The following is a 224909-nucleotide window of genomic DNA, read 5'->3' as shown; positions in this document are numbered from 1 at the left end:
GGCGGCTCCGCGGACGACCTCGTGGTCAATGTCCTGACCTGCGGTGACGCGGTCGGGGTCGGGTCGTACGTGTACCACCGCGTGGACGGGCGGTACGAGAATGTCTTCGGGGCCGAGGAGTCCCCGGTGTACGCGGAGATCGACCGCGGCGATCTGGTGGTGACCAAGCAGGTCTACGACGAGGGCGACCCCGTCTCGAACCCCTCCGGCGAAGTGGTGATCACCTACCGCTGGGCGGGGAGCCGCTTCGCCGAGGAGTACCGCGCGCACAACGAGTACGGCGGCGCCGTCGGGGAGGGAGAGCCCGCCCCGGCGCCCGAGAGCAACTGACCCCAGCAGCCACTGATCAGCATCGACGGAGCATCCGGATGGCAGACCAGACCCACGTCCTGTTCGTCGAGGACGACGACGTCATCCGCGAGGCCACCCAGCTCGCCCTGGAGCGGGACGGCTTCGCGGTCACAGCCATGCCCGACGGGTTGTCCGGTCTGGAGGCGTTCCGCGCGAACCGCCCCGACATCGCCCTGCTCGACGTGATGGTGCCGGGCCTCGACGGGGTCAGCCTGTGCCGCCGGATCCGCGACGAGTCGACCGTGCCGGTGATCATGCTGTCCGCGCGGGCCGACGCCATCGACGTCGTCCTCGGACTGGAGGCGGGCGCCGACGACTACGTGACCAAGCCGTTCGACGGGGCCGTGCTGGTCGCCCGGATCCGCGCGGTGCTGCGCCGCTTCGGCCACGCGAGCGGCGGCGACCGGGGCGAGGAGCCGGGTGCCGCGGCGTCCGGCGGGGTGCTGACCTTCGGCGAGCTGGAGGTCGACACCGAGGGCATGGAGGTGCGCCGGGCCGGGCAGCCGGTGGGGCTGACCCCGACCGAGATGCGGCTGCTGCTGGAGTTCTCCGCCGCGCCGGGCACCGTGCTGTCGCGGGACAAGCTGCTGGAGCGGGTCTGGGACTACGGCTGGGGCGGGGACACCCGGGTCGTCGACGTCCATGTGCAGCGGCTGCGACACAAGATCGGCCAGGACCGGATCGAGACGGTCCGCGGCTTCGGTTACAAGCTGAAGGCCTGAGCGGGGGCGGTCGACGTCATGCGGGGGATCACACGCCTCGCCGCGGGGCGCGGCGGCGTCCGCGCGCGCCTCGGCGGGAGGCTGGACGCAGGTGTCGCGCGGCTCGGCGACTCGGGGCTGCGCACCGGTCTGCGCTGGAAGCTGAGCGCGGCGATCGCGCTGGTCGGCGCGCTGGTCGCGGTGGCGCTGAGCCTGGTGGTGCACAACGCCGCCCGGGTCTCGATGCTCGACAACGCGCGCAACCTCGCGGACGAGCGCATCCAGATCGCCCAGCGCGACCTCGCGGACGTGCAGATCGCCCAGCACACCTTCGACCTGTCCAACCGGGCCAACTTCGCCAACGTCAAGATCGACGACCCGAACCTGCCGGCCGAGCTGCGGGCGAAGGTGGACGCGGGGCGCCGGGCGACGTACGTGGCCGACAGCCCCGGCGGCACGCCGGACATATGGGCCGCCGTACCGCTGGCCGACGGGCATGTGCTGTCCCTGCACACCGGACTGACCGAGCGCAGCACCGACATCCTCAACGACCTCGACCAGGCGCTCGTCATCGGCTCCATCGCGGTCGTCCTCGGCGGCAGCGCGCTCGGTGTGCTGATCGGCGGGCAGCTGTCGGGCCGGCTGCGCAAGGCGGCGGCCGCCGCGAACCGGGTCGCCAAGGGCGAGACGGACGTACGGGTGCGGGAGGCGATCGGCGGGGTCGTCCGGGACGAGACGGACGATCTCGCGCGGGCCGTGGACGCGATGGCGGACGCGCTCCGGCAGCGGCTGGAGGCCGAGCGGCGGGTCACCGCCGACATCGCGCACGAGCTGCGCACCCCGGTGACCGGGCTGCTCACCGCCGCCGAACTGCTGCCGCCGGGCCGCCCGACCGAGCTGGTGCTGGACCGGGCGAAGGCCATGCGCACGCTGGTCGAGGACGTCCTGGAGGTGGCCCGGCTGGACGGCGCGTCCGAGCGGGCCGAGCTGCAGGACATCATGCTGGGCGAGTTCGTCGCCCGGCGGGTGGCGGCGAAGGACCCGGACATCCTGATGCGGGTGGTGCACGAGTCGGAGGTCACCACCGACCCGCGGCGCCTGGAGCGGGTGCTGTTCAACCTGCTCGCCAACGCGGCCCGGCACGGCCGGCCGCCGGTCGAGGTGACCGTCGAGGGCCGGGTCATCCGGGTCCGCGACCACGGGCCGGGTTTCCCCGAGGACCTGCTCGCCGAGGGGCCGAGCCGGTTCCGCACCGGCAGCAAGGACCGCGCCGGGCGCGGCCACGGTCTGGGGCTGACCATCGCCGCGGGTCAGGCGCGGGTGCTGGGCGCCCGGCTGACCTTCCGCAACGTCCGGCCGCCGGGTGCGCCCGAGCACGTGCCCGCCGAGGGCGCGGTCGCGGTGCTGTGGCTGCCGGAGCACGCGCCGACGAACACGGGCAGCTATCCGATGCTGCCGCTGCCGTCGGAGGGGTGACGCCCCGGGGCGCCGAGCGGGTGAGGCCGGTGCGGGCCTTGCAGCGGGGGTGACCAACGACCCCGGGCGCTGGGGTGCGCCCGGGGTCGTGGAGGTCAGCCGGTGTGGCGTCAGAGGGAGAGGCCCTGACCGCGGAGGAAGGCGATCGGGTCGACGGCCGTGCCGTAGTTCGGGGTGGTGCGGATCTCGAAGTGCAGGTGCGGACCGCTGGAGTTGCCGGTGTTGCCGGACAGGGCGATCTGCTGGCCGGCCGCGACGACCTGGCCGATGCGCACGTTCACCTTGGACAGGTGGGCGTACTGGGAGTACGAGCCGTTGCCGTGCTTGATGACGATGGCGTTGCCGTACGCGGGACCGTCACCGGCGCCGTTGCCGCCGGCCTTGACGACGGTGCCACCGTGGGCGGCGACGACCTTGGTGCCGACCGGCACGGCGAAGTCCTGGCCGCTGTGGGTGGACTGCCAGCGGGCGCCGTTCTGGGCGAAGCTGGCGGTCTTGGTGTAGCCCTTCACCGGGGCGACCCAGGAAGCGGCCTTCTTCTTGGCGGCGGCCGGCTTGGCCTGCTTGGCCTGCGCCGCCTTCGCGGTCGCCGCCTTCTTGGCCAGCTCGGCGGCCTTCGCCTGGGCGGCGGCCTGCGCCTGGACGGCGTGGGCGGAGCCGGAGACGGCGGTGGTGGCGGCGGTCGTGGCGGTGGGGGTGGCGGCGGCCGCGACCCCGGCCCCCAGCACAGCCGAGGCACCCAGGCCGGCGGCCAGGACGGCCGCGCGGGTGCGGAGCAGGGCCGTACGGGAAGAACGGGACGTGACACGCGGGGACATTCGCTACCTCGGAAGGTCGGGGACAGAGAGAACCACCCGGCGCACTGGGCATCGGCTCCGGATGGCCAGTCCTTGGTAACCCGCGGCTCCGCAAAGCCTCAAACCCCCCTTCTACGACCCAAGCTAGTAATTGACCCTGAAACCTCATGACTCTTGACAGAGCCCTCATTCGGGACGAAACACCGCATAAGGTCGATTGCCGCCAAAGGGTTCAGGGGCGTAAGTCCCTTTTTGTCCGGATCGGCGTATCCACTATTCCGGCTAGTACCGGACAAATCGCCTGTGCGGCATGTCACCGGAGGACGAGATCCACGGACCCTGGAATGTGACGGGCGCTACGCTGCTGGTCAGACGGGGTGTCGACGGTTTTCGGGGGAGGCCGGGGTGGAACCGACCGCCATCGGGGTCAGGCTGGCGACCGGCGTTGTGACGCCGCTCATACGAAAGCTCTTCGTTACGGAGGGGCCGGGCGCCGGGCTCGTCGACCGGCCGGTGCGGATCTCCGGCCGCGTCTCGTTCCGGGGCGAGAAGCGGCGGCTCGGCCGGACGGACGTCGCACGGCTCGCCGCCGAGCTGGTCCGGCAGGCCCTCGGGAGCGGCGAGCGGCCCCTGCCCGCCGACGAGGAGCAGGCCGTCGTACACGCCCTCGCCGACACCCTGTACGCCCTCGGCGACCTCACCATGACCGACGTCCAGGCCGTCGAACTGGGCCCCGAGGCCCTGGCCGCCCGGCTGCGCGCCGCCGCCGGCGACCCGGCCCGCCACCTCTCCCGCGACGCGAGCCTCTTCCTCGACCGGCTGCTCACCACCGCCTGCCTGCACATCCTGCACTTCTTCACCCAGCGCTCGGCCTTCGTACCGCGCACCCTGGTCGAGCAGACCCGCCGCCAGCGCGAGCTGCTGACCAAGGTCGACACGCTGATCGCCCGCACCCCGCCGCCCGACGGCCCCGACTCGGCCTTCGAACAGCGCTACCTCGCCTACGTCGCCACCCACCACGCCCACCTCACGATCTACGGCATCGACCTGGTCGACTCCCCCGACCGCTGGCCCCTGGACGCGGCCTATCTGAGCCTGACGGCCCTGCACCCCGACGCCGCGGACGAGCCCGTGGGCGACCCGGACGAGCAGCCCGTCGCCGCCGCCACCGCCCTGCCCGCCGACCGGGCGCTCGCCGAGCACGACCGGGTGCTGCTGCGCGGAGTGGCCGGCTCCGGAAAGACCACGCTGGTGCAGTGGCTCGCGGTCAGCACGGCCCGCGGCGAACGCGACGACCCGGACCCGGACGTCCCCGGCGGCCGGATCCCGTTCGTGCTCCCGCTGCGCACCCTGGTCCGCCGTCCCGACGGTCTGCCCGCGCCCGGCGCCTTCCTGGCCGCCGTACGCGTCCCCTTCCACGACACCCAGCCGGACGGCTGGGCCGACCGGGTCCTGCGCGACGGCCGCGGGCTGCTGCTCGTCGACGGCATCGACGAGATCCCCGAGCGCGAACGCGAACGCACCCGGCGCTGGCTGCGCGACCTGCTGGACGTCTATCCCGGCAACTGGTGGCTGGTCACCTCCCGGCCCTCCGCCGTCCGCACGGACTGGCTCGCCGCCGACGGCTTCACGGAACTCGCCCTCAGCCCCATGAGCGACGACGACGTGGCCGCCTTCGTCACCCGCTGGCACACCGCCGCGCGGGCCGGCGCCCGCGACCCGGAGGTCCTCGACGGCTACGAGCGCTCCCTCCTCGACGCCGTCCGCACCAAGCCCGACCTCGGCCGCCTCGCCACCAACCCGCTGATGTGCGGTCTGATCTGCGCCCTCCACCGCGACCGGCGCGGCTACCTCCCGCACGGCCGCCAGGAGCTGTACGACGCCGCGCTGTCGATGCTGCTCGCCCGCCGGGACGAGGAACGCGACATGATCACCCCCGGTGAGGGCGTCCACCTCACCGAGCTGCCGCAGATCCAGCTCCTCCAGCGCCTCGCCTACTGGCTGATCCGCAACAACCAGTCCGAGATGGACCGCGCACGCGCCGTCCGTATCGTCGCCGACGTCCTCCCCGCCCTCCCGGCCGCCGCCGCGCAGGGCGACGCCGAGCGGATCCTCGGCCATCTGCTGCTGCGCAGCGGCCTGCTGCGCGAACCGTCCGCCGGGACCGTGGAGTTCGTGCACCGCACCTTCCAGGACTACCTCGGCGCGCGGGCCGCCGTGGAGGACGGCGATTTCGGGCTGCTCGTGCGGGGCGCGGCGGACGAGCAGTGGGCGGACGTGATCCGTATGGCCGTCGCCCACGCCCGGCCCCGGGAACGCGCCGAGCTGCTGCGCGGCCTGACCGAGACGGCGGACCGGCTGGAGGGGGCCGCGAGCACCCGGGTACGCCTGCTGGCGCTGGCCTCGCTGGAGCACGCCACGGAACTCGACCCCCGGGTCCGCGCCGAGGTCGAGCGGCGGGCCGCCGTACTGATCCCGCCCCGCACCACCCAGGAGGCGCGGGCCCTGGCCGAGGCCGGGCCGCTCGCCCTGGAGCTGCTGCCCGGGCCGGACGGACTGAGCGCGGAGGAGGCGCGGGCGGTCGTCGTCACGGCGTCGCTGATCGGTACGGACGCGGCGCTTCCGGTGCTGGCCAGGTTCCGCGACCACCCCCGCCTGGACGTACGGGCCCAGCTCACCTGGACCTGGCACCGCTTCCCGGTGCGGCGGTACGGGGAGGAGGTCATCGTGCACCTGAACGAGTACGGGCTGTTCTTCGCCGCTCACTCCGCCGACCAGCTGCGCTTCCTGCGCGAGCTGGGCGGGCGCCGGGCACTCCAGCTGGCCGGGGACATCCCGGCGGACGCGATCGCGGAGGGGCTTGTTCCGGAGCGCACGAAGGAGCTGGTCATCCGGGGCAACGACGAGCTGCGGGACCTGAACTGCCTCGCCGGCCTGCACCGGCTGAGCTACCTCGACCTGAGCAGATGCCCGTACGTGGACGACCTCGCGCCGCTCGCCGGGCTGCCGCTGTCCTGGCTGTCGCTGGACCTGCTGCCGGGCCTGGAACGGCCGGGCGCGCTGGCCGTCCTCGCCGGATCACGGACGCTCGACCAGCTCGACCTGGGGGTGCCGCTGGAGGCCGACAGCCTCGACGAGGCGATCCCGCCCGGCCTTCCGCTGCGCTATCTGCGGTTCACCAAGAAGGCGCTGTGGCACACCGGGCTGCGCGGCCTGCACCGGTTCCGCTCGCTGCGGCAGCTGAGCCTCGCCTCGCTGTACGGCGAGCTCGCCCCGCGGGACTACGAGGAGATCGCCCGGCTGCCCGAGCTGACGGACCTGCGGATCAACTGGCGGGTCGTCGGCTGGCAGGGCCCGCCGCTGCCCGGTGTGACGAGCCTGCGGCTGAACGACTTCCACGGCAGCGAGGACCTGTCCCGCGTCCCGGAGCTGTTCCCCGGCCTGCGCACGGTTGTGATCGTCCCGGCGCCGGACGTCTCCGAGATCCCGGACGACGTCCTCGCCCAGCTGCCCGGCACGCCCAGCGTGCTGAGGGTCCGCGCGGTGGTGTGAGGCACGTGCTCCCATGTTCGTCCGCGCACACCTCTAGCCACCTACCGTCCGGTAACCCTACGGTTCTCCTCGCGTCACCCTCACCTACGAACATGCACACGACACGTGGCAGCACCGATGTGAGAGGACCCCCACACCCATGACGAGCAGAGCCGGGATCCGCCGTACGGCCACCCTTGCCGTCGCCGCGGCCGCCCTCGTGACCGTCGCCGCCCCCGCCGAGGCCGCGACCGGTACCACGACCACCACGGTCGCCACCGCGACCGCCACCGCCGCGGCGGACGTCGACTACGCCACCTGGCAGAAGGACTGCCAGGCCGTGATGGACCAGGCACTGCCGTACCTCAAGCAGCGGATCGCCCAGCAGAAGCCGGGCGAGAAGCAGGCGATCGTCTTCGACATCGACAACACCACCCTGGAGACCGACTTCGGCTTCAGCTACCCGCAGCCGGCCAACCAGCCGGTCCTCGACGTCGCCGAGTACGCCCAGCAGCACGGCGTCGCGCTCTTCTTCGTGACGGCCCGGCCGGGCGTCATCTACGCGCCCACCGAGTACAACCTGGAGAAGGTCGGCTACGAGGTCGCCGGGCTGCACGTCCGCGGCTTCCTCGACCTCTTCAAGAACGTCGCCGACTACAAGACGGCCCAGCGGGCCGCCATCGAGTCGAAGGGCTACACGATCATCGCCAACATCGGCAACAACACCACCGACCTGTCGGGCGGCCACGCCGAGAAGGCGTACAAGCTGCCGGACTACGACGGACAGCTGTCGTAACACCGCGGGCATGTGAAAGGGCCGGTGCCCCGGGAGGCACCGGCCCTTTCACATGCCGTGGCGCTTACGCGTCCTTGCTCAGGTTCGGCCCGGCACCGCCGGCCGCCTGCTCGATCGGCGGGACGTCCGGCAGCGCGGACTTCTCCTCACCGCGGAAGGTGAAGGTCTGGGACTCACCCTCGCCCTCGGTGTCCACGACCACGATGTGACCGGGGCGCAGCTCGCCGAAGAGGATCTTCTCCGACAGCGTGTCCTCGATCTCGCGCTGGATGGTCCGGCGCAGCGGCCGGGCGCCCAGCACGGGGTCGTAGCCCTTCTTGGACAGCAGCTCCTTGGCGGACTGGGAGAGCTCGATGCCCATGTCCCGGTCCTTCAGACGCTCGTCCACCTTGCCGATCATCAGGTCGACGATCCGCAGGATGTCGTTCTGCGTCAGCTGCGGGAAGACCACCACGTCGTCGACGCGGTTGAGGAACTCGGGGCGGAAGTGCTGCTTCAGCTCGTCCGACACCTTGTTCTTCATGCGCTCGTAGTTGGTCTTCGTGTCGCCCGCGGCGGCGAAGCCCAGGTTGAAGCCCTTGGAGATGTCCCGGGTGCCGAGGTTGGTCGTCATGATGATGACCGTGTTCTTGAAGTCCACGACCCGGCCCTGGGAGTCGGTCAGGCGACCGTCCTCCAGGATCTGCAGCAGCGAGTTGAAGATGTCCGGGTGGGCCTTCTCGACCTCGTCGAAGAGGACGACGGAGAACGGCTTGCGGCGGACCTTCTCGGTCAGCTGGCCGCCCTCTTCGTAACCCACGTAGCCGGGGGGCGAACCGAAGAGCCGCGACACCGTGTGCTTCTCGCTGAACTCCGACATGTCGAGGGAGATCAGCGCGTCCTCGTCACCGAACAGGAACTCGGCGAGCGCCTTGGACAGCTCGGTCTTACCGACACCGGACGGACCGGCGAAGATGAACGAGCCACCCGGACGCTTCGGGTCCTTCAGACCGGCGCGCGTACGGCGGATCGCCTTGGACAGCGCCTTGACGGCGTCGTCCTGGCCGATGACCCGCTTGTGCAGCTCCTCCTCCATGCGGAGCAGGCGGCTGGACTCCTCCTCGGTGAGCTTGAAGACCGGGATGCCCGTGGCCGTGGCCAGCACCTCGGCGATCAGCTCGCCGTCGACCTCGGCGACGACGTCCATGTCGCCGGCCTTCCACTCCTTCTCCCGCTTGGCCTTGGCGGCCAGGAGCTGCTTCTCCTTGTCGCGGAGGGAGGCGGCCTTCTCGAAGTCCTGCGAGTCGATCGCGGACTCCTTGTCCCGGCGCACGGCGGCGATCTTCTCGTCGAACTCGCGCAGGTCCGGCGGCGCGGTCATCCGGCGGATGCGCATCCGGGAACCGGCCTCGTCGATCAGGTCGATCGCCTTGTCCGGCAGGAAGCGGTCCGAGATGTACCGGTCGGCCAGGGTGGCGGCCTGGACCAGCGCCTCGTCGGTGATGGAGACGCGGTGGTGGGCCTCGTACCGGTCGCGCAGACCCTTGAGGATCTCGATCGTGTGCGGCAGCGACGGCTCCGCGACCTGGATGGGCTGGAAGCGGCGCTCGAGGGCCGCGTCCTTCTCCAGGTGCTTGCGGTACTCGTCCAGCGTGGTCGCACCGATGGTCTGCAGCTCACCGCGGGCCAGCATCGGCTTCAGGATGGAAGCGGCGTCGATGGCGCCCTCGGCGGCACCCGCACCGACCAGCGTGTGCAGCTCGTCGATGAACAGGATGATGTCGCCGCGGGTGCGGATCTCCTTGAGCACCTTCTTCAGGCGCTCCTCGAAGTCACCGCGGTAGCGGGAGCCGGCGACCAGCGCGCCGAGGTCCAGGGTGTAGAGGTGCTTGTCCTTGAGGGTCTCGGGCACCTCGCCCTTGACGATGGCCTGGGCGAGGCCCTCGACGACGGCGGTCTTGCCGACGCCGGGCTCACCGATCAGGACCGGGTTGTTCTTGGTACGGCGGGACAGCACCTGCATGACCCGCTCGATCTCCTTCTCGCGCCCGATGACCGGGTCGAGCTTGGACTCACGAGCGGCCTGGGTGAGGTTCCGGCCGAACTGGTCGAGGACCAGGGACGTGGAGGGAGTGCCCTCGGCGGGACCGCCGGCGGTGGCGGCCTCCTTGCCCCCGGAGTAACCGGAGAGCAGCTGGATGACCTGCTGCCGCACCCGGTTGAGATCTGCGCCCAGCTTGACGAGGACCTGGGCGGCGACGCCCTCTCCCTCGCGGATCAGGCCGAGCAGGATGTGCTCCGTGCCGATGTAGTTGTGGCCCAGCTGAAGGGCCTCGCGGAGCGACAGCTCCAGGACCTTCTTGGCACGGGGGGTGAAGGGGATGTGGCCCGAGGGCGCCTGCTGGCCCTGGCCGATGATCTCCTCCACCTGCTGGCGGACCGCCTCGAGCGAAATCCCGAGGCTCTCAAGGGCCTTGGCGGCGACACCCTCACCCTCGTGGATCAGGCCCAGGAGGATGTGCTCGGTGCCGATGTAGTTGTGGTTGAGCATCCGGGCTTCTTCCTGAGCCAGGACGACAACCCGCCGCGCGCGGTCGGTGAACCTCTCGAACATCGTTAATCGCTCCTCAGAGCGGTCAGGCAGTAAGGGGAACTTCCCCTCCCTGTCCTTCCGCAGCTTAGTCCCGCAAGCGGGGACCGCTCATTCCAACTGCCGACACCGTCCTTGGCCTCCTGACCCCGAACGCCGACATCTGCTCCAACCCGATGGTGCGAGACGATGTTCCCGCAGGCCAGGCAGTTACCCTCACCATCAGTACGCCGATGGCGAACGCGAGACGGCCTTGCCTGCGTGTCGCCCCCTCCCACTAGGGATGTCTTACCCGCCCGCACTGACAGTCCATGCCGCGCGCACCCTTTCCCTCCGCTACGGGCGAACAACCTTGCGCCTCCCCGTGCCCCCGCACGCCCCCCGATCCGACACTCTTCGGGATTGTTTGAGCACGCACCGTAACCTCGGAGGCGTTTCGGCGGTTGCGCTGGGCATGGTCGGCGCACCCCCACAGCTCCCTCCCCCCGTCGCCCTGCCGGTCCCCCGTCGGCCGCCCGTCCCGAGCGATCGGCTCCGGGCCTGGTACGAGAACGATCTGGGGTGGCCCACAGTGCCCGGCAGGCCGCTTCGGCTGGTCGTGGGCCCGCGCTTCGACGTCCTGGACGTCCCCGCCCCCGCGGGGCGCGCCGCGCTGCGGCATCTCGCCCCCGCCTCTCCGGTGGCCGCCCAGGGGGACCGGATGCGGATCCTGATGGCCCCGGGCAGTGCGCAGGAGCTGCCGGGGCTGCTCGACTGGCTGGAGTGGGGCTCGCTGGAGCTGGACCTCACGGTCCTCCGCGAGGGGGCGCTGACGGATGCGCCGGACATGGGCGCGGAGTGGTCACCCGGTGGTCCGCCGGTGACCGCGCGGTGGGGGGAGGGTGGGCCGCCGGTCACCGTCGGCGGCGTCGGCTCTGTGCAGGGGGCCGCCGTGTGGGTGCGGCCCCCCGGGCCGGTGCGCGAGGTCGAGGCCTCGCTGCCGACGCTGTCGGCGCTGGGGGGCGGTGGGGGCGCCCCCGATCTCGTACGGGTCGTGGACACGGTGGCGACCCAGTGCCACCGGATCCGGCTGCACGCGTGCGCTCAGCCGTTGACCTTCTCGTAGGCCTCGCGAATGGTCGCCGGAACACGGCCGCGGTCGTTGACCTCGTAACCGTTCTCCTTCGCCCAGGCACGGATCGCGGCGGTGTCCTGGCTGCCGCCGGAAGCGGCCCGCGCCTTTCCACGCCCGCCCGAAGCGCGGCCCCCGGTACGACGACCACCCTTCACATAGGGCTCGAGAAGGCCGCGAAGCTTGTCCGCATTGGCAGTCGTCAGATCGATCTCGTACGTCTTACCGTCCAGTGCGAACGTCACCGTCTCGTCCGCCTCGCCGCCGTCGAGGTCGTCGACAAGAAGGACCTGAACCTTCTGTGCCACCGGATTTCCTTTCATCGATAACGTGAGGACCTGGGGTCCGCGGCGTCCCGCCGTTTCGCCGCCCCCTGTTATATGCAGTACTGCAGTACGTCGGAAAGCAAACCGCTTTTGCTGGAAAAACACAAACCCCTGGGAGAGACCTACAGCCCGCCTCCGGCCCGGAAACGTACGCGTTTCGGACATAGGGCACCCGGGCAGGGTCACCGCGGCGGAATAACGTCGATCACAGATGCAGAAGCATCCGGCTGTTGCCCAAGGTGTTCGGTTTCACTCGTTCGAGACCCAGGAACTCCGCGACGCCCTCGTCATAGGAACGCATCAGCTCCGCGTAGACATCGGTGTCGACCGGTGTCTCGCCGATCTCCACGAAGCCGTGCCTGCCGAAGAAGTCCACTTCGAAGGTGAGGCAGAAAACCCGGCGAACGCCGAGCCAGCGCGCGGTCTGCAGCAACTTCTCCAGCAACTGGTGGCCGACGCCGGCGCCCTTCAGGCCGGGCTTCACCGCGAGAGTGCGGACTTCCGCGAGGTCTTCCCACATCACGTGCAGTGCGCCACAGCCGACCACCTCGGCGTTGTCGTCACGTTCCGCGACCCAGAACTCCTGGATGTCCTCGTAAAGGGTCACCATCGCTTTGTCGAGCAGGATGCCGTGCCGGACGTACGCGTCAAGGAGTCGGCGGACGGCCGGGACATCGCTGGTCCGGGCCCGGCGGACGGTGAGGGCTTTAGCGCTGACTTCGGGGTTCTCGGCGGATGGGCTCTCTGCTGACATGTGCGGACGCTATCGCCCGCCGCGCTCCGGCGCCGAGCCGGGGTTGTCGGGTGCGGCGTCCGGTTCTTCTCGCCGCCGCTCCGGTTCCGGTTCGGGTGTTTCCGGGCCCTGGACGATCCGTACGGCGTCCCGGAGGGCATGTCGCTGTTCCTCGCTCATCATGCCGAAGAAGGCGACGAGTGCGGCGGCGGGGTTGTCGCTCTGCGACCAGGCGTCGTTCATCAGGGCGGCGGCGTAGGCGGCGCGGGTGGAGACCGCCTCATATCGATAGGCGCGGCCTTCCGCCTCACGGCGGACCCAGCCCTTCTGATGGAGATTGTCCAAAACGGTCATCACCGTGGTGTAGGCGATGGACCGTTCCCGCTGAAGGTCTTCCAGGACTTCTCGAACGGTCACCGGGCGGTTCCACTTCCACACCCGCGTCATGACCGCGTCTTCGAGTTCTCCCAATGGGCGAGGCACAGTTTGAACAATAGTGGGAGATCCCGGCATTGGCGTGCCGGACTGGCCCTTCCCCTGCAAACAGGAGCAAAAAGGACGCCCGCGCGTGTGCGCGGGCGAATGGTGGAGCAGTGGGGTGAGCGGGCGGCTCAGGCCTCCGTGGAGGGCGACGCGGAGGGCTGGCGGGCAGCCTCCGCGCGGGCGAGCGCCGCGTCGACGGCCGCGTCCTCCTTGGCCTTGTTGGCCCCGCCCTGGGTCTTCACGATCACCCTGATCACGCTGATGAAGAACACGGCCATGACCACCGGGGGCAGAAGCGCGGAGACGTAGTCCATGGCTCCAGGGTAATCGTGGGGGAACGCGGACCCGGGGCGGGGGGCCTCAGCCGACGGCCAGCTGCCGCGGGGGGTTCGCGGGGTCCTGGGGCGGCTTGCGGCGGGGGAAGACCTCGCCCGGGGTCGGGATCGGGCGGCGGGACGGGGACTGCGGGGCGGACGGCGAGGGCGCCGGCCCGGCGGGCTTCTCCGCGGGCTTCCGCTCCGGCTGCCCCGCGGGCCGCTCGTCGGCGCCGCGGCCGCCGGGAATGGCGAGGAGGCGGGTGCGGGACACCGGGACGAGGGGGTTGGCCCGCGCGGCCTCCGGCGCACGGCCGGCGAGGCGGGCACGGACGTCCTGCTCGGCGAGGGCCTGGCAGTGGTCGAGGAGGGCCGCCGCCGCCGGGTTGCCGCGCAGGGCGCGCAGCGCCGCGAGGTCGTCGGGGGTGGGTCGGTGGCCGGCACTCAGGGCCTCCTCCAGCAGCGGGAGGTAGCCGGCCGCGGCGCCGGGGAGGGCGGCGCGGTAGCGGGCGAGGTCGGCCACGAGGAAGGCCCGCAGGCGGGCACCCTCGCGCATCGCCTCGTCGAGCGAGTCGGCCAGGCGAAGACAGTCCTGGACGTCCTCGGCGCGGGCCTGGCCGGGGTGAAGGGCGAGGGCGAGGGCGCGGCGGAGCACACGCAGCTCCTCCACGCCGAACGCCATGCCGCCGCGGGATCCGTATGGCGTGGGCATGCGGCGACGATACGCGCTAATCGGACAAACTTCGCATAGCGAATGGGTGTGGCGTGGGGGAGCCACCCGTATGCGCGTGTCGGGGTGCGGGGGCGCGGCCTGGGCTGGGCTGGGCTGGGCCGGCCAGCGTCACCGGGCCGGCCCTCGGGGGTCCGTTGCGGTGACGATCGCGCCGGTGGCGGGCGGGACGTCCGGGGTGCACGGCGGCGGACGCAGGCACCTGGGGCGGGGTGGCTACGGGCGGGCGTGGCTGCGCCGACTTGCTGCCGGCCGGGCGTGCCGGGTGCACTGCGCGGGCGTGGGCGGCTGCGGCGGTGCGGCTGCGGGTCGTCGCGCCCCGCCGCACCGCGGCCGACGCACACGCCTGTGGCGGGGGCGGTCAGGCCTTCCCGGCGCCCCGGAGCCGACGCGGCTGCGGGCTGGTGCCGTCGCCGCGCGCCGGCGCTGTCCGTCAGCCCCGCTCCGGGCAACCGCGCCCAGCCCGAGCCGGGTCGTGCTACATGCGCGCCACGTTCCGCTCGTAGACCAGGCGGAGGCCGATCAGTGTCAGCCACGGTTCGTGCTCGTCGATCACCGATGACTCGCCCAGGACCATGGGTGCCAGGCCGCCCGTCGCGATGACCGTGACGTCGTCGGGGTCGTCGGCGAGTTCGCGGGCCATGCGGTTGACGACGCCGTCGACCTGGCCGGCGAAGCCGTAGACGATGCCCGCCTGCATCGCCTCGACCGTGTTCTTGCCGATGACGCTGCGCGGCCGGGCCACCTCGATCTTGCGGAGCTGGGCGCCCTTGACGCCGAGCGCCTCGACGGAGATCTCGATGCCGGGGGCGATGACGCCGCCGACGTACTCGCCCCGCGCGGACACCGCGTCGAACGTCGTCGCCGTACCGAAGTCCACGACGATCGCGGGGCCGCCGTAGAGCTCGACCGCGGCGACCGCGTTGATGATGCGGTCCGCGCCGACCTCCTTGGGGTTGTCGGTGAGGATCGGCACGCCCGTCTTGACACCGGGTTCGACGAGGACGGCGGGGACGTCGCCGTAGTAGCGGCGGGTCACCTCGCGCAGCTCGTGCAGGACGGACGGCACGGTCGCGCAGATCGCGATGCCGTCGATGCCGTCGCCCAGTTCCTCCCCGAGGAGCGGGTGCATGCCCATCAGGCCCTGGAGCAGCACCGCCATCTCGTCGGCGGTGCGGCGGGCGTCGGTGGAGATGCGCCAGTGTTCGACGATGTCCTCACCGTCGAACAGTCCGAGCACGGTGTGCGTGTTGCCTACGTCGATCGTCAGCAGCATGGCCGGTCCCCGTCCCCCTACTCCGCCGCTCGCAGGTCCAGGCCGATGTCCAGGATCCGCGAGGAGTGGGTCAGGGCCCCCACGGCGAGGTAGTCGACGCCCGTGTCCGCGTACGCCTTGGCGTTCTCGAGGGTGAGCCGGCCGGAGGCCTCCAGCGCCGCGCGGCCGTGCACGAGGGCCACCGCCTCCGCGCACTCGCCCGGCGTGAAGTTGTCCAGCAGGATCAGGTCGGCGCCCGCGTCGACGACCTCGCGCAGCTGGTGCAGCGTGTCGACCTCGACCTCGATGGGCACGTCGGGGAAGCGTTCGCGGACCGCCTGGAAGGCCGGGGCGACGCCGCCCGCGGCGACCACGTGGTTGTCCTTGACGAGGGCCGCGTCGGAGAGCGACATGCGGTGGTTCACGCCACCGCCGCAGCGGACCGCGAACTTCTCCAGCGAGCGCAGACCGGGGGTCGTCTTACGGGTGTCACGCACGCGTGCCTTCGTACCCTCCAGAACGTCCGCCCACGCGCGCGTGGCCGTGGCGATGCCGGAGAGGCGGCACAGCAGGTTCAGGGCGCTGCGCTCGGCGGTGAGGAGGTCGCGGGTGCGGGTGGTGACGGAGAGGAGCTTCTGGCCCGCCTCCACGCGGTCGCCGTCCTCGACGTGGCGGTCCACCTCGAACTCGTCCTCGCAGACGATCGACACGACCGCCTCGGCGATCCGCAGGCCGGCCACGACGCCCGCCTCGCGGGCGACGAAGTCGGCGGTGGCCACGGCGTCCTCGGGGATGGTCGCGACCGTCGTCACGTCCACGCCGCCCGCCAGGTCCTCCTGGATGGCGACGTTGGCGATGTCCTCGACCTCCACGGGGTCGAGGCCTGCGTCGGCCAGCAGCTGGGCGAGCGCGGGGTCGAGGCCGCACTCCAGGTAGGCGTCGCCGTCGGTGTCCGCGCCGCAGGCGCAGCCGTCGCCGCAGCCGCCGTTGCCGTTGCCGGCAAGGGGAAGGTCGGGGGTGCTCACTGCTCTCACTGCTCCTGGGGACGGTGCGCCGGAGGGTTCGGCCGGGTCGGGGGAAAGTCTGGGGTGTCCGTGGTGCGCACGGCGAGCGTGCGGTCCGGATTCAGCCGTACGACGATGTGGCGGCGCCACGCGGTGTCGTCGCGGTCGGCGTGGTCCTCGCGCCAGTGGCAGCCGCGGGTCTCGTCGCGCAGCCGGGCGGCGGCGACCAGGACGCGGGCCACGCACAGCAGGTTGGTGGCCTCCCAGGTGTCGACGCCGGGCTCGGCGGTCTTGCCGTTCTCGGTGAGCGCGTCCCGGGCCTCGGCGTGCAGCTGCTGGAGCCGGTCGGCGGCCTGGGTGAGGGAGTCGGCGGAGCGCAGCACGCCCGCGCCCTCGGTCATGATCCGCTGGATGGTGAAGCGGGCCTCGGGGGCGAGCAGCGGGTGGGCGGGCACCTCCGGGTAGGGCACCGGCTCGGGCACGCGCGCGTGGAGGCCGCTCTCGGCGTGGGCCGCCGCGATGTCGGCGGCGATGCGCTCGGCGTAGACCAGGCCTTCGAGGAGGCTGTTCGAGGCGAGCCGGTTGGCGCCGTGCACGCCCGTGCAGGCGACCTCGCCGCACGCGTACAGGCCGGGGACGGTGGTCCGGCCGTGGGAGTCGGTGCGGATGCCGCCGGAGGCGTAGTGGGCGGCCGGGGCGACCGGGATGGGCTCCCGGACGGGGTCGATGCCGTTGGCGCGGCAGGCGGCGAGGATCGTCGGGAAGCGCTGCTCCCACATCTCGGCGCCGAAGTGCCGGGCGTCGAGGAACATGTGCTCGGCGTCCTGCTCCTGCATCCGCCGCGTGATGCCCTTGGCGACGATGTCGCGGGGCGCGAGCTCGCCCAGCTCGTGCTGGCCGGCCATGAAGCGCACGCCGTCGGCGTCGACCAGGTGGGCGCCCTCGCCGCGGACCGCCTCGGAGACCAGGGGCTGCTGGCCCTCCGCGTCGGGGCCGAGGAACAGCACGGTCGGGTGGAACTGGACGAACTCCAGGTCGCTCACCTCGGCGCCCGCGCGGAGCGCGAGGGCCACGCCGTCGCCGGTGGAGACCGAGGGGTTGGTGGTGGCGGAGAAGACCTGGCCCATGCCGCCGGTGGCGAGCACCACCGCGGGGGCGTGCACGGCGCCCACACCGTCGTGCTGGCCCTCCCCCATCACGTGCAGGGTCACGCCCGCGGTACGGCCGTCGGCGTCCGCCAGCAGGTCCAGCACGAGGGCGTTCTCGATGGTGCGCACGCCCCGCGCGCGGACCGCCTCCACCAGCGCGCGGGAGATCTCCGCGCCGGTCGCGTCACCGCCCGCGTGGGCGATGCGGCGGCGGTGGTGGCCGCCCTCACGGGTGAGCGCGAGGCCGCCTTCGGAGGACTCGTCGAACTGGGCGCCGGTCTCGATGAGCCGGCGTACGGCGTCGGGGCCCTCGGTGACGAGGATCCGTACCGCCTCCTCGTCGCACAGGCCCGCGCCCGCCACCAGGGTGTCGTCGAGGTGCTGCTCCGGGGTGTCGCCCTCGCCGAGGGCCGCGGCGATGCCGCCCTGCGCCCAGCGGGTGGAGCCGTCGTCGAGGCGGGCCTTGGTGACGACGACCGTGTTCAGGCCGGCGGCCTCGCAGCGCAGGGCCGCGGTCAGGCCGGCGACGCCGGAGCCGACGACCACCACGTCCGCGTCGATGGACCAGCCCGGAGCGGGCGCGTGCAGTCGTATGCCTGTGCTGGTCACGAGGCGGCTCCGAAGGTGAGGGTGACGTTGTCGATCAGCCGGGTCGCGCCGACCCGGGCCGCGACGGCGAGGACGGCCTCGCCGGTGTAGTCGTCCGGGACCTCCGTGAAGTCGGAGGGGTCGACCAGGGCGAGGTAGTCCAGGGCGAGCGGCGGGTCGAGGCGGGCGGCCTCGTCGAGGACGAGCCGGGCCGCCGCGCGGACCTCCGCCGGGCCGCCGGGGGCGGCCTTGGCGACGGCGTGCGCGTCGGCGGCCGCGCGGGACTCCCCTATGGCGCTCAGCGCCTCGGCGCGCGCCCGCGTGGAGGGCACTTCCCGGGCACGCGCGCGCAGTGCCTCCAGTGCCACGTGCCGGTCCTGTGCCGCGAACAGGGCGCGGGACAGCGCGAGGGCGGTGCGCCGCTCCTGGGGGGCGAGGTAGCGGTTGCGGCTGGACAGGGCCAGGCCGTCCTCCTCGCGGACGGTCGGCACGCCGACGATCTCCACGCCGAAGTTCAGGTCCCGCACCATGCGCCGGATCAGGGCGAGCTGCTGGGCGTCCTTCTGCCCGAAGAACGCGACATCGGGGCGGGTGAGGTGGAGCAGCTTGGCGACGACGGTGAGCATGCCGTCGAAGTGGCCGGGGCGGGAGGCGCCCTCCAGGCGCTCTCCCATGGCTCCCGCGCGGAGGGTGATCTCGGGCTTGCCCGCCGGATAGACCTCGTCGACGGACGGGGCGAACACGATGTCCGCGCCGGCCTGCTCGGCGGTCTTCAGGTCGGCTTCCAGGGTGCGCGGATAGCGGTCCAGGTCCTCGCCTGCGCCGAACTGGAGGGGGTTCACGAAGACGGTGACGACGACGTAGCCGTCGCGTCCCACGCGCTCCCGCGCGGCCCGGATCAGCGTGGCGTGCCCCTCGTGCAGCGCGCCCATGGTCATCACGACGGCGGTGCGGCCGGGCACCGAGAAGTGGTCCAGGGCGTAGCGGAGGTCGTCCAGGGTGGGGACGAGTTCGAAGTCGCGGCTCATTGGTCTTCCCCGTTCTCGGGCAGGGCCGCGCCGTCGGCGAGCACACCCAGCAGGTCTTCGGCGAGTTCCGGCTTCAGCAGGCCGTGGGCGAGGGCCCGGTCGGCGGTGGCGCGGGCCATCGCCAGGTAGCCGGCGACGGTCTGCGGGGCGTGCGCGCGCAGCTCGGCGACGTGCGCGGCGACGGTGCCCGCGTCCCCGCGCGCGACGGGGCCGGTCAGGGCGGCGTCGCCGGAGCGCAGGGCGTTGTCGAGGGCGGCGCCGAGCAGCGGGCCGAGCATCCGGTCGGGGGCCTCCACGCCGGCCGTGCGCAGCAGTTCCATGGACTGGGCGACGAGGGTGACCAGGTGGTTGGCGCCGAGGGCGAGGGCCGCGTGGTAGAGCGGCCGGTTCCGCTCGGCGATCCACTCGGGTTCGCCGCCCATCTCGATGACGAGGGCCTCCGCCGCGAGGCGCAGTTCGTCGGGGGCGGTGACGCCGAAGGAGCAGCCGGCGAGCCGCTGGACGTCCACGGGGGTGCCGGTGAAGGTCATCGCCGGGTGCAGGGCCAGCGGGAGGGCGCCCGCGCGGAGGGCGGGGTCCAGGACCTTCGCGCCGTAGCGTCCGGAGGTGTGGACGAGGAGCTGGCCCGGCCGGACGGCGCCGGTCTCGGCGAGGCCGGTCACCAGGCCGGGCAGGGTGTCGTCGGGGACGGTCAGCAGCACCAGGTCGGAGCGCTCCAGCACCTCGGCGGGCGGCACCACCGGTACGTCGGGCAGCAGCGTCGCGGCCCGGCGCCGGGAGGCGTCGGAGACCGCGGAGACGGCCACCGGGCGGTGCCCGGCGAGCTGGAGGGACGCGGCGAGCGCGGGGCCCACGCGGCCGGCGCCGACGACGCCGACGGTGAGCCGCGCGGGGCGGTCCCTGGGATCTGGCTGTTGGCTTGTACTCACGCGACGGCGGCCTTCCCGTTCCAGTCCGCTCTGGGTACCGGACGATTTCTCGTCATGTTAACGCGATCGGTTCGAGGGGCGTTCGGTTGTCCACAGGCTGTGGGTTTCCGTCCGCCGTTCGGACGGGCGCCGAGGGTCCCCGCGGACTCGGGGTTCCCGGACGGCGCGTGAGGGAAAAGCGCGTGCCCGCGCGGGGCGCCGCGCGCGATCATCGCGTCCATGAGCGACACGGCCGGCCGAGGCACACCGGACATCCTGACGGACGAGGACACCCTGACGGACGAACAGGACGAAGAGCGGCGCAAGCGGCGCCGGGAGCGGCGCCTCGGCGCGAGCCGGAGCGCGCGGCGCATTCTCGCGCGCCCGAGTTATCTGCTCACCCTCCGCGAGCGCCTGGCGCTGCTGGACACCGGGACCGAGGTGTACGACCTGGACGAGCCGGTCGACCTCTACGGCAACGGCGTGGTCGAGGCCTTGGAGGAGAAGGTCGCCGGGCTGCTCGGCACCGAGGCCGCCGCGTTCTTCCCGACCGGCACGATGGCGCAGCAGGTGGCGCTGCGCTGCTGGGCGGGCCGCACCGGGAACACGGCCGTCGCCCTGCATCCGCTCGCCCACCCCGAAGTGCATGAACGCCATGCGTTCAGCCAGGTCGCCGGGTTGCGTCCGGTCCATGTGACCGGCGAGCCGCGGCTGCCGACCGCCGACGAGGTACGCGGTCTCGCGGAACCGTTCGGCGCGCTGATGGTGGAACTGCCCCTCAGGGACGCCGGTTTCGTGCTGCCCTCCTGGGAGGAGCTGACCGAGACCGTGGCGGCGGCGCGCGAGCGCGAGGCGGTGGTGCACTTCGACGGCGCGCGCCTGTGGGAGTCCACCGTCCACTTCGGCCGCCCCCTGGAGGAGATCGCGGGCCTCGCGGACAGCGTGTACGTCTCGTTCTACAAGTCCCTCGACGGCTTCGGCGGTGCCGCGCTGGCCGGCCCGGCGACGCTGGTGGAGGAGGCGAAGACCTGGCGGCACCGCTACGGCGGCACGGTCTTCCAGCAGTTCCCCACCGTGCTGTCGGCACTCGTGGGCCTGGAGCGGGAACTGCCCCGGCTGCCCGCGTACGTGACCCACGCGCGCGTGGTGGCCGCCGCGCTGCGGGAGGGCTTCGCGGCCGCCGGGCTGCCGTGGTCGCGCGTCCACCCCGAGGTGCCGCACACCAACGAGTTCCAGGTCTGGCTGCCGTACGACGCCGACGTGGTCGCCGAGGCGGCGGTGCGCGCGGCGGAGGAGACCGGCACGGTCCTCTTCGCCAACGCCTGGGACGCGAAGGGCCCCGGCCTGGCCATGACGGAGGTCTACGTCCGCGCCACCGGCCTGGAGTGGACGGCGGCCGACGTGCGGTCCGCGGTCGCGGACTTCGCGGCACGGCTGGCCGAGGAGGCCGCCGGCGGGGCGGGCGCCCAGGCCCTGACCTGAACGGCGGGGTGGGCGCCCAGGCCCTCACCTGAACGCCAGGGCGAGCCTAGAAGCGCGGCCGCAGCCGCAGCCACCTGCCTAGGGCCTGCCGCGTCCGCCCGTGGACGGGACGGCCCGTGAGGACGGCCCGGAACTCGCGGCGGTCGCGCCACTCGCGGACGACCTGCCAGTCGTGGGCGCCGGGCTGCGGCGGGACGGTGTCGCCGAGGCGCTGGGCTCGGTAGGTGTCGAGGAGGTACTGCTGGGTGACGCTCATGACGGTTCGCCTCTTCGGGACGTCGGGACACAGGGGATTCCGGAAGGCTCCGCGGCTGCCCCGGTGTCCTCAGCCTGCGCCCGGCGGGGCGGCGTGTCCCGCCGATTGGCAGCTCCCGTCAATCGACGGGGCGTTGTCGGTGGCCGGGTGCACCATGGGGTCATGAGCGTGAGCATCGACATCACCGGGCTGCCCCAGGAGCGGATCTCCTTCATGCCGTCGCCGCTGGCCGAGCTCGGCATGGCCCTGCACGCGCTCGCCGAGCCCGGACACCACCCGGGGCTCCAGGGCTGGGCGACGGCGGTCTCCTCGCAGCTCGATCCGGGCCTCGCGGACCGGCTGTGCGAGGCGGACTTCCTGTGGCGCACGACGTTCTCCGACGTCTTCGCGCCCTTCGCCGGCCTCCCCGGCACGCACACCCTTCCGGGCGGCACGCTCGCCGAGGAGCTGGACCTGCTGGACAAGCTGACCGACCAGCAGTTCGTGCACGCGGCCCTGGAGTTCACCTGCCAGATCAGCTACGACACCGAGAGCGCCGGCCCGCTGGAGGACGAGACCGTGCGCCGGCGCGCACTGGACATGGCCGCCGCGCGGGGCTGTGTGCAGGAGCGGTTCACCCGGCGGCTGCTCGATGACCCGCCGGCCGTGCGCGCCTGGTTCCGTCAGCTGATGCTGGACTGCGACGAGGCGTTCTTCGCGGACGTCTGGGCCCGGGTCCAGCCGCAGCTGGCCGCCGACGCCCGGCACAAGACGGAGCTGCTGCGCCACAAGGGCCTCGGGGACGCCCTGGCCGCGGTGTCGTCGGCGGTGTCGCTGGACGAGGAGGCCGGGCTCGTCACGGTCGACAAGCTGATCGTGGGCCGCACCGCCACGGGGGACGGCGGCCTGGTCCTGGTCCCGACGAGCCTGGGCTGGCCGCATGTGATGGTGCTGCACCGGTACGGCTGGCAGCCCGCGATCACCTACCCGGTCAGCGGTTCCGCGCCGCAGGCCCCGTCCGTCGAACAGCTCACCCGCCGGCTGGACGCGCTGGCGCACCCGGTGCGGATGCGGCTGTGCCGTCATCTGGCCCGCGCCCCGCACACCACCAGCGAGCTGGCCGACGCGCACGGCATGTCGGCGCCCGAGATATCCCGGCACCTGAGCGTGCTGAAGAAGGCCGGTCTGATCACCACGCGCCGCCGCGGCCGTTACGCGCAGCACCAGCTGGACCTGTCGGCGGTGGCCCGCCTGGGCAGCGACTTCATCGAGGGCGTCCTGCGCTGACCGCGTGGGGAGCCCGTGCCGGGACCGGCCCGGGCGAGCGCGTCCCGGGCTCCGTCAGCCTTGTCCGCCGGCCCGTACCAGTCCCGTCTCGTACGCGAGGACGACGACCTGCACCCGGTCCCGCAGCCCGAGCTTGGTCAGGATGCGTCCGACGTGCGTCTTCACGGTCGCCTCGGACAGCACCAGCCGGGCGGCGATCTCGCCGTTGGACAGGCCCTGCGCCACCAGCATCATGACCTCGCGCTCCCGGTCGGTCAGCCGTTCCAGCTCCTTGTGCTGGGGCTCCTTGCCGGCGCTGGGCAGCATCGGCGCGAACCGGTCCAGCAGCCGCCGGGTGGTCGAGGGCGCGACCACGGCGTCGCCGCTGTGCACCGAGCGGATCGCGGCGAGCAGTTCGCCGGGCGGCACGTCCTTGAGCATGAACCCGGAGGCGCCCGCCTTCAGCCCGGAGAAGGCGTACTCGTCGAGGTCGAAGGTGGTCAGGATCAGCACCTTCGGCGGGTTCGGCTCCGAGCAGATGCGCCGGGTGGCCTCCACGCCGTCGAGCTTGGGCATGCGGACGTCCATCAGCACGACGTCGACGGCGGTCGAGCGCACCACCTGAAGGGCCTCGACGCCGTCCCCGGCCTCCGCGACGACCTCCATGTCCGGCTGGGCGGCGAGCACCATCCGGAACCCGGTGCGCAGCAGCACCTGGTCGTCGACGAGCATCACGCGGATCGTCATCGGGGCCTCTTCCGTGTCCATGGTCGTTGCGGGGGGTGTGACAGGTGTCAACAGGGGGCGTGCGCGGGCGTCAGTGCGCTGGTTTGAGCGGCAGCAGGGCGCTGATGCGGAATCCTCCGCCGGGGCGGGGACCGGCGTCCAGGGTGCCGCCGACCATGCCGACCCGCTCGCGCATGCCGATCAGGCCGTGGCCCTGTCCGTCGGCGCCGCCCTCCTCGTACAGCTCGTGCGGGGCGCCCTTGCCGTCGTCCTCCACCAGCAGGCCGAGGCCGTCGTCGAAGTAGACCAGACGCACGCTGGCGCCCGCGTTCGGGCCGCCGTGCTTGCGGGTGTTGGTCAGCGCCTCCTGCACGATGCGGTAGGCGGTCAGCTCGACGCCGCTGGGCAGCGGGCGCGGGGTGCCCTCGACCTTGAAGTCGACCGGCAGCCCGGACACCCGGCACTGCTCGACCAGGTCCTCGATCTGCTCGACGTCGGGCTGCGGGACGTACTCCCCGCCCTCCTGGTGCTCGCCGGTGCGCAGCACGCCGAGCAGCCGGCGCATCTCGGCGAGCGCCTGCCGGCCGGTGGAGGAGATGGTCTCCAGGGCCTTCTTCGCCTGGTCGGGCGCGGCGTCGAGGACGTAGGCGGCGCCGTCGGCCTGCACCACCATCACCGACACGTTGTGCGCGACGACGTCGTGCAGCTCGCGGGCGATCCGGGCGCGCTCGGCGGCGACGGCGACCTTGGCCTGTGCCTCGCGCTCCTTCTCCAGGCGGGCGGCGCGCTCCTCGAGCTGCGCGAAGTAGGCGCGGCGGGTGCGGATCGAGTCGCCGAGCACCCAGGCCAGCGCGAACGGCACGGTCGTGAAGACCGTGCCCACGATGTGTCCCGCCGTGCCGCCGTCGGGGGACGGCCAGCGCAGCTGCGCGAGCGGTGCCGCGACCAGCGCGGCGATCAGCGCGAACCGGGAGGCCCAGCGCGCCCCCGTCGCAGCCACCGTGAAGACGATCACCAGCATGGCGAAGTTCGCGGGCGTCGTGGCGACGTCCAGCACCAGCTGCGCCACGCCCACCGCGGCCGCCAGCAGCAGCATCTTCTCCGGCATCCGGCGACGCAGCGCGACCACCAGGCTGAGCAGCACCACGACGGGCACCCACAGGACCGGCAGATCCGTGCCCCGGTTCTCCTGCTCGACCTGTCCGCCCACAAGGGAGATCCCGAGGAGGATCACGGCCCAGAAGCCGTCGACCCATGTCGGGTGCCTGCGGAGGAAGTCATAGAGGCGTTGCACGTAACCCAGCGTAGGGAAGCGTGATGCGTGCGGGGGTCAACCGGAGGATCGATACGGAGCGGGCCCGCGTACTCCCCAAGGTGGAGGAGCCGTTCTCCTGTGCGCCTAGCCTGGCGATGTGACGCACGATGTGACCGGTGACGAGCCCCGCGATACGACCGGCGACGAACCCGGCGATGTGACCGGCGTTACGGCTGCCGGGGCGCCGGGTGACGGTCGGCAGGGGTGGCGGGCGGCGGCCGAGGCGGCGCTGTACGGGCCGGGCGGCTTCTATCGCAGGCCCGAGGGCCCTGCCGGGCACTTCCGTACGTCCGTGCACGCGTCGCCGCTGTTCGCGCGGGCGGTGGCCGCGCTGCTGTGCCGGGTCGACGAGGCGCTGGGCCGCCCGGCGGCGCTCGGTTTCGTGGACATGGCGGCGGGGCGCGGCGAACTCGTCACCGGTGTGCTGGCCGCGCTGCCCGCCGAGGTGGCCGCCCGCACGCGCGCGTACGCCGTCGAGATCGCCGACCGTCCGGACGGGCTCGATCACCGCATCGAGTGGCGGTCCGAGCCGCCCGCGGGGCTCACCGGGCTGCTGTTCGCCAACGAGTGGCTGGACAACGTGCCCGTGGAGGTCGTCGAGACGGACCGCGCGGGGGTCCCACGGCGGGTGCTGGTGCGGGCGGACGGGACGGAACGGCTCGGGGAGCCGGTCGCGGGCGCGGAGGCGGCGTGGCTGGAGCGGTGGTGGCCGCTGCCCGGCGAGGAGGGACTGCGGGCGGAGATCGGGCTCCCCAGGGACACCGCGTGGGCGTCGGCCGTCTCCTGTGTGGAGCGGGGGCTCGCGGTGGCCGTGGACTACGCGCACACGGCGGACACGCGCCCCCCGTTCGGGACGCTCACCGGCTTCCGGGAGGGACGGGAGACGGCGCCGGTGCCGGACGGGTCCTGCGACATCACGGCGCATGTGGCGCTGGACGCGTGCACGCTCCCCGGGGGGCGCGTACTGCGGCAACGCGACGCCTTGCACGCCCTGGGGGTCGCAGGCGCACGCCCCCCGCTCACGCTCGCCTCCACGGACCCCGCGGCCTACGTGCGCGCCCTCGCGAGCGCCGGCGAGGCGGCGGAGCTCACCGCGCCGGGCGGCCTCGGCGACTTCGGCTGGCTGGTGCAGCCGGTCGGCATCCCGGACCCACTGGCCGGGACGGCGGCGGGCGAGCGCTGACCGTCCGCCCGTCCCGCCCGTCCTGTCTGCCTACTTGTCGATGTCCCCGACCACGAAGAACATCGACCCCAGGATCGCCACCATGTCGGCCACCAGCGTGCCCGGCAGCAGCTCGGTGAGCGCCTGGATGTTGTTGTACGAAGCCGAGCGCAGCTTCAGCCGGTACGGCGTCTTCTCGCCCTTGCTGACGAGGTAGTAGCCGTTGATGCCGAGCGGGTTCTCGGTCCACGCGTAGGTGTGCCCCTCGGGCGCCTTCAGCACCTTGGGCAGGCGCTGGTTGATCGGCCCGGGCGGCAGCTCGGTGAGCCGGTCGAGACAGGCGTCGGCGAGGTCGAGCGCGTTGTGGGTCTGCTCCAGCAGGCACTCGAAGCGGGCGAGGCAGTCGCCCTCCCGGCGGGTGACGACCTTGAGGGTGTCCTGGAGCTCGCCGTAGGCCAGGTACGGCTCGTCGCGGCGCAGGTCGAAGTCGACGCCCGAGGCGCGCGCGATGGGGCCGCTCACGCCGTAGGAGTGCACCGCCTCGGGGGTGAGCGCGCCCACGCCCCGCGTGCGCCCCCGGAAGATCTCGTTGCCGAGCACCAGGTCGTCGTAGACGTCCATGCGTGAGCGCACCGCGGCGACGGCGGCACGCGCGCGTGCGGTCCAGCCGGCCGGCAGGTCCTCCTTGAGGCCGCCGACGCGGTTGAACATGTAGTGCATACGCCCGCCGGACACCTCCTCCATGACGTTCTGGAGGACCTCGCGCTCCCGGAACGCGTAGAAGACCGGCGTGATGCCGCCCAGCTCCAGGGGGTAGGAGCCGAGGAACATCAGGTGGTTGAGCACCCGGTTCAGCTCGGCGAGCAGCGTGCGCGTCCACACCGCGCGTGCGGGCACCTCCATGCCGAGCATCCGCTCGACGGCCAGGACCACCCCCAGCTCGTTGGAGAACGCCGACAGCCAGTCGTGGCGGTTGGCGAGCATGATGATCTGGCGGTAGTCGCGCGCCTCGAACAGCTTCTCCGCGCCCCGGTGCATGTAGCCGATCACCGGCTCCGCGCTCGTGATGCGCTCGCCGTCCAGGAGCAGCCGCAGTCGCAGCACACCGTGCGTGGACGGGTGCTGAGGCCCGATGTTGAGCACCATGTCGGTGCTCTCCGCGGCGCCGCCGATCCCGACCGTGGTCTCCGTCGTAGGAGTCATGGCCCCAGTCTCCCCTACGTACGCTGGCCTCATGGAAACGGGGAGCCCACGGGGCACGGAGGTGACGGGGGCCGAGCCGGTGTGGACCGGACTGCCTCCGGGGCTGCTGCGGATGCGGCGGCTGTTGCTGGTGGTCTGGCTGGGAGTGCTGGCACTGGGCGGCGGACTGACGCTCTGGCTGCTGGTGGGGCCCGCGTGGGCGGCGTTCGCGCTGCTGCCGCTGGCCCTGATGGCGTGGGGCTGGGTCCTGGCCGACCGCAACTGGCGCTCCTGGCGGTACGCCGAGCGCGCCGACGACCTGCTGATCAGCCGGGGCGTGCTGTGGCGTGAGGAGACGGTCGTGCCGTACGGGCGCATGCAGCTCGTGGAGGTCACCTCCGGCCCGCTGGAGCGGCACTTCGGGCTGGCCAGCGTGCAGCTGCACACCGCGGCCGCCGCCACCGACGCGACCATCCCCGGCCTCGACCCGGCCGAGGCGGAACGGCTGCGCGACCGGCTCACCGAGCTGGGCGAGGCCCGATCGGCGGGGCTGTGAGCACGCCGGACACCGACGACGCCGTACGCCGCGACCAGACCGTGAGCGAGCGGCGGCTGCATCCCGTGACGCCGTTGCGGCGGGCGTGGGCGCCGGTCGCCGTGCTGCTCGGCTGGGCGGCGCACGACCCGGACCAGGCGCAGCGCCAGCTGGCCCGGCTGACCACGACCACCCTGCTGATCGCGCTCGCCGTGCTCATCCCGGCCGCCGCCCTGTACGGCTTCCTCACCTGGTGGTTCACGCACTTCGCGGTCACCGAGACGGAACTGCGCATACGCACCGGCCTGATATTCCGGCGCACCGCGCACATCCGGCTGGAACGCATCCAGGCCGTCGACGTCACCCAGCCGCTCCTCGCGCGCGTGGCGGGCGTCGCGAAGCTCAGACTCGACGTCGTCGGGACCGGCAAGAAGGACGAACTCGCCTTCCTGGGCCAGAGCGAGGCGCGTGCCCTGCGCGCCGAGCTGCTCGCGCGGGCGGCCGGTTTCGCGCCCGAGACGGCGCACGAGGTCGGCGAGGCGCCGGCGCGTCAGCTGCTGCGCGTGCCGCCCGGCGTCCTCGCGCTCTCCCTGTTGCTGACGGGCGCCGCCTGGGGCTCGCTGGCCGCCGCGCTCGTCGTACCGCCGGTCCTGTGGTTCACCACCCACAACCTGTGGACGGTCCTCGCGACCGCGCTGCCGCTGCTCGGCGCGGCGGGCGCGACCAGCGTGGGGCGGTTCGTCGCCGACTACGACTGGACGGTCGCCGAGTCCCCGGACGGACTGCGGGTCGACCGCGGACTGCTCGACCGCGTCCACGAGACGGTGCCGCCGGGGCGCGTGCAGAGCGTGCGGATCGTGGAACCGCTGCTGTGGCGGCGGCGCGGCTGGGTCCGGGTGGAGCTGGACGTGGCCGGGTCGTCGAACTCCGCGCTGCTGCCGGTGGCCCCGCGCGAGGTCGCCGAGTCCCTGGTCGAACGCGTGCTCCCCGGGGTGACCGTCCCGCGCGGGCCGGAGCTGTCGGGCTCCCCGCGCCGCGCGGGCCGCTGCCTGCCGCTGTGGTGGCGGGGCTACGGCTTCACGGTCACCGACGCCGTCTTCGCCGCCCGGCGCGGACTGCTGGGCCGCAGCCTCGCGCTCGTCCCGCACGCGAAGGTGCAGAGCGTACGGCTCACCCAAGGGCCCTGGGAGCGCGTGTGGGGCCTCGCGGACGTGCGGGTGGACACCGGCGCCGGGCACACCGTCACAGCGCGCCTGAGGGACGCGGAGGAGGCCGCTCGGCTCCTGCGGGAGCAGGCGGAGCGGTCACGGACGGGCCGGAGGGACGCGCGGCCGGACCGGTGGATGGCGTAGCGCCCTCGGGCGCTACGCCATCCACCGGCGGTGACCTCAGGAGGCCGCGCTGCGCAGTCCCTGCAGGTCGATCTGCTCCGTCTCGTCGTGCGCCGTGAGGTCGATGACGTGACCGACGGCGGGCTCGGCGGCAGCGGCCTGCCCGGGACCGTCCTCGGACGCGTCCCCGGCCTCGGCCTGGTGCTCGTCCAGCGCCTCCTGGCCGACGACGTCGGCCAGGTCCTCGTTCTGCACGGCCTCCAGAGCGGCGGAGTCGGCGGCCTTGTCCTTGGTGCCGAAGAAGTCGAATCCGCCCTCGATCGCGGGACGCCGCGCGGGAGCGGCCGGTACGACGGCGACCGCGGTCGGCACGGTGAAGTGCCCCGCGGGCTGCTGCCCGGCGGGCGGCTCGGCGGCCGGGTCCGTGGAGGCGGCGGCCGCGTGCTCCTGCCCGGCGGCCGCCTCGGGCTTCCCCTGTGCCTCGTCCTCCGGCGCGGCCTCCGTCTCGGTGGGGCGCGCGGCGTCCGGCGCGGCGGCCTGCCGCGGCACGGAGGCACCGGACCGGTCGGAAGCCGTCGCCGGGTCGGTCTTGATACCGGAATCAGAGGCCGCGTCAGCCTTGCCCGCGTCCTTGGTCACGTCATTGGCGGCACCCTTGGGCGCGTCCTTGGGCGCGTCCTTGGCCTTGCCCTCGGCCGCCACGTCGGCATCGGTGTCGAGCCGGGCCAGTGCCGCGCCGGCCCGCAGGAACAGCCGGGAGCCCTCCGGGGAGAAGAGCGCGGGCACGCCCGGCTTCTCCTCGGCGGCCTCCGCCGCCTGCTCCGACATCCCCGCCGTCTCCGCCTGCTCCGGCTCCGACTCGCGCACCGGCACCGGCGGCAGCGCCCGCGCGGGCACCGCGGCCTCCAGTTCCAGCAGCCGCCGGCCTTCGAGGGCGCTCGCCCGCTCGGTCTCGGCCGTGGCGTACCGGCGCAGCAGGGCGGCGTGCTCGTTGCGCAGACCGGCCAGTTCGGTGCGCTTGGCGCGCAGCCGCTGCTCCAGCTTGCGGCGCAGCTCGCGCGACTCGTCGAGGTCGGCCTCCAGTTCGGCGACCCGCTCCTCGAAGCGCCACTCGTCGCTCGCCCGCGCGCGCGTGAGGTCGGCGACGCGTTTGCCCGCCTGGGTGTCCCAGCGCCGCATGACGACCGCGCCGACCGCCGCCGTCACCGCGGCGGCCGCGGCCAGCCCTCGCAGCACCATCGGTTCCGTGAACACCCAGGGGCCGAGGGCGCAGACGAAGGAGACGCCTGCGATCGCCGAGGGGGGAAGCATCCTGTGCAAAGGAGGGGAATGGCGGTGACGTCCACGTGGCATGGCCAGAAACTTACCGCGCGTAGGCGAATCGTGGTGCCCTGGGCCGCAAAAAGAAAGCGAAGCGGAAGGGTTCACAGCGCATCAGGAAACCCGGCGGGGAGTGAATGCCCCCGTCTCCGAATTCCACAAGATCATTTCCGACCCGGAGTCCTTTGAACGCGCTTGCCGTAAGGAGTGAACCTCCCTTCCCAAGACACCGTCCTAGAGGGCGCAATGTCGCCGGATGCCCGAATCGGCACCGGAGTCGAGGTCTCGCGCGGAACTACGGGATGCGATGTCTGTCAGGGAAGATGGGGAAGTGCCGGGCCGGGTTCCGGGCCGGCCGAAGCGCACGCGGCGACTCCCGCGCGGGCCGCGGCCGGAGTCCGTACCGGCCCTCGTCGCCAGGGCCTGCGCCCTCGTGGGGCTCCTGGACATCGCCGCGGGCGTCTTCCCGCGCTTCAGGCACAGCCGTATGCACGCCCTCGCCGAAGTGCTGCCCGGCGCGCTCGGGCCGTTCGCGGCCGCGCTCTCGCTCAGCGCGGGCGTGCTGTTGCTGCTGCTCGCCCACGGCCTCAGGCGGCACAAGCGGCGCGCCTGGCGGGCCGCCGTCGGTCTGCTGCCGGTCGGCGCGGTCGCCCAGTTCACCTACCGGCACTCCCTGCTGGGCGTGGTCATCTCGCTCGCCCTGCTGACGTTCCTGCTGCGGCACCGCGACCAGTTCGCGGCCCTGCCCGACCCGCGCAGCCGGTGGCGCGCCCTCGCCAACTTCGTTCTCATGGGCGCCGGTTCGCTCGCCCTCGGACTGGTCATCGTCAGCGCCCACCCCGGCCGTATCGTCGGCGACCCGAGCCTCGCCGACCGCATCGCCCATGTCCTGTACGGCCTGTTCGGCCTGGAGGGGCCCGTCGGCTACCGCGGCAGCACCTCCTGGACGGTCGCCTTCTCCCTGGGCGCCCTGGGCCTGCTCACCGCCGTCACCACCGTCTATCTCGCCCTGCGGCCCGAACACCCCGCCGCGCGGCTGACCGAGGAGGACGAGACCCGGCTGCGGGCCCTGCTGGAGAAGCACGGCGGCCGCGACTCGCTCGGCCACTTCGCGCTGCGCCGCGACAAGGCCGTCGTCTTCTCGCCCAGCGGGAAGGCCGCGGTCACCTACCGCGTGGTGTCGGGCGTGATGCTCGCCAGCGGTGACCCGATCGGCGACGTCGAGGCCTGGCCCGGCGCCATCGAACGCTTCATGGACGAGGCCCGCGCCCACTCCTGGACCCCCGCCGTCATGGGCTGCTCCGAGACGGGCGGTGAGGTGTGGACCCGCGAGACCGGCCTCGACGCCCTCGAACTGGGTGACGAGGCGGTGGTGGACGTCGCGGATTTCTCCCTCGCCGGCCGCGCGATGCGCAACGTGCGCCAGATGGTCAAGCGCATCGAGCGCGCCGGTTACCAGACCCGGGTACGACATGTCCGTGACCTCGGCGAGGCCGAGCTGGAGCGGATCCGCCGCGCCGCCGACGACTGGCGCGGCACCGACAGCGAACGCGGCTTCTCCATGGCGCTGGGCCGCATCGGCGACAGCGCCGACGGCGACTGCCTGATCGCCACCGCGCACAAGGCCGACGCCGAGCCGGGCCCGTACGGCGACCTGATGGCCGTCCTGCACTTCGTGCCCTGGGGCCCCGACGGGGTCTCCCTGGACCTGATGCGCCGCGACCGCTCGGCGGACCCCGGCATGAACGAACTGCTGATCGTCGCCGCCCTCCAGGCCGCGCCGAAATTCGGCATCACGCGCGTGTCCCTCAACTTCGCCATGTTCCGCGCCGCGTTGGCGCGCGGCGAGAAGATCGGCGCGGGGCCGGTGCTGCGCGCCTGGCGCGGGCTGCTGGTGTTTCTGTCCCGCTGGTTCCAGATCGAGTCGCTGTACAAGTTCAACGCGAAGTTCCGGCCGCGCTGGGAGCCGCGTTTCGTCGTCTACCGCGCGTCCGCCGACCTGCCGCGGATCGGCTTCGCGGCCATGCAGGCAGAGGGCTTCCTGGACCCGGCCCGGCTGCTGCCGCGCCGGCTGCGCCGCCGCCGGCCCGCGCCGCGCCCGTGCGCCCACGCCCTGCCGGAAAGGAACGTCCGCGCGGCGTGACGCCCCGGCCGGGCCCGGCCGTACGCCGCGTGGAGAGGCGCAAGCCATCGGGGCCTACGCTGAACGTATGAGCAACCAGAGCGGACGCGGACACATCGCGGGCCTTCCGGAATGGGACCGCTGCGCGGTCATGGGCGTCGTCAACGTGACGCCCGACTCCTTCTCCGACGGCGGCCGCTGGTTCGACACGACCGCCGCGGTCAAGCACGGCCTGGAGATGGTCGCCCAGGGCGCCGACCTGGTCGACGTCGGCGGCGAGTCCACCCGCCCCGGTGCCACGCGGGTGGACGAGGAGGAGGAGCTGCGCCGCGTCATCCCCGTCGTCCGCGGCCTGGCCTCCGAGGGCGTCGTCATCTCCGTCGACACCATGCGCGCCTCGGTCGCCGAGCGGTCCCTCGCGGCCGGCGCCGCGCTCGTCAACGACGTCAGCGGCGGCCTCGCCGACCCGGCGATGATCCCGGTCGTCGCGGACGCCGGAGCGCCCTTCGTCGTCATGCACTGGCGCGGCTTCCTGGAGGGCGGCAACGTCCGGGGCGTCTACGACGACGTCGTCACCGAGGTCGTGGACGAGCTCCACGCGCGCGTGGAGGCCGTCATGGAGGGCGGGATCCCCGCCGACCGGATCGTCGTCGACCCGGGCCTCGGGTTCTCCAAGGACGCGGATCACGACCTGGCCCTGCTCGCCCACCTGCACCGGCTGCGCGACCTCGGCCACCCGCTGCTCGTCGCCGCCTCCCGCAAGCGGTTCCTCGGGCGGGTGCTCGCCGGCCCGGAGGCCGCCCCACCGCCCGCGCGGGAGCGCGACGCCGCGACGGCCGCCGTCTCCGCGCTCGCGGCGCACGCCGGCGCGTGGGCGGTGCGCGTGCACGAGGTGCGCGCGACGGCGGACGCGGTACGGGTCGCGCGCGCCGTGGAAGGAGCGCGGTGAGCGCCCCGCACACCGACGTCGAGCAGGTCGAGCTCGCCAACACCGCCTTCTACGAAGCACTGGAACGCGGCGACTTCGAAGCCGTCTCCGGGCTCTGGCTCACGCCGTCCGACCTGGGCGTCGACGAGACCTACCACGACCCGGCGGACACCGGCGTGGTCTCCTGCGTGCACCCCGGCTGGCCGGTCCTCACCGGCCGCGGCGAGGTCCTGCGCTCGTACGCGCTGATCATGGCGAACACCGACTACATCCAGTTCTTCCTCACCGACGTGCACGTCTCCGTCACCGGCGACACCGCCCTGGTCACCTGCACCGAGAACATCCTCAGCGGCGGCCCCGCCCCGGCGGAGGGCGACGAGCTGGGCCCGCTCGTGGGGCAGCTCGTGGTCGCCACCAACGTGTACCGGCGCACGCCCGAGGGGTGGAAGCTCTGGTCGCACCACGCTTCCCCCGTCCTGACCGAAAGCGACGACGAAGAAGGCGACGACACCCCCGCCTGAGTGGGTAGGCGGTCCTGCGGAAGCCGGTGCCCACACCGGTTCGCGCACCGGAAGGGGCCCGAAGGAACCAAGGAGTGGCTGGAATCACGGACGCCCGGGCGGAGGCGGCCACCGGCCCGTGAGCCACCGGGCTCTCCAGGGGAAACGCCCGATGAAGACCTCCCGGCTCCTGCCCGGACCCACGCCCCGTGGCCCGGTCCTGTCAGTGTCCGCAGGTAGATTCGTCCGAGGCCGGTGCGCCGTCCGCACACGGCACGAACCGGCCACAACCGACGATTGCAGGAGTGATTCGCGTGGATCGTGTCGCGCTGCGCGGCCTGAAGGCCCGTGGACACCACGGTGTGTTCCCCAAGGAGCGCGAGGAGGGCCAGACCTTCATCGTGGACCTCGTCCTGGGGCTGGACACCCGACCGGCCGCGGCCGACGACGACCTGGCGAAGACCGTGCACTACGGCATCGTGGCGGAAGAGGTCGTGGCGGTCGTCGAGGGCGAGCCGGTCGACCTCATCGAGACGCTCGCCGAGCGCATCGCCCAGACCTGTCTGAAGCACGAAGGGGTCCAGGAGGTGGAGGTCTGCGTCCACAAGCCGGACGCGCCGATCACGGTGCCCTTCGACGACGTGACCGTCACCATCACCCGGAGCCGAGCATGACCGCGTCCTTCACGCAGGGTCCCACCGACCCGACCGTACAGCCGGTGCCCGCCTCCGTCGTCGAGAAGGTCGACGCCGCCGACACCACCCTGCACAATCCCAAACTCGCCGTGCTCTCCCTCGGCTCCAACCTCGGCAACCGCCTGGAGACCCTCCAGGGGGCCGTCGACGCCCTGGAGGACACCCCGGGCGTGCGGATCAAGGCGGTGTCGCCGGTGTACGAGACGGAGCCGTGGGGCGTCGAGCCCGGCAGCCAGCCGTCGTACTTCAACGCCGTCGTGGTGCTCAAGACGACCCTGCCGGCGTCCTCGCTGCTGGAGCGGGCGCACGCGGTCGAGGAGGCGTTCCACCGGGTGCGGGACGAGCGCTGGGGCGCGCGCACCCTCGACGTCGACATCGTCTCGTACGCCGACGTCGTCTCCGACGACCCGCGGCTCACCCTCCCCCACCCGCGCGCCCACGAGCGTGCCTTCGTCCTCGCCCCGTGGCACGACGTGGACCCCGACGCCCAACTGCCCGGCCGTGGCGCCGTCGCGGACCTGCTCGACGCGCTCACCCGCGAGGGCGTGACGGCCCGCGCGGACCTGGAACTCCGGCTGCCCGAGTAGTCGTTAAGGTCGAGACGACCGTCATCGGGAAGATCCGCCAGCCGGAGACCCGGGAAGCCGAAGGGACACCGTGAGAGAGCTGCGCATCAGGGTGCTGGCCGGCGTGTTCGCCGTCGCCGGGGTGCTGTCCTGGGCGGGCGCCCGCCTGTGGAGCTCGCTGGGCACCCTGCCGAGCGTCCCGCTGGCCGCCCCCATCGTGCTGGCGCTGATCGCCGCGGTCCTGCTGGCCACGGCGCTCTCGCTGCGCTCCCGGCTCAGGGCCCAGCGCGAGCGCCGCCCCGGCGCCAAGGGCGTCGACCCGCTGATGGCGGCCCGCGCGGTGGTCTTCGGCCAGGCCAGCGCCCTGGTGGCCGCCCTCGTCGCCGGGATGTACGGCGGCGCGGGCGTCTTCCTCCTGGAGTCCCTGGACATCCCGGCCCGCCGCGACCAGGCGATCTACGCCGGTTTCTCGGTCGTGGCCGGCATCGCCGTGATAGCGGCGGCGATCTTCCTGGAGCGGGTCTGCAAGCTTCCGGAGGACGACGAGAACGGCGGCCCAGGCGCGGCGTCCACGGCCTGAGCCGGGGCCGCCGCCCGTCAGTGGGCCATGATCAGGCTCATCGCCTCGTTGCGGGTGGCCGCGTCCCGCAGCTGACCGCGCACCGCCGAGGTGATGGTCTTGGCGCCGGGCTTGCGGATGCCGCGCATCGACATGCACATGTGCTCGCACTCGATGACCACGATCACACCGCGCGGCTCGAGGATCTCCATCAGGGCGTCCGCGACCTGCGTGGTGAGTCGTTCCTGCACCTGCGGACGACGGGCGTAGACGTCCACCAGCCGGGCCAGCTTCGACAGACCGGTGATCTTGCCGCTGGTGGACGGGATGTAGCCGACGTGCGCCACGCCCCGGAACGGCACCAGGTGGTGCTCGCAGGTCGAGTACACCTCGATGTCCTTCACGAGCACCATCTCGTCGTGCCCGAGGTCGAACGTGGTCGTCAGCACGTCCTCGGGCTGCTGCCACAGGCCGGCGAATATCTCCTTGTAGGCCCGCGCCACCCGCGCCGGCGTCTCCCTCAGCCCCTCGCGGTCCGGGTCCTCGCCGACCGCGATCAGGAGTTCGCGTACGGCGTTCTCGGCGCGCTTCTCGTCGAACTCGCCGATGGTGCCCTCGCCGTCCAGCGTCACGGGGTCGGTCATGTGTGGTGCCTCGTTCCTGTGTGTCGTGCGTGCCTGGCAGCCCGAGAATGGCGGAAAGCCGCGCCCCCCAGGTTAGAACCAGGGGGGCGCGGCATCCATTCCGGGCCTGGTGGGGCCGCCAGGGGCGGACACCGGTGTCCGGGTCAGCTGTCGGAGCGGTCCTCCTGGACCGGGTCCGGGACGGACTCCGTGGCCGTGGACTTGGCCGTGAGCGCCGCCGTCGCGCCGTTCGCGCCGTTCGTCAGTGCCAGCTCCTTGGGGGAGAGCACCGGCGGGCGGGTCGACGGGGTGCGCCGCGAGGAGCCGGTCCACGCGGGCCGCGGCGGGCGCTTGACGATCGGGGCGAAGATCTCGGCGATCTCCTCCTTGCCCAGGGTCTCCTTCTCCAGGAGGGCCAGGACCAGGTTGTCGAGCACGTCGCGGTTCTCGACCAGGATCTCCCACGCCTCGTTGTGCGCGGTCTCGATGAGCTTCTTGACCTCTTCGTCGACCAGCGCCGCGACCTCCTCGGAGTAGTCGCGCTGGTGCGCCATCTCGCGTCCGAGGAACGGCTCGGTGTTGTCACCGCCGAACTTGATCGCGCCCAGGCGCTCCGTCATGCCGTACTGCGTGACCATCGCGCGGGCCAGGTTGGTGGCCTTCTCGATGTCGTTGGCGGCACCGGTGGTCGGGTCGTGGAAGACCAGTTCCTCGGCCGCGCGGCCGCCCAGCATGTAGGCCAGCTGGTCGAGCATCTCGTTGCGCGTGGTCGAGTACTTGTCCTCGTCCGGGAGCACCATCGTGTAGCCGAGGGCGCGGCCGCGGGACAGGATCGTGATCTTGTGGACCGGGTCGGAGTTCGGGGAGGCCGCCGCGACCAGGGCGTGTCCGCCCTCGTGGTACGCGGTGATCTTCTTCTCCTTGTCCGACATGATCCGGGTCCGCTTCTGCGGGCCCGCCACGACGCGGTCGATGGCCTCGTCGAGCATCTTGTTGTCGATGAGCTTCTGGTCGCTGCGGGCCGTCAGCAGGGCGGCCTCGTTGAGCACGTTCGCCAGGTCGGCACCGGTCATGCCGGGCGTACGGCGGGCGACGGCCGACAGGTCGACGTCCGGGGCGACCGGCTTGCCCTTCTGGTGGACCTTGAGGATCTCCAGACGGCCCTGCATGTCGGGGCGGTCGACGGCGATCTGGCGGTCGAAACGGCCGGGACGCAGCAGCGCCGGGTCGAGGATGTCCGGGCGGTTCGTGGCGGCGATCAGGATGACGCCGCCCTTGACGTCGAAGCCGTCCATCTCGACGAGCAGCTGGTTCAGGGTCTGCTCGCGCTCGTCGTGACCGCCGCCGAGGCCGGCGCCGCGGTGGCGGCCGACCGCGTCGATCTCGTCGACGAAGACGATCGCCGGGGCGTTCGCCTTGGCCTGCTCGAACAGGTCACGGACCCGGGAGGCACCGACACCGACGAACATCTCGACGAAGTCGGAACCGGAGATCGAGTAGAACGGCACGCCGGCCTCGCCCGCGACGGCACGCGCGAGCAGGGTCTTGCCGGTACCGGGAGGGCCGTAGAGCAGGACGCCCTTGGGGATCTTCGCCCCGACGGCCTGGAACTTCGCCGGCTCCTGCAGGAACTCCTTGATCTCGTGCAGTTCCTCGACGGCCTCGTCGGAGCCCGCGACGTCCGCGAAGGTCGTCTTGGGGGTGTCCTTGGTGATGAGCTTGGCCTTCGACTTGCCGAAGTTCATCACTCGGGAGCCGCCGCCCTGCATCTGGTTCATCAGGAACAGGAAGACGACGACGATGAGGACGAAGGGGAGCAGGGAGAGCAGGATGCCGACGAACGGGTTCTGCTTCGACGGCGAGACGGTGTAACCGTCCGGGATCTGCTTCTCCTGGTACTTGTTCTGCAGCGTGTTGGCGATGTCCACGCCCTGGTCGCCGATGTAGCTCGCCTGGATCTTCGAGCTGTCCTCGACCTTCACGCCGTCCTTGAGCTGGACCTTGATGATCTGCTCGTCGCCGGTGGTGAGCTTGGCCGACTCGACCTTGTTCTCATTGATCGCCTGGACGACCTGGCCGGTGTCCACCGTCTTGTAGCCGCCGGACGAGCCGACGACCTGCATCAACACGACCACGGCAAGGACGGCCAGCACGATCCACATGACCGGCCCACGGAAGTATCGCTTCACGTCCATCCATACGGAGCGGTGCCGCCCCGTCCCTCCTGCCATAGTGAGTTTGATAAGACAGTTCTTCTGACGGTACCCCAGCATTGTCGCCCGAAGCCGCGCAGTAGGGCTGGCAATCCCGTCTGCATGCTTCAACGGCGCGAGTCCCGCCGGGGTTCCCGCTCCCCCTACGAGGGCCGCTCCACTGGCTCAGCCGCCGTAGACGTGGGGCGCGAGCGTACCGACGAACGGCAGGTTGCGGTACTTCTCGGCGTAGTCCAGGCCGTAGCCGACGACGAACTCGTTGGGAATGTCGAAGCCGACCCACTCGACGTCGATGGCGACCTTGGCGGCCTCGGGCTTGCGCAGCAGCGTGCACACCTTGAGCGAGGCGGGCTCGCGGGAGCCGAGGTTGGAGATCAGCCAGGACAGGGTCAGGCCGGAGTCGATGATGTCCTCGACGATGAGGACGTGCTTGCCCTTGATGTCGGTGTCGAGGTCCTTGAGGATCCGCACGACGCCGGAGGACTGGGTGCCCGCGCCGTAGGAGGACACGGCCATCCAGTCCATGGTGACGGGGGTGGACAGCGCCCGCGCGAGGTCGGCCATGACCATCACCGCGCCCTTGAGGACGCCGACGATCAGCAGGTCCTTGCCCGCGTACTCCGCGTCGATCTTCGCGGCCAGCTCTGCCAGCTTGGCGTCGATCTCTTCCTTGGTGATGAGTACCTGCTGGAGGTCGGCACCCATGTCTTTCGCGTCCACCCGCATCACTTTCGGTCGTCCCACCGGCTGCCCGCCCCCGGAAGGGGGCCGGGATTCAGCCTTGCCGAATCACCAGTCTGCCACCCTGCCGCTGGGCGACGACTTTGCCGGGGAGGTTGATGGCCCCCTGACCACGCCAGCCGGTGATCAGCCGGTCGACTTCCTCGATGTGGCGGGCGAAGAGGGAGCCGGCCGGGGCACCGGCCTCGATGGCGGCGCGGCGCAGGATCCTGCGGCGTACGGCGGGCGGCAGGGCGTAGAGCTTGGCGCACTCCAGCAGGCCCGCGGCGTCGCGGACGGTGGCCTCGGCCTGGCTGGCCCAGGCGTCGAGGGCGTCGGCGTCGTCGCGGGAGAGCTGGGCCGTCCGGGCGAGGGCTTCGACGACGCCCTTGCCGAGGGCCTTCTCCAGGGCGGGCAGGCCCTCGTGGCGCAGCCGGGAGCGGGTGTAGGCCGGGTCGGCGTTGTGCGGGTCGTCCCAGACGGGCAGCGACTGGACCATGCAGGCCTTGCGGGCGGTCTGCCGGTCGAGCTCCAGGAAGGGGCGCCGGTAACGGCCGCCGGCCCCCGAGACCGCGGCCATTCCGGACAGGGAGCGGATGCCGGAGCCGCGGGCGAGTCCGAGCAGAACGGTCTCGGCCTGGTCGTCGCGGGTGTGGCCGAGCAGGATCGCGGCGGCGCCGTGGCGTTCGGCGGCGGCGTCCAGGGCGGCGTACCGGGCGTCGCGGGCGGCGGCCTCCGGTCCGCCGTCACGGCCGACGGTCACGGCGGTGGACTCGACCGGGTCGAGGCCGAGGCCGCGCAGGCGCAGGACGACTTCCTCGGCGCGCAGGTCGGAGCCGGGCTGCAGCCCGTGGTCGACGGTGACGCCGCCCGCGCGGATGCCGAGCTTGGGGGCCTCGAAGGCGAGGGCGGAGGCGAGCGCCATGGAGTCGGCGCCGCCGGAGCACGCCACGAGGACGAGCAGCGGGGGCGTCGGCTCGTCGGTGCCGGCATCGGGGGAGGCGTCGGGGGTGTGGTCGTTGAGGAGGTCGTGGAGGACGCGGCGCACCGCCAGGCGTATCGCCGCGACCGCAGGATGGGGACCCATGTCCGGTTCCCTTCATGAAGTTTTTCGGGGGGTGAGCCCGAGACGGTCACTCAGAGTGTGTAGATGGTGACAGAACCGGGCCGTTCCCCGAGCATTGCACGCCTGTGCACGGCTCACGCTCCCTCGGACGGGTGATTGGAGGGGCGTTCGCCTGCCGTCGGCCGGATTCGGTTCACGACGTCTCACCCCGATGTCATGTTTCGCTTCGGCGGTGCACCCTCGCGATCCAGTCCGCCGGTTTGGCGATCTCCGACTTGGTGGGGAGGGTGTTCGGCGAGGTCCACACGCGGTTGAAACCGTCGACGCCGACCTCGTCGACGACGGCCCGGACGAAGCGCTCGCCGTCCCGGTACTGCCGCAGCTTGGCGTCCAGCCCGAGGAGCTTGCGCAGGGCGAGATCCAGACGGGAGGCGCCCTTCGCGCGGCGCTGCTGGAACTTCTCGCGGATCTCCGCGACGGACGGGACGACGTCGGGTCCCACGCCGTCCATGACGAAGTCGGCGTGGCCCTCCAGCAGGGACATCACGGCGGTGAGGCGGCCCAGGACCTCCCGCTGGGCGGGCGTCTGCACCAGTTCGACGAGGGACCTGCCGCCGTCGTCCTCCTCGCCCTCGGGCCGGCCTCCGGCCAGCGTCTGGGCGGCCTCCCGGACGCGTTCCAGGACGGTCATAGGGTCGACGTCGGTCTCCGCCAAGAACGACTGGATTTCGCCCTCGAGGTGGTCGCGGAGCCAGGGCACCGCGGTGAACTGCGTGCGGTGGGTCTCCTCGTGCAGGCACACCCACAGCCGGAAGTCGTGGGGCTCCACGTCGAGTTCGCGCTCCACGTGGACGATGTTCGGGGCGACGAGCAGCAGCCGGCCGCCGCCGTTCGCGCCGGCCGGGAGGTCGCGGGTGGCGGGGGCGAAGGTCTCGTACTGGCCGAGGACGCGGGAGGCCAGGAAGGACAGCAGCATGCCCAGCTCCACGCCGGTGACCTTGCCGCCGACGGCGCCGAGGACCGCGTTGCCGGCGCCGGTGCCGCGGCGCTCCTGCATCTTCTCCAGCAGCGGTTTGAGGATCTCCCGGAAGCCGGCGACGTTCGCGCGGATCCAGCCCGGGCGGTCGACGACGAGGACGGGCGTGTCGTGGGTCTCCTCGGTGCCCAGACGAGTGAAGCCCCGGACGTGTTCCTCCGAGGCTTTGGCGTGCCGGCGCAGCTCCGCGACGACGGCGCGGGCCTCGTCGCGGCTCACCTCGGGGCCCGGCCGCACGAGCCGGGTCGCGGTCGCCACCGCGAGATTCCAGTCGACCATGCCGGATGCCGTGCCACCGATGCTCGTCATGTGTCAACCGTACGTGAGGGGTCCCCGCGGGGGCAGGGCGTGCGAGGGGCCGACGGGTCCCGCGGGCGGCCGCGCGGGGCGGTGGTGCGGGTGGCCGGATCTCAGCCGCAGCCGCATGCCGCCAGTGCCGTGGCCGTGCGGTCCAGGGCCGTCTGGGCGGCGGCCGGGTTCGTCGTGTCCGAGGCGAGGAGCGCGAAGGCGAGGACTCGGCCGTCGGCGTTCACGACGGTGCCGGCGAGGGTGTTGACGCCGGTGAGTGTGCCGGTCTTGGCGCGTACGACGCCGGCCGCGCCGTCGCCGTAGCGGCTGGTCAGGGTGCCGGTGAAGCCGGCGACGGGGAGGCCGGTGAGGGTGGGGCGCAGGTCGGGGCGGTCGGGGTCGGCGGCCTTGGCGAGGAGGGCGGTGAGGAGGCCGGCGGTGAGCTTGTCCGCGCGGTCGAGGCCGCTGCCGTCCTTGATGACGACGCCCTTCGTCGGCAGTCCCAGCTTCTTCAGCTGCGCCTCGATCGCGCGGCCCGCCCCGTCGAAGTCGGCGCTCTCGCCCGTCGCGATCGCGGTGTGCCGGGCCAGGGCCTCGGCGATGTCGTTGTCGCTGTTGGTGAGCATCCGCTCGACGAGGGCGGACAGCGGAGGCGAGGAGACGGCGGCGAGGGTGTCCGCGCGGCCGGTGGCCTTGGACGGCCCGGGGGGCGTGGTCTTGATGCCCTCGGCCTGGAGGAAGTCCGCGAAGGCGCGGGTGGCCTCCGCCGCGGGGTCGGCGAAGCGCGGCGCCGGGCCGCTGGTGGAGTCGTCGGTGCGGGCCTCGTCGGCCATCAGGGCGGTGACACGGGCGAGGTTGTCGTTGACCCCGATGGGGTGAAGATCGGAGCCCGCGTACAGGGTGGTGTCGTACGACAGGGTCACCGCGCGGACGTCGCGCTTCTCCAGTGCGGCGGCGGTCTCGGCGGCGAGGGCGCGCAGACCGGCCCGGCCTTCGGCGTCGCGGTCGGCGGTGAGGGTGGGGTCGCCGCCGCCGACCAGGATCAGCTCCTTGGTGTCGGGTTCGAAGACGGCGCGGGTGGTGAGGCGGTGGTCGGCGCCGAGGGCGGACAGCGCGGCGGCGGCGGTGGCGATCTTGGTGGTGGAGGCCGGGGTCAGCGCCTCCTCGGCGGCGCTGCCGTACAGCCGCTCGCCCGTGGCGATGTCGACGACGGCGGCCGCGCGGCGCCCGCCGAGCGCGGCGTCCTTCAGGAGCGGGTCGAGGGCGGCGGCGAGGGCCTTGGCGTCCGGCGCCGGCCGTCCGCCGCCCGTCGCGCCGCCCAGGCCGGTGAGCACGGACGCCGCGCTGGGGGCGGGCCTGGGGCCGCCGGGCGCCGTTCCGTTCGCCCCGGCCCTGCCGGACGTGCCGTCGTGAGATGCGCCACCCCGCTGTCCGGCGGCAGCGGCGCGATCCCGCTCGGCCGTACGCTGACCCGTGGAGTCCCAGGGGCCCGCGGCGGTCACCACGCAGGCGGCCAGCGCCAGACCGGCGGTGGCGGCACCCGCGGTGTACTGCCAGGTCTTGGCTCGCGTGATCCGTGCGACCTGCGGTGACGCGGCCCGCGCCAGCCGCGCGACCCGCGGCCTCGCGGCCGTGGCGGCACGGGCGAGACGGGGACGTACGGCGTTCGCGACCCGCGTCAGACGCGGCCTCGCGGCCCGCCAGGGCCTCAGCTCGGGCACGACGACCAGCCCCTTTCGCGATCACACACCTGCGTGAGGGACACTTAATCACCAGAACTGTGTGTTGATCATGGAGGAGCCACCGGTGGAGTTCGACGTCACGATCGAGATCCCGAAGGGTTCGCGCAACAAGTACGAGGTGGACCACGAGACCGGTCGGATCCGCCTGGACCGCCGCCTGTTCACGTCGACCGCGTACCCGACGGACTACGGCTTCGTCGAGAACACCCTCGGCGAGGACGGCGACCCGCTGGACGCGCTGGTCATCCTGGACGAGCCGACCTTCCCGGGCTGCCTCATCCGCTGCCGCGCGATCGGCATGTTCCGTATGACCGACGAGGCCGGCGGCGACGACAAGCTGCTGTGCGTCCCGGCGACGGACCCGCGCGTGGAGCACCTGCGCGACATTCACCACGTGTCCGAGTTCGACCGCCTGGAGATCCAGCACTTCTTCGAGGTGTACAAGGACCTGGAGCCCGGCAAGTCCGTCGAGGGCGCCAACTGGGTGGGCCGCACCGACGCCGAGGCCGAGATCGAGCGGTCGTACAAGCGCTTCAAGGAGCAGGGCGGTCACTGACCTCCCGTGCCTGCCGGAACGGGCCGTACGCGCTTGCGTGCGGCCCGTTCGGCATGTGTGCGCGGATACTGCGCATACTGAGGGCACCGGAGGTGTCGTACAGGGAGCGCTACGCAGGTGACGGACGCGGAGGACCGCAAGCCGCAGTCGGACGAGGCGAGGATGGCCTTCACGCCGCCCGCCGGTGTCGAGGTCGGGGAGAGCGAGTCGGAGACCACCTCCGAGTTCGCCCTGCCCGTCGGGCTGGACGTCCCGCAGCCGCCGGGCGCGGAGCCCGAGGGGTCGGCGTTCAGCACGCCGAGCGCCTACAGCGCGCGGGAGGCGCCGCCCGCGTTCACGCCGCCGAACGGGATACCGGCGGTCAGTCTCACCAAGGACGCGCCGTGGCAGGACCGGATGCGCACCATGCTGCGCATGCCGGTGACCGAGCGGCCCGCGCCGGAGCCGGTGCACAAGACGGAGGAGGGCGGCCCGGCCGTCCCCCGCGTGCTCGACCTGACGCTGCGTATCGGCGAGCTGCTGCTGGCGGGCGGTGAGGGCGCGGAGGACGTCGAGGCGGCGATGTTCGCGGTGTGCCGCTCGTACGGGCTGGACCGGTGCGAACCGAACGTCACCTTCACCCTGCTGTCGATCTCGTACCAGCCGTCGCTGGTGGACGATCCGGTGTCGGCGGCGCGGACCGTACGGCGGCGCGGTACGGACTACACGCGGCTCGCGGCCGTCTTCCAGCTGGTGGACGACCTCAGCGACCCGGAGACGCAGATCTCGCTGGAGGAGGCCTACCGGCGGCTCGCGGAGATCCGCCGCAACCGGCACCCGTATCCGACCTGGGTGCTGACCTCGGCGAGCGGGCTGCTCGCGGGCGCGGCCTCGGTGCTGGTCGGCGGCGATCTGATCGTGTTCGTCGCGGCCGCGCTGGGCGCCATGCTCGGGGACCGGCTGGCGTGGCTGTGCGCGGGGCGCGGGCTGCCGGAGTTCTACCAGTTCACGGCCGCCGCGATGCCGCCGGGCGCGATCGGGGTGGCGCTGACCGTCGCCCACGTGGACGTGAAGGCGTCCGCCGTGATCACCGGTGGGCTGTTCGCGCTGCTGCCCGGGCGGGCGCTGGTGGCGGGCGTGCAGGACGGGCTGACCGGGTTCTACATCACCGCGGCGGCGCGCCTGCTGGAGGTCATGTACTTCTTCGTCGGCATCGTCGTCGGCGTGCTGGTGGTGCTGTACTTCGGCGTCCAGCTGGGGGCGCAGCTGAACCCCGAGGCGGCGCTGGGCAGCAACGAGCAGCCGGTGGTGCAGATCATCGCGTCGATGCTGCTGTCACTGACGTTCGCCGTGCTCCTGCAGCAGGAACGATCCACCGTGCTCGCCGTGACGCTCAACGGAGGTGTGGCGTGGGTGGTGTACGGCGCCATGCACTACGCCGGTGACCTGTCGCCGGTCGCCTCGACGGCGGTGGCGGCGGGCCTTGTCGGGCTGTTCGGGCAGCTGATGGCGCGCTACCGGTACGCGTCGGCGCTGCCCTACACCACCGCGGCGATCGGCCCGCTGCTGCCGGGTTCCGCGACGTACTTCGGGCTGCTGGCGTTCGCGCAGAACGACGTCGACGGCGGGCTGACGTCGCTGAGCAAGGCGGCGGCGCTGGCCATGGCGATCGCCATCGGGGTGAATCTCGGTTCGGAGATGTCGCGGCTGTTCCTGCGGGGCGCGGGGCGCGGGCGGAAGGCCGCCAAGCGGACGCGCGGGTTCTGAGCACCCGCGCGGCCCGCGCCGCCCACGTCCCCGGCCGGGGTCCGGCTCAGTAGCCCTGGTTCTGGTTGTCGTACGGGTACTGCTGCCGCGGGTGCTGCTGGTTTCCGTACGGCTGCTGGTTGTCGTAGCCGCCCTGGCCATAACCCTGGTCGTAACCGTTCTGGTCGTAACCGTTCTGGTCGTAGCCGTACTGCTGCTGGTCATGGCCGTACTGCTGCTGGTCATGGCCGTACTGCTGCTGGTCGTAGCCGTACTGCTGCTGGTTCTGCGGGGGGTAGGGCTGCTGCTGCTCGGCCGGCGGGATGCGGCGGAGCTGGGTGGTGGCGTCGTCCATCACCGGATACGAGGGCTGCTGGGCCTGCGGCCGGGCCTGCTGCGGCTCCGGCTGCTGCTGCGGGGCGTTCTTGCCCTTCGAGCGGGCGCGCCAGAACTCGATGATGATCGGCACGACGGAGATCAGGACGATCAGGATCAGGATCGCTTCGATGTTCTGCTTGACGAAGTCGATGCCGCCCAGCCAGGAGCCGAGCAGGGTGACGCCCGCGCCCCAGAGGATGCCGCCGAGGATGTTCCAGATGAGGAAGGAGCGGTACCGCATGCCGCTGACGCCGGCGATGATCGGCGTGAAGGTGCGGACGATGGGCACGAAGCGGGCCAGGACCAGGGACTTCGGGCCGTACTTCTCGAAGAACTCGTGGGCCTTGGTGACGTTCTCCTGCTTGAAGAGGCGGGAGTCGGGGCGGGTGAAGAGCGAGGGTCCGACCTTCTTGCCGAACATGTAGCCCGCCTGGTCGCCGAGGATCGCGGCGAGGCAGATCAGGACGATGGCCGCCCACAGGGGGAAGTCCAGCTCCCCCGAGGTGATCAGCAGGCCCGCGGTGAACAGCAGCGAGTCACCGGGCAGGAAGAAGCCGATGAGCAGGCCGGACTCGGCGAAGACGATGAGGAGGAGACCCCAGATCCCGAAGGTGTCGAGCAGGTAGTTCGGATCCAGCCAGCTGGGTCCGAGAGCAAGCGTCGTCACGGTTCCGGGCTCCTGAGGGGTGAGGGAAGTACGGCGTCCGGTTCGGCCGGACAAAGCTATCAACGCAGTGTGCCTGGCCCAGGTTCCACCGGAGTCCTCAGGATGCCCTGTGTGCCCGCTGGGACAAAGCCGTGGGCCCGGGGTACGGTCCCCGGGCCCACGGATCAGGAGGAGTGCCGGGCCGCGTTCGCGACGATCGCGTCCCTCAGATGCTCGGCGAGGCCGGGGCGCATCGCGTCGTAGAACGCCTTGAAGCGCTCGTCGGAGACGTACATCTCACCCAGGCCCTGGTGCATCTCGTAGCCGCACTCGTAGAACCAGCCGCAGATGTGCCGGCGGTGCTCCTCGGCCATCTCCATGGCGCGCTCGCCGGCCGGCGGCTCGCCGTCGGCCATCAGGGCGGCGTAGCGCTCGCTCCAGTCGGCCACCTCGGCCTGCATCCGCTGCCAGTCCTGCTTGGTGTAGCCCGCGGCGCGGCGCTGCGACTCGGCGTAGGCCTCCGTGCCGCCCCAGCGGGCCTCCGCCTCCTCCGCGTACTGCTCCGGGTCCTTGTCCCCGAAGACCTCGAACCGCTCCTCGGGCGTGAGGTCGATCCCCATCTCGCGTGCCTCCATGGCGTGCTCCACGGCCGCCGCCATCTTCCGCAGCTTCTCGATCCGGGCGGTCAGCAGCTCGTGCTGCCGGCGCAGGTGGGCCCGCGGGTCCGCGTCCGGGTCGTCGAGCAGGACGGCGACCTCGTCGAGCGGGAAGCCGAGCTCGCGGTAGAACAGGATCTGCTGCAGCCGGTCGAGGTCGGCGTCGCTGTAGCGCCGGTGTCCCGCGTGGCTGCGCTCGCCGGGTGCGAGCAGGCCGATGTCGTCGTAGTGGTGCAGTGTGCGCACCGTGACTCCGGCGAAACCGGCGACCTGTCCCACGGAGTAGCTCACTTCTTCCGCTCCCTTCTGTGACGCCCTCCACGGTGCGCCCTCACGTCACGTGAGGTGCAAGCCGCCTTCCTAGGGCCCGCCGCTACTTGCTCAGCCGCCCGAACCTGCGTACCGCCAGTGGGAAGAACACCGCGAGCAGACCCACCGGCCAGGCCACCGCCGCCCAGAGGTGGCCCGAGTCGGCCGTTCCGCCCGCGCACAGCTCGCGTACCGCGGTCGCCGTGTGGGACAGGGGGTTCCACTCCACGATCGTGCCCAGCCAGCCGGGCATGGAGTCCGGGGTGGCGAGCACGTTGGAGAGGAAGCCGATCGGCCAGACGAGGATCTGGACGGCCTGGACCATCTCCGGCCGGCCGGCGAGCAGGCCGAGGTGGATGCCGATCCACAGCATGGCGAACCGGAACAGCAGAAGCAGTCCGACCGCCGCGCCGAAGTTCGCGAGGCCGCCGTGCACCCGCCATCCGACGGCGTGGCCCACGCCCGTCAGCGCGGCCAGCACCAGGGCCGACTGGAGCATGTCGGCGGCGGACCGGCCCACCAGTACGGCTGCGTCGGTCATCGGCATGGACCGGAACCGGTCGATCACCCCCTTGTTCATGTCCTGTGTGACGGCGATCATCGTGCCCTCCAGGCCGAAGGCCATGGTGAGGGCGAGCATGCCGGGGACCAGGTAGTCCACGTAGGGGCCGCTGACGCCCCGGCCGCCGCCGATGAGGTAGCCGAACATCAGCATCAGCATCACGGGGAACACCAGGTTCACCACGACCTGCACCGGTTGCCGCGCCCAGTGGGCGAGTTCGCGGCGGGTCATCGTCCAGGAGTCGGTCAGGACGTAGGTGTTCACACGGCCTCCTTCTCGCGGCGCTCGCCGCCGGTGAGGTGCAGGAAGACCTCGTCGAGCGTGGGGCGCCGAAGCGCGATGTCCTCGGCTTCGATGCCGGCCTCCTCCAGCGCGCGTACGACGCCGGTGAGGGCCGTCATGCGGTCGGTGACCGGGGCGCTGAGCAGCCGCCGGTCGGCGTCGACGCGGACGGTGTCCTCCGGCACCGGCAGCAGGGCGGCGGCCGCACCGAGCCGGTCCGCGTCGCGCAGGACGACGTCGATGCGGTCGCCGCCGAGGGCGGACTTCAGGTCGTCGGGGGTGCCGTCGGCGACGACCCGGCCGGAGTCGACCACCGAGACGCGGTCGGCGAGCTGGTCGGCCTCCTCCAGGTACTGGGTGGTGAGCAGGACCGTCGTGCCGCCGCCGACCAGGGAGCGGACCGCGGCCCAGACCTCCGCGCGGCCGCGCGGGTCGAGGCCGGTGGTGGGCTCGTCCAGGAAGAGCACGTCGGGGTCGGTGACGAGCGACGCGGCGAGGTCGAGGCGGCGGCGCATGCCGCCGCTGTACCGCTTGACGGGCTTGCGCCCGGTGCCGGTGAGGTCGAAGCGCGCCAGCAGTTCGTCGGCGCGTGCCCGCGCGCGGCGGGCGCCCAGGTGGTGGAGGCGGCCGAACATCTCCAGGTTCTGGCGGCCGTCCAGTTCCTCGTCGACGGCCGCGTGCTGGCCGAGCAGGCCGATGCGGAGGCGGACCTCGCGCGCCTGGGTCACCACGTCGTGTCCGGCGACCTCGATCCGGCCCGCGTCCGGCCGCAGCAGCGTCGACAGGACGCGTACCAGGGTCGTCTTCCCGGCGCCGTTGGGGCCCAGTACGCCCTGGACCGTGCCTCGCGGGACGACGAGGTCGAGTCCGTCCAGCGCCTTCTTGTCCCCGTATGCCTTGCGTGCGCCGTCCACGGCGATCGCCGTATGGGTCACAGGCCACCCACTTCCTAGCTAGTCAAACTTGACTAAGACCGGAAACGTAATGCCCGTCCACTCATTCGTCAAACTTGATTAGCCGATCTTTTCCGGCCGTCAGCCGGCGTCCTCCGGGTGCCGCTCCCCCGTCGCGTACGGGTTGTCCTGCCCCTCGGCGAGGACGCCGACGAAGGGATCGCCCTCTCCCTCGAAGGTGTAGGCCCCGCCCTCGATCCGCTCGATCAGCCCACGCGTCCAGTCGGCCTCCGCGTCGGCCGTGTGGAGCCACAGGTTCATGATCTCGCCGATGTGGCCCAGCTGGCCGGGGCCGTTCTCGGGCACGTAGTGCTCGGTGACGGCGCCACGCCATTCCTCGATGCGGCGGATGCGCTCCTTCAGCAGGGCCACCGCCTCGGCGCGCGGCAGGTCGACCATGAAGCCGATGGCCGCGGACTTGATGTCCATCTTCTGGTCGTAGCTGGTGAGCGCCTCGCGGACCATGCCGAGGTACTCCTCCACACCGAGGTCGGTGATCTCGTACTCGGTGCGCGGCGGGCCGCCCGCCGTGGAGGGGGCGATCTCGTGCGCGTGCAGCAGCCCTTGCTTCGCCATCTGCTTCAGCGCGTGGTAGATCGAGCCGGGCTTGGCGTTGGACCACTCGTGCGCACCCCAGTACTCCAGGTCGTTGCGCACCTGGTAGCCGTGGGCCCGTCCGTGCTGGCGGACGGCGCCCAGCACCAGGAGTCGGATCGCTGACATGCGGTCCACATTAGGGCGTGTCGCCGCTCCCGTTCCCGGCGAGGGCGACCAGCTCGAAGGCCGTCCTGCCGTCCAGCGACTCGCGGATGATGTCCGCGTGGCCCGCGTGGCGGGCGGTCTCCCGGATGAGGTGGAGGCACAGCCAGCGCATCGAGACGGTCCGCTCCGGGAACCACGGCTCGTCCGGGAGCTCGAAGGTGTCGTCCAGGCTGGGCACCGCGCGGACGAACACCTCCGTCTCGGCGGCGACCTGCTCCCAGTACGCCAGCTGCGAGGCGACGCTCTCGTCGCCGACGAGGCGGAAGGTCTCCTGCCAGTTGGTCGCGTCCCGCTTGACCGCCGGGGGCTCGCCCTTGGCCCGCGCGACCCAGCTCTGCTCCACCTCGGCGACGTGCTTGACCAGCCCGGCGAGGCTCAGCTCGCTGGCGCTGGGCGTGCTCGACGCCTGCTCGTCCGTGAGTCCCAGCACCGCCCGCCGGATGCCGCCGCGCTGCTCCGCCAGGAAGGAGAGCAGCGCGCCGCGCTCGTCGCCGGGGGTCTCCGCGCGCACGTGGGTGACCATGTCGACCGCCTTTCATCGGGGGGCTTTCGCCTGACACCGATGAAGGTAGGAGGCATCGCGGTCAGCTGCTGTCCTAAAGGCGGGGGCGGCCCGGAAATCCCTCAGAAGGGGAACCCGCTCCTGCCGTGCTGCACCGAGATCCACTTCAGGGTCGTGAACGCGTCCAGCGTCGACTCCCCGTTCAGACGGCCGACGCCCGAGTGCTTCTCGCCGCCGAAGGGGACGAGGGGTTCGTCGTGGACGGTGCCGTCGTTGACGTGAAACATGCCGGTGTCGACGCGCCGGGCGAAGCGGACGCCGCGTTCGACGTCGCCGGTGTGGACCGCCCCGCTGAGGCCGTACGGGGTGTCGTTGACCAGGCGTACGGCCTCCTCCTCGCCGTCGAAGGGGATGAGGAAGGCGACCGGGCCGAAGATCTCCTGGTGCAGCAGCGGGGAGCCGGCGGGTACGTCGGTGAGGACGGACGGCTCGACGAGGTTGTCCCGGACGGCGCCGCGCAGCAGCGCCGTGGCGCCCTCCGCGACCGCCTGCTCGACGGCGCCGGAGACGGACTCGGCCTGGGAGGCGTTGATGACCGGGCCGATGACGGTCTCCGGGTCGCGCGGGTCGCCCGCCTTCAGGGACTTCACCTTGGCGACGAACTTCTCGGTGAACTCGCCGGCGATCGAGCGGTCCACGAGGACGCGGTTGGCGGCCATGCAGACCTGGCCCTGGTGGACGTAGCGGGAGAAGACGGCCGCGTCGACGGCGTAGTCGACGTCGGCGTCGTCGAGGACCACCAGCGCGCTGTTGCCGCCGAGTTCGAGGATCGCCTGCTTGAACTGCCCGGCGCAGACCGTGGCGACATGGCGGCCCACCGTGTCGGAGCCGGTGAAGGAGATGACCTTCGGCACCGGGTGCTCGATGAAGGCGTCGCCTATCTCGGCGATGTCGGTGACGACCACGTTCAGCACACCGGCCGGCAGGCCCGCGTCCTCGAAGAGCTTCGCGACGAGGGTGCCGCCGAGGACCGGGGTGTCCTGGTGCGGCTTGAGGACGACGGCGTTGCCGAGGGCCAGCGCGGGCGCGACGGACTTCAGGGACAGCAGGAAGGGGAAGTTGAAGGGGCTGATGACGCCGACGACGCCGACCGGGACCCGGTAGAGGCGGTTCTCCTTGCCGGGGTCGGGCGAGGGGATCAGCCGGTCCTCACGGCGCGTCGCCAGGGCGGCCGCCTCGCGCAGGAACTCCTTGGCCAGGTGGAGTTCGAAGGCGGCCTTCACGCGGGTGCCGCCCAGTTCGGCGACGATCGCCTCGGCGATCTCCGCCTCGCGCTCCTCGACCAGGCGCAGCGTCTTCTCCAGCACCGCGCGGCGGGCGAAGGTGCCCGCGCGGTCCCACTCCGGCTGGACGCGGGCGGCGGCGCGGTAGGCCTGATCTATCTCGCCGGCCGTGGCTATGGTGATCGAGGCCAGCTTCTCGCCGTCGTACGGATTGAAGTCGATGATGTCCCAGGAGCCGGTGCCCGGACGCCACTCGCCGTCGATGTACTGCTGAGCCAGGTCGGTGAAGTAGGACGACATGTGATCCCTCAATCCCTGCCGCAGAAGCAGACGGACAGATGTGCCTGATCGCCCGTCATCCTACTGGCCGGTTCTCCAACTTGGCCTTGGAGTCAGGAGAGTTGGAGGAGACCCCTGAGGAGATCGCGGCTCTCCGCCGGTCCCGGGCTGTCGCGCTGCAGCTCCTTGAGGGCGCTCTCGTACTGGGCGACGTCCTCGTGCTTGTCCAGGTACAGGGCGCTGGTCAGCTGCTCGAGGTAGACCACGTCCGAGAGGTCGGACTCGGGGAAGCTGAGGATGGTGAAGGCGCCGCTCTCGCCGGAGTGCCCGCCGAAGCCGAACGGCATGATCTGCAGCCGGACGTTGGGCCGCTCGGAGATCTCGATGAGGTGCTGGAGCTGGCCGCGCATCACCTCGCGGTCGCCGTAGGGGCGGCGCAGGGCGGCCTCGTCCAGGACGATGTGGAAGTCGGGGGCGTTCTCCGCGACGAGGTGCTTCTGCCGCTCCAGGCGCAGCGCCACGCGGCGTTCGACGTCGGCCTCGCTCGCGCCCTTCATGCCGCGCCGCACCACCGCGCGGGCGTACTCCTCGGTCTGCAGCAGGCCGTGCACGAACTGCACCTCGTAGACGCGGATCAGGGACGCGGCGCCCTCCAGGCCGACGTAGGTCGGGAACCAGCTGGGCAGCACGTCGGAGTAACTGTGCCACCAGCCGGCGACATTGGCCTCGCGGGCGAGCGAGACGAGCGAGTTGCGCTCGGTCTCGTCCGTGATGCCGTACAGCGTCAGCAGGTCCTCGACGTCCCTCGTCTTGAAGCTCACCCGGCCCAGCTCCATCCGGCTGATCTTCGACTCGGACGCGCGGATGTGGTAGCCCGCCGCCTCGCGGGTGATGCCACGCGCCTCGCGCAGCCGCCTGAGTTGCGAGCCGAGCAGCATGCGCCGCACCACCGATCCGGGCTCTCCCGCGCTCACGTTCGCCAGCCTCCCCAACCGTCTTAGGGCCCGCAGTCTGCCACTAAATCACTCCGAGCTGTACTCGTCCGATTACACAGACGGAAAGAAGCCAAAGATTCCGGGCAGGGGCGCGCAGCCGGACGACCGGAAGGCGACCGGCGGACGACGAGAAGATGGCGGAAAAAATGGCCAAGAAGCGGTACGGGAGGGTCGATTTCGGTCGCGTGCACGTGCATCTGCCCTTGCATCTGCCCTGCGCATCCGAAACCATGGTCCCGCGCCACCGCTGCATCGCAACGACCGCGAATTCCGGGAGTGCCCCGCATGGCAACGAATGGATCGACCATGCTCGAGCCGTTACGGCAGGGCCTTCCCCCACTCGATCCCGCGGCCGTCTCCAGCGCCGCCTCCTGCGCCCTCCCCGCCCGCTACGAAGCGGTGGGTGACGCACGCCGGTTCACCCGCGGCACCCTCGACCAGTGGGGTCTCGGCGAACGGTTCGACGACGTCTGTCTGGTCGTCTCGGAACTCGTCACCAACGCCCTGCGGCACGCCCTGCCGGACACCGCGCGGGCGTCGGACCAGGACCCGCAGGTACGGCTGCACCTGATGCGCTGGACCGAGCGGCTGGTGTGCGCGGTGCGCGACCCGAGCAACGACAGCCCGGTCGCCCGTGAGGCGGACGACTTCTCGGCGGAGTCCGGCCGCGGGCTGTTCCTCGTGGACTCCTTCTGCGACAGCTGGGGCTGGCACCCGCTGGCCGGCACGCTCAGCGGCAAGGTGGTCTGGGCGCTGTTCCGGCTACAGCCCGCCGAGTGACGAACCGCGGCACGCGCGCGTGCCGCGGTTCTACGCGCGTCGCGGCGAAAAGCGGGGCCCGCTTCCGGAAATTCCGGCGGACCCGGTCCTCAGCCCGCCACCAGGTGGTCGAACTCGCCGTCCTTCACCCCGAGCAGCATGGCCTCGATCTCCGCCCGGGTGTACACGAGCGCGGGCCCGTCGGGGAAGTTGGAATTCCGTACGGCCACCCGCCCGCCCGGCAACCGGGCGAACTCCACACACGAACCCTGCGAGTTGCTGTGCCGACTCTTCTGCCAGGCCACACCGCGCAGCTCGGTGGCGGCCATGCCGTTGTACACGTCGTGGTCCACAGGTCGCTCCCCGGTGGTGCACTGGCTGTCTGGCCATAGGTGCAGTGGTCAACTGTGCCGGATCATAACCCTCTTCATCTGCAGTTGCATGAGCAGATGCACGTGCACGCGGGGTGTTCCCGTGACTACAACTTTGCCCCCGCTTTACCGGAGTGGTTCCGGTACTAGGAACAGACGCTCGCCAACAGCTTTGTGTTCCATTGAACTTCCGTGAACTTCCTTATTTCCCAGGAGATTTGACACGAACGCCGACGAGCCCCGCCTCCGGTGAGGCGGGGCTCGTCGCGCGGGGAGCGCGGGGAGCGCGGGGCAGGCGGGGCGTCAGCGACCGGCGTACGGCAGCAGGGCCATCTCGCGGGCGTTCTTGATCGCGCGGGCCAGCTGCCGCTGCTGCTGCGAACCGACCCGGGTGACACGGCGGCTGCGGATCTTGCCGCGGTCGGAGACGAACTTCCGCAGCAGATCGGTGTCCTTGTAGTCGACGTACGTCACCCCCGCCTCGTCCAGGGGGTTCGGCCGGTTCTTGGCGGGCTTGCGGTCGGGCTTGCGGGGCATGCGGGTTCAGACCTCCAGAAGGGTGTCGAAGGCGGGCGGCAGCCGCTTCCAGGCGTCCCGCCCGGCGGCGTACTCGGCGTCGGTCAGCAGACAGGACTCCAGCAGCCGCCGCAGGTTGTCGCGGTCGAGGCCGGGCGAGATGAAGACCAGGTGCTGGCAGCAGTCGCCGTGCTCGGGGTGCCAGTCGAGCGCGGCGGCGGCGCGGCGTATCGGCGGCAGCATCTCCCAGGCCGCGTCGGGCAGCGAGGCGAGCCACGGGCCGGCGCTCTCCACGCACAGCGCGCCGCCCGCCGCGTCCCAGTGCAGCAGGGTGTCCGGCCTGTCGGCGAGCCAGAACCGGCCCCGGCTGCGCGCGGCGGCGCAGGTCAGGTCCTCCAGCGCCTGGTAGAGCCGCTCCGGGTGGAAGGGGCGGCGCCGGTGCCAGACGAAGGTGGTCACGCCGTGCGCGTCGGCCTCGGCGGGCAGCAGCGCGCACGCCGGGTGCTGGGCGGCGGCGGCCGCCTCGACGTCGAAACCGGCGAGTGCGGCGCCCGCCAGGTCACCGTGGCCGATCGGGACCCGGCGGGCGGTCGGGTGCAGCTGGGCCAGCAGCTCGCGGTCCTCGTCGTCGGCCTCCTCGGAGTCGGCGACGGCGAGGACGGGGGCGTACTCCAGCTGGCGGGCGAAGGTGTCGGCGACGGTCCGCTGGTCGGTGGCGGCCGCGGCGAGCCCGGCCTCGGCGAGGTCGTCGCCGTTGCCGAGGTACGGCAGCAGCAGCGCCGGGTCGACGGCGGTGAGCACACCGGTGACGGTGAGGCCGCCGGCGGTGACGACCTCGGCCATCGCCTTCGGCTCCACGGAGTCCCACAGCTCGACGACCGCGAGCCGGGTGTCCCCGGCGTCGGCGAGGCTCCGCAGCTCGGGCACCAGGTCCTCGCGCAGGGCGCAGCACGCGCAGTCGTTGACCAGCGGCGCCTCACCGGCGTACCGGACGCCGTCGGCGTCCCGGACGGTGCGGACGACGGTGCCGGCCGCGGCCGTCGTCAGGTCGTGGTGGAGGGCGACGCTGCCGGGGACGTCGGCGAGCAGCCGCGCGACGGCCGCCTTGCGGGCGTCGGAGTGCAGCCCGCCGACGATCACGACGGAGAGGTCGGACACGGTGTCAGCTCCGCTTCCCGTACCGGCGCTCGAAGCGCTCGACGCGGCCGGCGGTGTCCAGGACGCGGGCCGTGCCCGTGTAGAAGGGGTGGCTGACGTGGGAGATCTCGACGTCGACGACCGGGTAGGTGTTGCCGTCCTCCCACTCGATGGTCTTGTCGCTCGTCATCGTCGAGCGGGTCAGGAAGGCGTAGTCGGCGGCGCGGTCGCGGAAGACGACGGGGCCGTAGTCGGGGTGGATTCCCTGGCGCACGGCTGCTCAGCGCTCCTCTCGGAAGTCGACGTGCCGGCCGGCGACCGGGTCGTACTTGCGCAGGGTCATACGGTCCGGGTCGTTACGGCGGTTCTTGCGGGTGACGTAGGTGTAGCCGGTGCCGGCGGTGGACCGGAGCTTGATGACCGGGCGGAGTTCGTTGCGTGCCATGCTGCTATGTTACTGAAAATGAATTCCATTACGAACTCGATCGAGGAGAGGTGCGTCACCCCGTGTCCGCCCACTGCATGCTGACCGGCACCCGGCCCGGCTTCGGCAACCGCGTCTCGCACTCACACCGGCGCACCCCGCGCCGCTTCGACCCCAACGTCCAGTCCAAGCGGTACTGGCTGCCGAGCGAGAACCGGTACGTCCGGCTGCGGCTGAGCACCAAGGGGATCAAGACCGTCGACACGATCGGGATCGAGGCCGCCGTGGCCCGGATCCGCGCGCGGGGGGTGCGGGTCTGATGGCGAAGAAGAGCAAGATCGCGAAGAACGCGAAACGGCAGGAGACCGTCGCGCGGTACGCCGCGCGGCGCGCCGAACTGAAGGAGATCATCCGCCGGCCGTCCACCAGCGACGCGGAACGGCGGGCCGCGCAGGCCGAGTTGCGCGCGCAGCCACGGGACGCGAGCGCCACCCGCGTGCGCAACCGGGACCAGGTGGACGGGCGCCCGCGCGGCTACCTCCGGGCGTTCGGGCTGTCGCGGGTGTCGCTGCGGGAGCAGGCGCACGCGGGGTATCTGCCGGGGGTCCGGAAGTCCTCCTGGTAGTTCCTACTTCCTGGTAGCTTGCTGGGGCGTACCGTCCGGTCTGATCCCTGGGGGGCTCGCAGTGACTTCGGCGACGTACGCGCGCGGGGCGCGCGGGCGGACACGGATCTCGGCCATGGCCGCGGCCGCGGGGCTGGGCGGCGTGCTGCTGCTGAGCGCGTGCAGTGACGACGGCGGCTCCGAGGACGCGGTCACGCCCACCTCCTCGGCGTCCGCCCCCGCCTCGCCATCCGCCTCCGCCCCCGAGAGCGCGGGGCCGTCCGGCGCCGGACGCGCGGAGCTGCAGGGCAGCTGGCTCGCCACCACCGGCGGGCAGGCCGTGGCCCTGGTGATCACCGGCGACGACGCCGGGCTGTTCGCCAGCAGGGGCGCGGTGTGCAGCGGGCAGGTCGGCGAGGCGGCCGGAAAGCCGACGATCCGGCTGCGCTGCGGCGGCGGGGACGAGGAGCGGGGCACCGGGACGGTCGACTCCGCCACGGCGACCGCGCTGGAGGTGACCTGGGAGGGCACGGTGGGCACCGAGACGTACACCAAGGCGGAGGGCGGCAAACTGCCGTCGGGGTTGCCCACGGCGCCGTAGCGCCCGCCGGCGGTTGGGGCGGGGCCGGTCAGCCGACTGCTTCCCGGTCGCCGTCCAGGGCGTCGGACAGCTCGGTCAGACAGGCCAGCATCAGGTGGGCCGCCTGACGGACGTAGAGGGCTTCGCCCGCGGGGTCCGTCGGGGACGGGTCCGGGACAGCGGGCTGCTCCGGTTTGGGCGGCGAGTCCGTCCAGGACGGGTCTTCGAGGGTCGCCCGTACGGTGTCCCAGTCGGGGACGCGGCGGTCGCGTACCGCCTTCGCGCCGTGGGCCGTGGCCTTGCGCAGGGCGTCGGCGAGACGGGCGGCGGGTGGGAGCGGCGGGGCCGCGTGGTCCGGAAGGTGGGCCTCCAGGAGCATCGCCACGCGGCCCATCTGGGTCAGCGCCTCCTCGGCGTCGTCCGCCGTGACCCGGGACAGACCGCGATGGCGTACGGGTTCGCTCTCCGCGCGGGCGACCGCCGTGTGCCAGGCGGCACGGGCCGCGCGGGCGGTGAGCAGGGCCGCACGGATGTCGTCGGCGGAGGTGTTCGCGGGGTCCGCGTGGTGGCGCAGGACCGCGGCGGCGTACCCGCCCTGGGCGGCCAGCCAGTCGGCGAGACGGGTGCGCAGGCGCGGTGTCTCCCACGCCGGGTAGACGGCGTACGAGAGCATCGCCAGCAGCCCGCCCAGCAGGGTGAGCAGCACGCGTTCGGGCCCGGTCCGGGTCCACTGCTCGCCCGCCATGCCGAGCAGGAAGACGACGTACGCCCCGATGCAGGCCTGCGCGGCGAACTGGCCCATGCGCATCACGAGGTACAGCAGGGCGGCGCTGACCACGGCGAGCGCGGCGGACAGCCAGACGCCGGGGTGGGTGAGCTGCACGATGGCGGTGGCGACGGCGACGCCGAGGACCGTGCCGGCCAGGCGGGCCACCGCGCGGCTGTACGTCTGGGAGAAGTCCGGGCGCATGACCATGACCGCGGTGAGGGGCGCCCAGTAGCCGTGGCCCAGGGGGAGGGCGGTGCCGAGGAGGTAGCCGGTGGTGGCGACCGCGGTGACCCGGACGGCGTGCCGGGTGATCGGCGAGTCGTGGCGCAGCCGCAGTTCGTCGCGCATCGCCCGCAGTACGACGGGGACGAGGCGCGGCAGGGTGGGGCGCGGCAGATGGGGGGCCGGTTCGGCTGCGGGGTTCGCGCGTCCGCCCCGTCGGGGCTCCGCTTCCGCGGTCTCCACCACGTCCGCCAGCAGGCGGGCCAGCCGGGTGGCCGCGCGCTGCGGCGGGCCGGTGAGGACCGCGCCGGTGTCGGGGGTGCGCAGGGCGGCGGTGGCGGGGGCGGGGAGGGTGACGGGCGTGCCGTGGCGGACGGCGTGGGCGGCGGCGTCGAGGACGGTGGCCGCGGCGGCGAGGAGTTCGCGGACCCGGTCGCGGGCGCGGCCCTCCGGCGGGACGCCGAGCGCCGGGTCGGCCAGGGAGGCGAGGACCGGGCGGATCCGTTCGGCGAGGCCGCGGGTGCCGTGCAGTTCGGCGGGGCGTCGGCGGGCCTGGCGCGGGGTGACGGCGGCGGCGTTCCGGGCCTCCATCAGCGGGAGCGGGTCGAAGGGGGCGACCGGGTCGTGGCGCAGGCGGCGGGCGTAGTCGGCCTCGGCGGCCAGGGCGTCGGCGAGCGCGTCGCGGTGCGGGCCCCAGCGGCGGACCGGGAACAGGACGATGAGCGCCGCCTGCACGGCTCCGCCGGCGATCATCATCACGGCGTGCGCGGCCGCCTGGGCGACGGAGGCCGGCAGGGTGACCGTCACCAGCATCATCGCCACGTTGGAGGAGGCGATCAGGCCGGTCGTGGGGCCCGCGGCCCAGCTCAGGCCGGCGGCGAAGGTCCATACGGCGAGCAGGGCGAGGAACAGGGCCAGGTGCGGGATGGTGAGGTAGCCGAGGAAGGTCGAGACGGCGAGACTGGTGCCGGAGGCCAGCGCCAGCTCCGGGCGTGGCCGCCAGCTGCGCTGGAAGGTGGCGATCGCCGCCTGCAGCGCCCCGAACGCCGAGCTGGCCGCCGCCTCCGGGCCGAGCGCCCACAGACTCACCCCGATGGTGATCGCCAGCCCGACCGCGCCGCGCAGCGCGATCAGCGGTTCCAGGGGCTTGCGTTGCACGACGAGCCCCGAGCGCGCGGTCTGCCTCAGCGCCCGGAACCAGCTCATTCCGTCAGCGTACGGGACATAAAGGGCGGGCTGTGGGTGGGGTGGCCGCACGGCGAGCGCACCGCCGTGGGTGATGATCTCTCCGGCACCGTCACCGTCCCAGGGAGTCCGCTCATGCGCGCCAAGTCGTTCACCGCCACCACCGGCACCGTCGTCGGCGCGCTCGCCGCCGCGCTCGTGCTGTCCGGGTGCGGCGGGGAAGCGGAGGAGAGCCGCGAACAGGAGACGGGCGGCGGCGGTGTCTGCGCCGGTGCGGACATCGGGGTCGAGTACGGACCGGTGGACGCCGCGCCGGCCGCCGGGGACACCGGCAACGTGACCGTGACGCTCACCAACCGGGCGGGCGCCCCGTGCACGCTGGACGGTTTCCCGGCGGTCGAGTTGGCGGCCGGGGACACCTCCGTCGCCGTGCGGCCGGACGACGCCGCGTCGGCGCGGAAGCTGACCCTCGCGGAGGGCGGCACCGCGCTGTTCACGCTCACCTACACGCGCGGAGAGGCCGGCGGGGAGCGGTCCCTGGCGGTGCGGACGCTGAAGGTCGGCCTGCCGGACGACACGGTGACGCACGATCTCCCGTGGTCGTACGGCGAGGTCGCGCTGAAGGGCGAGGCGGAGGCGGAGGCCTCGGTCGGCCCCTTCCAGCAGCCCGTCGGGGACTGACGCCGGGGGCGTCAGCCGAGGCGGCGGCGGTGCTTCATCTGCGCCCGGTCCGCCGCGCGGGCGCCCTCGCTCCAGCCCGCCGCGTCGCTGACGCCGCGCAGCCGGGTCGTGGTGGTCTCCGGGAACATGCGCTCCGCGCGGTCGGTGACCGCGACGTCGCGGGAGGCGAGGACGGGGAGCAGATCGTCGGTCACCTGCGTCTCGGCGGCGGCCGCGAGGCGGGTGCCGATGCGGTGGGCGTAGGCGGCGAGGAAGGACTGCCGGAACGTTTTCGTGCGCTTGCGGCCGCCCTTGCGCTGCGCCGCCTCCGCCTTCGTCATCGCCGTCGTGGCCTGCACGAGCAGTGAGGTGTAGAGCAGTTCGACGACCTCCAGGTCCGCGTCGAAGCCGACGACCGTGGAGAAGCCGAGGGGTTCGTTCCACACCGCCCGGCAGTGGTTCGCGGTGGCCACCGCGTCCAGCAGGACCGCCTTGGCCTGCTCGTACGGCGCCTCCACACCGATCCGGCAGGCGCCGGGCGCGTCGGCGGCGGCAGCCGGGGAGCGGGCGGCGAGCAGCGCCTCGTCGATGCTGTGCCGGGCCATCAGCTCCTGCGCCTTGGCGCTCAGCGCCTCCGCCTCCTCCGGGTAGCCGGTCGCCTCCGCCTTGGCGAGCAGCGCGCGGATCCGGGCGAGCATGCGGGACTCGGCGGGCGCGTCCCGGCGTACCGGCTCGTGCTCGTCGAGGGGTTCGAGGGCCGGCAGCCGCAGCAGGAGCCGGTACAGCTCCAGGAGGGCGGTCGCGCGCGAGAAGCGGTCCGCGCGGGGCGGCTCTCCGGCGGGCAGGCCGTCGAGCTGGGCGGCCCAGCGGCGGCCGCGCGGGCGGTCGTCGGGGGCCTGCGCGCGGATCAGCTCCGCCACGAGGTGCACATGGACGTCGTCCAGTTCCCGGCGCACGATCCGTACGACGTCGGCGGGCTGCCAGCCGCGCCGCCAGGCCGCGGCGACGAACTCCCGGCCGCGCCGCCCGAGTTCCGCGTCGGCGTCCGGGTCGGCGGCGAGCAGGGACGCGCCGGTGTCGAGGCCGGTGTCGTCGGCGGCGTAGAGGGCGGCTTCGAAGGCGCGGTCGACGGTGCTGGGCGTACTCACCCGCCGATGGTGTCACGCGCGGGTCGGGACCCTCACGCGCGCGTGGGGACCTCGTTCCGTCTCACTCCCCGGAATTCGGTCGCCCGCGCGGGAGGGCTGTTTCGAGCATGGACCCATGGTGGACATGCATCTGTACGCGGCGTTCCTGATCGCCGCCTTCGCGCTCTGTGTCACTCCGGGACCCGACATGATGTTCATCGTCGCCGTGGGCGGGAGAGGCGGGCCAGCGGCGGGGGTGATGGCCGCGTTCGGGGTGGCCTGCGCGATGCTCGTGCACGCGGTGGCCGCGGCACTGGGCCTGTCGGCGCTGTTCACGACGCTGCCGACGCTGTATCACGTGCTGCGCTGGGCGGGGGCGGCGTATCTGCTGTATCTCGCGGTGAAGGCGTTCCGGGACCGTTCGGTGCCCGGTGAGGAGGGCTCGCCGGGGGCCGGGGCGGGGCTGCGGCGGGCGTTCTGGCAGGGCGCGATCACCAATCTGCTCAATCCGAAGGTGATCCTGTTCAACGTGGCGTTCCTGCCGCAGTTCGTGGACCCGGACCTGGGCCATGTGCCGGGGCAGTTCATGGTGCTCGGGGTGACGATCGTGGTCATGGGCTTCGCGGTGGACGGCACGATCGGGCTGCTGTCCGGGAAGCTCTCGGCGCTGCTGCGGCGCAGCCGGCGGGTGGCGCGCGGGCTGAACGTCTTCAGCGGGACGGTGTTCACGGCACTCGCCGTCAGGCTGTCAACCGAAGGTTGACAGTCCCAGGAGCGCAACCTACGGTTGACACATGACGACGAACTCCAAGATCACGTCATCCGTACGCCTCGACGACCTCATCGAGGCCATCAAGACGGTCCACGACCAGCCCCTGGACCAGCTCCAGGACGCGGTCATCGCCGCGGAACACCTCGGCGACATCGCGGACCACCTGATCGGCCACTTCGTGGACCAGGCCCGGCGTTCCGGCGCGTCCTGGACGGACATCGGCAAGAGCATGGGTGTCACCCGGCAGGCGGCACAGAAGCGGTTCGTGCCGAAGGAGTCGGCGGACCTGGACCCCAGCCAGGGCTTCAGCCGCTACACCCCGCGCGCGCGGAACGTCGTCGTGGCCGCCCACAACGAGGCCATCGCCGCCCGCAACGCCGAGGGCCGGCCGGAGCACCTGATCCTCGGGCTGCTCGCCGAGCCGGAGGGCCTGGCCGCCCACGCGATCACCGCGCAGGGCGTCACCCTGGACGAGGTGCGCCAGGCCGCGACGGCGGCGCTGCCGCCCGCCGCGGACGAGGTCCCCGACCTCGTGCCCTACGGCCCCGACGCCAAGAAGGCGCTGGAGCTGACCTTCCGCGAGGCGCTGCGCCTCGGCCACAACTACATCGGCACCGAGCACCTGCTGCTCGCCCTGCTCGAGTTCGAGAACGGCGAGGGCCCGCTCTCCGGCCTCGGCATCACCAAGGAGAAGGCCGAGCAGTACGTCACCGAGCTGCTCGCCCGGTTCCTGAAGACGAACAAGGGCGCCGGCGCGGAAGACGGCGAGGGCGGCGCGGAGGCCTGACACCGGGCCGTTGTCAGACCCGGGTGCCACACTCGCTTGCATGACCGACCGGTGGGCGCTCGCAGCGGCCGAGGGCGGCGGCGTGGAGCTCGCCCCCCTCGGCCCGGACGGGCTGCCCTCCGGGCCGGTGCTGCGGGAGGCGGACCTGGCGCGGGCCGTGCGGGAGCGGCCCGAGGTGACGCGCTGGGTGTGGCGGTCCACCCACGAGGTCTATCCGCGTCTGCTCGCCACGGGGGTGCGAGTGGAGCGGTGCTACGACATCGAGGACGCCGAAACCCTCCTCCTGGGCCACGAGGGGCGGTACGGCGAGCCGCGTTCGGCCGCCGCCGCCCTGGCCCGGCTGCGCGGCGGGCCCGTCCCGCCGGATCCGCCGCAACGCGCGGCGGAACCCGGCGCGCAGTCCCCGCTCTTCGAACCGCAGGACCGCCCGCTGCCCCTGGCCGACCTGCTCGCCGTCTACGCCGAGCAGCAGCGGCGGCACGACCGTACGGCCCACCCGGACCGGATGCGGCTGCTGACGGCCGCCGAGTCGGCGGGCATGCTGGTGGCCGCCGAGATGAACCGCGCGGGACTGCCGTGGAGTACGGACGTCCACCGCGCGGTGCTGCACGACCTGCTCGGCGAGCGGTACGCGGGCGGCGGCGAGCCCCGGCGCCTCGCCGAGCTGGCCGACGAGGTGTCCGCCGCGTTCGGGCGGCGGGTGCGGCCCGACCTGCCCGCCGACGTCGTCAAGGCGTTCGCGCAGGCCGGGATCAAGATCAGGTCCACCCGCCGGTGGGAGCTCGAGTCCGTCGACCACCCGGCCGTGAAACCGCTGCTGGAGTACAAGAAGCTGTACCGGATCTGGGTCGCCCACGGCTGGTCCTGGCTCCAGGACTGGGTGCGCGACGGGCGGTTCCGGCCCGAGTTCCTCGCGGGCGGCACCGTCACCGGGCGCTGGGTCACCAACGGCGGGGGCGGCCTGCAGATCCCCAAGGTGATCCGCCGGGCCGTCGTCGCCGACCCCGGCTGGCGGCTGGTCGTCGCCGACGCCGACCAGATGGAACCGCGCGTGCTCGCCGCGATCTCCCGCGACCCCGGTCTGATGGAGGTCGCGGGCCGCGAGAGCGACCTCTACCAGTCGGTCTCCGACCGCGCCTTCTCCGGCGACCGCGCCCAGGCCAAGCTCGCGGTGCTCGGCGCGGTCTACGGACAGACCTCCGGGGACGGCCTGAAGAACCTCGCCGCGCTCCGCCGCCGCTTCCCCAGGGCCGTGGCGTACGTCGACGACGCCGCCCGCGCCGGTGAGGAGGGGCGGCTGGTGCGCACCTGGCTCGGCCGGACCTGCCCGCCGGCGGCCCGCACGGGCGACGACGCGGCGGAGGAGGCCGGCATCCCGGCGCCGGACGAGGACGGTGACGACCGGCAGTGGGTGCCGGGCTACGCCTCGACCGACGCCCGCGCCCGCGGCCGGTTCGCCCGCAACTTCGTGGTCCAGGGCAGCGCCGCCGACTGGGCGCTGCTGCTGCTCGCCGCGCTGCGCAGGGCCTGCGCCGGCCTGGCGGCCGAGCTGGTCTTCTTCCAGCACGACGAGGTGATCGTGCACTGCCCCGAGGAGGAGGCGGAGACGGTCGTCGCGGCGATCCGGGAGGCGTCGGAGCTGGCGGGGCGGCTGACGTTCGGGGAGACGCCGGTGCGGTTCCCGTTCACCACGGCGGTGGTGGAGTGCTATGCCGACGCCAAGTGACCGGCCGGGCCGTCAGCGGCGGGCGTCGGCGCCGGCCAGCAGCGCCCGCAGCTCCGCCGTCACCGCGCTGTCGTCCGTGCCGTCCAGCGCGGCGAGAGCGGTGCGCCACTCGTCGTACGCCCGCTCGTGCAGACCCCGGGCGTGCAGCAGCAGACCGTTCTGGTGGCGGGCGAGACCGCCGGTGTAGTGGTCGGCGCGGGCGTCCGCGCGGCGCATCAGTTCCGCGCACTCGCTCGCGGCGCGGTCCGTGAGACCGAGCTGACGCAGGGCGCGCACCAGGCCGAGCCGGGTCTGGGACTCGCCGTGCCAGTCGCCGCGGCAGCCGAGGATGCGCAGGCTCTCCTCGAAGTGCCGGGCGGCGGCGGCCGGTTCGCCGAGGCTGAGGTGGGCGTAGCCGATGTTGCAGTGCGCGGAGTGCTGCACGATGACCGCGCCGATCGAGACGCCGATCGACAGTGAGCGCCGGTGCTGTTCGATGGCGGCGCGCGGGTCGGTGTGCTCGTAGAGATTGCCGAGGTGGCTGTAGGTGACGGCCTCGCCGTGCGGGTCCCGCAGCTGCCGGGAGTAGGTGAGGCTCTGGCGCAGGGCGGCCTCGGACTCGGCGTACCGGCCGAGGCCTTCGAGGAGCAGGCCGCGGTTGTTCAGGCAGCGGCGGATCCAGGAGACGACGCCGAGGCGCCGCCAGATCTCCAGGGCGCGGTCGTTGAGGGCGAGGGCGTCGCCCTGGCGGCCGGTGAGGAAGTGCAGTCCGGCGAGGTCGCCGAGGGCGTACGCCTCCGCGGCGGGGTCGCCGAGGCGGCGGGCGGCGTCGAGCGCGGCGCCGCCCAGCACCTCCATCTCGGCGACGCGGCCGCTGCGCTGGACGTACGGGAAGAGGAGGCGGATGAGGGTGGAGACGTAGGCGGCGGTGCGGTGGTCGTGGGCGGGGTCGCCCGCGTGCCGCTCGACGAGGGTGACGATGTTCGGCAGTTCCAGGTCGCCCCAGGCGAAGGCCGCCTTCGCGGAGCGGAAGGGGGTGGTGGCGGCGACGTGGGCGGCGTGCTCGGGGGGCTGGGCGGCGGTCGGGCGGCGGCGGTCGTCCTGGTCCAGGCCGGGTTCGACGATGGCGGTGAGGGCGCGTTCGGCCACCGCCGCGTACCAGTGCAGGGCGGTCTCCACGGCACCGCTCGCCTCGGTGCTGGGGTCGTCGGCGCGGCCCGGCGCCGACGGGGTGCCGCCCGTGCCCGCACCCGTCCGAGGGAGTGCCCGCGCCTCGGCGTCGGCCTCCCCTTCGCTCACCGGTGCCGCCTCGCCCGGCTCTGCGCCGGTCTCCCCGCTGTCCGCCCCTTCGTGCTCCCCTCCCACGTCCGTTCCCGACGCGCCCGTGCCCGTCTGCTTCTCCGCCAGTTCCCTCGCGAAATCCCGTACCAGGTCGTGCGGCTCGTACCTGCCGTACGCCGTCTCCTCCAGCAGTGCCACGTCGACCAGGCGGTCCAGCGCGGCTTCCGCGCGGCGTTCGTCGGTGCCGGTGAGGCGGGCGAGGAGGGGGGCGCCGTAGGCGGGGAGGTCGAGGGCGCCGATGCGGCGCAGGGCGTGGGCGGCGTCGCGGTCGGCCTCGCGGGAGGACGCGGCGAGCGCGTCGTGGGCGACGGCGAGGGAGCTGCGCACGCTGAGGTCGTCGTACTCCAGGTGGTGCAGTCGGCTCCCGGTGGCGGCCAGCTGGTCGGCGAGGACGTCCGGGGTGAGGGCGGTGCGGGCGGCGAGCCGGGCGGCGACGACGCGCAGGGCGAGCGGGAGGCGGCCGGTGAGGTCGACGAGCGGGTGGGCGGCGTCGAGGCCGTCCCGGCCGGAGACCGCGCGCAGCAGTGCCGCGCTGTCCTCGCCGGTGAGCGGGGCGAGCGGGAAGCGGCGGGCGCCGTCGAGGGCGGTGAGCGGGGAGCGGCTGGTGACGATGACCGCGCAGCCGGGGCCGCCCGGCAGCAGGGGCCGGATCTGGGCGGCGTGGGCAGCGTCGTCGAGGACCAGGAGGGTGCGGGTGGGGGCGAGCAGGGAGCGCAGCAACGCGGCGGCGGCGTCGGGGTGCTCGGGGATGCGGCGGGGCTCGGCGCCGAGGTCCCGCAGCAGGGCGGCGAGGGCCTGGGGGGCGGTGAGGGGGGTCATGCCGGGGGTGGCGCCGTGCAGGTTGATGTAGAGCTGGCCGTCGGGGAAACGTTCCGCCAGAGTGTGGGCCGCGTGCAGGGCGAGGGCGCTCTTGCCCACCCCCGCCATCCCGCTGACCACGGCCACGGCACCGGGTTCCAGCAGCGCCCGGCACAGCTCGTCGCGGGCGGCGGTACGGCCGGTGAAGTGGGGCGGTGGCGGCGGGAGCTGCGCGGGGCGGGGGGCGGACAGAGCCGCCTCCGCGTCGGTCTCCGCCGCGGTGTCCGAGGGGGCCGGCTCGGCCGCGGGCTCGGTGCGCGGCAGCGCGCGCAGCACCTCCAGGTGCGCCTCCCGCACCGCCGGGCCGGGCTCCACGCCCAGCTCCTCCAGCAGCCGGGCGCGCAGGTCGCGGTGGACGGCCAGGGCTTCGGCACGGCGGTCGGTGCGGTGCAGGGCGAGCATCAGCTGGCGCTGGTAGGCCTCGCGCAGCGGGTGCTCGGCGGCCAGTTCCGCGAGCTCCGGCACCAGTTCGCCGAGCCGGTCCCCGCCGACGGCCAGCTCGGCGTCGTAGCGCCACTCCAGCAGGAGCAGCCGGGCCTCCTCGAGACGCTGGACGAAGGCGTAGCCGCCGAGCTCGGGCGGGAGGCCGCACAGCGGCGTGCCCCGCCACAGCGCGAGCGCGGCCCCGGCCTCGCGCACGACCCGCTCCCAGTCGTGGGCGGCGTGCGCGGTGCGCGCGGCGGTGGCATGGTGCTCGAAGACATGGACGTCCAGTTCGAACGGCTCGACCCGCAGCACATAGCCGGGCGGCACGGCGCGCAGCCGGTCGGGGTCGTCGAGCAGGCGGCGCAGCCGGGTGACGTGGTTGTGCAGGGAGGCGTGCGCGGAGGCGGGCGGCGCGCCGCCCCACAGGGCGTCCTTGAGGGAGCCGACCGGCACGACCCGGCCGGCCTCCAGCAGCAGCACGGCGAGCAGGGCGCGCGCTTTGGGACTGCGAATGGTGCGTACGAAGGTGCCCTGGGGGCCCTGGGCCGCACACGGCTGGTAGAGAACGGGCGGCCCCAGCAGTCCGAACCGCATCACACTCTGGCGCATTTCCGCCCTCATCACGACGGTTTCCCGCCACCCGCTCACTGCCGGTTCCCGGCGGGATCCGCTACCGTTCCGGCCGTCTCCCGGTGTCGGCCCGGTGGCCGGAGGGCGACTTCGCGCCAACCGCCGGGCAGGTCCCCGGAGAACCGTTGGCCACATGTTAGCGATCCGTTGGCGCGGTCTGATGTGATCACTTCATCGGAACCGGCCCGTCGGTGCGCGCGCGTGAACGCGTTGCTCGGGGGAGTGTCGCCGCCGCGGCCGGATCCGGGACGCCAGTGGGCCCCGGCCGTCAGAGGTGAACGACCGGGGCCCGCGTCGCGTCCCCCGCCGGGGCGAGGACACTACTGCCATGCGACTGCGCTGCGCCCTCCTCGACGACTTCCAGAACGCCGGCACCTCCGCCGCCGACTGGTCCCCCGTGGCCGACCGGGTCGACGTCGTCCCCTTCACCGAGCACTTCGACGGCGAGGACGAACTCGCCGCCGCTCTCGCCGGCTTCGACATCGTCGTGACCCTGCGCGAACGGGTCCCCTTCCCCGCGTCGCTGCTGGCGCGGCTGCCCCGGCTGAGGCTGATCGTCGCCACCGGCATGCGCAACACGGTGATCGACCACGCCGCCGCCCGGGCCCACGGCGTCACCGTCTGCGGCACCGAGAGCTCCTCGACCCCGCCGGTGGAACTGACCTGGGCGCTGATCCTCGGCCTGGCCCGCGGCCTGGTCCAGGAGAACACCGGCCTGCGCGAGGGCGGCCCCTGGCAGTCCACGGTCGGCGCCGACCTGCACGGACGCGTCCTCGGTCTGCTCGGCCTCGGCAAGATCGGCAGCCGGGTGGCGGCGATCGGGCAGGCCTTCGGCATGGACGTCGTCGCCTGGAGCCGCAACCTCACCGACGAACGCGCCGGCGAGGCCGGCGTGCGCCGGGCCGCGAGCAAGGAGGAGCTGCTGGCGCGGAGCGACGTCGTCTCCGTGCACCTGGTCCTCTCCGACCGCACCCGCGGCCTGCTCGGCGCCCCCGAACTCGCCCTGATGAAACCGGACGCCTTCCTGGTCAACACCTCCCGCGCGGCCATCGTCGACCAGGACGCCCTGCTCGCCGCGCTGCACGAGGGCCGGATCGCCGGGGCGGGCGTCGACGTGTTCGACGTCGAACCGCTGCCCGCCGGCCACCCGATGCGCACCGCCCCCCGCCTGCTGGCCACCCCGCACCTCGGCTACGTCACCCGCGCCAACTACGCCCGCTACTACGGGCAGGCGGTCGAGGACATCCGCGCCTACCTGGACGGCGAGCCGGTCCGGCTGCTCGGCTGAGGGGCCGCGGCCGGGTCGCGCTCGGCCAGGTGCCGCTCCCACCAGGCGCGGTTGTCCCGGTACCAGTCCACGGTCGCGGCCAGGCCCTCGGCGAAGGAGTGCCGGGGGCGCCAGCCCAGCTCGCGGCGGATCCGGCCGGAGTCGACCGAGTAGCGCAGGTCGTGGCCCTTGCGGTCGGGCACCCGCTCGATCCGCTCCGGGCCCGCGCCGAACGCGTCCAGCAGCAGCCGGGTCAGCCGCAGGTTGGTCAGCTCGGTACCCCCGCCGATGTTGTAGACCCGCCCGGCGCGGCCCGCCAGCAGCACCCGCAGCAGGGCCCGGCAGTGGTCCTCGACGTGCAGCCAGTCCCGCACGTTGCGGCCGTCGCCGTACAGCGGCACCCGGCCGCCGTCTAGGAGCAGGGTGGAGAAGCGCGGGATGAGCTTCTCCGGGTGCTGGTAGGGGCCGTAGTTGTTGGAGCAGCGGGTGACGCGGACGTCCAGGCCGTGGGTGTGGTGGTACGCCAGCGCCAGCAGGTCGGAGGAGGCCTTGGCGGCCGCGTACGGGGAGCGCGGCGCGGGCGGGCAGTCCTCCGTCCAGGAGCCCTCCGCGATCGAGCCGTAGACCTCGTCGGTGGAGACGTGCACCAGGGTGCGCCCGTGCCGCAGCACCGCGTCCAGCAGCACCTGGGTGCCCAGGACGTTGCTGGAGACGAACTCGCCCGCCCCGCCGATCGAGCGGTCGACGTGTGTCTCGGCGGCGAGGTGCACCACCGCGTCGTGCCCGCCCACCAGTTCCTCCACCAGCGGGCGGTCGCGGACGTCGCCGTACACGAAGTCGTACCGGGGGTCGCCGGCCACCGCGTCCAGCCGGGTGAGGTCCCCGGCGTAGGTGAGGGCGTCGAGCACGGTCACGGCGGTGGGGCGGGACCCGGGGTCCGGGCCCAGCAGGAGACGGACGAAGTGGGAGCCGATGAAGCCGGCTCCGCCGGTGACGAGGATGCGCACGGGTTTCCTGAGGGTCGGGGATCGGTGCGGTCGCGGGTCGGTGGGGGCAGGGGCAGGGCGTCGGGGGGAGGGCGTCGGAAGGGGCGTCGGGGGCGCGGGTCGGTGGCCCGGGGTCAGTGTCCGATGTGAACGCTGCTGTGGTCGCCGAGGACAAGCCGGTGGGCGGTGGACACATGATCGGTGCTGTGCACGCTCGCGTGCCGCCCGACGAGCGAGGCCTCGACCCGCCCGACCCCCGCTATCTCCGCGCGGCTCAGCACGATCGAGTCGGCCACCCCGCTCCGCACGACGCGGCAGCCCTCCGCCAGCGCGGTGTACGGCCCCACGCACGAGTCGACGACCTCCGCCCCCGCGCCGATCACCGCGGGCCCGACCACCCGGGACCGCACCACGCGGGCACCGGGCTCGACCCGCACCCGCCCGCTGATCACGCTGCCTGCGTCGACCGAGCCGCGCACCTCGGGGGTGAGGCCGTCGAGCACGGTGCGGTTGACGGCCAGCAGGTCGGCGGCGGTGCCGGTGTCCTTCCAGTACCCCTTCACCAGCGTCGGCCGGACCACGTGCCCCTGGTCGATCAGCCACTGCAGGGCGTCGGTGATCTCCAGCTCGCCCCGCGGGGACGGCTCGACGGCGCGTACGGCCTCGTGGATCGCCGGCGTGAACAGGTAGACGCCGACCACCGCGAGGTCGCTGCGCGGCTCGGCCGGCTTCTCCTCCAGCCGGGCCAGCCGCCCGTCGGGGCCCAGCTCGGCGACCCCGAACGCGGACGGGTCGGGCACCCGGGTCAGCAGCACACCGGCGTCGGGCCGGGCGGCGCGGAAGTCCGCCACGACCTCGTCGATGCCGCCGACCAGGAAGTTGTCGCCGAGGTAGAGCACGAAGTCGTCGTCGGCGAGGAAGTCGCGGGCGATCAGCACGGCGTGGGCGAGGCCGAGGGGACGCTCCTGCCGCAGGTAGGTGACCCGCGCGCCGAACCGGCCGCTGTCGCCGACCGCCTCCCGGATCTCGCGGTGGGTGTCCCCCACCACGATCCCGATCTCGGTCACCCCGGCCGCGACCAGCGCCTCCAGGCCGTAGAAGAGGATCGGCTTGTTGCCGACGGGGATCAGCTGCTTGGCCGCCGTGTGGGTGAGCGGACGCATCCGGCTGCCGGTGCCGCCGGCGAGGACGAGGGCTTTCATACGGTCCTTCAGGGAAGCGGGTGCGGGCGTACGCCGGTCGGGGCGGGCCCCGCGGTCAGTCCGGTACGGGCCTCGGCGGACGCGAGCCGCGCCCTGTTCCAGGTGTCCGTGCGGGTGTCGTCGATGCGCAGCTGCTGGTAGCCGACCGGTACGGCCTTGACGGCGGCCCAGCCCGACTCCCGCACGCCGAGGGGGAGCCGGTGCGTGAGGTCGACGATCAGCGGGTCGGCGCCGTCGGTGACCATGGCGCGGACGAGTTCGTCGGTGGAGACCCGCCGGGCGGCGGGGTCGCCGGGACCACCGGGACCGTCTTGGGCGAACGCGTCGGTCCAGGCGCGGACCCGCGCGTACCCCTCGGGGGAGGCCAGGAACCGCAGCCGGTCGTCGTCGTCCCGCACGGCACCGCCCGGCCACCGGTCGGCCCGCTCACGGGCGACCAGCGCGGCCGACCGGATCTGCAGCGCCTCCTGGAGCGCGCCGAGCAGGCGGCGGGCGGGGTCGTCGGAGGCCTTGCAGCCGAGGGTGGCGAGCGGGTGGGGCCCGGCCTCGTCGACGACGACGCCGATCGCGCAGGCCACGCCCGGTACGCCGGTGGGCACTTCCGCGAGGACGGCTTCCAGACCGGCCTGGGCGGCGCGGCGCAGGAGCCGGGTCAGCGTGCGGTCGGTGCCCGGGTCGGCCACCCGGACCGGGCGCAGGTCGCGCTCCCACGCCACCTGGAAGGCGTCCCGCTCCACCGTCTCCAGCAGGGCCGAACGCACGGCCGCCGTCCAGCCCTCGCCCGCCGCCGCGCCGGACGGCGACGGGTCGAAGCCGTCCGCGTCGGGGCCGGTCAGCGGGTAGTCGACCAGGGCGCTCGGCACCAGCACGGTGGCCCCGTCGCGCAGCCGCGTCGCCGGGTACCAGGTCAGTTCGCGGTCCGTCGCGGCGCCCAGGGCCACGTCCGGGCCGTGGAAGCGCTGTGCGCGCGAGCCCAGCCCGGCCGCCGTCGCCCGGACCGCCCCGGCGGGCGCCGGGCCGTCGGGGTGCAGCGCGTACCGTTCGACCGCCTCACCCACGCCGCGCAGCATCGCGTCCGTACTGGAGTGCCCGTGCGCCCCGGCCAGCCGTGCGCTCAGCACGCCGCCCGCCCGGTCCGGTTCGGCCCGCGCCAGCTCGACCGTGCACCGCCACAGCAGGTCGGCCGGGGGTGCGGGCGGACTGATCCGCGACAGCGTGACCAGCCCGGCGCTCGGCTCCAGGGCGGGGAGGACATCGATCATGGGTGGGCTCCCGGGGGCGGTCGGGTGAAGGGGCCGGGTCAGGAAGGCGGGGGGACGGCGGTCGGCGGTCGGCGGACGATCGCGGGGCCGACGGCGGTCGGCAGTCGGCAGTCGGTCGCGGCGACGGTCGGCGGTCGACAGACGGCGGTCGGCGGTCGGCGGTCGGCGGTCGGCGGTCGGCAGACGGTCGCGGCGACGGTCGGCGGTCGGCGGTCGGCGGTCGGCGCACCGCACACGGCTGACGGTCGCAGCGGCGGCGGACGCCGGCCACCCGAAGCAACCACGGCGGACGCCGAACCCTCCAAGCAACCGCAGCCGACGCCGGCCGCTCACAGGAACGGCAGCCGCGGCACCCGCCCACCGACCGCCGCGTCCAGTACGGCGAGCACGCCCGCCCCGCCGGTCGCGAAGTCCGTCGAGACGCGCAGGTTCTCCCGGCCGAGGAAGGCGGGCCGGCCGTCGTGCGGGACGACGTGCAGGCCGAAGGGGTCGAGGAGGCCCTGGGGGTCGCCCGCGGCGCCCAGCCCCAGCCGTACCGCGAGCACTCCGGCACGCCCGTGGAACACCCCGGCCTGCGGGGCGAAGTGGCCCTCCGTCAAGGCCATTACGGCGTCCCGCGCGGCGGTGAAGTCCGGGTCCTCGCGGTGCCGCAGCCAGGCCTGGAGGACCAGTGCCGTGCCGCCGCTGCCCGTGGAGATCAGCGGCAGCCGTCCCACCGACTCCGCGCCGAAGCGGCCCTCCTCCGAGGACCAGCCGAGCGCCGCGAGGTCGGCGCGCAGGGCGGTCCCGGCGCGGTCGAGGAGCGCCGGGTCCCCGGTCCGCTCGTACAGCCGTATGAGGAACAGGGCGGTGCCGGAGGCTCCGTGCAGGAGGCCGGGAGGCCGGCCGGTGTCGGGCGTTGGCGTGATCGTCTCGGCGAGGCGGACGGCCGCCTCCAGGTGGGTGTCGCCGAAGTGCAGGGCGGTGAGGCCGAGGCCGGACACGCCGTCGAGCAGGCCGCCGCGGCGGGGCCGTACCGTCTCGTCGAGGGCGCGGTCCACGAGCCGCCGGGCGGTGTCGGCGCGGCCGAGGCGGTCGAGGGCGTACGCGATGCCGGCGAGCCCGGTCCAGAAGCCGGGCTGCGGCTCGTTCAGCTCCAGCGCGGCCTTGGTCAGCCAGTCGGTGTGGTCCTCCGGGACCGGCACCCCGGCCTCCGCGAGCGCCCAGAGCACACCCGCCGCGCCGTACGCGAAGCCCACCCCGCCCTCGGGGGCGAAGAACTGCTCGGCGTCGCCGGGGAAGAGCCGGTCAGTACGGTCGGGGGTGGCCGTACCGGCGATGCCCTCGGCGAGCGCGTCCCGCAGCCGCGGCCATTCCGCCGGGTCGCCGTGCCAGACGCCCGGGGACGGCTCCCCCGGCGTCTCCGGCAGCCCCAGGTCCCGCCGTACCGCCTCCGCGAAGTCCGCCGGCACCGGGAACCGCCCCCGGATCAGTTCCAGCGCCTCCGTCACCTTCTCCGGTCCCCACGGCAGCACCGCCGCGACCGGCGCGAACAGCGCGAGCCGCAGGCAGCCGAGCGCGTACCGGTCGACGGCGGCCCCGCGTACGCCCTCCGGCGCGGCGAAGCCGACCGCCGCCATGGTCTGCGCGGCGTCCGCGTCGACCGCGCTGGCGGTCTCGAAGTCGATGAACCGGACCGTGCCGTCGTCAAGGACGAGGACGTTGCCGGGGTGGAGGTCGCCGAAGACGACGCCGCGGCCGTGCATCGCTGTGACGCCCCGGTCGATCTGCTCCAGCACGTCCAGCGCCCACGCCGCGTACTCCGCGCGGGCCTGCGCGGAGGTCTCGCCGAGCAGCAGCGGGTTGCGCCGGAGCGTCTCCTTGGACAGCGAGCGGCCCTCGACGTACTCCCGCACCAGGAAGTAGTGCTCGTGCCCGATGCGGTAGTCGACCAGCCGGGGGATGCAGTCCAGCCCGTCCAGCCGCCGCAGCGCCCAGTGCTCGCGTTCGTGCCGGGCGACGGCGTCGCGGCCGTCGCCGTCCAGTCCGGCCAGCGGCCGTGCCTCGCGCAGCAGGACGTCGGCGCCGGTGCGGGTGTCGACGCCCCGGTAGACGCCGCCGCCGTTGGAGAAGTGCAGGGCCTGGGTGACCCGGTACGGGAAGTCCTTGAGGGTGCCCGCGTTGCGGGCGGCCAGCGACTCGGCGAGGCAGTCGGGCAGCGTCACCCACTCCGGCGGGCGGAAGCCGGGGCCGCGCCGGTCGGGGACGAGGCGGCCGTCGGGGTCCTCGACGCAGTACACCTGCTCGCCGGTGTCGGTGCGGGCGGTGCGCAGGGCGAAGCCGCCGTAGCGGACGTACAGCGGGCCGGGGCCCCAGCGCAGGTCGCTGAGGATGTACGGGCCGGGCTGTCCTTCGAGCAGGCCGCCGAGTTCGCGCAGGATCTTCTCGAACCGCGCCTCGTCGGCGGGGTAGAGGGTGACGAACTTGCCGCTCGCGCTGCGGTCGCCGTACTTGCCGTTGCGCCGCCGCAGCACCGGCAGGCTCCGGATGAACTTGAACATCACGCGCTCGGCGACGCAGTACTTCACGACCGTGTCGAGGATCGCGGGCGCGCTGTCCGGGGTGGCCGAGGCGTGGATCTTCCAGCCCTGGAGGGGGATCTCGACGCCGTCCGGCGCCCACTGCACCCACTCGCCGCCGACCTTGCGGCTCCAGCCGGCCGGCAGGGCGTCACGCACCGGCCCGAAGTCGTCCGCCGGGTCGGGGGCGGAGGCCGGTGCGTCGAAGAAGGGCGTGCCCGGTGGGCAGAAGTGCAGATGCCGAACGATGTCCATTGCTCATCCCCGTCGGTGTTCCATCAGGTGTCAGCGCCAGACCGGCGCGACGTAGGAGAGGTACAGCCACTCCCCCAGCGGCCGTTCCCCCGCGTCCACCCGGGCCAGGCCCGCGTGGTCGTCCGTGCCGCCGTCGAACGCCAGCGGCACCTCGTACGCCGGTACCGGCAGCTCGTCGCCCTCGCGCACCGGCACGAACGCCGACAGCGGCGCGGTGCCGGGCTTCGCCCCGCCGGTCACGGTGGCCGTGCCGAGGTCCGTGCGCAGCACCAGCCCGCGGCGCTGCAGGGTGACGGCGGCGCCCTCGCGGACGGCGGCCCGGTCGGCGGCGTCCGACAGCACCAGCCGGGTGCGGCCGTCCTCGGAGACGAACCCGCCGGTGATCGTGTACGGCACGGTGACGAAGGCCAGCGCGGCGCCGAGCCCCGCCGCCGCGACGGCGCCCGCGAGCAGCAGCCGCCAGATCCGGGCGCCCCCCTTGCGGGCCTCGCGGACCAGCAGGGAGGCGCCCTTGCCGGCCCGGTAGCCGAGGTAGGCCAGCGCGGCGAGGACCACGGAGGCACCGATCACGCCGAGCCCGGTGAGGATGTCCAGCCACAGGGTGAGGGCCAGCCCGATCAGGTAGAGCGGGAAGACCATGCAGGCCAGGCCGAACGCCGGGGCCCAGCGCAGCGCGGGCAGCTCCCGTTCGTAGCGCCGGCCGCCGAACAGCACCCGCGCCACCAGGCGGCGCGCGTCGGTCATCGCGCGGTCCCGCAGGTGCGAGGTGTCGAGGTGGCTCATCAGCGCCAGGTAGCCGTCGAGCTTCACGAACGGCAGCAGGTTGAGGACGCCGGTGACGTACGTGGAGACCGCGAAGACGGTCAGTCCGGCGCGCAGCGTGGGCGCGCCGCCCGCGAGGCCGGTGGCGAGCGCCGCGAAGGCGGCCGTGCCGGCGACCACCGCCTGGGTGACGATCCCGGCGAGCGCCACCCGCACCCGCTGCTCGCGGTGCGGCAGCCGCCAGCCGTCGGAGACGTCGCAGAAGAAGGCGGGGGTCAGGTAGAAGAGCATCACGCCCATGCGGCTGGGGCGTCCGCCGTAGTACGTGAGGACCGCGCCGTGGCCGATCTCGTGCAGGGCGGTCGTCACGGTGGAGCCGAGCGAGACGCCGAGCAGCACGGCCAGCGGCAGCGGCTCGCCCAGCGCGCCGGCGAGGGCGGGGCCCTGCGCGACGAGCGCGAGCAGGCCGCCGAGGGCGAGGACGGCGGCGACGACCGCGCCGGCCCGGTTCGCGAGCCGGTCGACCAGCGGGGCGAGGGCGTTCAGCAGCCGCTCCGGCTTCAGCAGGGTCAGCTGGAAGGTGAGCGGCGGCACGAACTTGAACCAGGTGCCGCTGTGCCGTTTGCGGCTGCCGTCGTCCAGCAGGCCCTTCTCGCCGAGGCTCGCCACCGCCCGGCCGACGGCCTGCTCGGTCCACGGCGGGCCGAGCTCCGCCACCAGACCGGCGTGGCCGCGCTCGCCGTCGAGCACCTGCAGCAGCCGGGCCAGGTCGGCGCCGACCCGCAGGTACTGCTGGCTGCCGCGCTGCACCACCCAGGGCGCGCCGGTGGCCAGCGGGGCGTGGACGCGGACGTCGGGGGCGAGGCGGGGGCGGGTGAGGTGGTCGGCCGGGGCGGGGGCGGGGCTCCGCCGCCTCTCCAACAGCTGGAGCGCGCGCATCAGTTCAGGTCCCGCCGGGTGAACAGCCGCCGCCCCACGAACCCGGCGAGCGCCAGCCACACTCCGATGACCAGCAAGGCGACCGGGACGGAGAGCAGTTCGGGCTTGCCGTCGCGGTAGACGGAGCTCATGGCGATGGTCATGGTGAACCGGCCGGCGTCCGGCACGAGCCGCAGCAGCGACTCGTCGACGAGCAGCGTCAGCACCAGCAGGGTGCCGACGGCGGCGACCTGGTTGCGCAGCACCCAGCCGAGCAGCACGCCCCAGGGGGCGCCGAGCACGGTCACGGTGAACACGCCGAGGAGGGTGAGGGTGGTGTCCCCCGACCATTCGGGGGACTCGCCGATGCCGGGCAGGAAGACGTACGGGCTGGCGGCGGCGAGGCCGGCGGCCAGGGCGGCGTACAGCACGCCCATCGCGGTGCCGACGATCAGCTTGGCCGCGAACAGCCGGTCGCGGGTGCCGCCGAGCAGCACCGAGCGGTGGATGGCGCCGGAGCCGAACTCGCGGGTGACGAGGACGGCGCCGAACAGGGCGGAGAAGAGCAGCAGCATGAACCAGGAGCGGACCATCTCGTCGGTGACGGCGACGAGGTCGGTCTGCCGGTCGGCGAGCTGCTCCTCCGCCTGGGCCGCGTAGCCGCTGCTCGCGAGGACGGACAGGAAGACGCCGCACAGCGGCAGCAGCCACCAGGCGGAGCCGGTCCAGGCCTTGCGCCACTCGGCGGCGATGACGTTACGCATGGACGACTGCTCCGTTCCCGCCGCCGGCTCCGGTGCCCACGAGCTCGAAGAAACGATCCTCCAGGGCGTGCTTCCCGTCCTCGGTCAGCTCGGCCAGCGTCCCGCTGTAGCGCAGGGTGCGCTGGAGGACGACCACGTCGTCGACCGTCTGCTCGACCTCGGCCAGCAGATGGCTGGACAGCAGGATCGTGCGGCCCTGGTCGGCGAGCGACCGCAGGAAGGTCCGCAGCCAGCGGATGCCGTCCGGGTCCAGGCCGTTCGCCGGCTCGTCGAGGACCAGCAGCTCGGGGTCGGCGAGCAGCGCGGCGGCCATCGCGTGCCGCTGCCGCATACCGGTCGAGTAGCCCTTGATCTTCTTGTCGGCGGCCCCGGTCAGGCCGGTCTGCTCCAGCACCTCGTCCACGCGCGAGGCGGGAAGCTCCAGCATCCGCGCCCAGATGGACAGCTCCCGCCGCCCGGTGACGCCGGGCAGCGTTCCGATGCCGTCCATGCTGACGCCCACCCGGCGCTCGGCGCCGGGGAGTTCGGCGTACGGCCGCCCGAACACGGTGGCCCGGCCCGAGGTCGGCCGGGTCAGTCCGAGCAGCATGCGCAGCGAGGTGGTCTTGCCCGCGCCGTTGCGGCCGAGGAGACCGACGATCCGGCCGGGACGGACCTCGAAGGACACGTCCTCGACGGCCGCCGTGTCACCGAACCGCTTCGTCACGCCGTCGAAGCGGGCAACGGCCGTGTCGGTCACCGTCCGCCTCCCGAACGGGCGTTGAGCCCGATGCGCAGCAGCACGGCGATCAGGGCGGCGGCACAGAAGACGGTCAGCCCGTCGGCGGCCCAGCCGTCGAGCGACACCTGACTGACGGCGATGCCCGCCACGAGGACCGGGATGACCAGCGCGAGCTTCGCGTTGGCCGCGCGCCAGGACTCGTTTTCCGACATGTGATTCCTTTCATCGTGGCGGACACATGGGCACCGGCCCCGGAAGGTCATGAGTCGACCGGGGCCGGCACTCCGCAAGCGGAACAAATTTCAACTACGTACGCTCATCGGAAAGTTGTCCGGGAAATTCGCTCGCGGGATCCTACAGTGCGCCGGAGCGCACCCCTCCGGTCGACGGATCAGGTCGCGGAGATCGCGGAGGCCACGCCGCCGTAGACCGCGCTGACGGCCACGGAGACGGAGACGCCCTCCTTGAAGTTGCTCCAGAAACCGGGGGCCTCCATGGCCTCCAGCTCCTGCATGCCCAGCTCCAGGGCCGGCATGTCGTCGAGCGAGAACGGAGCCTTGGTGTCCTGCATGGAACACCTCCTTCTCATGTCGTTCGGTGAAATGTGATCGATTCCGGATCAGGTCGCGCTGATCGCGGTGGCGACGACGGAGTACGTCACCGCGCCACCGACACCGGCGCCGCTGATGTAGCCGGTCACCGACCACCAGCCCGGGGCCTCCAGGGCCTCCAGCTCCTGCATTCCGAGTTCGAGCGCGAATTCGTCCTGCTCACGAACCTCGACAGAGTGCAGCATTTCTTCTCCCCCTTTCATGGTCATTTTTCTTTTGTGCATCCGTGTTTCCGTGGGCCGACCGGTCAGGCCGTGACCGGAAACCCGGAAGTCTGTGTGCGCTCGACGAGCCGCGCGATGTCCGCGCCGCGGAACGCGCCGAGCATCGGCAGCCCCGAACCCCAGGCCCGGACGCTGCGCCGCGCGACCTCCTCGGCCACGCCGGGCGCCACGATCCGCCGCCCGACGCCCCAGCCGTCGATCAGCGCCGCGATCCCGTCCGCCGGATCCCCCGGCAGCCGCGGATCGGTCGCCCGCAGCCGTTCCCACAGCGCGTGCAGGCGGCGCGCGGAGCCCCAGCGGGCGTCCCCGTCGGCGACCGCCCGCCACAGCGGCGGCAGCAGCGCGGCGACGGCGGTCATCTTCCGCACCCCGCACACCGAGGCGAGCTCGTTGGCCACGTACCAGCCGCGGCAGCAGTACGGCTCCCGCCCCAGCACGCTCCAGCCCTGGTGGCTGAGCCCGCTCAGCTTGGCGATCTCGGTGCGCAGCGCGGCGTCCGGCGCCCGGCCCGCCGCGTACGCGTCGCGCGCCGCGTTGCCGTACCGCACCGCCGCCTCCGCCATGGCCACCGCCAGCGCGTCCTCCGTCGGCAGGTCCCGGTGGTCGCCGACATACAGCCCGGCGACCCGGAACAGCACCTCCAGCACGCCCTCGGCGACGAGTTCGCGCGGCAGCGTCGCGGTCGCCGCCGGGTCCAGCAGGGCCACGTCCGGCTGGAGGGCGTTGCCCAGCACCAGCCGCTTGCCGCCGTCCCGCGCCAGGCAGGCGACCGGGCTCAGCTCGGTGCCGGTGCCCAGGGTCGTGGGCACCGCCACCAGCCGTGCCGTGCGCCGCAGATCGTGCGGCAGCGCGGTCAGCCCGCCGCGCTGGGCCACCGCCAGGCGGGCGCGGGCCGCCGGGTCGCCCAGCAGCGCGGCCAGCTTGGCCCGGTCGAGCAGCGAGCCCCCGCCCACGCCGACCACCAGGTCGGTGCCGGCCAGCCGGTCGGCGAGCGCGACGGCGGACGCCAGGTCGCCGGTGCCGGCGACCGTCAGCACCCGGTCGGTGCGGCCGGCCTTGGCGATCTGGGCGCGGACCAGCGCGGTGATCTCGCCGTGCGCGACCGCCGGGTCCGCGAGGACGGTCACCGTGCGGACGTCCGGCTGCTCGGCCAGCCACACGGACAGTCCCTCGTGGCCGGCGATCAGCATGGTCGGGCAGTGCCAGCCGAGGCTCATACGGCGGCCCCCGCGGTCGCCACGTACGCGGCGATGCCGTCGGCGACCCGGCACATCAGCTCGTCCAGCTCCGCGTCCGAGTAGGTCAGGGCGGGGATGAGCTGGATGCCGGACGGGCCCGGGTGGACGACCGCGCCGGCCTCCCGGATCGCCGCGACCAGCTCCGGCACCCGCGGCGCGGGCAGCGGCGTGCCGTCCGGCCCGGACAGCCGGACCGACCGGAACAGGCCGGTGCCGGTGGTGCCGGTGACCGCGGGCTCCTCGGCGACCAGCCGGTCCAGCGCGGTGTCGAGCCGGGCGGCGAGCCGGCGGCCCGCCGCGATCGCGTCCAGCCTGCGTGTCTCCTCGACGGTGGCGAGGATCGCCGCGCACGTGGCGGGCGTGCCGGCCTGGGTCTCGGCGTGGGTGAGCACGGCCCCGGCGGTGTCGAAGGCGTCCGCCACCGGCCGCGCGGCCACCACGGCGGCCGCCGCGCAGGTGCCGTTGGTGAGCCCCTTGGAGACGATCACCAGGTCGGGCGGCGCGGGCCAGCCCTGCGAGGCGAGGAACGTGCCGGTCCGCCCGAACCCGGTCGCGACCTCGTCGGCGACCAGCAGGAATCCGTGCTCGTCCCGCAGCCGCAGCAGCTCGGCCACGTACTCGGCGGTGAGCGGTACGGCGCCGGAGCCCAGCACCGGCTCCACCACCACGGCCGCGATCCGCGCGCCCTGGCGGTCCATCAGGGTGGCCAGTTCGCCGAGGTCGTTCGGTGTGACGTGACGGATCTGCCGCTGGTCCACGCCGTACAGCTGCTGGCCCAGGTCCTCGCCGGTCAGGGCGAGAGAGCCGTAGGTCAGACCGTGGTAGCCGCCGCGCAGGCCCACCACCAGGGTGCGGCGGGTCTCGCCGCGCAGCGCCTGGTAGTGCCGGGCCAGCTTCATGACGAGGTCGTTCGCCGCGCCGCCCGAGGTGGAGAACAGGACCCTGCCGTACGTCTCGGCGCCGCACAGCTCCACCAGTGCCTCGGCGGCCCGGCGCGCGTAGTCGTTCTCGTACCGGAACACGCTCAGGTACGAGGCCTTCAGCAGCGCCTCGTGGACGGCGGCGGCGACGGCCTCGTTGCCGTAGCCGAGGTTGGTGTTCCACAGTCCGCTGGTGCCGCACAGCCGGGTGCGGCCGTCGGCGAAGGTCAGCCGGACGCCGGAGGCGGCGACCGCGCACAGGTCGGGACGGCCGTGGTCGGCGGGGGCGAGCAGCGACGGCCACAGGGCGTTGCTCATGCGGTGCCCACCTCCAGCAGCACCTCGCGGTGCCGGGGTCCCCCGCCCGGCAGGGCGTGCCGGGCGCGGACGACGAGTCCGGCGCCGGTCAGCTCGGCCGCCAGCAGGTCGGCGGAGACGACCCGGACCGTGGAGACGCAGACGTCGACGGGGCCCTCGGCGGGCGGGTCGGCGGGCAGGACGGTGACCGTGCGGGTGGCCGCGGCGGGCGGCCAGTGCTCGACCATGCGGTAGCGGCGGCCGGTGGCGCCGGTGACGGCGAACTCGGTCTCGGGGTCGGCGACCTCCCCGGGAGCCGGGTCGATCACCGACACCAGGAAGGAACCGCCGGGCAGCAGATGCTCCCCGACCGCCCGGTACAGGCCCGCCCGCCCGTGCTCGTCCAGCAGCGACACCGACGTCGTGCCCAGCACGATCGCGCCGAACCGCCGCCCGAGCGCGAAGCGGCTCATGTCGGCCCGCACCGGCAGGCACCGCTCGCGCAGTCGCGCGGGCGCCTCGGCGAGGCGGTCGGTGAGCAGGCGCAGCATGCCCGGGGACAGTTCCAGGGCGGTGACCTCGCGGCCGGTGGCGAGCAGCGGGAACGTCAGCCGGCCTGATCCCGCGGCCAGTTCCAGCACCGGGCCCTTGGTACGGCGGACCAGGTGCAGGATCTCCCGCAGTTCGGAGGTGTCGGCGGCGCACAGGTCGTCGTAGACGCCGGAGCCGGTGTCGTCGTACAGGTCGTGGAGGCGGGCGCGGCCGCCGAGTTCCCTGACGAACTCGCCCGCCCGGCCCGGCACCTCCAGGGTGGTCGTCACGCCGGGGTCACCGCCCGGAGCCGTACACCGGCGGCGGTCAGCAGCCGCTCGGCGCGCAGCAGCCCGTCCCGGTCGGCGTACCCGGCGGCCGCGTCGACGGAGCCGCACACCAGCAGCGCCTCGAGCAGCGCGCCGGCCGCGTGGTCGACGCGGAAGGTGCGACGGTCCCCGGCGAGGTGCACGTACGCGGCGTCGTCGGTCCACAGCAGCAGCGGTACGCCGGTGTCGTCGCCGTCCGGCAGCCCGGCCAGGGCGGGCGACAGCCGGCCGCCGAAGCCGGAGACGCGGATGTCGGCGATGCCCCTCGCGTGCAGTTCGCGCAGCGCGTCGACGGCCGCGAGGTAGCGGCCCAGCCAGGGCCGGCCGGCGGCCGCGGCCTGGCCCGCCGCCGCGGGCACGGCCCGGCCGAGGGCGACCGCGCAGGGGTGGACGGCGTCCTCGCTGAGCCGCCGCCACCGGGCGTCCAGCGCGTCGAGGCCGTCGGCGATCGTGCCGAGCGGGGCGCCCCACGGGGAGACGGCGGCCGTGCCGTCCGCGTCCACGTAGAGCCGGGTGCGCGGGCCGTCCTCCGCCGGGCCGGCGCCGAGCGCGGCGAGGTCGGCGAGCTGGACGGCGGGGCTGGTGACGTGGGTCGGGAAGGTGCCGTCGGCGCGGGCGCGGTCCGCGTCGTCGAGGAAGGCGTCGAGGTCGGCCTGCTCCACGACCCGGACGAGGGTGGCGCCGATCACCGACATGTAGCCGGCGCTGGCGTAGTCCTGGGTCTGGAGGAAGAACTCGTCGTCGACGGAGAGGTCGCCGCCGGGCTCGGCCAGGGAGCCCTCGTAGCCGACGACACCGGCGACGCCGGCGACGTCCTCGCGGGACTCACCGGGGCTCAGCACCAGGGTGGAGCCGCCGACGAGATCGGAGGCGAGAAGCGCGTCGAGATGCTCCGCGTCCTCCAGGACGACGGTGAGCGAGCCCTTCCCGGCGGGTGTTTCCAGCGGCTGGACCCGACCGGTTCCCCAGGAACTGAGGTGCTTCTTCACACTCGATATCCGAGTGGCAGCCATATGCGTTCTCCCCCTTGTCACGCGGCCGCGGCCAGCAGTTTCCTGAGATCGGCCATGGCCGCCTGCGGGCCGTACAGGTTGTACACGCCGGTCAGATTGAGGATCACCTCGTCGACGCCGATCTCCCGATAGGCGTCGAGTTCCGCCCGGATCTCCTCCAGGCCGCCGTAGAGAAATGCCTTTCCATGCAGCATGGTTTTCGCGTCGGCGACCGAGGCGTCTCCGGCGAGTTCGATTCCCGCCTTTTTCAGCATGTCGATGTAGTGCGGCGCCTGCATATGTGCCGCATTGCTCGCCAGCACCAGTTTCTCCGGGTCCCGGTCGGGTCCGGCGAGCGCCAGCGGCACCATCGCGGTCAGCCGCGGCGTCGGTCGCCCGGCCCGCGAGGCGCCCTCGCGCAGCGCCGGGAAGATCACGTCCCGCAGATAGCCGGCCGGGGTCAGCCAGGTGATGCCGACGTCGGCGACCTCGCCCGCGAGCCGGGCCATGCCCGCCCGCAGCACCCCCAGACCGAGGTCGACGCGGGGGTGGATCGCGGGCGGCATCGCCCCGTGGCAGGAGAAGTACTCGCCGTCGAAGTCGACCGCGCCCTGCTCCAGCAGGCCCCGCACGATGGTCAGATACTCCCGCGAAGCGGTCAGCGGACTGGCGTACGGCCTGCTCAGGACGCTCTCCTGGAACTGCCGGCCGCCCGGTCCGAACCCCGCGACCACCGGCTCCCCGGTGGCCAGGGCCAGCGAGCGCACCTGGTGCGCGGCCTCGTAGGGGTGGCGCAGCGCCATCAGGGTGACGCCCACGCCGGTCGGCACCCGGAAGCCCGCGCCGGCCGCCGAGGCGAAGCCCTGGAACGGCTCGATCAGCATGGCCTGGCCCTGCCAGAGCCGCCGCGCGGCCGTCCACTCGACCAGCGCCGCGTACGGCAGCAGCTGTTCCGGCCTGCGCGGCAGAAACGGCACGAGCACCGAATACGCGGTCATCAAATCCCCCGTGAAGCCATTCCGTTGTCTTTACCCGGAGGCTACCCATCCATTACCGATGGTCAGTCAGAATGGATTTCGCTCGGCGGCCTCCCGGCAGGGAAGACGGTAACCCGGCCCTCCAGGTTCCAACCCCCGCCCTGAGGAGAGTCTTCTCCCCCGTCGCAGGACGGGGATTCCCCGCACCACAAAGGGATTCCTGGACAGACTTCCGGCCCCGCACCTTTTATGTACGGGTGATTTCCTTCCCAGGCCCGCCTTCGGCTTCGGCTTCGACTTCGGCGAATCTAGGCGCGCCCCGCCATGTGCCGGCCCGCGTGAATGACCGCGACCAGTTGCGACCGGTCCCGGCAGCCCAGCTTGCGCAGCACGTTCGACACATGGAACTTCACGGTGCTGAGTTCGACGGTCAGTTCCTCGGCTATCTCGAGATTCGACAGACCCTCCGCGACCAGCAGGGCGACATCCCGCTCCCGGCCGGTGAGCCCGCCCTCGCCCAGCACCTGGGCCGACCGCTGCCGCGGAGCGCGCGGCGCGCCGCCGCCCAGGACGTACGGCACCAGCTCCGGCGACAGCCAGCCGCGCCCGTGCAGCACCTCCCGCACGGCGGAGACGAAGCCGTGATCGGGGTCGTCCCGGTCGACGACGCCCACCACCCGGGCCGGTCGGCGGGCCTGCCAGAACGGATCGTCCAAGCCGCTGACCAGCGCGATCAGCGGAACACCGGCCTTCGTGTCAGGCGCCGCGGCGGTCGGCAGGACGGCGGAGTCCACCACGGCGGCGTCCACGCGGGCGCTCTCGCCGAGCGGGGACGTCCCGTCCCAGAGGAACACTTCCCAGCCGGAGGCGGCGAGCGCCTGGCTCACCCGTCTCCGCAGCGAAGGAGAACTGATGGCGACGACGACTCGACGCATGACATGACTCCCCGTTAAGTCAACTCGCGGGGAGGCTCGGGCTTGTGGCCCCGTCCGGGGCGATGGTCGGTCGCCCGGCATTTCCCCGCAATGTCCGTGCAGTTGGAGGGGAACGTAACACACGCCTCCGTTTGCGTTCGCCGACCGGCCACCCGCGCCCAACCCCCCGGTCACCCCATCCGGACACGGCCCTCGCGGGCCGGTTCACCGCCGCTCGCCCGGCGCTCACAGATGTTCCCAGACGCAAAGAGGAGCCGCGTTGCCGCACACGACGGTGATCTGCCCCGCCTACAACCGGGGCCGGGCCATCGTGCCCACCCTCGAATCGGTGTGCCGCCAGACCATGACGGACTGGGAGCTGATCGTGGTGTCCGACGCGAGCAGCGACGACACCGACGACCGGGTGCGCGAGGTGGCCGCACGCGACCGCCGGGTCCGGCTGCTGCGCACCCCCCGCTTCGGCTCCCAGTCCGGCCCGACCAACCTCGCGCTGGCCGAGGCGTCCGGCGCGTACATCGCCTACCTCGACCACGACGACCTGTGGGAGCCCGGCCATCTGCGGCTGCTCGCCGAGGCGTTCGACGCGGGCGCCGAGTTCGTGGCGACCCGCACGGTCGACGTCGACGCGACCGGCGCCGTGCACGCCGTCACCCCGGCTCTCGCCATGGTCTGGCATCCCGAACTCCAGCTGATGAGTCCCCTGTTCGAGAACTCCTGCGCCGGACACGTCGCCGGGCTCGCGCAACGCGTCGGCGGCTGGCGGGAGTCGGCGGTCGGCCTGGAGGACTGGGACCTGTGGCTGCGGTTCGCCGACGCGGGCGTCCGCTGCACCACCCACCTCGACAAGACCGTCCGTGTGCTGCAGGACCCCGGCACCCGCCAGCACAGCATGCCCTGCGACCACCGGCACGAGATCGCCCGCTTCGACAGCGTGCTCGCGGCCCGCGCGGCCCTGCGCACCCTGTGCGACCCCGCCCTCGCCGCCGCCGAGCGGGAGGCGACCAGGAAGGACGTCGTGCACTGGTACACCGCGCTCGCCGAACGCGGCGAACTCGTCTTCCCGCACGGCTGGCAGGGCGGCGCGGACGCCCTGCCGGCCGCCGTCGACGCGCAGCTGCGCGGCTCCGCCGACAAGTGGCGCGGCCTGGTCGTCGAACGGCACGCGGACCACGTCTCGCTCAGCCAGCTGCTGCCCACCATGACCGCCGAACACGCCGCCCGCTACTCGGCGTTCTTCCGCCGGACCATGCGGCACCAGCAGGACTTCCTGTGCGAGGTGCTGCCCGAGGGGAGCGTGGTCCGGTGAGTCTCGACGCGTTCCACGCCACCCTGGCGGCCACTCGGGAGCGTGTGCACACGCACACACGGCCGATTCCCCTGGATGCCCTGGACGACTGGCGCACCGACCCGGACACCGGCGCGCTACGGCACCGCAGCGGACGCTTCTTCAGCATCGAGGGCGTGCGCGTCCGGCTCGGCGACCGCGACTGGCAGCAGCCGATCATCGTGCAGCCCGAGGTCGGCATCCTGGGCCTGCTCGCCCAGCGGACCGGCGGGGTGCGCCGCTTCCTCGTCCAGCTCAAGCCGGAACCCGGCAACCGCAACGGCGTCCAGATCTCCCCCACCGTCCAGGCCACCCGCAGCAACTACACCGGCGTCCACCTCGGCTCGGCCGTGCCCTACCTGTCGTACTTCCGCGACGCCGCCCGGCACCGGGTGCTGCTCGACGTCCGGCAGTCCGAGCACGCCTCCTGCTTCCTCGGCAAACGCAACCGCAACATGGTCGTGGAGACCACCGACGACATCGCCGTGCGCCCCGGCTTCTGCTGGCTGACCCGCGCCGAACTGGACGCGCTGCTCGGCGAGGACGACCTGGTCAACATGGACACGCGGTCGGTGCTGGCGTGCCTGCCGGACGAGAACCCCGTCACGGACCGGCCCGCGCACCCGCTGCCCGAGCTGCTCCGCTGGATCACCGACGTCCGCAGCCTCACCGAGGTCACCGTCGAACGCCGTCCGCTGCACGGCCTGGCCGGCTGGCGGCGCGACCGCGACCGGATCTCCCACGACGAGGGGCGCCTCTTCGACGTCATAGGCGTCCAGGTCGAGGCGGCCGGCCGCGAGGTCGCGCGCTGGAGCCAGCCGATGCTCGCCCCGCGCGGCCCCGGTCTGGTCGGCCTCCTCGTCACCCGTGTCGAGGGCACCCCGCACGCCCTGGTCCGGCTGCGCGCCGAACCCGGCTGCGCGGACGTCGCCGAACTCGCGCCGACCGTGCAGCACGCGATCGGCGACCCGGTCGAGCCGTCACCGCTCCTGGACGAGGTGCTGGGCGCCGCCCCGGACACCGTGCTGTTCGACGCGATGCTCTCCGACGAGGGCGGCCGCTTCCATCACTCCAGCAACCGCCACCTGATCGTCGAGACGCCGGACGCGCGCCCCGAACCCCCCGGTTTCCGCTGGCTGAGCCTCGGCCAGCTCACCGAACTGCTCCGCCACAGCTTCTACGTGAACATGCACACCCGTAGCCTGCTGGCGTGCCTGCGCGCGGTGGAGGCGGGGCGCGGGGGGCTCGCCGGGGTCGGGGCCGCGACCGGGGTGGGGGCCGCGACCGCAACCGGGGCCGGGGCCGGGGCCGTGTCCGGGGGAGCCGCCGTATGAGACCGCTGATCACCGTGCTCGGCGCGTCCGGCTTCATCGGCTCCTCCGTGGTCGCCGCCCTCGCCGGGCGCGGGGCGCGGGTGCGGCCGGTGGGACGCCGGCAGGCGGACCTGAGCGTCCCCGGCGCCCTCGCGGCCGCCGTCACCGGCTCGGACGTGATCGTCCACCTGGTCGCCCACACCGCGGGCACCGGCAACTGGCGGAACCCGGAGGCGGACCCGCGCGCCCGGCACCTCAACGAGGGCCTGGCCCGGGAACTCGTCGACGTCGTACGGGCGCAGCGGCGCGACCGGCCGCCCGTGGTCCTGTTCGCCGGTACGGCCCACTCCGCCGACAGCGCCTACGCCCGCCAGAAGCTGGCCGCCGAGCAGACCCTGTGCGCGGCCACCGAGGACGGCGTGCTCATAGCCGTACCCCTCCGCCTCACCACCGTCTTCGGCGTGGGCCGCGACCGGGGCGTCGTGTCGACGATGATCCGCCGGGCGCTCGCCGGCGAGCCCCTGACCATGTGGCACGACGGCAGCGTCGAACGCGACCTGCTGTACGTCACGGACGCGGCCGCCGCCTTCACCGCCGCGCTCGACCACGCCGACGCCCTCGCCGGCCGCCCCTGGACGGTGGGCGGCGGCACCGGCGTCCCCCTCGGGGACGTGCTGCACGCGATCGCCGAACGGGTCTCCCACCACACCGGCCGCCCCCCGGTCCCGGTCGTCCGGGTCGACCCGCCCGCCTACGCGACGGCCGCCGACTTCCGCCACGTCCGCGCGGACGTCGCCCCGTTCTCCGCGCGCACCGGCTGGCACCCGGCGACGGACCTGCGCACCGCCCTGGACCACACCATCGCGCAGCTGAAGAACGAGCAGCTGAAGAACGAGCGGCTTGAGAACGAGCAGCCGAAGAAGACCGAGAAGGAACCGTCATGACGATGTACGTCTGGGACTACCTCCGCGAGTACGAGGCCGAACGCACGGACCTGCTGGACGCCGTGGACACGGTGTTCCGCTCCCGGCGCCTGGTGCTCGGCCCGAGTGTGCGCGGCTTCGAGGAGGAGTTCGCGGCGTACCACGGCACCGCGCACTGCGTCGGCGTCGACAACGGCACCAACGCGGTGAAGCTCGCCCTCCAGGCCCTCGGCGTGGGCCCCGGCGACGAGGTGATCACGGTGTCCAACACCGCCGCGCCGACCGTGGTGGCCATCGACGCGGTGGGCGCGACCCCCGTCTTCGTCGACGTCCGCGTGGACGACCACCTCATGGACACCACCCTGGTCGCCGACGCGATCACCGACCGCACCCGCTGCCTGCTCCCCGTCCACCTCTACGGCCAGTGCGTGGACATGGACCCCCTGACGGCGGTGGCCGAGGCGCACGGGCTGCCCGTCCTCGAGGACTGCGCGCAGGCCCACGGGGCCCGCCGGCACGGCCGCCTCGCGGGCACGTTCGGACGGGCGGCGGCCTTCTCCTTCTACCCGACGAAGGTGCTGGGCGCGTACGGCGACGCCGGCGCGGTCCTGACGTCCGACCCCGGCGTCGACGGGGCCCTGCGCCGGTCGCGCTACTACGGCATGGCTGAGCAGTACCACGTCGTCGAGACCCCCGGCCACAACAGCCGCCTCGACGAGGTGCAGGCGGAGATCCTGCGCCGCAAGCTGACCCGCCTGGACGGGTACGTCGAGGCCCGCCGCCGCGTGGCCCGCCGCTACGAGAAGGCGCTGGCCGACGCCCCCGGCCTGACCCTGCCCCGCACCACCCCCGGCAACGAGCACGTCTACTACGTCTACGTCGTACGCCACCCCCACCGCGACGACGTCCTGCGGCTCATGGCGGAACGCGGCATCTCCCTGAACATCAGCTACCGCTGGCCGGTGCACACCATGACCGGCTTCGCCCACCTCGGCGTCCCGCGCGGCTCCCTGCCGGTCACGGAGCGGCTGGCCGACGAGATCTTCTCGCTGCCCATGTACCCGTCCCTCACGGGCGCGGACCAGGACCGGGTGATCGGCGAACTCCTCGACGTCCTGGGGAAGCTGTGAGGACACGCGAGCTGGCGGTGCGCGGGGTACTGGAGTTCACCCCGCAGGTGTTCCCGGACGAGCGGGGCACGTTCACCTCGCAGTTCCAGCTGCCGCACTTCGAGTCGGCGGTGGGAACCGGCTTGTTCCCGGTGGCCCAGGCCAGCCACAGCGTCTCCCGCCGCGACGTCGTCCGCGGCGTCCACTTCACGACCGGCACGCCGGGCACCGCCAAGTACGTCTGCTGCCCGCACGGCGAGGTGCTGGACATCGTCGTCGACCTGCGCGTCGGCTCGCCGACCTTCGGCGCCCGGGACTCCGTCCGGCTCGACCAGCGGACCTCCCGCGCGCTGTACATCCCCGAGGGCGTCGGCCACGCCTTCGTCTCGCTGCGCGACGGCAGCGTGATGTCGTACCTGCTCTCCCAGGGCTACGACGCGGAACGCGAACTGGCCGTCTCGGTCCACGACCCGGCGCTGGCACTCCCCCTCCCCCCGAACCCGATCCTCTCGGACCGCGACCGCCGGGCGATGACGCTGGCGGAGGCGGAGGAGGCGGGCGTACTGCCCCGCTTCCAGGAATCCCTCGATCACTCAGGACGCTGAACTGCGATGACCACCACCACGACGACCGTGCCCCACGTCTGCCGCGTCTGCTCGGGCCCGCTGACCCCGTTCCTCGACCTGGGCCGGCAGCCGCTCTCCGACGCCTTCCGCCTCCCCGACGACCCGGCGGAGGAGTTCTTCTTCCACCTCCGTGTCGGCGTGTGCGGCGACTGCGCCATGGTGCAGCTGCTGGAGGAGGTCCCGCGCGACCGCATGTTCCGCGAGGACTACCCGTACCGCTCGTCCGGCTCCTCGGTCATGCGCGCCCACTTCACGGAAACGGCCCGCCGGCTCCTCGCGACGGAACTGCGCGGCGACGACGCCTTCGCCGTCGAACTGGGCTGCAACGACGGCGTGATGCTGCGCACCGTCAGCGAGGCGGGCGTACGGCACCTGGGCGTGGAGCCGTCCGGCGGGGTGGCGGAACTGGCGCGCGGCAAGGGCGTACGCGTCCGCACGGCGTTCTTCGAGGAGGACACGGCGAGGGACATCGCGGCGACGGAAGGCCGCGCGGACGTCGTCTACGCCGCGAACACCCTCTGCCACATCCCCTACCTGGACTCGGTGTTCCGCGGCCTGGACGCGATCCTGAAGCCGACGGGCGTGTTCGTCTTCGAGGACCCGTACCTGGGCGACATCGTCGACCGCACCTCCTTCGACCAGATCTACGACGAGCACTTCTACTTCTTCACCGCCCGCTCGGTCCGCGCCCTGGCCCGCCGCCACGGCTTCGACCTGGTCGACGTCGAACGCCTTCCCGTGCACGGCGGCGAGGTCCGCTACACCCTGTCCCGCACGGGCACCCGCACCCCGTCCCCGGCAGTGGCGGCCCTGCTGGCGGAGGAAGAAGGAACCGCCCTCCACGACCTGAAGACCCTCGAATCCTTCGCGACCCGCGTCGACGGCGTCCGCGCCGACCTCCACGCCCTCCTGACCCGCCTCCGCGCGGAGGGCGCGTCGGTCGTGGCGTACGGCGCCACCGCGAAGAGCGCGACGGTCACCAACTACTGCGACCTGACCCCGGCCCTGATCTCCCGGGTCCACGACACCACCCCCGCCAAACAGGGCCGCCTCACCCCGGGCGCCCGCCTCCCCGTCCACCCGGCCTCCGACTTCACCGCCCCGTACCCCGACTACGCGCTCCTCTTCGCCTGGAACCACGCGGAGGAGATCATGGCGAAGGAGACCGCGTTCCGCGCGGCGGGCGGCAAGTGGATCACGTATGTGCCGGAGGTTCGCGTCCTCTGAACGAGAAAACCCCAGGCCAATGGACACGTGGCCTGGGGTTTTTCAGAGCCGCTTTCGGGATTCGAACCCGAGACCTACGCATTACGAGTGCGTTGCTCTGGCCATCTGAGCTAAAGCGGCGCGTCGCCCGCACTATGGTGCGATCGGCGACGTCGGTAAGTCTACACAGTTTCCGGGGGTGCTTCGCACCAGCCCCGGGGCGGGGGCGCCGGGGCCGGTGGGGAGGGCCGTGCGGTGTTATGAGCAGCGCTTCCCGTCGGCGGGCGGGGTGCCGCGCAGGAGGTAGGCGTTGATCGTGCTGTCGATGCAGTCGCTGCCGCGGCCGTAGGCGGTGTGGCCGTCGCCGTCGTAGGTGAGGAGGCGGCCGGAGGAGAGCTGGCCGGCGAGGGCCTGGGCCCAGGGGTAGGGGGTCGCCGGGTCGCGGGTGGTGCCGACGACGACGATCGGCTTGGCGCCCGGCGCCTCGATGCGGTGGGCCTCACCGGCGGGGGCCACCGGCCAGTACGTGCAGTTCAGCGCGGCCCACGCCAGGCCCTCGCCGAAGACCGGGGACGCCTTCTCGAACTCGGGCAGCGAGTTGCGGACGTCGTCGGGGCCGGTGAAGGCGGGCGGCAGGTCGAGGCAGTTCACGGCGGCGTTGGCGGACATCAGGTTCGAGTAGGCGCCGTCCGCGTCGCGCTCGTAGTAGCTGTCGGACAGGGCCAGCAGGCCTGTGCCGTCGTTCTCGTTCATCGCCGAGGTCAGCGCCTCGCGCAGCTGCGGCCAGGCCGTCTCGTCGTACATCGCCGCGATCACACCGGTGGTGGCCAGCGACTCGCCGAGTTCACGCCCGTCCGGGTCACTGGTGGGGACCGGCTTCGCGTCCAGCCGGCCGAAGAACGCCTTCAGGTTCTTGCCGACCTGCTCGGGCGGGGTGCCGGGCTCGCCGAGGGGGCAGTCGGGCTGCCGTACGCAGTCCTTCGCGAACGCCTGGAACGCGGTCTCGAAGCCCGCCGTCTGGTCGACGTTCAGCCGGCGCGCGGACAGCGACGGATCCATCGCGCCGTCCAGCACCAGCCGGCCCGCCCGGTCGGGGAAGAGCCCGGCGTACGTCGCGCCGATGAGAGTGCCGTACGACGCCCCCACGTACGTCAGCTGCTCGTCGCCCAGCACCTCCCGCAGGATGTCCATGTCCCGCGCCGCCTCGACGGTGGAGACGTGCCGCAGCAGCTCCGGCGCGTCCGCGCCGCATCCCTCGGCGAACTTCTTGTACGCGTCGACCAGTCCGGCGCGCTCCCGCTCGTCGTCGGGCGTGGTGTCCGTCTGCGTGTACGTGTCCATGGCCGGCCCGTCCAGGCATTCGACGGGCTCGCTGCGGGCGACCCCGCGGGGGTCGACGGCCACCATGTCGTAGCGGGCGCGGACCTCCTCCGGGTAGCCGAGCGCCGCGTAGTTCTGGAGGTAGCCGATCGCCGAGCCGCCCGGCCCGCCCGGGTTCACCAGCAGCGAGCCCAGCCGCTCACCCGGCCCGGTGGCCTTCTTGCGGGCCACCGCGAGCCGGACGTCACCCTCGCCGGGGGCGGCGTAGTCGAGTGGGGCGCGCAGGGTGGCGCATTCGAAGCCGGGGGCACCGCAGGCGCGCCAGCTGAGCTTCTGCGCGTAGTACGGCGCGAGCGCGGCCGGGGTGGCGCGCGGCAGGGCGGTCAGCGTGGCCTGGCCCGCCTGTGCCGCCCGCGCCGCCGAGGTGGCGGAGCTCGTGGAACTTCCGGTGCTGCAGGCGGAGACGACCAGCGCGGCGGCGGCGAGGAGGACGGCTCCGGTTCGGGACCTGGACCTGGACCTGCGGTGGGGGCGCCTTGAGTACATTCAGCGAGCGTAACCCTGCGCGACCGTTCGTACGCTCTGTGTGGCGGGCGTGCCACGGATGGGTGGTGGTTGTCCGACGGAAGGGGGACGCCGTCGAACGACGAACCTCGACGGACGACGTACGTACCTCGACGGACGACGGACCCCGTCGATACGGTCCGTCAGCCCGCTCTCAGTGCCATCGTCATCGCCTCCACCGCCAGCAGCGGCGCCACGTTGCGGTCCAGGGCGTCCCGGCAGGCGGCGATCGCCTCGATCCGGCGCAGGGTGGTCTCCGGGGAGCTGCCGCGGGCGATCCGCTCCAGGGCGTCCTCGGCGTCGGTGTTGGCGAGGGCGACGCGGGAGCCGAGCTGGAGGGCGAGGACGTCGCGGTAGAAGGCGGTGAGGTCGGTCAGGGCGAGGTCGAGGCTGTCGCGCTGGGTGCGGGTGCGGCGGCGCTTCTGCTTGTCCTCCAGGTCCTTCATCACGCCTGCCGTGCCGCGCGGCATCCGGCCGCCCTGGGCCGCTCCGAGGGCCGCCTTCAGCTCCTCGGTCTCCTTGGCGTCGACCTCCTCGGCGAGCTGCTTGGCGTCCTCCGCGGCCGCGTCCACCAGCTCCTGTGCGGCCTTGAGCGCGCCTCCGACGTCGTCGATGCGCAGCGGCAGCTTCAGCACGGAGGCGCGGCGCTCCCGCGCGGCCGGGTCGGTGGCCAGGCGCCGGGCGCGGTCGACATGGCCCTGGGTGGCCCGCGCGGCCGCGGCGGCGACCTCCGGCTCGACGCCTTCCCGGCGGATCAGCATGTCGGCGACGGCGTCCACGGACGGCGTGCTCAGGTTCAGGTGCCGGCAGCGGGAGCGGATCGTCGGCAGCACGTCCTCGATGGAGGGCGCGCACAGCAGCCAGACCGTGCGGGGGGCGGGCTCCTCGACGGCCTTGAGGACGGCGTTCGCCGACTTCTCGTTCAGGCGCTCGGCGTCCTCGACGAGGATGATCTGCCAGCGGCCGTTCGCCGGCGAGGTGAACGACTTGCGGACGGTGTCCCGCATGTCCTCGGCGAGGATCTGCGTGCCGACGGCGGCCACCGTGGTGACGTCGGCGTGCGTGCCGACCAGGGCCGTGTGGCAGCCGTCGCAGAAGCCGCAGCCGGGGGCTCCGCCCAGCGCGCGGTCGGGGCTCACGCACTGCAGGGCCGCCGCGAACGCCCGCGCCGCCTGGGCCCGGCCGGCGCCCGGCGGGCCGGTGAACAGCCACGCGTGCGTCATCTTCGACGCCTCCGGCAGCGGCTCGTCGGCCGCGACCGCGGTGACCAGGGCGTCGGCGTCCCGAGCCGCGGCCTCCAGCTGCGCGCTCACCCGCTCCTGCCCGACCAGGTCGTCCCAGACCGCCATGGGCCACCGTGCCCTTCCGTCACATTCCGCGTTACGCCCTCCATTGTGGGGGCGCCCACTGACAGCGAGCGGCGCCCGCCGGCTCCGCCCGCCGCCCGTGGGCCGGGCCGGGGCTCAGCGGCCCCGGTTCCGCCCGCGGCGTCCCTCGTCGCCGTACTCGTCCTCCCGCGGGCCCAGCAGTTCGTCCGCCAGCGTCGGCAGGTCGTCCAGCGGGGTCTCCTCGGCCCAGTCGGACCGCGGCCGGCGCGGGGCGTCACCCTCGGCGGTCTCGGCGTCGACCTGGGGCAGCTCGCGGGTACGGGTACGGTCGTCGGTCCCGTCCGGCTCCTTGCGGAAGAAGCCCTGCGGCACCCGGTCCGCGGGGGCCTCGCCCCGCACCGGGGGCAGCACCGCGGTCTCGTCCGCCGCGTCGGTGACGGGCGGCAGCACCGCCGTCTCGTCGGCCGCCCCGGGCACCGCCGGCAGCACCGCCGTCTCGTCCACGGCACCCGGCGCGTTCGGCGCGGTCGGCGGCTGCGGCAGCTCGGCCGTCACCTCGGAGTCGGGGTCGGGGCCCTTGGCGCGGTCCTCGCGCACCGGGCGCAGTACCGTCGTGGCGTCGTCCGCGGCTCCCGCCCGGCCGGCCGGCTCGCCGTCGGACTTCGCGCCCGGCGTCCCGTCCGGCCGCACGACCGGCGTCGGCACGGTCAGCGCCTCCGAAGGAGCCACGGTCCCGGCGGCGCCGGGCGCGGCAGCCCCGGGCGCGGCCGGCTTCGGCCCGGCCTGGGCCACGGCCGCCGCCTGCTCGGCCGCCCGGCGGGCCTCCTCGGCCCGCAGCAGGGCCTCCTCCGCCTTGCGCTGCTTCTCCACCCGGCGCGCCTCGGCCTCGGCCCGCAGCCGGGCCTCCTCCTCTTCCTGGCGGCGGCGCCGCTCCTCCTCGGCCTTGCGCCGGGCCTCCTCCTCGGCGCGGGCCTTCTCCTCGGCGAGCAGCCGCTGCCGCTCCTCCTCGGCCCGGCGACGGGCTTCCTCGGCCCGCTGCCGGGCCTCCTCCGCCTGCCGTTCGGCCTCGCGCCGCTGGGCCTCCTCCAGCTCGCGCCGCTTGCGCTCCTCCTCCTCGGCGCGCAGCCGGGCCAGCTGCTCCTGGCGCTCGCGCTCCAGGCGCTCCTCCTCGGCCTTGCGGGCGGCCTCCTCCTCGGCCTTGCGCCGGGCTTCCTCCTCGGCCTTGCGCCGGGCCTCCTCGCGGGCCTCGATCTCGGCCTGGGACAGCGGCAGCACCTGGTCGAGCCGGGCCCGGATGACGGTGGTGACGGCCTCGGGCTCCTGCCCGGCGTCCACGACGAGGTACCGGCCGGGGTCGGACGCGGCCAGCGTCAGGAACCCGGACCGCACGCGCGCGTGGAACTCGGCGGGCTCGGACTCCAGCCGGTCCGGCGCCTCGGTGAACCGCTCGCGCGCGGTCTCCGGGGCGACGTCCAGCAGCACGGTCAGGTGCGGGACGAGACCGTCGGTGGCCCAGCGGTTGATCCGGGCGACCTCCGTCGGGGACAGGTCGCGGCCGGCGCCCTGGTAGGCGACGGACGAGTCGATGTACCGGTCGGAGATGACGACCGCGCCCCGCTCCAGCGCGGGCCGCACCACGGTGTCGACGTGCTCCGCGCGGTCGGCGGCGTACAGCAGCGCCTCCGCGCGGTGCGACAGTCCGGCGCTGGACACGTCGAGCAGGATGGACCGCAGCCGCTTGCCGACCGGCGTCGCGCCGGGCTCGCGGGTCACCACGACCTCGTGCCCCTTGGCCCGGATCCACTCGGCGAGCGCCTCGGCCTGGGTGGACTTCCCGGCGCCGTCGCCGCCCTCCAGGGCGATGAAGAAGCCGGTCGCGGCGGGCGCCTGCACCGGGTCGTCGCCGCCGAGCACCGCGTCGCGCAGGTCGTGCCGCAGCGGCACGCCGGAGCGGTCGTCGAGCTTGGCGAGGACCAGCGCGGCCACCGGCAGCAGCAGCGCGCCGACCAGCATCAGCGTGAAAGCCGCCCCGCCGTGCGCGAAGACGAACTTGCCGCTCTCCAGCCGGTGCGGCCCGATCAGCGCCGCCACCAGGGGCGCGATCAGCGCGCCGAGCGCGACGAAGACCCGGACGACGGCGTGCAGGTGCTCGGTGGTGCGGGGGCGGCGGAAGTCCTCGGTCTCCTGGTCGAGCAGCGCGTGCCCGGTGTTGGCGGCCATGCCCGCGGCGACGCCGGCCAGCGCGGTGATCAGCAGCACGGTGGTGACGTCCGGGACGAGCCCGGCGGCCAGCAGCGCCACGCCGGTGACGGCGACCGACAGCGCCAGCATCCGGCGCCGCGACAGCGACACCAGCACCTTCGGCGCCGTACGGATGCCGATGCCGACCCCGCCGGTCAGCGCGAGCACCAGCAGGCCGAAGGTGACCGGGCCGCCGCCCAGGTCCTTGGCGTGCAGCACGGACACGGCGACGGCGGCGGCGACCGCGCCGGCGACGGCGGCGCAGGCGAGCACGAGCAGCGGGATCGCGCCGGTACGGCCCTTGTCGGCGCCGGTGCCGGTCTTCGGGCGGCGCAGGCCCTCGAGCGGCGACCGCGCGCGGGGGGTGCGGGTGCCGGGCAGCTCCAGGAAGGTCAGCACGGACAGCGAGGCGGCGAACAGCCCGGCCGCGACGTACGAGCCGAGGGCCGCCTGGTGCTCGGCGAACCAGGCGATGCCGGCGCCGAGGAGGTTGTTCAGCAGGGAAGCGGCGACGAGTACGGCGGCCGCGACAGGTACCGCCAGGAAGGCGGTGCGCAGCGCCAGGCGGCGCAGGGCGTCCATGTGGTCCGGCAGCGGCCGTACCGTCGCGCCCTCCAGGGGCGGGGCCGGCAGCAGCGCGGGCGCGGCGCTCTCCCGGCACACCGTCCAGAAGCGCTCGGCGACGCCGGTGACGAAGACGGTGACCAGGAGGACGGCGAGCGCGTCGTCCGGCGTCCAGTCGATCCACAGCGGGGCCACGATCAGCAGCGCGGCCCGCAGGCCGTCCGCGCCGACCATGGTCCAGCGGCGGTCGAGCGGGCCGTCCTGGGAGGTCAGTGAGGTGAGCGGGCCGAGGAGCACCGCGCCGAAGAGCAGGGTGGCGAGGATCCGCACCCCGAAAACGGTCGCCACTGCGAACGCCACGCCCCGGTAGCCGCCGCCGAAGGAGGCCTCGGCGATGGCGGTCTGGAGGACGAGGAGGACCAGCACGAGAAGAGCGAGGACGTCACCGACCCCGCTCACCAGGTGCGCACTCCACAGGCGCCGCAACTGCGGCTGTCGCAACAGGGAACGGACAGCGCGCTCGCGGGAGTCCGCGACCAGCGCGTCGTCGGGGTCCGGGTGAGGGGCCGTTGGCTGCTCGGCTCGCGTCATGCTTTCAGCCTATCGGGCCCCGCCGACACTCCGGAGCAGTGCCCGAACGCCCGCACGCCCCGGCACCCGAACGGTGGCGAGGCGTTGGTTTCGCGAACGCCGGACGGGGGCACCCGCCCGGCGTTCGTCTTGGGGCTCAGTCCTCGGACGCCGTCCTGGACGCCGTGGTCTTCTTCGCGGCCGTCTTCTTCGTGGCGGTCGCCTTCGCGGCGGTCGCCTTCGTGGCGGTCGCCTTCGCGGCGGTCGCCTTCGTGGCGGTCGTCTTCTTGGCCGCGGTCTTCTTCGCGGCCGTCGTCTTCTTCGCCGCCGTGGTCTTCTTGGCGGCGGTCTTCTTCGCGGTCGTGGTCTTGGCGGCCGTGGTCTTCTTCGTGGCCGCCTTCTTCGCCGTCTTCTTGGCGGGGCCCTTCGCCCGCTTCTCGGCGAGCAGCTCGAAGCCACGCTCGGGCGTGATCGTCTCGACGCTGTCGCCGGAGCGCAGGGTCGCGTTGGTCTCGCCGTCGGTGACGTACGGGCCGAAGCGGCCGTCCTTCACCACGACCGGCTTCTCGCTGACCGGGTCGGTGCCCAGCTCCTTCAGCGGCGGCTTGGCGGCCGCGCGGCCACGCTGCTTGGGCTGGGCGTAGATCGCCTGCGCCTCCTCCAGCGTGATCGTGAAGAGCTGCTCCTCGGACGTGAGCGACCGAGAGTCCGTGCCCTTCTTCAGGTACGGGCCGTAGCGGCCGTTCTGCGCGGTGATCTCCTGGCCGTCGGCGTCGGTGCCGACCGTCCGCGGCAGCGACATCAGCTTCAGCGCGTCGTCGAGGGTCACCGTGTCCAGCGACATCGACTTGAACAGGGAGGCCGTGCGCGGCTTGACCGCGTTCTTGCCGGTCTTCGGGGTGCCCTCGGGGAGGATCTCCGTGACGTACGGGCCGTAGCGGCCGTCCTTGGCGACGATCTGGTGGCCGGTGGCCGGGTCGGTGCCCAGCTCGAAGTCGCCGCTCGGCTTGGCGAGCAGTTCCTCGGCCAGCTCGACGGACAGCTCGTCGGGCGCCAGGTCTGCGGGGATGTCGGCCCGCTGGTGGCCCTCGGCGTCCTTCTCACCGCGCTCGATGTACGGCCCGTAGCGGCCGACGCGCAGCACGATGTCGTTGCCCACCGGGAACGACGACACCTCGCGCGCGTCGATCGCGCCCAGGTCGGTCACCAGTTCCTTGAGGCCGCCGAGGTGGTCCCCGTCGCCGTTGCCGGCGTCGGCGGCCACGCCCTCGACGGTGCCCTCGCCGAAGTAGAACCGCTTCAGCCACGGCACGGCCCGCGCCTCACCGCGCGCGATGCGGTCGAGGTCGTCCTCCATCTTGGCGGTGAAGTCGTAGTCGACGAGCCGCCCGAAGTGCTTCTCCAGCAGGTTGACCACGGCGAAGGACAGGAAGGACGGCACGAGCGCCGTGCCCTTCTTGAACACATAGCCGCGGTCGAGGATCGTGCCGATGATCGACGCGTACGTCGACGGGCGGCCGATCTCGCGCTCTTCCAGCTCCTTGACCAGCGAGGCCTCGGTGTAGCGGGCCGGGGGCTTGGTCGCGTGGCCGTCGGCGGTGATCTCCTCGGCGCTCAGCGGGTCGCCCTCGGCGACCTGCGGCAGCCGGCGCTCGCGGTCGTCGAGCTCGGCGTTCGGGTCGTCCGCGCCCTCGACGTAGGCCTTGAGGAAGCCGTGGAAGGTGATGGTCTTGCCGGACGCGCTGAACTCGACGTCCCGCCCGTCGGCGGCGGTGCCGCCGATCTTGACGGTGACGGAGTTGCCCGTGGCGTCCTTCATCTGGGAGGCGACGGTCCGCTTCCAGATCAGCTCGTACAGCTTGAACTGGTCGCCGGTCAGACCGGTCTCCGCGGGCGTGCGGAAACGATCACCCGAGGGGCGGATCGCCTCGTGCGCCTCCTGCGCGTTCTTGACCTTCGCGGCATACGTCCGCGGCTGCGGCGGCAGGTAGTCGGCGCCGTACAGCTGCGTGACCTGGGCGCGGGCGGCGGCGATCGCCGTGTCGCTCAGCGTCGTGGAGTCCGTACGCATGTACGTGATGTAGCCGTTCTCGTACAGCTTCTGCGCGATCTGCATCGTGGCCTTCGCGCCGAAGCCGAGCTTGCGGCTGGCCTCCTGCTGGAGGGTCGTCGTACGGAACGGGGCGTACGGCGAGCGGCGGTACGGCTTGGACTCGACGGAGCGGACGGCGAACCGGGTGTTCTCCAGCGCGGCGGCGAGCGCGCGGGCGTTCGCCTCGTCGAGGTGGAGGATGTTCGCGCTCTTCAGCTGCCCCAGGGAGTCGAAGTCGCGGCCCTGCGCGATACGCCGGCCGTCGACCGTCTGCAGCCGGGCGACCAGCGACGACGGGTCGGACGGGTCGCCCGCGCGGCCGGTGGCGAAGGTGCCGGTCAGGTCCCAGTACTCGGCGGAGCGGAACGCCATGCGCTCGCGCTCCCGCTCGACGACGAGCCGGGTGGCGACGGACTGCACACGGCCCGCCGACAAGCGCGGCATGACCTTCTTCCACAGCACCGGCGAGACCTCGTAGCCGTAGAGGCGGTCGAGGATGCGGCGGGTCTCCTGGGCGTCGACCAGCTTCTGGTTGAGCTGGCGCGGGTTGGCCACGGCGGCCTGGATCGCGGCCTTGGTGATCTCGTGGAAGACCATCCGCTTGACCGGGACCTTGGGCTTGAGCACCTCCTGGAGGTGCCAGGCGATGGCCTCGCCCTCGCGGTCCTCATCGGTGGCGAGGTAGAGCTCGTCGGACTCCTTCAGCAGGTCCTTGAGCTTCTTGACCTGGGCCTTCTTGTCGGCGTTGACCACATAGATCGGCTGGAAGTCATGGTCGACGTCCACACCGAGGCGGCGGACTTCGCCGGTGTACTTCTCCGGCACCTCCGCGGCGCCGTTGGGAAGGTCGCGGATGTGCCCGACGCTCGCTTCGACTACGTAGCCGGGGCCCAGGTAGCCCTTGATCGTCTTCGCCTTGGCAGGCGACTCGACGATGACGAGTCGGCGGCCGCCCTGTGCGGTCTCGCTGGTCGGGGACAACTTCGCTCTTCTCTCCGGTCGACGCTGGGGCCTCCCCAGGCCTTCGTTCCCGGGGTCGGGTCATGGTGACGCTGCGGAGTGTGACGGTACATCCCGCCCCCGTGTCAAACGGGAAAAGCCCGCAACGGCCACTCGAACGGTAACCCGACTTCCGCCATTCCTGCCGCACGGAGTGCCCAGAGCCGTTTTCCGGCCGATCCGGAGCGTGATCTCCCGATTACTGCGGAGGGAACCCTTCCGGAGTGCTCAGACCCGTGTGAAGCACCATGCCCCGACCACCAGCGCGAGCACCGCGGCGACGCTCGCGAGAGCCGCCGATGCGACCGGACTCACACCGTGGGCGACGGGCTGCCGCTGCCGCGTCCGCACTCCGATCCACACCAGCAGTCCGCCCCCGAACAGGGCGAACACCAATCCCGCGAAGATCGCCGGCCCGCTCTCCATGGCTCCCCGTGCCCCTTTTCTACGTCCACGCGTGCCCCGCCCTCGGGAGGTTGACACGCGCGGGCTGCGGCCAGGCGAACCCCGGGTGAACGCGAGACCGCCGATCGGTCCGGGCGGGGCGGGCAGGGGGTCAGACGGCGCCGGGCGCCGATATCTTTCCGGTCGTCTTTTCGTTGTCGGCGCGGCTCACCGTGCAGACCACCTTGGTGAAGCCCTGCTCCCAGTCCTCCTCGTCGGCGATCCAGCCGTACACGGTCCGCTCGGAGCCGGGCGCCCAACTCGACTCGAACTTGTTGCCGCACAGCTTGGTCGCGTTGTCGCCGCCCTTGTCGTAGCTCATCCCGTCGGGGGCCTGCGCGGTGCCGACGACCTGGTCGGTGTGCGGTTCCGCGCAGTCGACGAGCGAGGCCCGGTAGCCGTCGTCCAGTTCCTCGTAGTCCCAGCAGTCGCCGACGCTCATCTGCCCGACCCACAGGTCGGTGCCGGTGTCGCGGAAGCGGCCCACCTCGCCGCCGATCGCGGCGTGCCGGCCGAGGACCAGACAGGCCGTGCCACCGTCGGCCTCGGCGAAGCCCTCCCTGGTCGGCAGGACGGCGTAGCCGCCCGCGTCGGGCAGCGCGTCGACGACCGAGCGGGTCTGGTCCGCGCACCGCCGCGCCCCGTTGGCGCGGGCGTCGGCGTGGTCGGCCGCCGTGTCGACGGCCACGACCTGACCGTCCGGCCAGTCGTCGGCGCAGTCCACGACGCCGAGGTTCGGCGCCGACTCGAACGGCGTCCCGGACCACACCGCCTTCACGCAGTCCCCGGCCGCCAGCGGCTCGCTCAGCCCGACCGCCTCCCCGTACGGCAGCACGGGCCCGGCCGGCGAGGCGGAGTCGTCGACGGGGCTCGCCGACGGCGACGTCCCTAAGGCCGTGTCCTTCTTTCCGGGTCCGTCGTCATCGGTCAGCGACACGGCCGCCCAGCCGCCGAGCCCGACCACGAGGACGACGGCCAGGGCGAGGGCGACGAGGAGGGCGGGCTTGCGGCGGCCGGGGCCGGACGGGGGTGGGAGGTTCGTGCCGGATCCGTACGGCGGCCGGCCCGCACCGCCGCTCGCGTAGGCCGCCGCGTACGGCGCGGCCTGCGTCTGCGCGTACGGGTTGCCCGGTAGCGCGGGGCCGCCCGTGCCGAAGCCGGCGGGCGCGCCCGCCGGGGTGTGCGGGGTCTGCGGGGTGTGCGGGGGCTCCGGGGGGCCGGGTGGGACTGCGGCGCCGTAGGTGCCTGGAGTCGCTGGTGCTCCCGGAGTTCCCGGAGTTCCCGGAGTTCCCGGAGTTCCTGAAGTTCCTGGAGTTCCTGAAGTTCCTGCCGGTGCTGGAGTCCCCGGTGTCACAGCGGCCAACCCTGGCGTTCGCGGAGTTCCAGGAGTTCCCGGAGTTCCTGGAGTTCCAGGAGCCCCCGGCGTCACAGCCGCACCCGGCGTCTCCGGCGTACCCGGTGTTCGCGCCGCCGCCCCGAACCCCGCGGGCGGCGGCCCGAATCCCTGCGGCGCGGCGCCGAACCCACCGGCGTCCCCGGCCCCGGTGCCCCGCCCCGCCACCCACTCCAGCCCACGCGCCACCGTCTCCGGTGCCGACCTGCGTACCGGGTCCTTGACCAGCAGTCCCTGAAGTACCGGTGCCAGTTCCCCGGCCCGTGCCGGCGGTGTCGGCTCCTCGCCCAGCAGGGCGGTCAGCGTGGCGTACTCGCCGTTGCGGTCGAAGGGGCCGCGGCCCTCGACCGCCCAGTACAGCGTGGCGCCGAGGGAGAAGAGGTCGGCGGCCGGGGTGGGCGGCTCGCCGCGGGCCCGCTCCGGGGCGAGGTAGCCGGGCGTGCCGAGGATGCCGGCGGTGGCGGTGAGCCGGGGTTCTCGGGACTCGGGCCGGAGGGCGATGCCGTAGTCGGTGAGCAGCACGCGCGCGTAGGGGTCGCCCGAAGCGTCCGGGGCGAGCAGGATGTTGGCCGGCTTCACGTCCCGGTGCAGGATGCCGATGCGATGGCCGGCGGCGAGCGCGTCCAGCACGGCCAGCCCGATGCGGGCCACGTGCGCGGGCGGCAGCGGCCCGGACCGCCGTACGACCGCCTGGAGGTCGACCGCGTCCGGCACGTACTCCATGACGATCCACGGCAGCCCTTCGTGCACCACCACGTCGTGCACCGTCGCCACATGCGCGTGCCCGCGCAGCCGGGCCGCGTGCCGGGCCTCGCTGCGCGCCCGCGCGATGCGCTGGGCGATCTCGCCCTCGTCCGCCGGCGCGTCCGAGAGCGCGATCTCCTTCATCGCGACATCGCAGGCCAGTTCGTCGTCGTGGGCGAGCCATACCCGACCCATGCCGCCCGCGCCGAGCGCGCGCAGCAGCCGGTAGCGCCCGTTGATGATCCTGCCGTCGCCCTGATCCGGCGTCTCCCCCGCCATCCCGCCTCCCCCGAGGACAGCGCGCCTCCCCCGAGGACGCGTTGAATCTGTTCCCTTGAAGGTAGCTTCGCACCCACCACTGACAGGAGCCCTTTTCCGGATCAATCCAGTCAGATGGGACGCTTGCGCCCCACGGGCCCCACAGGCCTCAGGGGTGACGGCGGGATCACGCCGGTTCGAGGAAGCCCTGCTCCACGAGGAGCCGGATCTGCGCGGGCGTGCGGTCACGCAGCAGGACCGGGTCCTCGCCCACGAGTTGGGCGATCGCGTCGAGGATCCGCCCGGCGCTCAGCGACCCGTCGCAGACCCCGGCGAAGCCGGCGCCCACCGTGTCGACCTTCGTGGCGCGCCGCATGCCGCGGTTCTGGCGCAGCACGACGTGCTCGGGGTCCTCGGCGCCGGGCAGCCCGACCTGTTCCTGGACGACTTCGTCGGCGAGCCGGAAGCGCTCCGCGAGCAGGGCGGCGTCGTCCCGCGCGCGGAGGTAGTCGAGGCGGGCGAAGTGTGCCCGTACCGTTTCGCCGAGCGGCTGTTCGACCGGGTGCGGCCATTCCTCGACGGTGACGGAGGGCTCGGCGGAGGCCGTCCTGCGCAGGGTGATCCAGCCGAAGCCCACGCCCTTCACCTTGCGGGCCTCGAACTCGTCCAGCCAGGCGTCGTACCTCGTCTGGTACTCGGCGGTGTCGCCGCGGTGGTCGCCGGCGTCCCGCAGCCACAGCTCGGCGTACTGCGTCACGTCCTGCACCTCGCGCTGCACGATCCACGCGTCGCACCCGCGCGGCACCCACGACCGCAGCCGGTCCTGCCAGTCCTCCCCCTCCACGTGCTGCCAGTTGGCGAGGAACTGCGCGAACCCGCCCTCGTTCAGCCGCTCCCCCGCCTGCCGAACGAGCGTGCGGCACAGATCGTCGCCGCCCATGCCGCCGTCGCGGTAGGTCAGCCGGGCGCCCGGCGAGATCACGAAGGGCGGGTTCGAGACGATCAGGTCGTACGTCTCACCCTCCTCGACCGGCTCGAACAGCGAGCCCTCCCGCAGTTCGGCGGCCGGGGCGCCGGACAGCGCGAGGGTGAGCGCGGTGATGTGCAGGGCGCGCGGGTTGACGTCCGTCGCGGTCACGCGCGTGGCGTGCTGGGCGGCGTGCAGCGCCTGGATGCCGGAGCCGGTGCCGAGGTCGAGGGCCGAGGTGACGGGCGTCCGTACGGTGATCCCGGCCAGCGTCGTCGAGGCGCCGCCGACCCCGAGCACCACGCTCTCGTCCCGGCGCCCGATGCCTCCGGCGCCGCCGACCGCGCAGCCCAGGTCGGACACGATGAACCAGTCCTCGCCGCCGGGTCCGCCGTACGGCCGCACGTCCACGGTGGCCGCCAGTTCGTCCTGGCCGGCCGGGACCAGCCAGCCGCTCTCCAGGCACGCCTCGACCGGCAGCACGTCCGTCACGCGCGCGTGCGGCACGGGCTGCTGCAACAGGAACAGGCGTACGAGCATCTCCAGCGGCGTGTCCCCGCGGGTGGCCCGGAGCGCGGGCACGGTCTCGCTGCGGGCCAGCGCCGCGTACGCGGGGGCACCGAGCAGTTCGAGCAGTCCGTCGGCGGTGAAGGAGGCCCCGAGCAGGGCCTCCCGCAGCCGGGCGGCGACCTCGGGGCGGTCGGTGGCGGGCAGGGGGGACGGCGAGGAGAGGCTGGCGTTGCTCACCACCCCATTGTGTCGGCTCCCACCGACACCGCACGCGCGCGTGCGTTCCGGCCGCGTCCCGGCCGCATCCTGAGCCCCGCGCGGGCACCGCTTTCAGCCCCGCGCGGACCTCCCTTTCGGCCCGGTGCCCTACGCGGCCGCCGGCGACCCCGTCGCGGACGCCGACTTGCAGCTCTCCTGCTTGCCCATCGCCTGGCCGACCTCGCCCTCCTCCAGCGTCTTGAGCGCGTCGTTGCCGCTCTTGCTGAGCTTGTCCAGCTCGGTGGCGACGTCCTTGAGGCCGTCGGCGAACTCGGCCTGGTCCTTGGTGTCGAGCCCGTCGACCTGCTTCTTCAGGGAGGCGTAGGAGGCGGAGATGGCGTTGAGCTCCTTGACCGCGTCCTGCTGCTTCTTCTCGCCGTTCTCCACGTTCGGCGCACCGGCCTTGGTGATGGCCGTACCGATCGCCTTGTAGGCGTCGGACATGTCCTGGAAGGCCTTGGAGTCCGCCTTCTGGACCTCTTCCGGCGTGCTGTTGTCCGAGGTCTCCTTCTGGATCGAGGCGTTGGCGGCCTTGATCTTCTGCGCCTGAACCTGCACCGAGTCGCACACCTGCTTGGCCCAGGCGTCCAGCTTCTCGTTGCCTTCGTCGTCGCTGCTGCATCCGGACAGCGCCAGTACCAGTACCGCACCGCCGGACAGTGCGGCCGCGAGCTTCTTGTTCACCGGATTGGTCCCTTCCATGGCTCTCGGCCCCGGAACATACACGCCAAGCGCACGACAATCGCACGATGAGCATCCCATATGAACCGTTTATAACCATTTGCATCAAGCGAGAGAAGGCTCACGGCGAAAGCGGGCACACAAGCGGGGCGGGCGGGTAGCGCGCCAACGCGCGCCGCCCGCCCGCCCCTTGGGACGAACCGCTGCCGACCGCCTACGAAACCGCCGCCGCATCGGGCGACTTGGAGCCCGACCCGGCATCGTCCTCGTCGCCCATGGCGATCCCGCGCCGCTTGGACACGTACACCGCGCCCAGGATCACCAGGAAGGCGATCACGGCCACCAGCACCCGCACTGCGACGTTCGCGTCGTCGCCGTAGGAGAACTTGATGACCGCCGGCGCGATCAGCAGCGACACCAGGTTCATCACCTTCAGCAGCGGGTTGATCGCCGGGCCCGCGGTGTCCTTGAACGGGTCGCCGACCGTGTCGCCGATCACCGTCGCGGCATGGGCTTCACTGCCCTTGCCGCCGTGGTGACCGTCCTCGACCAGCTTCTTGGCGTTGTCCCAGGCGCCACCGGAGTTGGCGAGGAACACGGCCATCAGCGTGCCCGCGCCGATCGCGCCCGCGAGATAGGCGCCGAGCGCGCCGACGCCCAGCGTGAACCCGATGAAGATCGGCGCCATCACGGCGAGCAGACCGGGCGTGGCCAGCTCCCGCAGCGCGTCCTTCGTACAGATGTCGACGACCTTCCCGTACTCCGGGGTCTCGCTGTAGTCCATGATTCCCGGCTTCTCACGGAACTGCCGCCGCACCTCGAACACCACCGAACCCGCCGACCGCGACACGGCGTTGATGGCCAGTCCGGAGAAGAGGAAGACGACCGCCGCGCCCGCGATGAGACCGACGAGGTTGTTGGGCTGCGAGATGTCCATGGCCAGCGTGAGCGGCGCGCCCTCGCCGCTGAGCTTCTCGCCGACGTCGCGTGCGCCGGTGGTGATGGCGTCACGGTACGACCCGAAGAGCGCCGCCGCCGCGAGCACGGCCGTGGCGATGGCGATGCCCTTGGTGATGGCCTTGGTCGTGTTGCCGACGGCGTCCAGGTTGGTGAGCACCTGCGCGCCCGCCCCCTCGACGTCGCCGGACATCTCGGCGATGCCCTGGGCGTTGTCGGAGACCGGCCCGAAGGTGTCCATCGCGACGATCACTCCGACCGTGGTGAGCAGGCCGGTGCCGGCCAGCGCCACCGCAAACAGCGCGAGCATGATCGACGTACCGCCGAGCAGGAAGGCCCCGTAGACGCCGAGGCCGATCAACAGGGCGGTGTAGACAGCCGATTCGAGGCCCACCGAGATACCGGCGAGTACGACGGTGGCGGGACCCGTGAGCGAGGTCTTGCCGATGTCCCGCACCGGGCGGCGGGTGGTCTCGGTGAAGTAGCCGGTGAGCTGCTGGATGACGGCGGCGAGCAGGATACCGATCGCCACCGCGACCAGCGCGAGGATCCGCGGGTCGCCGTCCTTCGCCAGGATCGCCTCGTCGGTGACCCCGTCCAGCTCCGAGTACTTCCCCGGCAGATAGACGAACACCGCGACCGCCACCAGCACCAGCGAGATCACCGCGGAGATGAAGAAACCGCGGTTGATCGCGCTCATCCCGCTGCGGTCGGCGCGCCGCGGGGCGACCGCGAAGATGCCGATCATCGCGGTGAGCACGCCGATCGCCGGGACGAGCAGCGGGAATCCCAGACCGGCGTCGCCGAACGCCGCGGTGCCCAGGATCAGCGCGGCCACCAGGGTCACGGCGTACGACTCGAAGAGGTCGGCCGCCATGCCCGCGCAGTCGCCGACGTTGTCGCCCACGTTGTCGGCGATGGTCGCGGCATTGCGCGGATCGTCCTCCGGAATGCCCTGCTCCACCTTGCCGACCAGGTCGGCGCCGACGTCGGCGGCCTTGGTGAAGATGCCGCCGCCGACTCGCATGAACATCGCGATGAGCGCCGCGCCGAGACCGAAGCCCTCCAGCACCTTCGGCGCGTCGGCCGCGTACACCAGCACCACGCAGGAGGCGCCCAGCAGACCGAGCCCCACCGTGAACATGCCGACGACGCCGCCGGTACGGAAAGCGATCTTCATCGCTTTGTGCGCGACGGCGGTGAGATCCTTTTCCGGCTCACCCGGCGCGGGCGTCGCTTCCCGGGCCGCCGCGGCGACCCGCACATTGCTGCGCACGGCGAGCCACATGCCGATATAACCGGTGGCCGCCGAGAACGCGGCACCGATCAAGAAGAACACCGATCGTCCGGCACGCTGATTCCAGTCGTCCGCGGGCAGCAGCATGAGCAGGAAGAACACCACGACCGCGAATACGCCGAGGGTGCGCAACTGCCGTGCCAGATAGGCGTTCGCGCCCTCCTGCACCGCTGCCGCGATCTTCTTCATGCTGTCGGTGCCCTCGCCGGCCGCGAGCACCTGCCGCAGCAGGACTCCGGCGACCAGGAGCGCGGCCAGTGCCACGACCGCGATGACGACCACCATGGCCCGGTTGCCGTCGGTGAGAACCGCGGCCGCGAGGGCGGTGGAGTGATCCAGCTGATCGAGCTGATCTGGAGAAGAAAGCCCCGCCATTCGTCCTCCTTGACGCTTGGGCTGAGCTCAAGATGTGGACGGATTCTAGAGATCTGTTCCGGATCAAAACAGTACGCGGGAAACGGAATCAGTACACCCCGGTGGGCCGCCGGTAATGCCTCGAAAGCATTCTGGGGACGCTGGTCCATTCGGGTGATTGGGTGATCGGAAATTGATCGTGAAATGCTTCACGAATTCCCGGGACGCGTCGCCGCTCCCGTGCCCCCGTGCCCCCGTGGGCAAAAACAGCGAGGGCCCTGCTGAGCAGGGCCCTCGGAGTTCGTGCGAGCGGGTGCGCGCGTCAGGGAAGTACCACGGTCGGCGGGGGCGTGGTCGGCCAGGTCATCCGGATCTGCCCGCCGTCGGCGCCGGTGTTGACCTCCACGTCGTCGACGAGGCCGCTGATGACCGCGAGGCCCATCTCGTCCTCCTCGGCCTCCGCGTCGGCGTCGTCGGACGCGCCGGGGGCACCGCCGGACACCGGGTGCGGTGCCTCGTCGCCGACCTCGATGGAGAACTGCTTCTCGTCCTCGATCAGCAGCACCCGCACCGGCGCGGTGATCCCGCTGTTCTGATGCAGTCCGACCGCGCGGGAGCAGGCCTCACCGACGGCGAGCCGGACCTCGTCGAGGACGGCCTCGTCCACTCCGGCCTTGCGGGCGACGGAAGCGGCCACCAGTCGGGCGGTCCTGACATGTCCGGGGACCGCACTGAAGCGGAGCTCAACGGTGGCCATGCACATCCCCCTCGGAGCTACGGGCGTACTGTCGGAGGGCCGGGCCGCCGAAGCCCAGCCCCCCTCGGTTCACTCTGTGCCGTCCGGGCACACGCCCGGACCGACGGGTCAGTCGGTGGCCGCCACCGCTTCCTCGACCGAGGTGTGAATCGGGAACACCTTGGTGAGGCCGGTGATGCGGAAGATCTTCAAAATGCGCTCCTGGTTGCAGACCAGGCGCAGGGAGCCCTCATGGGCACGCACGCGCTTCAGGCCGCCGACCAGCACGCCGAGCCCGGTGGAGTCGAGGAAGTCCACGCCCTCCATGTCGACGACGAGGTGGAAACTGCCGTCGTTCACCAGCTCGACCAGCTGCTCGCGCAGCTTGGGCGCGGTATATACGTCGATTTCGCCACCGACCCTGACGATCGTGCGATCGCCCATGGTCTCGGTCGACAGGGACAGGTCCACGGATCCTCCAGCACCTTGCTATCGAGCGGTCGCCCTCGGGACATCTCGGCTTTCAGCCCCCAGGACGGTTCGCCAGCCGCGATGGCATTCAATCACTTACCGGCAGGCGTGCACGACGCCTTGGTCCCATTGTCCGTCACGCCAGTGACACACTCGGTGCCGATGGCCAAGAATCACCGATCCGATCGACACTCGTCGGAAGCCGTGTCCCGCCTCGCGCCGGGCACGCTCCTGGACCGGCTCGCCTCGGGACCGAGCCGGGCTTCGCGCATCACTCATACGGAGCACTTGCCCCCGCGCGCGGGTCGCCATGCCGTCTGGCCGGACCGGATCCGTCCGGAGGTGATCGCCGCCGTTCAGGCCGCCGGTATCGAGCACCCGTGGGCCCATCAGGCCCGCGCGGCGGAGCACGCCCTGGACGGCGACTCGGTGGTGGTCGCCACCGGCACCGCCTCCGGCAAGTCGCTGGCCTATCTGGTCCCGGTGTTTTCCACTCTTCTGGACGGCTCCGAGGCTCCGAACGGCCGAGGCGCCACCGCCCTCTACCTCGCGCCCACCAAGGCGCTCGCGGCGGATCAGTGCCGATCGGTGAAGGAACTTTCACAACCTTTGGGACAGGCCGTTCGGCCGGCCGTGTACGACGGTGACACTCCGTACGAGGAACGCGAGTGGATCCGGCAGTACGCCACCTACGTCCTCACCAACCCCGACATGCTGCACCGCGGCATATTGCCGTCCCACCCGCGCTGGTCCTCCTTCCTCAAGGCGCTCAAGTACGTCGTGATCGACGAGTGCCACACCTACCGCGGCGTGTTCGGCTCCCACGTCGCCCAGGTGCTGCGCCGGCTGCGCCGGCTGTGCGCCCGCTACGGCGCCGACCCGGTCTTCCTGCTGGCCTCCGCGACCGCCGCCGAGCCCGCGGTCGCCGCCGGCCGCCTGACCGGCCTGCCGGTGGTGGAGGTCGCCGACGACGCCTCCCCGCGCGGGGAGGTGGTGTTCGCCCTCTGGGAGCCCCCGCTCACCGAGATGCAGGGCGAGAAGGGCGCCCCGGTCCGCCGTACGGCCACCGCCGAGACCGCCGACCTGCTCACCGACCTCACCCTCCAGGGCGTGCGCTCCGTCGCCTTCGTCCGCTCCCGGCGCGGCGCCGAGCTGATCTCCGTCATCGCCCAGGAACGGCTCTCCGAGATCGACCGCTCGCTCGCCCGACGGGTCGCGGCGTACCGGGGCGGCTATCTCCCCGAGGAGCGCCGCGCCCTGGAGCGCGCCCTGCACTCCGGCGAACTCCTCGGCCTGGCCGCCACGACCGCCCTGGAGCTCGGCGTCGACGTCTCCGGGCTGGACGCGGTCGTGATCGCCGGCTACCCGGGCACCCGCGCGTCCCTGTGGCAGCAGGCCGGCCGCGCGGGCCGCTCCGGGCAGGGCGCCCTGGCCGTCCTGGTGGCCCGCGACGACCCGCTGGACACCTTCCTCGTCCACCACCCGGAGGCCCTGTTCGACCGTCCGGTGGAATCCACGGTCCTCGACCCCGACAACCCCTACGTCCTAGCCCCGCACCTGTGCGCGGCCGCCGCGGAGCTGCCGCTGACCGAGGACGACCTGGAGCTGTTCGGACCGGAGACGGCAGGGCTGCTGCCGCAGCTGGAGGCCGCGAAGCTGCTGCGCCGCCGCACCCGGGCCTGGCACTGGACCCGCCGCGAGCGGGCCGCCGACCTCACCGACATCCGCGGCGAGGGCGGGCGCCCGGTCCAGATCGTCGAGTCCGGCACCGGCCGGCTGCTCGGCACGGTCGACGAGAGCGCCGCGCACGCGTCCGTCCACGAGGGCGCCGTCCACCTCCACCAGGGCCGCACCTACCTCGTCCGCTCCCTCGACCTGGACGACTCGGTCGCACTGGTCGAGGAGGCGAACCCGCCGTACTCCACGGTCGCCCGCGACACCACGTCGATCTCCGTCCTGGAGACGGACGTCGAGATCCCATGGGGCGACGGCCGCCTCTGCTACGGCTCCGTCGAGGTCACCAACCAGGTCGTCTCCTTCCTCCGCCGACGCCTGATCACCGGTGAGGTGCTGGGCGAGACGAAGCTCGACCTCCCTCCTCGCACACTGCGCACCCGCGCGGTGTGGTGGACCGTCACCGAGGACCAGCTCGACGAGGCGCGCATCAACCCCGAGATCCTCGGCGGCGCCCTGCACGCCGCCGAGCACGCGTCGATCGGCATGCTCCCGCTGTTCGCGACCTGCGACCGCTGGGACATCGGCGGCGTGTCGGTCCCGCTGCACCCCGACACCCTCCTGCCGACGGTCTTCGTCTACGACGGCCACCCCGGCGGCGCGGGCTTCGCCGAGCGCGCCTTCCACACCGCCCGCGCCTGGCTCACCGCGACCCGCCAGGCCATCGCGTCCTGCGAGTGCGACGCCGGCTGCCCGTCCTGCATCCAGTCCCCCAAGTGCGGCAACGGCAACGACCCGCTGCACAAGAGGGGCGCGGTCCGGCTCCTCACGGTGCTGCTTCGGGGGGCGCCGGAGGAGAAAGAGGCTGTGGAGGAGGGGGCGGCGGAGGCTGCGGATGCGGCGCAGGGCCCGCCCTCGGGAGCGCAGGCGACGTAGCGCCGGGAGGTTCCACGGAGCCGGGAGGCCCCGCGGAACCGGGAGGCCCCGTGGAGTCAGGACGAGTCGCGGAACCGGGACGCGCCCGAGCGGGTGACGGAGCCGGCGGACCGGGTGCCGTGCCCGCCGGGCCCGCCCGTGCCCTGACCTCCGCCGCGAACGGCTCCTTCCCCGCCGCCACCGACACGTCGGAGATCTCGCCCACGAGCACGCACCGCACCAGCCGTGTGCCCTGCGCCCGCGCCACCTCCTCCGCCCGGGCACAGGCCTCGGTACCGCCGCGCGCCCAGTGGTCCGCCGAGGCGAGCGCCGCGAGGTCCGCGCCGCCGGCCGCGCGGTGCCGAGCCACCACCGCCTGCCCCAGGGCGAGCCCGACCCCGAACACCACGCACAGCACGGCGATCACCCCGACACTCCACACGGTGGCGGAGCCCTGATCGGCGCCCCGCGACCGGCGCCGCCCGCGCGTCACGGGCACCGGCCCTCTCATCGCGCACCCTCCACCGACGCCACGGCCTCCTCGCGCACCTCGAACGGCAGGCCGTTCAGGACCGGCGGCCGGGCGGTCACCACCACCCGCACCCGGTCCCCCTCCCGGGCGACCGCGACCTTCGCGCCGCGCGGTGCCGCCTCGCGGGCCGCCGCGACGACCGCGTCGGCCGGGTCCTGGCGGGCGGCCGCGCGGGCGCCGGTGCGGGCCGCGTCCACGCACTGGATCTGGGCGGCCACCACCAGCAGCCCCCACACCAGCGCCATCGCGACCGTCACCAGCACCGGCAGCACCACGGCCGACTCCGCCGTCACGAACCCCTGGTCCCGGCGTGCCCACCGCCGCTCACATCCCCGCATCGAGGGCCTGCTTCACGATGCTGTGCAGCTCCGCACTGACCTGTCCGCTGGTCACCACCTTGTAGAGCACGACCGCGAACGCCGCCGCGGCGATGATCCCCACCGAGTACTCGGAGGTGACCATCCCGGCGTCCTCCCGCCCGCCACGCATCCGGCCGACCAGCACTCGTACCACCCTGTTCATCCCAACTCCTTCGATCGCATTGCCTTGATTTGTCCACGTGTCGTCTCGGTCCGGTCCCGCCTCATCCAGCCCTGCCTCATCCACCACCCCGTCCCATCACCTCGCCCGCCATCCCGATCACCACGGGCAGGACGCCGACCGCGATGAACGCGGGCAGGAAGCACAGCCCCACCGGCCCGGTGACCAGGACCGCCGCCCGCCGCGCCCGCACCGTCGCCGCGCGCGCCCACTCGGCGCGGGCGTCGGCCGCGAGCCGGGCGGCCGGTCCGGCGGCCGGCAGGCCCGAGACGTCGGCCCGTTCCAGCAGCCGCGCCAGCCCTCCCGCTCCCGGCACCGCCGCCAACGCCCGCCAGGCCTCACCCGGTTCGCCGCCCAGCCGCACCTCTGCCGCGCCCCGGGCCAGCGCCTCCCCGACGGGTCCGCCCAGCGCCTCGCCGACGGCCTGCGCGGCCACGACGGGCCCGGCGCCGGCCGCCACGCAGGCGGCCACCAGGTCGGCGGCGAGCGGCAGTTGCCCGGCGGCCACGCGGGCGTCGACCACCTCACCGGCGGCCGTCCGCCGCAGCCGCTGCCACTGCCGCCACCGCCGGAACGCCACGGCGCCCAGCAGCCCCACGACGAGCCCCGCGAGCCCGCCGACCAGCACCCACCCGGCGCTCGCCACGGCCAGCTCGGGCACCAGCCGTCGCACGGCGTCCGGTACACCGACGTGCCGCTTCGCGTCCCGGACCTCCCGGGCCGACAGTGCGGCCAACCGCCGTCGCAGCCGGCGTTCGCGCCGCACCGCCGCCGCCCGCAGCAGCAGCCACCCGAGGAGCAGCGCCGTCCCCAGCGAAACCCCCAGCCTGTGGACAACTTCGGCGCTCATGCGGCCCCCTCCGCCCCGCGCACGATCCGCAGCACCCACCACAGCCCCACGGCCTCCAGCACCGCGCCGACCAGCAGACAGCCCAGCCCCGCTCCGGTGTGCAGCAGGACGTGCAGCGGGTCGGCGCCGAGGGCGGCGCCCAGGAGGATGCCCAGGGCCGGGAGGGCGGCGAGCATGGCGGCGGTGGCACGGGCGCCCGCCAACTGTGCGCGCACCTCGGCCCGTTGATCACGTTCCGCGCGCAGGGCCGCTTCGAGCCGGTCGAGCCCGGCCGCGAGGCCCGCGCCGTGGTCGACGGCGACCCGCCAGCAGGCGGCGAGCCCCAGCAGCCCGCCGGCCCCCGGTTGCCGGGCCGCGGCCGAGAGCGCGCCCGGCACCTCCCCGCCGAACCGGGCGGCCGCCAGCACCGCCGCTTGCGCGTCGGCGAGCCCTCCGGTGTCCCGCGCGGCCCGCAGCAGCGCCTCGCCCGGTTGCCGTCCGGCCCGTACCTCTCCGGCGAGCGCCCCGCACAGCGCGATCACCGCGTCGCCCCGGCGCTCCCGAGCGCGCCGCGCCTCCCGGGCCAGCCGCGCCCGCCGCAGCAGCGGCACCCCGGCCGCTCCCGCGAGGACCGGCAGCACGGACGAGCCCAGCACTGCCAGCACCAGCCCGGCGACCGGCGCCCACCACTCGGCCCGCGTCCGCCCGCGCAGCCGCCGCAGGGCCTCGGCGCACCGCCACGGCACCGGCGGCCCGGTGCCCACCCCTTCGCCACCCGCGAACAGCAGCCGCGCCCGGCGTGCCCCGGAGTGCGGGCCGCCGATCACCCAGGCCGCCGCCCCGGCGCACAGCACCGCCGCGCTCGTCGCCGTATCCACCACCGCCGTCTCACCCATGTCCGGCTCCCCCGGTCCGCTCGTCGCTCGCCTCGTCGCCCCACTCGTCGCGCAGCAGCTCGCGCAGCCGCTCCCAGCCCCGCTCACGGGCGAACGCCCGCGCGTCCCAGCGCAGTGCGGGCACCGTCCGCACCAGCCCGCCGGAGTCCCGCTCCAGCACATGCACCTCGGCGATCCGGCGCCGCCCCGTCCGGTCGCGCACCAGGTGCAGCACGACCGACAGGGCGGCCGCCAGCTGGCTGTGCAGTGCGGCCCGGTCGAGTCCGGCGGCGGTGCCCAGCGCCTCCAGCCGGGCCGGCACGTCGGCGGCCGCGTTGGCGTGCACGGTGCCGCAGCCGCCCTCATGGCCGGTGTTCAGCGCGGCGAGCAGATGGACCACTTCGGGCCCGCGCACCTCGCCGACGACCAGCCGGTCCGGCCGCATCCGCAGCGCCTGGCGGACCAGGTCCTCCAGGGTCACCAGGCCCGCGCCCTCCTGGTTGGCGGGCCGGGTCTCCAGCCGGACGACGTGCGGATGGTCCGGCCGCAGCTCGGCGGAGTCCTCGGCGAGCACGATCCGCTCCCCCGGCCCGACCAGTCCCAGCAACGCGCTCAGCAGGGTCGTCTTGCCGCTGCCGGTGCCCCCGCTGATCAGGAACGACAGCCGGGCCCGCAGCAGCGCGCGCAGCACCCGGTCCCCGCCGGGCGGCACGGTGCCCGCCGCTACCAGCTCGTCCAGCGTGAAGGCGCGCGGCCGGACCACCCGCAGCGCCAGGCAGGCGCAGCCGACCGCCACCGGCGGCAGCACCGCGTGCAGCCTGGTCCCGTCGGGCAGCCGGGCATCGACCCAGGGGCGGGCGTCGTCGAGGCGCCGGCCGGCCACCGCGGCCAGCCGCTGCGCGAGCCGTCGTACGGCGCCCGCGTCGGCGAAGGTGACGTGTGTCAGCTCCAGTCCGCCGCCGCGGTCCACCCACACCCGGTCAGGGGCCGAGACCAGCACGTCGGTCACCGACGGATCGGCGAGCAGCGGCTCCAGCGGTCCGCTGCCGACCAGCTCGGAACGCAACCGCTCCGCCGCGCCGAGGACTTCGGCGTCGCCGAGCACCCGCCCCTGCTCCCGCAGCGCCTGTGCCACCCGGGCGGGAGTGGGCTCGGCCCCGCTCTCGGCCAGCCACTGCCGTACGCCGTCCAGCAGCGGCACGGGCAGGCTCGGCGCGGCTCCGGGATTCCGGCCGTTCATGCCGCGCCCGCCTCGACCAGTGCCCGCTCCCAGAACTCCTTGCAGAACCGCGCCAGCGGCCCGCGCCCGCCCGCGCCGGGTGGTGCCTTGCCCTCGCCGGGGCGCGACAGCGCTGCCTCCACGGGCAGTTCTCCGGCCAGGGGCAGGCCGAGCAGCCGGGACACCTCGCGGTCGTCGAGGCCGGGGGCGTACGGCCCGCGGACGGCGATCCGCAGATCGCTCAGGACCATGCCGACGGCGGAGGCGATCCGGCCCGCCGCGGCGACGGCGCGCAGTTCGGCGGGGACCACGAGGAGTCCGATGTCCAGCTGGGCGAGCGCTTCGGCGACCCCGTCGTCGAGCCGGCGCGGCAGGTCGACGACGACCGTGCCACCGCGGCGCCGTGCGGCGGCGAGCACCGCCCGTACGGCCTGCGGGGCGATGGCGAGGCAGTCGCCGCGGTCCCAGCTGAGCACCCGCAGCGCGTGCAGTTCGGGCAGCGACTCCTCCAGGGCGCCGCTGCCGACCCGGCCGCGCGAGGCGGCGAATGCGGGCCAGCGCAGGCCCTCCGCGGTCTCGCCGCCGAGGAGGACGTCGAGGCCTCCGCCGAGCGGATCGGCGTCGACGAGCAGGGTGCGCAGGCCCTCCCGCGCGGAGGTGACGGCGAGGGCGCAGGCGAGCGTGGAGGCTCCGGCGCCGCCCCGGCCGCCGACGACGCCGACGGTGAGCGCGGGCCGCCCGACGCCTTCGGCGACGTCGGCGATGCGGTCGACCAGCCACTGCTCGCCGTCGGGCAGCATCAGCACATGGTCGGCGCCGATCTCCACGGCGCGCCGCCACACTCCTGAGTCGTCCTGGTCGCGCCCGACCAGGACCAGCCCGCCTCTGCGCGGGGCGCCGCGCAGCCGCCGCGCCGCGTCGTCGCCGACCAGGACGAGCGGGGCGGACTCCCAGCCGCCGCGCTCGGGCGGGCCGTGGTGGACCTCGGGTGTCGCTCCGGCCGCCGCGCACAGGCGCAGCAGGTCGTCGAGGAGATCGGCGTCCTCCGTGACGATCAGCGGCCTGCCCTGGCGTCCTCCGGCGGCGGACGACTGGTCCTGTGTGATGGTTCCGGCCATGGCGGATGTCCCCCTTCGCTGCTGACTTCTTCGCTCGCGGGCCTCGGACGGCGCGCGTTCCGCGACGGATGAAGAACCGGTGACGGGGCCGCCCATATGAGCGGCCGCCGAAAACCGGCCATACGCGCCCGGCAAACGGAACCGGTCATGAACTCGTCGGAGCGAGGCGCGTGGGAATCACAGTGCAGCGAACGCGGAAATGATGTGGATCTTGGTGGATAACTGTGGACAACCGGGCACCTGTGAATATCGCCGTCACCCATACCGGTGAGCGCGGGACGGCTCCACGCCATCTCCTGTGCGACTTCCGCAGAGCAGTCCGACAGCTACCCAGAGTGACGGATCATGAGTAAGCGAAAGGGGCGGCCGCGGCCGCCTCGAAACGGCTCCGACGCCGCGCCGTGAAGGGGAAAACGCACCCGGACATGCGACGACCCCCGCCGGGGGGGAGAGCGGGGGTCGTCCCCACGGCCGACTCGGGGGGGGAGGAGTCGGACCGGGTTAGCACGGTCGCGAACGATCCGTGACTTCCATGGTGTACCCGAGAGCCCTCTCAGGCAAACCCACGCGCCCCACCTTACGCCGAATGGGCTGCGCCTATGCTCTGCCTCGTGGAAAACCACTCCTTGCCCCGCACAGCGGCCTTCTTTGACCTGGACAAGACGGTCATTGCGAAGTCGAGCACGCTCACCTTCAGCAAGTCCTTCTACCAAGGCGGCCTGATCAACCGCCGGGCCGCCTTGCGTACGGCGTATGCCCAGTTCGTCTTCCTCGTGGGCGGTATGGACCACGACCAGATGGAGCGGACCCGCGAGTATCTGTCCCGGCTCGTCCGCGGATGGAATGTCCAACAGGTCAAGGACATCGTCGCCGAGACCCTGCACGACATCATCGACCCGCTCATCTACGACGAGGCCGCCTCGCTCATCGAGGAGCACCACACCGCCGGCCGTGACGTGGTGATCGTGTCCACCTCGGGAGCGGAGGTGGTCGAGCCGATCGGCGAGCTGCTGGGCGCGGACCGGGTGGTCGCCACCCGGATGGTCGTAGGCGAGGACGGCTGTTTCACGGGCGAGGTCGAGTACTACGCCTATGGCCCCACCAAGGCCGAGGCGATCAAGGAACTGGCCGAGTCCGAAGGCTATGACCTGGCGCGTTGCTACGCGTACAGCGACTCGGCAACCGATCTGCCGATGCTGGAGTCCGTGGGCCGGCCGCACGCCGTGAACCCGGACCGCGCGCTGCGCCGGGAGGCCGTCGCGCGTGGCTGGCCGATTCTCGACTTCCACCGCCCGGTCCGGCTCAAGCAGCGCATCCCCTCCTTCTCCGTACCGCCGCGGCCCGCACTGGTCGCGGCGGCGGCGATAGGGGCGGCGGCGGCCACCGCGGGCCTCGTCTGGTACGCCAGCCGGCGCCGCGCGGAGACCGCCTGAGCGCGCTTTTCCGGCCTGTTTGAACTTAAAAGTAAAAACTAGAGCCAGCACTTCCGCTTACCTTTGCGCAGGAGTACAAAGGACTCAGCGGCCCGCGAGACCAAGGACATCCGAAAGGATCACCTTAAATACGCACATTGGCCCCACGGACCGATGCATGAGCACCTGGCACCCACGCGACGTCGACCCGTCGATTACGGGCCAGCCGCACCAGGTGACGGGCAAAGACCCCGACCTGATGGGCGACATATCGAGGACGCTTGGTAACTGGGCGCGCATGCCAGCGGCGGTACGAATCCTCGTACCGCCGCAACCCTTTCAGGGCCCCCCGGGGGCCCTTTTTCACGCGGCTCCGCGCTGGAGCGCCTCACACACCGCCGTCGACTCGCGCACACCCAGTTCGATCGCCTTGCCGCAGTGCGCGATCCAGGCCGCCATGCCCTCCGCGGTGCCGGACAGATAGCCGTCGAACGCCGCCAGGTAGGCGGACCGCCCCAGCTCGGCGTGGCCGACCTCGGCCGGGCAGATCGACTTCGGGTCCAGGCCGCTGCCGACCAGGACGATCCGCTCCGCCGTACGCGCGATCAGACCGTTGTGGGAGACGAAGGGACGCAGCGCGAGCAGTTCACCGTGCACGACGGCGGCCGTGACCAGGGCGGGCGCCGAACCCCCCGCGATGATCAGCTCGGACAGTCCGTCCAGACGCCCCGCCACCTCGGCGGCGCTCGGCAGCGGCTGCTCGACCAGCGGTTCGTCGACCGGCTCGCCCTGCTGCCGCGGCCGCCCCACCTCATCGGCGTTGGTGGCCGCCGCCACCAGGTGCAGCCGGGCCAGCACCCGCAGCGGCGACTGCCGCCAGATGGACAGCAGCTGCCCCGCCTCGGCGGTCAGCCGCAGCGCCGCGCCCACGGTGCGGGCCTCGTCGTCACCGCTGAAGTCGGTGCGCCGGCGCACCTCCTCCAGGGCCCAGTCCGCACCGGACAGCGCCGCCGAGCCGCGGGCGCCGCGCAGCGCCGCCTCGGAGGTGATCGCGTTGCTGCGGCGCCGCATGATCCGGTGCCCGTACACGCGGTCCACTGCCTTGCGCACGGACTCCACGGACTCGGCCACGCCGGGCAGTGCGCCCAAGGCCGCGAGGGGGTCGGCGGTCGCGCCTGTCGTACTCATGGGTACGACATTACGCACCCCGGGCCCGGACCCCACGAAGGAGTGGTCTTCTTCACGTCGGGCCCGCCCGCGCCATGCTCGCGCCACTACGCTTACTGAACATGAAAATTGCTTTCGTCGGGAAGGGCGGGAGCGGCAAGACCACCCTGTCCTCCCTGTTCATCCGTCATCTGGCAGCCACCGGCGCACCGGTCATCGCGGTCGACGCCGACATCAACCAGCACCTGGGCGCCGCGCTCGGTCTCGACGAGACGGAATCCGCCGCGCTGCCCGCGATGGGCGACCACCTTCCGCTGATCAAGGACTATCTGCGCGGCACCAACCCGCGCATCCCCTCCGCCGCGACGATGATCAAGACCACGCCGCCCGGCGAGGGCTCCCGGCTGCTGCGGGTACACGAGGACAACCCGGTCTACGACACCTGCGCCCGGCCGGTGGAACTCGACGGCGGCGCCGTCCGTTTGATGGTCACCGGCCCCTTCACCGAGGCCGATCTGGGGGTCGCCTGCTACCACTCCAAGACCGGAGCGGTGGAGCTGTGCCTGAACCACCTGGTCGACGGCCGCGACGAGTACGTCGTGGTCGACATGACCGCCGGCTCCGACTCCTTCGCCTCCGGCATGTTCACCCGCTTCGACATCACGTTCCTCGTCGCCGAGCCGACCCGGAAGGGGGTCTCCGTCTATCGCCAGTACAAGGAGTACGCCCGTGACTTCGGCGTCCGTCTGAAAGTCGTCGGCAACAAGGTGCAGGGCCAGGACGACCTCGATTACCTGCGCGAGGAGGTCGGGGACGACCTGCTCGTCACGGTCGGGCACTCGGACTGGGTGCGCGCCATGGAGAAGGGCCGCCCGCCCCGGTTCGAGCTCCTGGAGGACGCCAACCGCCGCGCCCTGCTCACCCTGCAGTCGGCCGCCGACGCGACGTACGACGGACGCGACTGGGAGCGCTACACCCGCCAGATGGTGCACTTCCACCTCAAGAACGCCCGGTCCTGGGGCAACGAGCGCACCGGGGCCGACCTCGCGGCGCAGGTCGACCCCGCCTTCGTGCTCGGTGAGAGCGTCGTGGCGAACGCCTGACGCAGCCGTCCGCCACACGGGCCGCAGGGCCGGTCCGCCCTATCCCTTGTTCGCCGGCGCCCCGGGCACGCCCTTCGGGGCGGGGGCCGGGCGTCCCGACAGGAAGGACGCCCAGCCCTGCTTCGGGGCCTCGCCGACCTTCAGCGTGCGCAGCTTCGCGAGCGTCTGCGGGTCCTGGGCGTCCAGCCAGTCGGCCAGCTGGCGGAACGACACACAGCGCACCTCGGGCTTGGTGCACACCTGCTCGATGACCTCCTCGACGGCACGCATGTAGGTGCCGCCGTTCCAGGACTCGAAGTGGTTGCCGATGATCAGCGGCGCGCGGTTGCCGTCGTAGGCCCGCCGGAAGCCCGCGAGCAGACCGTCGCGCATCTGGTCACCCCAGCGCTGGTACTTGTCCGGGTCGCCCTGGGTGGTGGTGCCGGACTGGTTGACCATGAAGTTGTAGTCCATGGTCAGCTGCTCATAGGTGTGTCCGGGGAACGGCACCAGCTGCATCGACAGATCCCACAGACCGTCCTTCTGCTCCGGCCAGACCTGGTTGTTCACGCCGCTGGTGTCGTAGCGGAAGCCCAGGTCCCGAGCCGCCTCCATGAAGTTCTCCTGCCCCTCCAGGCAGGGTGTGCGGGCGCCGATCAGCTCCTTGTCGTAGTCGAAGGGCAGCGGCTCGGCACCGGTCATCCCGGCATTGGTCTTCCAGGACCTGACGAATCGTTTCGCCTGGGCGATCTCGTCCTTCCACTCCTGTACCGACCACTCGCCGACACCGCCGCCCTCGCCGCAGAAGTGGCCGTTGAAGTGGGTGCCGATCTCGTTGCCCTCCAGCCAGGCCAGCCGCAGTTGCTCGACGGTGTCGGCGATGCCCTGCCGGTCGTTGAAGCCGATGTCGGAGCGGCCCGGTGAGTGCTGCGGCGGCCTGTAGAGCTCGGCCTTCTCCTCCGGCAGCAGGTACACCCCGCTGAGGAAGTACGTCATGGTGGCGTTGTTGGCCCTGGCGACCTCGCGGAAGTGGGAGAACAGCTTCTGGCTGTCCTCGCCGGCCCCGTCCCAGGAGAACACCACGAACTGCGGCGGCTTCTCCCCCGGCTTCAGCCGCTCGGGCTCGGGCAGACGCGGCTGTGCTCCGGTGAACGCCGTGGAACCGTCGCCGATCAGCCGATAAGGGCCGTTGGGGGCCAGGGCCGCCTCCGCCTTCTGCGGTCCGGGCGCGCCCTCCGTGCCGGTGTCGGAGCCGAACGAGCAACCGGCGAGCGACGCGGCACAGGCCGCGGCGGCCACGGCGCCCGCGGCGATTCTCTGGGTGGCGGCCATCTTCCGCCCACCTTCTTCCTTCTCTCGGGCCAACGCCGTTGGGGCGTTTCGGGCGATGCACAGCGATATGCGGCGGTGTGCAGGCAGGTGCCTGATGCGCCGGAAAAGCCGACAGCGCCGCCAAGGTCGCATGGGGCCGAGAAGGAATTAGTACGACAAGCCGATCAACTGCTCACTTCACTCTTCGGAGTGATTCTTTGACCCATTTGCCGGGAAAATACATGCTTGACCTTTACTCTTGATTACGATCCGTTTACTGAGAGTTGATGCATCCCGCCACTGCATGCCGTGACCCACGGCCGCGACCGACCCGCTGCCCGGCGGGACCGTCCTGTTCCGCGACCGCGCTGCCCCGGAGGAGACGGGAAACATGTCAGCCTGCGTCCCCACTCGCCCCACCGACCCCCACCAGTCCAACCGCAGTCACCAGCCGCACAGCCCGCCATCGCGCGGGCCCCTCCGCTCCCGGATCGCCGGGGCGGATGTGTCGGCTTCCATCGCGGTCTTCCTGATCGCGCTGCCGCTGTCCCTCGGAATCGCCCTCGCCACCGGCGCCCCGCTCCAGGCCGGCCTCGTCGCCGCCGCCGTGGGCGGCATCGTCGTCGGGCGGCTCGGCGGCTCCCCGCTCCAGGTGAGCGGCCCCGCCGCCGGACTCACGGTCGTCACCGCCGACCTCATCCACCTCTACGGATGGCGGACGACCTGCGCCATCACCGTCCTCGCCGGCCTGTCCCAACTGGGCCTGGGCTGCCTGCGCGTGGCCCGCACCGCCCTCGCGGTCAGCCCCGCGATCGTGCACGGCATGCTGGCCGGCATCGGTGTCACCATCGCCGTCGCCCAACTGCACATCGTGCTCGGCGGCACCCCGCAGAGCGCCGTGCTGGACAATCTGCGGGCGCTGCCCGCCCAGCTCGCGCAACTGCACCCCGCCGCGCTGTCCATGAGCGCGCTCACCCTGACCCTGCTGTTCGTCTGGCCCCGGCTGCCCGGCCGGGCCGGACGTCTGCTGCGCAAGGCGCCGGCGCCGCTCATCGCCGTCGCCGGGGCCACCTCGACCGCCTCGCTCGCCGGGCTCACCCTGCCCAAGGTGGATCTGCCCTCCTGGAGCAACCACGCGCTGGCCGGGCGTCCGGAGGGGCCGGTGCTCGGCCTGATCGCCGCGGTGCTCACCATCACGCTGGTGTGCAGTGTGCAGTCACTGCTCGGCGCGGTCGCGGTGGACAAACTGGCCGCCGCACGGCCTGGGCTCACCGGGCGGGTGCCGCGCTCCGACCTGGACCGAGAACTGCTCGGCCAGGGCGCGGCGAACATGGTCTCCGGCGCCCTCGGCGGACTGCCGGTGGCGGGCGTGGCGGTGCGCAGCACGGCGAATGTGAACTCGGGTGCGGTGAGCCGGAACTCCACGATGCTGCACGGCGTTCTGGTAGTAGTCGCCGCGCTGCTGATGGTTCCGCTCCTGGAGCTCATCCCGCTCGCCTCGCTCGCCGCCCTGGTGATGGCCGTCGGCATCCAGATGGTGTCCCTGCACCACATCCGCACGGTGACCCGCCACCGAGAAGTGCTGGTGTACGCCGTCACCACCCTCGGCGTGGTGCTCTTCGGCGTCCTGGAGGGCGTGGCCCTGGGGATCGCCGTGGCCGTCGCCGTCGCCCTGCACCGCCTGACCCGCACCCGTATCACGCACACGGAGGAGAAGGGAGTCCATCACGTCCATGTACGCGGCCAGTTGACGTTCCTCGCCGTGCCCCGCCTGAGCCGGATGCTTCACCACGTGCCTCAAGGCACCGACGTGGTTGTGGAGTTGGACGGCTCGTTCATGGATCACGCGGCGTACGAGACCCTTCAGGACTGGCAGAACACACACACCGCGCAGGGCGGCACCGTCGAGCTGACCGGCCGCCGCGCCGGAATCCGCATCGCCGAACCGGGCGCCCCGTCCGAACCCCACACCGGTACCGACGCCGACGACCCGGAAGGCGCCGGCGACTGCCGATGCCGCCCGTGGACGGCCTGGCGCAACCACCAGTGCGAGTGGGAGCGGCCGGTGCCGGAGCCGGCGGCGGATGCCGGAACGGGCAGGGTCCGGGGCGACGGTCCGGACGGATCCGAGGACGCCGACATCACCGGCGGCACCGAGGACTCCGGTGGCACCGGTGACCCGCGTGGCCCCGGCAGCTCCGGCCAGTCGGCCGCCGGCGTGACGGGCCCGGCGGACCCGGAGGACCCGGGCAGCCCCGACGGCTCAGGACGCCCCGGAGGCACGGGACGACCCGGAAGCTCAGGACGCGCCGAAGACTCGGACAGCCCGAGAGCCCGGCAAAACCCCACCGGCTCCGCCCCGTCCGCCCCGTCCGCCCCGTCCACCGGCTCCGCGTCCGCCGACAGCCCAGGCGGTCACCACCTCGCCCGCGGCATCAGCGCGTTCCAGCGCAAGACCGCCCCGCTGGTGCGAGGTGAGCTGGCGCGGCTGGCCAGGGAGGGGCAGCGGCCGGTGCAGCTGTTCCTGACCTGCGCCGACTCACGGCTCGTCACCTCGATGATCACCTCCAGTGGTCCGGGTGACCTGTTCGTGGTCCGCAACGTGGGCAACCTGGTGCCGCTGCCGGGCGAGGAGAGCGGTGACGACTCCGTCGCCGCGGCGATCGAGTACGCGGTGGACGTGCTGGAGGTGCGGTCCATCACGGTGTGCGGGCACTCCGGGTGCGGAGCGATGCAGGCACTGATCAACTCCGAACCCGGCGGCGCGCAGACCCCGCTCAAGCGATGGCTGCGGCACGGGATGCCCAGCCTGGAGCGGATGGCCGACACCGAACGACCCTGGGCGCGGCTCGCCGGACGGCGGCCGGCCGACGCGGTCGAGCAGTTGTGCCTGACCAACGTCGTCCAGCAGCTGGAGCACCTGCGCGCCCACGAGTCGGTGGCCCGGGCCCTGCGCGAGGGAGCGCTGGAGCTGCACGGGATGTACTTCCACGTGGGTGAGGCACAGGCCTACCTGCTCACCGAGGCGGCCGGGGCGGAGGTCTTCGACCACGTGCCCGACGCCGAGGATCTGCGCAGCCCGGCGTAGCGGGATCCCCGCTCAGCGGAGGCCGGACGTCTCCGCCGGGCGGGGTTCCGGGGCGCGGACGGGATCGCACGGGGCGATCTCGCCGCGGACCCCGTAGAAGCTGACGACCCGCTGTCGGCTGCCGTCCGGCTGCGGCTGAGCGGTGCTCTCGAAAGCCAGGGAGTCCCCGCGGCGCAGGGTGATCTCCCAGCCGACCGCGCCGTCCTCCCCCCGGGCGAACGGGCCTGGAAGGGCCTCGCCGCGCGGGTGGGTGCACTCGTATCCGACGGGCAGGTCGTCCACGGACACATGGATGCCCTGCCGCTTCAGCCGCTCGGCGAGCCCGTCCTGCAAGCGGCCACCGAGCGCGATGTCGTTCAGGGTGAGGGTCACGCTCCCGTCGGGGTGCGATTCCAGTGCGTAGGCCGGGGTGTCGGCCGGGGAGCCCGGTGCCAGCACCCACGCGGCCCCGGCGGCGACGCAGGCCAGAGCGACGAGGCCGAGCCTCGGCGCCGTGACGGCCCTGCGACGGCGTCCCGGAGCAGGCATCGGAACCGCTGCAGGCGTCGGGCCTGCAGGCGTCGCCACCGCTGCGGACGTCGGAACGGCCGCGGATGTCGGAACGGCCGCGGACGTCGGAACAGCCGCGGACTCACTCGCGCGCGCTTCGATCTCGCGGCGCAGTTCCGCGAGCAGCCGGTCCTCGAAGGTCGTCCTGGTGGTGCCGCTGGTCATGCCTCTCCCCCGTTTCCTCCGGTGACGTATGACAGAGATGTGCCGTGCGCTCCACCCCCCGGCGGGACGGGCTCCGCGCGCCCCGCCTCCTCGTGCCCCGCCTCCGCCCGCAGCGCCTCCGCCCGCAGCGCCTTCCGCGCCCGGTGCAGCCGGACCCGTGCCGTGACCTGGCGGATGCCGAGCGCGGTCGCCGCCTCGGTGACCGTGAGCTGGTCGACCACGATCAGTTCCAGGACCGCGCGCTCGCCCTCCGGCAGCCGTTCCAGCGCGGCGAGGGCGCGGCGTCCGGGGGACTCGGCGTCGAGCTTGTCCTCCAGGCGGGCGATGTCGTCGGCGTCCAGCAGCCGCCGCCCGGAGATCAGCCGGTCGCGCCGTCTCTCGCGGTCCAGGCGCCGGTACTCCGAGGAGACGACGTTGCGCGCGATGCCGTAGAGCCAGGCGCGTTCGCCACCGCGCCCGGCGCGGTAGGTGTGGGCGGAGTCGAGGACCGCGAGGAAGACCTCGGCCGTGAGGTCGGCGACGGTGTGGGCGTCGGCGACACGCCGGGCCACGAAAGAGGTCACGGCGTCGACATGGCGGCGGTAGAACTCCTCGAAGAGCCGAGGGTCCCGTACCGCCGCCGCGGGCCCGCCCCGTATGCCGTCCACTGGCTGTCCCCTCTCACCGGATCTCGTCTGTCTTCACCTGTACTTGGGCGGAAGTGTGAGAGGCGTTACAACAGCTGAACTCCGCTGGCCCCGCGTCCGTGGGTACGGATGACCCCGACCCGCAGTCGATCACCGAATAGGTCTAAACCAATTTCCCAACGACCCTTGTCATCGGCCCCCCGGGTCTGATGAGCTGTGGCCTGGGACACAACGGACACCCTGGGAAAGGGAGATGTCGTGAGCAACGAAAGCCTGGCCAACCTGCTGAAGGAAGAGCGCAGGTTCGCGCCCCCCGCCGACCTGGCCGCGAACGCCAACGTCACCGCGGAGGCGTATGAGCAGGCCAAGGCTGACAGGCTCGGCTTCTGGGCCGAGCAGGCCCGACGGCTGACCTGGGCCAAGGCACCGACCGAGACGCTGGACTGGTCGAACCCGCCGTTCGCCAAGTGGTTCAAGGACGGCGAGCTGAACGTCGCGTACAACTGCGTCGACCGCCATGTCGAGGCCGGGCACGGCGACCGGGTGGCCATCCACTTCGAGGGCGAGCCGGGCGACAGCCGCGCCATCACCTACGCCGAGCTGAAGGACGAGGTGTCCCGGGCCGCGAACGCCCTGCTTGAGTTGGGGGTCCGCAAGGGCGACCGGGTCGCCGTCTACATGCCGATGATCCCGGAGACGGCGATCGCCATGCTGGCCTGCGCCCGGATCGGCGCCGCGCACTCGGTGGTCTTCGGCGGCTTCTCGGCGGACGCGCTCGCGACCCGCATCCAGGACGCGGACGCCAAGGTGGTCATCACCTCCGACGGCGGCTACCGGCGCGGCAAGCCGTCCGCGCTGAAGCCGGCCGTCGACGACGCGATCACCCGCGTCGACAACGTGGAGCACGTGCTCGTGGTCCGCCGTACCGGCCAGGACATCGCCTGGAACGACGAGCGCGACGTGTGGTGGCACGACCTCGTCGGCCGCCAGAGCGCGGAGCACACGCCGGAGGCGTTCGACGCCGAGCACCCGCTCTTCATCCTCTACACGTCCGGTACGACGGGTAAGCCGAAGGGCATCCTGCACACCTCCGGCGGCTACCTCACGCAGACGGCGTACACCCACCACGCGGTCTTCGACCTCAAGCCGGAGACGGACGTCTACTGGTGCACCGCCGACGTCGGCTGGGTCACCGGGCACTCCTACATCGTCTACGGGCCGCTGGCGAACGGCGCGACCCAGGTGATGTACGAGGGCACGCCGGACACCCCGCACCAGGGCCGGTTCTGGGAGATCGTGCAGAAGTACGGGGTCACGATCCTCTACACGGCGCCGACGGCCATTCGCACGTTCATGAAGTGGGGCGACGACATCCCCGCGAAGTTCGACCTCGGCAGCCTGCGCGTGCTGGGCTCCGTGGGCGAGCCGATCAACCCCGAGGCGTGGGTCTGGTACCGCAAGCACATCGGCGCGGACCGGACGCCCGTCGTGGACACCTGGTGGCAGACCGAGACCGGCGCGATGATGATCTCGCCGCTGCCGGGCGTCACGGAGACCAAGCCGGGCTCCGCGCAGCGCCCGCTGCCCGGCATCTCCGCGACGGTCGTCGACGACGAGGCGAACGAGGTGCCGAACGGCGGAGGCGGCTACCTGGTCCTCACCGAGCCGTGGCCGTCGATGCTGCGCACCATCTGGGGCGACGACCAGCGCTTCATCGACACCTACTGGTCGCGCTTCGAGGGCAAGTACTTCGCGGGTGACGGCGCGAAGAAGGACGACGACGGCGACATCTGGCTGCTGGGACGCGTCGACGACGTCATGCTCGTCTCCGGCCACAACATCTCCACCACCGAGGTCGAGTCCGCGCTCGTCTCGCACCCCGCCGTCGCCGAGGCGGCCGTGGTCGGCGCGGCGGACGAGACCACCGGCCAGGCGATCGTCGCCTTCGTGATCCTGCGCGGTACGGCGGCGCAGACCGAGGAGCTGGTCGCCGAGCTGCGCAACCACGTCGGCGCCACGCTCGGCCCGATCGCCAAGCCCAAGCGGATCCTGCCGGTGGCCGAGCTGCCGAAGACCCGCTCCGGCAAGATCATGCGCCGGCTGCTGCGCGACGTCGCCGAGAACCGTGAGCTCGGGGACGTCACGACACTGACCGACAGCACGGTCATGCAGCTCATCCAGTCGCAGCTCCCGGCGGCGCCGAGCGAGGACTGAGCTCACCGTGTCGAGGGGTGCCCGGCGCCGGACGTGCCGGGCACCCTTCGCGCGCCTAGGGTGGACGGTGGTGGACCCGCCCACCGTTCCCCAGGCGAAGCCCCTTAGGTAAAGTAAATAAAAAGGTGCGCCGGGAAGTCTGGTCGGCAAGCGATTCGCGCTGCCCACCCACCGGAGGTCCCCGTGTCCGCCCCCCGCACCCCCCGCAAGGTCTTCGGCCGGCTCTCCCTGCCCGAGCGGACCTACGTCGCGGACGCGCTGCGCACCGAGACGGTCGGCGGCGTCCTGCTGCTCGTCGCCGCGATCACCGCCCTGATCTGGGCGAACGTTCCCGCGCTGCACGGCAGCTACGCATCGGTCAGCCACTTCCACTTCGGTCCCGAGGCGCTCGGCCTGAACCTCTCCGTCGCGCACTGGGCCGCCGACGGACTGCTCGCGATCTTCTTCTTCGTCGCCGGCATCGAACTCAAACGCGAACTCGTCGCCGGTGACCTGCGTGACCCCAGGGCCGCCGCCCTGCCGGTCGTCGCCGCGCTGTCCGGCATGGCCGCACCCGCGCTGGTCTACACCCTCACCAACGTCGCCGGCGGCGGCTCCCTGGCCGGCTGGGCGGTGCCCACGGCCACCGACATCGCCTTCGCGCTGGCCGTGCTCGCGGTGATCGGCACGTCCCTGCCGAGCGCCCTGCGCGCCTTCCTGCTGACCCTCGCCGTCGTCGACGACCTGTTCGCCATCCTGATCATCGCGGTGTTCTTCACCGACACCCTGAACTTCGCCGCCCTCGGCGGCGCGGTGGCCGGCCTCGCCGTCTTCTGGCTGCTGCTGCGGAAGGGCGTACGCGGGTGGTACGTGTACGTCCCGCTGGCGCTGGTGATCTGGGCGCTGATGTACAACAGCGGCGTCCACGCCACCATCGCCGGTGTCGCGATGGGTCTGATGCTGCGCTGCACCACCCGCGAGGGCGAGGAGCACTCCCCCGGCGAGCACATCGAGCACCTCGTACGGCCGCTCTCGGCGGGCCTCGCCGTGCCGCTCTTCGCCCTGTTCAGCGCGGGCGTGTCGGTGTCCGGCGGGGCGCTCGGCGAGGTGTTCACCCGGCCGGAGACCCTGGGGGTGGTGCTGGGTCTGGTGGTCGGCAAGACCCTCGGCATCTTCGGCGGCACCTGGCTGACGGCACGTTTCACCCGGGCCTCGCTCAGCGACGACCTCGCCTGGCCGGACGTGTTCGCGGTGGCGACCCTGGCCGGCATCGGGTTCACCGTCTCGCTGCTCATCGGCGAACTGGCCTTCGAGGGCGACGCGACGCTCACCGGCGAGATCAAGGCCGCCGTGCTGACCGGCTCCCTGCTCGCGGCGGCCGCGGCGACCGTGCTGCTGAAGATCCGGAACGCCAAGTACCGGCGGATATGGGAGGCCGAGGAGCGCGACGACGACCTCGACGGCATCCCGGACGTCTACGAGGAGGACCGGCCCGAGTACCACCTGCGGATGGCGGCCATCCACGAGCGCAAGGCCGCGGAACACCGCCGGATGGCCGAGGAGAAGGCCGCCGGGCGCGATACGACTGCCGAAGTGGCGGGCGGGGCAGGCGCGGAGAACGACGGTCCGGCATGATCTGACGAGACGGTACAAATGACGGGACCGTCACCAGTCAGGCAGAAGAGGGAGACCGCGATGAGCGCACCCGACGGCAGCCCGGTCGGCGCCGAACGCAGCATCGGCCAGCTGTTCGCCACGGCGACGACCGAAATGTCCGCGCTGGTGCACGACGAGATCGCACTGGCCAAGGCCCAGCTCCGACAGGACGTCAAGCGGGGCGCGACCAGTGGCGGCGCCTTCATGGCGGCCGGCGTGCTCCTGCTGTTCTCGCTTCCGATGCTCAACTTCGCGCTGGCGTACGGCATTCGGACCTGGACCCACTGGAACCTCGCGATCTGCTTCCTGCTGTCCTTCGCGGCCAACGTGCTCGTCGCGGGCGTCCTCGCGCTGATCGGCGTGGTCTTCGCGAAGAAGGCGAAGAAGGGCCGCGGCCCGCAGAAGGTCGCCGCGTCGATGAAGGAGACGGCGGGCGTCCTGCAGAACGCCAAGCCGCACCCGCGTCCGGAGCTGCCCGCCGACCGCGTGCCCGCGGCCATCGAACCTGTGGCACGCTCGTCGTCATGACGGAACCCGACACTCCACCGGCCCAGCCGGCCTCGGTCGTACGCCTCGGCCTGCCCGGCGGGCACGAGGTGATCCACCGGGACGTGGCCGCCAACGGCGCCCGCTTCCACATCGCGGAGCTGGGCGACGGGCCGCTGGTGATGCTGCTGCACGGCTTCCCGCAGTTCTGGTGGGCCTGGCGGCACCAGCTGGTGGCGCTCGCCGACGCCGGGTTCCGGGCCGTCGCCATGGACCTCAGGGGTGTCGGCGGCAGCGACCGCACGCCGCGCGGGTACGACCCGGCCAACCTGGCCCTCGACATCACCGGCGTCGTCCGCTCGCTCGGCGAGCCGGACGCCGCGCTCGTCGGGCACGACCTGGGCGGCTACCTGGCGTGGACGGCGGCCGTGATGCGCCCCAAGCTGGTACGGCGGCTGGCGGTCGCCTCGATGCCGCATCCGCGGCGCTGGCGCTCGGCGATGCTCTCCGACCCCAGACAGACGTCCGCCGGCTCCTACATCTGGGGCTTCCAGCGGCCCTGGATCCCGGAGCGGCAGCTCGTCGCGGACGACGGGGCGCTCGTCGGGCGGCTGATCCGGGACTGGTCCGGGCCGCGCACCCCGGACGACGAGGCGGTGGAGACGTACCGGCGCGCGATGTGCATCCCGTCGACCGCGCACTGCTCCATCGAGCCGTACCGCTGGATGGTCCGCTCCCTGGCCCGTCCCGACGGCTTCCAGTTCAACCGGCGGATGAAACGGCCCGTTCGGGTGCCGACGCTCCATCTGCACGGTTCCCTGGACCCGGTGATGCGCACCCGCAGCGCGGCCGGTTCCGGCGAGTACGTCGAAGCCCCGTACCGCTGGCGGCTCTTCGACGGGCTGGGCCACTTCCCGCACGAGGAGGACCCGGTGGCGTTCTCCAACGAGCTGATCGGCTGGCTGAAGGACCCCGAACCCGACCGGTGAGCCCGGCGGACGACCCCGAAGACTCCGGCGGATGACCCCAACGAGTGACCGCACAGATGCGCCCGGTATCCGGACGTGAACATCTGTCCTACGAACGGCCACATGCCCGGCGCATAGGCCAATTGAGGGCCCGCGAGGCGGTTATCGACCATGGGGTGGGGGCACACGTCGGGGTATGGGCTGGACGCACGACTACAGTGACGCAGCACGCGACCGCCGCTCGGGCGACACCCTGAGCTCTCACCAGCGGGGTACGCCGCAACTGGCGGCCGGCGACCCGAGGGTGGGCATTCCGCGCATCCTGCGCCGCCGGGCCCGCTGGGTCTCGGTACGCCTGCGTCACCCGCGAGGCTGACGCCGCGCGCGTCACAGCGCGCAGCTGTCGGTGCCCACCTGCTGGTTGGCCGTACGTCCCGCGGTGATGTCCTCCCGGATCTCGTCCACGGTCAGCGCGTACCCGGTCTCGGCGTCGTCCAGTGACTTGGCGAACACCACGCCGTAGACCTCGCCTTCCGGGGTGAGCAGCGGGCCGCCGGAGTTGCCCTGACGGACGGTCGCGTACAGCGAGTACACGTCGCGCCGGACGGTGCCGCGGTGGTAGATGTCCGGCCCGTTGGCGGTGATGCGCCCGCGCACCCGCGCCGAGCGCACGTCGTACGCGCCGTTCTCCGGGAAGCCGGCGACGATCGCGCCGTCGCCGCTCGCGGCGTCGTCCTCGGTGAACTTCAGTACGGGCGCCCGCAGATCGGGCACGTCCAGTACGGCGATGTCGCGCTCCCAGTCGTAGAGCACGACCGTGGCGTCGTACTTCTTGCCCTCCCCGCCTATCTGCACGGTGGGTTCGTCGACGCCGCCCACCACGTGGGCGTTGGTCATGACGCGACGGTCGCCGAAGACGAAGCCGGTGCCCTCCAGGACCTTGCCGCAGCTCTGCGCGGTGCCCACCACCTTGACGATGGAACGCTGGGCGCGGGCGGCGACCGGGCTGCCCGCGAGCGCCGGGTCGGGCGGCTGGACGTCGGTGATCGGCTCGTTCGCGAACGGGCTGAAGACCTGCGGGAAGCCGTTCTGCGCGAGCACCGAGGAGAAGTCCGCGAACCAGATGTCGGCCTGCGCGGGCAGCGCCCGCGACACCCCGAGCAGCACCTTGGAGTTACGGACCTCCTTGCCGAGCGTCGGCAGCGTGGTGCCCGCGAGGGCGGAACCGATCAGCCAGGCGACCAGCAGCATCGCGACCACGTTGACGAGGGCGCCGCCGGTGGCGTCCAGGGCACGGGCCGGGGTCCAGGTGATGTACCGGCGCAGCTTGTTGCCGAGATGGGTGGTCAGCGCCTGGCCGACGGAGGCGCAGACGATCACGACGACGACCGCGACGACGGCGGCGGTCGTGCTGACCTCCGCGTTGTCGGTGAGCAGATCCCAGATGAAGGGCAGCGCGTAGACGGCGACGAGGCCGCCGCCCAGGAAGCCGATCACCGACAGGATGCCGACGACGAAGCCCTGGCGATAGCCGACGATCGCGAACCACACGGCCGCGACCAGCAACAGGATGTCCAGCACGTTCACCGATTCAGGCCTCGCCTCGTCATTCTCCGGTCCCGCCGACTCGGCCGGGGGTCCCGGGGTCGTCCCCCGGGGAAACACAGCACGGGGGCCACCCTGTCATGCACGCCAGTCGAGCGGGACCAGCTTCTCGCGGTCCCAGGGGCGCTCCCAGCCGGCGTAGTGCAGCAGCCGGTCGATGATCCCGGCGGTGAAACCCCAGACCAGAGCCGATTCGACCAGAAATGCCGGACCTCGGTGGCCGCTGGGGTGGACGGTCGTCGCGCGGTGGGCGGGGTCCGTGAGATCCGCCACGGGCACGGTGAACACGCGGGCGGTCTCGTTGGGGTCGACGACACCGACCGGGCTCGGCTCGCGCCACCAGCCCAGCACCGGGGTCACCACGAAGCCGCTGACCGGGATGTACAGCTTGGGCAGCACGCCGAAGACCTGGACGCCGGAGGGGTCGAGCCCGGTCTCCTCCTCGGCCTCACGCAGCGCGGCCCGCAGCGGGCCGTCGCCGTGCGCGTCGCCGTCCTCGGGGTCCAGGGCGCCGCCCGGGAAGGACGGCTGCCCCGCGTGCGAGCGCAGGGTGCCGGCGCGCTCCATCAGCAGCAGCTCCGGTCCGCGCTCGCCCTCGCCGAACAGCACCAGGACGGCGGACTGGCGGCCCGCCCCGTCCTCCGGCGGCAGGAAGCGGCTCAGCTGGAGCGGCTTGACGGTCTCCACGGCCCGCACCACCGGATCCAGCCAGCCGGGCAGCCCTTCCCTGCTGACCACGACCGGCCCGCCCTGCGTCTCGCTCGCCCGCCTCATCGCCACCCCCGTCGCCTTGCCGTTTCCAACGCCCGAGACACCTGAGATCGTTCCGCGCGCACGGGTGGGCCCGGTGGTGTCGGCGCGGACGTGTGGGGGCCGCGCGCCCCGGCGCGGGGCTCGTGCACCGCCGCGCCCCTCATCCGGCCCCCAGCGGCGGGGCCGGCTTGCCGCCCGCGTCCAGGTAGGCCTGCGGCGGGTTCAGGCGCTGGCCGGGCAGGCCGCCCTTCTCGTACTTCAGCAGCTTCCTCGCCTTCTCGGGGTCCGTCTCGCCCTCGCCGTACGCCGGGCAGAGCGGGGCGATGGGGCAGGCGCCGCAGGCGGGCTTGCGGGCGTGGCAGATGCGGCGGCCGTGCCAGATGACGTGGTGCGAGAGGTCCGTCCAGTCGCTCTTCGGGAACAGCGCGCCGACGGCGGCCTCGATCTTGTCCGGTTCGGTCTCCTCGGTCCACTGCCAGCGCCGTACGAGCCGCTGGAAGTGCGTGTCCACGGTGATGCCGGGACGGCCGAAGGCGTTGCCGAGGACCACGAAGGCCGTCTTGCGGCCGACGCCGGGCAGCTTGACGAGGTCTTCGAGACGGCCGGGGACCTCGCCGCCGAACTCCTCCGTCAGTGCCTTGGACAGCCCCATCACCGACCGGGTCTTGGCCCGGAAGAACCCGCAGGGGCGCAGGATCTCCTCGACCTCCTCCGGGTTGGCGGCGGCCAGTTCCTCGGGGGTCGGGTACCGGGCGAACAGCGCGGGGGTTGTCTGGTTGACGCGCAGGTCGGTGGTCTGGGCGGAGAGCACCGTGGCGACCAGGAGCTGGAAGGGGTTCTCGAAGTCCAGCTCGGGGTGGGCGTATGGGAAGACCTCGGCGAGTTCGCGGTTGATCCGGCGGGCCCGGCGGACCAGGGCGACACGGGACTCCGCGCGGGGCGGCTTCGGCGTGATCGTCTTCGCGGGCGCGGCCTTCTCGACGGCGGCGGTGGCCTTCTTGGGGGCGATCTCGGCCTTCTTGACAGTGGCTTTGCGGACGACGGTGGCGGCGGTCTTCTTGGCGGGCGCCTTCTTGGCGGCTGTCTTCTTGGCCGTGCTCTTCTTCGCGGGCGCGGACTTCCTGGCCGTGGCTGCGGTGGCCTTCTTCGCCGGGGCCGACTTCTTCACAGCCGCCTTCTTCGCCGTTTTTGCCGTCTTTGTCGCCTTTGCTGTTTTTCCCTCACCACCGGGACTCTGTTCGCCCACAGCGGAATCGCAACGTACAACCACCCGTGCAGCCCCCTAGGCCTGTGCTCTCACCGGCGTTTTGGACACTCGGCCAGCCTACGGCCCCGCACTGACATCCGCCCCGGACCTCGAAGATCGGCGCCCAATTGGACCCCTGCCGCTTACCACGGGACACCAGTGCGGCATCCTTGTGACAGATCACACTGTTTGGACCGTCCGGCAAAATGGGCACCACGGTCCCCTGGTACAAGGGGGAGCAAGATCCCCTGAGCAGGTCGACAAGGAGAGAACTCGTGGACGACGTTCTGCGGCGGAATCCGCTCTTCGCGGCGCTCGACGACGAGCAGGCCGCGGAGCTGCGTGCCTCCATGAGTGAGGTGACCCTCGCGCGTGGTGACTCCCTGTTCCACGAGGGCGACCCGGGCGACCGGCTCTACGTGGTCACCGAAGGCAAGGTCAAGCTCCACCGCACGTCGCCGGACGGCCGCGAGAACATGCTCGCCGTGGTCGGCCCCGGCGAGCTGATCGGCGAGCTGTCGCTCTTCGACCCGGGCCCGCGCACGGCGACCGCCACCGCGCTCACCGAGGTCAAGCTGCTCGGCCTCGGCCACGGCGACCTCCAGCCCTGGCTGAACGCCCGCCCCGAGGTGGCCGCCGCGCTGCTGCGCGCCGTCGCCCGCCGGCTGCGCAAGACCAACGACGCCATGTCGGACCTGGTCTTCTCGGACGTTCCGGGCCGTGTCGCGCGTGCCCTGCTGGACCTCTCGCGCCGCTTCGGCGTGCAGTCCGAGGAAGGCATCCACGTCGTCCACGACCTCACCCAGGAGGAGCTGGCCCAGCTCGTCGGCGCCTCCCGCGAGACGGTCAACAAGGCGCTCGCCGACTTCGCCCAGCGCGGCTGGCTCCGCCTGGAGGCCCGCGCGGTGATCCTCCTGGACGTCGAACGCCTGGCGAAGCGCTCGCGCTGACGCCGGTCACCGGACCACCGCCGACGGGGTCCCGCCTCTTGGGGGGCGGGGCCCCGTCGGCGCATGGTGGGCGGGTGTCCGAAGCCGTTCCGCCGAAGGGCGTCGGCTCCCAGGGCCGGCTGACGCGTGACGGCTCGCTGGAGCGCGTCCAGCCCGCCCTGCTGGTCGCCCTCCGCGCGGAGGGCTGGGAGGCCGGGGAGGCCGACCGCGCCGCCGCCGACCGGCTCGGCGCGGAGCTCGACGCCGAGTTCGCCGAGATCGACGGCGTCGGCATCCTGCTCCACAGCCGGGCAGGCTGGAGATGGCGGAGGTGTTCGCCGCTCGCCGGGGAGTACGCGTGCGTGCACGGCGTCGAAGCGCCGAGGCCCTAGAAGCCCGCCCTCGACGACTTGTGCGCGCCCGGGCCCTAGATGAGCCCGTGTTCCTCCAGGTACTCCAGCTGCGCCCGGACCGACAGTTCCGCCGCCGGCCACAGGGAGCGGTCCACGTCGGCGTAGACGTGGCCGACGACCTGGGCGGCCGTACGGTAGCCGTCCTCGACGGCCGTCTCGACCTGGGCGAGGCGGTGGGCGCGGTGGGCGAGGTAGAACTCCACGGCGCCCTGGGCGTCGTCCAGGACCGGCCCGTGGCCCGGCAGGACGGTGTGGACGCCGTCGTCGACCGTGAGGGACCTCAGGCGGCGCAGGGAGTCCAGATAGTCGCCGAGGCGGCCGTCGGGGTGCGCCACGACCGTCGTACCGCGGCCGAGGATCGTGTCGCCCGTCAGGACCGCCTGGTCGGCCGGGATGTGGAAGCAGAGGGAGTCCGCGGTGTGGCCGGGGGTCGGGACGACGCGCAGCTCCAGGCCGCCCACGCGGATCACGTCGCCGGCGGCCAGGCCCTCGTCGCCGAGGCGCAGCGCCGGGTCGAGGGCCCGTACGCGCGTGCCGGTGAGTTCGGCGAAGCGGGCAGCGCCCTCCGCGTGGTCGGGGTGGCCGTGTGTCAGCAGGGTCAGGGCGACGCGCTTGCCGTCCTGCTCGGCGGTTTCCACGACGTGCTTCAGGTGGCCCTCGTCCAGCGGTCCGGGGTCGACCACGACGGCCAGGTCGGAGCCGGGTTCCGACAGGATCCAGGTATTGGTGCCGTCCAGGGTCATCGCGGACGGGTTGGGGGCGAGGACGTTGACGGCCCGCGCGGTGGCGGGTCCGGAGAGGACCCCGCCGCGCGGCTGGCCGGGAAGGGCGCTTGCGTCGGTCATGCGGGGGCTCCCCCGGTCGGGATGTGCTTGGTGAACTCGTCGTGGCCCGGCCAGGAGAGCACGATCTCCCCGCCCTCCAGACGGGCCTGTGCGAGGACGGGAGCGAGGTCCCGGTCCGGTGCGGCGGCCAGCGTCTCGGCGGCCGTGCCGTAGGGCGTCAGCTGCCGCAGGGTGGCGATGGTGGGCGGCATCATCAGCAGTTCGCCCTTGTCGTACGCCGCCGCGGCGTCCGCGGGCCGGATCCACACCGTGCGGTCCGCCTCGGAGGAGGCGTTGCGGGTGCGCTGGCCCTCGGGGAGCGCGGCGACGAAGAACCACGTGTCGTAGCGGCGGGGCTCGAACTCGGGGGTGATCCAGCGGGTCCAGGCGCCGAGCAGATCGGAGCGCAGCACCAGGCCGCGGCGGTCCAGGAACTCGGCGAACGACAGCTCGCGGGCGACGAGCGCCGCGCGGTCCGCCTCCCAGTCGTCGCCGGTGGTGTCGCCGACGACGGTGTCGGGTGCGGGTCCGGCCAGGAGGACGCCCGCCTCCTCGTAGGTCTCCCGGACGGCGGCGCAGACGATCGCCTGGGCGGCGGTCTCGTCGACGCCGAGCCGGTCCGCCCACCACGCGCGCGTGGGGCCCGCCCAGCGGACGTGCCGGTCGTCGTCCCGTGGGTCGACGCCGCCGCCCGGATAGGCGTACGCGCCTCCGGCGAAGGCCATGGAGGCGCGTCTGCGCAGCATGTGGACGGCGGTGCCGCTGTCGGTGTCCTTCAGGAGCATCACCGTGGCCGCGCGCTTGGGGGGCACCGGGGTGAGGGTGCCGTCCGCCAGCGCGCGGATGAGCTCCGGCCACTCAGGGGGGTACCACTGACCGTTCGCCATGGCCGGAGGCTATCCCGGAACGCGCGCATGTTCGAGAGGCAAACGATCACCGCCGCGGTGGAAGGGCGAGGCGACGGGCCTACGCCTCCGTCAGCTCCACCTGGATCTCGACCTCCACCGGCGCGTCCAGCGGCAGCACCGCGACGCCGACCGCGCTCCGCGCGTGGACGCCCTTGTCGCCCAGCACCTCGCCCAGCAGCTCGCTGGCGCCGTTGAGGACGCCCGGCTGGCCGGTGAAGTCCGCGGCCGAGGCCACGAAGCCGACGACCTTGACGACCCGCGCGACGCGGTCCAGGTCACCGACGACGGACTTGACGGCGGCGAGCGCGTTCAGCGCGCAGGTCCGGGCGAGGGCCTTGGCCTCCTCGGCCGTGACCTCCGCGCCGACCTTGCCGGTGACGGGCAGCTTGCCGTCCACCATCGGCAGCTGGCCGGCGGTGTAGACGTACACGCCGGACCGCACGGCCGGCTGGTAGGCGGCCAGCGGCGGGACGACCGCCGGCAGCGTCAGGCCCAGCTCGGCGAGCTTCGCCTCGACCGCGCTCACGCCTGCTTCTCCCGCTTCAGGTAGGCCACCAGCTGCTCGGGGTTGTTCGGGCCGGGCACGACCTGGACGAGCTCCCAGCCGTCCTCGCCCCAGGTGTCCAGAATCTGCTTCGTGGCATGGACGAGCAGCGGCACGGTTGCGTATTCCCACTTGGTCATGGGGCGACTGTAGCCGCTGTCGCGGCGGGCTCCGGCGGACGGCCCGGCGACGGCGGTGACGGGCTCCCGCGGACGGCCGCGGGCGGCCAGGGACGACAGTTGTCCACAGCCTCCGGATTGCGTCGGGCGCGGACTGGTTACGCTCGAAGGCGTGAGCAGGCTCCAGGTCGTCAGCGGCAAGGGCGGGACCGGAAAGACGACGGTCGCCGCCGCCCTCGCGCTGGCCCTCGCCACGGAGGGGAAGCGGACGCTCCTCGTCGAGGTCGAAGGCCGGCAAGGCATCGCACAGCTATTCGAGACGGAGGCGCTGCCCTACGAGGAGCGGAAGATCGCCGTCGCTCCCGGGGGCGGGGAGGTGTTCGCCCTCGCCATCGATCCCGAACTGGCCCTTCTGGACTACCTCCAGATGTTCTACAAGCTGGGGAGCGCCGGACGGGCCCTGAAGAAACTCGGCGCCATCGACTTCGCCACCACCATCGCGCCCGGCCTGAGGGACGTCCTCCTCACCGGCAAGGCCTGCGAGGCGGTCCGGCGCAAGGACAGGACCGGACGGTTCGTCTACGACTACGTCGTCATGGACGCGCCGCCCACCGGGCGCATCACCCGATTCCTCAACGTCAACGACGAGGTGGCCGGGCTCGCCAAGATCGGCCCGATACACAATCAGGCGCAGGCCGTGATGCGGGTCCTGAAGTCCCCGGAGACGGCGGTGCACCTGGTGACGCTGCTGGAGGAGATGCCGGTCCAGGAGACCGCCGACGGCATCGCCGAACTGCGCGCCGCCCGGCTGCCGGTCGGCCGGGTCGTCGTCAACATGGTCCGCCCCGAGCTGCTCGACGCGGCCGACCTGGACCTCGTACGGACCCTTCCGCACGCCGAACTCGCCCGTTCCCTGTCGGCGGCCGGGCTGGGCGGCGCGCGCCGCGGCCAGCACGCCGAGCGGCTGGTGGACCCGCTGCTGGGGCAGGCCGACGAGTACGCCGCGCGGTACCAGCTGGAGCACGAGCAGCGCGCCGTCCTCGGCGAACTGGACCTGCCGCTGCACGAGCTGCCGCTGCTCGCCGAGGGCATGGACCTGGCGGGCCTGTACGAACTCGCCACCGAGCTGCGGAAGCAGGGGATGACATGAGTCCGGACCCCACCCCGACCCACCATCACCTCGCCCCCGCGCGCGTGCTCGACATCGACCCGCTGCTCGACGACCCGCGGACCCGGATCGTGGTGTGCTGCGGCTCGGGCGGCGTCGGCAAGACCACCACGGCGGCGGCGCTGGGCCTGCGCGCGGCCGAACGCGGCCGCAAGGTCGTCGTGCTCACCATCGACCCGGCGCGCCGGCTCGCCCAGTCGATGGGCATCGACTCCCTCGACAACACCCCGCGCCGGGTGAAGGGCGTCGAGGGCGACGGCGAGCTGCACGCGATGATGCTCGACATGAAGCGCACCTTCGACGAGATCGTCGAGGCGCACGCGGACCCCGACCGGGCGGCCGCGATCCTGGGCAACCCCTTCTACCAGTCGCTCTCCGCCGGCTTCGCCGGCACGCAGGAGTACATGGCGATGGAGAAGCTGGGGCAGCTGCGGTCGAAGGACGAGTGGGACCTCATCGTCGTCGACACGCCGCCCTCGCGCTCCGCGCTGGACTTCCTCGACGCGCCGAAGCGGCTCGGCTCGTTCCTGGACGGGCGGCTGATCCGGCTCCTGACCGCGCCGGCCAAGCTGGGCGGCCGCGCGGGGATGAAGTTCCTGAACGTCGGGATGTCGATGATGACCGGCACCCTCGGCAAGCTGCTCGGCGGTCAGCTGCTGAAGGACGTCCAGACGTTCGTGGCCGCGATGGACACGACCTTCGGCGGGTTCCGCACCCGCGCGGACGCCACCTACAAGCTGCTCCAGGCGCCCGGTACGGCGTTCCTGGTGGTCGCGGCCCCGGAGCGGGACGCGCTGCGCGAGGCCGCGTACTTCGTGCGGCGGCTGGCCGCGGAGGACATGCCGCTCGCCGGGCTGGTGCTCAACCGGGTCCACGGCAGCGGCGCCGACGGGCTGTCGGCCGAGCGGGCGCTCGCCGCCGCGGAAAATCTTGAGGAGACCCGCATTGTGGATCAGGGGGGCGGGAAAGCTGGACTTCGTAACTCCCCCGACACACGCGGCAGTTCGGTTTCCGACGAAGGCTCCCCCGCCGACCCGGCCGAGGCCGCCGTACCGGACGCCGACGGCTCCCCCGCCGCACCGGGCCTGGAAGACACCGACGAGGAACACTCGGCAGCGGAGCGCACGGCTGACGAGCGCGCCGACGAGGAGCGGTCCGTCGACCGCATCACCGCGAGCCTGCTGAGGCTGCACGCCGAGCGCATGCAGCTGATCGCCCGTGAGCGGCGCACCCGTGACCGCTTCATCGCGCTCCACCCCGAGGTGGCGGTGACCGAAGTGGCCGCGCTGCCCGGCGACGTGCACGACCTCGCGGGACTGCGGGACATCGGAGACCGGCTGGCCGCGTACCGGCCGGAGCCGACGGAAGACGAGCCGGGAGGCGAATGAGAGCGTTCGCCCTGACGGCGCGTGCGCGGTTACTGCCCTGAACTGCGACGCGCCGAATCCGTGCTCCGAGCCACAGCACCCGGACCCTCGGGGTCCGAGTCCTCAACGCGGCCGAGTCGCGACGCGGCCCGAGCCTCCAACGGCCGACGGTGGCTTCCCGGCCCCCGCCGGCCTGAGCCCCGCGGGGCTCAGCTCACCGCCGCGTAGTTCTCGTACACCTGGTCGTCGTCGAGAGGCACCAGCCCGGCGCCCCGCTCGTACTCCGTACGAGCCGTCTCCAGCAGCCGGCGCCAGGAGGTCACGGTGGGCCGCCTGCGCAGCAGTGCGCGGCGCTCCCGCTCCGTCATGCCTCCCCACACGCCGAACTCGACGCGGTTGTCGAGCGCGTCGGCAAGGCACTCGGTCCGCACCGGGCATCCGGTGCACACCGCCTTGGCCCTGTTCTGCGCTGCTCCTTGAACGAACAGTTCATCCGGATCGGTAGTGCGGCAGGCCGCCTGCGCACTCCAGTCGGTTACCCAGCCCATACCGGCGCCGTCCTCTCCCGAATCGAGGCTCCCCCACGGCGGCAGCGGCATATTCACCGCCGCCAGTTGAGGACGTTACGGAAGGTGGGCACAGCGCAACACCCCCTTCGGGCCCAATCTTGAATGGCCCGAACGGACTATGCGTAAGCGGCAGATCACCCGGGGGAGTGAGCCTGCGACATGCACGGCAATCCCGGCATTCCGGGATGGTTCAGTTGCGTCACAACGGACGCCAGGTGACACACAAGGCGGATTCGGACACGAACTCAACACGCCCTCGGACATACCTCCGAGAACTCGCTCCACAGATCCGGAACGATTCGCGGTCGCCGGACGTATTGATACGTGGCCCCACTGCTGTGACAGTTGAGAGCAGCTTAGGCCAAGGCATATACGCGTGTCCGGCGAATGAGAACGTAGGCTGCCCTCATGGCAAACAAGCGCTCGGGCGGGGGTCTGTCGCCAACGCAGCAGGCCGCCAAGTTCCTCGGTGTCAGTGTGCTCGCGGGAGCGGTCATGGCCGGCATCGCGCTGCCCGCCGTGGGCGCGCTGGGGCTCGCGGCGAAGGGGTCGGTCGAGGGATTCGACGAGATCCCGGCCAACCTGAAGACGCCGCCGCTCAGCCAGCGGACCACGATCCTGGACTCCGCGGGCGGCACCATCGCCACGGTCTACTCGCGTGACCGCACGGTGGTCGACCTCAAGGACATCTCGCCGTACATGCAGAAGGCGATCGTCGCGATCGAGGACGCCCGCTTCTACCAGCACGGCGCGGTCGACCTGAAGGGCGTCCTGCGCGCCCTCAACAAGAACGCGCAGTCCGGCGAGGTCGCCGAGGGCGCCTCCACGCTCACCCAGCAGTACGTGAAGAACGTCTTCGTGGAGGAGGCCGGCGACGACCCGACGAAGGTCGCGCAGGCCACCCAGCAGACCCTCGGCCGCAAGATCAAGGAACTGAAGTACGCGATCCAGGTCGAGCAGGAGCTGGGCAAGAAGAAGATCCTCGAGAACTACCTGAACATCACGTTCTTCGGTCAGCAGGCCTACGGCGTCGAGGCCGCCTCCCAGCGGTACTTCTCCAAGTCCGCCAAGAAGCTGAACCTCCAGGAGGCCGCCCTCCTCGCCGGCATCGTCCAGTCGCCGAGCCGGTACGACCCGGTGAACGACGAGGAGGAGGCCACCAAGCGCCGCAACGTCGTCCTCCAGCGGATGGCCGAGGTCGGCGACATCTCCCAGGCCGACGCCGACCGTGCCAAGGAGACGCCGCTGGAGCTGAAGGTGAGCCGGCCGAAGAACGGCTGCATCACCGCGGTCAAGGGCGCCAGCTTCTTCTGCAAGTACGTCGAGAAGGTCTTCCTCAACGACCCGGTCTTCGGCAAGACCAAGGAGGAGCGGGCGAAGGTCTGGAACCAGGGCGGCCTGACCATCCGCACCACCCTCGACCCGCAGGCCCAGGAGTCGGTCCAGGACTCGCTCAAGAACCACGTCAACAAGTCCGACTCGGTCGCCGCGGCGGCCACCCTGGTCGAGCCCGGCACCGGCAAGATCCTCGGCATGGGCCAGTCCAAGCCGTTCGGCTACGGCGACAACGAGACCGAGATCAACTACTCGGTCGGCAGCACCATGGGCGGCTCGAACTACGGCTTCCCGACCGGTTCGACCTTCAAGCCGTTCGTCGCCGCGGCCGCCCTGGAGGAAGGGCGCCCGCCGACGCAGGAGTACGCCTCGCCGTACGAGATGCCGTACCCGGACCCCGTCCAGACGTGCAGCGGCAAGCCGTGGGTGAACACCACGTCCGAGCGCGTCGAGAACGAGGACGAGTCCGAGGTCGGCCCGTACCGGCTGAAGGAGGCCATGGCGAAGTCGGTCAACACCTACTTCGTCCAGATGATCTCCGACATCGGCCTGTGCCCGGTGATGAAGATGACCGACGCGCTGGACGTGGTGCAGGGCAACGGCGAGAAGCTGCCCGAGGTGCCGGCGATCTCCCTCGGCTCCAGGGGCATCACGCCGCTGACCATGGCGACCGCGTACGCCTCGTTCGCCGCCCGCGGCATGTACTGCACGCCGATCGCGATCGAGGCGATCACGCAGAAGGTCGGCGACCAGCGGAAGTCCCTCGAGGTGCCCAAGTCCACCTGCTCGCGCGCCATGTCCGAGAAGACCGCCGACACGGTCAACACGCTGCTGCGCGGCGTGGTCGACTCCGGTACGGGCCAGCAGGCGGGCCTCACCAGCCGCGAGAGCGCCGGCAAGACCGGTACGACGGACGAGCGCAGGAACGCCTGGTTCGTCGGCTACACGCCCAACCTCTCCGGCGCGGTCTGGGTCGGCAGCGCGACCCAGCAGGTCAAGATGGTCAACATCAACATCGGCGGCCGCTGGCACAGCAAGGTCTACGGCGGTGAGGTCCCGGGCCCGATCTGGCGGGACGCCATGTCGGGCGCCCTCGCAGGCAAGGAGGCCCCGTCCTTCAGCCTCGTCGACATCCCCGACGCCGAGGACCGCGACCGGGACGACAAGGACGACCGGGACGACCGGGGCCGTGGCCGGGGCGACAACGACAACGGCAACGGTGACGGCGCCATCGGCGGCCTGTTCGGCGGCCTCACCACCGGCGGCACCACCGGTGGCACGACCGGCGGCGCCGAACCGTCACCGTCCTTCTCCATCCCCGAGGGCTGGTTCGAGGGCAACGACAACGGCGGGAACAACGGGAACGGCAACGGCGGGAACTGGCCGTAGCCGACCGCGAGCGTGTGGCTCACGACGACGGGGGCGCCCCTGCGCAAGAGGGGCGCCCCCGTCGTCGTAGCTGTACAGGTGGGCGAATGCCCTGTTGTACGTGGGCGAAGGCCCTGCCGCCCGGCCCGGCCAAGCCGGGGAACCGGAGAGCCGGCCAAGCCGGGGAACCGGCCTGGTCAGCCCGCGAGGAGCTTCTTCACCGCGGCGGCGACCCGCCCGCCCTCGGCCTGCCCCGCGACCTTCGGGTTCACGATCTTCATGACCGCGCCCATGGCCCGCGGCCCCTCCGCACCGGCGGCCTTGGCCTCCTCGACGGCCTGGGCGACGATCTGGTTCAGCTCCTCGTCGCTGAGCTGCTTGGGCAGGTAGTCGGCCAGCACCTCACCCTCGGCCTTCTCCCGCTCGGCCTGCTCGGCGCGGCCACCCTGCGCGAACGCGTCGGCCGCCTCCCGCCGCTTCTTCGCCTCGCGGGTGATCACCTTCTGCACCTCGTCGTCGGAGAGCTCGCGCTTCTCCTTGCCCGCGACCTCCTCCTTGGTGATCGCGGCGAGCGTCAGCCGGAGCGTCGAGGAGCGGAGCTCGTCGCGCTCCTTGATCGCGGCGTTGAGGTCTTCCTGCAGCTTCGACTTGAGCGTGGTCATGGGCTTGATTGTCGCAGGTGTACGACGCCCGACGCCCGCTCATTTATGCGGCCGACGCCCGTCGCATGGGCGGACCGCCGGGTCTGACACGATGGGCGTATGCGCGCGCGATACGGAGTTCCCCTGGGAATCGCGGCGGTTGGCGCCGCCGGACTGCTTTATTCGGCGGGCTTCGAAGCCCGCTCCTTCCGACTGCGACGGGTGACCGTCCCGGTCCTGCCCCCGGGCATGGGCCCGCTGCGGGTGCTCCAGGTCTCCGACATCCACATGGTCGGCGGGCAGCGCAAGAAGCAGCGCTGGCTGCGCTCGCTGGCCGGCCTGCGCCCGGACTTCGTGATCAACACGGGCGACAACCTGTCCGACCCGGAGGGCGTCCCGGAGGTCCTGGACGCGCTCGGCCCCCTGATGGACTTCCCGGGCGCCTACGTCTTCGGCTCGAACGACTACTACGGCCCCAAGCTCCGCAACCCCGCCCGCTACCTGATCGAGAAGGTCCAGGGCCGCCACGGCCTGAACGGCAACCCGCCCGCAGTGGGCGCGGTCCACAACCCCTGGGAAGACCTCCGTGACGGCTTCGACGCCGCCGGCTGGCTGAACCTGACCAACACGCGCGGCACGCTGAAGATCGACGGGGTGTCGGTCGAGCTGACCGGCCTGGACGACCCGCACATCAAGCGCGACCGGTACACGCAGGTGGCCGGCGGCCCGTCGGGCACGGCGGACTTCTCGATGGGCGTCGTGCACGCCCCCTACCTGCGCGTCCTCGACTCCTTCACGGCCGACGACTACCCCCTGATCCTCGCCGGCCACACCCACGGCGGCCAGCTCTGCATCCCCTTCTACGGCGCCCTGGTCACCAACTGCGACCTGGACACCGACCGCGTGAAGGGCCTGTCGACCCACACCGTGGACGGCCGTACGTCCTACCTGCACGTCTCGGCGGGCTGCGGAACGAACCGCTACACGCCGGTCCGCTTCGCGTGCCCGCCGGAGGCGACGCTGCTGACGCTGGTGGAACGCAAGCGGGCTTGAGCCGGAACTAGGAACCAGGAGCCGGGCGCCGGGAACCAGGAGCCGGGAGCCAGGACAAGGGGCGGACGAAGATGGATGACCGGGGATAACCCGCTCGGCCCATCCAAATCGCCCCTTTCGCCTGATCTACCTACCTTGAGGGCATGACCGCCCCGATACCCAGGGACATCCCGGACCTCCCAGCGATCCCGGGCATACCCGGCCTGCTGCCCGCTCCCGTCCCGGCCGCGGCAGTGGTGGCGCCCGCACGCCGCCCCCTGGCCGCCGTGTTCCGCCTGCTCACCGCCCTCACGGCCCTGGCCGGCGTGACGATCCACCTCATGCTGGGCAGCCCGCTGAGGGTCCTCGGCTACTTCACCATCCAGAGCAGCATCCTGCTCGCACTGGTCCTGCTGCTCTCGGCCCGCCGCGCCTGGACCGCCCGCAACCCGCTGCCGGGCACCCTGACAGGCGCGGTGCTGGTGTACGCGGTGATCGCCGGCCTGGTGTACCACCTGCTGCTGGCGGACACGGCGACCCCCTTCACCATGACGGACCAGGCGACCGCCTCCCCCACCCTGTGGCACACGGCGGCCAACCATCTCCTGCACACCGTGGTCCCCGCCGCGGCCGTACTGGACTGGCTCCTCCTGACCGCCCCCGGCCGCCTGCACCTGCGCCAGGCCCCCGGCTGGATGCTCTACCCCCTGGCCTATCTGGCCTTCTCCTTCATCCGCGGAGAACTCCTCATCCCCGGCACCCAGGCCCGCTACCTCTACCCCTTCCTCGACGTCGAGGCCCACGGCTACAAGGGCGTCCTGGGCAACGCCCTCCTCCTGGGCCTCTTTATGTACGCCCTCGCCGTCCTCCTCGTGGCCCTCGACCACGCGCGCCCCAACCCGATCCGCCACCGCGCGAAAACCGGATTTCGTCTCCAGCCCCCGGTGGGCTAAAGTAAACGTCGTCGCCGCGACAAGCAGCGACACCGGGGTGTAGCGCAGCTTGGCAGCGCGCTTCGTTCGGGACGAAGAGGTCGTGGGTTCAAATCCCGCCACCCCGACGCTGGTCAGAGGCCACATACCAAAATTGGTATGTGGCCTCTGTCATGCCCGGGGGGCCAAACAGGGGGCCAAAGACTTTTGATCAAGCCTCGCAGGCGGTCACTTCGCGACGCTGGGCAAAGATCACGTCCATGGCTTCCGCGCCCTCGGTGATGACCGGTCGGAGCTGCTTCCGGTAGACGGCCTCCGTCGTCGCCTGACTGGTGTGCCCGACAAGCTGCGCGATGCGCTCCAGCGGGATGCCATGGTCCGAAAGCAGCGAGACGAAGCTGTGCCGCAACTCGCGCGGCGTCCACTCAGGAGCCAGCCCCGCCTTCTTCACGATGGCTTTGAAGTCGCGCCGCACATTGGCAGCGTCAAGCGGCTCACCGGACCGCGTCGTGAAGACGCGGCCGGCCGGGCTCCACTCCATCCCTCGGGACGCCCTCTCCTGCTTCTGCCACCGCTTGTGTTCTTCGAGGACGTCGACCACCTGCTTCGGCAGAGCGATGGTCCGTCGGCTCTTCCTGGTCTTGGTCTCGCCATGCTTGCGCACTGATCGCCATACGGCGACGTGAGGCGGGGTGCCGTCGTCCGTCTCCAGGAAGACGTGATCCCAGGTGAGGGGCCGCGCTTCCTCCGTGCGTACGCCGCTGAGGAGTGAGAGCACGAGGTAGGCGTACAGACGCGAGGGGCGAGCCGCGGCGAGCACAGCTTCCGCCTGCTTCAGGTTCAAGGCCTTGCTCGGGCGCCCCGGTCGTCCTTCCGGAGCGGTGACGAGCAGGGCGACGTTCCGCGCTGCCTTGTCCCTGCGCTGCGCGTGCTCGATGGAGCGGCGCAGGATGGCAAGCAGGTCGCGGAGGCTGCGCGTCGCCAGGAATTCGGCCCTACCTTCCAGCCAGTCGTCGACGTCGTCCGCGCTGAGGTCTTTCAGCTTGGCTTTGCCGATGAACGGAAGCAGGTGCTTGTTCGCCATCGAGCGGTTCTTGCCGATGGTGCCCTTCTCGTCGCGCCCCTTCAGGCCGCGCTCCAGCCAGTCGTTCACCGCGTCGGCCACGGTGTAGTTGGCCGGCGTCTTCACGCCCGACTGCACTTCCTTCTTCAGGTCCCGGATCTTCTGGCGGACCTCGGTCTTGGTCTTGCCGTAGACCTTCGGCCGGCGGCGTTTGCCGTTAGGGGCGTATCCAAGGGACACGGCTCCCACGTAGCGATTCTTCGCAGCGTCCCAATAGATCGTGTCTTCACCGTGGCCAGCCCTGCGGGCGCGCTTCGGGGTTTCGCTCATGTGGTGTTCTCCGAGAGAGCGGGCCGCGCCCGATGGGGGCGGCCCGGTTGATGTGGACGAACGGAGGCGGGTCAGGCGGCGGCTTCCGCCTCGCGCTTGAGCAGTTCGACGTACTGCGCGATGTACTCGGGCGGGATGAGTCGCCGACGGCCGATCCGAACCGTCTGGAGACGTCCAAGGCGGATCTCTTCGTAGACCAGCGAGCGGCCGATGCCCAAGGCCGCCGCTGCTTCTTCCGGTCGGTACAGGACCCGCTCAGCGGGAGAAGCAAGGGTGATGCTCATCCGGGGTGTCTCCTCGACTGGTGTCCAAGGCCTTCTGGGAGGTCCGCTGCGTCCGCCACGCCTGAAGTGAGGCGTGGCGGCGGTCCGCTCTGTCCGAGGTGCAGATTTCTGCGTCACCGCGTCACCTGTGTCATCCATGGGCGCTGACCTGCGGTTTTGTGTGACGCGGAGGTGTCGGGGTACGTCACCCGGTGACACAGGCTTCCGTCACCGGGTGACGCGGGTGACGCGGGATGACGCAGCCACCGTCCGTCTGCGTCACCGCTGTATCGGCAGGTCATGAGCCGTTTGCCGTGCGCGGGTGACGCAGGTGACGCAGCGTCTTTCCCCTTCGGACAAAGAGGGGGGTGTCTGTTGTGGTGCGCGGCTTAGTGCGTGAAGAGGGGGCCGCTTCGCGGCGCGTCCATCGCAGGGCGGCTCCGCCGCCGAACAGGCAAGAAGAGCACGCGCCGCGCGGGTGCTCTTCTTGCTGGTGCGGGCGGGCGTGGTGGCGCCGGTCAGAACGCCGGTTCCTGCTCGTGCGGCGGCGGGGCCGGGGGGCGGGTCATCTCGATGTAGCGGGCCGTTCGGGTGCGGCCCCAGTCGATGAGCACACCTCGGGCGGCGAGGGTGGGCTGGAGCCGCTTGAGGCGGTCGGAGAGGACTTTGCCGGTGGTGGGCCAGCCCTTGGGCAGGGGGCGGAAGTCCTCGCCGCTGTACAGGCCGCTGAGGCAGTGCAGCCACTCGGCGGACGTCATCCGCTGCTCGGTCCCCGGCTCGATGCCGGCGGCGTGCTTGAGCACGGTCTGCGCCAGGAGGTCGCCTTCGATGACGTCGTCGTTGAGGTCGTCCAGGCTGGCCCGGTAGGCGGCGAGCGCTCCGAGCCCGGTCGCCGCGTCGAGCTGCGCGCACAGGTGCGCGAAGTCGGCCATGCGCAGGTCGGTCGGGATCTCCGCCTCAGCCGCGCGCACCTGCACGGTGAGGTCAAGGAGAGACCCGAGAACGACCGGCAGAACCTGCTCGTACTCCGCCCACAGTTCTGCTTCGGTGCGCCGGACCTTGGGCCGCTCCAGCCGCAGAGGCAGGAGCCGTTCGGCGAGGTCGGGGCGGATGACTCCGACGTCGATACCGGTCAGGAGCAGGGGGCGGCGGTAGCGGGCGCGGAAGACGTCTCCGTCGGTGAAGAGAGCGCGTTTGACGTTCTCGGCGCCGGTGACGATGCAGCACATGGCGTCCGAGAGGTCTGGGGTCATGTGGGAGAGGTTGTCCAGGGCCGTGACCCATCCGGCGGCCACGGCCGCGATCAGGTTCTCTTCGTCCTTCGGGGCCCGGCGCAGGTCGCCGCTCATGCCCTCGATGATCCGCACGAGCATGCGCCCGCCGGTGGACTTGCCGGCGCCCTGGGGGCCGGTGAGGAAGGGGGCGGGGACGGGCACGGACGGCCCGAGGCATCCGATGAGCCAGGCGATGGCCAGGCACTCGGTCTCGGCGTTGGCGAAGTTGCACAGCCGCAGCAGGAGATCGATGCCCTTGCCGTCGGTGTCCTTGGCGGGCAACGGCAGCTCGCCGGTGAGCTGGGTGCGCCGCCAGCACACCTCACGGGGGTCGGGCACGGCGATGTCCCAGCCGGTGGGGTGGATGCGGACGGACTGCCCGTCGGCGCGCCCCAGGTCCAACCAGGTCGCCCCGTCGAATCCGGGGGCGACGCGGATGTGGACGGGCTGCACGTCCTCGGTCAGCGCGAGCGCTTCGATCAAGTCCAGCGCCTCCTTGAGGGCGGTGCCGTTGAACACGCCGCGTCCGTCGCGGAAGAGTCCGACCATGAGTTCCTGGCGGTGGCTTCCGGTGGTGCCCTGGGAACGGATTGGGCGGGCCACGGGGTGGCCGTTGCGCTGCGCGTATACGGTGCCGTCGGCGGTGCGGAAGTACCGGAAGTGGGCTTGGGCGTAGTCGGTGATGATCTCGCGGGCCGGGTTCTTCTCGTCGTCGGCCATGGTCACAGTCCCAACCGGGTGCGGGCGTTGGTCCACGCGTCGGTGCAGTGCCGCAGGGTTTCGCCCTTGGTCTGCGCGGCGGTGAACAGCCGCGTGATGTGTGTCTCGGTGAGGCAGCCGCACCGGCCGTGCGTGGACAGCACGGCGAGGAAGGTGCGGTAGACGGTGGCGTGCACCTGGCTGCGGGCGTCGGTGATGCGCTGCTCGGCCATCGCGATGCCGCGCTCCAGGAAGGCGGGCGTACGGTGGGGGCACTCTCCGCCGCCGGATGGTGCGGGCAAGGGGCTGGCGTGCGGCGCGGGGCGGACGGGTGCGGGTTGCCTGACGGCCAGCGCGCGCACGGCGGCCGGCAGGTCGGTCATGGTGCCGGTGCCGGGCCCGAGGTAGCGGGCGTAGGCCATGGTCGACTTGATGTCGACGCCGGGCCGGACAGCGTTGTGCGACGACATGGCGCCCCGGTAGATCCAGTGCTCACCCCGCGTCGTCGCCACGGTCAGTGTGGCGGGCAAGGTAGTACGGGCCCAGTCGACGGCCGCCGTGTCGTCCAGGTCGACCACGGTCAGGCCGGCGGCGCCGGGGTGGTAGGCGACGCAGACGGCCCGCCGCCACGCGGTCAGCCACAGCGGAGAGGTGAGAACGGTCGGATCGGTGGTGGCGGCGGCCCATGCGTGGCAGACGCCGGGGCAGTCGCACGATCCGGCGGTCTTCATGTTCGGCCGGCCGCCGCACGCGTTGTGCGCGCACTGCGGGCAGTTGCCGAACGGCGCCTTCCCCGCACGCAAGGGCAGCACCGGCACACCCGTGGCCGCCAGCTCCAGCGCGATCCGCAGCGGTTCGGGCAGCGTGCTCACGCGGCCACCCCCAGCGTCGGCGCGAGGGTGGCGAGGAAGGCGCGGGCGATCCACTGGGTGTAGGCGGGCGGGAGCGCCTCCCGCAGGCGGAGGTGATCGGTCGACCAGTCGATGCCCTTGGCCGTGCGGATCTCCTCCACGGTGGCCTTGCCGCCGCCGGCCCCGTACGCGGCGACGTACGGGCCGTTGCGGTAGACGCCGTGGCGCCAGCCACGCACGTAGCCCCGGTGTCGGGGGTGCGCTGGCTGGACGGTGGTCCAACCGCCGAGTTCGAAGTAGCGGTGCATGATCACGCCGAGGCCGAACATCTCGCCGCACAGGCGCAGGTCTTTGCGGACCTCGGAGCCCGCCACGTTCTCGATCACGTAGGGCCGTCCGGCGGCTTCCAGCGCGGCGCGGGTCGGTGCGATGAGCCGGGGGTAGGTGCGGCCGATCTCGGCGTTGCGGCGCGCGTTGGTGCCCTTGGTGGGGGCGCCTTCTCCCTGGCAGGGCGGGGAGGCGTGGATGAAGTCGAATTCGTGGCCGTGCGCGCGGATGAACTCGATCGCGTCGCCCTGGTGGAAGGCGTCGCCGCAGTAGTCCGGCTGGGCCTGGATGTCAACGCCGGTGACGTGCACGCCGGGGATGGCCCGCTGGATGCCCTTGGTGGCACCGCCGACACAGCAGTAGGCGTCCAGCACGCGGAAAGGGCGGAACGGGTCCGGCACTCGCCGGATGACGGTGGGTTGCGTCATGCTGGGAGACCTCCACAGGTCTGTTGATGGCAGGTGGACAAGGGCGGCCCCGCGTTCTTTGGCGAGAGGGGGGCCGCCCTTGGCGTAGCTAGGTGTTCTTGCCGCGGGCGAGTCGCAGACCGATGCCGCCGACGCCGATCGGCCCGGCGGCGCCCGCGATGGCGACGGCGGTGTGGACGGCGAAGTCGAGCAGCGCGAGGAAAGCGGCCACGAGACCGAACACGCCGATCGCCCCGGCACCGGCGACGGCGACCGGGAGCAGGTAGTGCCGCAGGGGCTGGCCGGTGCGGTCGGTGGTGTGGACGACGATGACGACGGGGGCGCCGGTGGTTTCGGCGCGGCGGTAGGCGTCGGCGGGGATGTGCGGGGCGATGATCCCCGGCGGGTCGCGGTGGGTCATCAGAGCCTCCCTCGGGTGCGCTGCGGGCCCGCGCCGGTGCGCGGCGCGGGCCCGTGCGGGTGGGTGTGACGGTCGGGTGTGACGCGGGTGTGACGGGCCGCTGTGAGGGCGCGTCACACCCGCGTCTGCCTAGGGTTTTGGGTGTGACGGGCCCTTCGCATGTGACGGGTGTCAGGCGGCCGTGAGGGCGGGGACGATGCGCCACCGGCCGGTGGTGTTCGTCGGCTCCAGCCGGCCGTCGAGGGCGGCGTCCTTGAGCCGCTTGGACACCCAGGACCGGGACAGGTTGTGGCGGTCGCACCAGTCGGTGAAGTCCTTCGGGCCCACGACCATGCGGCCTTCCTCCTCGAACTCCTCCAGCGCGCGGGCGAATAGCTCCCGCGCTTCCTCCGGGGACGGCTTGCGGCCGCTCTCCTGGCCGAAGATGGGGGCGTCGTCGCCTTCCTCAGTCCCGGGCAGGTCCGCCTCCGGGTCGATGTGCTGGTCCTCGGGGTCGACCAGCAGCCCGCCGTGGTTCATGTCGTCCTCCTCGGTGACGGCCCGGAGCGCCGTCGGCTGCGGTCCGTCGGGCGCGGTGCGGCCGGTGTAGGCGTTGCCGGCGACGCTCGCGGCGGCCCCGGCGGTGACCGGGTCGGCGGTGGCGCCGTTGCGCTGTGCCCAGGTGGCCAGCAGCTCCATGACCGGCACGGCCCGGTGCGTGAAGCGGCGGGTGCGGCCCGGGGAGGCGTAGCGGTCCTCGGGGATGCCGGGCGAGACGACGTAGCAGTAGCCGGGCCTGCGGTTGCCCCACGCGCCGGGGTGGGCACCCGCGGCCAGCACCTCATCCGGCAGCGAGAACCCTTCGTCGCGCGGGTCGCAGCCGAGCGCGATCACGGACGGCAGGGAAGCGCGGGTGGAGGTGGACATCTGGTCGTAAGAGGGCCGCTGGAGCGACACGATCAGCGAGATGCCCGCGGACCGTGCTTCCTGCGCGATGCCGGTGAAGGCGTCGTCCCCGAGCGCGCGGAGGGTGTTGGCGGCTTCCTCGAACCAGGTGACCAGGAACGGCATGCCGGGGCAGCCGCACGGCCGGCCGTCGGGTCGGCAGGTGTGCTCCGGGTCGTTCTGCGGCTCGGCCGCAGCCGGTACCCACTGGCGGTAGCCGTGGGCGCCGAGCCAGCGCGTGCGGGCGGGGATGACCTCCTGGACGGCGGCGACCATGACCTCTGTCTGCGTGCCGCCCTCCGCAGCCCAGTCCAGACCCGGCCGCAGCGGCGCGAAGTCCTGGAAAGCCTTGGGGTCGGAGAACCACACGATCACGTCCCGGCGGGACAGGATCTCGGTCAGGAGGTTGAGCGCGGTGTCGCCCTTGCCGGAGCCGGTACCGCCCGCGATGAGTCCGTGGGTGGAGTTGCGGCCGATCTCCGGATCTCCGGGCAGCCACATCACCAGCAGGGAGCCGTCGTCGTAGCGGCCGATGACCAGCGGCTCGGCGATCGAACCCCCGAGGTTCGACGGCCCGTCCCACTCCACCACCTCGGCCAGCATGTCTTCCGGCACGATCACCAGCTCACCGCGCCGGTTGGAGCCGGGGTCGGGGGTGTAGCGGACGGCGTTCTTCGGCAGGTCCAGGGCGGAGGCGAGGTTGCCCAGTGCCTTGGTCATGTCGTCGTTGGTCTGCTCCCCGGCGGCGAGGGCGACCGGGGCGGTGACCCGGTTCGGCTCCACCTTCGCCTCCCCGATCTGGGCCCGCGCGAGCCCGACCTTGGCCAGCAGGCCCTTGTCCGAGTCCTCGCCGGACGGGTCGGCGTTGTGCCGCAGCACCATCCGCACGTTCCACGACAGGGCCACGACCGGGCCGCCCATCAGGTACAGGTCGTCCAGCGGCCCGGCGGTCGGACCGGCGAGGCAAGCGGCGGTCACCCACATGGAACCCGCGGCCACGGTGATGGCGGAGTGCAGGCGCCGCTGTGAGCTGGTCGACTTGCCCGCCCACCAGGTGACGCTGGTCAGCGCCACCGAGGCGAGCGTGAGCCCGACGCCGGCCGCGGCGCTGTCGCCCCACCGCCAGTTGCCCAGCGCACCGGCCACGCCGGTCGCGCCGACGGCGAGCCACGGGGGCAGGTGCGGCTTGGCCCGGTGCAGCAGGTAGCCGCGGACGCTGCCCCCGCCGCCCTCGCCGGGCAGGAGACCGGTGCCGGTGTATTGCGCGACCATCCCGTTGTCGAGGAAGTCGGTGTGCCGCACGCGGCGGCCGTTGTTCCTTGCCATCAGCCAGCCCTCCTCTACTGCTGCGCCCAGTTCATGACCGGCTGCTGCGGGCGCCGGGCCCGGTGGCGGACCCGGTTGATCTCCTCCTCGTACTCCTGCTGGAACGCGGAGTAGCAGGCGGCGGCGTTCTTCGCGGCGTCCCGCAGCGCGTCCGCGGATCGCTGCATCTTTCGTGCCACCTTCGCCGCCCTCACCCGGGAGCCGAACGCCCGCCCCTGCGGGTCCGGCACGGCCGCGAGGACGCCCTTGAGGATTTCGGCGCCCATCGCCACCTCGATCGACAGGGTGACGGCGGCGGCCCGCAGGGTGTTGCAGTAGTTGCGCACCTGCGCCGGGGAGGTGAACTCCGGGGACGGCAGCAGGGAGTCGGCGTGCGAGCGGGAACCGCTGCCCTTGTTGTTGTTCACGGTCACGTTGACCGGCGGGACGAACGAGCCGCCCAGCGCGCCGACGAAACCGCCTGCGGCGGCACCGGCGTTGGCGAACTTGTTGCCCTTGTCAGCACCCGCGGTGCCGTTACGCGTCGGGGTTGCCATCGGTCGTGTCTCCCTCGGTTCAGTGGGTGCGGCGGACGATGAGCCAGGCGGTCTGAGCGGTGATCAGGGTGAGCAGCCACCACAGCTCCAGCGCCCCGGCGAGGGGACCGAACCCGGCGGCGGTGGCGAGCCAGGCGAGCGCGGACGACGCCAGCACGGCCAGACCGGTACGCCAGGCGAGCACGGTGCCGGTGGCGGGGCGGCGGCGCTGCATGAGCAGCAGCCACAGCAGCGGACCGGCCGCCATCGGGGCGAGCAGCAGACCGGACCACCACGCGATGACGTGCAGCAGAGCGGCCACGACCAGCGCCAGCACCGCCAGCCCGGTCGGGGCCAGCGCGCGGCGAGAGCGCCACAGCAGCCCGCCCAACGCGGTCAGCGCCTCGCGGGTCAGCGAGGGGCGTTCGGGGACCACGACGACGAACGGGGCGCTACCGCGGCGGCCACGCTGGCGGGGGATATGGACGGTGTGAACACCCGCGGCCGTCTTCACGCCGCGGGCACGGGTACGACTGGGCACAGCGAAACTCCAGGGAAGTCGAAGTGAGTTCAGGCGGCGCGCTGTTCGTCGGGGAAGGCGCAGGTGGCGCACATGCCGAGCGAGGCCGGGATGACGTATCCGGCATCGCGCCGGCACTCCGGGCACAGCCGGCGGGTGGCGTTGGCCTTGGCGAGAGCCGCCCACTTGGCCGGGGTCATCGGCCGGACGGGCTTGGCCTGCTCGATCGAGTACAGGTAGGCGACCAGCGGGCCGCGTCGGCGCCGCGGTCGCTCGATCTGCGCGGCCACGTCCTGCCCGCCGGGCCGTAAGCCCAGGGCCCGGAGCTGCCGACGGGTGGCCAGGCCGTCAGGGGCGAGCCGCCACCGGTAGACCGGAACGGCGACCATCACACGGCGGCGCTGTCGACGGCCCGCAGAAGGGGCCGAGCCTGCTCCTCCTCGTCGCGGACGGCGAGGATCTGCTTACGCCCCCACGACTCGCTCATGCCGAATGCCTCACCCAGCGCACGGGCGCTGAGCGGGCGGCCCGCCTGTGCGGACTCGGCGTACACACGGCGTGCGTCCTGCCGCATCCGCTCCAGCTCCGCTTCCTCGAACTGCGCCTGCCGCAGCGCGTCAACGGCATTCTCGGCGTCAGGCGTGCGGACCGGGTGCGGGGTGTGCGGGTCGGTCGCCTGCACGGCGTCCGCACGCCCGTTGACCAGAGCGGGTACCGGCGGCGCGGGCACCTGCGGCACCTCGTCGACAGCGTCGGGGAGGGAGGTGTGCGGGAGGGGTGCGGGTGTGTCCGCACGCTGCCCGTCCACCGGCTCCCGAGCGGGACCGGGGCGATGGTGCAGCACCTTGGCGACCAGGTCGGACCCGAAGTAGATCGACCCGACCGGCAGGGAGGTGGCCAGCAGGACCAGAGCCCAGTTCGCCGGGTCCCAATCGGCCAGCTGGCCCCAGTCCACCGTGTGGCCGTGCAGCTCGGGGACCAGCCCGTGCACGTAGTTCAGGACCAGCGAGGCCAGGGTGTAGGCGGCCAGTACCCGCAGCGCGAACCGCTTGGCGCGGGCGTCGGTCAGCACGAGCGTGGCGACCAGCGCCAGCGCCATCAGGCCGTCGACCACGAACGGATACAGCGTCGCCGCGGTCGCATCAGCACCCACCACGCGGGCAACGTCCCGCAGCGCGTTCCAGGAGACCCGGAAAGCCATGGCGACCACGGCGACCAGGGCCAGCACCAGCAGCGTCTTCCCGGAGCGGTTCACGCTGCACCTCCCGCTGGCACGGAGGCCGGGGTGTAGGTGGCGTAGACGTGGAAGTCGATGCCATAGGCAGTCGCCGTGAACTCCAGCGACGGCCGGTCCCCGATCCGGTCGGCAACCACCCGCTCCGGGGCGACGTCCAGCGCCTCCCGCCACGCCTCCACCGCAGAGGGGTCGCGGAGCTGCACGCTCACCTCACGCGGCGAGTGCCCGCTGATCGTGATGTAGGCGGCCGGCAGCGCGGGGCGGCCGACCGCGAGCCCGGCCAGACACGTGAAGGCAGCCGCTTGCGCGGCCAGCGTCTCGGCACTCACGCGCCCACCCCCAGGGCCGTGGTCGCCTGGTTGGCCAGCTCCACCCGGGCGGCCAGCGCCCGGCGGCGGGCCCGGCGGAGGCGGCGGGCGTCCAGCTCGGTCGGCGTGCGGTCGAGGGTGGTGATCTGCGCGTCGAGGAGGTCGACGTCCGCCAGGATGACGGGCATCTCCCGCTCGATCGCGTCCAGCTCCGCGTCCGTCGGCTCCATCCAGTCGGCGAACGCGGTAACAACGTCCTGAACAGTGACGATGTGCCTCATGGGTCGTGGTCTCCCTAGCAGGTGAAACGGCCCGAACAGCGGCCCCGGGTCTAGCCACCCGGGGCCGCGCGCCGTTGAAGTCGGTACATCCGGCTCCCCTCAGCGCCGCACGTGCGAGACGTGCAGCGGAGGCAACCGGCCGCAGCCGTGAGGGCTGCGGAGAGGTCGAATTGCGCTGTACCGCACACGGAGATCCCGTGTGGCCGCCTACTTGGCCGAGGAGAGGCGGCGTGATCCCCATTCAGTTGTCAAAGAGCCGGCGCTTCCTTCGAGCCCGTTTCACGGAGCCCTCCGGGCGGCGGACACAGGTGTGTCGAGGTGTCCGCCGCTCAACCGATCCGAACGGCGGGCACATCCCTAAGGTTCCCTAGGGTTCCCTGTGGTGTCAAGCGGTAAGCTAGGGAACCTCAGGGAAGCCACGACAGGGAGCGGGTGACATGGCAGGCCAGGCCGACAATCGGGCCCCATACGCGAAGATTGCCGCCCACTACGCGGAGCTGATCACGTCTGGTCAGCTACAGCCAGGCACCCTCTTGCCGAGCATCAAGAACCTCTCGGAAGAGTGGAAGGTGAGCACCGCGACAGCGGAGAAGGCCCTGCGCAAGCTGCGCAACGAGGGCCTTGTTCGCGGCATCCACGGCATCGGTACCGAAGTGCTGGACCAGCCCACTCCGATGTCGTCCGGGGCTCAGCGGCTGGACCGGGGTCGCCGTACTGGGTCCAGCTGGGGGGCGGGCGAGCGGTCCGACTCGCACCAGGCGGCCGTGGTGCCCGCTCCCGCTGAAGTGGCGCAAGCGCTGGACATCCCGCCCGGCTCCGACGTGGTGCGCCGTAGCCGCGTGTACCGGGACCGGCATGGCATCGTCGCTCACAGCACGTCATGGATTCCCGCCCGGTACGGGAAGCTGATTCCTCAGCTAGCGGAGAGTGAGCGCCTGAAGGGAGGAACGTCGCTCCAGCTCATTGCCGAAGCGACCGGCCACCCGATCAGCCACCGCATCGACACCGCCTCCGCCCGCCTGCTGACGCCGGAGTATGCGCGGCTCTTGGAACTGGACCCTGAGAATCCGCCGGCGGACCCGGTGGTCGTGATGACGGCCAAATTCGTGGACAGCGAAGGCAACATCGTGGAGTACGGCGTGGACCTGGGGGGTCCGGGCCGAACGTGGCGCACAGAATCGGAGGTCTCACCGTGACGGTCATGGATGACACGCTCGTGAGCGTGCTCGAAGACCGCCTAGATACCCTGCTTGCGGCCCGCAGGACTGGGGCAAGCACGCCCGAAGCCGAAGCAGAGATGGCTGCCATCTCCCGAACCATGACGGGACCAATGCCCCCACGCCCGCCGTTCTGTGTCCTGATGGCCGGCCTCCCCGGCTCCGGCAAGACGACTCTTTCCCGCGCCCTCACCGCCCGTGGGTTCACACGACTGTGCCCGGACGAAGAGATGTTCCGCCGGCACGGCGTCTATGGAGTGGACTTTCCCCGTGGCGTCTTCCCCACCCTTGAGCGGCCCGTCCTCGAAGACGTGGCGGTCGACCTCCAGAAGCAGCTCCGAGTCGGTCACGACGTCGTCGTTGACCACGGCTTTTGGACCCCGGAGGACCGGTCTAAATGGCGGGCGATCGCCACCGACGCCGGCGCGACCCCTGTGCTCGTCTACCTCGCCGCCAGCCATGACGAGCTGTGGGCGAGGATCAGCAAGCGCAACGAATTCCACGCGGACGATCCCAACTCGATCTACTTCTCCGAAAGCGACCTACAGCGGTACCGCAGCCGGTTCGTACCTCCCACGGCAGACGAACCGCACCTGTTGTACGGCGGTGACCCTGCGGCTGTGATCGCACTACTGGAAGCGTCTGGCCTCTGATGCTTCCAGTGCAGATTGGCAGCGCCGTAGCTGCTGACACGCTCGGAAGTTGCCTCTCCGCCGCCTCGCCGCAGCACGGTACGTCTTGCCGGCACCCAGGCACTCGGCGATCTGTCCGCCCGAAGCGAGAACGCCCCTCAGTGACAATCGTCCTTGCGCGACCGGTTGACGTCACCAAGCTGCTCTCCTTCCGTGAAGAGGCGGCGGCTTGACTCGCACGCCTCGCACAGACCGTAATGGGCGTCGGCAGCGTGAGTGTGCCGCGAACCATGCCGTGCGGCCTTGTCTCGACGGCATAATCGCTGCGTGGATTCGGGGGGAGTGGCCTTCGTCGGGGCTATCGCGGCGGTCATAGGAGCAGCGGTTGGCGCAGGCGGAGCGATCGCAGCCGCTGCGGTAGCTGGTCGCGGACAGAACAAGCAGTGGCGTCGGCAAACCCGACGGGACGCCTACGTCGCGTTCCTGGGTGCTGCGCTCGCAACCCACCAACTGCTTGCACAGGTGGGACGTGAGATGACACGCGGCAATCACACGGACGTCGAGCGAGCCGAGCGCATCAAGTCGCTCCGCAGCCAGATCGGGAAGCTTGAGTCGGCGCGCATCGTCGTGGACTTGGAGGGCCCAAGAGCGGTCACGGAGGCCACCTTCGAGGTCGTACGCTCATGCAGCGAGTGGCTGAAGGAAGTGCGCAACGCGGAGCCGCTAGTGGGCCTCAATGATACGGAAGCGGGCCTTCGCGCCTGCCAGCATGATGCGGAACAGTGCCTCGAGGACGCCCACGCAGCATGCCGGGCGGACATGGCTTAATGACACTGGTGCCGTCGGCGGCGAGGGCTCAGGCGTTACTCCATGCCTCAAGGAATCGCTTGCGGTCGTCTTCTGTCTCGTTCCTCCGGCGACTAGCGAGCAGGACATGCCAAGCAGTGGTCTCCGCGTCACGCAGCCACAACTTGCCAAGGTATGGGCCACTCGCTACGAACGTGCCGTGCTTCAGTGCGCCGCCGATCACTCCGCCCACGGCGTCACGCTGCTGATCGGTGAGCTTCCCCAGGAAGTCGAGTACACGGCTGGCGATGCCCGCTTCGTTCCCGTGAGTCAGGTAATTGAAGAAAGGACCACCCGCGTTGGCGGGGTCAATGTACAGGGCGGCATCACCTCCCACGTCCCTCAGTGCAGCCCAGAACTCCTCCCCCTCGGTGGTGCCTGGCAGAGGGAGCGCGGCGAAGAGGTCAACCAAATGACCGTTGGCTGCATGGTTGTATGACACGTCGCAGGCTGCCGCAGAAGCAATCCTCGCGACGAGCTCGGTGTCCAACCCTGCGTCCTCTGGCCAGTCCAGGGGAGTGTTGAGTTGGTGGGTGAGGTGCCGAGCCAGTTCGTCATTTTCGTCCAGGTGACGCCGAACGATCACAAGCTCCCCCAGTTCAGGACCAGTTGGCACACGACGCGGCTTTCTCCAGAGTAGAGCAGGACTAAACCATCTACTGCGCAAGACCAACCGTTGGCGAAATCCGTAGCTCGACGACCTGTCCACGACCTCACGAAACCGCCCCTTTCACCGGGCACGCGGTCCGGTCGTCCGGAGGCGGGGCCAAACAGGGGCCAAGCAAGGCAGCCGCACCAAGACGCTCCCGGACGGCGGTGGACTGTTCTGGAGGCGGATGAGCTGATCAGATGGCCTCGAGCCATGGTCGCTGGGGGGCGCATCGCGTTCGGGTCGAAGAGGGGGCATACCCTCAGCACGCCGGCGCCATGCGCCCGCATGGGCCTTCCCGAGGTCAACCCGCGGACCAACGCGCCGAGATCATGCGACCCAAGACATCGACCCATCAGGCAGACCCATATCCGCGGGTCCTAATTTGCCCTCCGCGGATGGCAGTTGAGGATCCGCGGCCTTGCTTCGCTTGACCGCGGTGCGCTACGTTGCATCCGCGGTTCGATCTCAGGGATCGTTCCTGTCGCCCATGGGGGGTTCCATGTCTGTCTATCCCGTCCTGCCTCCTGGCCTTCCCGGTCAGGTTCTGCCGTGTCTCGTGGTCGATGAGCACCGGGCGCTCATCACCCCGTCCCTGAATCAGATGGAGGCGTTCGTCGTCGACCCCACGCTCACCGAGGACCCGAAGCGAGTAGAAGCCGACCACCGAGTCCGGGAGGCGTACGAGGTCCGGAAGAAGGTGCAGCGGCTGCTGTCGGGCAACAAGGGCAAGCGCGAGAACATCCCCGCATATGCCAGGTACTTGACCGCCGGGATCGTGAAGGGGGAGCCCTACGTAACGCCGCCTCAGAGCCTCGTGTTCACGACGAAGCTCAACGTCTACGTGGCCAGCGAGGCCATGGGCGCCGCCACGTTCCTGCACGTCCCGCCCGGTGTGAAGGGCACGCACGACGACGGCGAAACGCAGTACCTCGCCCGCCTGTCCGTGCGCAACCAGCACCCCGACACGGGCGACGTGCCGATGGCCGTAGTGGTCGACCACGGCCGCTCGATCGAATGGGGCGGGCAGGCTTTCCACGACCTGAACTTGCTCGGTGTCCCGATGTCCGCAGCCGTCGCCATCGCGGCCGACAACCGCGACCCTGCCACGAAGATGGCGAAGGAGATGGCAGAGACGGACCCCGTGCTCGTCGGACGGGTGTCCTTCGACGCGCGGCAGGTCAGTGCGAAGAGCGGCGCGGTGATGACGATCACCACGCTTCGCCGGGCGACGGTGGCCAGCTTGGTGGGCCGTAAGGTGTTCGCGCTGGGCAACAAGCCTCTGGACGAGGACATCGCCGAGCAGGAAAAGCATGACGTTCCGCTGGTCTGGCGGCAGGTCTTCCACAGGTTGCAGCCGCACCTGAATCACAACACCGTGGTCGGACTCCCGGTCGTTCTCACCGCCATCGGTATCGGCATCTTCGAGGCCCGGGCGAACGGCGAACTCGATGCGTTCATCAGGAGCCTGGACACGATCCTGTGGGACAAGTCCTCTGAAGACGGCGCCAAGCGCTGGGCCGGCATCGCTGGCAAGCTCACGGACACCAACAAGTTCTCCTCCGCCGGCGGCGTCAAGGACCTCGGGCATCGCACGTTGGACGCCCTCACCAAGCCGGACAGCGACGACTACAAGCGGATCCGCGGGATCGTGCAACCGGCGGAGTGAGGGGGCCAAAGAGGGGGCCAAATGAGGCAACTGCCTCCGTACCGTCTTGGACAGTAGTGGACTAGCTCACGGCCAGTACCGACAGGTCGGTGCGCTCAGGGCACCTCTGAGAGAGGCCTGATCGCGTTCGGGACGAAGAGGTCGTGGGTTCAAATCCCGCCACCCCGACAGCCAAGCAGTAGGCCAGAGGGCCCTTACCGATTCGGTGAGGGCCCTCTGGCTTTGCTGAGTTTCACCGCCGGGGGAGAGATCAGGGCATGGACACTGCCGCGCCGCGTGGTTCTGATGGCTGCTCGGTCTTCGCTGTCGCGGTGGCCGCAGCCGTCCTCACCACCGTGTGGTGGGGGCTCACCGCGCTGCTGTCCGAGAACTTCGGGAACGACTGCCTCTTCTACTTCGGCGTCGACGGACCGCGGGCCGAGCACTGTTACCTGGTCAACGACCGGGCGGAGGCATGGCTCCCCCGGCTGGTGTCGGCCGCGTGGATCAGTGCGGTGCTGGTGCTGTGCCTGCCGCGCCGGTTTCCTCTGGGGCGGCGCACCGCCGTCGGCGTCACCGTCGCCTGCCTGATCGCCGCCGTGGTGCTCGGGGGCCACGCGGTAGCCGTTTCCTCGCCGTGAGGGGCCGCCGGAAGGTGGTCGCGGTCTTGGAGGGAGTGACCGGGCCGGGGGCGCAGTGGCGCCCGGCCCGGTCAGACGATCGTTCAGATCGCGCAGGCGTTCAGGCGGGTACGCGGCCCGCGAAGCCGTAGCCGGCTTCGTCGACGGTCTTGGCGATCAGCTCGTCGAACGCCTGGTCCGCCTCGGCGGCGGTCGTCACGGTGACCAGTCCGGTCCCGATCTCGACCTTCACGGAGGTCACATCACCCAGCGCGCTCACGGCATCGGTGACGACGCCCTGGCAGTGCGCACTGCCGATGCCCTGGACCTTGTAGACGACCTGCGTGGCGGCGCCGGTGTGGCAGCTTCCGTTCGGGGTGCAGCAGCCCGACATGAGATTCTCCTCGATCGCTCATTCATATACCCCCAGGGGGTATCTCGGTGAGACATGTATACCCCGTGGGGGTACATCCGGCAAGGGAGTCAGAGCGGCTGCGTTCTTCGGCCTGGCGGTGCGGGCCATTGGGTGGCGCCACTCGGCACCACGTGACGCCATATGGTGCCACGCGGTGCCATGCGGTGCCATGCGTGCCACGCGACGTCAGCTGTGCGTTTCCGCAGGTGGGAAGGCTGGCAGCGGGCCCGTGCTACTCGTGGCGCCGCCTGGGGTTGCGCGTGGCGCCATCATGGTGCCATCATGGCGTCATGGACCTCACCCCGTACGTCGACTCCCTCCGCCGCGAACTCGCGGTGGCCGCCGAAGCCGGCGGTGATGAAGCTCGCGAGCTGGCCGAGAGGCTCACCGCTCCTCTGGAATCGGCGACTCGGCTGACCATGCTCAACGTGCTCTCCGCCGCGATGGACGAGATCACCCGCGAACTCGCCCCCGGCTCCGTCGACGTACGGCTGCGCGGGCTCGACCCCGACTTCGTGGTGACCCGGCCGCCCACCGACAGCGGCACCGCCGTGGAGCCGAGCGCGCCCGTCGAACCGTTCAGGGCCCCGGCCCCGGTGCCGGCCGAAGGTGACGAAGGCGGTACCGCTCGCGTCAATCTGCGGCTGCCGGCCCACCTCAAGGCGCGTGCCGAGGAGGCCGCCGGCCGGGAGGGGCTGTCGGTCAACGCGTGGCTGGTGCGGGCCGTGTCGGCCGCGGTCGACGGTGGTGCGCGGCCGCGTACTCCGGAGAAGACCCAGAACGTCGGACAGAGCTTCACGGGCTGGGTGCGCTAGCCGCACCCCCGCCCGCACGGCACTGCACCGGACTCCACCGCACCGCACCTGAACTCGCACTGCAACCGCAGCACTTCATCCACACCACGTCCCACCAGCGGGGACGCCCTGAAGACCCAAGAGGACGGGACAGCCATGCCTTCTTTCGACACCGCCGCGCCGATCTCCGTCACCGCGCACGTGGACGCCGGTTCCATCCAGTTCACCGCGGGCGACCGCGCCGACACCGTCGTCGAGGTGCGGCCCCGCGACCCGAAGAAGGATCTGGACGTGCGGGCAGCCGACCAGACCCAGGTCACCTACGTCGGCGGCGTACTGACCGTCAGGACGCCCAAGCCCAACCTGTTCGGCCGCACCGGCACCGTCGACGTGACGGTCGAACTGCCCACGGACTCGCGCATCGACATGACCGGCGCCTGGGCCCAGGTGCTCGGCGAGGGCCGGCTCGGCGAGGTCCGCGTGAAGACCTCGTCCGGTGACGTCCGCTTCGACACGACCGGCCCGCTCAGGCTGACCGCGTCGCACGGCTCGATCACCGTGGACCGGGTCGAGGGCTCGGCCGAGATCACCACCAGCTCCGGCAGCATGCGCGTCGGCCTCCTCGACGGCCCCGCCGTCCTGAAGAACTCGCACGGCACCACGACTGTCGGCGCCGCGACCGGCGAGCTGCGGGTGAGCGGTGCCAACGGCGACATCGAGATCCGGCGCGCCGAGGACTCGGTCACCGCCACCACCGCCCACGGCACGCTCCGGGTCGACGACGTGGCCCGTGGCACGGTCCAGTTGGAGACCAACTACGGCGCCATCGAGGTCGGCGTGCGCGAGGGCACGGCCGCCTGGCTCGACGTCAGCTCGACTTCCGGCCAGGTGCGCAACACGCTCACCGCGTCCGAGACCCCGGACGCGACCGAGGACACCGTCAAGGTCCGCGCCCGCACCAAGTACGGCAACATCGACATCCGTCGCGCCAAGGTCTGAGCGCCGCACCCCGAGCGCCACTCCCCCATCGCCGCATCGCCGAATCTCCGCATCGCCGCGCCCTGAAGCGCCTCACTCCAGCGCGGTTCAGCCCACTTCAGCCTTCAAACGGAGGGCCCTATGCCTTCTTCTGTCATGCCCATGCCCACTCCCCGACAAGGTGACGGTCAGCCCTCGCCGGTCGCCGTCTCCGCCTCCGGGCTGCGCAAGTCCTACGGCGACAAGGCCGTCCTCGACGGCATCGATCTGCGGATCCCGGCCGGCTCCGTGTTCGCGCTGCTCGGTCCGAACGGGGCCGGCAAGACCACCGCGGTGAAGATCCTGTCCACGCTCATCACCGCCGACGGAGGGCAGGCCCAAATCGCGGGCCACGATCTCGCCGCCGACCCGCAGGCCGTGCGTGCCGCGATCGGGGTGACGGGGCAGTTCTCCGCCGTCGACGGCCTGATCACCGGCGAGGAGAACATGCTCCTCATGGCCGACCTGCACCACCTGTCCAAGCGTGAGGGACGCCAGGTCGCCGCCGAACTGCTGGAACGCTTCGATCTCACCGACGCCGCGAAGAAGCCCGCCTCCACCTACTCCGGCGGCATGAAGCGCCGCCTGGACATCGCCATGACCCTGGTCGGCAGCCCGCGGATCATCTTCCTCGACGAGCCCACCACCGGCCTCGACCCCCGCTCCCGCCACAACATGTGGCAGATCATCCGCGAACTCGTCACCGGCGGCACCACCGTCTTCCTCACCACCCAGTACCTCGAAGAAGCCGACGAACTCGCCGACCGCATCGCCGTCCTCAACGACGGCAAGATCGCCGCCGAAGGCACCGCCGACGAACTCAAGCGGATCGTCCCCGGCGGACACGTCCGCCTCCGCTTCACCGACCCGACCGCCTACCACCACGCCGCCGCCGCACTGCGCGAAGCCTCCCGCGACGACGACTCCCTCGCACTCCAGCTGCCCAGCGACGGCAGCCAGCGCGAACTGCGCTCCATCCTCGACTGGCTCGACTCCGCCGGCATCGAGGCCGACGAACTCACCGTCCACACCCCCGACCTCGACGACGTCTTCTTCGCCCTCACCGGCGGCCCCGCCGTCATCCCCACTGCCATCCCCGCCCAGTCCAAGGAGGACGTCCGATGAGCTCCCTCTCCCTGGCCGTGCGCGACTCGTCCACGATGCTGCGGCGGAATCTGCTGCACATGCGGCGCTATCCGTCGCTGACGCTGAACCTGCTGCTCACGCCGGTCATGCTGCTGCTGCTCTTCGTCTACATCTTCGGCGACACGATGAGCGCGGGCATCGGCGGCGGTGACGGCGACCGGTCCCAGTACCTCGCGTATCTCGTCCCCGGCGTCCTGATGCTGACCATCGGCGGCACCACGATCGGCAGCGCGGTGTCCGTCTCCATGGACATGACCGAGGGCATCATCGCCCGGTTCCGCACGATGGCGATCCACCGCGGGTCGGTGCTCATCGGGCACGTCGTCGGCAGCGTGCTGCAGTGCGTGATGAGCGTGATCCTCGTCGGCGCCGTCGCCGTCGCGATCGGGTTCCGGACCACGGACGCCACGGTCCTCGAGTGGATCCTGGCGGTCGGGCTGCTGACGCTCGTGTCCCTGGCGCTCACCTGGATCGCGGTCGGCATGGGCCTGTCCAGCCCGAACGTCGAGGCCGCCAGCAACAACGCCATGCCGCTGATGATCCTGCCGCTGCTGTCCAGCGCCTTCGTGCCGGTCGACGCGATGCCGGGCTGGTTCCAGCCGGTCGCCGAGTACCAGCCCTTCACCCCGGCCATCGAGACCCTGCGCGGCCTGCTGCTCGGCAGCGAGATCGGCAACAACGGGTGGCTGGCCGTGGCCTGGTGCGTGGGGCTGGCCGCGCTCGGCTACGCCTGGTCCAAGTCGCTGTTCAACCGGGACCCCAAGTAGGGACCGAACTCGAAGTAGGGACCGCACCCGGCGGCTCGCCCCACCCCGGGGCGAGTCGCTACCGTGTGCGTCCATGAGCGGGGGATCAATACGTACGGCACCTTGCACGTGGTGCGGAACGCCGGTGCCGCAGCCACGGCGCTGGCGCACTCGGCGGTACTGCAGCAAGGCGCATCGCCGCAGGAGCCGGATCGTGGAAGCCATCGGCAACTTCCTGGACAACATCAGCTCTTAGGCCCTGTCGTTTGGATCACCCCGGCGTCGCGGGGCCTGGCACGCCCATCTGCCGCGTTGTCGTCGGTCCCCGACGCTCCGCGTCGACTCCCTCCTCCGCCTTGCAGCTGCACGCACCAGACCCCGCTCGACTCGGCCAAGACGTACCGTTCCCCACAGCCGGCCTGATCCAAACGACAGGGCCTAGCGCGGCAATGTCCGGGCCGTCGGCGGTCCGCTGGGCCAGGCCGGGGCCGCTCGGCTAGGCTCCTCAGGCATGTCTCACCCTGACGACCTGCTCCTCGGCATCGCCGAGGCAGTGGAGGCGCAGCACAGCAGTCGGATGTCCCTGACCGTGGTGGTCCCCGGAGCCGTCATCACGGGGCGGCTGGCGCCGGAGGACATGTGGAAGGAACGCGTGGCGGAGGTGCTGCGGGACTCGGAGAACCTGCAGCCTTTCGCGGGTGTGTTCGCCCGGTCCGGCGGCGGTTCCACCGATCGGCGCCCCACCCATCTCCACTTCCATCTCGCCCGCATCCTCCAGGGCAGCTTCGGCATCCCGGACACCGGCGGCATGTACCGCGTCGCCATCCAGGATGTGAGCGCCTGGACCATCGGGGACATCGGCTACTCGGATCAGTGAGCCCCCTCCCCGTGCCGGCCGACCGGCCACGGATGTGACGCGGGACACATTTTCCGGGCGATGAGTTCCGGCGCGGTCCGCGGTCTTCAACAACGACAGCGCCGCACGCGGACGACAGCGCCGCACGCAGAGGGGATGCCACCGCCATGACCGCAGCCGCCGTGAAGGGTCCCGCCAGCTACTTCCCGTCGATCGAGAAGAAGTACGGCCGTCCGATCGCCGAGTGGAAGGAGGTCATCCGCGCCTCCGGCCTGACCCGGCACATGGAGCTCGTCGGCATGCTCAAGACCGAGCACGGACTGGGCCACGGACACGCCAACGCGCTGGTCGCCCACACCCTCGCCGAGGGGCTGTGATCAGTCCCCCGTTGGCTGTGCTCAGGCCCGTTCCTTCCCGACCGCCTCGCGTACGGCCGGCGCGATCTCCTGGGCCCAGCGGGCCAGAGTCGTCGGGTCGGCGGTGCCGTGGTCCGCGGCGAAGAGGGTGAAGCCCGAGGCGCCGTGGTTCAGGACCGCGTCCGTGAGTTCGTCGGTCCACTGGGCGACCGAGCCGCCGAGCCAGCGGCCGTCACCGTCGCGTGGAGCGGCGACCGGGTGGTCGGTGATCCGGCCGGGCAGGTTGAAGATCGTGCGGATGGCGGCCGGGTCGCGGTCCGCGGCGCTCGCAGCCTCGTCGACGACCGGGCGCGAGGTCCGGTACCGCTCGCTGCGCCAGTCCGCCGCGTGGCCGGGGATCCAGCCGTCGGCCACCCTGCCGGTCGCGGCCAGCGACTTGGGGCCGACCGAGCCGGTCCAGATCGGGGGCGCGGGGACGGGAGCCGGATCGATGCCGTTCACCTGGTAGTGGCGGCCCTTGAACGTCACCGGGTCGCCGCCGCCCGACAGGAGCTTGACCAGGATCATCGCCTCCTCGAATGCCTCGACCGCCGCCCCCGGCGACAGGCGGGGCACGCCCAGGTCGGCGATGCGGTCCCACAGGCCGCCGGCGCCCATGCCGAGGACGACGCGGCCGCCGGAGATCGCCGAGAGGGAGGTCACCGCCCTCGCCAGCAGGGGTGCCGGGCGGCTCGGCAGGTTGGTGACGTTGGCGAAGCCGGCGATGTGCCGGGTGCGGCCGAGAAGGAAGCCGAGGGCCGCGTACGCGTCGGTCCGGTCGCCCAGGTAGGGGTGGTCGGAAAGGGAGAAGTGGTCGAGGCCGTCGCGGTCGGCCTGCTGGACCAGGGTCAGCAGCCCGGCTGTGTCCGCGATGCCGGTCGGGGCGCCGAAGCCGAAGACGACGGGTCGAGCGGAGATGTCGGGTCGAGCGGAGATGTCGGTGCCGGATTCCTCGTATGCCGGTTCGAACGTTTGCTGGTCGTCGCGCATCGCCAGTCCTCCCCCAGGAACACCAATAGGTTCGCACCACGAACCATATTGGTTCGTGGTGCGAACTTCAATCGGCGTCCCGGATGCGATCGTCGGCACCGGTCCCTCCCCTCGTGGGGACCGGTACCGGACGATCGGGTTCCGTACTCGCGCTGAGTGGTGGAGCGGCTACTGTGTCGGGTTCGGTCGAGATCCTGCCATTCAGTGGCTCCGAGGAGGAGGTTCCGGTGCCGGAATCCCGGCTAAGCCGCAGGTCAGACGTATAGAGTGAGTTTTCCGGTCCGGATGTCCCAGGTGGCGGAAGTAAGGGGTGAAGGCCTTGGGTTCCGACTCAGGGGCGGCACGCACAGCCTTCGCTGAACGGCTCGCGCTGCTGTACAGAGAGGCCGGCAATCCGCCACTGAAACGGGTCTCCGAGGCGGTCGCCCGACTGGAGCGGATCGACGAGCGGGGGCGGCCCGTACGGGTGTCCGCGCAGCGGATCAGCGACTGGCGGCGGGCGAAGAACGTGCCCGCGCAGTTCGCGGCGCTGGCGGCGGTGCTCCAGGTGCTGATCCCGCAGGCCCGCCGGATACGGGCCGTCCCGGTGAGTCCCGGGCTGTACGACGTGGCCGACTGGCAGCGGCTGTGGGGGCGGGCGGTGGCCGACCCGGTCGCCGAGCGGCCCGAGGACGCCGGGGAGGCCGGGGAGACGGAGGAAGCGGCCCTGCCGGGCGGTGTGTGCCCGTACCGGGGGCTCGCCGCCTACCGGCAGGAGGACGCCAGGTGGTTCTTCGGGCGGGAGCGCAGCACCGAGACGCTCGTCGCCCGGCTCGACGCCCTGGAGAAGGCCGGTACGGGCGGCCTGATGATGCTCGTCGGTGCCTCCGGCGCGGGGAAGTCCTCGCTCCTCAACGCCGGTCTGGTGCCGGCACTGCGCGACGGGCGGACCCGGCAGGTGCTGCACCTCGTACCGGGCCCGGACCCGCTCGGCGAGCTGTGCTCGCGCGTCCCCGGGCTCGCCGCGGTGCTGGGACGGGTCAGCGGGGCGGCGGGCGGGGCCGACGCCCCGGACGGGAGCAGCGCGCCCCCCGCCGAGGCCGACGGGCCGGACAAGGGCACCCGCACTCCGCCCAAGCCCGGCACGCCGAGCACACCAGACACGCCCAGCACGCCGAGCACACCAGATACGTCAAGCACATCAGACACACCGAGCACACCGAGCGCCGACACAACCACCCCCCACTTCCCCCATGCCGTCCGCCGCGCCTTCGCCGAGTGGGCGGAGCCCGGGGCCCGGCCGGTGGTGATCGTCGATCAGTTCGAGGAGGCGTTCACGCTCTGTCCCGACGAGGGTGACCGGCGCGCCTTCGTGCGGGTGCTGCACGCCGCCTGCTCCCCGGGTCCCGGGCCCGGCGGGTCGCCGCCGGTGCTCGTCGTGCTCGGCATAAGGGCCGACTTCTACGACCAGTGCCTGCGTTACCCGGAGCTCGCGGACGCGCTCCAGCACCGGCATATGGTGCTCGGGCCGCTGACCACCACCGAGCTGCGGGAGGCGGTCACCGGGCCGGCGAAGGCGGTGGGGCTGGAGCTGGAGCCGGGGCTGGCGGAGCTGATCGTGCGGGAGGTCGGCGCGGACGGGGCGCGCGCCCATGACGCGGGCGTGCTGCCGCTGCTCTCACACGCCCTGCTGGCCACCTGGCAGCGCCGCAAGGCGGGCCGGCTGACGCTGGCCGGGTACCGCGCCGCGGGCGGCATCCAGGGCGCGGTGGCGGCGACCGCCGAGCGGGCCTGGTCCGGGCTGGACCCGGCGGCCCGGACGGCGGCGCGGTTATTGCTGCTCCGGCTGGTCCGGGTGGGCGAGGACACCGCCGCGACCCGGCGGCGCGGCACCCGGCGGCAGCTGGCGGACGAGTCGACGGACCCGGACAAGACGGAGGAGTCGCTGGAGGCGCTGGTGCGTGCCCGGCTGGTGACCCTCGACGCGGAGACGGTGGAGATCACCCACGAGGCGCTGCTGCACGCCTGGCCCCGGCTGCGCGACTGGATCGACGAGGACCGGGGCGGCAATCTGCTGCGCCAGCGGCTGGAGGAGGACGGCCGGGCCTGGGAGGAGTCGCACCGGGACTCGGCGCTGCTGTACCGGGGGTCGCGGCTGGAGCAGGCGGACAGCTGGGCGAAGTCCGCCGGGGACACGTTCCTGACGCGCGGCGCGGTGGAGTTCCTGGCCGCCTCGGTGCGGCTGCGCCGGCGGACCGCGTGGATCAGCCGGGGGGCGATCGCGGCGCTGGTGGTGCTCGCGCTGGTGGCGGTCGGGTCGGCGCTGGTGGCCTGGCAGCAGCGGGACGACGCGGTGTTCGAGCAGGTGGTCGCCGAGGCCGACCGGGTCCAGCACACCGACCCGTCGCTGTCCGCGCAGCTCGACCTGGTGGCGCACCGGCTGCGCCCGAACGACGCCGGTACCAACAACCGGCTGCTCTCGATCGTGAACGCGCCGCTGGCCACGCCGCTGCTCGGCCACACCGGCGCGGTCTACCTCACCTCGTTCAGCCCGGACGGCCGTACCCTCGCCACCGCCAGCTACGACCGGACCGTACGGCTGTGGAACGTCGCCGACCCGACCCGGCCGGAGCCTCTGGGCAAGCCGCTGACCGGGCACTCCAGCTGGGTGAGCAGCGCGGTGTTCAGCCCGGACGGCCGCACGCTCGCCAGCGCGGGCGACGACGGCACCGTCCGGCTGTGGGACGTACGGGATCCCGCTCACCCGCGCCCGCTGGGCGAGCCGCTGACCGGGCACGAGGGCACGGTGTACCTGCTGGCGTTCAGCCCGGACGGCCGGACCCTCGCCTCCGCCAGCGAGGACCACACGGTCGGTCTGTGGGACGTGCGGGAGCCGGGGCGGGCGCGGGCGCTCGGGAAGCTGTCCGGGCATGACGCCGCCGTGCGGTCGGTGGCGTTCAGCCGGGACGGGCGGGTCCTGGCGGCCGGCGGCGACGACACCACGATCCGGCTGTGGGACACCGCCGACCCGCGCCGCCCGAAGCCGCTCGGCCCGACGCTGACGGGGCACACGGACACCGTGCACTCGGTGGCGTTCAGCCCGGACGGCCGGACGCTGGCCAGCGGCGGCGCGGACGACACCGTCCGGCTGTGGGACGTGGCCGACGCCGGGCACGCCGCCCGGCTCGGCGCCCCGCTCACCGGGCACACCGGCCCGGTCTGGTCGGTGGCGTTCAGCCCGGACGGCCGGACGCTCGCCGCCGCCAGCGCGGACAGCACGGCCAGCCTGTGGAACGTCAGCGACCGGGAGTACCCCGCTCAGGTGGGGGAACCGCTGGCGGGCAGCAGCGGGGAGATGTACGCGCTCGGGTTCAGCCCGGACGGGCGCACCCTGGCCACCGGCAGCGGGGACAGCAAGGTGCGGCTGTGGTCGCTGCCGACCTCCGACATGATCGGCCGCAGCGGGGCGTTCAGTCCGGACGGGCGGTTGCTCGCCACCGCCGCGCGTGACGGCAGGGTCCGGCTGTGGGACGTACGGCGGACGCACCGGCCGGTGCGGCTGGGCGAGCCGTTCGTGCCCGGGGACGGCGGCGACCGGTCGCTGGCGTTCTCGCCGGACGGCAAGCTGCTGGCGGTGCTGACGGCGAAGCGGTCGGTGTACCTGTGGAACGTCGCCGACCCGGAGCATCCGGTTCCGGCGGGCCCGCCGATCACCCTGCGCACCCGGTTCATGGGACCCGACGCGCTGGCCTTCGCCCCGGACGGGCGCACCCTGGCGACCGCTTACGACGACCGGACCGTCCGGCTGTGGAACATCGCCGACCCGGCCCGGCCCCGGCCGCTCGGCACACCGCTCACCGGCCACCGGGGGTACGTCAACGCGCTGGTGTTCAGCCCCGACGGCCACACCCTGGCCAGCGGCAGCGCGGACGGCACCTTACGGCTGTGGGACGTGACCGACCCCGCGCGGGCCACCCGGCTCGACGCACCGCTCACCGACCACCGCGGCCCGGTCAACGTGCTCGCCTTCAGCCCCGACGGGCACACCCTGGCCAGCGGCAGCGACGACGACACGGTGCGGCTGTGGACCCTCGACGACCCTCTCGAGGGCGCCCGCCCGGCCGCCACCCTCACCGGGCACACGGAGGCGGTCGTGTCGCTGACGTTCAGCGGCGACGGCCGGACCCTGGCGAGCGGCGGCAACGACAACACGGTCCGGCTGTGGCACGTCGCCGACCCTGGGGACGCCGAGCCGATCGGCCAGTCCATGAGTCCCAACGGCAAGACCGGCAACTTCCTCTCCTTCAGCCCCGCCGGGAACATGCTCGGCGTGTCCAGCGGCACCGACACCGTGCGGCTGTGGAACCTCGACGTCGACCGGGCGATCGAGCACATCTGCGCGACCACGCGGGGCGTACTGACGCGCGAGAAGTGGGCCGAGTACCTTTCGCGCCTCTCCTACGACCCGCCGTGCGACGGCTAGTCGAGTGATACCGCTCACAACCCTTCGGCGGTCTGAGGCAGTCGGGTCCCGTCGTGCGGGACGCCTTGTTAGGCTGGGTGTCAGCCCGATCGCTGGTGTATCCCCCGTCACCAGCGATCGGGCACTTCCATGTCCGGCGCAGCCGGGCGGATCGCCGCCCTCCGCATAGGCTGGGGCCGTGTCCCAGGCGTACGAAGAGACCACGGACCCACGGCGGCCCGGGCGCACCCCGGCCGTCCGTGACAACAACCGCCACCAGTGGGAGAAGGACCGCGCCCGGCAGCCGCGGGCCGCCCGCGCCCGCACCGGCGCCACCGAGCGGGACACCGGAGTCCACACCGGCGACCTGGAGTTCGTCGCCGCCTACCGGCGGACCGCGGCGACCGCGGAGCTGGCCGAGGCGTTCGGCGTCCCGGAAGGCACTCCCCTGCTGGAGCGTGCCTACCGCACCCGGCACGCCGGCGAGGCCGCCCCCTTCAGCATCGTCACCTCCTACCTGCGCCGCGATCTGATCGACGGCAACCCCGACCTGCTCGACGAGACCAACGAGCCCTGGCCGGGCGGCACCCAGAGCCAGCTGCACTCCGTCGGCATCGAGGTGGACCGGGTCGAGGAGCGCGTCACCGCCCGCCCGGCCCGCCCGCTGGAGGCCCGGGAGCTGGACCTGCCGCCCGGCGCGCCGGTGCTCCGGCTGCGCAAGACGTCGTACGACATCCACGACCGGGTCGTCGACGTGTCCTTCCTGACGCTGCCCGGCGACCGTACCGAGCTGCGTTTCACCACTCACCTGGAAAGGTGGTGAGCGCGCCCGTGAGCCGGCGCATCACCGTCGTCACCGCCGTGCACGCCCCGTCGGCCGGCTTCCTGTCCGAGGCGTACGTGTCGCTGCGCGCCCAGCGGCTGCCCGAGGGCTGGGAGTGGCGCTGGCTGGTCCAGGAGGACGGCGAGACGGACGCCGTACGCCCGCACGTCCCCGACGACGAGCGTGTCACCTTCCGGCAGGGGCGGCCCGGCGGGCCCGGTGTCGCCCGCACGATCGCGCTGGCGCACGCCGACGGGGAGTACGTGAAGGTCCTCGACGCCGACGACCGGCTCACGCCGGGCGCGCTCGCCCGTGACCTGGCGGCCCTGGAGGCGGATCCCGGCCTGGGCTGGGCCACCTCCCGCGTCCTCGACCTCCTCCCCGACGGCTCGACCGTCGGCTTCCCCGACGATCCGGAGGAGGGCCCGCTGGAGCCCGGCACCGTCCTCGCGCACTGGGCGTCGAACGGCTACCGCGCCCCCGTCCACCCCGCCTCCCTGTTCGCCCGCCGCGACCTGCTCCTCGCGCTCGGCGGCTGGATGGCGCTGCCCGCCTCCGAGGACACCGGGCTGCTGCTCGCCCTGGACGCGGTGAGCCGCGGCTGGTTCACCGGGGAGGCCGGTCTGCTCTACCGCAAGTGGGAGGGCCAGGTCACCGGGCAGCCGGCGCACACGGACACGGCGGAACGGCAGGCCCGGATGGCGGTGGTGGAGGCCCGGGCGCGGGCGCTGGCGGGGTGCGGGTGGCGGTGGCCCGTCACCCGGTGAGGGTGATCGCCTGGGACGGGCAGCCCTCGGCCGCCTCGCGCACCCTCGGGTCGTCGTCGGTCTCCTCGCGGCCCGGCAGCACGGCGCCGAAGCCGTCCACCGCGGTGAAGACGTGCGGCGCGCGGTACACGCAGTCGCCGGAGCCGTAGCAGAGCTCGGGGTCGACGCGGACCTTCATATGCCCTCCAGGCGGTCGCGGATCAAGCCGGTCGTCATCGCTGAACTGCCCGGCGGGCGCCGCCCCGAACCCGGTCAGCCGGCGGTACCGGCCGTCGTCAGCCACCCGGCCAGGCGGCGGACCGTGGTCTCGTCCAGCCGGTCCACAAGGGTGTGGACGGCGGTCCGGTCGTCGTCCGTGAGGTCGTGGAGGCCCGCCATGCCGAGGCCCGCCATCAGGACCTGGTGGCGGCGGTCCGTCATGCGCTCCGCCGGCTTGGCCGGCTCCGGCCGGGGGGCGGTGCCGGTGGCGGCGGGCGTCCGGGCGGGGGCCCCGGTGTCGTAGCGGTGCCAGGCGCCGTCCTTCGGGCCCCACAGGGCGACGGCGGTGTTCTCGCCGCGGGCCCGCAGCGTCTGGGTCATCTCGCCCGGCGCGTACCGGACCGGTCCGCGGTACGGGGACTCGGCGCACACCCGCCAGGAGGCCGAGGCGGGCTGGTGGATCAGGAGGACCCAGCGGGCGGGCCGGGGGGCCGGTGGTCTGTCGGCACGGCGCTCATCCCTTCACGGACGGCTTGGCGCGGCGACCACAGCTGACGGAGCATCAGTTCTCCAGAGATATCCGGTCTCCGGCGTTCACGTACCTTGATCGGATGAACTCGCAGAGCTATCTGTCCGACCTGTTCTCGCTCGACGGCCGCGTCGCCCTCGTCACCGGCGGCAGCTCCGGGATCGGGCGGGCCATCGCCGGGGCGCTGGCGCGGGCCGGCGCGCGAGTGGTGGTCGTGGCGCGCCGGGAGGCGGAACTGCGGGCGACCGTGGCGGAGCTGACCGCCGACGGCTGCCGGGCGGACTGGGTGAGCGCGGACCTCGGCGACCGGCGGGCCGTGCGGGAGGCCGCCGACCGGGCCGCGGCCGTCTTCGGGGAGCCGGACATCCTCGTGAACTCCGCGGGCGTCAACCTGCGCCCGCCGCTCGGCGAACTCGGCGACGACGTCTGGGAGACCACCATCGCCGTCAACCTGGAGGCGCCCTTCCTGCTCGGGCAGCGGTTCGGGCCCGGCATGGCCGAGCGGGGCTTCGGGCGGATCATCCACATCAGCTCGCAGCAGGCGCACCGCGCGTTCGTGCAGAGCGGCGCGTACGGGGTGTCCAAGGGCGGACTGGAGTCGCTGGCCCGGTCGCAGGCGGAGGCCTGGTCGCCGTACGGCGTCACCTGCAACACGCTCGTGCCGGGCTTCGTGATGACCCCGCTCAACGAACGGCTGTCCTCCGACCCCGCCAAGGTCGCCGAGCTGGCCGCGCGCACGATGACCGGCCGCAACGGGCTCGCCGAGGACTTCGAGGGCGCGGCGGTGTTCCTGGCGAGCCGCGCCTCCGGGTACATCACCGGGCAGTCGCTCTTCGTGGACGGCGGACTGTCCGTGCACTGACCCCCGCCGGCCCCGCGCCGACCGCACTGACGTGTGATCAATTGCTGGAACCGGCAACACCTTTGGGGCAGTGTTTCCTCACATGGGGAGCGTTCCGAATCAGGGTCTGCCGGGTGATGCGACCGCGCACATGGTGGTGTGCGGCGACGACGGACTCGCGCACCGGCTCGCCGCCGAGCTCCGGAGCGTCTACGGCGAACAGGTCACGCTCGTCGTGCCGCCCTCCGGCCGCCGGGTGCGCCAGCCGGTCGTCGGGCGGGCCCGCGCCGCGTCGGCCGCGCTGCTCGACCGGATGGTGAACGCCGCCGTGGGCCGGGGCAACGGCAACGGCAACACCAGCGGCACCCCCGAACCCTCCGGGGCCGAACGGGTCGTCGAGGCGCCCGAGCTGACGGAGGCCGTGCTCGCCGAGGCGGGCGTGGAGCGGGCGGCCGCGCTGGCGCTGGTGTACGACGACGACGAGACCAACATCCGTGCCGCGCTGGCCGCCCGCCGTCTCAACCACCGGCTCCGGCTGGTGCTGCGCCTCTACAACCGGCGGCTCGGCCAGCACATCGAGGACCTGCTCGACCAGGCCGCCACCCTGGCCCTCGGCGACGGCGCCACCGGCTTCGACGCCTCGACGACCGTGCTGTCCGACGCCGACACGGCCGCGCCCGCGCTGGCCGCCACCGCGCTCGCCGGGACCAGCAAGGTCCTCCAGACGGACGGGCTGCTGCTGCGGGCGGTGGAGCGGCAGCCGCCGGCGCCCGGCGAGGTGGCCGACCCCGGCCTGGCCACACTCGCGTTGCTCTCCGCGACCAGCAACGACCCGGCCGGCGCCGACGGCTCCGAGGGCAGCGGGGAGCAGGGGCCGCAGCTCCTGCCGGACGCGGCGACGGTGCGGGCGGCGACCGGGCGGGGCGCGGTGGTGCTGGAGCAGGTGTCGTACTCCGGGCCCGCCCAGAGCACGCGGAGCGGCGGTGCGCTGCCGTTCGCCTCGCTGTTCTCGCGGCGGCTTCGGTGGTCGCTGTTCGGGCTGGTGGCGTGTGTGATCGCGCTGGCCGTGGCACTGAAGGTGGTGACCGGCGAGCACCTGCTCTACGCCACCTACGTGACACTGCTCGACCTGTTCGCGATCAACGAGCCCGCGCTCCAGCAGTCCACCGCCCGGCAGGTGCTGCAGCTGCTGTCGGGGCTGGTCGGGTTGCTGCTGCTGCCGGTGCTGCTGGCCGCGGTGCTGGAGGGGCTGGGCACCTTCCGGAGCGTGTCGGCGCTGCGCAGGCCCCCGCGCGGGCTGGGCGGGCACGTGGTGCTGCTCGGGCTGGGGAAGATCGGGACGCGTGTGCTGACCCGGCTGCGGGAGCTGCACATCCCGGTGGTGTGCGTGGAGTCCGACCCGGAGGCGCGGGGGATGGCCACGGCACGGCGGCTGCGGGTGCCGGTGGTGCTGGGCGATGTCACCCAGGAGGGCGTGCTGGAAGCCGCCAAGATCCATCGCGCGCACGCGCTGCTCGCGCTGACCAGCGCGGACACCACCAACCTGGAGGCGGTGCTGTACGCCCGCTCGGTGCGGCCGGATCTGCGGGTGGTGCTGCGGCTGTACGACGACGACTTCGCGACCGCCGTGTACCGGACCCTCCGGGCCGCGCATCCGCACGCACTGACCCGCAGCCGGAGCGTGTCCCATCTGGCGGCGCCCGCGTTCGCCGGGGCGATGTTCGGGCGGCAGATCCTCGGGGCGATCCCGGTGGAGCGGCGGGTGCTGCTGTTCGCCGCGGTGGACGTCGGCGGGCATCCCCGGCTGGAGGGGCGGACCGTCGCGGAGGCGTTCCGGCCGGGGGCGTGGCGGGTGCTGGCGCTGGACACGGGGGTGGCCGAGGACCGCGCGGCGGTGGACGACGGGGACGGCGACGCCGCCGCCGCGCGGCCGTCCGGGCTGGTCTGGGACCTGCCCGACGGCTACGTCCTCAAGGACGGCGACCGGGTCGTGCTGGCGGCGACCCGGCGGGGTCTCGCGGAGCTGCTGGGACGGCGGGGACGGGAGCGGGCGGGCGCCTGACGCCGCCCGGGGGCCCCGCCCCGCCGTCCTTCTCAGCCCTTCTTGAGTCCTTCTCAGCCCTTCTCAGTCGCCTTCTCAGGCACCCGACAGGTGCCGCTCCGCGAACTCCAGCTCCAGCCGGACCTGCTTGATCCGTTCGTCCACGACCAGCGAGCCGTGTCCCGCGTCGTAGCGGTACACCTCGTGGTCCGCGCCCCGGGCCTCGAGCCGCTTGACGTAGTTCTCGATCTGGCGGATGGGGCAGCGGGGGTCGTTGACTCCGGCGGAGATGTAGACCGGGGCCTTGACCTGGTCGACGTAGGTCAGCGGGGACGACGCCTCGAACCGCTCGGGGACCTCCTCGGGGGTGCCGCCGAGCAGGGTGCGGTCCATGGCCTTCAGGGCCTCCATCTCGTCGTGGTACGCGGTGACGTAGTCCGCGACGGGGACCGCGGCGATGCCCAGCGTCCAGAAGTCCGGCTGGGTGCCGAGGCCGAGCAGCGTGAGGTAGCCGCCCCAGGAGCCGCCGGTGAGGATCAGCCGGGCGGGGTCGGCCAGGCCGGAGGTGATCGCCCACTCCCGGACCGCCGCGATGTCCTCCAGCTCGATCAGGCCGACGCGGTGCTTCAGGGCGTCCGTCCAGGCGCGGCCGTAGCCGGTGGAGCCGCGGTAGTTCACCCGCACCACCGCGTACCCGTGGTCCACCCAGGCCGCCGGGCCGGCCGCGAAGGAGTCGCTGTCGTGCCAGGTCGGGCCGCCGTGGATGTCGAAGACGGTGGGGAGCGGGCCGGTCGCGCCGGCCGGCTTCTGCACCAGGGCGTGGATGCGGCCGCCGGGGCCCTCCACCCACACGTCCTCCACGGGCACCGAGCCCGGCGACTTCATCCCCGGCGGGTCCAGTACGACCCCGCCGCGCGTGGAGCGCACCGCGGACGGCTCGGCGGCCGACGACCACAGGTACTCGACGCTGCCGTCGGGGCGGGGCGTGGCGCCGGAGACCGTGCCGGGCGGGGTCGGGATGCGCTCCAGGCGGCGGCTCGCGAAGTCGTACCGGAACAGTTCGCTGCGGGCCTCGAAGCTGTGCCCGATGAGCAGTCCCGAGCCGTCCGGGTACCACTCGGCGCTGACGTCGCCGGGCAGCTCCAGGGCGAGGTCGCTCTCCTCGCCGGTCGCCACGTCCCACACCAGCGGTTCCCAGCGGCCGCGCCGCTGGTGGCCGATGAGCAGCCGGGTGTCGCCGTCGACCGGGGCGAAGCCCAGCACCTCCAGGCCCAGCTCCTCGCTGCCGCCCTTGGTGTCGTCCAGCTCGGCGACCGTGCTGCCGTCGGTGCGCAGCACGCGCAGCGCCGAGTGCATGGCGTCTCCGTGCTCGGTGTGCTCGACGGCGATCAGCGTCCCGTCGTGCGAGAGGTCGCCGACGCCCGCCGACTCGCGGTGCCGGTAGATCTCCACCGGCGCCTCGCCCTCGCGGGCGAGGTGGATCGTGGTGCCGTCCTCGTCGGTGGAGCGGCCGATCACCGCCGTACGCCCGTCCCGGCCGAGGGCCAGGCCGGCCGGGTAGGACGGGTCCAGGCCGGGCACCGCGAGGTCGTCCTCGCCGCCCTGGAAGGGCTGGCGGCGCCAGACGCCGAACTCGTCGCCGTCCTTGTCGTCGAACCACCAGATCCAGGTGCCGTCCGGGGAGAGCACGCCGTCCGTGGTGCCGTTGGGGCGGTGGGTGACCTGGCGTTGCTCGCCGGTCGCGCGGTCCCACGCGTACAGCTCGTACGTCCCCGTCGCGTTCGACACGAACAGGGAGCGGTCCGGGGCGTCCTGTGCCCAGTCGGGCAGTGACACCCGCGGTGCTCTGAAGCGCTTTTCCCAGTCCGGCATGTCCTCGGTCCGCCGGGTCGCGGCGACCGCGTTGCTCTCAGTCATGACCCCATACTGCCCGTCCCCGCCGACATTCCGCGGGCAAGGCCCCCAGCCTGTGGAAAACTTCCGGATCATGTCCGCTCACCAGCCCTCTTCCGCCCCGTCGGCCCCGCCCGCCCCGTCCGGCCAGGGCCCCGTGCGGAGCCGCTGAGCCCCGACCCCACCGGCGGGCCCCCGCCACCGCCCCCGTACCTTTGAAGGCGTGTACCGGTTTCTGCTGACGCCCCGCTGGTGGGGCATCAACGTCTTCGTGGCGCTCGCCATCCCCTTCTGCGTGTTCATGGGGTCCTGGCAGTTGAGCCGGTTCGAGGACCGGGTGGACAGCCATCGCGGCGCGGACGCGCGGGCCGCGCGGGACCAGCGGGAGGCGGCCCGTCCGCTGGCCGAGCTGCTGCCGGTGACCAAGGCGACCGCGGGCAAGCAGACCACCGCGACCGGCACCTACGGCAAGCAGCTGCTCGTTCCCGACCGGGAGCTGGACGGCAAGCGCGGCTACTACGTGCTGACGCTGCTGCGCACCGACGGCGGCGAGGCGCTGCCGGTCGTGCGCGGCTGGCTGCCCGGCACCGCCGACCCGGCGCGGGCCCCCGCCCCGCCGGCCGGCGAGGTCACGGTCACCGGCGCGCTGCAGGCGTCCGAGAACCCGGGTGAGAACGGGGTCAGCGCGGCGGGCGGACTGCCGTCCGGGCAGACCGCCGCGATCAGCGCGGCCTCGCTGGTCAACCTGGTGCCGTACGACCTCCACGACGGCTGGGTCACCCTCAACGAGGCCGACTCCGGCATGAAGACGGTCCCCGTGGCGGTGACCCCGGACACCGGTCTCGACCTCAAGGCGTTCCAGAACCTCGGCTACACCGGCGAGTGGTTCGTCTTCGCCGGCTTCGTCGTCTTCATGTGGTTCCGGCTGTTCCGGCGCGAGCTGGAGTTCGCCCGGGACGCGGAGATGGGGATCGCGCCGGACGAGGAGGAGCGGGTGTCCGCCCCGTCCGGCAGCCGAGCCGGGTGAGCCGCGCGGGCTACGAGGCGGACAGCATCCCGGTGCGGTAGACGGTCCCCGCGCACGCGTTGGGCACGGTGACGCCGGTCGACGCTCCCGCGTCCGCGGTGTACGACACGGCGACGCTGCCGTCGAGGGTGCCGTCCTCCCTGATCAGCTGGGTGGTCGTGCCGGTGTCGCCGCCCGTGGAGGTGCCCTCGGGCGTGGTGCCGCTCGTCTCGGTGGGCGTCGGGTCGGGGCTCGGGTCGGGGCCGCCCGTGCCGCCGCCGTCGGTGCCGCCGTCGCCGCCGCCGGTGGGGCAGGTGTCGGACGGCACCCAGGCGAACTTCACCTCGTACGCCGCCCCGGGCAGCAGCACCAGCTGCGGCACTTCCAGGGACGGGTCGGGCAGGCCGGCCGCCGGGTCGCCGGCGGTGTGGGAGACCAGGCTGATCCTGGCGGGGTCGGCCGCGCCCTGGGCCAGCGGGACCAGGCTTCCGGGGCCGCTGACGGTGCAGCTGCCGCCGGAGATGTTGGTGATCCGGAAGGTGCCGTAGACGGTGCCCATGGAGTCCGGGGCGTCGACGCCGCCGGTGGCGCCGAGCTGGTCGGCCGTGCACACCGCGGTGGTGTCGGCGCTCGGCGCCGACGGGTCGGCGCTGCCGCCGGACCCGCTCTCGGTGCTGCCGCCCTTGCCCTTGTCGGGGTTCTTCTCGCCGTCCTCGCCCTTCTCCTCCTGCTTGCCGGAGGAGCTGCCGGAGCTCTCGCCGCCGCCCGCGGTGCTCTTGCCGTCTCCGGTGCCGCCCTGGGCCTGGGAGCCGTGGCCGGCGATGGAGGGGTTGGCGTCGGGGCCGGTGGCGTTGGAGACGTGCACCAGGGCCGGGACGGCGGTGCCGACGAAGAGCGCGGCGGCGGCCATGCCGACGACGGCCTGCCGCTTGCGCGCCCGCCGGGCGGGGACCGCCCGCCGCAGGTGCTCCAGGGTGCCGTCGCGCGGCGCGATGTCCTCGACCGCGCCGTGCAGCAACCGGCGCAGTGCCAGCTCGTCCGAGTCGAGCCCTTCGGGGCTCTGTTCGTCGGGGCTGTGGTTCACGGTTCCGTTCCCAGCGTGCGTTTGCTTCGGCTTGTGCTCGGGCGCCTCGGTCGGCTCGGGCACCCCGGCCTCGGTCGGCTCGGTCGGCTCGGGCGCCCCGGTCGGCTCGCGTGGTTCTCCGGTCATGCCGGCGCCTCCATGGCGACCCGGAGGGCGGCGATGCCACGGGACCCGTACGCCTTCACCGAGCCCAGCGATATGCCGAGGGTCTCGGCGACCTGGGCCTCCGTCATGTCCGCGAAGTAGCGCAGGACCAGGACCTCGCGCTGGCGGCGCTGGAGGCCCTTCATCGCCTGGATGAGGTCGCGGCGCTCCAGCTGGTCGTAGGCGCCCTCCTCCGCGCTCGCCATGTCCGGCATCGGCTTGGAGAGCAGCTTCAGGCCGAGGATGCGGCGGCGCAGGGTGGAGCGGGACAGGTTGACGACGGTCTGCCGGAGGTAGGCGAGCGTCTTCTCCGGGTCGCGGACGCGCTTGCGCGCGGAGTGGACGCGGATGAACGCCTCCTGGACGACGTCCTCGCAGGAGGCGGTGTCGTCGAGGAGGAGGGCTGCGAGACCCAGCAGGGAGCGGTAGTGGGCGCGGTACGTCTCGGTGAGGTGGTCGACGGTGGTACCGGCGGCCTGCGTCTCCTCGGTGTACTCGGCACCGTCACGCTGACTGGGTATGCGGGCGGGCCGCGCTGCGGGCATGGGCGCGATCACCGGCATGCCGCCGGGCGCGCCGGGCATGCGGGTGCGAACCGGCCGGCGGGGCGGCCGGAGAGCCGTGCCGCGGGTCGGCGCTGGGAAGTCGAGAACCTCTGCCACGCCAGTTGGACACGTTCACCCCCGGCATGGTTGTACGTGCCGAGCGTCACGTTCGATCTCGCGTCAGGCAGCACAGCCGACGGTGCCTCAAATGCCCTCATGCGTCCCGCTCTTCCCCTATGTCCCTTGTTGAACGAAGCGTCCCCACGCCTCGCCCACGGCTCCCCCCACCCCGGAAGGGTGACCGCATAGACGCTCCCCGCCCTCCGCTCGGTTGCGGAGGACGGGGAGCAAATCTCTCTTACGCAGATCCTACAAACGCATCAAGCCACTGCCAGGATCTTTTCCGTGAGGGGAAGCTCTCACGAGAAGCTCTCACGAAAACTCCGTGGCCACCAGCTCCGCGATCTGCGCCGTGTTCAGCGCGGCACCCTTGCGCAGGTTGTCACCGCAGACGAACATCTCGAGCGCCGTCGGGTCGTCCAGCGCCCGCCGCACCCGGCCCACCCAGGTCGGGTCGGTGCCCACCACGTCCGCCGGCGTCGGGAACTCCCCGGCGGCCGGATTGTCGTAGAGCACCACGCCCGGCGCGGTGGCCAGGATCTCCCGCGCCCGGTCCACCGTGACCTCGTCCTCGAAGCGGGCGTGCACGGTCAGCGCGTGCGCGGTGACCACCGGCACCCGGACACAGGTCACCGCGACCGGCAGCCGCGGCAGCCCGAGGATCTTGCGGGACTCGTCCCGCAGGGTCATCTCCTCGGACGACCAGCCGTCCTCGCGCAGCTCCCCGGCCCACGGCACCACGTTCAGCGCCACCGGCTCCGGGAACGGCCCGGTCCGCTCGCCGACCGCCCGGCGCAGATCGCCGGGGCTGGTGCCCAGCTCCGTGCCGGCGACCAGGGACAGCTGCTCGCGCAGCGTGTCCACGCCGGCCCGGCCCGCCCCGCTGACCGCCTGGTACGACGACACCACCAGTTGGCGCAGCCCGAACTCGGCGTGCAGCGCGCCCAGCGCGACGATCATCGACAGGGTGGTGCAGTGCGGGTTGGCGACGATCCCGCGCGGCCGGATGCGCACCGCGTGCGGATTGACCTCGGGTACGACCAGCGGCACGTCCGGGTCCATCCGGAAGGCGCACGAGTTGTCGACGACGACCACGCCCTTGGCGGCAGCGATGGGAGCCCACTGCGCGGACACGTCGTCGGGTACGTCGAACATGGCGACGTCGACCCCGTCGAAGGCTTCCTCCGACAGGGCCACGACCTCGACCTCCTCGCCGCGCACGGCCAGCTTGCGGCCGGCCGAGCGCGGTGAGGCGACGAGTCTGATCTCGCCCCAGATGTCCGCGTGCTGGGACAGGATCTGGAGCATGACCGCACCGACGGCCCCGGTCGCTCCCACGACCGCGAGCGTCGGTTTGCCGGTCATCGGCCGGTGCCTCCGTAGACGACGGCCTCGTCGCTGTCGGAGTCCAGCCCGAACGCGGTGTGCACGGCGCGCACGGCCTCGCTGACGTCGTCGGCGCGGGTGACCACCGAGATGCGGATCTCGGACGTCGAGATCAGCTCGATGTTCACGCCCGCGTCGCTCAGCGCCTCGAAGAACGCGGCGGTGACGCCCGGGTTGGTCTTCATACCGGCGCCGACCAGCGAGATCTTGCCGATCTGGTCGTCGTAGCGCAGCGAGTCGAAGCCGATGCCGGACCGGTTCTTCTCCAGCGCGTCGATGGCCTTGCGGCCCTCGGTCTTCGGCAGCGTGAACGAGATGTCCGTCAGGCCGGTCGACGCGGCGGACACGTTCTGCACGACCATGTCGATGTTGATCTCGGCATCGGCGATCGTGCGGAAGATGGCGGCGGCCTCACCCGGCTTGTCGGGCACACCGACGACCGTGATCTTGGCCTCGGAGGTGTCGTGCGCGACACCGGAGATGATGGCCTGCTCCACCTGCTTGTCCCCTTGGTTGATCGGCTCGCTGCTGACCCACGTGCCCTGAAGGCCGCTGAAGCTGGAGCGGACGTGGATCGGGATGTTGTAGCGACGGGCGTACTCCACACACCGGTGGAGCAGCACCTTGGACCCGGAGCTGGCCAGCTCGAGCATGTCCTCGAACGAGATCCAGTCGATCTTCCGGGCCTTCTTCACCACGCGCGGGTCGGCGGTGAACACACCGTCGACGTCGGTGTAGATCTCGCACACCTCGGCGTCGAGCGCCGCCGCGAGAGCCACCGCCGTGGTGTCGGACCCGCCACGCCCCAGCGTGGTGATGTCCTTGGTGTCCTGGCTGACGCCCTGGAACCCGGCGACGATGGCGATGTTGCCCTCGTTCAGCGAGTCCCGGATGCGGCCCGGCGTGACATCGATGATCCGCGCTTTGTTGTGGACCGAGTCGGTGATGACACCTGCCTGGCTGCCCGTGAACGACTGGGCGCTGTGGCCCAGGTTTTTGATCGCCATGGCCAGCAGGGCCATGGAGATCCGCTCTCCGGCGGTCAGCAGCATGTCGAGCTCGCGCCCGGCAGGAATCGGGGATACCTGCTCGGCGAGATCGATCAGCTCGTCCGTCGTGTCGCCCATCGCGGAAACCACGGCCACCACCTGGTGGCCGTTCTTCTTCGCTTCCACGATCCGCTTGGCGACGCGCTTGATGCCCTCGGCATCGGCTACGGAGGAGCCTCCGTACTTCTGCACGACAAGGCCCACGTGCGCTCCTCGCTCGATGTGTGTTCGTTCCGCATATACGACGGTGTACTGCGGGTCGGCTCAGTCTAACGAGCGTCCGAAATCCACCTCTGCGCTCCCGCATGGTGAGACGTCGGCGTCGTCCAGGACAGTCCCTGCCCAAAGTCGGGGATTCGATGCGCACGGGTCACGCGGCGAGGAGCGGGGCGAATTCCTGCCGGAGCCCGCGGACGTACGGAGTGTCGCCGAGCAGTCGCTCCCAGTCGGCGAGGAGGGGGACGGCGATCTCGCGGGCGCGGGCCGGGTCGGCCGCCATGTTCCAGAGGAACCTGACGAGCAGCGTGCGGGACTCCAGGACGATCCGGTCCGCCGGGCCACGGCGGCGTATCTCGCTCTCGACGAACTCCTCGTACAGGGCCGCCGCTCCCGCGATGTCCCCCGCGGACCTCCTGGCCCACACCAGCATGATCCGGATGCTGCCGCACACACCGCTGTCCCGGCCGGTGGCGGCCACCGCCCTGCGCAGCAACCCCTCCATCGCGTCGCACGCGGGCTTCGCGAACCGGGCCGGGTCCGTCTTGGCCAGCTCCCCGAGCGCCGAGGCCCAGGCCGCCCGCGCCAGGATGGCCTGTTGCGCGTCGCGGCCCAGGACCCGCTCCGCCTTCCGGGCGTTTCTGGCCGCCGGCGCGAGCGCGCTCCGCGCACGTCCGGACCTCACCAACTGCTCGATCACCTCGTTCCGCGCCTCGAACGTCCGGGGATCACGGCGTCCGAAGGCCCGCACATGCTCGGTCACGTTCCGTTCGAGCAGTTCGATCGCGCGCTCCCCGTCGCCGGCGGCACGGCAGGCCTGGGCCAGTCCGGCGCGCACGGCCACTGTCAGCGCGTGCCGGGATCCGCAGGCCCGCTCGGCCGCCGCCAGGGCTCTTTCGCTCAGGCGGATCGCGTGGACGGCGTCGCGGTGGGCGTATCTGATCCCCCCGGGCCAGAACAGCATGGCCGCGCCCTCCGCGTCGTTCTCCGGCCTCGTGCACGAGGCCAGCGCCTCCAGGTGGGTGAGCCACCGCTCCTCGTCCGCGGCGTCGCCAAGGTGCAGGCCGGCGCCGGCCAGCAGCCGGGCCGCCCTGTCGGCGTACACCTCCCCCTCCGACCGCGCCACCGCCTGCACCAGCCGGTGCACCGAGATCGTGCCGTCGTCGTGCAGGCTGATCATGCTGTGCGCCGCCAGGCGCCGGATCGCATCCGTCACCTCTGGCGGGCTGCCCAGCGGCTCCAGATACGCCCGGGGGATCCCGTCGGGCGCCCACCAGGCGACGGTCCGCAGAACGACCCCCGCTAGCGGCGTGTCCGCCAGCCGGTCCAGGGTCACGCGCCACACCCGGGCCACGGTCCGCTCGCTGCTCCCGCCCTCCGCCGCGCTCGCGAACATCCGCTCCGGATAGCGCGCCAGCAGTTCCGCGTACTCGTCCGCCGTGATCCCCGCCTCCGCGCAGTACGCGGCGGCCTGCTCCACGGCGAGCGGAAGGCACCCCAGCTCGCGGCACAGCCCCTCGGCGTCGGCGGCGGCACCGCCCTGGACACGGGCGAACAGCTCGGTCGCCTCGGCGAGTTCGAGCACGTCCAGCGACAGCGGCTCGGCGATGCCGTGCCACCCGGTGGCCCGCCGCGTCGTGATGAGGAAGCGACCGCCCGTCGCCCGGGCCAGCAGAGCCTTCACGTCCGTCGGCGACGAGACGTTGTCCAGCACCAGCAGCCAGCCCTCGTGCGCCGCCAGCCACCGCACCGCCCGCTCCCGCAGCGCCTCCCGCGAGAGTACGTCCCGCAGCGCGGGCTGCAACGCGATCGCGAGGTCGGCGAGACCGGCGTCGAGTTCGGCGGTGGTCTCGGCGTTGATCCACCACACCGGGTTGAAGACGTCCGTGCGCTCCGCCGCCCACCGGGCCGCAAGCGTCGACTTGCCGATGCCGCCGAGGCCGTGCACGGCTTGCACGACGACCCCGCCGGTGGCCTGGAACGCCTCGTCCAGCAGGGCGAGTTCCCGCTCCCGCCCGACGAACAGCCCGGCCCGCTCCGGCAGGTTGACCAGCCCGTCCGGCGCCGCCTCCGGCATCGCGAACGCCTCGGCGGGCAGCGTCAGGGCCGTCTCGGCGTACATCCCCACCGAGCCGTCCCCGCTGATCGCCTGACGGATGGACCCACCCGCCGCGATGGAACGGTCCCCGGACGCCTCCGCCGAAGCGGTCACGCGGTGGGACCGTCGCCGGTCTGCGCCTGGTGGATGTCACGCCCGGCCGCGACGGACCGGTCACCGGAGGCCGTGACGTTCCGCGCCGACGGTTCGCCGGGGGCGGGAGCCGCGGGCGCGGGCGGGTTCGGCGGCGCCACGATGTTGCCGCTGCCCGTCGACACGAACCCGATGTCCCGCCCGGCGGCAACGGCCCCTGGACCACTGGCCGATACGTCGACCCTGGGGGGCGCGTCGGCACCCGAGGCCCCGTCCGACCCGGAATCGCCCCGCGTCAACGCGAAGATCGTCACCGCCAGCCCCAGCAGTCCCGCCACCCCGCCGGCCACGCTCGCCCAGGGATCCGCACCCTCGACATCCACCACAGCCCCGACGACCAGCCCCACCGCGCCCAGCACGCAGAGCCCGATCCCGGTGCCCATCAACGCCTTTGTCCGTGAGGTCATATGGCCATGATGGCGCCGGGGACGGTCGAGGGGCAGGGGTTTCGAGTCAGTCCGCGAACTCCTTGAGGGCCTCCGTGTCGAGGACGAAACTCACGGGGTCGGGCAGCTTCACGGCCGCGCCGAACGGGAGCTTCTCCTCGTGCCGGTAACGCCCGTCCTCAGGCTGGTTGAAGACGACGACCGAGCAGTCGTCACGATCGATGAGGAGGTAGACGGGAATCCTGGCCGCCGCATAGCCGTCAGGTTTCTCCACTCGGTCTCGCTGATTCGTGTCGGAGTCGTAGGACGTGATCTCGACAGCCATCAGGACGTCCTCGGTATCCGACCATTCGCCTCGTCCCTTGAGACCTCCCTTGGGCACGAGGACGGCGTCCGCGCGAGCCCGCCCCTTTCGATACGTCTCCGTCTTGAGGCCGCGCTCGGGATGGAGCCGCAGGTCGGGGCGCGCCTGCATACAGCGCTCCAGAAGCCACATGTAGATCTCGCTGTGGTTGCCGTCCGGCATCGGCTTGACCTGGACCCTTCCCCCAATGAACTCCAGCCGCACGGTCTCCGGGGCGTGGCGTTCCAGCTCCTCGAACTCCTCGACGGACATCTGCGGCCGGTGCTGCTCGGTCCTGGGGGTCATGGCGTCGCCTCCTCGACTCCATGGTGCCCTGACCGGTACTTCCTGCACGCTCACAGCAGGCCCGCCGCGCGCCGGAGGGCGTTGACCTTCTCCGTCACGTCGATGACCTCGTCCGCGCCGGGCAGACCGCCGGCGTCACGCTGGGCGGGCAGGAAGGTGTCCGGGACGTGGCCGTACGCCGGTCCCTCCGCCTCGATCAGCGCCAGGCACTCGTCGCACAGCCCGCCCGAGATCTTCGTGGTCCGCTCGTCCGCGTCACACAGACCGCAGACCATGATCACTCGGGAGACCCGGGCCCGCCGGGCCGCCTTCTGCCGGATCTTCGCCTTCTTCGGGGGCATCTTGCTCTCCAGTCGTTTGCGGGCGAGACCGCCCGGGTTGGTGACGGCAGGCGGCAACCCGGCCGTCAGGGCCTTGGTGATGTCGTCCGGGGTCGCGCCGCGCGTCAGCCACTCCGCGACCAGGGGTTCGAGGGACCGGCAGTCACCGTCCGACAACGGCATACGGGTGTCGGCGGACCGGACCTCGGCGAGCGTGCGGTAGGCGGTGCTCGGGTGTTCGGCGGCGTCCTCCGGTTCCGGGGCCGGCTGCTCCTCGGCGTTCTCCACACGGGCCAGCCCCGGCATGTGGTCCTCGGTCACGTCCTTGCCGTCGCGCTCCCGCACGAAGTCCGCCCACCACTCCTCCGACCTGCGGGTACGCGACCAGTACGTCCGCGTCACCCAGCGCATCGAATCGTCCTCGACGGTGATGTGCTCCCTGATCCAGCGCAGATGACCCGCGAGCACGATGCGGCCCAGCGAGGTGCGCACGGCCTGCTGGCCGTACCGGGGGTGTTCCGCCGCGATGGCCTTGTAGCCCATCGCGTGGCCCTCTTCGAGGTGGTCGACGAAGACGGCGATCTCACGGTCCCGGGCGCTCAAGTGTGCGAAGTCCGCGTCCGCGTGCGGGTCTTCGTCACCTGCGGGGCGCTTCCCGTACCCCGTTTTGGCCATGGGGTGGGACGGGGACGGCAGGGCAGGGCTAGGGTAGGCGCAAGCCACCATCGAACTGTTCCTTCGATGCGTAGGGCGAGGCCCCGGAGCCGGTGTTCCAGCACCGACCGGGGCCGATCTATTTGCCGCGAACCTAGAGCGGCTTTACGTTCCGGCGCAAGCCGATCACGGAACGTCACTCTTTCGAGGTAGGCCGCCTTAACTCACGTTCAGACTTGGTTGGTTGGGAGGTTTCCCACCCGATCCAGAACCCATGGAGGGGCTCGGAGCTCGGGGCTCAAGCCTCGGGCTGAACTGCGGAAATGAACGCCGCCCAGGCGGGGGCGGGGATGTGGAGGCGGGGGCCGGCGGGGTTCTTGGAGTCGCGGATGTGGACGCGGGGACCGAACGCGACTTCGACGCAATCGCCGCCCTCGTCATCGCTGTAGGTCGATTTGAACCACGTCAGCTGGTCACTCATGCCTGGTCCACCATCCGCTCGATGAAACGGGCCGTCTCAGCGGGGCTGAGGGCCTGCGCCCGGATGATGCTAAGCCGCTCGGTGACACGGCTGACAACCTCCGGGTCGGCCGAGAGTTCGCTGGCGAACGGGCCTTCCGTGAAGGCGTACCGCTCGTGGTCGCGGGTCTCCAGCAGCACCATGGGCCCTTGAAGGGCGGCAGTGATGGCGCGCTCGAAGGGGAGCACCTGCAACGCGATGTTCCTCAGCCGGCCGACCTCCAGCAAGCGCCGCAGTTGCTCGGCGTCCACCTGGGGGCTGCGCAGCACGGCCTCGTAGAGCACGAAGCTCAGGGACACCAGCGGTTTCCGCTCCGTCAGGATGGCCTGCCGTTCCATTCGCGCCGCGATGCGCTCCTCGACCGTCTCCTCGTCCAGGGCCGGAAGGCGGTTCTCGATCAGCGTCCGCGCGTAGCCCTTCGTCTGCAGCAGCCCGGGGATCAGCGCGACGCCGTACGACCAGCGACTGATCGCCTCCTTCTCCCGCTCCATGAACTCCCGCGCCCGCGCCGGAAATCTCTCCCGGCTCAGATACTCCTTCGCCGCACTCAGCAGCCCCTCCGCCCCGCACAACCCGTCGGCCACGTCGAGGACGCGGGCCGTCGGCATCCGCACCCCCTGCTCCATCGCCTTGATGGTGTCCGGGGAGTAGTTCGCGGCGACAGCCAGTTGCTCCCGGCTGATGTTCGCCTTCGTGCGCCAGCGCTTCAACTGGTTGCCGGTGAAGCGCCACATGACGGGCGACTGGGACACAGCGCGCACCTCCGACCGATACACAGCAGCGTGTATCACCTGAGTCACTACCGAGCGTATCGCCACCATCGCCATCGTGTGACCATGACGAACGCGATCAACCGCCGCCCCGACTGGATTCCGGCCTCCGGTCACCAACTCCGCGTGACCGGCGTCCACTTCGACGCCGTACGGATCGAAGGCGTGAGAGGGGAGCGCGTCGCCGAACGGCTCGTCGAGGTCACCGACGGCGACGCGGGGCCGATCGTGTGCGAGGCGAGCGGGTTCCGGTGGATGTACTTCCTGCTGGCGCCGGGGGAAGTGCGGCGGCACAGCTGGCCGTTGGGGGTGCAGCAGTTCGGCGGGCGAGGGGTCCGGACCGTCACCTACATCGGCATTCCGGCGCTGGAGGGGAACACCTGGCCGTTGCAGTGGTACAGCGAGCCGACGGCGGGGTGCCCGTACGTCGATGCCAGAGGTCTCCTCGACACGGTGTGGGGCGCTGGATCATTCGGTCTGTGACAGACCTTCTTCTCTTCGGGATCGTGCTGCTCGGCTCGTGCGTGCAGTGGCTCACCGGCATGGGCTTCGCGCTTGTCGCCGTGCCCGCGTTGGTGTGGGTGCTGGGGCCGGTGGAAGGGGTCGTGCTCACCAACTGCGCCGCCGGGGCCATCTGCCTCGTCGGGCTGGTGAGCGGGTGGCGGCGGGTGCGGCTCGCGGCGATGGGGCCGCTGTGCGTGGCCGCCGTGTGCACCGTGCCCGCCGGGGCCTGGCTGACGCGGCAGCTGCCGGAGCGCGTGCTGTTCGTGGTGATGGGCGGGCTGGTGACCGTGGCGGTGCTGCTGGTGATGCGGGGCGCTCGGGCCGCCGCGCTGCGCGGGCGGACGGGCGCGGTCGTCACGGGGGCCGCCGGCGGGTTCATGAACGCCGCGGCGGGGGTCGGGGGGCCGCCCGTGTCGTTGTACGCGCTGAACGCGGGATGGACCGTACGGGAGTTCGTGCCCAACGCGCAGTTCTACGGCGTCGTCGTGAACGTCGTGTCCGTGGCCGCCAACGGGGCGCCGCGGCTCGGCGCCGAGCGGTGGGGGTGGGTGGTGGCCGCCATGGTCGTGGGGGCGGGCCTGGGGCGGGTGCTGGCGCGGCGCACGCCGGAGGTGTGGGCACGACGGCTGGTGCTGGGGCTGGCGCTCGCCGGCGGGGTCAGCGCCATGGCGAAAGGGGTGTGGGGGGCTTAGGCCCTGTCGTTTGGATCATCCCGGCGTCGCGGAGTCGACTCGGCCAGGACGCACCGTCCCTCACAGCCGGGCTGATCCAAGCGACAGAGCCTCGCTCCCCACACACACCACGAGGCCCCACGCACGGGCGTCGGCCGCCGGGCGCTACTGGACGCGCAGGCCCAGCGGCCCGGCGATCTCCTGCTGCATCACCTTTCCGGCCTCGAACTCCAGCGTCTCGTCGCCGAGGCTCTGGTCGGTGTCCAGGCCGTCCAGTTCCTCCAGGGGCTGGTTCAGGCGGACGTGGGCTACCACCGACTGGAGGGCCCGCAGGGTGGCCGACGCCGTGCCGCCCCAGTTGGAGAAGTACGAGAACTGCCACCACCACAGGGCTTCCGTGGTGCGGCCCGCGCGGTAGTGGGCCATGCCGTGGCGCAGGTCGGTGATGACGTCGGTGAGGTCGTCCGAGATACGGGCCGGGACCGGGGCCTTGCGGGGCTCGTAGGGGTCGAAGACCTCGGAGTAGACGTCGATCGGCTCCAGCAGGCGGGCCAGGTTCTCGCGGAGCTCGTCCACGTCCGGCTCCGGGCCCGGGTCCGGCTCGTAGCGCTCGTCGGGGACGATGTCCTCGTGCGCGCCGAGGCGGCCGCCGGCGAGCAGCAGCTGGGAGACCTCCAGGAGGAGGAACGGGACCGCCGAGTCGGGCTCGTCGCCCTTCGCGACCTCCGTGACGGCTACCAGGAAGCTTGCGATCTGGTCCGCGATCTGGACCGCGAAGTCGTCCGGGTCCTGCGTCGTGGAGTGCAGCGTGGCGTCAGACATCTAGGAGTCGTCTCCCCTCGAAGGCGCGGCCGAGGGTCACCTCGTCCGCGTATTCCAGGTCACCGCCCACCGGGAGGCCGCTGGCCAGGCGGGTGACCTTGAGGCCCATGGGCTTGATCATCCGGGCGAGGTACGTGGCGGTGGCCTCACCCTCCAGATTCGGGTCGGTGGCCAGGATCAGCTCCGTGACCGTCCCGTCGGCCAACCGCGCGAGAAGTTCTCGTATACGCAGGTCGTCCGGGCCCACACCCTCGATCGGGCTGATCGCCCCGCCCAGGACGTGGTAGCGGCCGCGGAACTCGCGGGTGCGCTCGATCGCCACGACGTCCTTCGGCTCCTCCACGACGCAGATGACCGACGGGTCGCGTCGCGGGTCACGGCAGATCGCGCACTGCTCCTCCTGCGCGACGTTCCCGCACACCGCGCAGAAGCGGACCTTCGCCTTCACTTCCAGCAGGGCCTGGGCGAGACGGCGTACGTCCGTCGGCTCCGCCTGGAGGACGTGGAAGGCGATCCGCTGGGCGCTCTTCGGACCGACGCCGGGCAGCCTGCCCAGCTCGTCGATGAGGTCCTGGACCACGCCTTCGTACAACGGACTGCCGTCCTTCCTGGGGTGCCTTCAGTACGTACGGTAGAGGGCCCGTGCCTGTCTTCGAAAGGCAGGACGGGGATCGGAAAGGTCAGAAGGGCAGGCCCGGGATGCCGCCGCCGCCCAGCCCCTGGGCGAGCGGGCCGAGCTTCTGCTGCTGGAGGGACTGCGCGTTCTCGTTGGCCGCGGCGACGGCCGCGACGATCAGGTCGGCCAGCGTCTCGGTGTCCTCGGGGTCCACCGCCTTCGGGTCGATGACCAGGCCGCGCAGCACGCCGGCGCCGGTGACCGTGGCCTTGACCAGGCCGCCGCCCGCCTGCCCGTCGACCTCCGTGTTCGCCAGTTCCTCCTGGGCGCGGGCCAGATCCTGCTGCATCTTCTGGGCCTGCTGGAGCAGCTGCTGCATGTTGGGCTGGCCACCACCGGGAATCACGATCAGCTCCTGCTTTCGTATGTGTTTTCCGCCTGGCACGAGCCTACGTGGTCCGTGCGGGCAACGCCCCAGCACTCTTTCGAGTGAGTTGTCACGGTGGCCTATACCTGACCAAGACCCTCTTCCGGGCGGAAAAGCGATGAAAGGCTCACCTTCGCCACCCATTGGGCGGTAGGAAGGGTCCCGCACGTCAACGTCCATCTCGTCCATAGGGAGTGCCGGGTGGGTCAGCCGGAGATGCAGCCCGAGAGGCCGCCTCAGGACGGGCGGGGCGAGGGGGCGGCCGGGCTGCGGCCGGGCGATCTGACCGGGCGGGCGTTCCCGCTCGGCGACTGGGCCGAGCCCGCCCAGCGCCTGGACGAACTGTTCCGCTGGGTGGAACGCGGCGCCCTCGACACGGCGGCCTGGTATCTCGCCGACCGGGTGTGGAAGCGGCGCGGGGCGCGGGCACTTCGCGGTGGCGCGGCGGCCGGGGCGGTGCTGGGGGCCGCGCTGCCGCTGCTGGATCTGACCGGCGTGGTGGGCGGGGTCGCCCCCTGGGGGTACCTGGCGCTGATGCTGGCCGTGGCGTGCGTGGGCGTCGACCGGTTCTTCGGGGTCACCTCGGGGTGGATAAGGGACGTGGCCACCGCGCAGGCCGTCCAGCGCAGGTTGCAGGCGTTGCAGTTCGACTGGGCGTCGGAGAGCGTGCGCGAGGTGCTGGGCCCGGCCGAGGGGACGGCGAGCGAGGCGGCCGAGCGGTGCCTGGGGGTGCTGCGGCGGTTCTGCGAGGACGTGACCGAGCTGGTGCGTACCGAGACCGCCGACTGGATGGTGGAGTTCCGCACCGGGTCCGCGCCGCTGGGCATCCAGTCGGCGGTCTCGGCCGGGCCGCGCGTGGACCCGGCCGGTGTGCACGGGCGGTTCCCGATGCCGCCCGGTCCCGCCCGGCCGAACATGCCCCGGCAGCGGCCGCCCGAGCCACGCTGACAGCAGGGGCTTCACTGCCGGGTGTACGTCAGCTTCTCCCCCGTGCTCGTGTTGATGCGCTGGAGCGCGTCCGCCGAGACGAGGGTGATCTCCGTGGCGCCTCCGGGCGTGCAGGACGTGGGCGGCTCGCCGACCGTCACCGTGGACGGGCCGATCCGCAGCGGGCCGTCCGGGCCGGGCTCCTCGCTCAGTTCCGCCTCGAAGACGCAGCGGTAGTCGGCGCCCTCGGCGGTGAGCGACAGGACCGTGTCGCCCGGCTCGCCCTGCTGGATGGTGAGGCGGCGGGTGTGCGTGCCGTCCGCGTTGTCGATGGTGGTCGCCCAGGTGCCCAGGTACTCCGTCGGTATCGCGCCGTCCTGCTCGGTGGAGGCGGACGGGGACGGCGTGACCGGGCCGGAGCTCGTCGGGCCCGGGGTGGTCGGGGCGGCGGAGGAGGACCGGCTCGGGGTGGGCGACGGGGACGCCTCGGGGTCGTCGTCCCCGTTCATCAGGGCGTACACCGAACCCCCCGCCCCCAGCGCGACGACCACCGCCACGGCTATGAGCAGCGCGGTGGCACGGCCGTTCCTGCGGGGTGGTTCCTGGGGCGGGGTGTACGGCGTCGGCGTGTACGACGGGGTCGAGCCGGGGGGCGCGGCTCGGTCGCCGTAGGGGTTGGGAAGCGGTGGCGGGTATGCCTGGCCGGGCGCCTGGGGATAGCCGTACGACGGACCGGGCGGCTGCACGTAGCCGCCGCCGTACGCCGGCTGCACCGAACCGCCCGCCGGGCCGTGCCCCGGCGCGGGGAAGCCGTAGCCGTGCTGCGGATGCCCATGGGGGACGCCGGGGACCGGCGGGACACCGTCGGCGGGGTGAGCGGGCGGCTGCGGGGCCGGGTGGGCGGGTGGTGGGGTTCCCGGTGCGGGCTGGTGGGTCGGCGGTGGGGTCGCCGGGTGACCGGGCGGCGGGGTTCCCGGCGATGCCGGGTGACCGGACGGCGGGGTTCCCGGCGATGCCGGGTGACCGGACGGCGGGGTTCCCGGCGATGCCGGGTAGCTCGGCGGGGGCGTGCCCGGGGGCACGGGCTGACCGGCGGTGACCGTCGGGAGGTTGTTCAGCGGCGCAGCCGGACCCGGGCTGCCGGATCCCGGCGCGACCGCACCCGGTCCGGCGTGACCGCCCGGGACACCGTGACGTCCTGGCTCACCCGGGCCACCCGGAACACCCGGGCCGCCCGAGGCGCCGGGACCGCTCGGGGCACCCGGAACACCCGGCGCACCCGGGGCGCCCGGAGCACCCAGGCCACCCGGGGCGCCCGGAGCGCCCGAGACGCCCGGAACACCCGGAGCACCCAGGCCACCCAGCCCACCGGAAGCACTTGGAGCACTGGGAACACCCGAGACGCCGGGAGCGCCAGGACCAGCGGGAACACCGGGAGCACCCGAGACGCCGGGAGCGCCCGGAGTGCCGGGAGCACCCGAGACGCCCGGAGCACCCGGACCGCCGGGGGCACCCGGAATACCCGAGACGCCGGGAACGCCCGGAGCACCCGAACCACCGGGACCACCCGGCCCACCCGAGACGCCGGGAGCACCGGGACCGCCAAGGGCACCCGGAACGCCCGAGACACCGGGAGCGCCCGGACCACCCGGACCACCCGGACCACCCGGAGCACCCGGAGCACCCGGAGCACCCGGAGCACCGGGAGCACCGGGAGCACCGGGACCACCCGACCCACCCGAGACGCTCGGAGCACCCGGACCACCGGGGGCACCCGGAACGCCCGAGACGCCGGGAGCACCCGGACCACCCGAGCCAGCGGGCCCGTCCTGGCCGCTGCGACCGCCCGAGCCACCGAAACCACCGGCCCCGTTCCCACCCCCCGGCGTACCCGCCTCATCCACCGTCGTCCCGTGTTCCGGGGACGCCGTCCGGGCCGGGGGCGCGGACGGGTCCGTCGGGTTCGTCGGTGTCGGTGCCTCCGGGTTCTCCGTGTCCAGGAGTCGTACCGCGTGCCGGCCGAGTTGGGCCACCAGGGCGCTCGGCAGCCAGGGGTCGAGGGCGCGGCCGTCGGCGACGGTGTCGTCCGCGCCGGTCTGCCGCAGGACGTCGTCGAGAGAAGGGCGGGCGGCGGGGTCCTTGCGCAGGCAGTCGCGGACGAGGTCGGCGATGCCCTCGGGGACCCGCTCCAGGTCGGGTTCCTCCTGGGCGATGCGGAACATCAGGGCGTGCACCCCGCTGTCGGCGCCCCCGAAGGGAAGCGCGCCGGTGGCGGCGTAGGCGAGGACGGAACCCAGGCAGAAGACGTCGCAGGCGGTGGTGACGCGGTCCCCGCGCACCTGCTCGGGCGCCATGAAGCCGGGTGAGCCGATGACCGCGCCGGTGCTGGTCAGCCCGCCGTCGGTGACGGTCTCCAGGGCGCGCGCGATCCCGAAGTCGATGACGCGCGGCCCGTCGATGGTCAGCAGGACGTTGGACGGCTTGAGGTCGCGGTGGATGATCCCGGCGGCGTGGATGTCCTTGAGCGCGTGCGCGAGCCCGGCGGCGAGGATGCGCACCGTGCGTTCGGGCAGCGGCCCGTGGTCGTGGCCGACGACCTGCTGGAGGCTGGGTCCGGCGACGTACCCGGTGGCGACCCACGGCACGGTGGCCTCGGTGTCGGCGTCGAGGACGGGCGCCGTCCAGTGGCCGCCGACCCGCCGCGCGGCCTGCACCTCGTGCCGGAACCGCGCCCGGAACTCCTCGCGCGCGGCCAGTTCCCCGCGGACCAGTTTCACGGCGACGGTCCGGCCCCGGTCCGACCGGGCCAGGTAGACCTGTCCCATGCCACCGGCGCCGAGCCTCCCCAGCAGCCGGTACGCCCCGACGTGCCGCGGGTCCCCGGGCCCCAGTCTTTCCATCCCCACCGCCTCCCCCCAGGTGAGCAACAGGCCGAGGATAGTGCGGCCCTCAGGGGAGTCGTGCGGGCCCCCGTCTACGGTTCCGTAACAGGAGGTGCCGGCCGAGCGGGCGGCCCCAGTTCGTCGAGCACCTTCGACAGGCGTTCCAGCGCCTCCACGGCGGCGGCGAGTTCCGCTTCCCCGAGCGCCCGCGCGAGCCGGTCGGCGTACTCCGCGTGCCCGGGGTCGATGCGGCCGACCGCGGCGAGGCCCTCCTCGGTCGGCGCGAGGAGCTTGGCGCGGCGGTGGGCCGGGTTGGGCCGGTACTCGGCGAGGCCGCGTTCGACCAGCAGGTCGGCGATGCGCTGGACGCTCTGCCGCGTGATGCCCATGGCGCGGGCGATGCCGGCCACCGGCAGCGGCTCGCGCAGCACCGCGCCCAGCACCTGCCACCAGGCCGCGGTCAGTCCGGCGGGCCGGGCCAGTTCCTCGGCGACCGCGAGGAACTGGCCGTTCAGCCGGAACACCCCGAGCGCGCTCCGGCTGAACAGGTCCTGACGGGCGCGGCTCACAGCGCGCCCGCCTTCTCCAGCACGGCGTAGGCCGCCGCGTCGGAGTCGTGGAACAGCCGGTACCAGGCGTCCAGCACCTCGCCCTCGTACACCCCGAGCAGCCGCAGGATCTCCCGGGCGAAGGCGACGGGTTCGGTGGGTCCGGCGGTGATCAGCGCGCCGTCGGTGACGGCGTCGGCGTCGACGTACCTGTCGCCGCCCCGGTAGCCGGTGGCGGCCAGGTAGAAGGAGACGGCGCTGGTGTGGGCGCGGTCGTCGAGCAGGCCCTCGCGGGCGAGTCCGGCGGTGGCGCCGCAGATCGCGGCGACGGGGACGCCCGCGGCGAGGAATTCGCGTGCCTTGCGGGCGAAGGGGGCCAGGTCGTCACCGGTGTCCCAGAGGTCCGCGCCCGGCAGGATCAGCAGCGCGCTGTCCTCGGGCCGTACGTCGTCCAGGGCGAGGTCGGGCTGGACGCGCAGGCCGCCGAGGGTGCGGACCGGGGCGGCGGTGGGGCCGACGGTGCGGATCTCGTGGCCGGCGCGGGCGAGGTGGGCCGTGGCGTGACCGGGCTCCCAGTCGGCCAGGGTGTCGTAGACGGCGAGGTGGACGGGCTTGCGGCTCATGGTTCCTCCTCCAGCGGTTCCTCTTATGACAGTAGGCTGTCATTTAGGCAGCATGCTGTCAACACTCGGCGGCCTCCGTCCGTCGACAACCTGTCGCGGAAAGCCCCTGACCACAGACAGGACGCCGATACCGCGTCCGCATCGCGGACATTTACGCTCGCCCGCATGACCCCTCATCCCGACCCCCAGGCCGGCGCCGCCGTGAAGGCGGCCGACCGCGCGCACGTCTTCCACTCCTGGTCCGCACAGGAGCTCATCGACCCGCTCGCCGTCGCAGGCGCCGAGGGGTCGTACTTCTGGGACTACGACGGCAAGCGCTACCTGGACTTCACCAGCGGCCTCGTCTACACCAACATCGGCTACCAGCACCCCAAGGTCGTCGCCGCGATCCAGGAGCAGGCCGCGAAGATGACCACCTTCGCGCCCGCGTTCGCCGTCGAGGCCCGGTCGGAGGCGGCCCGGCTGATCGCCGAGCGCACCCCGGGCGACCTGGACAAGATCTTCTTCACCAACGGCGGCGCCGACGCCGTCGAGCACGCGCTGCGGATGGCCCGGCTGCACACGGGCCGCCCCAAGGTGCTCTCGGCGTACCGCTCGTACCACGGCGGCACCCAGCAGGCGATCAACGTCACCGGCGACCCCCGCCGCTGGGCCAACGACAGCGGCACCGCCGGAGTCGTGCACTTCTGGGCGCCCTTCCTCTACCGCTCCCGCTTCTACGCCGAGACCGAGGAGCAGGAGTGCGCGCGGGCGCTGGAGCACCTGGAGACGACGATCGCCTTCGAGGGGCCGCAGACCGTCGCCGCGATCATCCTGGAGACCATCCCCGGCACGGCCGGGATCATGGTGCCGCCCGCCGGTTACCTCGCCGGGGTGCGGGAGATCTGCGACAAGTACGGGATCGTGTTCGTCCTCGACGAGGTGATGGCGGGCTTCGGGCGGACCGGCGAGTGGTTCGCGGCCGGCCTGTTCGACGTCACGCCGGACCTGATGACCTTCGCCAAGGGCGTGAACAGCGGCTACGTACCGCTGGGCGGTGTGGCGATCTCCGGCGCGATCGCCGAGACCTTCGCCAAGCGGCCCTACCCGGGCGGCCTGACCTACTCCGGGCACCCTCTCGCCTGCGCCGCCGCCGTCGCGACGATCAACGTCATGGCCGAGGAGGGCGTCGTCGAACACGCGGCGCGGCTCGGCGCGGAGGTCGTGGAGCCGGGGCTGCGCGAGCTGGCGGAGCGGCACCCGAGCGTCGGCGAGGTGCGCGGCGTCGGCATGTTCTGGGCGCTGGACCTGGTCAAGAACCGGGAGACGCGGGAGCCGCTGGTGCCGTACAACGCGGCCGGGGAGGCGAACGCCCCGATGGCCGCGTTCGCCGCTGCCGCGAAGGCGCACGGCGTGTGGCCGTTCGTCAACATGAACCGCACCCACGTGGTGCCGCCGTGCAACGTCTCCGAGGCCGAGCTGAAGGAGGGCCTGGCGGCGCTGGACGCGGCGCTCACCGTGGCGGACGAGCACGTGACGGCGTAACCGCGTACGCGTCGGCGCAGCCGGTTACCCCCGGTGGGGGGACCGCGTAAGGTGACGTGCTCACAGGCACACCTGTGCACACCACTCGAACGCGACAAGGGAGTCCCCCCACCATGCCCGGCATCAGCGGCAACAGCGCTGTGACCCGAAGCACCCTGCGGCAGCAGATCGCGGACGCGCTGCGGGACGAGGTGCTGGCCGGACGGCTCCAGCCCGGGCAGGAATTCACCGTCAAGGAGATCGCCGACCAGTACGGCGTCTCCGCGACCCCGGTCCGCGAGGCGCTGGTCGACCTGTCCGCGCAGGGCCTGCTGGAGGCCGACCAGCATCGCGGCTTCCACGTCCGCGAGTACTCCCTCGACGACTACCGGGGCCTGGTCGAGGCCCGCAGCCTGGTCACCGACGGCATGTTCCAGGCCCTCGGCGAGGGCCACCGCGGCTTCCGCGACCCCGACGACCCCCGCACGTCCGCCGCGCTCACCGGTGTGCGCCGGCGCGGCGAGGAGGCCCAGCGGGCCGCCACCGCCGGCGACCTCACCGTGCTCATCGGCTACGACCTGCGCTTCTGGCGCGAGCTGAGCGGCCTGTTCGGCAACCCGTACCTCTCCGACTTCCTGCACCGGCTGCGGGTGCAGTCCTGGGTGTGCGCGGTGCAGCACCTGCGCCGGCTGACCGACCTGCGCGGGCGGCTGTGGGCCGGGCACACCGAACTGGTGGACGCCCTGGTGCGGCGCGACACCGACGCCGCGCGGTCGATCATCGCCGCGTACAACGCGCACTCCGTCGCGCTGATCGAGCGGCTCGCGGGCAGCTGACGGCCCTTGTGGGTATGGGACCGGTACGGGAGGGGACCCGTGCGGTCCTCACCCATTACGCTTCCCTGACCACTGTGCGTGCGTAGTATCCGAGGAGCCTCTTTTGGCCTGTGACCTGTGGCTGGTCCCGCTCGTCGACGTGTTGTGCCACACGCCGGACAACCCCTTCGCCGAGGAACTCGCGCAATACGACAAGGCTCTCGCCGAGGCCGGGCTGCCGCCGGTGCCGGTGTACCAGTACATGCCGGGCCTGTCCGGTGAGGTCGCCCCCGTCGCCGGATTCGACTACGACGCCCTGCACTTCCTGCGCCGCGCCTACCTGTTGCAGGTCTGCGGCCTGCCGGTGACCCCGGTCGACGAACTGGGCGGCGACTACGAACAGCTCCTGGAGATGTTCGAGACCACCGCCCAGCAGTCCCACCTGGTCTGGCACTACGACCACGCGGGCGCGTACGTCCCGGTCGACTTCCCGCACCCGCTCTCCAACGAGGAACTCCTCGCCGGCGGCGGCCCGTTGGGCTCCTCCCACGCCCTGCTGCGGGAGCTGGAGTCCGTCGCCCCGGCCATCGGCATCGACCCCGCCAACCCGCCGGCGGCCCCCCAACCCCCGCTCGGGCCGACGGAGTTGGAGGAGCCCGCCGTACCGGCCCCGTACGACCCCAGCCCGTTCGCCCGGGAACGGCACGTCTGGCTGGGGCTGCACGCGGCGGCGACGCGGAGCCTGGCGCAGGGGTCGATGATCGTCTTCAGCTGAGTCAGGCGCCGGCCGACGCCCGGTGCGCCTCCAGCGCGGCCCGCACCCCCGATTCGAGTGCGCCCTCGATCCAGGACGGCTTGACGGAGGTGTGGTCGCCCGCGAAGTGCAGCGGGCCCTCGGCGGACCGGATGGCCTGGAGCAGTTCCGTGTGCTGGCCGGGCAGCAGCACCGAGGCCTCCCCGTAGGCGTACGGGTCGCGCAGCCAGCTCTGGGTGCGGCCGGCACCGGTGTAGAAGACCTCCACCCGCTGGCCGTACACCTGCTGCAGTCCCCGCAGGGCGTGCGGATAGCGGGCGTCGTCGTCGAAGGAGTCCCAGCGGGAGGCGTCGTCGGCCCAGCTGTAGGAGGCGAGGACGACTCCGCCGTCGCTGCCGGGGACCGGGTGGGAGGGGTGGATCAGGAACCGGTTGGAGTTGTCGGCGACCGATCCCCCGCCGACGACCCGCGCGGCCTCCGGCTGCTCCCGGGTGTCCCAGCGGTTGGCGGCGTAGTGCGCGCGCTGGGCGTCACTGATGTGGCCCTTCGGGACGGACGGGTGGGCGCCGAGCAGACTGCCGTCGTCGGGCGCCTTCCCGGACCGGTACTGCTCGTACAGCCCGGGCCGCACCGCGTCCAGCTCCTTCCTCCACTCCTCCTCGCCGAACTCCCACCAGCGGCGGCTGAACTCGAGCAGCACCTTCGTCGCGCTGTCGTAGTGCAGTTCGGCGACCGCACGGCGTTTGCCGTACGACATCAGCGGGCTGATCTGCACCTGGCGCAGACCGGAGAACGGCACGGTGACGATCGCGAGGTCGCCGGTGAACCGCTCGCGTTCCACCTTGCCGTCGCGGCCCTCGGACACGGTGTCGACCGCGACCCGGGGCCCGTCCTCGTCGCGGTACTCGATCCGGGTGGCGCGCCGGTCGAGCCGCAGCACGTCGTCCACCCGCTCCAGCAGCGCGTCCGGCAGCACGGCGGTGCCGCCGACCAGCTCCCAGAACTCGGTGTCCGGGCTGATCAGCGACTGGCTGATGAAGCTGTGCACGAAGGACAGCGGCAGCCGGGACGTCAGGTTCTCCAGGGTGCCGACGAGATCGATGGTGCGCTCGTCGAACCCGGCCTCCTCGGTCAGGAAGCGGAACATCGACCAGTCGCCGTACTTCTGGATCACCCGGGCCCAGCCCCGCACCCGCTCCGGCATCGGCTTGTCGACGCGCTTGCCGTCCGCGCCCACCGTGCTGAACTCGTCCCGTACCGGGTCCAGGGCGCGCCGCAGGATCGTCGACGAGGGCGTGTCCCACAGCTCGCGCGGCACCCCGAACGAGCGGTTGATCCGCCGCGGCGCCCGCGCGTACGCCGACCGGCGCATCCGCACGCCGTTGACGTAGAGCCAGCTGTTGTTGACGGGCTTGCCCTCGCCGTCGACGTCGACGAGGTGGAACCTGCGCCGCTTCACGCCGAGTTGGTCGATGAGCTGCATCACCAGGGGATGGCTGCCGGGGATGCGCATCGCACCGGCCTCCGCGTACTGCAGGGGGTCGGCGAACGGCTGGGCCGCGTTCTCGTGCCCACCGGTGCGGAAGGTCTTGATCCGGCCGCCGACCCGGTTGCCGTTGGCCTCGATCAGGGTGACCCGGTGCCCGGCCCGCTTCAGCAGCCAGGCGGCGACGAGCCCGGCGGGCCCGGCGCCGATCACCAGGATCTCCTTCGTCCCGCCGCGGCCCTTCGGCAGCCCGGATTCGAGGACGCGCTTGTACTCCGGCACCAGCGGCCGGTCGTCCTCGTCGACCAGCAGTAACGCCCGGGCCACCGCGAGGCAGGTGTCCCAGTCGGCGGTGGAACGCGGGGCCGCGGGGGCCGCAGTGGGCGCGCCGGGCGCGACGGCGGGAGCCGCCGCGGCGGTCTGGGCGGTCAGACCGAGCAGGGCGGGGGTGGTGACCGCGGCGGCGGTCGTGAAGCGGCGGCGGGAGAAGGACGTGCGGTCGTCCTGGAGATCATCCATGGTCTCTGGATACGGGGCGCCACCCGGCCCGCGAGGCGCACCGGCCCCTCCCTCACCTGATCGTGCAAGCGCACCGGCGCGCGGGGGCGCGGGCCCGCGCCCCCGCGCGCCGGGCGGACGCCCCTACCCCGCCTCGGGGCCCGCCGGGGTCAACCGTTCGGCTGACAGTCCCCTCACCCGTTGCGGCCGCCGGAGGCAGCCGGAACACCGACGGGCCGGGCCCCTTCGCGGCACCAGCATGGAGGACATGCAGCAGCACAAGAAGATCTCGAAGCGCGCCCGTGTCATCACCGGCGGCACCCTCGTCGCCGCCGTCGCCCTCGGCACCTTCGGCGCCGTCGCCGCCAACGCCGACTCCCCGGCCCAGGGCGCCCCGGCCGCCGTGCGGGCCGACGTGAAGAACCCCGACCTCGTCCAGTCCACCCACCTCACCGTCGACGCCGCGACCGAGGCCGCCCAGGCCACGCTGGACGCCGCCGAGAAGGACGGCCAGCGCGTCTCCGTCGCCGTCGTCGACCGCAACGGCAACACCATCGTCACCCTGCGCGGCGACGGCGCCGGCCCGCAGTCCTACGAGTCCGCCGAGCGCAAGGCCTTCACCGCCGTCTCCTGGAACGCCCCCACCTCCGAGCTGGTGAAGCGCCTGGAGCAGGCCCCCAACCTGAAGGACATCCCCGGCACCCTGTTCCTCGGCGGCGGCGCCCCGGTCACCGCCAAGGGCGCGCCTATCGCGGGCATCGGTGTCGCGGGCGCCCCCTCCGGCGACCTGGACGAGAAGTACGCGCGGGCCGGCGTGGCGGCGCTGACCCGCTGACGTGACACCTTGAGGACCACGTCCCTCCGGACCCCGGCGGCGCACGCGACCCCCCGTGGCGTGCGCCGCCGGCTGTTCTCCCCGATCCGCCCCAGGAGCACCCCCATGACCTCCGCCGACCGTGCCCTGCTGACCGCCGCCGAGGCGGGCGACACCGACGCCGTCCGCGCCGCGCTCGCCGCCGGCGCCGACCCGGAGGCCCGCGACGCCCACCGCCGCACGCCCCTGCTGCTGGCCGCCCTCGGCGACCACGTGGCCACCGCCGAGGTGCTGGTCGCCGCGGGCGCCGACGTGAACGCCGCCGACGACCGGGCGGACAGCCCGTGGCTGGTCACCGGTGTCACCGGCAGCGTCCCGATGATGCGCACCCTGCTCCCGGCGGGCCCGGACCTGAAGCAGGTCAACCGCTTCGGCGGCGTCTCGCTCATCCCCGCCGCCGAGCGCGGCCACGTCGCCTACGTCCGTGCCGTGCTGCGCGAGACCGGCATCGACGTCGACCACGTCAACCGCCTCGGCTGGACCGCGCTGCTGGAGGCGGTGATCCTCGGCCACGGGGACCGCGCCCACCAGGAGATCGTGGAACTCCTGATCACCGCCGGGGCCACACCCGGCCTGCCCGACGGCGACGGCGTCACCGCCCTGGAGCACGCCGAACGGCGCGGGTTCACCGAGATCGCGGGACTGCTGAGGGCCGTACGGTGAGGCGGGCGGCCCTGGCCGTGGGCGCGGCCCTGACGGCGGCCGTGTCGCTGTGCGCGGGCTGCACCGGGGGTGCCGGGGGCATCGGGGACAGCGGGGCCCGCCCGGCGGCGTCCGCCTCCCCGACGCCGACCGCTTCCCCGGCTGCTTCCCCCGCGTCCTCCGGGCCGCTCCCCGACGGCACCCTCCTCGTCGCCGACTTCGGCTCCGACACCGTGAGCTTCGTCGACCCCGAGAAGGGTCCGCTGGACTCCGTACGGGTCGGCACCGCCCCCTACGGGCTGGTGGTGGACGGGCGGGGCCGGGCCTGGGTCGCCACGGCCGAGGGCGTCGCCGTCGTCGACACCCGCACCCGTGCCCGCCTCGGTCTCGTCCCCTACCGGACGAGGAACCTGGGTCCCGTCACGGACGGCGAGTACCGGGGCGGCGGCATGGGCATCGCGCTCGCCCCCGACGAGAGACACGTGTACGTGGGCGTGAACGTCCCGTCCGGCGACGGCACGCTGGAGACCATCGACACCGCCACCCGCGAGGTCACGGACACCGCGCCGGTCGGCCGCCGCCCCTTCGACGTGGACGTCTCCCCCGACGGCCGCGAGGTGTACGCCACCGGCCACGACTCCTTCGACGTCACCGCCGTCCCCACCGAGGGCGACGGCGCCCCCCGCCGCATGGAGGTCGCCCCCTACGGCACCGAGGGCGGCCTCGGCTCCTGGCTGAAGCCGCACTACGCGGCCGTACGGCCCTCCGACGGCCGTCTGCTGCTGCCGTTCGAGGGCGAGCGGCTGGTCGTCCTCGACCCGGCCACCGGGCGCTCGACGATCGAGGACATGTCCGCGAACACCCACCAGCACGGCGCCGCGATCACCCCCGACGGCACCCTCCTCGTCGTCGGCACCGGCCCGATCGACCCGTCGTCGGACGACGGCCCGTCCCTGACCGTGCGCGCCCCCGACGGCGCCGAGACCGTCGTCCCCCTCGACGGCCCCCACGAGGACGTCACGGTCTCGGCGGACGGCCGCACCGCCTACGTCACCGGCGGATTCACCCGCGACGGTCACTGGGACGGCATCACCGTCGTCGACCTGGAGACACACGAAACCCGCCGGCTCGCGGCGGGTGAGAGGCCGCTGGGCATCGCCGTGCTGTGACGCACGACGATGCCCGGCGGCAGCCGATGCCCGGCGGGATCAGATGAACGAGTTGATCTCGATCGTCTCGTCCCGGCCCGGGCCCACGCCGATCGCGGAGATCGGGGCGCCGGACATCTCCTCCAGCGCCTTGACGTAGTTCTGGGCGTTCTTCGGCAGGTCGGAGAACGACTTGGCCTTGGTGATGTCCTCGGACCAGCCCGGCAGCGTCTCGTAGACCGGCTTCGCGTGGTGGAAGTCCGACTGCGAGTACGGCAGCTCCTCGACGCGCTTGCCGTCGATCTCGTAGGCGACGCAGACCGGGATCTGCTCCCAGCCGGTGAGCACGTCGAGCTTGGTGAGGAAGAAGTCGGTCAGGCCGTTGACCCGGGTCGCGTAGCGGGCGATCACCGCGTCGAACCAGCCGCAGCGGCGGTCACGGCCGGTGGTCACGCCCCGCTCGCCGCCGATCCGGCGCAGCGCCTCGCCGTCCTCGTCGAACAGCTCGGTCGGGAACGGGCCCGCGCCGACCCGGGTCGTGTACGCCTTGAGGATGCCGATGACCCGGCTGATCCGGGTCGGGCCCACGCCGGCGCCGGTGCAGGCGCCGCCCGCGGTCGGGTTCGACGAGGTCACGAACGGGTACGTGCCGTGGTCGATGTCCAGGAGGGTGCCCTGGCCGCCCTCGAACAGGACGACCTTGTCGTCGTCCAGCGCCTTGTTCAGGATCAGCACCGTGTCGGCGACGTACGGCTTGATCTGCTCGGCGTAGCCCAGCAGCTCCTCGACGACCTGGTCCACGGCGATGGCGCGGCGGTTGTAGAGCTTGGTCAGCAGCTGGTTCTTGACGTCGAGCGCCGCCTCCACCTTCTGCTGGAGGATCGACTCGTCGTACAGGTCCTGGACCCGGATGCCCACGCGGTTGATCTTGTCCGCGTAGGTCGGGCCGATGCCGCGGCCGGTGGTGCCGATCTTGCGCTTTCCGAGGAAGCGTTCCGTCACCTTGTCGACGGTGACGTTGTACGGCGTGATGATGTGCGCGTTGCCGCTGATCAGGAGCTTGGACGTGTCAACGCCTCGCTCGTTCAGCCCGCTCAGCTCGGAGAGCAGGACCGACGGGTCGACGACGACGCCGTTACCGATGACCGGCGTGCAGCCGGGGGACAGGATTCCGGAAGGGAGCAGGTGGAGGGCGTACTTCTGGTCACCCACGACTACCGTGTGGCCGGCGTTGTTGCCGCCCTGGTAGCGCACCACATAGTCGACGGATCCGCCCAGCAGGTCCGTCGCCTTTCCCTTGCCTTCGTCACCCCACTGAGCACCGAGCAGCACAAGTGCGGGCACGCGCGTACACCCCTTCCGGGCGGGGCATGTCCAAGGTCAGGGGTGTACACCACGCGTGTGCGGGTGGTACACCGGCGACCTTCGTTGGCCGCAACCCGTCGGACCGGATGCCCCGGAATAGACGAAGCCCCTGGCGCAATAGCGCAAGGGGCTCTTGCACAAAGATGCTACCCGAGGAAGCGAGGCATGACCGAGGTGGCGACTTCCGCGACGTCCGAGCAACTGTTGGTGATCATCGATCCGGTCGCCAGGCGAGTGGACTCGGAGTCGGCGCGAATCGCGAAAGACGTGCTCAGCGCGGGTGCAGCCACCAAGGTGTGCCTGCCGGACGGCCCCGAGGAATTCGCCCGGATGCTCGCCCGGCGCGGTTCCCGCCGACCGGTCGTGGTCGGTGACGACCACGCGCTGGTCCGGGCCGTGTCCCTTTTGCACCGGCAGCGGGAGCTGGCCGGATGTGTGCTGTCCATGGTGCCCGTCGGGGCCGGTTCCGGGGTGCTGTCGCTGGCCCGGTCCCTCGGGGTGCCGACGAGCGCCGTGGCGGCGGCACGGGCCGTCCTGGAGGGCTGCGAGCGGCGGCTGGACCTGCTCGTCGACGACAGTGACGGCGTGGTGGTCGGCACGGTGGGCATTCCGCCGCTGCCCGCCGGGCCGGAGCCGCCGGCCGGGGCCACCGCGGTGGGGCGGCCGTGGCTGCGGACCTGCCAGTCGCTGGTCCGGACGCTGGTGCCGACGCGTACGACGCGGGTGACCGCCGCCTCCGTGCCGAGCGCCGCCTCGGGGCCCGCCCGGCTGCGGGTGGAGGTCGACGGGGAGACGCTGGTGGATCTCGGCCAGCCGGTGGAGGCGGTGACGGTGACGCCCGGCGGCTCCGGCGCGGTCACCGTGGAGGTGCGGCCGCTGTCGGTCGGCGCCGCCGCCACGCCGCTGCGGGCGGACGGGCACCGGGTGACCGTGTCCGGGGCGGACTTCCGCTACCGGGCGGACGCGCTGGTGTCGGGGCCGGTGCGGCGGCGGACGTGGACGGTCCGGGAGGGCGGACTGGCGCTGACCCTGCCCAAGCCGTCGTAACCGTCGTAACCGTCGTGGCCGTCGTGGCCGTGCGTTCTAGTCCGTTCCGAAGAGCTTCCGGCGGTGGGCGCGCCAGCGCTCCATCATGCCCTCGACGTCCTTCTCGACGAACTCGAAGAAGGCCAGCGTCTCGGCGAGCCTGCGCCCGGCCGGAGTGTCCGCGCCGAGGCTGGAGACACCGTCGCGGAGGGCGTCCTCCCACCGCTTGATGATCGCCTCGCGGTTGGTCAGCGCCTCGTACCACTGGTCGCTGTGCACCCGGTACCGCTCCCGGCGCGAGCCCGGTTCGCGCTCCCGTGACAGCAGGTGCACCTGGGAGAGGTAGCGCACCGCCCCGGAGACCGCGGCGGGTGAGATCTTCAGCCGCTCGCCGAGTTCGGCGGAGGTGAGGGCGCCGGCGTCGGAGGCGAGCAGGGCCGCGAAGACCCGGGCCGGCATGCGCGGCATGCCGGCCTCGACGAGCTGCGCCGCGAAGTTCTCCACGAACCGCGAGACGGTCTCCGGATCGCGTTCCGCTTCCGCCATGCCCCGATCATCTCCCCAGGTCGAGCCGCCGCCCGCGAGTCTACTTGGGATTTATACGATTCCTTAACTTCACAAATTTCTGAAAGAAGCGTAGCTTCCAAACCATGACCAAGGCCATCACCGTCTCCGGACTGCACAAGTCCTTCGGCCGGACCCACGCCCTCGACGGCCTCGACCTCGCGGTGGAGTCCGGCGAGGTGCACGGCTTCCTCGGCCCCAACGGAGCCGGCAAGTCCACCACCATCCGCGTCCTGCTCGGCCTGCTGCGCGCCGACTCGGGTGCCGCGCAGGTGCTCGGCGGCGACCCGTGGAAGGACGCCGTCGAACTGCACCGCCGTATCGCCTACGTCCCCGGCGACGTCACCCTCTGGCGCAACCTCTCCGGCGGCGAGGTCATCGACCTCTACGGCCGGCTGCGCGGCGGCCTCGACCCCCGGCGGCGCGCGGAGCTGATCGAGCGGTTCGAACTGGACCCGACCAAGAAGGGGCGGACCTACTCCAAGGGCAACCGGCAGAAGGTCGCCCTCGTCGCCGCCTTCGCCTCCGACGTCGACCTGCTGATCCTCGACGAGCCGACCTCGGGCCTCGACCCGCTGATGGAGGAGGTCTTCCAGCGCTGTGTGACCGAGGAGCGGGAACGCGGGCGGACGATCCTGCTGTCCTCCCACATCCTCAGCGAGGTCGAGGAGCTGTGCGACCGGGTCAGCATCATCCGCAAGGGGCGGACCGTGGAGAGCGGATCGCTCGCCGAGCTGCGGCATCTCACCCGCACCAGCGTCACCGCCGAGCTGGCCGGACCCCCGAACGGCCTGTCCCGGCTGCCCGGCGTGCACGACCTGGACGTCCAGGGACGGCGCGTCCGGCTCCAGGTCGACACCGACAGACTCGACGCCGTCCTGCGGCAGCTGAGCGAGTCCGGCGTGCGCTCGCTGACCTCCACGCCGCCCACCCTGGAGGAGCTGTTCCTGCGGCACTACCAGGACGACCTCGCCGGGGAGGCGGCCCGGTGACCGCCACCGCCTTCGCCGTACGGTCCGGCGGCGCGCGCCCGCTGGCCGGCACCGGCACCCTGCTGCGCTTCGCGCTGCGCCGCGACCGGGCGACCATCCCGCTCTGGGTCGGCGTCAACGCCCTGATGGTGCTGTCCATGCCGAACACCATCAAAAGCCTGTACGGCACCGCGGCCGAACGCGCCGACCTCGTCCGCCAGATGGAGACCAACGCCTCCCTGCGCGCGATGGTCGGCCCCGTCCTCGACGACTCCTACGGCGCCCTGACGGTCTGGCGCGTCGGCGTGTACGCGGGGGCGCTCGCCGCCGTGATGAGCCTCCTCCTCGTCGTCCGGCACACCCGCGAAGAGGAGGAGAGCGGCCGCCAGGAGCTGATCGCCTCGGCGATGGTCGGCCGCCGCGCCCCGCTGACCGCGGCCCTGCTCACCGCCGCCGTCGCCAACGCCCTCCTCGGCGCGCTGATCGCCGCCGGGCTGGCCGGGCAGGGCGGCACCGGGGCACTGGCCTTCGGGCTCGGTGTCGCCGGGCTCGGCATGGTGTTCGCGACGCTCGCGGCGATCGTCGCCCAGCTCACCGAGAGCGCCCGGCTGGCCCGCGGCCTGACGGCGGCCGTGCTGGGCACCGCGTTCGTCCTGCGCGCGGCCGGCGACTCGGCGACCGACGACGGCTCGTCCCTGCTGACCTGGCTGTCCCCCATCGGCTGGCTGGAGAACCTCCGCCCCTACGCCGGAGAACGCTGGTGGGTGCTGCTGCTCCTCGCGGGCGCCGCGCTCCTCCAGGGCGTGGTCGCCTACGAACTCGCCGGACGCCGGGACATCGGCATGAGCTTCCTGCCGGCCCGGCCGGGACCGGCCACCGGTCGGCTGGGCAGCGTGGGCGCGCTGGCCTGGCGGCTGCAGCGGGGCGGCGTGCTCGGCTGGAGCACCGGCTTCCTGCTTGCCGGGACGGTGTACGGCGGGATGACGGAGGGCGCGGCCGACCTGGTCGGCGAGAACGACAACGCCCGGCGGATCATCGAGCGGATGGGCGGACAGGCCGGGCTGACCGACGCGTTCCTCTCGGCGATGATCGGGATGCTCGGACTGGTCGCCGCCCTGCACATCGTCGCGTCGGTGCTGCGGCTGCACGGCGAGGAGACCTCCGGCAGGGCCGAACCGGTACTGGCGAACGCCGTGGGACGGCTGCGCTGGGCCGCCGGCCATCTGGCGGTGGCGTTCGGCGGCACGGTCCTGATCATGCTGCTGGCCGGCCTCGGCTTCGCCGTCGGCTACGGCAAGGAGGCCGGGCCCGTCCTCGGCGCCTGCCTGGCACAGGTGCCCGCGGTGTGGGTGATCGGCGGCGTCGCGGTACTGCTCCACGGGCTGCTGCCGCGAGCCGCGACGGCGGCCTGGGCGGTCGCCGGGGCCGTCCTGCTGATCGGCTGGATCGGCCCCGCCCTGGACGTACCGCGGGCCGTCCTGGACCTCTCCCCCTTCGGGCATCTGCCGAAGCTGCCGGGCGGGACGATGGAGTGGACGCCGGTGCTGGTCCTCACCGCCCTGGCGGCAGCCCTGGTGACGGCGGGGCTGGCGGGCCTGCGACGGCGGGACCTGCTCACCGGCTGATCACCTACCCGACCCGCACCTGAAGCCCCTCCAGGCCGCGGATCACGAAGTTCGGCTTGCGCCGCGGCTCCGCCGCCAGGGTCAGCGTCGGGGCCCGCTCCAGCAGCGCCCGCATGGAGGCGGCCAGCTCCAGGCGGGCCAGCGGGGCGCCGATGCAGTAGTGGATGCCGGCGCTGAAGGAGATGTGCGGGTTGTCCGCGCGGGCCAGGTCCAGGCGGCCGGGGTCGGTGAACACCGCCGGGTCGTGGTTCGCGGAGCCGAAGAGCAGGGCCAGCTCCGCGCCCCGGGGGATCGTCGTCCCATCGATCTCGATCTCGTCCAGGACCCAGCGCTCGAAGAGCTGGAGCGGGGTGTCGTAGCGCATCAGCTCCTCGATCGCGGACGGGATCAGGGAGTGGTCCGCGCGGAGCGCCGCCAGCTGGTCCGGGTGGCGGAACAGCGTCCACCAGCCGCCCGCCGTGGCGTTGACCGTCGCCTCGTGGCCCGCGTTCAGCAGCAGGACGCAGGTCGAGATCATCTCCTGCTCGGTGAGCCGGTCACCCTCGTCGTGCGCCGCGATCAGGCCGGAGATCAGGTCGTCGCCGGGCTCCTTACGGCGCGCCGCGATCAGCTCGCGCAGATAGCCGGAGAACTCCACCGACGCCCGCACCGCCCGCTGTGCCGCCTCCTGCGACGGGTTCAGCTCGTACATCCCGCAGATGTCCGCCGACCACGGCCTCAGCGGCGCCCGGTCGGACTCCGGGACCCCCAGCATCTCGGCGATCACCGCCACCGGCAGCGGCTCGGCGATGTCGGCGAGCAGATCACCGCCGCCGCGCCGGACGAGCCCGTCGACCAGCTCCCCGGCCAGCCGCTCCACGTACGGCTTGAGCCGCTCCACCGTCCGCGGGGTGAACGCCTTCGACACCAGACGGCGGATCCGGGTGTGGTCCGGCGGCTCCAGGTCCAGCATCCCGTGGTCGTTGAGCGTGTGGAACGGCTCGTGCTCCGGCGGGGGCGGGGTGCGCCCGAAGTCCTCGTGGGTGAACCGGTGCTGGTAGGTGCGGCCCAGGCGACGGTCCCGGAGCAGCGCCGAGACGTCCGCGTGGCGCGGGACCAGCCACTGGTTCGTGGGCGCGTAGTAGTGCACGCGGCCCCGGGCGCGCAGCTCGGCATAGGCGGGGTACGGGTCGGCGAGGAACGCCGGGTCCCACGGGTCGAAGGCTGACATGAACGGACGCTAGCCCGGCGAACCCTCCTCTGACCAGGGCTCTGACCAGCGGCCCGGAATGACCGCCTCCCCCTTTACGATCACGCCCATGTCGATCACTCCGTCCGTCCCCGTCCTGCACGGCCGCAAGAACACCGAGCTCCGGTTCGACGGATCGGCGCTGCTCCTTCGCCAAGCGCACAAGGAGCACCACATACCGCTGGCGGCCGTCGCCCGGGTCCACGGCGAGCGGCGGACCGTCGAGGTCGTGCTGCGGGCGCCGGACGGGAGCCGTCCGGTGGTCCACCGGATCGAGGACGTCGGCGAGAGTGCCGCCACCGCCTTCGCCGGGGCCGTCAACACCGCCCTGGCCGACGTGTCCGACCCGGCCGCCGACGGCTCCGCCCTGGTCAGGGTGCGGACCCTCGACTCCGAGAACGCGCGGGCCAGGAAGCGGCGGTGGGTCTGGCTGGGCGCGCTCGCCTTCGTCCTGGTGCACGTCGTGGAAGGCATGCTCGTCACCGCCGCCGGCTCACCCGACCTCTCCATCCTGATCGGGCTGGGCGGCTTCTGCAGCGGCGCCCTGCTGCTCACGGCGACGAGCCTGATGCCGTTCGGCAAGCCGCAGTGGCGGTTGCACAAGGACGGCGTCACGGTGGTCGCGCGGTACGAGGGTCACATCGACGGGATGTACGTGTACAACTTCACCGCCCTCGACGGCCGGCCCTACGCGTACGCCCCCTACGACTACCGCGGCGAACAGGTCGAGCTGGTCTACGACGCCGCCGACCCCTTCAACGGTGTGGAGCGGCAGTTCGTCCTCGGGCGGGGAACCTTGCTGTTCCCGATGCTGCTCTTCGGCGTTCCCGGCCTCCTCATCTTCCTCGGCACCCTGACCCTCCTGTTCGCGGCCTGATCAGCCCGGCGTCACCAGCCGCGCCTCGTACGCGAACACCGCCGCCTGCGTCCGGTCCCGCAGCCCCAGCTTCACCAGGATGCGGCTCACATGCGTCTTGATCGTGGACTCGGCGACCACCAGCCGCTCCGCGATCTCCGCGTTCGACAGTCCGTGGGCGATCAGGACCAGCACCTCCGTCTCCCGGTCGGTGAGATCCCCGTACGCCTCCTGCGCCCCCGGCAGGGTCCGCGAGGCCTCGGACAGCTTGGAGAACTCCGTGATCAGCCGCTTGGTGACCGACGGCGCGAGCAGCGCCTCCCCGGAGGCCACCACCCGGACGCCCTCGGCGAGCTGCCGGGCCGAGGCGTCCTTCAGCAGGAACCCGGAGGCTCCCGCGCGCAGCGCCTGGTACACGTACTCGTCGAGGTCGAACGTGGTCAGCACCAGCACCTTCGCCGTGCCGTCCGCGGCGACGATCTCCCGGGTCGCCTCGATGCCGTTCAGCTCCGGCATGCGGATGTCCATCAGCACCACGTCCGGGGCGAGTTCGCGGACCCGGGCGACCGCTTCCCGCCCGTTGACGGCCTCGCCGACGACCTCGATGTCCGGCATCGCGTTCAGCAGGACCGAGAAGCCCTCGCGCACCATCATCTGGTCGTCGGCGATCAGGACGCGGATGGTCATGCGTCACCCTCGCTCGTCGCCGGGACCGGCAGGAACACCGTCACCTCGTAGCCTCCCTCGTCCGTCGGGCCCGCCGTCATCTCGCCGTTCAGCATCGAGACCCGCTCGCGCATCCCGGTGATGCCGTGCCCCGCGCCGGGCGAGGGCTTCACCAAAGACGGCTCCGGCGGCGCGCCGTTGACCACGCGCAGGCCCAGGCCCCCGAGAACGTAGCCGATCTCGACCCGCGCGCCCGCGCCGGGCGCGTGTCTGAGGGTGTTGCTCAGCGCCTCCTGCACGATCCGGTAGGCCGACAGTTCCAAGCCCTGCGGGAGTTCGCGGACCGCGCCGGTCACCGTCTTGCCGACGTCGAGGCCCGCGTCCCGCACATTGGCGAGCAGCGCGTCCAGATCGGCGAGGGTGGGCTGCGGGGCGTCCGGGGCCTCGTAGTCCTCGGCGCGGACCACACCCAGGACGCGTCGCAGTTCCGTGAGGGCCGCCACCGCGTTCTCCCGGATCGTCACGAAGGCGCGCTCCAGCTCCGGCGGCGGGTTCTCCACCCGGTAGGGGGCGGCCTCCGCCTGGATGGCGACGACCGACATGTGGTGGGCCACGACATCGTGCAGCTCGCGGGCGATCGTGGTGCGCTCCTCCAGCAGGGTGCGCCGCGAACGCTCGTGCGCGGTCACCGTCTGCTGGGCGGTCACCTCCTGCTCGGCGTCCCGGCGTATGTGCCACACGGTGACGGCGAGCAGGATCAGGGCCGAGACGACCATCATGGGGCCGGTGTTGGTGTTGTAGTGGCCCATGCCGAACAGGCTCTCGGCGAAGAGGCTGTAGACGCCGGTCAGCAGCCACATCCACGCCGCCGTGCGCGGCCGGGTGCGGATCGCGACGACGGTCAGCACCACCAGGTGGCAGGCGAAGGCGCCGGCCGGCCACGGCCAGTCCCACTGGCCGCCCAGCACGGTGGCGGCCAGGGCCGCGCCCAGCGACAGCCAGAACGCGACGACCGGCCGGACCATCGTCATCAGCACCGGGGCGAGGGCCAGCAGACCGATCAGCGGGCTCGGGCCGCCGCTGGTGGTCGTCGACGCGATCATCAGCACGAAGAAACCGGCCACGGCGATCATCGCGTGCGGGGTCCACGACACGTACTCCCGCGTCCGGCCGCGCAGCCGCCGGGTGATCGGCCCGTCGACGGCCATGCGGGGCAGCGGACGGTAGGCGAGGGCGTCGTGGAACAGGTCCTGCCGCAGCCCGCGCAGGGCGTCGGCGGCCAGCCGGTACTCGGGGCTGCGCGGCTTGTAGGCGGCGTACGCGGAGTCCGCGCCGCCTGGTGGCGTCGTGTGCGTCTGGGGCGTCTCGGTCACGTTCGAAACGTTAGGCCGGACGAGGCGTCCCCGTCGTCACCAGCGAGAGGGGTCCTGCGGCATCCGTCTCAGGTACTACGGGTGGCAGGTCAGAGGGCCGCGACGGGCTCGGCGCAGGGCAGCGACGGTCCCGCACAGGCCGCAGGACGGGCCCGGCAGGCCCGACGGCCTTTGGCTGGCCGCACGACGGGCGCGGCACAGGCCCGCCACGGTCCCCGGCAGGCCGCACGACGGCCCCCGGCACGGCCCGCCACGATCCCCACGCAAGCCGCACGACGGCCCCGGCACAAGCCCGCCACGGCCCCCTCGCAGGCCGCAGGACGGGCTCGGCAGGCCCGACGGCCTCCGGCTGGCCGCACGACGGGCGCGGCACAGGCCCGCCACGGTCCCCGGCAGGCCGCACGACGGCCCCCGGCACGGCCCGCCACGATCCCCACGCAAGCCGCACGACGGCCCCCGGCACAAGCCCGCCACGGCCCCCTCGCAGGCCGCAGGACGGGCCCGGCGCAAGCCGCACGACGGTCCCCGCGCAGGACCGCGACGATCCCCGTACAAGCCGCACAACGGCCCCGCCCAACCCCCTCAGTAACCCGCCGGCCGTACCAGGCCCGACTCGTACGCGAACACCGCCGCCTGCGTGCGGTCCCGCAGCCCCAGCTTCACCAGGATGCGGCCGACATGGGTCTTCACGGTCTGCTCCGCGACCACCAGTTGCCGGGCGATCTCCGCGTTCGACAGGCCGCGGGCGATCAGCGCCAGGACCTCGGTCTCGCGCTCGGTGAGGTCGGCGACGCGCTCCTTGAGGGGGGCGCGGGGTGCGCCGTCCAGGCGGGAGAACTCGGCGATCAGCCGCCGGGTGATGCCGGGCGCGAGCAGCGCGTCCCCGGCGGCCACCACCCGGACCGCCTCGGCCAGCTGCTCCGCGGAGGCGTCCTTCAGCAGGAACCCGGAGGCCCCGGCGCGCAGTGCCTCGTACACGTACTCGTCGAGGTCGAACGTGGTCAGCACCAGCACGCGGGGGGCCTGTGCCTCCGCCGTGATGCGCCGGGTGGCCTCGATGCCGCCGAGCTCCGGCATGCGGATGTCCATCAGCACGACGTCCGGGGCGAGTTCGGCGACCTGGGCGACCGCGTCCAGGCCGTCCACCGCCTGCCCGACCACCTCGATGTCCGGCATGGTGTTGAGCAGCACGGTGAAGCCCTGCCGGACCATCTGCTGGTCGTCGGCGATGAGTACGCGGATCGTGCCGCTCGTCATGGGGTCTCTTCTCCTGTCGGGGGGTCGCGTCTGGGCAGGGGTTCGGGGAAGACGTACTCCGGTTCCGGGATGCCGGGCACGCGCTCCAGGGGCAGGTTCGCGTAGTCGGTGGCACCGCCGTCCCTGGGCAGGAACGCCGTCACCTGGAACCCGCCGTGCAGCGTCGGCACGGCCGAGACGTGGCCGCCGAGCATCGCCGCGCGCTCACGCATGCCGAGCAGGCCGTGACCGGCGCCCGGGGACGGCGGGACGGGCCGCTCCGGACGGCTGTTGGTCACTTCCAGGACCAGGCCCTCGCGCCGGTGGCTGACCTCGACGCGGACGTCGGAACCCTGCGCGTGCCGCAGCGCGTTGCTCAGGGCCTCCTGGACGATCCGGTACGCCGACAGTTCCACCCCGGGCGGGTACGGGCGGCCGGGCTCGCCCCGGATGTGGGCGACGACGTTCAGACCGGCGGCCCGGGTGTTCTCGATCAGCGCGTCCAGGCGGTCCAGGGTGGGCTGCGGGGCGTCCGGGGCGGCACCGCCGCCGGGCCCCAGCCCGTACGGGTCCTCGGGGTTCTCGGAGCGCAGCACGCCGAGGACGCGGCGCAGTTCGGTCAGCGCCTCCAGGGCGTTCTGCCGGATGCCCGCCAGGTTCTCCTTCAGCTCCTCGGACGGGTTCTCCACCAGGTGCGGGGCGACCTGCGCCTGGATGGAGATCACCGACATGTGGTGGGCGACCACGTCGTGCAGCTCCCGCGCGATCCGGCTGCGCTCCTCCAGGAGGGTGCGGCGGGCGCGTTCCTCGGCGGTCATGGTGGCCTGCCGGCCGAGTTCGGCGCGGGCTTCGCGGCGGCCTCGCAGGGCCATGCCGAGTATCACGGCGAACGAGAACAGGCAGATCGCGAGGACACCGGTGCTCTGGTAGTCCGGCGCGCCCAGCACGCCCTGCAGGAGCCAGGTGATCCCCAGCGTCAGGAACAGGGCCTCTGCCGACACCCGGCTGGGCACGCGCAGCGCGAGCAGCAGCAGCACGAGCAGGTGGGCTATGAGGCCGGCCGACGTCCACGGCCAGGTGAAGTCGTGCGAGTCGCCGGACATCATCCGCTGCCGGACACCGAGCGCCCCGATCACCGTGGCCGCCGTCGACAGCCACCAGGCGGGGATCGGCCGCGACAGCGCGAGCACCACCGCGCCGGCCTTGGCCAGCCCGACCGGGAGGGCGTAACCGAGGGGCAGGCCTCCGTGGTCCTGGAGCTGCGCGACCTCGCCGAGGAAGATGCCCAGCGCGGCCAGGCACAGCACTCCGTGCGGCAGCCAGCGCAGCCATACGAAGGCGGGCAGCGGGTCCGCGCGGACCGTCCACAGGTCGTCCCGCAGCACGCCCAGCCAGCCCCGCAGCCGGCGCACCACCGGGTGCCGGCCCCTCCCCGTCTCCGTCACGCGCTCAACCCTAGGGGGCGTCTCGCTAGGCACGCCGGGCCTCCTTCGCCGCCGTGCCGGCCTCGGCCCGGTGCACGCGGACCACCCGGGACGGGCGCCCGCGCGGGGCCGGGCGCTGCTCGTGGGAGCGGAAGGCGACCCAGCAGACGGTCAGCGCGAGCGCGAACACCGGCAGCCAGGTCAGCCGCACGGCGATCCAGCCCAGGTCGTCGGGGACGGTGTGCAGACCGGGCAGCGGGCCCGCGAGGAGGGCGGTGGCCGTGGTGGCCATCAGGGCCGTCTGATGCCAGAGGAAGATCGTCATGGCGGAGAGGTTGACCAGGACGACCGCCGCCCAGGCGACCGGCCGGCGCAGCACGCGGCGCAGCGGCTCGCGCAGCAGCAGGGCCAGCCCGCACTGGGCCAGGCCGAAGGTGACGGCGGCCAGCGTGGGCGGGTTCAGGTTGGAGACCGCGGCGCCCGGCACGCCGACCATAGACGCCGGATAGCCCGCCCAGGCCACCAGCGCGGCCGTCACCGCCGCCCCGCCGGCCAGCAGGACCCATCCGGCGCGCCGGTGCTCCAGCTCGCCCCGGGTCCAGGCGGCGCCCAGCGTGTAGGGCACCAGCCAGCCGGCCGCCAGGTTGGCCCAGCCCAGCCAGGAGGGGCCGCCGAGGCCGAAACGCACCAGATCCACATGGAGTACGACGGCCAGCGGCCACAGCGGGTTGACCCTGGTGAGCAGCGGAGTCGCCGCCGTCAGCGCGGCGAGGACCAGCAGGAACCACAAGGGGGACAGGGCGAGCTTCACCAGGGTGCGCACGGTGGCGTACTCGGCGCCGGTCAGCAGCAGGCCCGCCGTGGCCACCGCCCACAGGGCGAGCAGGGCGGCCACCGGCGCGAACAGTCTGACCAGGCGGGCGCGCAGCCACTGCCCGTAGGTCACCCCGCGAGCCCGCGCCGACGCGTGGCTGCGGGTCGCCACGTGCCCGCCGACCAGGAAGAACACGGCGAGTGTCTGCAAGACCCAGGAGATCGGGGCGAGTTGGGGAAGGTGCCGCAGCGGGCTGTCGGTGCGCAGGGTGCCGCCGTCCGCGACCAGGGCGGTCACCAGCCAGTGGCCGAGGACGACGCCGAGGATGGCGAAGGCGCGCAGGGCGTCGACCGCGCGGTCACGGGTGACGGGGGTCGCCGCGTCGAGCCGCACGGCGCTCCGGATGAGGGGCGTCGGTTCACGCATGGGTCACCTCCGAGGTCCGGCCGAGCACGATCCGGGCGAGGTTCGCCAGGGAGACCGAGCCCGGCGCGAAGTAGTCGCTGTGGCCGCCGTCTCCGGCGGCGAAGACACGGGCGCCGAAGGCCGGGGACACCGGGTCGGTGCCGAAGCCGACGGTGGTGCCGAAGAGGTCCGCCTTCGCGTGCGGGACTCCGGCGATCCAGTCGTCGCCGCCGCGGGCCGCCCAGATCCGGGCGGTGGTGTGCAGCGCGGCGGCGGAGTCGGCGCCGGTGCCGGGGCTGCCGAGCAGGGCGAGGTCGGCCATCGGTGCGCCCAGGGCGGCGGCGCGGGCGCAGACAACCGAGCCGTAGGAGTGGCACACCAGGGACACGTGGGCGTCGCGGCCGGTGAGGGTGCGCAGCTGCCGCAGGAACCGGTCCAGACGCGGGGCGGCCTCGTCGGCGCGGCCGGTGGTGAGGACCGTGGAGCTGACGGTGCCGGGCGTCTCGTACCCGAGCCAGGCCACCACCGCCGTACGCGTGGACTCGCCCGCCTGCTCGGCGAGTTGGTGGTGGAGGGCGGTCGCGGTGGCGCGGAAGCGGCCGTAGGTGTCGAGGCCGGTGTCGGATCCGGGGACCAGGACGGCGACGTGGTCGGCGTGGTCGAGGTCGCCGAAGACCTCCGTGGTCTGGCCGGCCCCGCGCCCGTCGAAGGCGAGGAGCTGCCGGGACCGGCCGGCCAGGGCGCGGTCGGCCGCGGCGCGGTGGTGGTCGCCGTGGGCGGCGGCCATGCGGGAGGACCGCTCGGCGTTGGCGCGGTTGGCCGCGTACGCCGCGTCCAGGGTGGCCGCGGAGAGCGGGGGCAGCGCGGCGGGCGCGGGGGCGGGGATCT

The 224909-nt window shown here is 72.5% G+C and carries 209 protein-coding genes, 2 tRNA genes and 2 pseudogenes (2 of these 213 only partly in view); 81 read left to right on the top strand and 132 right to left on the bottom strand.

The window, feature by feature from the left end; genetic code table 11:
• The 3 genes in view from AMK31_RS27455 to cseC are tightly spaced (at most 38 nt apart) and all read left to right on the top strand, a layout consistent with a single transcriptional unit that may run on beyond the window.
• Nucleotides 1-330, top strand: partial view of a hypothetical protein gene (locus tag AMK31_RS27455; protein ID WP_073943330.1) — the 3' portion only. Its footprint begins 321 nt before the window's first position; 330 of the gene's 651 nt are visible here — the last part of the coding sequence; its start codon lies beyond the left edge, outside the window; its stop codon occupies nt 328-330.
• A 38-nt stretch (nt 331-368) separates the two neighbouring features.
• A complete protein-coding gene (cseB, locus tag AMK31_RS27450; RefSeq protein WP_073943329.1) occupies nt 369-1073 on the top strand; it encodes a two-component system response regulator CseB in 705 nt (234 codons plus the stop codon).
• Between the two features lie 18 nt (nt 1074-1091).
• Nucleotides 1092-2528, top strand: coding sequence for a two-component system sensor histidine kinase CseC (gene cseC, locus AMK31_RS27445; RefSeq protein WP_073943328.1), 1437 nt, complete (start codon nt 1092-1094; stop codon nt 2526-2528).
• 110 nt (nt 2529-2638) lie between these two features.
• Here the strand turns inward: cseC and AMK31_RS27440 are convergent, their stop codons facing one another.
• Complete coding sequence (locus tag AMK31_RS27440; protein ID WP_073943327.1) at nt 2639-3346, bottom strand: M23 family metallopeptidase; 708 nt, start codon at nt 3344-3346, stop codon at nt 2639-2641.
• Between the two features lie 384 nt (nt 3347-3730).
• On the opposite strand from AMK31_RS27440, the gene AMK31_RS27435 reads away from it, so the two are divergent.
• Complete coding sequence (locus tag AMK31_RS27435) at nt 3731-6877, top strand: NACHT domain-containing protein (RefSeq protein WP_073943326.1); 3147 nt, start codon at nt 3731-3733, stop codon at nt 6875-6877.
• A 139-nt stretch (nt 6878-7016) separates the two neighbouring features.
• Complete coding sequence (locus AMK31_RS27430) at nt 7017-7652, top strand: HAD family acid phosphatase (RefSeq protein WP_073943325.1); 636 nt, start codon at nt 7017-7019, stop codon at nt 7650-7652.
• Nucleotides 7653-7716: 64 nt separating this feature from the next.
• Here the strand turns inward: AMK31_RS27430 and AMK31_RS27425 are convergent, their stop codons facing one another.
• Nucleotides 7717-10245 (bottom strand): ATP-dependent Clp protease ATP-binding subunit, encoded by a 2529-nt coding sequence (locus AMK31_RS27425; RefSeq protein ID WP_073943324.1) that lies wholly within the window; start codon nt 10243-10245, stop codon nt 7717-7719.
• Between the two features lie 430 nt (nt 10246-10675).
• Here AMK31_RS27425 and AMK31_RS27415 point away from each other — a divergent pair, with 430 nt between their 5' ends.
• Nucleotides 10676-11326: an SCO3374 family protein gene (locus AMK31_RS27415; protein ID WP_073943322.1), complete on the top strand. Its 651-nt coding sequence runs from the start codon at nt 10676-10678 to the stop codon at nt 11324-11326.
• Here the strand turns inward: AMK31_RS27415 and AMK31_RS27410 are convergent.
• From AMK31_RS27410 to AMK31_RS27365, 10 genes are all read right to left on the bottom strand, one after another.
• A complete protein-coding gene (locus AMK31_RS27410; protein ID WP_073943321.1) occupies nt 11305-11640 on the bottom strand; it encodes a histone-like nucleoid-structuring protein Lsr2 in 336 nt (111 codons plus the stop codon). The two genes, AMK31_RS27415 and AMK31_RS27410, sit on opposite strands and share 22 nt — an antisense overlap.
• A gap of 223 nt (nt 11641-11863) precedes the next feature.
• Nucleotides 11864-12412 (bottom strand): amino-acid N-acetyltransferase, encoded by a 549-nt coding sequence (locus tag AMK31_RS27405; RefSeq protein ID WP_073943320.1) that lies wholly within the window; start codon nt 12410-12412, stop codon nt 11864-11866.
• Nucleotides 12413-12421: 9 nt separating this feature from the next.
• Nucleotides 12422-12862, bottom strand: a complete 441-nt coding sequence (locus AMK31_RS27400; protein WP_073943319.1) for a BlaI/MecI/CopY family transcriptional regulator — start codon at nt 12860-12862, stop codon at nt 12422-12424.
• 140 nt (nt 12863-13002) lie between these two features.
• Nucleotides 13003-13188 (bottom strand): hypothetical protein, encoded by a 186-nt coding sequence (locus AMK31_RS27395; protein WP_073943318.1) that lies wholly within the window; start codon nt 13186-13188, stop codon nt 13003-13005.
• A gap of 46 nt (nt 13189-13234) precedes the next feature.
• Nucleotides 13235-13870, bottom strand: coding sequence for a hypothetical protein (locus AMK31_RS27390; RefSeq protein ID WP_073943317.1), 636 nt, complete (start codon nt 13868-13870; stop codon nt 13235-13237).
• 526 nt (nt 13871-14396) lie between these two features.
• Nucleotides 14397-15194, bottom strand: coding sequence for a type III pantothenate kinase (locus AMK31_RS27385; protein WP_073943316.1), 798 nt, complete (start codon nt 15192-15194; stop codon nt 14397-14399).
• Nucleotides 15195-15211: 17 nt separating this feature from the next.
• Nucleotides 15212-16198 (bottom strand): carboxylating nicotinate-nucleotide diphosphorylase, encoded by a 987-nt coding sequence (gene nadC / locus AMK31_RS27380; protein WP_073943315.1) that lies wholly within the window; start codon nt 16196-16198, stop codon nt 15212-15214.
• 5 nt (nt 16199-16203) lie between these two features.
• Nucleotides 16204-17934 carry an L-aspartate oxidase gene (locus tag AMK31_RS27375; RefSeq protein ID WP_073943314.1) on the bottom strand — a complete coding sequence of 577 codons (1731 nt, stop codon included), beginning with the start codon at nt 17932-17934 and terminating at the stop codon, nt 16204-16206.
• A complete protein-coding gene (gene panC, locus AMK31_RS27370) occupies nt 17931-18941 on the bottom strand; it encodes a pantoate--beta-alanine ligase (RefSeq protein ID WP_079186944.1) in 1011 nt (336 codons plus the stop codon). Before panC ends, AMK31_RS27375 begins: the two co-directional genes overlap by 4 nt.
• Nucleotides 18938-19870, bottom strand: coding sequence for a Rossmann-like and DUF2520 domain-containing protein (locus tag AMK31_RS27365; protein WP_073943313.1), 933 nt, complete (start codon nt 19868-19870; stop codon nt 18938-18940). Before AMK31_RS27365 ends, panC begins: the two co-directional genes overlap by 4 nt.
• 219 nt (nt 19871-20089) lie before the next feature.
• On the opposite strand from AMK31_RS27365, the gene AMK31_RS27360 reads away from it, so the two are divergent.
• Entirely contained in the window at nt 20090-21331 is a 1242-nt protein-coding gene (locus AMK31_RS27360; RefSeq protein ID WP_073943312.1) for a threonine aldolase family protein, read from the top strand.
• A 46-nt stretch (nt 21332-21377) separates the two neighbouring features.
• Here the strand turns inward: AMK31_RS27360 and AMK31_RS27355 are convergent, their stop codons facing one another.
• Nucleotides 21378-21587, bottom strand: coding sequence for a hypothetical protein (locus AMK31_RS27355; RefSeq protein WP_073943311.1), 210 nt, complete (start codon nt 21585-21587; stop codon nt 21378-21380).
• Nucleotides 21588-21749: 162 nt separating this feature from the next.
• On the opposite strand from AMK31_RS27355, the gene AMK31_RS27350 reads away from it, so the two are divergent.
• Nucleotides 21750-22853, top strand: a complete 1104-nt coding sequence (locus AMK31_RS27350; RefSeq protein ID WP_073943310.1) for a DUF5937 family protein — start codon at nt 21750-21752, stop codon at nt 22851-22853.
• A 54-nt stretch (nt 22854-22907) separates the two neighbouring features.
• Here AMK31_RS27350 and AMK31_RS27345 read toward each other — a convergent pair whose 3' ends face one another.
• Together AMK31_RS27345 and AMK31_RS27340 are read right to left on the bottom strand one after the other, a co-directional pair.
• On the bottom strand, nt 22908-23579 hold the full coding sequence (locus AMK31_RS27345; protein ID WP_073943377.1) for a response regulator transcription factor: 672 nt from the start codon (nt 23577-23579) through the stop codon (nt 22908-22910).
• 70 nt (nt 23580-23649) lie between these two features.
• The gene (locus AMK31_RS27340; protein ID WP_073943309.1) at nt 23650-24852 is read right to left on the bottom strand and encodes a sensor histidine kinase; all 1203 of its coding nucleotides are present in this window, start codon (nt 24850-24852) and stop codon (nt 23650-23652) included.
• A gap of 178 nt (nt 24853-25030) precedes the next feature.
• On the opposite strand from AMK31_RS27340, the gene AMK31_RS27335 reads away from it, so the two are divergent.
• Nucleotides 25031-26056, top strand: a complete 1026-nt coding sequence (locus tag AMK31_RS27335; protein WP_073943376.1) for an SAM-dependent methyltransferase — start codon at nt 25031-25033, stop codon at nt 26054-26056.
• Between the two features lie 30 nt (nt 26057-26086).
• Here AMK31_RS27335 and AMK31_RS27330 read toward each other — a convergent pair whose 3' ends face one another.
• Nucleotides 26087-27238, bottom strand: coding sequence for an NADH-quinone oxidoreductase subunit D (locus AMK31_RS27330; protein ID WP_073943308.1), 1152 nt, complete (start codon nt 27236-27238; stop codon nt 26087-26089).
• Between the two features lie 31 nt (nt 27239-27269).
• Here AMK31_RS27330 and AMK31_RS27325 point away from each other — a divergent pair, with 31 nt between their 5' ends.
• Both AMK31_RS27325 and AMK31_RS27320 read left to right on the top strand, forming a co-directional pair.
• A complete protein-coding gene (locus tag AMK31_RS27325) occupies nt 27270-27773 on the top strand; it encodes a PH domain-containing protein (protein ID WP_073943307.1) in 504 nt (167 codons plus the stop codon).
• On the top strand, nt 27770-29104 hold the full coding sequence (locus AMK31_RS27320) for a PH domain-containing protein (protein ID WP_073943306.1): 1335 nt from the start codon (nt 27770-27772) through the stop codon (nt 29102-29104). Before AMK31_RS27325 ends, AMK31_RS27320 begins: the two co-directional genes overlap by 4 nt.
• 36 nt (nt 29105-29140) lie before the next feature.
• On the opposite strand, the gene AMK31_RS27315 is transcribed toward AMK31_RS27320, so the two are convergent.
• The gene (locus AMK31_RS27315) at nt 29141-30394 is read right to left on the bottom strand and encodes a hypothetical protein (protein WP_073943305.1); all 1254 of its coding nucleotides are present in this window, start codon (nt 30392-30394) and stop codon (nt 29141-29143) included.
• Between the two features lie 340 nt (nt 30395-30734).
• Between AMK31_RS27315 and AMK31_RS27310 the strand changes: the two genes are divergently transcribed.
• The 6 genes from AMK31_RS27310 (at nt 30735) to AMK31_RS27285 (ending at nt 35794) form a co-directional block, all read left to right on the top strand.
• Nucleotides 30735-32546: a phosphatidylglycerol lysyltransferase domain-containing protein gene (locus tag AMK31_RS27310; protein ID WP_073943304.1), complete on the top strand. Its 1812-nt coding sequence runs from the start codon at nt 30735-30737 to the stop codon at nt 32544-32546.
• A 67-nt stretch (nt 32547-32613) separates the two neighbouring features.
• On the top strand, nt 32614-33474 hold the full coding sequence (folP, locus tag AMK31_RS27305; protein WP_073943303.1) for a dihydropteroate synthase: 861 nt from the start codon (nt 32614-32616) through the stop codon (nt 33472-33474).
• Nucleotides 33471-33974: a nuclear transport factor 2 family protein gene (locus AMK31_RS27300; protein WP_073943302.1), complete on the top strand. Its 504-nt coding sequence runs from the start codon at nt 33471-33473 to the stop codon at nt 33972-33974. Before folP ends, AMK31_RS27300 begins: the two co-directional genes overlap by 4 nt.
• Before the next feature lie 293 nt (nt 33975-34267).
• Nucleotides 34268-34627 (top strand): dihydroneopterin aldolase, encoded by a 360-nt coding sequence (folB, locus tag AMK31_RS27295; protein ID WP_073943301.1) that lies wholly within the window; start codon nt 34268-34270, stop codon nt 34625-34627.
• Nucleotides 34624-35235 (top strand): 2-amino-4-hydroxy-6-hydroxymethyldihydropteridine diphosphokinase, encoded by a 612-nt coding sequence (gene folK, locus AMK31_RS27290; protein WP_073943300.1) that lies wholly within the window; start codon nt 34624-34626, stop codon nt 35233-35235. The genes folB and folK overlap by 4 nt, the downstream gene beginning before the upstream one ends.
• A 70-nt stretch (nt 35236-35305) precedes the next feature.
• Nucleotides 35306-35794: a DUF3180 domain-containing protein gene (locus AMK31_RS27285; protein WP_073943299.1), complete on the top strand. Its 489-nt coding sequence runs from the start codon at nt 35306-35308 to the stop codon at nt 35792-35794.
• Between the two features lie 17 nt (nt 35795-35811).
• On the opposite strand, the gene folE is transcribed toward AMK31_RS27285, so the two are convergent.
• From folE to dacB, 6 genes are all read right to left on the bottom strand, one after another.
• On the bottom strand, nt 35812-36417 hold the full coding sequence (gene folE / locus AMK31_RS27280) for a GTP cyclohydrolase I FolE (protein ID WP_073943298.1): 606 nt from the start codon (nt 36415-36417) through the stop codon (nt 35812-35814).
• 143 nt (nt 36418-36560) lie between these two features.
• Nucleotides 36561-38591: an ATP-dependent zinc metalloprotease FtsH gene (ftsH, locus tag AMK31_RS27275; RefSeq protein WP_073943297.1), complete on the bottom strand. Its 2031-nt coding sequence runs from the start codon at nt 38589-38591 to the stop codon at nt 36561-36563.
• Between the two features lie 183 nt (nt 38592-38774).
• Nucleotides 38775-39335, bottom strand: a complete 561-nt coding sequence (gene hpt / locus AMK31_RS27270) for a hypoxanthine phosphoribosyltransferase (RefSeq protein WP_031115895.1) — start codon at nt 39333-39335, stop codon at nt 38775-38777.
• Nucleotides 39336-39384: 49 nt separating this feature from the next.
• On the bottom strand, nt 39385-40416 hold the full coding sequence (gene tilS / locus AMK31_RS27265) for a tRNA lysidine(34) synthetase TilS (protein ID WP_073943296.1): 1032 nt from the start codon (nt 40414-40416) through the stop codon (nt 39385-39387).
• 193 nt (nt 40417-40609) lie between these two features.
• Nucleotides 40610-41740 carry a zinc-dependent metalloprotease gene (locus AMK31_RS27260; protein WP_073943295.1) on the bottom strand — a complete coding sequence of 377 codons (1131 nt, stop codon included), beginning with the start codon at nt 41738-41740 and terminating at the stop codon, nt 40610-40612.
• Nucleotides 41741-41841: 101 nt separating this feature from the next.
• On the bottom strand, nt 41842-43440 hold the full coding sequence (gene dacB, locus AMK31_RS27255) for a D-alanyl-D-alanine carboxypeptidase/D-alanyl-D-alanine endopeptidase (RefSeq protein WP_241842734.1): 1599 nt from the start codon (nt 43438-43440) through the stop codon (nt 41842-41844).
• Nucleotides 43441-43525: 85 nt separating this feature from the next.
• On the opposite strand from dacB, the gene AMK31_RS27250 reads away from it, so the two are divergent.
• Complete coding sequence (locus AMK31_RS27250) at nt 43526-44017, top strand: inorganic diphosphatase (protein ID WP_029381130.1); 492 nt, start codon at nt 43526-43528, stop codon at nt 44015-44017.
• A 117-nt stretch (nt 44018-44134) separates the two neighbouring features.
• Nucleotides 44135-45763 (top strand): threonine/serine ThrE exporter family protein, encoded by a 1629-nt coding sequence (locus AMK31_RS27245; protein ID WP_073943294.1) that lies wholly within the window; start codon nt 44135-44137, stop codon nt 45761-45763.
• 46 nt (nt 45764-45809) lie between these two features.
• Here the strand turns inward: AMK31_RS27245 and AMK31_RS27240 are convergent, their stop codons facing one another.
• The 8 genes from AMK31_RS27240 to AMK31_RS27205 all read right to left on the bottom strand — a co-directional run bounded on the left by AMK31_RS27240 (nt 45810) and on the right by AMK31_RS27205 (nt 53292).
• Nucleotides 45810-46787, bottom strand: coding sequence for a DedA family protein (locus tag AMK31_RS27240; RefSeq protein ID WP_073943293.1), 978 nt, complete (start codon nt 46785-46787; stop codon nt 45810-45812).
• Between the two features lie 164 nt (nt 46788-46951).
• Nucleotides 46952-47713, bottom strand: coding sequence for a MerR family transcriptional regulator (locus AMK31_RS27235; protein WP_073943292.1), 762 nt, complete (start codon nt 47711-47713; stop codon nt 46952-46954).
• 82 nt (nt 47714-47795) lie between these two features.
• Complete coding sequence (locus tag AMK31_RS27230) at nt 47796-48557, bottom strand: ABC transporter permease (RefSeq protein ID WP_073943291.1); 762 nt, start codon at nt 48555-48557, stop codon at nt 47796-47798.
• Complete coding sequence (locus tag AMK31_RS27225; protein WP_073943290.1) at nt 48554-49510, bottom strand: ATP-binding cassette domain-containing protein; 957 nt, start codon at nt 49508-49510, stop codon at nt 48554-48556. The genes AMK31_RS27230 and AMK31_RS27225 overlap by 4 nt, the downstream gene beginning before the upstream one ends.
• Before the next feature lie 99 nt (nt 49511-49609).
• The gene (locus AMK31_RS27220) at nt 49610-50251 is read right to left on the bottom strand and encodes a PadR family transcriptional regulator (RefSeq protein WP_073943374.1); all 642 of its coding nucleotides are present in this window, start codon (nt 50249-50251) and stop codon (nt 49610-49612) included.
• 10 nt (nt 50252-50261) lie between these two features.
• Nucleotides 50262-50813, bottom strand: a complete 552-nt coding sequence (locus AMK31_RS27215) for a DinB family protein (RefSeq protein ID WP_073943289.1) — start codon at nt 50811-50813, stop codon at nt 50262-50264.
• Between the two features lie 101 nt (nt 50814-50914).
• The gene (locus AMK31_RS27210) at nt 50915-52375 is read right to left on the bottom strand and encodes an aldehyde dehydrogenase family protein (protein WP_073943288.1); all 1461 of its coding nucleotides are present in this window, start codon (nt 52373-52375) and stop codon (nt 50915-50917) included.
• A 92-nt stretch (nt 52376-52467) separates the two neighbouring features.
• Nucleotides 52468-53292, bottom strand: coding sequence for a helix-turn-helix domain-containing protein (locus AMK31_RS27205; RefSeq protein ID WP_073943373.1), 825 nt, complete (start codon nt 53290-53292; stop codon nt 52468-52470).
• Between the two features lie 363 nt (nt 53293-53655).
• Here AMK31_RS27205 and AMK31_RS27195 point away from each other — a divergent pair, with 363 nt between their 5' ends.
• Nucleotides 53656-54129 (top strand): ATP-binding protein, encoded by a 474-nt coding sequence (locus tag AMK31_RS27195; protein WP_241842733.1) that lies wholly within the window; start codon nt 53656-53658, stop codon nt 54127-54129.
• 89 nt (nt 54130-54218) lie between these two features.
• Here AMK31_RS27195 and AMK31_RS27190 read toward each other — a convergent pair whose 3' ends face one another.
• From AMK31_RS27190 to rpmG, 5 genes are all read right to left on the bottom strand, one after another.
• On the bottom strand, nt 54219-54437 hold the full coding sequence (locus AMK31_RS27190) for a DUF397 domain-containing protein (protein WP_073943372.1): 219 nt from the start codon (nt 54435-54437) through the stop codon (nt 54219-54221).
• Between the two features lie 345 nt (nt 54438-54782).
• Complete coding sequence (gene rpsR / locus AMK31_RS27185) at nt 54783-55016, bottom strand: 30S ribosomal protein S18 (protein WP_073943285.1); 234 nt, start codon at nt 55014-55016, stop codon at nt 54783-54785.
• A gap of 6 nt (nt 55017-55022) precedes the next feature.
• A complete protein-coding gene (locus AMK31_RS27180) occupies nt 55023-56153 on the bottom strand; it encodes a CobW family GTP-binding protein (RefSeq protein WP_073943284.1) in 1131 nt (376 codons plus the stop codon).
• A gap of 4 nt (nt 56154-56157) precedes the next feature.
• Entirely contained in the window at nt 56158-56406 is a 249-nt protein-coding gene (locus AMK31_RS27175) for a type B 50S ribosomal protein L31 (RefSeq protein WP_073943283.1), read from the bottom strand.
• A gap of 6 nt (nt 56407-56412) precedes the next feature.
• Nucleotides 56413-56577, bottom strand: a complete 165-nt coding sequence (rpmG, locus tag AMK31_RS27170) for a 50S ribosomal protein L33 (RefSeq protein WP_030573688.1) — start codon at nt 56575-56577, stop codon at nt 56413-56415.
• Between the two features lie 62 nt (nt 56578-56639).
• On the opposite strand from rpmG, the gene rpmB reads away from it, so the two are divergent.
• The 3 genes from rpmB (at nt 56640) to AMK31_RS40745 (ending at nt 57761) form a co-directional block, all read left to right on the top strand.
• A complete protein-coding gene (gene rpmB, locus AMK31_RS27165; protein ID WP_073943282.1) occupies nt 56640-56876 on the top strand; it encodes a 50S ribosomal protein L28 in 237 nt (78 codons plus the stop codon).
• A complete protein-coding gene (rpsN, locus tag AMK31_RS27160) occupies nt 56876-57181 on the top strand; it encodes a 30S ribosomal protein S14 (protein WP_073943281.1) in 306 nt (101 codons plus the stop codon). The genes rpmB and rpsN overlap by 1 nt, the downstream gene beginning before the upstream one ends.
• Before the next feature lie 115 nt (nt 57182-57296).
• A complete protein-coding gene (locus tag AMK31_RS40745) occupies nt 57297-57761 on the top strand; it encodes a hypothetical protein (protein ID WP_079186943.1) in 465 nt (154 codons plus the stop codon).
• Nucleotides 57762-57789: 28 nt separating this feature from the next.
• Here the strand turns inward: AMK31_RS40745 and AMK31_RS27150 are convergent, their stop codons facing one another.
• Entirely contained in the window at nt 57790-59937 is a 2148-nt protein-coding gene (locus AMK31_RS27150; protein ID WP_073943279.1) for an FUSC family protein, read from the bottom strand.
• 114 nt (nt 59938-60051) lie between these two features.
• Between AMK31_RS27150 and AMK31_RS27145 the strand changes: the two genes are divergently transcribed.
• A complete protein-coding gene (locus tag AMK31_RS27145) occupies nt 60052-60597 on the top strand; it encodes a DUF4232 domain-containing protein (RefSeq protein WP_073943278.1) in 546 nt (181 codons plus the stop codon).
• Between the two features lie 11 nt (nt 60598-60608).
• Here AMK31_RS27145 and AMK31_RS27140 read toward each other — a convergent pair whose 3' ends face one another.
• On the bottom strand, nt 60609-61724 hold the full coding sequence (locus tag AMK31_RS27140; RefSeq protein ID WP_073943277.1) for a DUF2786 domain-containing protein: 1116 nt from the start codon (nt 61722-61724) through the stop codon (nt 60609-60611).
• A gap of 115 nt (nt 61725-61839) precedes the next feature.
• Here AMK31_RS27140 and AMK31_RS27135 point away from each other — a divergent pair, with 115 nt between their 5' ends.
• Genes AMK31_RS27135 through AMK31_RS27125 form a run of 3 tightly spaced genes read left to right on the top strand, consistent with a single transcriptional unit; the run spans nt 61840 to nt 64988 of the window.
• Entirely contained in the window at nt 61840-62466 is a 627-nt protein-coding gene (locus tag AMK31_RS27135) for a LysE family translocator (RefSeq protein WP_073943276.1), read from the top strand.
• Between the two features lie 31 nt (nt 62467-62497).
• The gene (locus AMK31_RS27130) at nt 62498-63262 is read left to right on the top strand and encodes a Clp protease N-terminal domain-containing protein (protein WP_073943275.1); all 765 of its coding nucleotides are present in this window, start codon (nt 62498-62500) and stop codon (nt 63260-63262) included.
• A gap of 40 nt (nt 63263-63302) precedes the next feature.
• On the top strand, nt 63303-64988 hold the full coding sequence (locus AMK31_RS27125; RefSeq protein ID WP_073943274.1) for a bifunctional 3'-5' exonuclease/DNA polymerase: 1686 nt from the start codon (nt 63303-63305) through the stop codon (nt 64986-64988).
• A gap of 12 nt (nt 64989-65000) precedes the next feature.
• On the opposite strand, the gene AMK31_RS27120 is transcribed toward AMK31_RS27125, so the two are convergent.
• Nucleotides 65001-68201, bottom strand: a complete 3201-nt coding sequence (locus tag AMK31_RS27120) for an AfsR/SARP family transcriptional regulator (protein ID WP_073943273.1) — start codon at nt 68199-68201, stop codon at nt 65001-65003.
• A gap of 349 nt (nt 68202-68550) precedes the next feature.
• Here AMK31_RS27120 and AMK31_RS27115 point away from each other — a divergent pair, with 349 nt between their 5' ends.
• Nucleotides 68551-69510, top strand: a complete 960-nt coding sequence (locus tag AMK31_RS27115; protein WP_073943272.1) for a D-2-hydroxyacid dehydrogenase family protein — start codon at nt 68551-68553, stop codon at nt 69508-69510.
• On the opposite strand, the gene rfbB is transcribed toward AMK31_RS27115, so the two are convergent.
• From rfbB to AMK31_RS27040, 16 genes are all read right to left on the bottom strand, one after another.
• Nucleotides 69474-70496 carry a dTDP-glucose 4,6-dehydratase gene (rfbB, locus tag AMK31_RS27110; RefSeq protein WP_073943271.1) on the bottom strand — a complete coding sequence of 341 codons (1023 nt, stop codon included), beginning with the start codon at nt 70494-70496 and terminating at the stop codon, nt 69474-69476. The genes AMK31_RS27115 and rfbB overlap by 37 nt on opposite strands.
• A 113-nt stretch (nt 70497-70609) precedes the next feature.
• Nucleotides 70610-71677 carry a glucose-1-phosphate thymidylyltransferase gene (locus tag AMK31_RS27105; protein ID WP_073943270.1) on the bottom strand — a complete coding sequence of 356 codons (1068 nt, stop codon included), beginning with the start codon at nt 71675-71677 and terminating at the stop codon, nt 70610-70612.
• A gap of 8 nt (nt 71678-71685) precedes the next feature.
• Nucleotides 71686-72939, bottom strand: a complete 1254-nt coding sequence (locus AMK31_RS27100; protein WP_073943269.1) for a YcaO-like family protein — start codon at nt 72937-72939, stop codon at nt 71686-71688.
• Nucleotides 72940-73268: 329 nt separating this feature from the next.
• Nucleotides 73269-75752: a class III lanthionine synthetase LanKC gene (gene lanKC / locus AMK31_RS27095; protein ID WP_073943268.1), complete on the bottom strand. Its 2484-nt coding sequence runs from the start codon at nt 75750-75752 to the stop codon at nt 73269-73271.
• A 30-nt stretch (nt 75753-75782) separates the two neighbouring features.
• Nucleotides 75783-77453, bottom strand: a complete 1671-nt coding sequence (mpaP, locus tag AMK31_RS27090) for a daptide biosynthesis intramembrane metalloprotease (RefSeq protein ID WP_073943267.1) — start codon at nt 77451-77453, stop codon at nt 75783-75785.
• Nucleotides 77453-78196: an ABC transporter permease gene (locus AMK31_RS27085; RefSeq protein WP_073943266.1), complete on the bottom strand. Its 744-nt coding sequence runs from the start codon at nt 78194-78196 to the stop codon at nt 77453-77455. Before AMK31_RS27085 ends, mpaP begins: the two co-directional genes overlap by 1 nt.
• Nucleotides 78189-78935 (bottom strand): ABC transporter ATP-binding protein, encoded by a 747-nt coding sequence (locus AMK31_RS27080; RefSeq protein WP_073943265.1) that lies wholly within the window; start codon nt 78933-78935, stop codon nt 78189-78191. Before AMK31_RS27080 ends, AMK31_RS27085 begins: the two co-directional genes overlap by 8 nt.
• Complete coding sequence (locus AMK31_RS27075) at nt 78932-79129, bottom strand: hypothetical protein (RefSeq protein WP_073943264.1); 198 nt, start codon at nt 79127-79129, stop codon at nt 78932-78934. The genes AMK31_RS27080 and AMK31_RS27075 overlap by 4 nt, the downstream gene beginning before the upstream one ends.
• 179 nt (nt 79130-79308) lie before the next feature.
• Nucleotides 79309-79488 carry a daptide-type RiPP gene (locus tag AMK31_RS27070; RefSeq protein ID WP_073943263.1) on the bottom strand — a complete coding sequence of 60 codons (180 nt, stop codon included), beginning with the start codon at nt 79486-79488 and terminating at the stop codon, nt 79309-79311.
• A gap of 48 nt (nt 79489-79536) precedes the next feature.
• Complete coding sequence (locus AMK31_RS40740; RefSeq protein ID WP_158074555.1) at nt 79537-79713, bottom strand: daptide-type RiPP; 177 nt, start codon at nt 79711-79713, stop codon at nt 79537-79539.
• A gap of 62 nt (nt 79714-79775) precedes the next feature.
• Nucleotides 79776-80969 carry a daptide-type RiPP biosynthesis dehydogenase gene (gene mpaC, locus AMK31_RS27065; RefSeq protein WP_079186942.1) on the bottom strand — a complete coding sequence of 398 codons (1194 nt, stop codon included), beginning with the start codon at nt 80967-80969 and terminating at the stop codon, nt 79776-79778.
• Nucleotides 80966-82228, bottom strand: coding sequence for a daptide-type RiPP biosynthesis aminotransferase (gene mpaD, locus AMK31_RS27060; protein ID WP_073943261.1), 1263 nt, complete (start codon nt 82226-82228; stop codon nt 80966-80968). Before mpaD ends, mpaC begins: the two co-directional genes overlap by 4 nt.
• A complete protein-coding gene (mpaM, locus tag AMK31_RS27055) occupies nt 82225-83028 on the bottom strand; it encodes a daptide-type RiPP biosynthesis methyltransferase (protein ID WP_079186941.1) in 804 nt (267 codons plus the stop codon). Before mpaM ends, mpaD begins: the two co-directional genes overlap by 4 nt.
• Entirely contained in the window at nt 83025-84080 is a 1056-nt protein-coding gene (mpaB, locus tag AMK31_RS40735; protein WP_073943260.1) for a daptide biosynthesis RiPP recognition protein, read from the bottom strand. Before mpaB ends, mpaM begins: the two co-directional genes overlap by 4 nt.
• 17 nt (nt 84081-84097) lie before the next feature.
• Entirely contained in the window at nt 84098-85057 is a 960-nt protein-coding gene (locus AMK31_RS27045; RefSeq protein WP_073943259.1) for an LLM class flavin-dependent oxidoreductase, read from the bottom strand.
• A gap of 287 nt (nt 85058-85344) precedes the next feature.
• Nucleotides 85345-85971, bottom strand: coding sequence for a helix-turn-helix transcriptional regulator (locus tag AMK31_RS27040; protein ID WP_158074554.1), 627 nt, complete (start codon nt 85969-85971; stop codon nt 85345-85347).
• A gap of 259 nt (nt 85972-86230) precedes the next feature.
• On the opposite strand from AMK31_RS27040, the gene AMK31_RS41700 reads away from it, so the two are divergent.
• From AMK31_RS41700 to AMK31_RS27010, 6 genes are read left to right on the top strand one after another with little or no spacing between them, the layout of a single operon-like run.
• The gene (locus AMK31_RS41700) at nt 86231-87277 is read left to right on the top strand and encodes a glycosyltransferase (RefSeq protein ID WP_073943257.1); all 1047 of its coding nucleotides are present in this window, start codon (nt 86231-86233) and stop codon (nt 87275-87277) included.
• On the top strand, nt 87274-88629 hold the full coding sequence (locus tag AMK31_RS27030) for an NDP-hexose 2,3-dehydratase family protein (protein WP_073943256.1): 1356 nt from the start codon (nt 87274-87276) through the stop codon (nt 88627-88629). Before AMK31_RS41700 ends, AMK31_RS27030 begins: the two co-directional genes overlap by 4 nt.
• The gene (locus AMK31_RS27025; protein WP_073943255.1) at nt 88626-89552 is read left to right on the top strand and encodes an NAD-dependent epimerase/dehydratase family protein; all 927 of its coding nucleotides are present in this window, start codon (nt 88626-88628) and stop codon (nt 89550-89552) included. The genes AMK31_RS27030 and AMK31_RS27025 overlap by 4 nt, the downstream gene beginning before the upstream one ends.
• Nucleotides 89549-90661 carry a DegT/DnrJ/EryC1/StrS family aminotransferase gene (locus AMK31_RS27020; RefSeq protein ID WP_073943254.1) on the top strand — a complete coding sequence of 371 codons (1113 nt, stop codon included), beginning with the start codon at nt 89549-89551 and terminating at the stop codon, nt 90659-90661. The genes AMK31_RS27025 and AMK31_RS27020 overlap by 4 nt, the downstream gene beginning before the upstream one ends.
• Nucleotides 90658-91245 carry a dTDP-4-dehydrorhamnose 3,5-epimerase family protein gene (locus tag AMK31_RS27015; protein WP_073943253.1) on the top strand — a complete coding sequence of 196 codons (588 nt, stop codon included), beginning with the start codon at nt 90658-90660 and terminating at the stop codon, nt 91243-91245. Before AMK31_RS27020 ends, AMK31_RS27015 begins: the two co-directional genes overlap by 4 nt.
• 6 nt (nt 91246-91251) lie before the next feature.
• Nucleotides 91252-92493 carry a class I SAM-dependent methyltransferase gene (locus AMK31_RS27010; RefSeq protein ID WP_073943252.1) on the top strand — a complete coding sequence of 414 codons (1242 nt, stop codon included), beginning with the start codon at nt 91252-91254 and terminating at the stop codon, nt 92491-92493.
• Nucleotides 92494-92539: 46 nt separating this feature from the next.
• Here AMK31_RS27010 and AMK31_RS27005 read toward each other — a convergent pair.
• The 12 genes from AMK31_RS27005 to bldG all read right to left on the bottom strand — a co-directional run bounded on the left by AMK31_RS27005 (nt 92540) and on the right by bldG (nt 111220).
• Nucleotides 92540-92613 (bottom strand) — tRNA-Thr (locus AMK31_RS27005).
• 117 nt (nt 92614-92730) lie between these two features.
• Nucleotides 92731-94338, bottom strand: a complete 1608-nt coding sequence (locus AMK31_RS27000; protein WP_073943251.1) for an alpha/beta hydrolase — start codon at nt 94336-94338, stop codon at nt 92731-92733.
• Between the two features lie 161 nt (nt 94339-94499).
• The gene (locus AMK31_RS26995; protein ID WP_073943250.1) at nt 94500-95705 is read right to left on the bottom strand and encodes a DNA polymerase III subunit delta'; all 1206 of its coding nucleotides are present in this window, start codon (nt 95703-95705) and stop codon (nt 94500-94502) included.
• Between the two features lie 114 nt (nt 95706-95819).
• Entirely contained in the window at nt 95820-99080 is a 3261-nt protein-coding gene (tmk, locus tag AMK31_RS26990; RefSeq protein WP_073943249.1) for a dTMP kinase, read from the bottom strand.
• Nucleotides 99081-99216: 136 nt separating this feature from the next.
• The gene (gene topA / locus AMK31_RS26985; protein ID WP_073943248.1) at nt 99217-102132 is read right to left on the bottom strand and encodes a type I DNA topoisomerase; all 2916 of its coding nucleotides are present in this window, start codon (nt 102130-102132) and stop codon (nt 99217-99219) included.
• Nucleotides 102133-102378: 246 nt separating this feature from the next.
• The gene (locus AMK31_RS26980) at nt 102379-102576 is read right to left on the bottom strand and encodes a hypothetical protein (RefSeq protein ID WP_073943247.1); all 198 of its coding nucleotides are present in this window, start codon (nt 102574-102576) and stop codon (nt 102379-102381) included.
• A gap of 130 nt (nt 102577-102706) precedes the next feature.
• On the bottom strand, nt 102707-105010 hold the full coding sequence (locus tag AMK31_RS26975) for a serine/threonine-protein kinase (protein ID WP_073943246.1): 2304 nt from the start codon (nt 105008-105010) through the stop codon (nt 102707-102709).
• Nucleotides 105011-105176: 166 nt separating this feature from the next.
• Nucleotides 105177-106703, bottom strand: coding sequence for a DUF7059 domain-containing protein (locus AMK31_RS26970; RefSeq protein ID WP_073943370.1), 1527 nt, complete (start codon nt 106701-106703; stop codon nt 105177-105179).
• A gap of 129 nt (nt 106704-106832) precedes the next feature.
• Nucleotides 106833-107426 carry a small secreted protein gene (locus AMK31_RS26965; RefSeq protein ID WP_073943245.1) on the bottom strand — a complete coding sequence of 198 codons (594 nt, stop codon included), beginning with the start codon at nt 107424-107426 and terminating at the stop codon, nt 106833-106835.
• A 193-nt stretch (nt 107427-107619) separates the two neighbouring features.
• Entirely contained in the window at nt 107620-110034 is a 2415-nt protein-coding gene (locus tag AMK31_RS26960) for a sodium-translocating pyrophosphatase (protein WP_073943244.1), read from the bottom strand.
• A gap of 301 nt (nt 110035-110335) precedes the next feature.
• Nucleotides 110336-110770, bottom strand: a complete 435-nt coding sequence (locus AMK31_RS26955) for an ATP-binding protein (protein ID WP_073943243.1) — start codon at nt 110768-110770, stop codon at nt 110336-110338.
• Nucleotides 110771-110878: 108 nt separating this feature from the next.
• Nucleotides 110879-111220 (bottom strand): anti-sigma factor antagonist BldG, encoded by a 342-nt coding sequence (bldG, locus tag AMK31_RS26950; protein WP_003991900.1) that lies wholly within the window; start codon nt 111218-111220, stop codon nt 110879-110881.
• Between the two features lie 81 nt (nt 111221-111301).
• Between bldG and AMK31_RS26945 the strand changes: the two genes are divergently transcribed.
• Nucleotides 111302-113830: a DEAD/DEAH box helicase gene (locus AMK31_RS26945; RefSeq protein WP_079186938.1), complete on the top strand. Its 2529-nt coding sequence runs from the start codon at nt 111302-111304 to the stop codon at nt 113828-113830.
• A 91-nt stretch (nt 113831-113921) separates the two neighbouring features.
• Here the strand turns inward: AMK31_RS26945 and AMK31_RS41695 are convergent.
• The 7 genes and pseudogenes from AMK31_RS41695 to ssd all read right to left on the bottom strand — a co-directional run.
• A pseudogene (locus AMK31_RS41695) lies at nt 113922-114320 on the bottom strand (Rv3654c family TadE-like protein); the annotation flags it as partial.
• Complete coding sequence (locus AMK31_RS26935) at nt 114317-114679, bottom strand: TadE family type IV pilus minor pilin (RefSeq protein ID WP_073943241.1); 363 nt, start codon at nt 114677-114679, stop codon at nt 114317-114319. The gene AMK31_RS26935 and the pseudogene AMK31_RS41695, both read right to left, overlap by 4 nt.
• Nucleotides 114666-114863, bottom strand: coding sequence for a DUF4244 domain-containing protein (locus AMK31_RS26930; RefSeq protein ID WP_073943240.1), 198 nt, complete (start codon nt 114861-114863; stop codon nt 114666-114668). Before AMK31_RS26930 ends, AMK31_RS26935 begins: the two co-directional genes overlap by 14 nt.
• 76 nt (nt 114864-114939) lie before the next feature.
• Nucleotides 114940-115731, bottom strand: a complete 792-nt coding sequence (locus AMK31_RS26925; protein WP_073943239.1) for a type II secretion system F family protein — start codon at nt 115729-115731, stop codon at nt 114940-114942.
• Nucleotides 115728-116606, bottom strand: coding sequence for a type II secretion system F family protein (locus AMK31_RS26920; RefSeq protein WP_073943238.1), 879 nt, complete (start codon nt 116604-116606; stop codon nt 115728-115730). Before AMK31_RS26920 ends, AMK31_RS26925 begins: the two co-directional genes overlap by 4 nt.
• Complete coding sequence (locus AMK31_RS26915) at nt 116599-117825, bottom strand: TadA family conjugal transfer-associated ATPase (RefSeq protein ID WP_073943237.1); 1227 nt, start codon at nt 117823-117825, stop codon at nt 116599-116601. Before AMK31_RS26915 ends, AMK31_RS26920 begins: the two co-directional genes overlap by 8 nt.
• Nucleotides 117822-118922 carry a septum site-determining protein Ssd gene (gene ssd, locus AMK31_RS26910; protein WP_073943236.1) on the bottom strand — a complete coding sequence of 367 codons (1101 nt, stop codon included), beginning with the start codon at nt 118920-118922 and terminating at the stop codon, nt 117822-117824. Before ssd ends, AMK31_RS26915 begins: the two co-directional genes overlap by 4 nt.
• A 599-nt stretch (nt 118923-119521) precedes the next feature.
• On the opposite strand from ssd, the gene AMK31_RS26905 reads away from it, so the two are divergent.
• Nucleotides 119522-120355, top strand: coding sequence for an HAD family hydrolase (locus AMK31_RS26905; RefSeq protein ID WP_073943235.1), 834 nt, complete (start codon nt 119522-119524; stop codon nt 120353-120355).
• A gap of 342 nt (nt 120356-120697) precedes the next feature.
• Here AMK31_RS26905 and AMK31_RS26900 read toward each other — a convergent pair whose 3' ends face one another.
• Entirely contained in the window at nt 120698-121522 is an 825-nt protein-coding gene (locus tag AMK31_RS26900; RefSeq protein WP_073943234.1) for a Fic family protein, read from the bottom strand.
• A 101-nt stretch (nt 121523-121623) separates the two neighbouring features.
• Here AMK31_RS26900 and AMK31_RS26895 point away from each other — a divergent pair, with 101 nt between their 5' ends.
• Nucleotides 121624-122604, top strand: a complete 981-nt coding sequence (locus AMK31_RS26895) for an ATP-binding protein (protein ID WP_073943233.1) — start codon at nt 121624-121626, stop codon at nt 122602-122604.
• A 39-nt stretch (nt 122605-122643) separates the two neighbouring features.
• Here AMK31_RS26895 and AMK31_RS26890 read toward each other — a convergent pair whose 3' ends face one another.
• Nucleotides 122644-123915, bottom strand: a complete 1272-nt coding sequence (locus AMK31_RS26890) for a polysaccharide deacetylase family protein (RefSeq protein WP_073943232.1) — start codon at nt 123913-123915, stop codon at nt 122644-122646.
• Between the two features lie 370 nt (nt 123916-124285).
• Between AMK31_RS26890 and AMK31_RS26885 the strand changes: the two genes are divergently transcribed.
• Nucleotides 124286-126982 (top strand): bifunctional SulP family inorganic anion transporter/carbonic anhydrase, encoded by a 2697-nt coding sequence (locus AMK31_RS26885; RefSeq protein WP_073943231.1) that lies wholly within the window; start codon nt 124286-124288, stop codon nt 126980-126982.
• 12 nt (nt 126983-126994) lie between these two features.
• On the opposite strand, the gene AMK31_RS26880 is transcribed toward AMK31_RS26885, so the two are convergent.
• Both AMK31_RS26880 and AMK31_RS26875 read right to left on the bottom strand, forming a co-directional pair.
• Nucleotides 126995-127510, bottom strand: coding sequence for a hypothetical protein (locus tag AMK31_RS26880; protein WP_241842732.1), 516 nt, complete (start codon nt 127508-127510; stop codon nt 126995-126997).
• A 182-nt stretch (nt 127511-127692) separates the two neighbouring features.
• Nucleotides 127693-128343, bottom strand: a complete 651-nt coding sequence (locus tag AMK31_RS26875; RefSeq protein WP_073943229.1) for an RNA polymerase sigma factor — start codon at nt 128341-128343, stop codon at nt 127693-127695.
• A gap of 195 nt (nt 128344-128538) precedes the next feature.
• Here AMK31_RS26875 and acs point away from each other — a divergent pair, with 195 nt between their 5' ends.
• The 5 genes from acs (at nt 128539) to AMK31_RS41690 (ending at nt 134001) form a co-directional block, all read left to right on the top strand.
• Nucleotides 128539-130536 carry an acetate--CoA ligase gene (gene acs / locus AMK31_RS26870; RefSeq protein ID WP_198948579.1) on the top strand — a complete coding sequence of 666 codons (1998 nt, stop codon included), beginning with the start codon at nt 128539-128541 and terminating at the stop codon, nt 130534-130536.
• Between the two features lie 183 nt (nt 130537-130719).
• Complete coding sequence (gene nhaA / locus AMK31_RS26865; RefSeq protein WP_073943227.1) at nt 130720-132150, top strand: Na+/H+ antiporter NhaA; 1431 nt, start codon at nt 130720-130722, stop codon at nt 132148-132150.
• A 60-nt stretch (nt 132151-132210) separates the two neighbouring features.
• Nucleotides 132211-132699 (top strand): phage holin family protein, encoded by a 489-nt coding sequence (locus AMK31_RS26860; protein ID WP_073943226.1) that lies wholly within the window; start codon nt 132211-132213, stop codon nt 132697-132699.
• Nucleotides 132696-133646: an alpha/beta fold hydrolase gene (locus tag AMK31_RS26855; RefSeq protein ID WP_073943225.1), complete on the top strand. Its 951-nt coding sequence runs from the start codon at nt 132696-132698 to the stop codon at nt 133644-133646. Before AMK31_RS26860 ends, AMK31_RS26855 begins: the two co-directional genes overlap by 4 nt.
• 175 nt (nt 133647-133821) lie before the next feature.
• Nucleotides 133822-134001 carry a hypothetical protein gene (locus AMK31_RS41690; RefSeq protein ID WP_073943224.1) on the top strand — a complete coding sequence of 60 codons (180 nt, stop codon included), beginning with the start codon at nt 133822-133824 and terminating at the stop codon, nt 133999-134001.
• A gap of 11 nt (nt 134002-134012) precedes the next feature.
• Here the strand turns inward: AMK31_RS41690 and AMK31_RS26845 are convergent, their stop codons facing one another.
• The 3 genes from AMK31_RS26845 to nth form a co-directional block, all read right to left on the bottom strand.
• The gene (locus AMK31_RS26845) at nt 134013-135212 is read right to left on the bottom strand and encodes a MarP family serine protease (RefSeq protein ID WP_073943223.1); all 1200 of its coding nucleotides are present in this window, start codon (nt 135210-135212) and stop codon (nt 134013-134015) included.
• 96 nt (nt 135213-135308) lie between these two features.
• Nucleotides 135309-136004, bottom strand: a complete 696-nt coding sequence (locus tag AMK31_RS26840; protein WP_073943369.1) for an NUDIX hydrolase — start codon at nt 136002-136004, stop codon at nt 135309-135311.
• Nucleotides 136005-136143: 139 nt separating this feature from the next.
• On the bottom strand, nt 136144-137151 hold the full coding sequence (gene nth, locus AMK31_RS26835; protein ID WP_241842731.1) for an endonuclease III: 1008 nt from the start codon (nt 137149-137151) through the stop codon (nt 136144-136146).
• Nucleotides 137152-137504: 353 nt separating this feature from the next.
• Here nth and AMK31_RS26830 point away from each other — a divergent pair, with 353 nt between their 5' ends.
• The gene (locus tag AMK31_RS26830) at nt 137505-138179 is read left to right on the top strand and encodes a Crp/Fnr family transcriptional regulator (protein WP_029382547.1); all 675 of its coding nucleotides are present in this window, start codon (nt 137505-137507) and stop codon (nt 138177-138179) included.
• Nucleotides 138180-138253: 74 nt separating this feature from the next.
• Nucleotides 138254-138550, top strand: coding sequence for a hypothetical protein (locus tag AMK31_RS26825; protein WP_073943221.1), 297 nt, complete (start codon nt 138254-138256; stop codon nt 138548-138550).
• Between the two features lie 35 nt (nt 138551-138585).
• On the opposite strand, the gene AMK31_RS26820 is transcribed toward AMK31_RS26825, so the two are convergent.
• The 4 genes from AMK31_RS26820 to AMK31_RS40045 all read right to left on the bottom strand — a co-directional run bounded on the left by AMK31_RS26820 (nt 138586) and on the right by AMK31_RS40045 (nt 140987).
• On the bottom strand, nt 138586-139416 hold the full coding sequence (locus AMK31_RS26820) for an MBL fold metallo-hydrolase (protein WP_073943220.1): 831 nt from the start codon (nt 139414-139416) through the stop codon (nt 138586-138588).
• Complete coding sequence (locus AMK31_RS26815) at nt 139413-140282, bottom strand: NUDIX hydrolase (RefSeq protein WP_073943219.1); 870 nt, start codon at nt 140280-140282, stop codon at nt 139413-139415. Before AMK31_RS26815 ends, AMK31_RS26820 begins: the two co-directional genes overlap by 4 nt.
• A gap of 79 nt (nt 140283-140361) precedes the next feature.
• Nucleotides 140362-140829 (bottom strand): RidA family protein, encoded by a 468-nt coding sequence (locus tag AMK31_RS26810; RefSeq protein WP_073943218.1) that lies wholly within the window; start codon nt 140827-140829, stop codon nt 140362-140364.
• A complete protein-coding gene (locus tag AMK31_RS40045; RefSeq protein WP_003975360.1) occupies nt 140826-140987 on the bottom strand; it encodes a DUF4177 domain-containing protein in 162 nt (53 codons plus the stop codon). The genes AMK31_RS26810 and AMK31_RS40045 overlap by 4 nt, the downstream gene beginning before the upstream one ends.
• Before the next feature lie 151 nt (nt 140988-141138).
• Here AMK31_RS40045 and AMK31_RS26805 point away from each other — a divergent pair, with 151 nt between their 5' ends.
• Nucleotides 141139-142116, top strand: coding sequence for an ArsA family ATPase (locus tag AMK31_RS26805; RefSeq protein ID WP_073943217.1), 978 nt, complete (start codon nt 141139-141141; stop codon nt 142114-142116).
• Nucleotides 142113-143522, top strand: a complete 1410-nt coding sequence (locus tag AMK31_RS26800) for an ArsA family ATPase (RefSeq protein ID WP_073943216.1) — start codon at nt 142113-142115, stop codon at nt 143520-143522. The genes AMK31_RS26805 and AMK31_RS26800 overlap by 4 nt, the downstream gene beginning before the upstream one ends.
• Nucleotides 143523-143710: 188 nt before the next feature.
• On the opposite strand, the gene wblA is transcribed toward AMK31_RS26800, so the two are convergent.
• Complete coding sequence (gene wblA / locus AMK31_RS26795; RefSeq protein WP_063608098.1) at nt 143711-144049, bottom strand: transcriptional regulator WblA; 339 nt, start codon at nt 144047-144049, stop codon at nt 143711-143713.
• 429 nt (nt 144050-144478) lie between these two features.
• Here wblA and AMK31_RS26785 point away from each other — a divergent pair, with 429 nt between their 5' ends.
• Nucleotides 144479-146794, top strand: a complete 2316-nt coding sequence (locus AMK31_RS26785) for a transglycosylase domain-containing protein (RefSeq protein WP_073943215.1) — start codon at nt 144479-144481, stop codon at nt 146792-146794.
• A 176-nt stretch (nt 146795-146970) separates the two neighbouring features.
• Here the strand turns inward: AMK31_RS26785 and AMK31_RS26780 are convergent, their stop codons facing one another.
• Entirely contained in the window at nt 146971-147435 is a 465-nt protein-coding gene (locus AMK31_RS26780) for a GatB/YqeY domain-containing protein (protein ID WP_073943214.1), read from the bottom strand.
• A gap of 99 nt (nt 147436-147534) precedes the next feature.
• Here AMK31_RS26780 and AMK31_RS26775 point away from each other — a divergent pair, with 99 nt between their 5' ends.
• The 3 genes from AMK31_RS26775 to AMK31_RS26765 all read left to right on the top strand — a co-directional run bounded on the left by AMK31_RS26775 (nt 147535) and on the right by AMK31_RS26765 (nt 149506).
• A complete protein-coding gene (locus AMK31_RS26775) occupies nt 147535-148467 on the top strand; it encodes a metallophosphoesterase (protein ID WP_073943213.1) in 933 nt (310 codons plus the stop codon).
• Nucleotides 148468-148610: 143 nt separating this feature from the next.
• Nucleotides 148611-149399 carry a Pr6Pr family membrane protein gene (locus tag AMK31_RS26770; protein ID WP_073943212.1) on the top strand — a complete coding sequence of 263 codons (789 nt, stop codon included), beginning with the start codon at nt 148611-148613 and terminating at the stop codon, nt 149397-149399.
• Nucleotides 149400-149432: 33 nt separating this feature from the next.
• Nucleotides 149433-149506 (top strand) — tRNA-Pro (locus AMK31_RS26765).
• Between the two features lie 83 nt (nt 149507-149589).
• Here the strand turns inward: AMK31_RS26765 and AMK31_RS26760 are convergent.
• The 13 genes from AMK31_RS26760 to AMK31_RS26700 all read right to left on the bottom strand — a co-directional run bounded on the left by AMK31_RS26760 (nt 149590) and on the right by AMK31_RS26700 (nt 160124).
• Nucleotides 149590-150771 (bottom strand): site-specific integrase, encoded by a 1182-nt coding sequence (locus AMK31_RS26760; RefSeq protein WP_073943211.1) that lies wholly within the window; start codon nt 150769-150771, stop codon nt 149590-149592.
• A gap of 71 nt (nt 150772-150842) precedes the next feature.
• Entirely contained in the window at nt 150843-151055 is a 213-nt protein-coding gene (locus AMK31_RS26755) for a helix-turn-helix domain-containing protein (protein ID WP_073943210.1), read from the bottom strand.
• 497 nt (nt 151056-151552) lie between these two features.
• The gene (locus AMK31_RS26750; RefSeq protein WP_073943209.1) at nt 151553-153028 is read right to left on the bottom strand and encodes an ATP-binding protein; all 1476 of its coding nucleotides are present in this window, start codon (nt 153026-153028) and stop codon (nt 151553-151555) included.
• Between the two features lie 2 nt (nt 153029-153030).
• On the bottom strand, nt 153031-153879 hold the full coding sequence (locus AMK31_RS26745; RefSeq protein ID WP_073943208.1) for a bifunctional DNA primase/polymerase: 849 nt from the start codon (nt 153877-153879) through the stop codon (nt 153031-153033).
• Nucleotides 153876-154613 (bottom strand): DNA methylase, encoded by a 738-nt coding sequence (locus tag AMK31_RS26740; RefSeq protein WP_073943207.1) that lies wholly within the window; start codon nt 154611-154613, stop codon nt 153876-153878. Before AMK31_RS26740 ends, AMK31_RS26745 begins: the two co-directional genes overlap by 4 nt.
• Before the next feature lie 88 nt (nt 154614-154701).
• Nucleotides 154702-155013 carry a hypothetical protein gene (locus AMK31_RS26735; RefSeq protein ID WP_073943206.1) on the bottom strand — a complete coding sequence of 104 codons (312 nt, stop codon included), beginning with the start codon at nt 155011-155013 and terminating at the stop codon, nt 154702-154704.
• A 171-nt stretch (nt 155014-155184) separates the two neighbouring features.
• A complete protein-coding gene (gene traB, locus AMK31_RS26730; RefSeq protein ID WP_073943367.1) occupies nt 155185-157209 on the bottom strand; it encodes a plasmid transfer protein TraB in 2025 nt (674 codons plus the stop codon).
• A 68-nt stretch (nt 157210-157277) separates the two neighbouring features.
• On the bottom strand, nt 157278-157799 hold the full coding sequence (gene traA / locus AMK31_RS26725) for a plasmid transfer protein TraA (protein ID WP_073943205.1): 522 nt from the start codon (nt 157797-157799) through the stop codon (nt 157278-157280).
• Between the two features lie 19 nt (nt 157800-157818).
• A complete protein-coding gene (locus tag AMK31_RS26720) occupies nt 157819-158319 on the bottom strand; it encodes a hypothetical protein (protein ID WP_073943204.1) in 501 nt (166 codons plus the stop codon).
• Between the two features lie 29 nt (nt 158320-158348).
• Entirely contained in the window at nt 158349-158687 is a 339-nt protein-coding gene (locus tag AMK31_RS26715; protein WP_073943203.1) for an RRQRL motif-containing zinc-binding protein, read from the bottom strand.
• Nucleotides 158687-159499 (bottom strand): DUF2637 domain-containing protein, encoded by an 813-nt coding sequence (locus tag AMK31_RS26710; RefSeq protein ID WP_385311740.1) that lies wholly within the window; start codon nt 159497-159499, stop codon nt 158687-158689. The genes AMK31_RS26715 and AMK31_RS26710 overlap by 1 nt, the downstream gene beginning before the upstream one ends.
• A gap of 50 nt (nt 159500-159549) precedes the next feature.
• Entirely contained in the window at nt 159550-159864 is a 315-nt protein-coding gene (locus tag AMK31_RS26705) for a hypothetical protein (RefSeq protein ID WP_073943201.1), read from the bottom strand.
• Nucleotides 159861-160124, bottom strand: coding sequence for a DUF6284 family protein (locus AMK31_RS26700; protein WP_073943200.1), 264 nt, complete (start codon nt 160122-160124; stop codon nt 159861-159863). The genes AMK31_RS26705 and AMK31_RS26700 overlap by 4 nt, the downstream gene beginning before the upstream one ends.
• Nucleotides 160125-160561: 437 nt before the next feature.
• Between AMK31_RS26700 and AMK31_RS26695 the strand changes: the two genes are divergently transcribed.
• The 3 genes from AMK31_RS26695 (at nt 160562) to AMK31_RS41685 (ending at nt 162801) form a co-directional block, all read left to right on the top strand.
• Complete coding sequence (locus AMK31_RS26695; RefSeq protein ID WP_073943199.1) at nt 160562-161320, top strand: GntR family transcriptional regulator; 759 nt, start codon at nt 160562-160564, stop codon at nt 161318-161320.
• A 5-nt stretch (nt 161321-161325) separates the two neighbouring features.
• A complete protein-coding gene (locus tag AMK31_RS26690) occupies nt 161326-161994 on the top strand; it encodes an AAA family ATPase (RefSeq protein WP_107468737.1) in 669 nt (222 codons plus the stop codon).
• A 306-nt stretch (nt 161995-162300) separates the two neighbouring features.
• Entirely contained in the window at nt 162301-162801 is a 501-nt protein-coding gene (locus tag AMK31_RS41685) for a hypothetical protein (protein ID WP_241842729.1), read from the top strand.
• Between the two features lie 28 nt (nt 162802-162829).
• Here the strand turns inward: AMK31_RS41685 and AMK31_RS26680 are convergent, their stop codons facing one another.
• Entirely contained in the window at nt 162830-163309 is a 480-nt protein-coding gene (locus AMK31_RS26680; protein ID WP_143204260.1) for a hypothetical protein, read from the bottom strand.
• Nucleotides 163310-163970: 661 nt separating this feature from the next.
• On the opposite strand from AMK31_RS26680, the gene AMK31_RS26675 reads away from it, so the two are divergent.
• Entirely contained in the window at nt 163971-165137 is a 1167-nt protein-coding gene (locus AMK31_RS26675; RefSeq protein ID WP_158074553.1) for a DNA sulfur modification protein DndB, read from the top strand.
• Nucleotides 165138-165448: 311 nt separating this feature from the next.
• A complete protein-coding gene (locus tag AMK31_RS26670; protein WP_073943196.1) occupies nt 165449-165757 on the top strand; it encodes a hypothetical protein in 309 nt (102 codons plus the stop codon).
• Nucleotides 165758-165857: 100 nt separating this feature from the next.
• On the opposite strand, the gene AMK31_RS26665 is transcribed toward AMK31_RS26670, so the two are convergent.
• Nucleotides 165858-166130, bottom strand: coding sequence for a heavy-metal-associated domain-containing protein (locus AMK31_RS26665; RefSeq protein ID WP_073943195.1), 273 nt, complete (start codon nt 166128-166130; stop codon nt 165858-165860).
• A gap of 311 nt (nt 166131-166441) precedes the next feature.
• Here AMK31_RS26665 and AMK31_RS26660 point away from each other — a divergent pair, with 311 nt between their 5' ends.
• The 6 genes from AMK31_RS26660 to AMK31_RS26630 all read left to right on the top strand — a co-directional run bounded on the left by AMK31_RS26660 (nt 166442) and on the right by AMK31_RS26630 (nt 171087).
• On the top strand, nt 166442-166966 hold the full coding sequence (locus AMK31_RS26660; RefSeq protein ID WP_073943194.1) for a hypothetical protein: 525 nt from the start codon (nt 166442-166444) through the stop codon (nt 166964-166966).
• Between the two features lie 135 nt (nt 166967-167101).
• Nucleotides 167102-167944, top strand: coding sequence for a DUF4097 family beta strand repeat-containing protein (locus tag AMK31_RS26655; RefSeq protein WP_073943193.1), 843 nt, complete (start codon nt 167102-167104; stop codon nt 167942-167944).
• Between the two features lie 141 nt (nt 167945-168085).
• Entirely contained in the window at nt 168086-169087 is a 1002-nt protein-coding gene (locus AMK31_RS26650) for an ATP-binding cassette domain-containing protein (RefSeq protein WP_073943192.1), read from the top strand.
• On the top strand, nt 169084-169875 hold the full coding sequence (locus tag AMK31_RS26645) for an ABC transporter permease (RefSeq protein ID WP_073943191.1): 792 nt from the start codon (nt 169084-169086) through the stop codon (nt 169873-169875). The genes AMK31_RS26650 and AMK31_RS26645 overlap by 4 nt, the downstream gene beginning before the upstream one ends.
• Before the next feature lie 490 nt (nt 169876-170365).
• Nucleotides 170366-170731: a hypothetical protein gene (locus AMK31_RS26635; RefSeq protein ID WP_073943189.1), complete on the top strand. Its 366-nt coding sequence runs from the start codon at nt 170366-170368 to the stop codon at nt 170729-170731.
• 146 nt (nt 170732-170877) lie between these two features.
• Nucleotides 170878-171087, top strand: coding sequence for a DUF4287 domain-containing protein (locus AMK31_RS26630; protein ID WP_073943188.1), 210 nt, complete (start codon nt 170878-170880; stop codon nt 171085-171087).
• A gap of 21 nt (nt 171088-171108) precedes the next feature.
• On the opposite strand, the gene AMK31_RS26625 is transcribed toward AMK31_RS26630, so the two are convergent.
• Nucleotides 171109-172095 carry an LLM class flavin-dependent oxidoreductase gene (locus tag AMK31_RS26625; protein WP_198948577.1) on the bottom strand — a complete coding sequence of 329 codons (987 nt, stop codon included), beginning with the start codon at nt 172093-172095 and terminating at the stop codon, nt 171109-171111.
• Nucleotides 172096-172405: 310 nt separating this feature from the next.
• On the opposite strand from AMK31_RS26625, the gene AMK31_RS26620 reads away from it, so the two are divergent.
• From AMK31_RS26620 to AMK31_RS26610, 3 genes are all read left to right on the top strand, one after another.
• The gene (locus AMK31_RS26620) at nt 172406-176557 is read left to right on the top strand and encodes a WD40 repeat domain-containing protein (RefSeq protein WP_073943187.1); all 4152 of its coding nucleotides are present in this window, start codon (nt 172406-172408) and stop codon (nt 176555-176557) included.
• A 178-nt stretch (nt 176558-176735) separates the two neighbouring features.
• A complete protein-coding gene (locus AMK31_RS26615; protein ID WP_073943186.1) occupies nt 176736-177359 on the top strand; it encodes a UTRA domain-containing protein in 624 nt (207 codons plus the stop codon).
• Nucleotides 177360-177367: 8 nt separating this feature from the next.
• Nucleotides 177368-178126, top strand: coding sequence for a glycosyltransferase family 2 protein (locus tag AMK31_RS26610; protein ID WP_073943363.1), 759 nt, complete (start codon nt 177368-177370; stop codon nt 178124-178126).
• Here AMK31_RS26610 and AMK31_RS26605 read toward each other — a convergent pair.
• Both AMK31_RS26605 and AMK31_RS26600 read right to left on the bottom strand, forming a co-directional pair.
• On the bottom strand, nt 178116-178304 hold the full coding sequence (locus AMK31_RS26605) for a ferredoxin (RefSeq protein WP_073943185.1): 189 nt from the start codon (nt 178302-178304) through the stop codon (nt 178116-178118). The genes AMK31_RS26610 and AMK31_RS26605 overlap by 11 nt on opposite strands.
• A 74-nt stretch (nt 178305-178378) precedes the next feature.
• A complete protein-coding gene (locus tag AMK31_RS26600) occupies nt 178379-178705 on the bottom strand; it encodes a hypothetical protein (RefSeq protein ID WP_241842735.1) in 327 nt (108 codons plus the stop codon).
• Nucleotides 178706-178935: 230 nt separating this feature from the next.
• Between AMK31_RS26600 and AMK31_RS26595 the strand changes: the two genes are divergently transcribed.
• Nucleotides 178936-179715, top strand: a complete 780-nt coding sequence (locus AMK31_RS26595; RefSeq protein WP_073943183.1) for an SDR family NAD(P)-dependent oxidoreductase — start codon at nt 178936-178938, stop codon at nt 179713-179715.
• A 130-nt stretch (nt 179716-179845) separates the two neighbouring features.
• The gene (locus AMK31_RS26590; RefSeq protein WP_073943182.1) at nt 179846-181756 is read left to right on the top strand and encodes an NAD-binding protein; all 1911 of its coding nucleotides are present in this window, start codon (nt 179846-179848) and stop codon (nt 181754-181756) included.
• Nucleotides 181757-181831: 75 nt separating this feature from the next.
• Here the strand turns inward: AMK31_RS26590 and AMK31_RS26585 are convergent, their stop codons facing one another.
• Nucleotides 181832-183652: a S9 family peptidase gene (locus AMK31_RS26585; RefSeq protein ID WP_073943181.1), complete on the bottom strand. Its 1821-nt coding sequence runs from the start codon at nt 183650-183652 to the stop codon at nt 181832-181834.
• A gap of 199 nt (nt 183653-183851) precedes the next feature.
• On the opposite strand from AMK31_RS26585, the gene AMK31_RS26580 reads away from it, so the two are divergent.
• Nucleotides 183852-184655, top strand: a complete 804-nt coding sequence (locus AMK31_RS26580) for an SURF1 family protein (RefSeq protein ID WP_073943180.1) — start codon at nt 183852-183854, stop codon at nt 184653-184655.
• A gap of 10 nt (nt 184656-184665) precedes the next feature.
• Here AMK31_RS26580 and AMK31_RS26575 read toward each other — a convergent pair whose 3' ends face one another.
• The 10 genes from AMK31_RS26575 to AMK31_RS26530 form a co-directional block, all read right to left on the bottom strand.
• Nucleotides 184666-185844, bottom strand: coding sequence for a hypothetical protein (locus AMK31_RS26575; RefSeq protein WP_241842728.1), 1179 nt, complete (start codon nt 185842-185844; stop codon nt 184666-184668).
• Nucleotides 185841-186446, bottom strand: coding sequence for a SigE family RNA polymerase sigma factor (locus tag AMK31_RS26570; protein WP_073943179.1), 606 nt, complete (start codon nt 186444-186446; stop codon nt 185841-185843). The genes AMK31_RS26575 and AMK31_RS26570 overlap by 4 nt, the downstream gene beginning before the upstream one ends.
• A 393-nt stretch (nt 186447-186839) precedes the next feature.
• Nucleotides 186840-187892, bottom strand: a complete 1053-nt coding sequence (locus tag AMK31_RS26565; RefSeq protein WP_073943178.1) for an aspartate-semialdehyde dehydrogenase — start codon at nt 187890-187892, stop codon at nt 186840-186842.
• Entirely contained in the window at nt 187889-189166 is a 1278-nt protein-coding gene (locus tag AMK31_RS26560) for an aspartate kinase (RefSeq protein ID WP_073943177.1), read from the bottom strand. The genes AMK31_RS26565 and AMK31_RS26560 overlap by 4 nt, the downstream gene beginning before the upstream one ends.
• A gap of 166 nt (nt 189167-189332) precedes the next feature.
• Nucleotides 189333-191390 carry an NB-ARC domain-containing protein gene (locus tag AMK31_RS26555; protein WP_073943176.1) on the bottom strand — a complete coding sequence of 686 codons (2058 nt, stop codon included), beginning with the start codon at nt 191388-191390 and terminating at the stop codon, nt 189333-189335.
• Nucleotides 191387-191836, bottom strand: coding sequence for a hypothetical protein (locus tag AMK31_RS26550; RefSeq protein ID WP_241842727.1), 450 nt, complete (start codon nt 191834-191836; stop codon nt 191387-191389). Before AMK31_RS26550 ends, AMK31_RS26555 begins: the two co-directional genes overlap by 4 nt.
• A gap of 46 nt (nt 191837-191882) precedes the next feature.
• Nucleotides 191883-192464 carry a Uma2 family endonuclease gene (locus tag AMK31_RS26545; protein WP_073943174.1) on the bottom strand — a complete coding sequence of 194 codons (582 nt, stop codon included), beginning with the start codon at nt 192462-192464 and terminating at the stop codon, nt 191883-191885.
• Nucleotides 192465-192514: 50 nt separating this feature from the next.
• Nucleotides 192515-193387 (bottom strand): hypothetical protein, encoded by an 873-nt coding sequence (locus tag AMK31_RS26540; RefSeq protein WP_338013052.1) that lies wholly within the window; start codon nt 193385-193387, stop codon nt 192515-192517.
• 349 nt (nt 193388-193736) lie between these two features.
• Nucleotides 193737-193919: a DUF397 domain-containing protein gene (locus AMK31_RS26535; protein ID WP_073943172.1), complete on the bottom strand. Its 183-nt coding sequence runs from the start codon at nt 193917-193919 to the stop codon at nt 193737-193739.
• Nucleotides 193916-194692, bottom strand: coding sequence for a helix-turn-helix domain-containing protein (locus AMK31_RS26530; protein ID WP_073943361.1), 777 nt, complete (start codon nt 194690-194692; stop codon nt 193916-193918). The genes AMK31_RS26535 and AMK31_RS26530 overlap by 4 nt, the downstream gene beginning before the upstream one ends.
• Nucleotides 194693-194788: 96 nt before the next feature.
• Between AMK31_RS26530 and AMK31_RS26525 the strand changes: the two genes are divergently transcribed.
• Together AMK31_RS26525 and AMK31_RS26520 are read left to right on the top strand one after the other, a co-directional pair.
• Nucleotides 194789-195211, top strand: coding sequence for a hypothetical protein (locus AMK31_RS26525; RefSeq protein ID WP_073943171.1), 423 nt, complete (start codon nt 194789-194791; stop codon nt 195209-195211).
• Nucleotides 195208-195924: a sulfite exporter TauE/SafE family protein gene (locus tag AMK31_RS26520; RefSeq protein WP_274535979.1), complete on the top strand. Its 717-nt coding sequence runs from the start codon at nt 195208-195210 to the stop codon at nt 195922-195924. Before AMK31_RS26525 ends, AMK31_RS26520 begins: the two co-directional genes overlap by 4 nt.
• Nucleotides 195925-196068: 144 nt before the next feature.
• Here the strand turns inward: AMK31_RS26520 and AMK31_RS26515 are convergent, their stop codons facing one another.
• The 3 genes from AMK31_RS26515 to AMK31_RS26505 form a co-directional block, all read right to left on the bottom strand.
• Nucleotides 196069-196725 carry a DUF5063 domain-containing protein gene (locus AMK31_RS26515; protein ID WP_073943170.1) on the bottom strand — a complete coding sequence of 219 codons (657 nt, stop codon included), beginning with the start codon at nt 196723-196725 and terminating at the stop codon, nt 196069-196071.
• Entirely contained in the window at nt 196718-197317 is a 600-nt protein-coding gene (recR, locus tag AMK31_RS26510; RefSeq protein ID WP_043502778.1) for a recombination mediator RecR, read from the bottom strand. Before recR ends, AMK31_RS26515 begins: the two co-directional genes overlap by 8 nt.
• 88 nt (nt 197318-197405) lie before the next feature.
• Nucleotides 197406-197747: a YbaB/EbfC family nucleoid-associated protein gene (locus AMK31_RS26505; protein WP_073943169.1), complete on the bottom strand. Its 342-nt coding sequence runs from the start codon at nt 197745-197747 to the stop codon at nt 197406-197408.
• 222 nt (nt 197748-197969) lie between these two features.
• On the opposite strand from AMK31_RS26505, the gene AMK31_RS26500 reads away from it, so the two are divergent.
• The gene (locus AMK31_RS26500) at nt 197970-198716 is read left to right on the top strand and encodes an SLATT domain-containing protein (protein ID WP_073943168.1); all 747 of its coding nucleotides are present in this window, start codon (nt 197970-197972) and stop codon (nt 198714-198716) included.
• A 1478-nt stretch (nt 198717-200194) separates the two neighbouring features.
• On the opposite strand, the pseudogene AMK31_RS26495 reads toward AMK31_RS26500, so the two are convergent.
• The 3 genes and pseudogenes from AMK31_RS26495 to AMK31_RS26485 form a co-directional block, all read right to left on the bottom strand.
• Nucleotides 200195-201595 (bottom strand): annotated as a pseudogene (locus AMK31_RS26495) (serine/threonine-protein kinase); the annotation flags it as partial.
• A 74-nt stretch (nt 201596-201669) separates the two neighbouring features.
• Complete coding sequence (locus tag AMK31_RS26490; RefSeq protein WP_073943167.1) at nt 201670-202146, bottom strand: MarR family winged helix-turn-helix transcriptional regulator; 477 nt, start codon at nt 202144-202146, stop codon at nt 201670-201672.
• The gene (locus tag AMK31_RS26485; protein WP_073943166.1) at nt 202143-202748 is read right to left on the bottom strand and encodes a type 1 glutamine amidotransferase family protein; all 606 of its coding nucleotides are present in this window, start codon (nt 202746-202748) and stop codon (nt 202143-202145) included. Before AMK31_RS26485 ends, AMK31_RS26490 begins: the two co-directional genes overlap by 4 nt.
• Nucleotides 202749-202913: 165 nt before the next feature.
• Between AMK31_RS26485 and AMK31_RS26480 the strand changes: the two genes are divergently transcribed.
• The 3 genes from AMK31_RS26480 to AMK31_RS26470 all read left to right on the top strand — a co-directional run bounded on the left by AMK31_RS26480 (nt 202914) and on the right by AMK31_RS26470 (nt 205841).
• Nucleotides 202914-204272 carry an aspartate aminotransferase family protein gene (locus tag AMK31_RS26480; protein ID WP_073943165.1) on the top strand — a complete coding sequence of 453 codons (1359 nt, stop codon included), beginning with the start codon at nt 202914-202916 and terminating at the stop codon, nt 204270-204272.
• Between the two features lie 113 nt (nt 204273-204385).
• Nucleotides 204386-205087, top strand: coding sequence for a GntR family transcriptional regulator (locus tag AMK31_RS26475; protein WP_073943164.1), 702 nt, complete (start codon nt 204386-204388; stop codon nt 205085-205087).
• 103 nt (nt 205088-205190) lie between these two features.
• Complete coding sequence (locus AMK31_RS26470; RefSeq protein ID WP_073943163.1) at nt 205191-205841, top strand: hypothetical protein; 651 nt, start codon at nt 205191-205193, stop codon at nt 205839-205841.
• 1 nt (nt 205842) lies between these two features.
• Here the strand turns inward: AMK31_RS26470 and AMK31_RS26465 are convergent, their stop codons facing one another.
• Nucleotides 205843-207825, bottom strand: coding sequence for a flavin monoamine oxidase family protein (locus tag AMK31_RS26465; RefSeq protein ID WP_073943162.1), 1983 nt, complete (start codon nt 207823-207825; stop codon nt 205843-205845).
• 247 nt (nt 207826-208072) lie between these two features.
• Here AMK31_RS26465 and AMK31_RS26460 point away from each other — a divergent pair, with 247 nt between their 5' ends.
• The 3 genes from AMK31_RS26460 to AMK31_RS26450 all read left to right on the top strand — a co-directional run bounded on the left by AMK31_RS26460 (nt 208073) and on the right by AMK31_RS26450 (nt 210489).
• Entirely contained in the window at nt 208073-208639 is a 567-nt protein-coding gene (locus AMK31_RS26460) for a GlcG/HbpS family heme-binding protein (RefSeq protein WP_073943359.1), read from the top strand.
• Nucleotides 208640-208744: 105 nt separating this feature from the next.
• Complete coding sequence (locus tag AMK31_RS42180) at nt 208745-209341, top strand: ankyrin repeat domain-containing protein (RefSeq protein ID WP_073943161.1); 597 nt, start codon at nt 208745-208747, stop codon at nt 209339-209341.
• The gene (locus AMK31_RS26450; RefSeq protein ID WP_073943160.1) at nt 209338-210489 is read left to right on the top strand and encodes a YncE family protein; all 1152 of its coding nucleotides are present in this window, start codon (nt 209338-209340) and stop codon (nt 210487-210489) included. The genes AMK31_RS42180 and AMK31_RS26450 overlap by 4 nt, the downstream gene beginning before the upstream one ends.
• Before the next feature lie 39 nt (nt 210490-210528).
• Here AMK31_RS26450 and AMK31_RS26445 read toward each other — a convergent pair whose 3' ends face one another.
• The gene (locus AMK31_RS26445) at nt 210529-211812 is read right to left on the bottom strand and encodes an adenylosuccinate synthase (protein ID WP_073943159.1); all 1284 of its coding nucleotides are present in this window, start codon (nt 211810-211812) and stop codon (nt 210529-210531) included.
• 186 nt (nt 211813-211998) lie between these two features.
• Between AMK31_RS26445 and AMK31_RS26440 the strand changes: the two genes are divergently transcribed.
• Nucleotides 211999-212880 (top strand): diacylglycerol kinase, encoded by an 882-nt coding sequence (locus AMK31_RS26440; protein WP_073943158.1) that lies wholly within the window; start codon nt 211999-212001, stop codon nt 212878-212880.
• Nucleotides 212881-212916: 36 nt separating this feature from the next.
• On the opposite strand, the gene AMK31_RS41100 is transcribed toward AMK31_RS26440, so the two are convergent.
• Entirely contained in the window at nt 212917-213405 is a 489-nt protein-coding gene (locus tag AMK31_RS41100; protein ID WP_198948575.1) for a GbsR/MarR family transcriptional regulator, read from the bottom strand.
• Between the two features lie 104 nt (nt 213406-213509).
• Here AMK31_RS41100 and AMK31_RS41095 point away from each other — a divergent pair, with 104 nt between their 5' ends.
• Together AMK31_RS41095 and AMK31_RS26425 are read left to right on the top strand one after the other, a co-directional pair.
• Nucleotides 213510-214415, top strand: a complete 906-nt coding sequence (locus AMK31_RS41095) for an ABC transporter ATP-binding protein (RefSeq protein WP_073943157.1) — start codon at nt 213510-213512, stop codon at nt 214413-214415.
• A complete protein-coding gene (locus AMK31_RS26425; RefSeq protein ID WP_073943156.1) occupies nt 214412-216019 on the top strand; it encodes an ABC transporter permease in 1608 nt (535 codons plus the stop codon). Before AMK31_RS41095 ends, AMK31_RS26425 begins: the two co-directional genes overlap by 4 nt.
• Before the next feature lie 4 nt (nt 216020-216023).
• Here AMK31_RS26425 and AMK31_RS26420 read toward each other — a convergent pair whose 3' ends face one another.
• Complete coding sequence (locus AMK31_RS26420) at nt 216024-217229, bottom strand: cytochrome P450 (protein ID WP_073943155.1); 1206 nt, start codon at nt 217227-217229, stop codon at nt 216024-216026.
• 88 nt (nt 217230-217317) lie between these two features.
• Here AMK31_RS26420 and AMK31_RS26415 point away from each other — a divergent pair, with 88 nt between their 5' ends.
• The gene (locus AMK31_RS26415) at nt 217318-218124 is read left to right on the top strand and encodes a hypothetical protein (protein ID WP_073943154.1); all 807 of its coding nucleotides are present in this window, start codon (nt 217318-217320) and stop codon (nt 218122-218124) included.
• Here AMK31_RS26415 and AMK31_RS26410 read toward each other — a convergent pair whose 3' ends face one another.
• From AMK31_RS26410 to AMK31_RS26385, 6 genes are all read right to left on the bottom strand, one after another.
• A complete protein-coding gene (locus AMK31_RS26410) occupies nt 218125-218790 on the bottom strand; it encodes a response regulator (protein WP_073943153.1) in 666 nt (221 codons plus the stop codon). It lies immediately after the preceding gene.
• Nucleotides 218787-220142: a sensor histidine kinase gene (locus tag AMK31_RS26405; protein WP_073943152.1), complete on the bottom strand. Its 1356-nt coding sequence runs from the start codon at nt 220140-220142 to the stop codon at nt 218787-218789. Before AMK31_RS26405 ends, AMK31_RS26410 begins: the two co-directional genes overlap by 4 nt.
• A gap of 582 nt (nt 220143-220724) precedes the next feature.
• Nucleotides 220725-221399, bottom strand: coding sequence for a response regulator (locus AMK31_RS26400; protein ID WP_073943151.1), 675 nt, complete (start codon nt 221397-221399; stop codon nt 220725-220727).
• A complete protein-coding gene (locus AMK31_RS26395) occupies nt 221396-222823 on the bottom strand; it encodes a sensor histidine kinase (RefSeq protein ID WP_079186935.1) in 1428 nt (475 codons plus the stop codon). The genes AMK31_RS26400 and AMK31_RS26395 overlap by 4 nt, the downstream gene beginning before the upstream one ends.
• A 25-nt stretch (nt 222824-222848) precedes the next feature.
• Entirely contained in the window at nt 222849-224042 is a 1194-nt protein-coding gene (locus AMK31_RS26390) for an acyltransferase family protein (protein WP_073943150.1), read from the bottom strand.
• Nucleotides 224035-224909, bottom strand: partial view of an alpha/beta hydrolase gene (locus tag AMK31_RS26385; protein ID WP_073943149.1) — the 3' portion only. Its footprint extends 145 nt past the window's final position; the window shows 875 of its 1020 coding nt (coding positions 146-1020); its start codon lies beyond the right edge, outside the window; its stop codon occupies nt 224035-224037. The genes AMK31_RS26390 and AMK31_RS26385 overlap by 8 nt, the downstream gene beginning before the upstream one ends.

Origin of the sequence: Streptomyces sp. TSRI0107 (assembly GCF_001905845.1) — a bacterium.
Classification (GTDB): domain Bacteria; phylum Actinomycetota; class Actinomycetes; order Streptomycetales; family Streptomycetaceae; genus Streptomyces.
Note: the sequence above shows the minus strand (reverse complement) of the source record. Positions and strands in the feature narration are given on the sequence as shown.

Excerpts from the sequence above, each read along its gene's own strand:
- AMK31_RS26820 (WP_073943220.1), bottom strand. The coding sequence starts at position 139,416 with ATGACCGACGCAAGCGCCCTTCCCGGCCAGCCGCGCGGCGGGGTCCTC.
- AMK31_RS26855 (WP_073943225.1), top strand. The coding sequence starts at position 132,696 with ATGACGGAACCCGACACTCCACCGGCCCAGCCGGCCTCGGTCGTACGC.
- AMK31_RS26735 (WP_073943206.1), bottom strand. The coding sequence starts at position 155,013 with ATGACCCACCGCGACCCGCCGGGGATCATCGCCCCGCACATCCCCGCC.
- wblA (WP_063608098.1), bottom strand. The coding sequence starts at position 144,049 with ATGGGCTGGGTAACCGACTGGAGTGCGCAGGCGGCCTGCCGCACTACC.
- AMK31_RS40740 (WP_158074555.1), bottom strand. The coding sequence starts at position 79,713 with ATGCTGCACTCTGTCGAGGTTCGTGAGCAGGACGAATTCGCGCTCGAA.
- AMK31_RS27210 (WP_073943288.1), bottom strand. The coding sequence starts at position 52,375 with ATGTCGTCCTACTTCACCGACCTGGCTCAGCAGTACATCGACGGCGAG.
- AMK31_RS26465 (WP_073943162.1), bottom strand. The coding sequence starts at position 207,825 with ATGGATGATCTCCAGGACGACCGCACGTCCTTCTCCCGCCGCCGCTTC.
- AMK31_RS27045 (WP_073943259.1), bottom strand. The coding sequence starts at position 85,057 with ATGACCGCGTATTCGGTGCTCGTGCCGTTTCTGCCGCGCAGGCCGGAA.
- AMK31_RS26960 (WP_073943244.1), bottom strand. The coding sequence starts at position 110,034 with ATGGCGGGGCTTTCTTCTCCAGATCAGCTCGATCAGCTGGATCACTCC.
- AMK31_RS27325 (WP_073943307.1), top strand. The coding sequence starts at position 27,270 with ATGGAAACGGGGAGCCCACGGGGCACGGAGGTGACGGGGGCCGAGCCG.
- AMK31_RS26815 (WP_073943219.1), bottom strand. The coding sequence starts at position 140,282 with ATGGCGAACGGTCAGTGGTACCCCCCTGAGTGGCCGGAGCTCATCCGC.
- AMK31_RS27025 (WP_073943255.1), top strand. The coding sequence starts at position 88,626 with ATGAGACCGCTGATCACCGTGCTCGGCGCGTCCGGCTTCATCGGCTCC.
- AMK31_RS26780 (WP_073943214.1), bottom strand. The coding sequence starts at position 147,435 with ATGACCACGCTCAAGTCGAAGCTGCAGGAAGACCTCAACGCCGCGATC.
- AMK31_RS26880 (WP_241842732.1), bottom strand. The coding sequence starts at position 127,510 with ATGCCTGCTCCGGGACGCCGTCGCAGGGCCGTCACGGCGCCGAGGCTC.
- AMK31_RS27390 (WP_073943317.1), bottom strand. The coding sequence starts at position 13,870 with ATGGCGTTCGGCGTGGAGGAGCTGCGTGTGCTCCGCCGCGCCCTCGCC.
- cseC (WP_073943328.1), top strand. The coding sequence starts at position 1,092 with ATGCGGGGGATCACACGCCTCGCCGCGGGGCGCGGCGGCGTCCGCGCG.
- tilS (WP_073943296.1), bottom strand. The coding sequence starts at position 40,416 with ATGGGTCCCCATCCTGCGGTCGCGGCGATACGCCTGGCGGTGCGCCGC.
- mpaP (WP_073943267.1), bottom strand. The coding sequence starts at position 77,453 with ATGCGCGCGCTCCAGCTGTTGGAGAGGCGGCGGAGCCCCGCCCCCGCC.
- AMK31_RS27345 (WP_073943377.1), bottom strand. The coding sequence starts at position 23,579 with ATGACGATCCGCGTGATGCTCGTCGACGACCAGGTGCTGCTGCGCACC.
- AMK31_RS26935 (WP_073943241.1), bottom strand. The coding sequence starts at position 114,679 with ATGCGGGGATGTGAGCGGCGGTGGGCACGCCGGGACCAGGGGTTCGTG.
- AMK31_RS26750 (WP_073943209.1), bottom strand. The coding sequence starts at position 153,028 with ATGGCCGACGACGAGAAGAACCCGGCCCGCGAGATCATCACCGACTAC.
- AMK31_RS27075 (WP_073943264.1), bottom strand. The coding sequence starts at position 79,129 with ATGTCGGAAAACGAGTCCTGGCGCGCGGCCAACGCGAAGCTCGCGCTG.
- AMK31_RS26415 (WP_073943154.1), top strand. The coding sequence starts at position 217,318 with ATGTCGATCACTCCGTCCGTCCCCGTCCTGCACGGCCGCAAGAACACC.
- AMK31_RS27315 (WP_073943305.1), bottom strand. The coding sequence starts at position 30,394 with ATGCTTCCCCCCTCGGCGATCGCAGGCGTCTCCTTCGTCTGCGCCCTC.
- AMK31_RS26775 (WP_073943213.1), top strand. The coding sequence starts at position 147,535 with ATGCGCGCGCGATACGGAGTTCCCCTGGGAATCGCGGCGGTTGGCGCC.
- AMK31_RS42180 (WP_073943161.1), top strand. The coding sequence starts at position 208,745 with ATGACCTCCGCCGACCGTGCCCTGCTGACCGCCGCCGAGGCGGGCGAC.
- AMK31_RS27070 (WP_073943263.1), bottom strand. The coding sequence starts at position 79,488 with ATGCAGGACACCAAGGCTCCGTTCTCGCTCGACGACATGCCGGCCCTG.
- AMK31_RS26535 (WP_073943172.1), bottom strand. The coding sequence starts at position 193,919 with ATGAGTGACCAGCTGACGTGGTTCAAATCGACCTACAGCGATGACGAG.
- AMK31_RS27010 (WP_073943252.1), top strand. The coding sequence starts at position 91,252 with ATGACCACCACCACGACGACCGTGCCCCACGTCTGCCGCGTCTGCTCG.
- AMK31_RS26650 (WP_073943192.1), top strand. The coding sequence starts at position 168,086 with ATGCCCACTCCCCGACAAGGTGACGGTCAGCCCTCGCCGGTCGCCGTC.
- AMK31_RS27220 (WP_073943374.1), bottom strand. The coding sequence starts at position 50,251 with ATGTCAGCGATCCGACTCCTGGTGCTGGGCGCCGTCCGCCAGCACGGA.
- AMK31_RS26565 (WP_073943178.1), bottom strand. The coding sequence starts at position 187,892 with ATGACCGGCAAACCGACGCTCGCGGTCGTGGGAGCGACCGGGGCCGTC.
- AMK31_RS26420 (WP_073943155.1), bottom strand. The coding sequence starts at position 217,229 with ATGTCAGCCTTCGACCCGTGGGACCCGGCGTTCCTCGCCGACCCGTAC.
- AMK31_RS27395 (WP_073943318.1), bottom strand. The coding sequence starts at position 13,188 with ATGGACTACGTCTCCGCGCTTCTGCCCCCGGTGGTCATGGCCGTGTTC.
- AMK31_RS26625 (WP_198948577.1), bottom strand. The coding sequence starts at position 172,095 with ATGCGCGACGACCAGCAAACGTTCGAACCGGCATACGAGGAATCCGGC.
- traB (WP_073943367.1), bottom strand. The coding sequence starts at position 157,209 with ATGGTCGCGCAATACACCGGCACCGGTCTCCTGCCCGGCGAGGGCGGC.
- AMK31_RS26410 (WP_073943153.1), bottom strand. The coding sequence starts at position 218,790 with ATGACCATCCGCGTCCTGATCGCCGACGACCAGATGATGGTGCGCGAG.
- AMK31_RS26550 (WP_241842727.1), bottom strand. The coding sequence starts at position 191,836 with ATGACCTCACGGACAAAGGCGTTGATGGGCACCGGGATCGGGCTCTGC.
- AMK31_RS26885 (WP_073943231.1), top strand. The coding sequence starts at position 124,286 with ATGTCAGCCTGCGTCCCCACTCGCCCCACCGACCCCCACCAGTCCAAC.
- AMK31_RS26710 (WP_385311740.1), bottom strand. The coding sequence starts at position 159,499 with ATGGCTTTCCGGGTCTCCTGGAACGCGCTGCGGGACGTTGCCCGCGTG.
- AMK31_RS41100 (WP_198948575.1), bottom strand. The coding sequence starts at position 213,405 with ATGGCGGAAGCGGAACGCGATCCGGAGACCGTCTCGCGGTTCGTGGAG.
- AMK31_RS26605 (WP_073943185.1), bottom strand. The coding sequence starts at position 178,304 with ATGAAGGTCCGCGTCGACCCCGAGCTCTGCTACGGCTCCGGCGACTGC.
- AMK31_RS27355 (WP_073943311.1), bottom strand. The coding sequence starts at position 21,587 with ATGAGCGTCACCCAGCAGTACCTCCTCGACACCTACCGAGCCCAGCGC.
- folK (WP_073943300.1), top strand. The coding sequence starts at position 34,624 with ATGACCGCGTCCTTCACGCAGGGTCCCACCGACCCGACCGTACAGCCG.
- AMK31_RS27205 (WP_073943373.1), bottom strand. The coding sequence starts at position 53,292 with ATGCTGCTCGGCTCGCAACTCAGGCGGCTGCGCGAGGCGCGTGGCATC.
- AMK31_RS26600 (WP_241842735.1), bottom strand. The coding sequence starts at position 178,705 with ATGACCCAGACGCTGCGGGCCCGCGGCGAGAACACCGCCGTCGCCCTG.
- AMK31_RS26675 (WP_158074553.1), top strand. The coding sequence starts at position 163,971 with ATGTCTGTCTATCCCGTCCTGCCTCCTGGCCTTCCCGGTCAGGTTCTG.
- folP (WP_073943303.1), top strand. The coding sequence starts at position 32,614 with ATGAGCAACCAGAGCGGACGCGGACACATCGCGGGCCTTCCGGAATGG.
- AMK31_RS27145 (WP_073943278.1), top strand. The coding sequence starts at position 60,052 with ATGCGCGCCAAGTCGTTCACCGCCACCACCGGCACCGTCGTCGGCGCG.
- mpaB (WP_073943260.1), bottom strand. The coding sequence starts at position 84,080 with ATGGCTGCCACTCGGATATCGAGTGTGAAGAAGCACCTCAGTTCCTGG.
- AMK31_RS27425 (WP_073943324.1), bottom strand. The coding sequence starts at position 10,245 with ATGTTCGAGAGGTTCACCGACCGCGCGCGGCGGGTTGTCGTCCTGGCT.
- AMK31_RS26690 (WP_107468737.1), top strand. The coding sequence starts at position 161,326 with ATGGATGACACGCTCGTGAGCGTGCTCGAAGACCGCCTAGATACCCTG.
- AMK31_RS27130 (WP_073943275.1), top strand. The coding sequence starts at position 62,498 with ATGACGACGAACTCCAAGATCACGTCATCCGTACGCCTCGACGACCTC.
- AMK31_RS26980 (WP_073943247.1), bottom strand. The coding sequence starts at position 102,576 with ATGGAGAGCGGGCCGGCGATCTTCGCGGGATTGGTGTTCGCCCTGTTC.
- AMK31_RS26900 (WP_073943234.1), bottom strand. The coding sequence starts at position 121,522 with ATGAGTACGACAGGCGCGACCGCCGACCCCCTCGCGGCCTTGGGCGCA.
- AMK31_RS27415 (WP_073943322.1), top strand. The coding sequence starts at position 10,676 with ATGGTCGGCGCACCCCCACAGCTCCCTCCCCCCGTCGCCCTGCCGGTC.
- AMK31_RS26915 (WP_073943237.1), bottom strand. The coding sequence starts at position 117,825 with ATGAACGGCCGGAATCCCGGAGCCGCGCCGAGCCTGCCCGTGCCGCTG.
- AMK31_RS26700 (WP_073943200.1), bottom strand. The coding sequence starts at position 160,124 with ATGAGGCACATCGTCACTGTTCAGGACGTTGTTACCGCGTTCGCCGAC.
- AMK31_RS26770 (WP_073943212.1), top strand. The coding sequence starts at position 148,611 with ATGACCGCCCCGATACCCAGGGACATCCCGGACCTCCCAGCGATCCCG.
- AMK31_RS26595 (WP_073943183.1), top strand. The coding sequence starts at position 178,936 with ATGAACTCGCAGAGCTATCTGTCCGACCTGTTCTCGCTCGACGGCCGC.
- AMK31_RS26895 (WP_073943233.1), top strand. The coding sequence starts at position 121,624 with ATGAAAATTGCTTTCGTCGGGAAGGGCGGGAGCGGCAAGACCACCCTG.
- AMK31_RS40745 (WP_079186943.1), top strand. The coding sequence starts at position 57,297 with ATGGCCGCGGCCGCGGGGCTGGGCGGCGTGCTGCTGCTGAGCGCGTGC.
- mpaD (WP_073943261.1), bottom strand. The coding sequence starts at position 82,228 with ATGAGCAACGCCCTGTGGCCGTCGCTGCTCGCCCCCGCCGACCACGGC.
- AMK31_RS26460 (WP_073943359.1), top strand. The coding sequence starts at position 208,073 with ATGCAGCAGCACAAGAAGATCTCGAAGCGCGCCCGTGTCATCACCGGC.
- traA (WP_073943205.1), bottom strand. The coding sequence starts at position 157,799 with ATGGCAACCCCGACGCGTAACGGCACCGCGGGTGCTGACAAGGGCAAC.
- tmk (WP_073943249.1), bottom strand. The coding sequence starts at position 99,080 with ATGACGCGAGCCGAGCAGCCAACGGCCCCTCACCCGGACCCCGACGAC.
- AMK31_RS27195 (WP_241842733.1), top strand. The coding sequence starts at position 53,656 with ATGCTCGAGCCGTTACGGCAGGGCCTTCCCCCACTCGATCCCGCGGCC.
- AMK31_RS27040 (WP_158074554.1), bottom strand. The coding sequence starts at position 85,971 with ATGCGTCGAGTCGTCGTCGCCATCAGTTCTCCTTCGCTGCGGAGACGG.
- AMK31_RS26945 (WP_079186938.1), top strand. The coding sequence starts at position 111,302 with ATGGCATTCAATCACTTACCGGCAGGCGTGCACGACGCCTTGGTCCCA.
- AMK31_RS27115 (WP_073943272.1), top strand. The coding sequence starts at position 68,551 with ATGCGACTGCGCTGCGCCCTCCTCGACGACTTCCAGAACGCCGGCACC.
- AMK31_RS26840 (WP_073943369.1), bottom strand. The coding sequence starts at position 136,004 with ATGAGGCGGGCGAGCGAGACGCAGGGCGGGCCGGTCGTGGTCAGCAGG.
- AMK31_RS26930 (WP_073943240.1), bottom strand. The coding sequence starts at position 114,863 with ATGAACAGGGTGGTACGAGTGCTGGTCGGCCGGATGCGTGGCGGGCGG.
- AMK31_RS26925 (WP_073943239.1), bottom strand. The coding sequence starts at position 115,731 with ATGAGCGCCGAAGTTGTCCACAGGCTGGGGGTTTCGCTGGGGACGGCG.
- lanKC (WP_073943268.1), bottom strand. The coding sequence starts at position 75,752 with ATGGACATCGTTCGGCATCTGCACTTCTGCCCACCGGGCACGCCCTTC.
- AMK31_RS27000 (WP_073943251.1), bottom strand. The coding sequence starts at position 94,338 with ATGTACTCAAGGCGCCCCCACCGCAGGTCCAGGTCCAGGTCCCGAACC.
- AMK31_RS27385 (WP_073943316.1), bottom strand. The coding sequence starts at position 15,194 with ATGCTGCTGACGATCGACGTAGGCAACACGCACACCGTGCTCGGACTG.
- AMK31_RS26575 (WP_241842728.1), bottom strand. The coding sequence starts at position 185,844 with ATGACCGGAGAACCACGCGAGCCGACCGGGGCGCCCGAGCCGACCGAG.
- AMK31_RS26975 (WP_073943246.1), bottom strand. The coding sequence starts at position 105,010 with ATGGCGGGGGAGACGCCGGATCAGGGCGACGGCAGGATCATCAACGGG.
- AMK31_RS26965 (WP_073943245.1), bottom strand. The coding sequence starts at position 107,426 with ATGGAAGGGACCAATCCGGTGAACAAGAAGCTCGCGGCCGCACTGTCC.
- AMK31_RS26590 (WP_073943182.1), top strand. The coding sequence starts at position 179,846 with ATGGTGGTGTGCGGCGACGACGGACTCGCGCACCGGCTCGCCGCCGAG.
- AMK31_RS26635 (WP_073943189.1), top strand. The coding sequence starts at position 170,366 with ATGTCTCACCCTGACGACCTGCTCCTCGGCATCGCCGAGGCAGTGGAG.
- AMK31_RS26695 (WP_073943199.1), top strand. The coding sequence starts at position 160,562 with ATGGCAGGCCAGGCCGACAATCGGGCCCCATACGCGAAGATTGCCGCC.
- AMK31_RS27350 (WP_073943310.1), top strand. The coding sequence starts at position 21,750 with ATGAGCGTGAGCATCGACATCACCGGGCTGCCCCAGGAGCGGATCTCC.
- AMK31_RS26475 (WP_073943164.1), top strand. The coding sequence starts at position 204,386 with ATGCCCGGCATCAGCGGCAACAGCGCTGTGACCCGAAGCACCCTGCGG.
- AMK31_RS27330 (WP_073943308.1), bottom strand. The coding sequence starts at position 27,238 with ATGACTCCTACGACGGAGACCACGGTCGGGATCGGCGGCGCCGCGGAG.
- ftsH (WP_073943297.1), bottom strand. The coding sequence starts at position 38,591 with ATGGACGTGAAGCGATACTTCCGTGGGCCGGTCATGTGGATCGTGCTG.
- AMK31_RS26530 (WP_073943361.1), bottom strand. The coding sequence starts at position 194,692 with ATGTGGCGCTTCACCGGCAACCAGTTGAAGCGCTGGCGCACGAAGGCG.
- cseB (WP_073943329.1), top strand. The coding sequence starts at position 369 with ATGGCAGACCAGACCCACGTCCTGTTCGTCGAGGACGACGACGTCATC.
- folE (WP_073943298.1), bottom strand. The coding sequence starts at position 36,417 with ATGACCGACCCCGTGACGCTGGACGGCGAGGGCACCATCGGCGAGTTC.
- AMK31_RS27190 (WP_073943372.1), bottom strand. The coding sequence starts at position 54,437 with ATGGCCGCCACCGAGCTGCGCGGTGTGGCCTGGCAGAAGAGTCGGCAC.
- AMK31_RS26545 (WP_073943174.1), bottom strand. The coding sequence starts at position 192,464 with ATGACCCCCAGGACCGAGCAGCACCGGCCGCAGATGTCCGTCGAGGAG.
- AMK31_RS26645 (WP_073943191.1), top strand. The coding sequence starts at position 169,084 with ATGAGCTCCCTCTCCCTGGCCGTGCGCGACTCGTCCACGATGCTGCGG.
- AMK31_RS26760 (WP_073943211.1), bottom strand. The coding sequence starts at position 150,771 with ATGAGCGAAACCCCGAAGCGCGCCCGCAGGGCTGGCCACGGTGAAGAC.
- AMK31_RS26955 (WP_073943243.1), bottom strand. The coding sequence starts at position 110,770 with ATGGCCACCGTTGAGCTCCGCTTCAGTGCGGTCCCCGGACATGTCAGG.
- AMK31_RS26570 (WP_073943179.1), bottom strand. The coding sequence starts at position 186,446 with ATGCCCGGCGCGCCCGGCGGCATGCCGGTGATCGCGCCCATGCCCGCA.
- AMK31_RS27125 (WP_073943274.1), top strand. The coding sequence starts at position 63,303 with ATGACCGACCGGTGGGCGCTCGCAGCGGCCGAGGGCGGCGGCGTGGAG.
- AMK31_RS26585 (WP_073943181.1), bottom strand. The coding sequence starts at position 183,652 with ATGACTGAGAGCAACGCGGTCGCCGCGACCCGGCGGACCGAGGACATG.
- AMK31_RS26515 (WP_073943170.1), bottom strand. The coding sequence starts at position 196,725 with ATGTCTGACGCCACGCTGCACTCCACGACGCAGGACCCGGACGACTTC.
- AMK31_RS26755 (WP_073943210.1), bottom strand. The coding sequence starts at position 151,055 with ATGAGCATCACCCTTGCTTCTCCCGCTGAGCGGGTCCTGTACCGACCG.
- AMK31_RS41095 (WP_073943157.1), top strand. The coding sequence starts at position 213,510 with ATGACCAAGGCCATCACCGTCTCCGGACTGCACAAGTCCTTCGGCCGG.
- AMK31_RS27360 (WP_073943312.1), top strand. The coding sequence starts at position 20,090 with ATGAGCGACACGGCCGGCCGAGGCACACCGGACATCCTGACGGACGAG.
- AMK31_RS26860 (WP_073943226.1), top strand. The coding sequence starts at position 132,211 with ATGAGCGCACCCGACGGCAGCCCGGTCGGCGCCGAACGCAGCATCGGC.
- rpsR (WP_073943285.1), bottom strand. The coding sequence starts at position 55,016 with ATGCCCCGCAAGCCCGACCGCAAGCCCGCCAAGAACCGGCCGAACCCC.
- AMK31_RS26905 (WP_073943235.1), top strand. The coding sequence starts at position 119,522 with ATGCTCTGCCTCGTGGAAAACCACTCCTTGCCCCGCACAGCGGCCTTC.
- AMK31_RS27100 (WP_073943269.1), bottom strand. The coding sequence starts at position 72,939 with ATGATCGATGTCCTCCCCGCCCTGGAGCCGAGCGCCGGGCTGGTCACG.
- AMK31_RS27135 (WP_073943276.1), top strand. The coding sequence starts at position 61,840 with ATGGTGGACATGCATCTGTACGCGGCGTTCCTGATCGCCGCCTTCGCG.
- AMK31_RS26655 (WP_073943193.1), top strand. The coding sequence starts at position 167,102 with ATGCCTTCTTTCGACACCGCCGCGCCGATCTCCGTCACCGCGCACGTG.
- ssd (WP_073943236.1), bottom strand. The coding sequence starts at position 118,922 with ATGGCCGGAACCATCACACAGGACCAGTCGTCCGCCGCCGGAGGACGC.
- rpmG (WP_030573688.1), bottom strand. The coding sequence starts at position 56,577 with ATGGCACGCAACGAACTCCGCCCGGTCATCAAGCTCCGGTCCACCGCC.
- AMK31_RS27430 (WP_073943325.1), top strand. The coding sequence starts at position 7,017 with ATGACGAGCAGAGCCGGGATCCGCCGTACGGCCACCCTTGCCGTCGCC.
- AMK31_RS41690 (WP_073943224.1), top strand. The coding sequence starts at position 133,822 with ATGGGCTGGACGCACGACTACAGTGACGCAGCACGCGACCGCCGCTCG.
- hpt (WP_031115895.1), bottom strand. The coding sequence starts at position 39,335 with ATGCGGGTGGACGCGAAAGACATGGGTGCCGACCTCCAGCAGGTACTC.
- AMK31_RS40045 (WP_003975360.1), bottom strand. The coding sequence starts at position 140,987 with ATGACCAAGTGGGAATACGCAACCGTGCCGCTGCTCGTCCATGCCACG.
- AMK31_RS26740 (WP_073943207.1), bottom strand. The coding sequence starts at position 154,613 with ATGACGCAACCCACCGTCATCCGGCGAGTGCCGGACCCGTTCCGCCCT.
- AMK31_RS26660 (WP_073943194.1), top strand. The coding sequence starts at position 166,442 with ATGGACCTCACCCCGTACGTCGACTCCCTCCGCCGCGAACTCGCGGTG.
- AMK31_RS26995 (WP_073943250.1), bottom strand. The coding sequence starts at position 95,705 with ATGGCGGTCTGGGACGACCTGGTCGGGCAGGAGCGGGTGAGCGCGCAG.
- AMK31_RS27260 (WP_073943295.1), bottom strand. The coding sequence starts at position 41,740 with ATGACGAGCATCGGTGGCACGGCATCCGGCATGGTCGACTGGAATCTC.
- AMK31_RS26800 (WP_073943216.1), top strand. The coding sequence starts at position 142,113 with ATGAGTCCGGACCCCACCCCGACCCACCATCACCTCGCCCCCGCGCGC.
- AMK31_RS27020 (WP_073943254.1), top strand. The coding sequence starts at position 89,549 with ATGACGATGTACGTCTGGGACTACCTCCGCGAGTACGAGGCCGAACGC.
- mpaC (WP_079186942.1), bottom strand. The coding sequence starts at position 80,969 with ATGAGCCTCGGCTGGCACTGCCCGACCATGCTGATCGCCGGCCACGAG.
- AMK31_RS27105 (WP_073943270.1), bottom strand. The coding sequence starts at position 71,677 with ATGAAAGCCCTCGTCCTCGCCGGCGGCACCGGCAGCCGGATGCGTCCG.
- AMK31_RS26440 (WP_073943158.1), top strand. The coding sequence starts at position 211,999 with ATGACCGAGGTGGCGACTTCCGCGACGTCCGAGCAACTGTTGGTGATC.
- AMK31_RS26400 (WP_073943151.1), bottom strand. The coding sequence starts at position 221,399 with ATGACGAGCGGCACGATCCGCGTACTCATCGCCGACGACCAGCAGATG.
- panC (WP_079186944.1), bottom strand. The coding sequence starts at position 18,941 with ATGAGCCGCGACTTCGAACTCGTCCCCACCCTGGACGACCTCCGCTAC.
- AMK31_RS27215 (WP_073943289.1), bottom strand. The coding sequence starts at position 50,813 with ATGGTCACCCACGTGCGCGCGGAGACCCCCGGCGACGAGCGCGGCGCG.
- AMK31_RS26715 (WP_073943203.1), bottom strand. The coding sequence starts at position 158,687 with ATGGTCGCCGTTCCGGTCTACCGGTGGCGGCTCGCCCCTGACGGCCTG.
- AMK31_RS27120 (WP_073943273.1), bottom strand. The coding sequence starts at position 68,201 with ATGCGCCAGAGTGTGATGCGGTTCGGACTGCTGGGGCCGCCCGTTCTC.
- AMK31_RS26485 (WP_073943166.1), bottom strand. The coding sequence starts at position 202,748 with ATGAGCCGCAAGCCCGTCCACCTCGCCGTCTACGACACCCTGGCCGAC.
- AMK31_RS26665 (WP_073943195.1), bottom strand. The coding sequence starts at position 166,130 with ATGTCGGGCTGCTGCACCCCGAACGGAAGCTGCCACACCGGCGCCGCC.
- AMK31_RS26890 (WP_073943232.1), bottom strand. The coding sequence starts at position 123,915 with ATGGCCGCCACCCAGAGAATCGCCGCGGGCGCCGTGGCCGCCGCGGCC.
- AMK31_RS26480 (WP_073943165.1), top strand. The coding sequence starts at position 202,914 with ATGACCCCTCATCCCGACCCCCAGGCCGGCGCCGCCGTGAAGGCGGCC.
- AMK31_RS26390 (WP_073943150.1), bottom strand. The coding sequence starts at position 224,042 with ATGCGTGAACCGACGCCCCTCATCCGGAGCGCCGTGCGGCTCGACGCG.
- rpsN (WP_073943281.1), top strand. The coding sequence starts at position 56,876 with ATGGCGAAGAAGAGCAAGATCGCGAAGAACGCGAAACGGCAGGAGACC.
- AMK31_RS27150 (WP_073943279.1), bottom strand. The coding sequence starts at position 59,937 with ATGAGCTGGTTCCGGGCGCTGAGGCAGACCGCGCGCTCGGGGCTCGTC.
- AMK31_RS27085 (WP_073943266.1), bottom strand. The coding sequence starts at position 78,196 with ATGCGTAACGTCATCGCCGCCGAGTGGCGCAAGGCCTGGACCGGCTCC.
- AMK31_RS27405 (WP_073943320.1), bottom strand. The coding sequence starts at position 12,412 with ATGTCAGCAGAGAGCCCATCCGCCGAGAACCCCGAAGTCAGCGCTAAA.
- AMK31_RS26785 (WP_073943215.1), top strand. The coding sequence starts at position 144,479 with ATGGCAAACAAGCGCTCGGGCGGGGGTCTGTCGCCAACGCAGCAGGCC.
- AMK31_RS26630 (WP_073943188.1), top strand. The coding sequence starts at position 170,878 with ATGACCGCAGCCGCCGTGAAGGGTCCCGCCAGCTACTTCCCGTCGATC.
- AMK31_RS27440 (WP_073943327.1), bottom strand. The coding sequence starts at position 3,346 with ATGTCCCCGCGTGTCACGTCCCGTTCTTCCCGTACGGCCCTGCTCCGC.
- AMK31_RS26920 (WP_073943238.1), bottom strand. The coding sequence starts at position 116,606 with ATGGGTGAGACGGCGGTGGTGGATACGGCGACGAGCGCGGCGGTGCTG.